This window comes from Stutzerimonas tianxiuensis, assembly GCF_053470365.1.
Map to the genome: position 1 here is coordinate 1 of NZ_JBPVWS010000012.1, position 166,521 is coordinate 166,521.

Sequence of the window (166,521 nt, forward strand, 5' to 3'; positions counted from 1 at the left end):
CAGTCACCAGCGTGGCCACCACAGCCAAGCTGGTTGCGCTTGCGCGCAACGCGCCATGCCTGGCGCACCAAAAAAAGGGAGCCTTTCGGCTCCCTGGTGACAATTGCTTAGGCCTCGATCTCGATCAAAAGATCGCCGGGGGTCACCCGATCACCCTTGGCCACGTGCACCGCTTTCACCTTACCTGCAATCGGAGCCTGAATCTCGGTTTCCATCTTCATCGCTTCGCTGATCAGCACGGCCTGGCCGGCCTTGACCGTGTCGCCTTCCTTGACCAGCACATCCACGACATTGCCCGGCATGCTGGTGCTGACGTCACCCGGTCCATTGGCCTGCTTGCGCTGACCACCGCTGCTGCCACCGACGAAGTTGTTCAACGGCTCGAAGACCACCTCTTCCGGCATGCCGTCGATGGAGAGGAAGAAATGTCGCTTGCCCTCGCCTTTGACGCCTACACCAGTGATATCGACGCGGTAGGTCTCGCCGTGGACGTCGATGACGAACTCGGTGGGCACGCCTTCGCCGCTGGCCGCAGTCGCCGTGCTGCCGTCGGGAATCGGTAGCAGTACCTCCGGTTGCAGGGTGCCGGCCTCGCGTTCCTCGAGGAACTTGCGCCCGATGTCGGGGAACATGGCGTAGGTCAGCACGTCTTCTTCGCTAAGAGCCAGCGCACCGATTTCCTGGCGCAGCTTGTCCAGTTCCGGCTTGATCAGGTCGGCCGGGCGCACCTCGATGATTTCCTCGCCGCCGATGGCCTGGCGCTGCAGTTTGGTGTCGATGGCGCCCGGCGCCTTGCCGTAGCGGCCCTGCAGGTAGAGTTTCACCTCGTTAGTGATGGTCTTGTAGCGCTCGCCCGCCAGTACGTTGAAGAACGCCTGGGTACCGACAATCTGCGAGGTCGGGGTTACCAGCGGCGGATAGCCCAGATCCTTGCGCACGCGCGGGATTTCGGCGAGCACTTCGTTCATGCGGTTGAGAGCACCCTGTTCCTTGAGCTGGTTGGCCAGGTTGGAAATCATCCCGCCCGGAACCTGATTGACCTGCACGCGGGTATCGACCCCGGTGAATTCGCTCTCAAACTGGTGGTACTTCTTGCGCACCGCATGGAAGTACAGGCCGATCTCCTGGATCAGTTCCAAGTCGAGACCAGTGTCATAGGGCGTGCCGCGCAGCGCGGCAACCATGGACTCGGTGCCCGGGTGGCTGGTGCCCCAAGCCATGGAAGAAATCGCCGTGTCGATGTGATCGGCGCCGTTCTCGATGGCCTTGAGCTGACACATGCTGGCCACACCGGCGGTGTCATGGGAGTGGATGAACACCGGCAGGTCGATTTCGGCTTTCAGCGCGCGCACCAGATCGCCGGTGGCAAACGGGGTGAGCAGACCCGCCATGTCCTTGATCGCGATGGAGTCAACGCCCATGTCGCGCATCGCCCGGCCTTGCTCGACGAACAGCTCGACGGTGTGAACGGGGCTCGTGGTGTAGGCGATGGTGCCCTGGGCATGCTTGCCGGTCTTCTTCACCGCTCGGATGGCGGTTTCGAGGTTACGCACATCATTCATTGCATCGAAGATACGAAACACGTCGATGCCGTTGTCTGCGGCCTTGGCACAGAAGGCCTCGACCACATCGTCGGCGTAGTGCCGGTAGCCGAGCAGATTCTGCCCGCGCAGCAGCATCTGCAGGCGCGTGTTGGGCAGCGCCGCCTTGAGCTGGCGCAAGCGCTCCCAAGGGTCTTCCTTGAGGAAGCGCACGCAGGCGTCGAACGTCGCGCCGCCCCAGACTTCCAGCGACCAGTAACCGACGCGGTCGAGCTTGTCGCAGATCGGCAACATGTCTTCGGTGCGCATGCGGGTGGCGATCAGCGACTGGTGGGCGTCACGCAGGATGGTGTCGGTAACGGTGATTTTTTTCTGAGCAGTCATGGGTTCGTTCCTCACAGGCCTGCGTGGGCGGCGATGGCGGCGGCGATGGCCAGGGCCAGTTCGCCCGGCTTGCGTTTGATCGAGTAGTTCAGCAGTTCCGGATGGTTATCGACGAAGCTGGTATTGAACTGCCCGCTGCGGAAATCCGGATTTTCGAGAATCTTCTGGTAGTAGCTGGCCGTGGTCTTCACGCCCTGTACGCGCATGTCGTCCAGCGCGCGCGAGCCACGCGCCAGCGCCTCTTCCCAGGTTAGCGCCCAGACGATCAGCTTCAGGCACATGGAGTCGTAGTAGGGCGGAATGGTGTAACCGGTGTAGATCGCCGTGTCGGTGCGCACGCCCGGCCCGCCGGGCGCGTAGTAACGGGTGATCTTGCCGAAGCAGGGCAGGAAGTTGTTGCGCGGCTCTTCGGCGTTGATGCGGAACTGCAGGGCGAAGCCGCGATACTGAATGTCTTCCTGCTTCACCGAGAGCGGCAGGCCAGAGGCGATACGAATCTGCTCACGGACGATGTCGATGCCGGTGATTTCCTCGGTGATGGTGTGTTCCACCTGAACGCGAGTGTTCATCTCCATGAAGTACACCTCGCCATCGGCGAGCAGGAACTCCACGGTGCCGGCATTCTCGTAACCCACGGCCTTGGCCGCGCGCACCGCCAAGTCGCCGATGTAGGCGCGCTGTTCGGGGGTCAGCTGCGGGCTGGGCGCGATCTCGATGAGCTTCTGGTTGCGGCGCTGGATCGAGCAGTCGCGTTCGAACAGATGCACGGTGTTGCCGAAGGAGTCGGCGAGAATCTGCGCCTCGATGTGCTTGGGCTCGACGATGCATTTTTCGAGGAACACATCAGCGGAACCGAAAGCCTTGGTCGCCTCGGAGATGACCCGCGGATAGGCCTGGGCCAGCTCTTCGCGCGAATTGCAGCGGCGAATGCCACGGCCGCCACCACCGGAGGTCGCCTTGAGCATTACGGGATAGCCGATACCATCAGCCGCTGCCAGCGCCTCCTCGACATTCGCGACGTTGCCTTCGGTGCCCGGCGTGACCGGCACACCGGCCTTGATCATGCTGCGCCGCGCTTCGGTCTTGTCGCCCATGCGGCGAATCACTTCGGCGCTCGGGCCGACAAAGCGGATACCACGCTCGGCGCAGATTTCCGCCAGTTCGGCGTTCTCGGACAGAAACCCATAGCCGGGATGGAGGGCATCACAGCCCGTTTCTACTGCCAAGTTCACCAGCTTACGCGGGTTGAGGTAACCGGCAAGCGGGTCGTCGCCAATGAAATGAGCCTCGTCAGCGCGTTTGACATGCAGGGCATGGCGGTCGGGCTCGGCGAACACCGCCACCGAGCGCACGCCCATTTCGGCACAGGCCCGTACGATGCGGACGGCAATTTCACCGCGGTTAGCGATCAGCAGCTTCTTGATCACGCTGTCATTCCCTCGGTCGATGAGCAGAAGGCCGCCGGGTGGGGCCACGTCATGCCTGCACGTCGTGCAGGCCTATAAACCCTACGCCTGCCGGTACGATTACTGAAAATGAATAATAGTTTGACCTTGGATAAGTAATTACTTATACGTCCAGCCAGGGCTGGGATAGAAAGGCTTGAACGGCTGTTTCAATTAAGACAGATGCAGCAGATCACAGACACGAGCGGCGGCAACGATGCGAAAAAGCATGATGCGGATAACCTTGCGCCAGCTGCAGGTGTTCCGGGCGGTATGTGAAAGTCGCTCCTACAGCCGAGCGGCAGAAGAAATGGCGCTGACCCAGCCAGCGGTGAGCTTGCAGATTCGCCAACTCGAGGAGCTGATCGGTCAGCCGCTGTTCGAGTATCTGGGCAAAAAGCTCTATCTGACGGCAGCAGCCGAAGCGCTCCAGCGCGCCAGCACCGACATCTTCGGGCGTCTGGACAGCCTGGACATGCAGCTGTCCGACATGCAGGGCTCGCTACAGGGCCAGCTGAATCTCGCGGTCGAGTCGAGCGCCAAATACATCACGCCGCACCTGTTTGCCGCCTTCAAACGAAAGCATCCGGAGGTCAGCCTGGAGCTGGTCGTGGTCAACCACGCGCAGGCCGTCAAGCGCCTGTCGATCAGCCGTGACGACCTGCTGATCATGTCGCAGGTGCCGACCGATATGGACCTTGAATTCTTGCCGTTCCTGAACAACCCGATCGTGGCGGTCGCACCGACGGATCATCCGTTGAGCCAGGCAGACACGCTGACCCTGCAGGACCTGACCGCCTATCCGCTGCTGATCCGAGAGCCCGGCTCAGGCACCCGCAAGGCGGGTGAGGATTACCTGCGCCAAAAGCGTGCGCATTTTGCTCAGACCATTCAGGTGGCGTCGCTGGATGCCCTGCGTGAAAGCGTCGTGGCGGGGCTTGGCGTGGCGCTGATGCCACGCCATGCAGCCCACCTGGAACTGGCTCATGGCCTGCTGCGAGAGCTGCCGGTCCAGGAGCTCCCGCTGTACCGCAGCTGGTGTGTGGTGCATCCGCGGGGTAAGCGGCTGAGCCCGGTGGCTCAGGCGTTCTTCTCGTTTATCCGTGAAGAACGTGCCCAGATCAGTGCCCTGGCTGCGCGCTTTGATGGCGCACAGGCAAACCCTCGAGCAGCGGGCTGACCATCAATAGATCGGGAAACTCCATCAGTTGAGCATGCAGCTGGCGCTGCTCGTCGTAGCTTTCGATGGCGCGGCGGAAGTGCATGCGGCGCTCGTCCTGTAGTTTGCGGCGGGCACGGGCATCGAGGTTGACGTAGGCTTCACGGTGCTGGGACATGCGCGGTCTCCGGAACGGGTGTCGGGAGAGCCCAGCATCTGAGGCCTGGGTGACGCTATGAGGTCAAACAGATGACGGAGCGATGAACACCGCTCCAGCGGTCGTCGGCCACCTTCAGTCGTCGTGATGCTTTGTCGACTTGGGCGACAGGCGAAGGCTGCGCAAGCTGCGCTTGACGCTCTTGAGGTGGTTGACCAGGCTCGGTCCTCGCGCCATGGCGACGCCCATGGCCAGCACATCAATCACCACCAGATGGGCGATCCGCGAGGTCAGCGGGGTGTAGATCTCAGTGTCTTCCTGAACGTCGATGGCCAGGTTGATCGTGGCCAGCTCGGCCAGCGGGGTCTGGCTCGGGCACAGGGTGATCAGCGTGGCGCCGGACTCGCGCACCACGTTGGCGGTAATCAGCAGATCCTTGGAGCGCCCCGACTGGGAGATACAGATCGCCACGTCGGTGGGCTTCAGCGTCACCGCCGACATCGCCTGCATGTGCGGATCGGAATAAGCCGCCGCGCTGAGCAGCAGGCGGAAGAACTTGTGCTGGGCATCGGTAGCCACTGCGCCGGATGCGCCGAAGCCGTAGAACTCCACTCGTTCAGCCTTCGCCATCGCCGCAACGGCGCGCTCCAGCGCATCGGAGTCAAGCTTCTCGCGCACTTCCATCAAGGTATGCAGAGTGGTGTCGAAAATCTTCAGCGCAAAATCGGAGACCGAATCGTTCTCACTGATGGCGAACTGGCCAAAGCTGGCGCCGGCAGCGAGACTCTGCGCCAGCTTCAACTTGAGATCCTGAAAGCCCAGGCAACCGATGGCGCGGCAGAAGCGCACAATTGTGGGCTCACTGACCCCGACCGTATGAGCCAGATCGGCCATGGAACTGTGCATCACGGCAGCCGGATCGAGGAGCACATGGTCGGCCACCTTGAGCTCCGACTTGCGTAACGAACTTCTCGATTGGGCAATGTGTTGCAGCAGGTTCACGTGGGGGACTCGCTATGATCAAAACTCGGCAAGAATGGTCGAACGCTGCGGGTGTGCTCGCATCCGTCCAGCCGGCTGGGTTGTAGTGGGCTTGTAGTTATACTACAAGCTTCGCAGTATCGCCCACCTATCGAGTCTGTCCACCTTCTAGGAGTGACGCTGTGTCCATTTCCTGCGACATGCTGGTATTTGGCGGTACCGGCGACCTGGCGCTACACAAACTCATCCCTGCGCTGTATTACCTGCATCGCGAGCATCGGCTGCATGCTGATGTCCGCATCCTGGCGATCGCCCGTCAGGACATCGACCGCAACACCTACCTGGCGCTGGCCGAGCGTCACCTCCGAGCGCAAATTGCGCGCACGGACTTCGAGGCTGAGATATGGAAAGCGTTCAGCCAACGCCTCGACTACTTCCCCATGGACGCCACTCAACGGGGTGAATACATCCGCCTTGCGCACCACCTTGGAGAAGCCGAAGGTCGCGTACGGGTGCATTACCTGGCGACCGCGCCCAACCTGTTCGAGCCGATTGCCTCGAACCTCGAAAGCGCGGGGCTTGCCGGAGAAGACGCGCGCATCGTCCTGGAGAAGCCCATCGGCCATTCCCTCGAATCAGCCCTTGAGATCAACGAGGCCATCGGCAACGTCTTCCCGGAGTCGAGGATCTATCGGATCGATCACTACCTGGGCAAGGAAACCGTGCAGAACCTCATGGCGCTGCGCTTTGCCAATGCGCTGTTCGAGCCGATCTGGCGCAGCGGCCACATCGATCATGTGCAGATCACCGTCGCCGAGACCCTTGGCGTGGAGGAGCGCGGTAGCTACTACGACCATGCCGGCGCCATGCGCGACATGCTGCAGAATCACCTGCTGCAGCTGCTCTGCCTGGTGGCGATGGAAGCCCCGGTGCGCTTCGACGCCAAGTCGATACGCGGCGAGAAGGTGAAAATTCTCGAAGCGCTCAAGCCCATCACAGGCAATGACGTGCAAGACAAGACCGTACGGGGCCAATACGCAGGTGGGCGCATCGGCGGTCATGACGTCCAGGCCTACTATTTCGAGAAAGACGTCGATAACGACAGCGACACCGAAACCTTCGTCGCTGTAAAAGCGGAGATCGACAACTGGCGCTGGGCAGGCGTGCCTTTCTACCTTCGTACCGGCAAACGCATGGCGAAAAAGCGCTCGGAGATCATCATCACTTTCAAACAGGTGCCCCACATGCTCTTCACCAAGGGCGAGGTCAACCGCCTGGTGATTCGCCTGCAGCCCGAGGAGAGCATCAGCCTGCAGCTGATGGCCAAGGCACCGGGCAAGGGGATGCAGCTGGAGCCCGTGGAGCTCGACCTGAACCTGGCGCACGCATTCAGCAGCACGCGTCGCTGGGAGGCCTACGAGCGGCTGTTGCTGGACGTGATCGAAGGCGACTCGACCCTGTTCATGCGCCGTGATGAGGTGGAAGCGGCCTGGAACTGGGTCGACCCGATCCTTTGCGGCTGGCAGAGCCATTACCGCAAACCCAGACCTTATCCGGCCGGAACCGACGGTCCCGAGCAAGCACACCAACTGATCGAGCATCAAGGTCGCCAATGGTGGCGCTGAGCCAGCCGAACGACTCCGCGGTCACAGCACCGGCACGAGTTGCAGCACCCGAGCTAGAGCTGTTCTGCGCGAGTAGCTGCAACTAACGCATAGGCGTCTCACAACTACCGTATGAACTTCGCAGTATCGGCATATTGTTGAGCTGAAAGAAAAAATTAACCAAATGCGATGAAGTCGCCATCTCCGCGAAGCGGATCGCCGATATCCAGCCCCGATATCGGCGATTGAACTTGCCACGACAGCCTCGATAATTCAGCCCTTGATCCAGGCGGAACTTCGGCGAGTTCCAACGTCGTTACCCCGCCCGTTATCCACATCGCACCCGGCCTCGCATCAACCCGCGCAAAGCCCCGTTTCATGGGAGCTAAGCCCTGTTTACTGCAGTCCTTGAGGCGCTCTTGCGACGCAACTGAATCAAGTAGCGCAACTACCCCAGCGGAGACGTTTGATTTGACGCTGATATTCGCCGATATATCCGCGCCCAGCCGGCGGGAACATGGCGACCGGCGAGCAAGTTCAACTTTCGCGATAAACGGTGAACTTCGGAGATATCAGCGGCGAATCAATGCCCATGATCGGCGACTTGGGTTGAGATTAATTTTTCGATGTGTTTATTCTAGAAAAGGATTTCAATCAGCAACCCCAAAGGTCTTGTTTTGAGTATTCCTACCGTAACGCTCCGTCGCCCAACCGACGGCGACGGTTATCCCCTTCATGAGCTGGTAGCACGCTGCCAACCTCTGGACACCAATTCGGCGTACTGCAACCTTCTGCAATGCTCCGATTTCGCCGACACCTCCATTGCCGCCACAAACGCGGATGGCCAATTGGTAGGTTTCATTTCCGGTTACTGCCCCCCTGCTCGCCCAGACACCTTGTTCGTCTGGCAAGTCGCCGTCGACGCTTCGATGCGCGGCCAGGGTCTGGCGCTGCGCATGCTGATGGCATTGATCGCACGGGTCGCCAGAGAGCAGGGCGTCGCTAACCTGGAAACCACCATCTCGCCGGACAACGGGGCATCCCAGGCGCTGTTCAAAAAGGCCTTCGCCAAACTTGGCGTCGACTACAGCACCCGCACCTTGTTCTCCCGCGCCGAACATTTTGCCGGCAAGCACGAAGACGAAGTGCTCTACCGCGCCGGCCCGTTCGCCGCACCCAATTCAGAAGAAGAACTAGAGGAAAACGCATGAAAACTTTCGAACTGCACGAATCTGGCGTTCGCAGCTACTGCCGCTCCTTTCCAGTGGTCTTCAAGCAGGCCCGTGGCGCTGAACTCACTACCCGCGAAGGCAAGACGTACATCGACTTCCTCGCCGGTGCCGGCACGCTGAACTACGGCCACAACCATCCAGTGCTCAAGCAGGCGCTGCTTGATTACATCGAGGCCGACGGCATCACGCACGGCCTGGACATGTACTCCGAAGCGAAGGAGACCTTTCTTTCCACCTTCGATCGCCTGATCCTCAAGCCGCGCAACATGGACTACGTCATGCAGTTCACCGGCCCGACCGGCACCAACGCGGTAGAAGCCGCGCTGAAGCTGGCGCGCAAGGTGACCGGCCGCAACAACATCATCAGCTTCACCAACGGCTTCCATGGCTGCAGCATCGGCGCGCTCGCTGCGACCGGCAACAAGCATCACCGTGGCGCCGCCGGCGTTCCGCTGACCGACGTCAGCCGCATGCCCTACGCCAACTATTTCGGCGACAAGGTCAACACCATCGCAATGATGGACAAGTTGCTGACCGACCCATCCAGCGGTGTCGACAAGCCAGCTGCGGTGATCGTTGAAGTGGTCCAGGGCGAAGGCGGTCTGAACGCCGCCTCGGCCGAGTGGGTGCGCAAGCTCGAGAAGCTGTGCCGCAAGCACGAGATGCTGCTGATCATTGACGACATCCAGGCTGGCTGTGGCCGGACTGGCACCTTCTTCAGCTTTGAAGAGATGGGCATCAAGCCGGACATGATCACCCTGTCCAAGTCGCTGTCAGGCTATGGCCTGCCATTCGCCATGGTGCTGCTGCGCAAGGAACTGGACCAGTGGAAGCCGGGCGAGCACAACGGCACTTTCCGTGGTAACAACCACGCGTTCGTCACCGCTGCTGCTGCCATCGAGCACTTCTGGAAAGACGACGAGTTTGCCAACAGCGTCAAGGCGAAGGGCAAGCGCATCGCCGACGGCATGAACAAGATCGTCCGCCGCTACGGCCCTGACTCTTTGTTCGTCAAAGGTCGCGGCATGATGATCGGCATCAGCTGCCCGGACGGCGACACCGCCGCCGCCATCTGCCGTCACGCCTTCGAAAACGGCCTGGTCGTTGAAACCAGCGGCGCTCACAGCGAAGTGGTCAAGTGTCTCTGCCCGCTGATCATCAGCGAAGAGCAGATCGACAAGGCCATGAGCATTCTGGACAAGGCGTTCGCCGCCGTGATGTCCGATCAAGCCGCCACTCAGGCCTCTTAAGGAGAATCAGATGATCGTACGTACCCTGGCCGAATGCGAGCAGTCCAACCGCAAAATCAAGACCGACACTTGGGACAGCACCCGGATGCTGCTCAAGGACGACAAGATGGGCTTCTCGTTTCACATCACCACCATCTACGCCAACACCGAGACGCACATCCACTACCAGAACCATCTGGAATCGGTGTACTGCATGAGCGGCAACGGTGAGATCGAAACCATCGCAGACGGCAAGATCTACAAGATCGAGGCCGGCACGCTGTACATCCTCGATAAGCACGACGAGCACCTGCTCCGTGGCGGCAGCGAGGACATGAAGATGGCCTGCGTGTTCAACCCGCCGCTCAACGGCAAAGAAGTGCATGACGAAAGCGGTGTGTATCCGCTTGAAGCCGAAACCGTAGTCTGATGCGACTCCGCAGGGCGGCTGCACCCCGCCCTGCGACACCCGATTCAAGGAGAGTTTAAAGTGAACCCCGTGCAAGCCGACCTGTACCCTTCGCGCCAGCACGACGAACCCAGCTGGCAAGAGCGTCTGGACCCGGTCGTCTACCGCAATGACCTGGCTAACGCCCCAATTCCTCCGGACCAGATCGAACGCTTCGAGCGTGACGGTTACCTGGTCATCCCCAATCTGTTCAGCGCCGAGGAAGTCGCGGTATTCCGCGAAGAGCTCGACCGCATGCGCCAGGATCCGGCCGTTGCCGAATCCGGCAAGACCATCAAGGAACCCGATAGCGGCGCGATCCGCTCGGTGTTTGCCATCCACGCCGATAACCCGCTGTTCGCCCGTGTCGCCTGTGACGAGCGCATTGCTGCTATCGCCAGTTTCATACTCGGCGGTGACATCTATGTGCACCAGTCGCGGATGAACTTCAAACCCGGCTTTACCGGCAAGGAGTTCTACTGGCATTCGGATTTCGAAACCTGGCATGTCGAAGACGGCCTGCCGCGCATGCGCACCCTGAGTTGCTCGATCCTGCTGACCGACAACGAAGCTCACAATGGTCCGTTGATGCTGGTGCCGGGATCGCACAAGCACTACATCCGCTGCGTCGGCGCGACGCCGGAGAACCATTACGAGAAGTCGCTGCGCAAGCAGGAGTTCGGCGTACCCGACCATGACAGCTTGACCCGCTTGGCGGACCGTTACGGCATTGACACGGCCACCGGCCCGGCAGGGAGCGTGGTGTTTTTCGACTGCAACACCATGCACGGCTCCAACAGCAACATCACCCCCAGCGCGCGCAGCAATCTGTTCTATGTCTACAACCATGTAGATAATGCCGCGCAGGCCCCGTTCTGCGGCCTCTCGCCACGCCCGGCCTTTGTCGGTGAGCGCGAGAATTTCGAGCCTCTGCAGATCAAGCCACAACAGTATCTCTGACGTATCCATCAGGCCCGCATACCGGGCCTGATCTTTGTTGGCGGCCGAGAGGCGGCCCAGGGATGAAAATTCACCCCCAAGACGGGACGATGAATCGATGCATACCGTAGAAAAGATCGGCGGCACATCCATGAGCCGCTTCGAAGAACTGCTCAACAACATCTTTATTGGCCATCGCACAGGCGACGAGCTCTATCAGCGCGTCTTCGTCGTATCGGCCTACAGCGGCATGACCAATCTGCTGCTGGAACACAAGAAGACCGGAGAACCGGGCGTCTACCAGCGCTTCGCCGATGCCCGCAGTGAGGGCGCCTGGCTTGATGCACTGGAAACCGTGCGCACACGCATGCTCGACAAGAATGCCGAGCTGTTTAGCGCGTTCGAGCTGCGCGCTGCCAACCAGTTCATCAACTCGCGCATCGACGATGCCCGCGAGTGCATGAGCAGCCTGCAACGTCTCTGCGCCTATGGCCACTTCCAGCTCGACGAGCACCTGATGAAGGTGCGCGAGATGCTCGCCTCGCTCGGCGAGGCGCACTCAGCCTTCAACTCGGTGCTGGCGCTCAAGCATCGCGGCATCAACGCGAAGATGGTCGACCTCACCGGCTGGCACCGCGACGCACCGCTGCCCTTCGATGAAATGGTGCGCCACAGCTTCGAAGAGGTGGACCTGTCCCGCGAACTGGTAGTTGCCACCGGCTACACGCATTGCAGCGAAGGCCTGATGAACACCTTCGACCGCGGCTACAGCGAGATCACCTTCGCGCAGATTGCTGCTGCCACCGGCGCCCGCGAAGCGATCATCCACAAGGAATTTCACCTCTCCTCCGCCGACCCGAATCTGGTCGGCGCGGACAAGGTGGTCACTATCGGCCGCACCAACTACGACGTGGCCGACCAGCTGTCGAACCTGGGCATGGAGGCGATCCATCCGCGTGCAGCGAAGACCCTGCGACGCGCCGGCATCGAGCTGCGCATCAAGAATGCCTTCGAACCCGAGCACGCCGGCACCCTCATCAGCCAGGACTACAAGAGCGAGCGGCCCTGCGTCGAAATCATCGCCGGGCGCAAGGACGTCTTCGGCATCGAGGTGTTCGATCAGGACATGCTCGGTGATGTCGGCTACGACATCGAGATCAGCAAGCTGCTCAAGCAGCTGCGTCTCTATGTGGTGAACAAGGACTCCGACGCCAACAGCATCACCTACTACGCCTCGGGCTCGCGCAAGCTGATCAACCGCGCCGCGCGGTTGATCGAGGAAAAGTACCCGGCGGCGGAAGTGACCGTGCACAACGTCGCCATCGTCTCGGCGATCGGCTCTGACCTCAAGGTCAAGGGAATCCTCGCGAAGACCGTGGCTGCACTGGCCGGCGCCGGCATCAGCATCCAGGCGGTGCATCAGTCGATCCGCCAGGTCGAGATGCAGTGTGTGGTCAATGAGGAAGACTACGACGACGCCGTCGCAGCCTTGCACCGCGCGCTGATCGAGCCGGAAAACCACGGTGACGTGATCGCCGCGGCGTAACCACTCCGCAACACCGACCGCCGGATCTGGCTCGCGCTAGCTCCGGCGGTTTGCCGTCTGCCATTCGCTGGCCGATTCGGACAGCTTGCGGCGCCGATACCAGCCGGCGAAGAACACCAGCGCCAGGATCAGCTCGGCCAGGTCGCCGCCGTAGTACATCAGCTGCGCCGCCGCTTCGATCTCGGCCAGTTCAAGGCCCGCGTCTCGGGGAAATCCATAGGCATACATCAACTTGCCGAGCACTGCGTGAGCGGCGATAGCGGCGAACAGTACGAGCAACCGCAAACGCATCCCCGGCCGATGGGGCGCCGGATCCGGGCCGGCAATGGACCAGCTGAACAGGTAGCCGGCAAGCACGAAGTGCAGGTGCAGCCAGATGTGCAGCGAGGGCTCACTGAAGCTCAGCTGAAACAGCGGCGTAAGGTAGAGCAGGTACAGCGCACCGATATCCAGAAGCAACGCAGTGACAGGGTGGCTCAGGCAGCGCACCGGCACGGTCGCCGCGAAATCGGTGATGCGCCGTGCGGTGGTTACCGGCACGCTGCGCAGCAACAGGGTGCCCGGCGCCCCTAGCATCAGGGCGATGGGGGCGAACATGCCGAGCAACAGGTGCTGCGCCATGTGCCCACGCAGATCCGAGTGCCCCCACTCGACCATCGGCGGCGAGAAGGCCACCACTAACAACCCGCACCCCAGGCTGAAACTGACCAACCGCCAGCAATGCCAGACCTTGCGACGCCTGCGCTGTGCACGGACGCCCAGCACATAGGCAAACCATAGGCCTTGCGTCACCAGCACCAGCATGAAGGTCCCGGCGAGAGTCAACAGATGAGCGTCATGACTCACAGGCCGCTCACCCCGCGCTGCCGCAGCCTGGCGCCGGCTCTACGCCAGATAAAGAACCCAACCGCCAGCAGCAATACGCCGAAGCCGTTCCAGGCCAGGTCGTATGGCCAGAGATTGTCGACGTAGCGCACCTGGTGCAAGCGCAGCACCTTGTGATCGACAATGCCGTCGAACAGCTGGAAGCCTCCGGCTCCGAACAACAGGCCCGCCCAGGCGTGCCAGCGCGATACCGCTTGATGACGACTCAGCCGAACGAACAGGTAAAACCCGGCCGCCAGCATCAGCAGCTCAGCCGAGTGCAACAGGCCATCGGACAGGAGCGAGATCGCAGGCGTTGAACGGTCGAAAAAATGGTGCCAGACGAGGATCTGGTGAAACACGATCTCATCGATCGCCGCCATCAGACCAATCCCGAGAAAGCTCGTCGCGGTCAGGCTGCCTCTGGCATCGACAGTGTTAGCGCTCAAGATGGCCTCCGGTGGTAACGGGTTGGCCTGCATCGGAACTCGGTGCGCTCGACTCAAGCCCTGTTTAAAAGTGACTGGGGCCCGCCGCAGGAGTTCGCCATCGAATTGACCTGACGGGGCGAAAAGCGCGGGCCAACTCAGTAGAATCCGCACACTTTTTGTCGGTATACAGAGCCACCGCACCATGACTCACCCTCGCACCGAACTGCTGTCGCCCGCCGGCACCCTGAAATCCATGCGCTACGCTTTTGCCTACGGCGCCGACGCGGTCTATGCCGGGCAGCCGCGCTACAGCCTGCGCGTGCGCAACAACGAGTTCGATCACGCCAATCTGCGTCTGGGCATTGATGAAGCGCACGCCCAGAGCAAGCAGTTCTACGTGGTGGTCAACATCGCGCCACACAACGCCAAGCTGCGCACCTTCATCAAGGACCTGGAGCCGGTGGTGGCGATGGGCCCGGATGCGCTGATCATGTCCGATCCCGGCCTGATCATGCTGGTTCGCCAGCATTTCCCCGAGATGACCATTCACCTTTCAGTCCAGGCCAACGCGGTGAACTGGGCCAGCGTCGAGTTCTGGCGCCAGCAGGGGCTGACCCGCGCGATCCTTTCCCGCGAGTTGTCGCTGGAGGAAATCGGCGAGATCCGTGAAAAGGTGCCGGGCATGGAGCTGGAGGTCTTCGTCCACGGTGCGCTGTGCATGGCCTACTCAGGACGCTGTCTGCTCTCGGGCTACATCAACAAGCGCGACCCCAATCAGGGTTCCTGCACCAACGCCTGCCGCTGGGAGTACAAGGCTCACGAGGGCAAGGAAGACGAGCTGGGCAACATCGTCCAGCAGTACCAGCCGATTCCGCTCCAGCAGCTTGATCAGGGTCGGAACCAGCCCACACTCGGCGCGGGTGCGCCCACCGATCAGGTATTTCTGCTGGAGGACAGCAGCCGTCCCGGCGAGATGATGGAAGCCTTCGAGGACGAGCACGGCACCTACATCATGAACTCTAAGGATCTGCGTGCCGTGCAGCACGTCGAGCGGCTGGTGCAGATGGGCGTGCATTCACTGAAGATCGAAGGTCGGACCAAATCGCACTACTACGTGGCGCGCACCGCACAGGTCTACCGCAAGGCCATCGACGACGCGGTCGCTGGCAGACCTTTCGACAAGTCGCTGATGGACACCCTGGAGTCCCTGGCCCACCGCGGCTATACCGAGGGCTTCCTTCGTCGTCACGTGCATGACGAGTACCAGAACTACGAGCGCGGCTTCTCGCTGTCGGACCGCCAGCAGTTCGTCGGCGAACTGACCGGCGAGCGGCGCAACGGGCTGGCTGAGGTGATCGTCAAGAACCGCTTCGCCGTTGGCGACCGCCTGGAACTGATGACACCTCAGGGCAACCTGAACTTCCGTCTGGACGCGCTGGAGAACAAGCGCGGCGAACGTGCTGAAGTGGCACCCGGCGACGGGCACGTGCTTTACCTGCCAGTCCCGGAAACGGTGGATCTGCGGTATGCACTGGTGATGCGGGAGCTGGACGGCGGCACCACCCGCGGCTAGCCGCCAGCACGGCGCCGGCTCAGGACCCGCTCCGCCGCGTGGCGGGTTCTGCCGCGACAGCCGTAGGGCGGGCTTCAGCCCTCCAGCAATTGGTGTGGCGCAGAGCAAGCGGTGGGCTGAAGCCCACCCTACAGGCAGCAAAAGCCCAGTCCGCACCATTAAACCAAGAGTTTGACGAACTCCTCAGGCGGCACTGGCCGGCTGATCAGGTAACCCTGCATCTCGTCACAGCCGTGAGCCTTGAGGAAATCCGCCTGTGCCTGGGTTTCGACACCCTCGGCGACAACCTTCAGTTCCAGGCTGTGGACCATGGCGATGATGGCTCGAACGATGGCCGAATCCTCGCCGACCTGATCCAGTTCGGAAATGAAAGACCGGTCTATCTTCACGTAATCCACAGGGAAGCGCTTGAGGTAACTCAGCGAGGAATAGCCGGTACCGAAGTCGTCGATGGCCAGCTTCACGCCCAGCGCGCGCAACTGGCGGCTGATGTTGATGGCATTGTCGATGTCATCGAGCAGCTGGCTTTCGGTCAGTTCCAGCTCGAGCCGGTCGGCTGGCAGCCCGGTCTCCTCCAGCACCTGGCGCACCAAGCTGACGAAATTACCCTGGCGTAACTGCTTGACCGACAGGTTCACCGAAACCCGAATCGCGGCCAGTCCGTCGAGCTGCCATTGACGCGCCTGCCGGCAGGCCTCGCGCAGCACGAACTCGCCGAGCGGGATGATCAGCCCGGTTTCCTCGGCCAATGGAATGAAAAAGCCCGGCGCAATCAGGCCTTTCTGCGGATGCCGCCAGCGCACCAACGCCTCGGCCGCATCCAGGCTGTCTTCCTTCACGCTCAACCGAGGTTGATAGAAGACTTCCAGCTGGCCTTCCTCGACGGCGCGACGCAGCTGGTTTTCCAGCTTGAGATTTTCCAGGCTCGACACCTGCAAGCGCTCGGTGAAGAACTGCAAGGTGTTGCCGCCCAGATGTTTGGCATGCTGCATAGCCATGTTTGCCTGCAACAGCAGCGAGGTCGCCTCCCGTGAGTTGTCAGGCATGAGGCTGACACCAATGGATGCACTGATGACCAGCTCCTGATCGTCGATCTGAATGGGTTTGCTGATGCGCGACAGCAGACGGCTACCGCTGTGCGCCAGGCTGGCCAGGCTGCCGTACCCTTCGAGCACCACCACGAACTCATCACCGGACAAACGGGCAATGGTGTCGGCGTCTGACAGGGTGTGGGACAGACGGCGCGAGACCTCACGCAACAGCTGATCAGCCGCCTCGTGCCCCAGGCTTTCATTCAGCGTCTTGAAACGATCGAGATCGATATAGAGCACCGCGAGCCCACGGTTACTGCAGCGACTTCGCTCACAGGCACTGTGCAGACGTTCCTTGAGCAAGCTGCGATTGGCCAGCCCGGTCAGCTCGTCGAAGTGGGTCAAATAACGCAGACGCTCCTCGACCTGGCGCCTGACGCTGAGGTCGGAAACAAATGCGACCACATTGCAAACGTTGCCTTGCCGGTCGCGCACCACGCGCATCTGCGCCCATTGCGGGTAGACCTCGCCATTCTTGCGGGTTTCGATCAGCTCGCCTTGCCAGCTGCCGTGCTGCGCCAGGCTTTCTCGAATCGCCGCATATTGCTGGCGACTGTCCTCGGAGCTGGCCAGCAGGGCGACGCTTCTGCCGATCAGTTCGGCTCGGCTGAAACCGGACAGGTCGCAGCAAGCCTGATTAACCGCCAGCAGATTGAACTCGGGGTCCATGATCGCCATGCCCTCGCCCGCCGCCTCGAACACCGTCGCGGCCAACCGCAATTGCTCGGCCTGACGATGGCTCTCGCTGATGTCTCGCCGGGTTCCGATCATGCGCAAGGCACGGTCACTGGCATCGCGCTCGGTGACGCGACCACGGTCTTCGATCCATACGAAACTACCGTCGCTCAGCATCGCCCGGTATTGCACGGCATAGCTGTCGGTCTTGCCCTTCAAGTGATCGATCATGTCCTGCCGGACACGCGGGCCATCTTCCGGATGCACCTCAGGACGCTGCTGGTCGACCAGCAGCAGTCGGTCACTCAGGCCTACACCAAAAACCACGTCCATCCTCGAATGGAGGACCTCGCCATTGGCCATGTCCCAATCCCACATGCCCAGCTCGCTGGCTTCCAGCGCCAGGCTCAGGCGTGCCTCGCTTTCATGCAGCGCAGCAGTGCGCTCGATCACGCGCCGCTCCAGCCCATCGAAAGCCTCCCGTAGCCGGCCCTCGGCATGACGGCGTTGCTCGATTTCCCGGCCCAGTTCGCCGTTCAGCTCGATGGCTTGCCCGCGCATGTTTTCCAGCCGCCGGATCAGCAACTGATTGTGCAGACGCTGGGCCAGGCTGGCCGTAACCACTCGGTTCATTTGCCAGGCGATCATACTCAGCGTGAGCAACACGATCGCCGCCAGCACACCCCATCCCTGCAGTTGGGGCTCACCGCTGCCCAGCAGCACAACCGCTGCGGGAAGCAGCCCTGGGATGGCAAACGCGCCGAACGCCCGGAGCGACACACCGCAGGCCACGCACCCGGCAAAGAACACCGAGGCAAGCGAGCCGAGCAGTATCGTCTGCTGTAAAAACGGCCCGTCCAGCGCCAGCTCGATGATGGCGTAGTCCAGCGTCACCGCACTGGCGACACTGGCTAGTAGAAAGGTTCGATACCAGCGAGGATGCTGCTGCTCCTCTGCGCTGGCTTTGGCAAAGCGGCGCGTCTGCTGCAGCCGCAGCAGGGCGAGCGCAAAAGTCACACCCGACCAGATCGCCGTTTGCAGCTTCGGCCCTTCCGCCCAGAGCACGACGGGAAACACCAGGCTGGTGATGATCATCAGAAGCAGCGCGAGTCGTGAGCCCTCATAGAGCAGCCGCGTGCGCTCGGCCCGCTGGTCGCTCTCTGCAAGATTGAAAGCGGCGTGGTCCTCCATGGCCATTGACGCCGACGGATTAGCTTGTGCGGATTCGATCATCGGGCTGTTCTTGTAATGGATGTCTGGAGCATTAAGCGTGCATTGAGGTACGCCCCGATAATGGCACGATGCTAGCGCCCGGTCATCGTCTGTCCGACCAAAGACCATATTGACGATACGCAGGTATGGATCAGCTGGATATTTACAGGCTCTGTGATCCAGGGCCGGCCCGGCCCATGGCGCTGTCTCGGCTGCAACAGACAAGCCCGCACTCTGCCGTTGACCCGCTAGCACCCCATCCGTTGCACGAGCGGGTCAGTCGGATTTCCGGCTAGAATGGCGCCCATGCATGACGATCTCTCTCTTCTCCTGAACTCCCTCAACGATGCCCAGCGCCAGGCCGTAGCCGCGCCGCTGGGTCGTCAATTGGTCCTCGCCGGTGCCGGCTCGGGCAAGACCCGCGTGCTGGTGCACCGTATCGCCTGGCTGCACCAGATCGAGCGCGCATCTTTGCACTCGATTCTTTCAGTAACCTTTACCAACAAGGCCGCCGCCGAGATGCGCCAGCGCATCGAACAGCTGATGAAGGTCAACCCGCAAGGCATGTGGGTCGGGACCTTCCACGGCCTGGCCCACCGCCTGCTGCGCGCGCACTGGCAGGAAGCGAAGCTGGCGCAGAATTTCCAGATCCTAGACTCCGACGATCAGCAACGGCTGGTCAAGCGGGTGATCCGCGAACTCGGCCTCGATGAGCAGCGCTGGCCGGCGCGCCAGGCGCAATGGTGGATCAACGGGCAGAAGGACGAAGGCCTGCGGCCCAAAAACATCCAGCCCAGCGGCGACCTATTCCTCGCGACCATGCTGAGCATCTACCAGGCCTATGAAGAAGCCTGCGCCCGCGCCGGTGTCATCGATTTTTCCGAGCTGCTGTTGCGCGCGCTGGACCTGTGGCGCGATAACCCAGGCCTGCTGGATCACTACCAGCGCCGCTTCCGGCATATTCTGGTGGACGAGTTCCAGGACACCAACGCCGTGCAGTACGCCTGGCTGCGCCTGCTGGCCAAAGGCGGCGACAGTTTGATGGTGGTGGGCGACGACGACCAGTCGATCTACGGCTGGCGCGGCGCTCGGGTGGAGAACCTCCACCAGTTCAGCGAAGACTTCCAGGACGCTGTAACAATCCGCCTCGAGCAGAACTACCGCTCCACCGCCTGCATCCTCAAGGCGGCCAACGCCCTGATCGCCAACAACCAGGGCCGTCTCGGCAAGGAACTGTGGACCGACGGCTGCGAGGGCGAGCCGATCAGCCTCTACGCCGCCTTTAATGAACACGACGAAGCGCGCTACGTCGTCGAGAGCATCGAGAAAGCAATCCGCGAAGGCATGAGCCGCAGCGAGATCGCCATCCTCTATCGCTCCAACGCCCAGTCACGGGTCCTCGAAGAAGCCCTGCTGCGCGAACGCATTCCCTACCGGATCTACGGTGGCCAGCGCTTCTTCGAACGTGCCGAGATCAAGAACGCCATGGCCTACCTGCGCCTGATCCAGGCGCGGGACAACGACGCGGCACTGGAACGGGTAATCAACGTGCCGGCACGCGGAATCGGCGAGAAAACCGTCGAAGCCCTGCGCCAGCTGGCGCGCCAGCAGGAAACTTCGATGTGGGCCGCGCTGCACCAAGCAGTCGGCACCAAGGTGGTGTCGGGCCGTGCAGCGAGTGCACTGAACGGCTTTGTCGAGTTGATCGACGGTCTCGCCCTGAAAGTCGAGGGCATGCAGCTGCACAACATGGCGCAGCTGGTCATCGAGCAGTCCGGACTGCTGGCCTACCATCGTGACGAAAAAGGCGAGAAGGCTCAGGCACGGGTGGAGAACCTCGAAGAACTGGTCTCCGCTGCGCGTGCTTTCGACAATTACAGCGAAGATCAGGAAGACGAGCAGACCCCGCTTGCCGCCTTCCTTGATCACGCCTCGCTGGAGGCCGGCGAGCAGCAGGCAGGCGATCACGAAGACAGCGTGCAGCTGATGACCTTGCACAGCGCCAAGGGCCTGGAGTTTCCGCTGGTGTTCCTGGTCGGCATGGAAGAAGGCCTGTTCCCACACAAGATGAGCCTGGAAGAACCCGGCCGCCTCGAGGAAGAACGCCGCCTGGCCTATGTCGGCATCACCCGCGCCATGCAGCAGCTGATCGTCACCTATGCCGAAACCCGTCGGCTGTATGGCAGCGAGACCTACAACAAGATCTCGCGCTTCATTCGCGAACTGCCGCCCGCGCTGATCAGCGAAGTGCGCTTGAGCAATACCGTCAGCCGCAGCTTCAATACCCGTGGCATGAGTGGCGGCTCGCTGTTCGATGGCGCCAATGTTCCAGACACCCCGTTCAACCTTGGTCAGCGCGTGCGTCATTCGCTGTTCGGCGAGGGCACCATCCTCAACTTCGAAGGCTCCGGAGCGCAGGCCCGGGTGCAGGTGAATTTCGAAGACGAAGGAAGCAAGTGGTTGATGCTCAATTATGCCAAACTGGAACCGCTATGACGTTTACGTCAACCTGTACCGATACTAATAAAATTCGCCAAAGGAAATAGCCATTCATGAAACGCCGTCACTTGTTTGGTGTTGCCGCTGCCCTGCTTGCCTCCCTCAGCCTTGCAGGCTGCAACGACGAAAAGAAAGTCGAACCCACCGCCGAGCCCAAGGCTGCCGCCAGCGAAGCGCCCGAGACTTATAACTGGAAGATGGTCACCGCCTGGCCGAAGAACTACCCGGGTCTGGGTACTGCCGCCCAGCGTCTGGCCGATCGGGTCGAGGCCATGAGTGATGGCCGCCTGACCATCAAGGTCTACGCCGCCGGTGAGCTGGTCCCCGCCCTGGAAGTGTTCGACGCCGTTTCCCGTGGCACCGCCGAACTCGGCCATGGCGCGGCCTACTACTGGAAGGGCAAGGTTCCGACCGCGCAGTTCTTCACCTCGGTGCCGTTCGGCCTGTCGACCAGCGAGATGAACGCCTGGCTGACCCGCGGCGGCGGCCAGGAATTCTGGGACGAAGCCTATGCGCCCTACGGTGTGAAGCCGATGGTAGTCGGCAACACCGGCATGCAGATGGGCGGCTGGTTCAACAAGGAAATCAATTCACTGCAGGACCTGCAGGGGTTGAAGATCCGGACACCCGGCCTGGGCGGCGAAGTGCTGACCCGTCTCGGCGCGACCACTGTCAACATGCCCGGCGGCGAAGTGTTTACCGCCCTGCAGACCGGGGCCATCGACGCCACCGACTGGGTCAGCCCGTACAACGACCTGGCCTTTGGTCTGCACAAGGCCGCCAAGTACTACTACTACCCCGGCTGGCAGGAGCCTCAGGCCGTGCTCGAGCTGTTGGTCAACCAGAAGGCCCTCGACAGCCTGCCGGACGACCTGCGCGCCATCCTTACCGAGGCTGCCGGCGCCGCCAGCCGCGACATGATCGACGACTATGTCTATAACAACGCCATGGCACTCGATCAGCTCAAGCAACAAGGCGCGCAACTCAAGCGCTTCCCTGACGAAGTATTGAGCGCCATGCGTGAGCAGTCTGATGTCGTTCTAGGCGAACTGGCCGCACAAAGCGAGCTGAACGGCCGTATCTGGGCGTCGATGAAGGCGTTCCAGGCGCAGGTCAAGCCGATGCAAGAGATCTCCGAGAAAGAACTGTACAACTGGCGCTGAGTCAGATGAGCCGCTGTGCTTGCCTGACCCGGTAAGCGCAGCGGAGCAAAAGCCCGAAACACTCTGCAACTGGCGCGCCCGCACTGGGGCGTGCACCATCCGCTTCGTATCTTCGTCCAATCCAGGAATACCAAATGCAACGTGTGCTCAGCATTTTCATGGCGCTGTGTATCGGCCTGACCCTCAGCCTCGACGTTCATGCCAAGCGCTTCGGCGGTGGTAAGAGCTTCGGCTCGGCGCCCAGCCATCAAACGCGCCAGGCGCCGCAACAGACCCAGGCCGCGCCAAACCAGGCAGGTCGTCAGACGCCTGCAGCCGCCAGTGGCGCCTCGCGCTGGTTGGGCCCGCTGGCCGGCCTCGCCGCCGGTGGCCTGCTGGCATCCATGTTCATGGGTGACGGCTTCGAAGGCATCCAGTTCATGGACATCCTGATCTTCGGCGGCATCGCCTTCCTGCTGTTCCGCTTCCTTGCCGCGCGCCGTCGCCAGCAGCAACCGGCCATGGCCGGACACGGGAATGCACCGATGCAACGCGACATGCCTGCACAGCAGTCGATCTTCGGCGGCAGCAGCGCCGCTCGTCCGGCGGCTGCTCCAGTGATCAACGCCCCAGCCTGGTTCAACGAGCAGAATTTCGTGACGGCCGCGCGCGAACACTTCCTCTCGCTGCAGCAGCATTGGGACGCTAACGAGATGGACAAGATCAGCGAGTTCGTCACGCCGCAACTGTTCGAGTTCCTCAAGCGTGAGCGCGCCGAGATCGGCGATGCGTACCAGTCCACCTACGTCGACGACCTGCAGATTCAGCTTGATGGCGTAGACGACCAGGCCGACAAGACCGTTGCCACGCTGACCTTCGTCGGCGTGTCGAAGAACTCACGCTTCGACCAGGGCGAACCGTTCAGCGAAAGCTGGCGCATGGAGCGCGCCCAAGGCGAGAACCAGCCTTGGCTGGTGGCCGGTATTCGCCAGAACGCCTGAGCCGCTACCTGAGACGACTCCGCTCTGTTCGGAGTCGCTCGCAAAAGCCTCGCCGCATGGCGGGGCTTTTTTGTTTCTACACCCCCGTTGTTTCCCGAGCGCAAGGGACCGGCCGTGCCGTAGCGTTGAACGGGGTCGACCGCCCTGCTCGAGTGCACCAATGGCCGAATAAACCGGCCCTACGGCAGCAACTTGCACGCCCATCCGCACCACCGCGAATGCCTCTATCCTGTGCCCAACGTGGCAAACATCGGCTGAACCCTGCTCGCAAATGGGCGTCTATGCTGTTCGGATAACAGTAATAGTCCAGAGGTCCTGCGTGTCAGGCAGCATCGAAACAAGGAATGGAGCCGCCGCTGCGCTCGTTCCGGGCGACCTGCCCACTGCACGCCAATCCACGATGACCAGCGTTCGCCTGCCTTCTATCGACAAGCTCCTGCGCGCGCCGGCCTGTGCCCCGCTCCAGCAGCGTTATGGCCGCAGCGTGCTGCTCGTCACGCTGCGCGACCTGCTCGACGAGCTACGGGAGCCGGCTCGCCACGGTCATCTGGCCGCGCTGGAGCTGTCCGAAGCAGTGCTAGCCGGCCGCGCCGGTGAACGTCTCGCCAACCAACACCGCAGCCGGGTGCGCCGCGTGTTCAATCTGACTGGCACAGTGCTGCACACTAATCTGGGTCGCGCCCTGTTGCCGGATGAGGCCATCGAGGCGATCACCCTGGCGGCGCGCTATCCCCTGAATCTGGAGTTCAACCTGGCCACCGGCAAGCGCGGCGATCGCGATGATCTCATCGAAGGGCTGATTCGCGAGCTGACCGGCGCCGAGGCCGTCACGGTGGTCAACAACAATGCCGCCGCCGTGCTGCTGGCGTTGAACAGCCTTGGCGCCCGCAAGGAAGGCATCATTTCCCGTGGTGAGCTGATCGAGATCGGCGGCGCTTTCCGCATCCCCGACATCATGGCCCGCGCCGGTGTGAAGCTGCATGAGGTGGGCACCACTAACCGCACCCACGCCAAGGATTATGAAGCCGCGATCAATCCGCGCAGCGGCCTGCTGATGCGCGTACACACCAGCAACTACAGCGTGCAGGGCTTTACCGCCAGCGTCGGCACCGCCGAGCTGGCACGGATTGCCCACGCACACGAGCTGCCATTGCTCGAAGACCTCGGCAGCGGCAGCCTGGTCGACCTCTCGCGCTGGGGCCTGCCAAAGGAACCCACCGTGCAGGAGGCTCTGCGCGACGGCGCCGACATCGTCACCTTCAGCGGCGACAAGCTGCTTGGCGGCCCGCAATCTGGGCTGATCGTCGGCAACCGCGAGCTGATCCAGAAGATCAAGAAGAACCCGCTCAAGCGCGCCCTGCGTGTCGACAAGCTGACCCTCGCCGCGCTGGAAGCGGTACTCAACCTCTATCGCGACCCGGATCGCCTGGCCGAACGACTCACCAGCCTGCGCCTGCTCAGCCGGCCGCAAGCGGATATCCGCATCCAGGCCAAACGCCTGGCACCCGCGCTGGCCAGCGCTCTGGGCGAGCCCTGGCAGGTCACTGTCGAGGAGGCGCTGGGCATGATTGGAAGTGGCGCACAACCGGTGGCGCGCCTGCCCAGCGCAGCCTTGTGCATTCGCCCGCAGCAGCCCCGGCGCCTGCGCGGCCGCAGCCTGCGCTTGCTGGAAGAGGCGCTGCGCGAATTGCCTATCCCGATCCTGGGCCGGGTCGCTGACGACGCGCTCTGGCTCGACCTGCGTCAGCTGGACGATGAGCCGGCGTTGCTCGCCCAGCTTCCGCACCTGCAGCAGGCGCTGGTGTCATGATCATCGGCACCGCGGGGCACATCGACCACGGCAAAACCGCCCTGCTCCAGGCATTGACCGGACAGGCCGGCGACCGTCGGCAGGAAGAACGCTTGCGGGGCATCACCATTGATCTCGGCTACCTCTACGCCTCGCTGGGTGAGCCCGACCCGACCGGCTTCATCGATGTCCCCGGTCATGAACGCTTCGTGCACAACATGCTCGCCGGGGCCTGCGGTATCGACTGCGTGCTGCTGGTCGTCGCCGCAGACGACGGCGTGATGCCGCAGACCCGCGAGCACCTGGCCATCGTCGAGCTGCTGGGGATTCGCCGGGCCCTGGTGGCGCTTACCAAGGTCGACCGGGTCGAGCCATCGCGCATCGCCGAAGTGCAGCGGCAGGTCGAAGCCCTGCTGGAAGCTGGGCCGCTGTCCGGTGCGCCGATTTTTCCCGTGTCCAGTGTGTCCGGCGAAGGCATCGACGCGCTTCGCGCCCGCTTGCTCGAACAGGCGACCGAAGTGCAGGCGCGCCGTGAAGACGGACATTTCCGCCTGTCCATTGACCGGGCATTCAGCGTGACCGGCGCAGGCGTGGTCGTAACCGGTACCGCCATCGCTGGTCGAACCCAGGTGGGGGACGAACTGAGCCTGGGGCCGTCCGGCCGCAAGGTTCGCGTCCGCGGGCTGCATGCGCAGAACCAGACTGCCCAGGCGGCTCAAGCGGGCCAGCGCGTCGCCCTCAACCTCAGCGGCGAGCGGCTTTCAGTCGGTGATATCAGTCGCGGCGATTGGCTGGTAACGCCCGAGCTGCAGGATGGCACCCAGCGCATCGATATCGAATTCACGCTGTTAGCCAGCGAAGCCCGCGAATTGCGCCACTGGACGCCGGTGCACATCCACCTCGGCGCCCAGGATGTCACCGGCCGCATCGCCCTGCTCGAAGGCGAATGTCTGGCGCCCGGTGGCCACGTGCACGCGCAGCTGCTGCTCAATGCGCCCGCCCATGCGGTGCATGGCGACCGCGTGGTCCTGCGCGACCAGTCCGCCCAGCGCACCCTCGGCGGCGGCCGCGTACTCGACCCTTTTGCGCCGCCCCGCAACCGCCATCGTCAGGCACGCCTGGCGGTGCTGCGCGCGCTCGCCGAAGATACATTGGAAGATGTGTTGCCAGGGCTGCTGCCCAGCGCCCTCAACGGCCTCGATCCGGCCTTGCTGGAACGGCAGTTCAACCGGCCCCGGAAAACCTGGCGGCTTCCAGACGAGGCGCTGGAGATCACCACGCGGCTCGGCCCGAGGCTGTTCGAACGCGGCACCTGGGACTACCTCGGCAAGAGCTTGGTGGCCGCCCTGCAGCGCTTTCATGACAGCCAGCCGGACGAGCTCGGCCCGGATCGCGACCGCCTGCGCCGGTACGCTCTGCCGTTACTGGAGCGTCCTATATTTATTGCCTTACTGGAACAGGCCCTGGCCGAGGGCATGGTCGAAGCCAGTGGCCCCTGGCTGCACCTGCCTGGCCACCGGGTACGCCTGACCGACGAGGAAGAAGCACTGAAAGCCCGACTCTGGCCGCTGCTTGCCGCCAGCTGCTTCAACCCGCCCTGGGTGCGCGACATCGCCCGTGAGCTGGACGTCGAGGAAGAGCAGGTCCGCCAGCTGTTGCGCAAGCTGGCTCGCCTTGGCGCGCTACAACAGGTAGTGAAAGACCTCTTCTACCCCGAGCAGACCATCCGCCTGCTGGCCAGCCAGGTTCTGGAGATGGAACGCCAGAGCGGCGTCATCCGCGCCGCAGCCTTCCGCGACCAGATCCAGCTCGGCCGCAAACGCAGCATCCAACTGCTCGAACATTTCGACCGAATCGGCTTCACCCGCCGCTTCGGCAACGAACGCAAGGTGCGACGAGACAGCGCCTTGGCCTCAGAGGATGAGGTCAGTTAGGCTGTCGCACGTTTTGTGACCAACAGGTCAACGTCATCTTGGAAGGCAATCGCACCCGGTGGTGCGGCCGGGCTTCAAACCCGGTTGGGGGCGGCAGCCGTCCCTGGGTGGGTTCGACTCCCACTGCCTTCCGCCATATCCCGCTCTGAAAGCCCCTAACTACGCGGCCTCCAGCTACTCGACCGGAGCGGCTTCGGCTTGGGTGTCGAAGAAGTGTCGAAAACCCCGAATGGGTCCGAGCGTGATTACATCCTTCAGGTAGTCTGGGGCCAGGTGCGCGTAGCGCATGGTCATGTTCAGCGAGGCATGGCCCAGGACTTTCTGCAGGGTCAGGATGTTGCCGCCGTTCATCATGAAATGGGACGCGAAGGTGTGCCGCAGCACATGCGTTTTCTGCCCAGCCGGTAACGTGAGCCCTGACATGCTGACGGCGTAGTCGAAGCTGTCGCGGCAGTTGGTAAACAGGCCGTGTTCCTGGTAGTGCTGGTGGATACGGTCATGCAACGCCTGATCGATCGGCACGGAGCGTCGACGCTTACCCTTGGTGTTCACAAACAGGACGTGGCCGTCTCGGACTCGTTCCGGTCTGAGCGCTTGAGCTTCTCCCCAGCGGCATCCAGTAGCCAGGCAGATCATCGCCACCATGTACGTGTGAGGCGTCCGGCAATGCTCCTGGATGGCGCGAAACAGCCGGTCGATATGGGCATCACTCAGATACGTGAGTTCGCGTTCCTGGAGCTTGAGCGGCTTGACCGAGGCCAGCGGGTTCTCGTAGTCGATTTCGCCTAACTGGCGGAGCACGTTGAATACCGAACAGAGGTAGCCCAGCTGGTTGTTCACGGTCTTCCCGCTTGTGCCTGATAACAGTCGACCGGCGCGATAGGCCGTATAAGTCGCTCCTGTCAGCTGGCTTGCCACCGGGTTGCCCATCTCCCGAGCCATACGGTTGAGGACCAGTTCGGTCCGGTAGATATCGCTCAGTGCATGCCCATGCAGCAGCCGCCAGCGTCCAATCAGGTCGAATAATCGCCGACGATCCCTGGGCTTGGGTGACCAGTCGGGCTTGTCGATCACTTTGCTCCGGCACGTTGCTTCGAACCGCAGGGCTTCGGCCTTGGTCTTGACCGTCTTGCGGAATCGCTTGCCTTTCACCGGCTCGACATCGACCTTCCAGCGTCCGTCAGGCAGTTGTTCAATGGCCATGTGCATCGTCGCCTTGGCCGGGAGCAGTTACGTCAGCCTGTTTGGCTTGTTTGTGTGTCTGGCAAACAAACATCAGACCGCCCTACCCCACCTCACATGCCGCTCCTCGAGCAGGTTTTTGATGTGCTTGTACAGATCCCGCTCGCTCATCTCCTTGGCGGCGTAGTGATCACGGATGACCGGCCAGCAATCCCACTGTTTTAGGGTCTCGAATGCTTTGTTAGCGCCCACTCGCTCCCTTGCCAGCAGGCTTACGAAGTTTCCCAGGAACAGTTCCACGTTCTTGCCTGAGAAGCCCCGGCTCGTCTTGTAGTAGCGTTTGTACTCCGTCTCATCGACCAGGGAATCAACCGGCAGATCAACCCGTGCGTCTTCACGCAACAGCGTCCAGATGGGTTCAAAGTAGCCAGGGCGAGCGAGCAGCTTGAACTGGCTCATACCGTAGCGCCACAGGCCTTCCAGGTGGGCCGAGAACGCAGCGAAGGAGTCCGTATCGATGGCTTGGCCGGTCTTCACGTCCACCGAGCCGCTGGCGAATTGCTGGATGACGGAGTGGTGATAGCGCAGCTCGACGCGCCAAACGTCCTGGGCCGGGTTGTAATTCTCCGGGTCTTTCACGTCGAACGAATCACGGCGACGCCAGACGCTTTCCCAATAGTCGAACTTGTCATGGGCGCGGGCTTGCAGCGTCTTGTTGTAGATCCCGAGCTGTACGCCACCGGCTGAGCCGAACAGGAAGGATTGGCCTTTACCGTAGGTGGCGGCTTCCATGGTCCACTGAATCTCCTTGATGCCTGAGATATCGCGGTTGGCACGTGCGCGGCAGTGCATGCGGGCGGTCAGGTCAGCGGGAGGCGTCCAGCCTTGTAGGTCCAACGCGAGGTGCACGGCACACTGGTTGCGCTCCAGGTGGGTCATCACGGCGGCAGCGTAATAATCCATGCGTTCCTGGAGCCGTTGCGGCGACAGCGCGTCGATCGCGTGCGGTGACACCTCGATTTTCAGGTGCGGGCCGATCTGCTCCAGCTTGGCGTTGAAGTTCTTGATGAGCAGGATGAACCCAAGGTCAGCGTTCTGGAGTTTGTACTGGTAGCCCGAGTCCCGCCCCACACGCCCGGCGTGCCAGATCTCCCCGGCAAACTCGACCATCGCGCCCGGCTTTTCGAATAGCGCCATGATTTCGGGCCGGATCAATCCGCGGTACAGCTGGCGGACCGTATCCACGCCGCAACGCAGCAACCGGACCTTGGACAGATCCACGAATGCAGCCGTACCTGGATCGACGAACAGACGCCCGTTGCGATCTTCGCGGGCAAGCATGTCTAGGCGGAGAAAATCCTTTGGTTTGCTCATTTGGTTCACTTCCTAATGCTGACTAATGCGGTAGTTAATCTGTATTTATCTGACGTGCTACAGGGACGTCAGCGCGGAGGCGCGCGCTGGCTGCGCTCGCTCACGCGCCTCGTCCCTCGGCACGTGTGAGAGTGCTCGGCCAGCGCGCAGCAAAGGCTATCGATACGGGTGATCGGGTCGGTGAATGACGTAACGGGATCTCCAGGACAGGTTTGTTCCTGGGTGAAGGTCATCAGGTGGGGACGGTCAGGCGGCGGCGTGCTGACCCAGGCCAGGTAGAGCGCGAGGCTGGCCAGCGCGAGCAGGTGGGGAAGTTTGAGATCGGCGCGGCGCGCGAGGACGAATAACACCAAGGGCGCGGCCCTTGTCATCCCGCTCTTGCCGCCGAGGGCTCGGGAGCGTGGGGTGAAAAAGCTACCCCACACTCCCAGCGATAGGCTTTTCATAGTCGTGCAGGGTCAAGGGTGCGCTGCGCCCGTGCTTCCGTTCGACGGGACGGTGAGGCTGTCCCGACGAGCCGGGAGCGCGGCCCCTGACCTCCCGGCATTAGGGAGGGCAATGCGGTCCAGTACGTTGCCGGAACCATGCCGGTCGCGGTGCCGCATCACCCTGATGGTGAGAATGTCCATGAACGGGATCTCGCTCGGCGTACGCCCGTCACTGGTGAAGCTCATGGCCATGAAGTAGGGGTAATCCCAGACACCTTCCTTCTCCAGCACCACGCCAACGACGTGCACACAGCACCAGTAAGGCGGCTCGTCTTCGTCCATGTACAGCTCCATCAGCACGGATTCGCCGATGTAAGCCATGGCGGCTTGGGTATCCAGGGTGATGCCGGGTTTACGCATGGCTGTAGTCTCCTTCCTTGAACTCCTTTTTGCCTTTCTTCAGGTCAGCTCGCAGGCGCGCGAGGTTGACCATGCGGAAGTCGGCGAGGCGCATTGTCGGGATGGTGCCAGTAGCGGCCCAGTCGGCGGCCTCCTCGACGGATACCCCGCTCATTTCGGCGAAGGTCTTGAGGCTGCACAGGTCGAGGCTGTTGTCTGCTTTGCTCATAGCGTCCACTCCTGTTCGAGAAGCTGCTGCTGTAGCAGGGCTACGTTGACCATCGTGCGTTTGCCGACCTTCTTCGAAGGCAGGTAGCCACGGTCCAACCAGGTGCGCACCACGATGGGTTCGTCGCCCATGCCGATCCACTCGGCGAACTTCGGCCACGGCATCAGGGGCGGGGCGCCGTGCAGCTTTTGCGGGTCAAAACCTTCCGTATCCATCCGCTTTACTCCACTATGTTCGGCTTTGATAACCAATCAACCAATGGGTAACAACTACCCATGGAGCGATTGTTACCCATCTTGCATGATGGAGCAATAGCTACTCAGGAAAAATTTTCTGCATGCACAGCGCATCCGATAGAGCACGCGCGTTGCTCAAGCTGATCGGCCCCAAGCGGGCGAGCGAACATGGTGGTGATTACGAGCGCTGGCGGAACGTCAGCAAGGGCGCGGTGCGCGTAAGCGCAGACGAGATAGACGTACTGGTGAAGGTTTATCCCCAGTACGCCCTATGGCTGGCCAGCGGGCAGATCGCCCCAGAGATCGGACAGACCAGCCCAGCCTACGACGAGGCCAACCGAAACTTGAGCCAACCCAGCGCGGGATAGCAATCACACGGAAATTAGCTAGGCGATGGTATGCCCGAGCGCAGGGAGCTAAGCGGAAGTAGCAGCACTAACGTTTGGTTAAGGGGCCGACTTTAGCCGGTCCCAGTGAGCGAAGCGAACGATTTGAACCAGTTGTTAGACCTATGCGCTATTAGTTGCCAGAAAGTAAAAATGGGCTAAATTTAATTTTATGAAATTTAAAGTATTTATTATAGTCGGCTTCGCTAAGGTCTTTTACTTCACTGAATATACCAATGCTGCGTATTGCCAAAATTGCTGAGTTATCGAATTGATATTCACCGCTAGTCTGGGCTATTTCAATTGATAAAATTTTACCGTCTGCGCTCATTTTAACGTCAAGGATAAGTTGCGTTTCAGGCTTTATGTCTTTGGGTGCTGTAAAGTTATTAGATATTTTGGTTCTGTAGAGTACAAACAAGTCTTCTGGGTCGTTAGTATTTAAAGTGTGCGTTTGCTGGTAGGTGAAATCCTCGGATAAAAGCTCTCTAAGGGCGCGCTGCTTCTTCGACTCTGTCGGCTCAGCTGGAATTGAGTTCTGAGGCGAAATTTCCTGTGCTTGAACAGGCGTACTAACTGCTAGTCCATTCCGATTGGAATTTATAACTGTTTCTGTTGAATTGCAGCCTGACAACAAAAAGTAAGAAACAACTAGAGCTATTACGCATAGTTTCATGACACACAAATTCCAAGGTTGAGTATAACGTTTGGTTAAGGGGCGGGCTTTAGCCCGTCCCAGAAAGCGAAGCGAACGATTTGAACCACTTGTTAGGGGTGAACACACAGAATCCTTTCAAAGTGGTTTGCAACCTCAAGTAGAACAGAATCAGGGCACTTGGGATTTTCAACAAAAAACCAGAAATCACCGTATTGGTTGTTAATACTGAATTTTTGTTTTTTGTATCTAAAGTCTATCCAGCTTTCGCCAAGGCTAGGTATGTAGGCCGTTGGGTAAGCTCCCCACAATTAAAGTACGCGAAAAACTAAGCGAATTGGCGGAGTGCTTCCAGTAGGGAGCAACAGAAAATTTCTAGAGCCATCATTCATCGTGTCTTGGAGCAGCTTCATTTAATGATGAAACCCTAACGTTTGGTTAAGGGGCGGGCTTTAGCCCGTCCCAGTGAGCGAAGCGAATGATTTGAACCAGTTGTTAGGCAGTTCATGTCGCGCGCTCGTTCTGAGGCTTCAGGCTAGGTACGCTTGTATAGAAAGAATGGGCAATAGACATACTTCTGGATTTTAACGAAGGAAGCTCATTGTGCAGAAAGGCTACTTGTGCTTCAAGACTGCAGCAATCCTCAAGCTGGTAGCAAAATATGACTATTGGGTCGTCAAGGTTTTCGCCCATACATTTAACAGTCGCCCACTCAATAAAATTGCTAACCTCAAACTCAGATTGGATATTTAGCGCTGATACTCGCAAGCCAAATTCTTCGGTAAACGTAAGCTCTATTGGTCTATAAGGAAATTCATAAATTGGGCGTTTGAGACAAGTATCGGGGCCGTCGAGTGATAGCTGGACTAGAGCCTCGTCGGGATTTTTGGATAATCCAATGTGAGCATCAACCCACGCGATTAGCTCTTCTGAGCTTACAAGCCCAAGCTTCCATAATGACAGAGCGATACTCAAAGTTTCCATACAGAGCCTAACGTTTGGTTAAGGGGCGGGCTTTAGCCCGTCCCAGTGAGCGGAGCGAGCGGCTTGAACCGGGTGTTAGCTTAACGCACGAAGGATATCCGCCAAACTACCAAGCGCCTCGTGGACACGCTTTAGTGTCCCGTCCTTTAAGTAAATAGCTATTACCAGCAACGGCGCGTTAAGGCAGCCGAATGCCAGTATGCCCCAGAAGCCATTGGGAAGCAGGAAGACCGCGGTAATGATAATGACCAACGCAGAGATGGACATGTACACAACTCTAAGCGGGATAAAGCTTCTGCGGTCTGTATCAATACTGCGCATTGTGAACCTTAAGCTAACGTTTGGTTAAGGGGCGGGCTTTAGCCCGTCCCAGTGAGCACAGCGAGCGATTTGAACCAGTTGTTAGAGGTCAGTCGACGGACCACCAAATTTCTAAGCTATAGAGATTGTTGTTGGACCGCTCAACCATCTCAAGCTGCGCCGTCATACCGTACTTGTCGTCTTCGACCACCAGACATGCTGAGTCGAATTGAAGGTCGTTGTGAAGACGTTCGACTAAAGATCGGGCGATTTCCTGAGCATCTTGAGATGGTATTTCTTTGGTGTATTGACCAAGCGAACCTTGGAAGAAGCGACCTAGCTCTTGAATATCTGCTCCGATGAGTTCCAAGCACTGTCGGTCAGCTGTAACCAAAGACTCCCTTAACGATGGAATTGAACAACTATGAGCCAGCTGGTAGCTGAATTTGAATGTGAACTGAAGGCCACCCTCTGTGTAAACAGCACTAGATGCGTTTGCCAACCCTTCAAGAAACCCGAGTGTTCGGTTACTGAGCATATGACCTCTAACGTTTGGTTAAGGGGCGGGCTTTAGCCCGTCCCAGTAAGCGCAGCGAACGGTTTGAACCACTTGTTAGGCATTGGCTTGCACTGCCTGTATTCGAATTCTTTCCAATGTTTCGAATGCGGCTATCAAATGGACTGCCGACTCAGGGTTGTGCAGACTAACGCCTGTTTCCTTAGCTATTAACTCTATTACGGCATCCCGCTCTAGGCCGAGAGCGTTAGCCACATGTAGTGCACACGAGCGAGCATGTGATGCACGGTGCTCGAACGGTTCACTCTCATCTAACACCTTACGTTTATGTGAGTTAAACGACATTTCCTTTGCCTAACTATAATTAGACACCAATTGGTGTATAAGACGCCGAACGGGCTTGGTGTATAAGATTCCGTCCGATTCTCTTCCGAGGCCCTAGTTCCGGCCTATTCAGGAAGGCAGGATGTTTATGCACCAGCTTCGAGAGACCTGAAATCGTACCTAATCCTTTGGTTGCACCGCGTGCGAGGCTGAGCACCCTTTTTACCTTTTGGCGTGTCGATAAAGTGTCGAAATCAATGCCACGTACAGCGGAACAAAGCTGGCACACACATGCGGCAGGCCCAGCAAAGCCGACGATAGCCGATCACTGCGAGCCAGAAAAACGAGTTCGACTCCCACTGCCTTCCGCCAATTCCTGTCTTCCGTGTTCGTATCAGTGGCGCATCGACTCGGCCGGCTCCGAGGTAACGCTGACGCTGAACCAGCAACGCCACATAATTTGTCGAACTTCAAAAATCTGACCGGCGGCCGACGAAAGGTGAGATTGCCCTGGAAGCAGCGGTTGGCCTTTCTGGCTAACCGCAGCTGTCTTTCAAAAGTTCGTCAAAGGTGCAGATCTCGCCGCACTTATCAGGCGCATAGCCGGCCAGCTTGTCGATGTCTGCCAGAAACTCGTCCGATGTCATGGCCTGTAGCAACTGGCGCACGTTGTGCTGGCGTAGCTGCGTTTCGTGGCAGACCAGCAGGTAGTGTTCGGTCGCCAGGCTGATGAACTCCAGCCCGAACTGCGCGGCTGCCGCCTCGACACCGAAGCCGACATCGGCCATGCCCGCTGCGACGTAAGCGGCCACGGCGGTGTGGGTGAATTCTTCCTGGGCACCATTGGCGATCTGGGCTTTATCGATCTGGTGCTCTTCGAGCAGCAGGTTGAACAGGACACGGGTGCCGGAATGCTCGTCGCGATTGATAAAGCGAATCTCAGGACGGGTCAGATCAGCCAGTCCATGCACGTGCTTGCGCGTAGCGGCGCGCAAGATCAAGCCCTGCCGCCGCGTCACGAAGCGAATGACGCGAAGGTCCTGGCCGGCGAGCAGCGCTTGATAAACGGCTAAGACTCGCTTGGCCAGCGGAGGGAACGTGGGGAGATGGAAGCTGGCAAGGTCGCAGTCTCCCCGGTTCAGGGCACTGAGCGCTTCCTGCGGATTGCAATAGCGCAGGTTCAGCTCTCCGGGCAGATCAGCCAGGAGGGCGACCGCGTAACCATGACTCGCATGCAGCCGCAGCACCGGATGAGCGCCCTCAAGCAACTGCTGAAGCTGGTGGTTCAACTCGGAGGCCATGCTGTCGAGCTGAGGCTCCAGCCGCGCGCGCAGGCGTTGTTCCGACCACAGCAACTGTTCTCCCAGCTGCGATAACCGCGTGCCGTGCCCCTTGCGCATCAACACCATGGGCATGCCGAAAAATTGCTCGCCACGGGTAAGCAGATTCCAGGCATGACGGTACGAAATATCCGCCTTTTGAGCCGCCTGGGTCAGCTTGCCGGTGTCATGGATACCTTCGAGCAAGGCAAAGATGATCGGATCCAGCAATTCGCCGTTGCCATTTCTGAATAACCAGGTGGGCGTGATATGCAGCCTTGAGTTAAGCATTTTCGTTCATATTTTTTGGGTCAAATGGGTATGTTAGTTTGCTGTTCACCTGATTAAAGCTTAACCCAATTAAGAATAATTATTCATATATGCTCGAACACAAGCTGTCGGTTGCCTGACCCTGACCGGCACGTTCGACTACCTGATGAGGCAACCAGGTCATGTCCACTACCATCTCGTCAGCTACCGGTGCCTGGACGCCGGCCCTGATCCAGCAAGTGATCGATGACCACAAGTCGATGCCCGGCGCCATGCTCCCTACTCTTCATGCCATTCAGGATCGCTTCGGCCACATTCCGGACAGCGCGGTTCCGCTTATTGCCGACTCCTTGAGCTGCACTCGGGCCGACGTACACGGCATCATCAGCTTCTATCATCACTTTCGCACCCAGCCTGCAGGGCGCAACGTGATCCAGATTTGCCGCGCCGAGGCCTGCCAGGCCGTGGGCAGCCGTCAGCTGGAAGCGCATGTCAAAGCCTCGTTGAAGGTGGATTATCACCAGACCACCCAGGATCGCGAAATTACGCTGGAGCCCGTGTACTGCCTGGGCAACTGCGCCTGCGGTCCCGCCGTGCAGATCAACAACGACGTCCATGGGCGCGTAACGCCAGAGCGTTTCGATGAACTGGCCGATGAGCTGAAGACTGTTGCGGTGGAGGTGAAGTGGTGACTATTACCGTTTATGTACCTTGTGATACCACGGCTCGTTCGCTGGGTGCCGACAAGGTTGCTCAGCGTATCGAGCGCGCCGCTGCAGCCCGCTCGCAAGAGCTGCGCGTTGTGCGTAACGGCTCACGCGGCCTGTTCTGGCTGGAGCCACTGGTTGAAATCGATACGCCAGATGGTCGGGTCGCCTACGGGCCGGTAACCCCCGAGGCGGTAGAAAGCCTCATCGAGGCCGGTTTGTTTGAAGGCCGGCACGACCATGCCCTGGCGCTCGGGCTTACCGAGGAGATCGAGTACCTCAAGCGTCAGCAGCGGCTGACCTTTTCGCGCATCGGTATCACGGACCCGCTATCGATCGACGATTACACGGCACTGCGTGGATTCAATGGCCTCAAGGCAGCGCTCTCCCGTGACGGCCAATCCATCGTCGACGAAGTCAAAACGTCCGGCCTGCGTGGCCGTGGCGGCGCCGCCTTTCCGACCGGCATCAAGTGGCAGACAGTGCTCAACGAGCCCGAGGGTCAGAAGTACATCGTCTGCAACGCAGACGAAGGGGACTCGGGGACCTTCGCCGACCGCCTGGTGATGGAATGCGACCCTTACATGCTGATCGAAGGCATGACCATCGCCGGTCTCGCGGTCGGCGCCGACCGCGGTTACATTTACCTGCGTTCGGAATATCCGCTGGCCAAGGCGATTCTTGACGAGGCCATACGCCGTGCAGTCACAGCCGGCTACCTGGGCGATGATCTGCTGGGCTCCGGCAAGGGGTTCAACCTGGAAGTCCGCCTCGGCGCCGGTGCCTACATTTGCGGCGAAGAAACCTCGCTGCTCGAAAGCCTCGAAGGTCGCCGCGGCCTGGTGCGTGCCAAGCCACCGCTGCCGGCCATCGTTGGGCTGTTCGGTCGCCCGACCGTGGTCAACAACGTACTGTCCTTCGCCGCTGTGCCGTACATCATGGATCAGGGCGGCCAGGCCTACGCCGATTACGGCATGGGTCGCTCCCGTGGCACGCTGGCCGTGCAGCTAGCGGGCAACGTGAAGCGCGGTGGGCTGATCGAACTGGCATTCGGTATCAGCTTGAAAACGCTGATGGAAGATTTCGGCGGCGGCACGCGCAGTGGCCGTCCGCTCAAAGCCGTTCAGGTGGGCGGCCCTCTTGGGGCCTACCTGCCGGAAAGCCAATGGGACAACCCGCTCGACTACGAAGCCTTTGCCGCATTCGGTGGAGTGGTCGGGCATGGCGGCGTCGTGATGTTCGATGACACCGTCGACATGGGCGAGCAGGCCCGTTTCGCCATGGAGTTCTGCACTGTCGAATCCTGTGGTAAATGCACGCCGTGCCGGATCGGCGCCGTTCGCGGCGTTGAAGTCATCGACCGGATCCGTGCTGGTGAAAATGCCGAGATGAACCTCGAACTGCTGTCGGATCTGTGCGAGACCATGGTCGATGGTTCGCTCTGCGCCATGGGCGGCATGACGCCGTTCCCGGTGCAGAGCGTGATGAAGCATTTCCCTGATGATCTGACACCTCGACACGCCCTGGTGGCGGGAGGCATAGCATGCTGAACCATTTCGATCCCAAGCAATATCTGAAAGGCCAGGTCAACAGCTTCGACCCGGCCCTGTTCGACCGTGACCTGGGCACTCCGGCACGGACGTCCGAGACGACCATTAGCCTGGTAATCGACGGCATTCAGATCAGCGTGCCAGAAGGCACCTCGGTCATGCGCGCTGCCGCCCTGGCAGGCATCACGGTGCCCAAGCTGTGCGCGACCGACAACCTGGAAGCCTTCGGCTCCTGCCGGATCTGCGCGGTAGAAATCGAAGGGCGCCGCGGCTATCCCGCTTCGTGCACCACGCCGGTCAGCGAAGGCATGTCGGTCACCACGCAGAACGGCAAGCTGGCCAAGCTGCGTCGCAACATCATGGAGCTGTACATCTCCGACCACCCGCTGGACTGCCTGACCTGCCCAGCCAACGGCGATTGCGAGCTGCAGGACATGGCAGGCGCCGTCGGCCTGCGCGAAGTGCGCTACGGGTTCGAAGGTGCCAACCATCTGCATGCCGAGATCGACAACTCCAACCCCTATTTCAGCTTCGATCCGAGCAAGTGCATCGTCTGCTCGCGTTGTGTGCGTGCCTGCGCTGAAGTTCAGGGCACCTTTGCCCTGACCATCGACGGCAGGGGCTTCGACTCGACCGTATCGGCCAGCCAGAATCAGCCGTTCATGGAGTCGGAGTGCGTATCCTGCGGGGCATGCGTGCAGGCGTGCCCGACCGCGACCCTGATGGAAAAGAGCGTCATCGAAGAAGGCGTGCCCGAGCACAGCGTAGTCACCACTTGTGCCTACTGTGGCGTGGGCTGCTCGTTCGAAGCGCAGATGAAAGGCGACAAGCTGATCCGCATGGTGCCTTACAAGGGTGGCGACGCGAACCACGGCCATTCATGCGTCAAGGGACGCTTCGCCTTTGGTTACGCGACCCACAAGGACCGCATCCGCGAGCCGATGATTCGTGATTCGATCGATCAGCCGTGGCGTGCCGTTTCCTGGGACGAGGCGCTGACCTTCGCTGCGCGGCGTCTGCGTGAAACCCAGGCGACCTACGGCCGGGACAGCGTCGGCGGCATCACGTCCTCGCGCTGCACCAACGAAGAAACCTATCTGGTTCAGAAACTGATTCGCGCCGCATTCGGCAACAACAACACCGACACCTGCGCCCGTGTCTGCCACTCGCCGACAGGCTATGGCCTCAAGGCTACCCTGGGCGAATCCGCTGGCACCCAGACCTTCGACTCGGTAATGAAGTCCGACGTCATTCTGGTTATTGGCGCGAACCCAACGGACGCGCACCCGGTCTTTGCCTCGCAAATGAAGCGCCGCCTGCGCCAGGGCGCCACCCTGATCGTCGCCGATCCACGGCGTATCGACCTGCTCAAAACGCCGCACGCGGAAAAGGGTCTGCACCTGTCGCTCAAGCCGGGCACCAACGTCGCGCTGGTCAACGCACTGGCACATGTAGTCGTCACCGAAGGGCTGGAAGACAAGGCATTCATCGAAAGCCGTTGTGAAACCAACGCCTACCAGAAATGGCGCGACTTCATCAGTGAGGCCCGCCATGCGCCGGAAGTCTCCGAAGCGGAAACCGGCGTGCCGGCCGGACTGGTCCGCCAGGCAGCCCGCACCTACGCGATGGCCGGCAATGGGGCCATTTACTATGGCCTGGGCGTGACCGAGCACAGCCAGGGCTCCACCACCGTCATGAGCATCGCCAACCTGGCGATGGCGACCGGCAACATCGGCCGTGAAGGCGTGGGTGTGAACCCCTTGCGCGGTCAGAACAACGTGCAGGGTTCCTGCGACATGGGTTCTTTCCCCCATGAGCTGCCGGGCTACCAGCACGTTGCCGATCCGGAAGTGCGTCAACGCTTCGAGAGCGCCTGGAACACCACGCTCGATGACGAGCCGGGCCTGCGTATTCCCAACATGTTCGATGCCGCCGTGGCAGGCACCTTCAAGGCGCTCTATGTGCAGGGCGAGGACATCGCTCAGTCCGACCCGAACACCCAGCACGTCGAGGCGGCGCTGTCGGCGCTGGATTGCCTGATCGTTCAGGACATTTTCCTCAACGAAACCGCCAAGTACGCCCACGTGCTGCTGCCCGGTGCGACCTTCCTCGAGAAGAACGGGACCTTCACCAACGCGGAACGACGCATCAACCGGGTACGTCGCGTTATGCCGCCGGTTGCCGGCATGGAGGACTGGGAAGTCACCCAAGCACTTTCCAATGCGCTGGGATACCCCATGAACTATAGCCATCCGTCCGAGATCATGGACGAGATCGCGCAGCTGGCACCGACCTTTACCGGCGTCAACTACAGCAAACTCGAAGTGCTGGGCAGCATCCAGTGGCCGTGCAACGACGACTACCCGATGGGCACGCCGACCATGCATGGCGTGGACTTCCCGATCGGCAAGGGCAACTTCGCCATTACCGAGTACGTGGCCACCGAAGAGCGCGTCAACCGTCGCTACCCGCTGTTGCTCACCACCGGGCGCATCCTGAGTCAGTACAACGTGGGCGCTCAGACCCGTCGGACCGCCAACAGCGCCTGGCACGATGAAGATGTGCTGGAAATCCACCCGAACGACGCCGAGGACCGCGGCCTGAAAGATGGCGACTGGCTGGGTATTCGCAGCCGGGTCGGGCATACGGTGCTGCGTTGCCTGGTCAGCGATCGCATGGCTCCGGGCGTGGTGTACACCACCTTCCACCACCCAGGCAGCGGCGCGAACGTCATCACCACCGATAACTCGGACTGGGCGACCAACTGCCCCGAGTACAAGGTGACGGCCGTTCAGGTCGAGAAGGTAACGCAGCCCTCAGACTGGCAGCAGCGCTTCCAGGACTTCGATCAGAAACAGCTGCGTTACCTGGAAAATGCCGAGACTGCGGAAGTGGCACTCAAATGAGTGCCCGCTTCATGGGCGATGGCACCGGACAGGAGGATGCCTCGAATGAATGAAATGGATACGCTGATCAAGATGTTGAATCAGATCACCGTGAATAACCGGCATCATCAGGACGATGCGGCGGCGGCCGAACAGATCGCGCTGCACCTGAAGAAATTCTGGGCGCGTCGGATGAAGGAACAGATCATCGACTACGCCGAGAACGACGGCAGCGCCCTGGAGCCGATTGCTCGCCTGGCCGTGCTACGACTCAAACGGATGTCGGACGAGGTCCGAGACTGGGCCGAGACGTCCGATGCGGGATAGCAGGTTGTAGATCAGTTTTTTTTGGCCACCTACAGGTGGCCTTTTTTTGTCTGGACGTCCAGCGTCAAGCATGGGGCATAGTAAGAGAGAGGACGCGGAGCAAGGCGCCTGAGCGTCTGTTCGTGCCGGCACGACAGATCCAACACCCATCACCTGCAGCCCATACCTGGCTGCAACCCGGCACATGTGGGAGGGCGCCCCGCTTCAACGCGTCAGTATTTCAATGGCTGTCAGGAGAAAGCGGCCTGCTCCGGCCCCTTCAACGCCAACTGCTTTGGCCAGTCTCGGTGGTTGAACACCTGACCCTCTGCGCGTATCCGCGCAAGCTCACGCAGGTCGAGGGTCGCAAACACCCAGTTCGCCTCATCATCCGCGCCTTCGACCAGGATGCCGTTATCCGGAAAACCATAATCCACCGGCGTATACACGCTGGCGCGGCCCGTATTGACATCAACCGCTTCGGACCAGGGCGCAAGGCCGGTGGTAGGCGACTGGACCACATAACACTGGTTTTCCAGCGCCCGCGCCTGGCAACCGATACGTACCCGATGAAAACCGGCCTGCGTATCGGTGCAGCTCGGAACCAGCAGCAGCTCGGCACCGGCCGTAATCTGCTGACGGGCAATCATCGGGAATTCCGAGTCATAGCAGATCAGGATGCCGATACGGCCGAGTTCGGTATCAATGACGCCAATACGTTCACCAGCACGAATGCCCCATTGCTCGTTCTCGAAACGAGTCATGATGAGCTTGTCCTGATGACCCAGGATCCCTTCTGGCCCGAACAGCGTCGCCCGGTTCACGACATGGCCGGCCTGCAATTCTGTTGGAAAGGAACTGGCCAGGATCAGGACATCGTGACGGCGGGCCAGCGCCTGATGCAGGTCGCGCCACATCGGCAGCAAGGTCTGCATCGCCTGGAGCTGCTGCTGCAAATCGCTGTACACCGCTTGGCCGAAGAGCGAAGCCAGTTCCATGCTGCCGTATTCAGGAAATACCAGCAGCTTGGCGTCTTGCTGTACGGCACTGGCGACCCAGCGTTCCAGCTTGGCCGCGAAGTCATCCCAATGAGAGAAAAAGCCGATGTCGTATTGGGCTGTCGCCAGGGTAAACACGCTCATGGCAAGGGCTTCATCCAGAAGGTCATGGGTTTGAGCGACTCGTGTGAATCGCCGAGGTCTTTCCAGCTGAACTGCGTGGCCAGCTCCGGGTGCCTTTCGTACCCACGGTGCTGCCAGAACTCATCCAGTGGCTGATAACCGGCAGGCCGAGCTGGGTGCGTAACAGGCCGCTCCACCGCACAGAAGCATGAATGCTTCATGCCGCCAGTCTCGCGCGCATGGTCTTCACGGTGTTCGAAGAACGCCACACCGGCACCCTGCCCTCGGTAGTCGGGCAGCAATACGGATTCGCCACAATAGAAGATCGTCTCAACGGCATAATCCGCCTCGCGGAAAGGCTGCTGGACCTCCTCCGTTTCATGAATCAGCGGCAGCCCCGAAGAAGCGCCCACCACCCGGTCGCCATCGAACGCCAGCACGATCACGCTGTGCGGCGCCTCGACATAGGTTTGCAGATAGCGCGCCTCGTATTCCGGATCGCCGTCGTACAGGTACGGAAAGTCTCGGAATACACGCATGCGCAACCGGGCCAGTTCAGGAATGTACCGATGAAGCGTGGCGCCGGATAAGCGCTGGAAGGTCAGCCGGGCCATCACGCGGACACTTGAGCAACCCAGTCTTCAAGGTTGTAGTAGTTGGTCACTCGCGCCACCTGCCCATCCCGAATGGCGAAGAATGCCCCCGCCGGGAGCCGGTAAGTCTGGCCGTTCGCTTCCGGTAGCCCTTCATCGGTCGCCAGGTATTCGCCCAGTACGGTGAACTCGACGGCCGCCCGGTCACCCGCTTCGTTCGTGGTGATCGAAAGATCCACAATTTTCTCCCGGTAGTTGCGGTTCATGCGCTGCATGAACTGTTCAAAGGCCGGTTTACCCATCTCTCGCCCGCTCTGATTGATGTCATGGATCACGTCATCGGTGAGAAGCGACAGGAAGGTGACCATGTCACCCGCATTGAAGGCGTCGTAGTAGCGTTGCAACAGCTGAGCGGTGGCCTGGTGCATCGAAAAATCTCCTGAAGGGGCGGAAATTTCGATAGTAGACAGTCTCGCCAAGGTGACGAAAGCGCGACACAAGGTGACTGGCAGAATCAAGCATGAGGCGGTCGCACCTGGAAAATATCGACGGTCGTGACCAGCCTTGCCGTCCGATTTGGCGCTCTGGATCGGTAGTGCGTCGATTCAAGGCTGATGCCGTCTCAGCCATTCGCCAGCAACCTGTCCCATGGTCTTGGATATTCCATCTTTCACCCAGGCCATGAAGTCCTGATCAAACCTGAAGCCGGGCCCGCACGCCTCGATCATGAATCTTCGTACGTTCTGCGTGTTTCGATAGGTGTCGGTTACCGGTGTTTCATCAGTTATCCGGTCCTTATGCCAATCAAATTTCATCGCGGTCACCTTCGTATGCCAGACGGGGTGCGAGGAGGTAAGCGGCAAGAGCGACGCAGAGCTTTCGCTTCAGGCACAACGGCCCAGGGCTATGCCTGCAAAGATCCCGCGTCGCGATTCTGATGAATAGCCTTTCTCCCATGGTTACATAGCAAAAAACAATCGAACGGACGGCTGCAGGTCTCGCTCCTTCGTCTACCTTATTCGGAATGCTTGGAAGAGGAGGATGCGCATGTTGACCACATTGCTGCCAGCCCTTCGAGACTTGGAATTGCCTTTGCGCCTCAGGCTATGGGACGGCAAGGAAATCGACATGGGGCCCGCGCCCAGTGTGACGCTGGAGATTCGCGACCCAGGGCTGATACCTCGCTTGGCTCATCCCAGCCTGGCGCTGTTAGGCGGCGCTTATGTCGAGGGAAAGCTCGATCTGCACGGGCCGCTTGAAGAGGTGATCCGCATCGGTGACGAGATCAGTCGGGCATTGGACGACGCACATCCGCAGCTGCCGGTGCGTGAAGCCCATGACAAGGCCACTGACGCCGAAGCGATTTCCTATCACTACGACCTGTCCAACGCCTTCTATCAGCTCTGGCTCGACCGCGACATGGTCTACTCCTGCGGCTATTTCGAGACGGGCTGCGAAGACCTCGATCAGGCGCAGCAGGCCAAGCTCCGGCACCTGTGTCGCAAGTTGCGCCTGCAGCCCGGCGATCGGCTGCTGGATGTAGGCTGTGGCTGGGGTGGTCTGGCGCGGTTTGCGGCGCGGGAATACGGAGCGCAGGTGTTTGGCATTACGCTCAGCGCCGAACAGCTAAGGCTCGGGCGCGAGCGCGTGGCGGCCGAGGGGCTGGAGGGCCGCGTCCAGCTTGAGCTGTTGGATTACCGCGATCTGCCCACGGACGGACAGTTCGACAAGGTGGTCAGCGTCGGCATGTTCGAACATGTCGGCCACGCGAACCTGCCGTTGTATTGCCAGCAGCTGGCCGCGGTGGTGCGCCCGGGCGGTCTGGTCCTCAACCATGGCATCACTTCGCGGCATACCGATGGCCGGCCGGTCGCCCATGGCGCGGGCGAATTCATCGACCGCTACGTCTTTCCTCACGGCGAGTTGCCGCATCTGGTAGAGATAGGTGCCTGCATCAGCGAGTCGGGACTGGAGATCGTCGATGTGGAAAGCCTGCGCCTGCACTATGCGCGCACGCTGCAGCTGTGGAGCGAGCGCCTGGAGTCGCGGTTGGAGGAAGCGCAGCAGCTAATCCCCGAGCGGGCGTTGCGCATCTGGCGGGTGTACCTGGCAGGCTGCGCCTATGGCTTCCGCCGCAACTGGATCAACCTGCACCAGATCCTCGCCAGCAAGCCGCTGCCCGACGGTTCCCACGAGCTGCCCTGGACACGCGCGGATCTCTATCAGTAGCACGGCAGCCTGGCACCGATGCGCCAGGCTGACACCGACTCAGCGCAACAGCAGGAGCGGCGTGGTGGTCGAGCGAATCATGCTAGTGGTGGTGCTGCCAACGAGGAACTGACGAATCCGCGAGTGCCCGTAAGCGCCCATCACCAGCAGGCCGATACCGTGCTCGGCCTGGTAGGCATGCAGGGTGGGTTCGACTTCGCCGCCACGAATCGCGATCTGTACCTCGAAGCCTGCTGCCGACAGGGCATCACGGGCCGCATCGAGCAGCGCGCGGTTGTCACCGGTGTCCTCGCCGACCATCACCAGATGGATCGGTATGCCTTTGAACAGCGGGCTGGAGGCCAGCATTTCCACACCTTTGCGGGAAGTGGCGCTGCCATCAAACGCGAGCATGACGCTTGTCGGCACGGCAAAGCTGGCCGGGGTGACCAGGATCGGCCGGTGCAGCGTGCGAATCACGCTTTCCAACTGGCTGCCAATCAGCTGCAGGTCGGTGCCGCTGTCCTCGCCCTGCTTGCCGATCACCAGCAGCCGGGTGTCGGATTCCAGCTCGCGCAGGCTTTCCACCAGATCGCCGTGCCGTTGCCGCACCTCCGGCTGCACCACCCCGGCAGTCAGGACGCGCTGCTTCGCTGAGTCGAGCATCATCCGGCCTTCTTCGAGCGCCAGCTTGCTGCGCTTTTCGTCCAGTGCGGCGAGCTCTTCGAGCAGGTATTCGCGGCTACCGAGACCGATGATGCCGCTGAGGTTGCCGGCGGCCGGGTACTGCTGCTGGTCGAGGACATGCAACAGAGTCAGCGGTGCATCCAGCTGCAGACTGGCCCAGGCGGCGCAATCACAGACGGCCGCAGCCTGAGGGGAACCGTCGATGCAGGCCAATACGTTGTTCATTGTTGTGCTCCTGGTCAGTGGCTCATCAGATCGTCGATGGCTTCGGGTTTGTCGTGCACCCCGAAACGGTCGACGATGGTTGCGCTGGCTTGGTTCAACCCCAGCACTTCGACCTCGGTGCCTTCACGGCGAAGCTTGACGACGACCTTGTCGAGCGCCGCAACGGCGGTGATGTCCCAGAAATGAGCATGGGTCAGGTCGATGATGACGCTCGAGAGCGCTTCCTTGAAGTCGAAAGCGGACGTGAATTTGTCGGACGAGCTGAAGAACACCTGGCCGACCACACGGTAGGTGCGGCGGTTGCCTTCGGCGTCCAGCTCCGAACCGATATGCAGGTAATGGCCGACCTTGTTGGCAAAAAACAGCGCCGCCAGCAGCACACCGGCCAGCACGCCGAACGCCAGGTTGTGGGTAAAGACCACCACCACTACGGTGACCACCATGACGATGTTGGTCGACAGCGGATAGCGCTTGAGATTACGCAGCGAATCCCAGCTGAAGGTGCCGATGGAAACCATGATCATCACCGCGACCAGCGCGGCCATGGGGATCTGGCCGACCCAGTCACTGAGAAACACCACCATCAGCAAGAGCACGACACCGGCAATCAGCGTCGACAACCGCGTGCGGCCGCCGGATTTCACGTTGATCACCGATTGGCCGATCATCGCGCAACCGGCCATGCCGCCGAACATGCCGGACACGATGTTGGCGACACCCTGGCCCTTGCACTCGCGGTTCTTGTCGCTGCCGGTATCGGTCAGGTCATCGACGATGGTCGCCGTCATCAGCGACTCCAGCAGACCGACCACAGCCAGGGCCGCGGAGTAAGGGAAGATGATTGCCAGCGTCTCGAAATTCAGCGGCACTTGCGGCCAGAGGAAGATCGGCAGGGTGTCAGGCAGCTCGCCCATGTCGGCGACAGTGCGGATATCCAGCCCCAGGTACATGGCGACGGCGGTCAGAGACAGGATGCAGACCAGCGGCGACGGAATGACCCGGCCAATCTTCGGCACATAGGGGAATAGGTAGATGATGCCCAGCCCCGCCGCGGTCATGGCATAGACGTGCCAGGTGACACCTGTCAGTTCCGGAAGCTGGGCCATAAAGATCAGTATCGCCAGGGCGTTGACGAAGCCAGTGACCACCGAGCGCGAAACGAAGCGCATCAGCGAACCGAGACGCAGGTAACCGGCGCCGATCTGCAACAGGCCGCAAAGCAGCGTCGCCGCCAGCAGGTATTGCAGGCCGTGCTCGCGCACCAGCGTCACCATCAGCAGCGCCATGGCACCGGTGGCGGCGGAAATCATCCCCGGTCGGCCTCCGACGAAGGCGATCACCACGGCAATACAGAAGGAGGCGTAGAGGCCGACACGCGGGTCGACCCCGGCGATGATGGAGAAGGCAATCGCCTCTGGAATCAGCGCCAGGGCAACGACGAGGCCGGCGAGCACGTCGCCGCGGATATTGCAGAACCAGTTTTGTTTGAGCGAATGAAGCATGGTGAATTCCGGAGCAAAGGCATCACCGGCAGACCGGAGGCGGCACGCGGTTGATACAAGGCTAGTTTCTGGATTTGAACAGGGTGCAATTGCGTGCATGAATGCGACGCGCAGGCTACCGACCGCCTGTATGGCAAGGTGGTCGCGCTGGGGTGACGACAGGCGCTAAGGCGGAGTGGGCAGCCGGATCATGCGAAGAGACAGACTCGATTTAGGGCTCAGATCGCTCGAAGCCGCTTGAAACAGGCCGCGGATGATAGCGCAGCAAGCCCCCTGGCGCGACCCAAAGGGGCAGCCCAGGCGCCGCCGGCTGTCATGCCAGAGGCGGCCGAGACGCCGGTTTGTGCTCGCCCAGACAGGCGTCAGGCCTACCGCCAGAAGTCGTCGAGATTGTTGAAGCCCCACTGCGCCGGATCCTCGCGCCCGACGATGCGGTCGTTGGCGTTGCGACGCGAAAGGTCCAGGTCCAGCTGCTGAATCGGCGTTTTGGCTTTGGCTGAAAAGAACACCCGGACCAGCGGTTCGGTGAGCTTTTCCGGGTGCTGATCGATCACCACGCCGAGCCGGCCAGACTCCAGACGCACCAGGGAACCGAGCGGATAGATACCCACCGAGCGCACGAAGGCATGAAATATCTGGGTATCGAAGTGGCCGGTCCACTGCGCCATGCGGGCCAGCGATTCAGCCGGATTCCAGGCTTTCTTGTAGGGACGGTTGGAGGTGATGGCGTCATACACATCGCACACCGCGCCCATTCGCGCGAACAGGCTGATGTTCTCGCCGGCCAGCCGGAACGGGTAGCCGCTGCCATCGAACTTCTCGTGATGATGCAGGCAGACGTCCAGCGCCGAGGCCGGCAGCGACCCCGCCGCGAGCAGCAGCGCATGCCCCCGCTCGGGATGGCTGCGCATGACGGCGAACTCGGCATCGGTCAGCGCGCCTGGTTTGTTGAGTACCTCTGTCGGCATGACCATCTTGCCGACATCGTGCAGCAGCCCGGCCAGCCCGGCCTCGCTCACGGCGTTCTCGTCGAGGCCCAGCTGCCGGGCCAGGGACACCATCAAGGCACAAACGGCGACCGAGTGCAGGTAGGTGTACTCGTCCTTGTGCTTGAGCCGCGCCAGGCCGATCAGTGCGGAGCTGTTGCGCGCCAACGAGTCGCTGATATCCGCGACCAGCGGCAGACAACTCTCGACACTGATGGCATTGCCCAGTCGCGCCTCGTTGAACAGCTCAGTGATCGCCTTCTTTGAGCGACTGAGCACGCGAGCGGCACGCTGCAGTTCGTCGCGCGCACTGCACCGCGCAACAGCTGGAGCGCGCGGGTCCTCAGGCGGAGGAACCGAAGCCGGCGTTGACAGCACAACCGCCTGGTCGGCCACGTCGACGCCCTTGCTGATGTTGATCCAGACGCCCGTCAGCCCGCTCTGGCGCAGGCGCTGAAGGTCTTCAGGGTCATCGATGATGAACTTGTTTTTCCAGAACGGATGCGCCAGCCAGCTGCCTTCGATGGCATGGAGATACATGCCTAAACGCACCGCATCAGTAGGAATTTTCTTCAGCATGGGCGCCTCGAGACGACAAGGGTTGGTCGAGCTGATCTCGTTGTAACCTGGCGTCCCTGCTGGCCGGCCCATTGTTTCGGGCGGCAATGGCGCTAAAGTGCCACCATCCAGCCGTACTTGTACATTAGTCGAAAGATGTACACGTCTTGGAATCCGACGCGCGGCCTGCTTTACCATGCGATTCCGCTATCGCGAGCCGATCATGATTGCCCTGTCCAGCCGCTACCGCGTCGCCCTCATCATCTCGCTGATTCTGGCCGGCCTGCTGCTGAGCATGTACTGGGCTGGGCGCATCGCCGAGCAACGCGCCTGGACCGAGCGCAGCCAGGAGGCCGCCGGCCAGCTCGAACTCTACGCCCAGGCGATCCATACCCAGGTGCAGCGCTTCCGTTCGGTTCCGGCGCTGCTGGCGCTCGACAGCGATATCCAGACATTGCTGAACAACCCCGGCGATCAGGCCCTGCGCGAACAGCTCAACCACCGATTGGAAGAGCAGAACCAGGCTGCCGGCTCCTCGGTGCTCTACCTGCTCGACCGCCATGGCGAAACCCTGGCAGCCAGCAACTGGCGCGACTGGAGCAGTTTCGTCGGCAACAACTACGCCTTCCGGCCCTATTTCATCGATGCGGTAGCGAACGACTCGGGTCGTTACTTCGCGGTCGGCGTGACCACCGGCATCCCCGGGTATTTCCTCTCCAGCTCGGTCAAAAATGCCGCGGGCGAGGTGATCGGCGTGCTGGTGGTGAAGCTCGAACTCGAAGACATGCAGCGTGAATGGGTCGGGCAGTCCGGCATCCTGCTGATCTCCGACTCACTGGACATCGTCATCCTGACCAACCGCCCAGCCTGGCGCTTCCGCTACCTGCGCCCGCTGAGCGAGGCGGTACGCGACCGCCTCGTCGCGGTCCGCCGCTACGCCGAACAGAATCTGCAGCCGTTGACGAGCCAGAACCTGCAGCAGATCGACGAGAACAGCGAGCGGCGCCTGGTCGACGGGCCCGATGGCCGCCGCGACTACCTCTGGCAACGTCTGGAACTGCCCGAGGAAGACTGGACCCTGCACCTGCTGCAGGAGCCGCAGCTGGTAGCCGCCAACGTCCGCAGCTACCGCCTGGCCGCGGCCGGCGTCTGGATGACGCTCGCGTTCCTGCTGCTGTACCTGGCCCAACGGCGCAAGACCCGCCGCGTGGAACGCCGCAGCCGCAACGAGCTGGAGCGTCTGGTAGAAGAGCGCACCCGCGAGCTGAACACCGCGCAGGATGAACTGGTGCATGCCGCGCGCATGGCCGCGCTGGGGCAGATGTCCGCCGCCCTCGCCCACGAGATCAACCAGCCCCTGACCGCCCTGCGCATGCAGCTGGCCAGTCAGCGGTTGTTGCTCGACAGCGGCCGCACCGACGCCGTGCGCGAAGGCATCGGCCAGGTTGAAGGCCTCCTCGAGCGCATGGCGGCGCTGACCAGTCACCTGAAAACCTTCGCTCGCAAGAGCCCCGCCGGGCTGCGCCAGCGTTTGAGCCTGGCCGAGGTCTTGGACCAGGCGCTGCAGCTGCTCGCCCCGCGCATTCGCAGCGAAGGGGTTGCGGTGATGTGTCAGATGCCGCACCAGGCCTGGGTCAGTGGCGATGCGATTCGCCTGGAGCAGGTGCTGATCAACCTGCTGACCAACGCCCTGGACGCCATGTGGAACGCCGAGACCAAAGCGCTGCGCATCCTCTGCCAGCCAGAAGGCGACGGCTGGACGCTGAGCGTTGCCGACAGCGGTGGCGGCATCGCCGAGGAACATCTGGATCAGGTGTTCGAGCCCTTTTTCACCACCAAGCCGGTTGGCCAGGGGCTCGGCCTCGGGCTTGCCGTTTCCTACGGCATCGTGCGCGACCTTGGCGGCAGCCTCAGCGTGCACAACGATGCGCAGGGCGCGGTGTTCGAACTGCATATGCCAGCGGCCGAATCGCCCGGCGCCGAGTAGACTGGCCACTCGCAGGAGGAGTGACAGATGAGCGGTCAGGTGATTTTCATCGATGACGAAGCGGCAATCCGCCAGGCGGTGCAGCAGTGGCTGGAGCTGTCCGGCTTCAGCGTGCAAACCTGCGCCCGTGCCCACGAAGCGCTGGCTATCGTCGACCGGGGCTTTCCCGGCGTGCTGATCAGCGACGTGCGGATGCCGGACCTTGACGGCCTCGGCCTGCTGGAAAAGCTGGTGACGCTGGACCCGGAGCTACCAGTGATCATGGTGACCGGCCATGGCGATGTGCCGATGGCGGTGCAGGCGCTACGCCAGGGCGCCTACGATTTCATCGAGAAACCCTTCACCCCGGAACGCCTGCTCGACAGCGTGCGCCGCGCCCAGGACAAGCGCCGGCTGGTCTGCGAAAACCGTCAGCTGCGCGAGCAGTTCACCCGCAAAGGCCGCATCGAATCGATGCTGCTGGGCGTCTCGCGGACAATGGAGAACCTTCGCCGTCAGGTACTGGAACTGGCCGGCACCGACGTCAACGTCTTGATTCGCGGCGACACCGGCAGCGGCAAGGAGCAGGTCGCGCGCTGCCTGCATGATTTCAGCCCGCGGGCACGCAACCCTTTCGTTGCTCTCAATTGTGCGGCGATTCCGGAAACCATCTTCGAAAGCGAGCTGTTCGGCCATGAGAGCGGCGCGTTCACCGGCGCCCAGGGCAAACGCATCGGCCGCATCGAACATGCCCACGGTGGCACCCTGTTTCTCGACGAGATCGAGAGCATGCCGCTGGCTCAGCAGGTCAAACTGCTGCGCGTGTTGCAGGAAAAGACCCTGGAGCGGCTGGGCTCGAACCGCAGTATCGAGGTCGACCTGCGGGTGATCAGCGCCGCCAAACCGGATTTGCTGGAAGAGGTACGCGGCGGGCGCTTCCGTGAGGACCTGCTGTACCGCCTGAACGTCGCCGAATTGCACATTCCGCCGCTGCGAGACCGACGCGAGGATATCCCGCTGTTGTTCGATCACTTCGCCACCCAGGCCGCGCAACGCCACGGCCGAGATCCGCTGCCGGCCAGCCCGGCCGAGCTGGCGCAGCTGCTCAGCCACGACTGGCCGGGAAACGTCCGCGAACTGATCAACGCCGCCGAACGCCATGCCCTGGGCCTGACCCCGCCTGCACCCGCCACGGCCCCAACCGCCGTCGCCGGCACCTCACTGGCCGACCAGATGGAAGCCTTCGAAGCCCAGTGCCTGCACAGCGCCCTGCAACAGCACAAAGGCAACATCAGCGAAGTCATGGCGCAACTGCAACTGCCCCGCCGCACCCTCAACGAAAAGATGCAACGCCACGGGCTGAGCCGCAGCGACTACCTGCCGGCGGATAGCCACGACAGCTGATCCCGCACCCGGGACCCTGCTTAGCGAATGTGGTGGGAGTGTCGATACAGGGCGATTGATCGTGGCGATAACCGCGGACTCATGAAGATCCCTAGCGCTGCTTCGGGAGCGTCATCCTTGTAGGAGCGAGCTTGCTCACGATCGCTTTCAAGCCTTGCGCTGCGCGGCATCCAGCTCATCCAGGCGCTGCTGCAGGAAGCGCTTTTCCGGCTCCAGCTGAGCCAGGCCCAACGCGGTTCGGTAGGCCTCGCGGGCTTCGTCCAGGCGGCCCAGTCGACGGCAGAAGTCAGCGCGGGCGGAGTGCAGCAGGTGGTAATCGCGCAGTTCGCCGCGGGCCAGTAATGCGTCGATGGTAGCCAGCCCGACCTCGGCGCCATCACGCATCGCCAGGGCTACCGCGCGGTTGAGTTCGATGACCGGCGATGGGCTGATGCGCAGCAACAGGTCGTAAAGCCCGACGATTTGCGCCCAATCAGTCTGCGCAGCACTGTGCGCCTCGGCATGCACGGCAACGATGGCGGCCTGCACGGTGTAAGGGCCGAAGCGCCTGGAGGCGAGCGCCCGCTCTACCAGCGCGGCGCCTTCAACAATCTGCGCCTGATTCCAGCGGCTGCGGTCCTGCTCGTCGAGGCGCACCAGCTCGCCCGCCTCATCGGTACGCGCGGCGCGGCGGGAGTCATGCAGCAGCATCAGGGCCAGCAACCCCATCAGCTCAGGATCGGGCAACAGCTCAAGCAGCAGACGCCCGAGACGGATAGCCTCGGCGCAGAGGTCGGCACGGGTCAGCTCGCTGCCGCCGGAGGCGGAATAGCCTTCATTGAAAACCAGGTAGATCACCCGCTTCACGTTATCCAGCCGAGCCGGCAGCTCTTCGTGTGTGGGTACTCGGTAGGGAATGCCCGTGTCGCGAATCTTCTGCTTGGCGCGGACGATGCGTTGGGCAATGGTGCTGGGTGAGGCGAGAAAGGCTCGGGCAATCTCTTCGGTCTTGAGATCGCAGACTTCGCGCAGCGTCAGCGCCACCTGCGCATCGGCCGGTAACGCCGGGTGGCAGCAGGTGAAGATCAGCCGCAGGCGGTCGTCTTCGAGGTCTTCACGCTCCCATTCGAGCTCGTTGTGGCTGTCCAGCTGATCGGCCAGCAGGCTCAGCGATGCATCGAAACGTGCCCGCCGGCGCAGCCCGTCGATGGCCTTGAAGCGACCAGCCGAGACCAGCCAGGCACGAGGATTGGAAGGCAGACCGTCACGCGGCCACTGCTGCACCGCCGCGATAAAGGCGTCATGCAGGGCTTCCTCGGCCAGCTCGAAATCGCCCAACAGGCGAATCAGCGTCGCCAACACCCGCCGCGACTGCGTGCGGTACAGGGTGTCGATTTCGGCCAGCGTCGGTCCAGCACCGATGTGCTCGGTCGAGGGCGGCCTGCCCCGCTCAGGCATCGATCAACGATCAGGTAACTGGCGCAACGGGCGAACTTCAATGCTGCCCAGCTGCGCGGGTGGGATCTTCGCCGCCAGGTGCAGCGCTTCATCCAGATCCTGCGCTTCGATCAGATAGAAGCCTGCCAGTTGCTCGCGGGTTTCGGCGAACGGGCCGTCGACGACCGACACCGCGCCCTCACGAACCCGTACGGTTTTGGCAGTACGCACTGATTGCAGCGGCTCGCCGGCCAGGAACTGGCCGCTTTCCTTCAGCCGCTCACTGTTGGCAACGCATTGCTCGACCAGCGCCGCCCACTGCTCGTCAGTCATTGAATCCACACGCTGCTCGTCGTAATAGATCAGGCACAGGTATTTCATGTCCTTCTCCGGTAGCGCCCGCCGGCTGCCGCGCGGGCAGCGACGGGACGAAGGGGTCGATCAGCTGGCGATGCCAGCCCGAGGTTCGGGTTCAATGCCGAAGTTGACCTGCCCACTGGCCATGTCGAATGGCATCGAGAAATGCTCATGGACGACCTTCCAGTCGCCGTCCTGCCGACGCCAGCAACGGCTGCCGCGCATCCATCCGGACTGCATGTCGCCTTTTTCATCGGTGCCGCCGCAATGGCTCAGGAAATGACTATAGGCCACGTCTCCGCTGACGTTGATTTCGAGCTCACTGATTTCGAAATAGCCCTCGCCCTGGCAAAAATCAAAGCAGTTCTGCCAGTGCTGGCGGTACGCGTCGGCGCCCTTGAATTGCAGTGGACCGACCGCATCGAAGGCCCGTACGTCTGCGGCGTACTGCGCCATGATGGTGTCCAGATCCTTGCGCACAGTGGCCTTTTCGAAGGTTTCGGTGAGTTGGCGAATCCGGGTTTCGTCCTGCGTTTGGCTGGGGCTGTTCATCTCGCTGTCCTCTTGGTTGATGATTCGGCTCAATCACACTCGCGGCGTATCAAGGCGGCGCCCGTGCCCCCAGCGCACGCACCTCGACGCTGCCCAGCCGTGCCGCCGGCAGGCGCGCGGCCAGACGGATCGCATCATTGAGGTCCTGGGTCTCGAACAGATAGATCGCCGCGGGCTGCTCGGAGCCGTCGCGCACCGGCCCGTCGCGCAGGAGCAGGCGGTCGCCCTGGCGGCGCAGGGTGGTAGCGCTCAACACCGGCTGCAGCGCTTCAGCGACGATCAGCTCGCCGCTGCGCCGCAGCTGCGCGTGGTACTCACGGCACTCGGCATCGAGCGCGGCGTGAAGGCCTGGCGACAGTGCCGCCACGGCGTCTTCATTCAGGTAGACCAGGCACAAATAGCGCATCGCGGCATCCCCGAGGACGATTGCTGTTTTCTCTGGTCGATCGGCGATGGGAGAAATCGACAATGTCGGGAAAACTTTTTCCGCTTCCGCGCTCCAATCCAGATCAGGGGCGCACGCCCCATCGACATGACGGGAGCAGCCCATGCGCAGTCCATTGCGCGGCCTACTGCGGCGGCAACGCCTCGGCATTGCCGCCGCCCTCTTGGCATTCAGCACCTCGGGAGCAGCAGCACCCATGTATCAAGTATTGATCGGTAGCTACACCAGTGAAGGCAACAGCGAAGGGATCTACCGCATGCAGTTCGATGCCGAAACCGGCCTGATCGAACCACAACCGCTACAGGTCGTACGGACCCACAACCCGTCCTGGCTGACCCTGGACCTGAACCGCAATCGGGTCTATGCGGTGAACGAGAACGGACCGGGACACCCTGACCCGGTGGGACGTGTGAGCGCTTTCATCCTGGCGCCGACCAGCGGCAAGTTATCGGTTCTGGAGCAGCAGATCACCCTGGGCGACGAACCCACCCACCTGAGCCAGAGCCGTGACGGGCGCTACCTGTTCGTCTCCAACTACGGCTCGCGAGCAAACCCGGGTGGCAGCCTAGCGGTGGTGCCGCTGGCCAAGGATGGGACGCTTATGCCGGTCACCCAGATTGCCACGCACAAGGCCAGCGAAATGCACCCGGAGCGCCAGCAATCGGCTCACGTGCACTCGGCAGTGATGTCGCCGAATGGCAAGACCCTGTTCGTCAGCGATCTGGGCGCCGACAAGATCTTCGTCTATCGCTACGACCCGGCCAACGCCGAGCGCCCGCTGTCCCCGGCCGATCCGGCTTTCATCAGCCTGCCGGACGGCAGCGGACCGCGTCATCTGGTGTTCAGCCCGGACGGCAGCCAGGCCTACGCGACGCTGGAGCTGAGCGCTCAGGTGGCGCGCTTCGACCATGTCGACGGCAGCCTGGTGCAGCGTCAGCTGGTGGATCTGGCGGCCGGCGGCGACGTCGGCCAGCATTCGCCCGGCGCCATCCACCCATCGCCGGACGGTCGCTTTCTCTACGTCAGTGACCGCGCCGAGAAGAACCGCATCATGGTCTATGCCATCGAGGAGAACGACACCCTGCGCGAGATCCAGCAGCGCGACAGTGGTGGTCGCGAGCCACGGGAGTTTGCCATCGACCCGAGCGGCCAGTTCATGATCATTGCCAACCAGAAGAGTGATGGACTGGTGGTACTGGCGCGCGACCCCGACAGCGGCAAGCTGGGCGATACCGTGCAAACGCTGCCGATGGGGCGGCCTTCGGATGTGAAATTCATCGATCGCACCGGGCCCTAACAGGCCCGGCGCAGCATCGATCAGGACAGCAGACTGACTACCGCAAAGCGGCTGATGGTCGCTTGGGCTACAACGGTCTGGGTGACCGCCGCGTAGCTGGAAGGACTGCGCTGCATCAGGTTGAACACCGAGCGGGAGAAGTCCATGGCCCACTGTTTCTCATCGGCATGGGCCTGACGGGCAAGAAACTCGCGGATCTCCTGCTGGCGGTTGCTCAGCTGCTCGCGCAAGGAGGTGACCTTGTCGAGCCCGGCGACGACCGAGTCGAGCAGGCGGCGCAGTTCACGGAAGGAGTCGAGCTGCAGCTCTTCGGGGAAGCTCAGCAGTTGCTCGTCCTCGCTTTGCACGCGGACGTATCGGCCTTTGTCGAACAGCTTGCCTTCGCCCTGCACCGCCAGTTGATCCTTGAGCTTTTGCCAGTCGCCTTCGCGGGCGGAAAACATCAGCTCGCCGTTCTGATCCAGTTCGGCGCGGATACCGGCCTGGCCCAGGCTGCCATTGAAACGGCGCAGAATCTGCTCGTCGCTCATCTCGTCGTCGAGCACCACGGCCACCGGTTCGGCCAGTTGCCGTCCGCCGCTGAACAGCAGCGTCTCGCGGCCTGACTGGCGAATCTTGTCCAGCGACTCCAGCCCTTGCAGACTGAAACGGCTGCGCACCGGCTCGGTCAGTCGCAGTTTGAGATTGGCGTCCAGGGAATTGCCGGAGCGCTTGCTGCGCTCTTTGAGCAACTCGCCAACCTGCTGCACGGTCTGCCGAATGCTCTCCTCGCCGTTGGGCTGCGGCGAGCTGATCTGGCGACTGAGGTTGAGCTTGAGTTGCGACAGACGCGTCTGCAGATCGCCGAGGTAGCTGTCGGCCGACTGCATCGAGGACAGTTGCTGATTGAGCTGCAGGCTGAAGCTGGTGTTCTTGCTGGGCGTCGTCTCGGTGTGCGGCGTTTCGGCCGGCGCACCGGCCCGCAGCGGCGCAGGCGCATCCCTCAGCAGCGCCTCGCGGCGTTCCTGTGGGTTGATTGCGGAAACAGCGGGGAGCTGCTTGCCAATCTTCATTCACGCTACCTCGGTCAGAGCATGCCGAACAGCGACAGCCCGTTGATCTTCAAATAGGTTTTCTGCGTCGCCTGCAGCGACAGCTGATAGTTGTTCAGGTCGATGCTGGCCGTGGCGTAATCGAGTTGCGACAGCTCGCCGTCGATTTTCTGGTTTACCAGCGAGACGTCCTCGTTGCTGCTCGACAGCAACGTCAGGGTGTTCTGCCGCCCGCCCAGCTCCGACACTGCACCGAGCAGGTCGCCGTGGGTCTTGTCGAGGCTGTTGAGCGTGGCGCTGATCGAGGCCTGCACCGCTGGGTCGTTGGCGTCCAGCGCCGGATCGGCGAGCATTTTCACCAGGGTGTTGAGGTCGTTGAGCATACCGACGCCGCCACCGAACACCTGCGCAGCGGTGACATTCTCCTCGACCAGTACACCATTGGCGACTGCCGCCTGGCGGTATTGATCGTTGCCGGTCAGCCCGTAGCTCTGGGTGGCGGCGTCGAAGGTAATGGCCGGGCGGTCGCTGAGGGTGCCGGAGAACAGGTAACGACCTTCTTCGTCGCGCACGTTGGCGAAGCTGAGGATGGTCCTTTCCAGATTGCCCATTTCGTTGGCGATGGCGGCCAGGTCTTCACTGGTGTTGCTGCCGTTGGCGGCCCACAGCAGCAGGTCACGCACGTTGAGCATGGTGTCCGACGCCGCCTTGAGGTTGGCTTCCTGCTTGGACAGGTTGCCGGACACGTTGGCGATGTTGGTGCGGTACTGGGTCAGCGTCGCTTCTTCGCGCTGGATGCGCAGCACGCGTACGGCGGAGATCGGGTCATCCGAGGGCATCAACATGCGCTCGCCGGTGGCCATCTGCTGCATCAGCTTGCCGAGCTTCTCGGAGCTGGTGTTCATCGAGCCGTGCATCATGGCGGTGATCTGGGCGTTGGAGATGCGCATGGTGTCTTTCTCGTCAGTCGAACCGGCTCGCGCCGGCTCAGAACATCGCCAGTACGGCGTTGAACAGATCGTTGGAAGTGCTGATGACTTTCATGTTGGCCTGGTAGGCCTGCTCGTAAGCCATGAGGTTGACGGCCTCCTCGTCCAGGTTGACCGCGCTGACACTGTCGCGCTGGGCCTGGGCCTGCTCGGCCACAGTGGTCGCAGCGCGCAGGTCCGCCTGGTTCTGCCGGCTGGCACTGGCAACGCGGCCCACCAGGCCGGCGTAGGCGTCGTTGAGCGGTACGGTGTTGCCGGCAACCGTGACACCCGCCGACTTGAGATCAAGCATGGTGAGCAGGGTCTGGTTGTTGCCAACCTCGCCAGCGGTGCCGGAGAGCGCCAGTTCCGAGGCGCCCAGGGCGTTGACCGCCAGCATGCCGCTGGTGCTGCCGGCGTTGTAGCTGAACAGGGGCTGGCCGGGATTACCGTTCAAATCGAAGCCACCGGCAAGGGCGTCATTGATCATCGTCGCCACGGCCGAGGCCATGTCGTGCAGGTCCTGCTGGGCCGGGCGCAGCGCGCCGTATTCCATGTCGTAGAGGCCGCCGAGTGAACCGCCGATGCCCTGCTGGTTGAGCGGAAAGGTGGTCTTGGCGAAGACCAGCGTCATCTCCTGCTCACCGGCGAGGTTCGCGTTGATCTTCAACTGCCCCGCCGTTGCCCCGGCCACCAGTGGCTGACCGTTGGCCAGCGAGACATTCAGGGTGCCGTCAGCGGCTTCCTGCACGCGGATACCAGCATACTGGCTGAGATCCTTGACCAGATTCTCGCGGTAGTCGCGCAGGGTCGCCGTGTCGCGGCCCGAGGATTCCATTTCGCGGATCTGTGCGTTCAGCTCGGCAATGTTGCCGGACAGCCCGTTGATCTCGCTGGTCATCGCCACGCGCTGGCCCTGCAGGGCGTTGAGCTGGGTGCCGATGTTGCTGTTCAGCCCGTTGAAACGCTGCGCCAACTGCTTCGACTCGCCGATGATCTGCTGGCGCAGGGCGATGGATTCGGGGGTCGAGCTGGCTTCGCTGAGCGCGGCGAAAAAGTTGTCCAGGCCAACGCTGACGCTCGAGCCTTCGCTGTCGATCAGGCCTTCGAGGGCGGTCAGGTACTGCTGGCTGGTATTGAAGTAGTTCTGGTCGGTGCCGGCGCGCCAGAGCTGCTGATTCTGGAAGTCGTTGGACAGGCGCCGGATGCTGCCGACCTGCACGCCGCCGCCAATGCTGACCGAAGTCTGCCCGCCGAGCGATTGCAGGTCTGGTCGCAGGCGGCTAAAGCCGGGCGTGTTGACGTTGGCGATGTTCTGCCCGGTCGCCGAGAGGGCGATCTGCGAGGCGCGAACGCCGCTGTAGCCAATTTGACCAAGAATACTCACGACACGATTTCCTTCGGCTCGATCCGGATCGGTTGCGCAAACGCCACCGAGAGGTGGGCGCCAGCAACACTGCGCCCTGTAGAAAGAGCGACCGGATCGGCGACGGAATTAAGCGGCGATGGAGCAACAGGCGGAACGGCCTGCAACTGGGCCCGTGGTTCGCTCGGCGCCGGCGAAGCGGCACTGAGATCGTTGAGGATGTTGCGGGTGTAATTTCGCGTTTCCGCAAAGGGGATCTTCTGCACCCAGGCGCCCGTGCCGATCTCGCCCTTGCGGGGGTCACCGTGACTCTTCAGCCATTCGTCCACCCGCCCCGGACCGGCGTTGTACGCCGCCAGCGCCAGCGCCTGATGACCGTCGTAGCGATCGAGCATCTTGTTCAGGTAAGCGCTGCCGAGACGCTTGTTGTATTCGGCGTCGGTGGTCAGCCGCGCCTCGCTGAAGGGCAGGCCGAGCTCGGCCGCCATGTCCCGTGCGGTGCCGGGCATCAGCTGCATCAGGCCACGCGCGCCCTTGGGCGAGACGGCGGCGATGTTGCCACTGGACTCATGCTTGATCACGCTGTCGACCAGCGACTTGAAGCCGGCCTTGCCGCTTTCCCAGGCGCTGTCCAAGGCATCGACGCCGCGCTGCCAGGTGCCACGCAGCGCATGCAGGCCACCGCTTTGCAAACCACTGCCAGCGTGACCGGCCAGTGCCGTTGGCGCGGGCGCGCCGACGGCCTCACCACTGAGCTGCTGCACCAGCATATCGGCGATCCCGGTCTGGCGTTTGCCGGCCAGGGTGTCAGCCAGAACTTCGTCGTAGAAGTCGCGCATGGTATCCAGCTCGCGGCTGCGCATCGGGTTGCCGGCACCGAGCACATCGCCGGCCTTGCGCATCTGCTTGAGGATTTGCTGCAGGAACATCGCCTCGAACTGCTCGGCGACGACTTCAAGCTGCTGGCGCCGCGCAGCGGTCGGGCCGTCCTGGCGGTTGCGCAGGGCGTTGAGGTGTTGGGGGAGGGATACGATGCTCATAGTCGTTACATCACGATCAGTTCGGCGTTCAGTGCGCCGGCGCGTTCCAGCGACTGCAGGATGCTCATCACGTCGTCGGGTGTGGCGCCAAGACTGTTGATAGTGCTGATGATGCTTTCCAGACTGGCACCCTCGGGCCACTTGAACATAGCCTTGCGGTCCTGCTCGATGGTGACGTCCGACTGCGGCGTGACCACGGTTTCGCCGCCGGCAAAGGCATTCGGCTGGCTGACCTGGGGGTTCTCGCTGATGGTGACCGTCAGGCTGCCATGCGCCACGGCTGCAGCCTTGACCCGTACGCCCTCACCCACCACCACCGTTCCGGTACGGCTGTTGAAGACCACCTTCGGCCGGGTGCGACCTTCTTGCACATCCAGACGCTCGAGCATGGCCATGAAGCTCATGCGCTGAGTGCTAGTAAGGGGCGCACGGATCGACACCTTGGTGGCGTTGAGCGCCGTGGCGGTGCCTTTACCGAAATAGGCATCCACCGCGTCGACCACACGGGTGACGGTCTGGAAGCTCGGCTGGCGGACGTTAAGCATTACCTCGGGGCGTTCCGTAAAGTCGCTGGGAATCATCCGTTCAACCGTTGCGCCGTTCGGGATCAGGCCGGTGTTGGAGGTGTTGATGGCAACCTTGGAGCCACTGGCGCCTTCGGCATTGACGCCACCGACGATCACCGCGCCCTGTGCAAGCGCGTAGATCTCGCCGTCGACACCCTGCAGCGGCGTCATCAGCAGCTGGCCCCCTCGCAGGCTCTTGGCATCACCCAACGAGGATACGGTGACGTCCACGGTCTGGCCGGCGCTGTAGGACGGCGGCACGGTGGCGGTGATGGTCACCGCGGCGACGTTCTTCAGTTTGGGGTCGACGTTCGGCGGCAGGTTCACGCCGAACTGCTTGATCATGTTAGTCACCGACTGGCTGGTGAACTTGACCTGATTCTTGTCGCCGGTGCCGTCCAGGCCTACTACAAGCCCGTAGCCGATCAGCTGGTTGCCACGGATGCCCTCGACATCCACCAGATCCATTAGCGGCACCGCATGGGCCGGCAGTTGCCAGCACAGCGCACAGGCGGCGAGAAACAGCTTGAGCGATTGCATCGGGCTACTCATGTTCAAGGCTTAAAGAGGGAACAGCGGCGACGCGAAGAACCGCGTCAGCCAGCCGGCCGAGTTGCTGTCGTTGAGCACGCCACGACCCGCGTAAGAAATCTTCGCGTTGGCCACGCTCTGCGAGGACACCTGGTTGTAGCGGTTGATGTCGTCGATGCGCACCAGCCCGGTCAGGCGGATGAATTCGTCGCCCTGGTTCAGGCGCAGGGCTTTTTCGCCCTTGATCAGCAGGGTGCCGTTGGGCAGCACGCGGTGCACGCTTACGGCGATGGATCCGCGCAGGGTGTTCTGCTGTGAACTCTTGGCCGAGCCCTTGAAGTCGCGCTCGGCACCGGCAGAGGTCGCCACGTCCGGATAGGCCTTGCCGAGCACCGTCGGCACGTCGATGCCGATGCTCGATTCCTTGCCGAAGCTGGTGCCGGCGCTCTTGCTCGACTGGGTCGATTCGTCCAGCACCACGGTGAGAATGTCGCCCACCCGCACGGCACGCCGGTCGCTGATCAGCGAGCCTGTGTAACCGGAGCGGAACAGGCCGCCACCAGTGGTCGGCGGCAGGCTGTAATCCAGCTCCAGCGGCTCGTACTCGGTCGAAGGCGCTTCCGGCAGCATTTCGTTGAAGCTGGCGCAGCCGCCGAGCAAGGCCAGCGCAACGAGCAGAATGGGCGTACGCATCACGATTCTCAGACGGTCTGGTTGAGGAACTGCTGCATGCCGCTGGCGGCATCGAGAACCTTGGCGTTGGCCTCGTAGGCGCGCTGGATGGCGATCATCGCCACCATGGCCTCGACCACTTGCACGTTGGAGCCTTCCAGTACGCCTTGCTTGAGCTGGCCGAGGCCCTCTTCGCCCGGTACGCCTTCGACGGCTTCACCGCTGGCAACGCTTTCGCGATAGAGGTTACCGCCGAGCGCTTCCAGGCCACCCGGATTGGTGAAGTTAACCAGGGTGATCTGGCCCAGCTCCGACGGCAGGGTGTCACCGGCCAGCACGGCGGTGACAATGCCATCGGCGCCGACGGTGAAGCCGGTGCTGCCCTGCGGCACTTCAATGGCCGGCGCCAACGGCAGGCCTTGAGCGTTGACCATCACACCTTCAGCGTTAAGCTGAAACTGACCGTTCTCGGTGTAGAGGATGTCACCGTTAGGCGACTCGACCTGAAAGAAGCCTCGGCCGACAATCGCCAGGTCCATCGGCTGACCGGTGGTCTGGATGCTGCCCTCGGTGAAGACCTTCTGGGTGCCGGCAACACGCACGCCGCTGCCTAGCTGGATACCGGACGGCACGGTGTTGATCTCGTCCGCCTGAGCACCCGGCTGCTTTTCGATGCTGTAGAACAAGTCTTCGAAGACCGCGCGGTCGCTCTTGAAACCATTGGTATTGACGTTGGCCAGGTTGTTGGCGACGGTCGCCATCGCGGTGTCCTGGGCGGCCAGGCCGGTCTTGCTGACCCAAAGTGCGGAATTCATGCGTTATCTCCCGATCAGCTGCCGCGGATCATTCGGTTGCCGGCGTCGGAGAGGTCCTCGGCGGCTTTCATCATCTTTACCTGGGTTTCGAACAGGCGGTTGAGGCTCATGGTCGAGGCCAGTTCGTCGATCGCCGAGACGTTGCTCGACTCGAGAAAACCGCTGGCCAGGCGCACGTCTTCGCTGGGCGCGGCCGGTTCGCCGTTGCGCGTCACCAGCAGGCCAGCCTCGTTCTTCATCAGGTCGGCAGCCGCTACGTCGACCAGGCGGATGCGGTCAACCTCGGCCATCATCCAGTCGCCCGGCGCCATGATCGACACCGTGCCGTCGTTGCCGATTTCAACCCGTTCATGTTCGGGTAGCTCGATCGGCCCACCCTCGCCCATCACGGCGCGGCCATTGAGGGTCAGGCGACCCTCGGCATCGACCTGCATGCTGCCCTGACGGGTGTAGGCTTCACCTTCGCCGTCCTGCAGGACGATCAGACCGGTGCCCTTGACCGCGAAATCCAGATCGCGGCCGGTGGCGACCATCGGGCCAGCGGCGAGGCTGACGCCGTTGTTGTCGACCACCGCCATGTGTCGGCTGTCGTAGCCGTAGCCTTCTACCGCCACGGCCTGGGCGCGCTCGAGGTCGGCGCGAAAGCCCGGCGTGTTGACGTTGGCGAGGTTGTTCGAGCGCACCTGCAGCGACATCATCGTGCGGCTGGCAGCGGTCATCGCCGTGTATCCCAAACGATCCATGGATCAGCCTCAGAGTGCGCTAAACAGAACCTGGGTCAGTTCTTTGTTAGTGGAAATGACCTGGGTGTTGGCCTGGTAGTTACGCTGGCCTTCCATCAGGCCTACCAGCTGCTGGGTGAGGTCGACGTTGGAGCTTTCCAGCGCGCCGCTGGCCAGGCTGCCGTACTGGCCGACGCCCGGCGCACCGAGCATGGCCGCGCCGGAGGCAGCGGTTTCGGTCCAGGCGGTGCCGCTGATGTTCTTCAGGCCTTCGGCGTTGACGAAGGTGGCCAACACAACCTGGCCCTGGAGCAGACGCTCACCGTTGGAATAGCTGGCGTAGACCTTGCCGTCCTTCTCGACGCTCATGCCGGTCTGCTCGCCCGCCGAATAGCCGGTGGCGCGGTTGCTGGTGACGCTGAATTCCGAGCCGTACTGGCTGGTGCCGCTGTAGTCGAGCTGAATGGCCAGCGGATCGACGCCGCCGGTCAGAGCGGCGTTCAGCGGGACCTTGCCAATGGGCGCGGCCAGCGTGCCAGCGCCGTCAAAGGTCAGCGCTTGCGGGCCGGCGATGGCGGCGCCGTCGACGTAATAGTGAGCGTTCCAGCTGTTGTCAGCGGTCTTGGCGAAGTACTGGGTCAGGGTATGTTCCTTGCCCTGGGAGTCGTACAGCTTGGTGGTGTAGGTGGAGTTGTAGCTGTCGGCAACCAGCGGATCGAAGGCTACTGCCGGTACTTCCTGGTTAGCATCCAGGTTGGCGACAAAGCTCAGCTCGTCAGTGGCCTTGGCGGGCAGTCCCCCGGCCTTGAGCTGCAGGTCGCTGACGGTACCGGTTTGCAGGTTGCCGGTGGCGTCGGCCGGGTAGCCCTGCAGGCGCTGGCCGAGGCTGTTGGTCAGGTAGCTGTCCTTATCGGTGCCGAACACCCCGGCACGGGTGTAGCTCACATCGCCGTTGCTCGCACGGGTGACGAAGAAGCCGCCGCCGGAAATGGCCAGGTCCATGCTGCGGTTGGTGGTGGTCAGGGCGCCGCCCTGGCTGATGCTCTGGCTGGTGCCGGTGACTTCGACGCCCATGGCCTGGCTCTCGGCGTAGAGGCTACCGAAGTTGGCGCGCGAGGACTTGAAGCCCACGGTGCCGGCGTTGGCGATGTTGTTGCCGATGGTGTTGAGTTGTTCATTGACGGCGGACAGGCCGGTCAGGGCGATGTTGAAGCTCATGGGCTGATCTCGTACTTAAAAGGAAATGAACACTGGCGAGCCCAGGGACTCAGCCGCCGAGCAGCCCGGCGTCAGCCTGGGCGAATTCGAGGATGTTGTAGAAAGGCACCGAACCGACGCCCTTCACTTGCAGCACCGGGCCTTCGGCGCTGACGCGCACGTTCGAGACCTGACCGGCGACTTCCACCTGTGGGAACTCGCCGTTTTCCGACTCAATGCTCACGCTGTATTTGCCATCGCGCAGGCCGTGCTTGGCCGGATCGATGACGAAGGGCACCTTGCGCGCGGACTGCGCGCCCAACTCGATGCGCGTCTGGGCTCCGTTGGAGTCGGTCAGCAGCAATGCGGTGCGGGGCGAGGCATGACTCAGGTCGAAGCCGCCGCTGACGGCCTGCCCACCGAGATCCAACGACTCGATTGCAACACTGACTTGCTGCCCAACCAGGCCAGCGGCCGTCAGGGTCTGCAGGTTGTCGGTCAAAACCAGGTTGTTCTTCGCCACGGTGGCGAGGTTCTCCATGCTCTTGACCTGAGACATGGCCGAGAACTGGTTGAGAAACTCGGTGCTGTCGACCGGCTTGGTCGGGTCCTGATACTTGATCTGCGCGACCATCAGGCTGATGAAGTTGTTTTCCATCTGCATGGAATCGCTGACGTTCACCGCCTGCTTCGGCAGGTCACTGGCATGGCTGCCGGACAGACCGCTGCCCTGAAGGTTATTGGTCACCGCCATCAGGATTCTCCCAGCCGCAGCAGGCTCTGCTGCATGCTTTTGACGCGGTTGAGCACCTCGACACCAGTCTCGAAGCTGCGCGTGGCCGACATCATGTCGGTCATCTCTTCGATCTCGTTGATGTCGGGGTAGTAGACGTAGCCTTTGCCATCCGCCAGCGGATTGCCCGGCTCGTAGCGGCGCTTGGGCTCGGCGCCGGAGGTGACCACGTCGAGTACCTGCACATGAGCGCCGCCGAGGCCGACGCCGCGGGTCAGCGAGTTGTTCTCGTACACGGCCGCGAACATCGGCTTGCGCGCCTGGTAGACGTCGGCGGCGTTGTTGGCGGCCGAATCGGTGTTGGCCAGGTTGCTCGCCACCGTGTTCAGACGCACGGTCTGGGCGTTCATTGCCGAGCCGGCGATGCGGTAGATGGAATCGAATGACATGGCTTAACGGCCCTCGATGGCTTGCTTCAAACCACGAAATTTCATCGTGACGAAGGTCAGGCTGGTCTGGAAATCCATCGAGTTACGCGAGAACTGCGCCTGCTCGGTCGACAGCTCGACGGTATTGCCGTCCTGCGAGGCCTGTCCCGGCACGCGAAACAGCAGGCGCGGATCGGTCCCGGCGAGGCTGGCGCGCGGCGAGGTGCTGCTGTCGAGCCGCTGCATTTCCTTGCTGAAATCGATGTCCCGCGCCTGAAAGCCCGGGGTGTCTTCGTTGGCCAGGTTCGCCGCGAGAATCTCGCTGCGCTGCATGCGCAAACCGAGGGCGCGCTCGTGAACGCCCAGCGCCTCATCAATCCGTATACTCATTTACCGATACCCTTTGCAGCCTGTGCGGGCTGAACCCAGCCCACCGCTTTGCAGATGTTTTGCAGAAAGCGTGCCGAACCCACAGATACAGGTAAGCCCTTGATTTACATAGCTGAAAAGTCGATCGGAGCGGAACGCACCAAGCATTTCTTTCCGCTTGGTGAAAGGCGGCCATGCGGAAGCGGAAAAGCCACTTCCGCATGGCTGGTCGTCATCCTTCTGCTGCTGAGTCTCGTGCCGCAGGCGCACGCGGACGCCACGACACAAGTCCAACAGGCCGTGGAGAATCACTTGCGGCTGATGCTCGAACAGCAGGCCGCGCGTCAGAGCTGGCAAGGCATGCAACTGCGCTACGAGATCAGCGTGCCTGCCAGCGCAACCAACTTGTCGCGCTGCTCCGAAGCGCTTCTGGTCCAAGCGACAGGCGAAGCGCCGTCGGCCATGGACCGGCAGAACCTGCAGATTCGCTGCGTCGACGCCCCCGGTTGGTCGACGAACGCCACCGGCCAAGCCCACGTGTTTCTTCCAGCCGTTCATGCCGAGGGCATCATCGACCGCGGCCAGACGCTGACGGCGGGCGACCTCAAGCTGCAGCGGATCAACATCGCCAAGGCCCGGCGTGGGTACTACAACCGAATCGAAGAGGTGGTCGGCCAGGCTGCCAAACGCCGCATCCGCGCAGGACAGACCATCACCCCGGCGCTGCTCGAACAGGCCATGGCGGTCAAACGCGGCCAGCCGGTGAAGATCGTCGCCAGCAACGACGGCATCCAAGCCTCCACCTCCGGCGAAGCCTTGGCCGATGGTCAGCCAGGCGACGTTATTCGGGTTCGCAATGTCGGTAGCGGCAAGGTGATCGACGCGAAGGTGATTGAGAGCGGGGTGGTCACTAGTACGTTTTAGAACGGACGCGGAAAGAGGCCGATCGTGGAGCCTCTCTGGTAACGCCCATGTCCGGAGCATCATCAACGCTCTAAAGCATGCCCTTTAGGAGCAAGCTTGCTCACGATCATCGGCGGTGCAGCTCCAATCGCCAGCAAGCTGGCTCCTACAAGAACGAGAATTGACGCCGTTTTCGCCTCGGACAAACAAGTTCCCACCGACTGATCGGACCGTTCCAACAGCAACTAACAACATTTTTTGACGTCAGGATTTAATCCCTTGCGCAGTGCTGTCGCCCTTCCCTTTCAGCAGGCAGTCAAGCCAGCTCCTAACAGCCCAACGCAAAAAGGATCATCTTCATGGCACTGTCCATTCACACCAACTACTCCGCGCTGACCACTAACACGGCACTGAACAAGTCAAACAGCTCCCTGGCCACCAACCAGCAGCGCCTGGGCACCGGCCTGCGCATTAACTCCGCTGCCGATGACGCCGCCGGCCTGCAGATCGCTACCCGCCTGAACGCTCAAAGCCGCGGCATGAGCGTCGCCATGCGCAACGTAGGCGACGCAACCTCGATGTTGCAGACCGCAGAAGGCGCCTTCAGCGAAGTCACCGACATTCTGCAGCGCATGAAGGATCTGTCGACCCAGGCCGCGAACGACACCAACGGCGTATCCGACCGCACCTCGCTGAAGTCCGAGTACGACGAGCTGGGCAAAGAGCTGGTCAACATCGTCAACAACACAAAGTACGCCGGTGAAGCACTGTTCGCAGCTGGCGGCAAGTTCTCCGCAGCAGTCAACTTCCAGATCGGTGCTTCCGCTGCCGAGAAGCTGACCATGGACGTTACCGCCGACATGACGGCACTGCGCACCGAGCTGACCACTACTGTCCAGGCCGGCACCATGGACACAGCGGCAAACGCCGGTACCACTATCACCGCGTTGGAAACAGCATTGAACAACGTCGGTTCGATGCGTGCCAAGTTCGGCGCCAACATCAACCGTCTGAACCACACCAGCAACAACCTGGCGAACATGAAGGACAACACTGATATGGCCAAGGGCCGGATCATGGATGCCGACTTCGCCATCGAAAGCGCCAACATGAGCAAGAACTCGATGCTCATGCAGTCGGGTATTTCCATGCTCAAGCAAGCTGGCCAGATGCCGGGCATGGTCATGGGCCTGCTGGGTTAAACCACCCGCTCGCGGCGACCCCTCGAATGGTTCGCCGCACCGCGCTTTTACGAGCTGAACGCTCGCTAATCAGAAGGATTTAGACCATGGCACTGTCCATTCATACCAACTATTCCGCGCTAACCACCAACACCGCGCTGAACAAGTCAAACAGCTCCCTGGCCACCAACCAGCAGCGCCTGGGCACTGGCCTGCGCATTAATTCGGCAGCTGATGACGCCGCTGGTCTACAGATCGCAACCCGGCTGAACGCCCAGAGCCGCGGCATGGGTGTCGCAATGCGCAACACCGGCGACGCGACCTCAATGCTGCAGACCGCCGAAGGCGCCTTCAGCGAAATGACCGACATTACCCAGCGCATGAAGGACTTGGCGACTCAGGCTGCCAACGGCACCAATGGCGTTGCTGACCTCAAGTCGATCCAGTCCGAGTACGACGAACTGGGTAAAGAGCTGCTGAACATATTCAAGAACACCAAGTACGCCGGTGAAGGCCTGTTCAGCAACGGCACTACTAATGATGGTGCCACCGGTAAATTCGGCCTGGCCGCAGGCGTGACCTTTCAGATTGGCTCCAGCGCAAGCGAGACGATGGTAGTCAATGCTTCTGCCAAACTTGGCACGCTGGCTACCAACCTGGGTGCCGCATCCGCTATTTTCACTGCAAACGGTGCCGCTGCAGTGGGTACCGAAATCGCCACAATCACTGCTGGCCCGCCTGAGACAGCAGTCAACAACGCCAACGCCAGCATTACCAAACTGGAAACAGTGCTTAACTCGCTCGGTGAAGTGCGTGCGCAGTTCGGTTCGAGCATCAACCGCCTGAACCACGTAAACAACAACCTGGCGAACATGAAGGACAACACCGAGATGGCCAAGGGCCGGATCATGGATGCTGACTTCGCCATCGAAAGCGCCAACATGAGCAAGAACTCCATGCTCATGCAGTCGGGCATCTCCATGCTCAAGCAAGCTGGTCAGATGCCAGGCATGGTCATGGGCCTGCTGGGCTAAGCGGTACACAACATCGCCGGTCGCCATTGACCGGCAATGAAAAGCCCCGACTCGTCGGGGCTTTTCGTTTCTGGGAATACCCGAACGGGCATGCTCCGACAAACGGCTGTGATGATTGAGCGAGAGAACACATCACAAGATAGGCCGAATTAAGCCGCTGACGGCAGCTGTAGCACCTCTATCTGCCCTGTTGCACTCAGCATTTGCTCTGCAGACTCGATGGCCGTTCGGCGCCTTTTTGGTGCAACCGCCTTGCATGATCAAAAAAACGGCGCCAATATGCCGCCGTCTCGTTTTGCCAAGGTGATCACACCGGTAAAACCTTGTCTTCGCGAAATTCGAACCCAGGCGCTCATGTCCTCATCTCTGACCCCTCAGGCCACCGATGCCCTTGTCTGTCCCTTGTTGAAAACGGGCCGGGCCAGCTGTACAGCGCGCTTCGATCGCTCGTTGTATCAGCTCGTGCGGGTCGACGATGAACACGAAGATACACTCGACCTGGGTTTTTCCGGCAGCCGTGTGCTGGAGCGTCTGCTGCAGGCGCCCGGCGAGGTTGTATCACGTGAGGAGCTGATGACTTATGCCTGGGAGGGACGGGTAGTTGGCCAGGGCAGCCTTAATCAGCAGATCTACACGCTTCGCCAGGCCCTGTTCGATTCTGGGAACCAGATCATCCAGACATTGCCGCGCCGCGGCTACCTGTTCAACCCGCAATACCTGAAGGATCAATTGCAGCCTTCAATTGAAGCCGCGCCAGTAGCGGTCGTTTCGGCGGGCGCCGGCGCGGTAGTGGTGGAGTCGCCGGCCCCGAGCACCCTGCCAATCACCGAGCAGCCTAAACCGAGACGCCGGCACCGTTCATGGCAGACCTTCGCGCTTGCCGGTACAGGCATGATGGTGCTGCTGGGCCTGGCAACGCTTGGCTTTCGCCTGGCCAGCAGCTCGGTACCCTCGTTCATGCAGACGGTCGATGCTGGCGCGCTCGAAGTGCTTTACGTGGAGAAGAGCCAGCACCTTCTCGACTCGCTGGTTAAGGAAACCCGACCTCTGGTCGATACCATGGCCAACATGAGTGCCGAACCGGCCCGTCTTATCGTCAACATGTCCCCGGGTTTCTACGAGATTCGTTGCCTGCAAGATGACGGCCGGGTCAATTGGCTCAAGGTTCACAAGAGCCGCGTCCAGACGATTCCCAGTGACCATTTACAAGAGTGCCTGCAATGAATAGCCAGAACGAGACCGGCGCAGTCGGCAAACGCATGCTGCGGGTGATGGCGCCTGCTGCGCTGCTGCTATGGGCGTTCGTGGCGATGGGCACCACCGGAACGGCTTCGTCGAGCCTCGATGGCCACTACAGTTCCAGCGGGCGAGTACTGCTGAGCGACGGCACAACCCTCAAGGTCAGTCAGAGCCTGGTCTTCAACAAGGGCCGCTTTTATTCCATGACGCGCAACGCGCCGGCCATCGTCGAGGCGTCCGGTCGCCTGGAAACCGATCTGCTCGGACGGGCATCGCTGGTCGTGGAAGAAGGCCAGGTGCACGGCCTGGGATCAAAGGACGAAATGGACGATGACCTGGTGTTCAACCTGTTCTACGGCTCGCACAAAGGGGCGCGCATCACGCTCGAGCAGGTCGGCTCGTGCCTATACGGCGTAGAAACCCGACAGGTTTATTGCGCTGACGATCACCCCAACCGCGGATGAAGCAGGGCGGCCAGCAATTGCGATAACGCGTGGTAGTAATGGGCTGTCGGCACGTCATGATCAATCCGACGCTAGACGCGCTGCCGGTAACTGGCTCGTACGGGTGGGATCTTCGCTAGATAAAATGCCGAAGCCGATACTTGCATCGCGCACTTGTAGGGGCGAGCCTGCTCGCGAATGAGGGTGCGGCGTGCATCGAGGATTGCGGCATCCTCGATGCCGATTCGCCAGCAAGCTGTCTCCTACAAACAGCAAATTCCCGGGTTCGAATCAAGGAGCCTCGCCCCGGCGCTGCGGCCTACATTGCCCTACCTGTTTGGATTGAGCTTGCTCGCAATCAATGGGGCTGAGGCGCTCGCTCCGTAGACCTGCAACCCGCCTCAAGCGGGCGCTCAATGACCTATCAGTTTGTAGCCGCTCCGCTATAGCTCGCGCCGCTCTCGGAGAAGCGGACCTTGCCGTAGCTGTCACCGAACAATTCTTTGTACAGCGCCTCGGCCGAAGCGGTGAGCAGCAGAATTTCCACTCGGCGGTTAGCACCGTTCTGCGGATCTTCGGGCTGCAGCGGCATGACGTCGGCCTGAGCGGTCACCTGCAGCACCGCGCGTTCACCGAGACCGGCATCGACCAGCGCATTGCGGGCGCGCAGGGCACGATCCCCGGACAGATTCCAGTTGTTGTAACCGTTCTTCTGCCGATAGGGCGTGGCATCGGTATGGCCGCTGATGATCAGTTTGTTATCCACCTTTGCCAGTACGCCGGCGAGTACGCCCAGCAGCTTCTGAAAATGCGGATTGAGGGTCGCGCTACCGCGCTGAAACATGAAGCGCTGCTGGTCGTCCTTGATGAGAATGCGCAGCCCCTGCGGAACCACGTCCACTTCCAGGTTGGCCAGTGCATCGACTTCGCTGGCGACCTCACGCATCAGCTCGGCGAGCTTCTTCAGCTCTTCGGTCGAACCGTAGTTATGGCTGCCGTCCTGGTCGCTTTTCCCGTCGATGCGGTCGGTTTCTTCGGCCTGCGGTGGGCGCACCGGTACGCCGTCGAGTTCCAGCGGTGAGGTGCTGGTGCCGTCGAAGATACCCGCCCCGCCATCGACCAACGGATTGCTCTCCATCTCGCCATAGGACGGGTTGGTCTGATTCATCTGCGGTTGGATGATCCACAGCACCATGAACAGCGCCATCATCGCCAGGGTGAAGTCGGCAAAGGCCACCTTCCAGGCACCGCCATGCTCGTCGCCGTGACCCTTCTTGCCGCGGCGCTTGATAATGATCTCGTGCTCGCCGCCGCCCTTGTTCTTGTCCCGGCTCCTCATGCGGCGTCCCTTTCTTCCTCGTACTGGGTCACCCATTTTTCCAGCTGGCGGAAAGCGGGCTTGACGTCCTGCTCGATCAGCTTGCGACCGGCGTCGACCGCCAGCAGTGTGGGCTTGCCGGCCACGTGGGCGACAAGGGTGGTGCGCACGCATTCGAGCGCAGAGAGTTCGGTCTTGATCCGCTGGCTCATGGCGTTGGAAAGCGGGTCCATCAGGCAGTAACAGAAGAAGATGCCGAGGAAGGTGCCTACCAGGGCCGCAGCCACGTGTGCACCGATTTCTGCGACGCTGCCACCGATACTGCCCATGGTGATGATGATGCCCATGATCGCCGCAAGGATGCCGAAGCCAGGCATGGCTTCGCCGATCTTGTGCAGGGAACGCGCCGGCTGCAGCAGGGCATGTTCCATGGCTTCGAGTTCTTGCTCGAGGAAACCCTCCAGCTCGTGCGCGCTGATCTTGCCCATGGCCATCAGGCGGAAGTTGTCCGCGATGAATGCCATCAGGTTCTTTTCCTGAAGGATCAGCGGGTAGCGAACAAAGAGGTCGCTCTGCTCCGGTTCTTCGATATGCGAATCGAGCACTTTGAGGCCGCCGACGTCGACCATTTCCAGCAGTTCGTAGAGCAGCATCAGCAACTGCCGCTGAAATTCCTCGCCACGACGCTGGTAGGAGAAGACGCCCTTGATCTGATGCAGCATCTCGATCAGGACTTCCTTGGGGTTGCCCACGACCAGACTGCCAAGCGCGGCGCCGAGAATGATGACCACCTCGGCCGGTTGCCAGAGCATGCGCATGTCGCCGTGCGCCATGGCGTAGCCGCCCAGCACGCAGCCGATGATGATGAAGGCGCCTAATACTTTCTGCATGACTACTGACTTCTCTCGGTTAGGAATCGGCAGGCCTTGCCGATCGCCTGTTTGCTCAGCTGACAGACCCGGGCATCGCTGACTTCCAGCACCAGGGCAATTTCTTTCAGGCTCAGTTCGTGCTGGTAATACAGCGTCAGCACCAGGCGCTCACGCTCGTCCAGCCGTGCCAGCGCCTGCGCCAAGACGCGCTCCTTGATCAGACGCTCCTCGAACAGCTCGGTGGTGTCCGGGAAATGCTCGTGGCCGCTCTGCAGCAGCTCGTCGAGGCTCTCGATGGCCTCTGATGAATCCGCACAGAGGTACGCCTGGTACTCCTTTTCATCAAGGCCGGTGTGGGCCTTGATTTCCTCGTCGCTGGGTTCGTGGCCCAGCTGTCGTGACAGGTCGCGGATCGCATCGCGCACCTTGTGTGCCTGTTGGCGAACCTGGCGCGGACGCCAGTCCTGGCGGCGCAGCTCATCAAGAATCGCGCCACGAATACGCAGGGACGCGAACTTGCCGAAGCCTTCGTCCGGCTCGCCGTAACGACGCAAACCTTCGAGCAGCCCCATCATGCCGATCTGCTCCATGTCCTCGCGGTCGAGCACCTGGTTGGCCTGCAGTGACAGCTGGCGAACGATGCGTTTGACCAGCGGCAGGTACTGCATCAGCCAACGCTGCTCGACCGCCGGTGCGAACACCGAAGGGGCAGCCGGCGTAGCGCCGTAGTAGTCGATGGGGCAAGTGGCACTCATGGCGGGGCCTTTACTGCACGATTAGCTTGTTGACCAGCACGTGCTCGAAGGGCACCGCTGCGTTCTTGCCGGCGAAGTCGGCGAAGAGCGCCTTCTCCAGACGCTCCTGCAGCTCGCCGATCTTCAACCCACGCAATTCATCGAAAGGCAGGGACGACAGGTAGCCCACCACCGAGTTACGCACGATGGGCTCGGCCTGCTCGAATTTCGGTGGCTCGTCAGATACCTCCGCCTGCAGTGCCAGGTCCAGCACGAAGTAGTGCTCACGTCCGTCGCCGCGCACGCTGACGATGATTTTCTGCACCGGGAAGAACACGTACTCCGAAGGCTCGACCGGTTCAGCCTCCGCGACTTCGCCCGAGCTGGAGCCTTCCAGGCCGGGCTTGAGCAGCCAGTAGCTGGCGCCAACGCCACCGGCAACGGTCAGGACGTTGAGCAACAGCATCAGCAGAACAATACGGGGCGTCGACATAACACACTCACAAAATGGCTAATTAGGTTGAATCGGCTCAGACCGTCACCAGAACATCACGGGGCCGGGCACTTTCCCGTTCCGGCGCCTGCTCATGCGGGCGGGCCGCCAGAGGTGTTTCTTCCCCTGCCAGCACGGGACGTTGGCGCTGCTGGCCCTGCTGACCGCCGCTGTCGGCGCCGACCTGCACGTTGACCTGGACGAAATGCTGGCCCACCAGCTCCTGGCGCAGACGGTCACTGGTTTGCTGCAGCAGGCGCGCCACATCGGCGTTCGCTGCGGACAGTTGTACGTTTAGCCGACCCGACTCGTGGCTGAGCAGGATTTCCATGCTGCCCAGTTCGGGTGGGTCGAGGCGAATGGTGGCGCTCTGGATCTTCTGCTGGATTTGCAGATCGACGTTTTCGCGCAAGGCGTGGAGCATCTGCTCGCCCCACTTGGCCTCCGGTGCCTGCAACTTCAGCGCACGGTCCGCAGACTGCAGCGGCGCGCCTTGTCCGCGCTCGACCGTCGCGGCCAGAGGGTCGCCCGCTTCCAGTGGCTCAGCGACCTCCAGAAGTGAGTCCAGCGACGCAGCCGGCATGGCATCGGCCGACGTGACTGCGGCGGCCAGGGATTGGCCGACACTCATCTCGACGATGGGCTTGGGCATGGCCGTCGCCACCGGGTTCAGCTCAACGGTGCGGCCCTGAACGGTCATCTTTGCGATGTCCAGCGAATCGCCCGGCACCGCATTGAGCGGGGCGTCAGTCATCTGGATCTGCCCCGGCAATGCGCTCAGCAGATCGTCGGGGGTCGCTGTGGTGGCTTGCGGAAGCGCCTGTGGCGCAGGCGCGGCGCCCGGCTGTGCTGCATCACGCGCCTGAATTTCGGCCAGTTGCTGATCGATCATGCCCAGCAACCATTGCTCAGGGGTCAACTCCTGGGGCGCTTCATTGCCCTGGCTGACACTGCCGTCTGCCTGCAGCACCTGACCCTGCTCGGCCGCCAACACCGGCAGTGGGCCTTGCAGCGAGGGGGCAGCAATTTCGGAAGACAGATCGTCACCCGCGCTCGACGCCAGCAGCATGCGCTCGCCGAAACCGCGCATGGCATTGCCAGCCATGGCTTGACCAACAGTGGCCTGCCCGCCGTGGCTCGCACGCGCAGCAACCGGCACCGCGGATTCGCCACTGGCTGCCGTACGCGTTGCTGATATCGACTGGATCATCATCCCTTGTCTCCGGCTTGGAACATATCAATGCGCTGGTAGGCGGCACGCCCTTCGGCGTGCTCGAGGTGGTTCAACAGCAGCAGGCGCAGACGCTCGCACTCTTCGGCGCAGGCTTGCAGGCCTTCCCCGTGGAGCTGCTTGAGGCGGCTCTTGGCCGCGTGCGTCGGCTCGTCCAGTTCAAGCCGACCGGCCAGTGTTTCGAGACACTGACGAATCGCCGCATCAACCGTGGCCACGGCGGTCCAGTCATTGCTCTGCAACGCCGCCTGCAATTCGCCGTGCAGCGCCATCAGGCGCTCGCTGTCACTTACGGGCGGCACTGACGCCCTCCCAGCCCTCTCGGAGAATGCCGAGCAGGTTGATCACTTCGTCCAGCCCTTCCAGCGACAGCGACACGCTGACGTCCGAGAGCCGGTAGATGCAGTACTCGTACAGCCGCGCCAGCCCTTGAACCACCTCGCCGCCGCCCTCTTCATCGAGCGCACCGTTGAGGCCGTTGAGGATGTTCATGCACTTTTCCAGCGATACGCCCTTCTGCTGGTACCGTTTGTGCTCGATGTGGCCGCGGGCGCGGGCCAGCTCGTCCAGCAGGCCGTCCATCAGCACCAGCACCAGTTCGTAGGGCGAAGCCGAGGCAGCACGTGCCTCGAGGTCTACCGAGCGGTAGCTGTCATAACTGTCGTTGGGGTGATAGCTGTTCATGAGAACAATCCGTTAGCTTGCGATGTGGTGGGCATCGAGAACATTCCGCTGGTCTGCTCCATGCTCTGCATGGTCTGCATCATGCTGGTGAACTGCCGCAGGTAGCGGCTGTAATGGGTGTCGTACTGCTGCTGGAGCGTCTCGAACTGCTCGTCGATGCGGCGCAGGCTCATGTCCAGCGTGTCCATGCGGCTCTTCAGCAGGCCGTTGGTGCTGCTGGTGTAGCTGGCAACAGTCTTGTCCATGCTCTCCAGCAGCTTGTCGGTGCCGGTGAACAGCTCCTCGAAGCCCGCAGGATCGTTGGCTACGGCGGCCTCGAAACGCTTGGCATCGATCGTCAGCTTGCCGTTACGGTCGGCGCTGATGCCGAATTCGATCAGGCTCTTGCCGCCGAAGTCGGCACGCAACAGGCTGTTGAGGCGGCTTTCGATGGAACGCACGCTGGAATCGCCGGCCAGGGCGCCGCGTTTGGCGCTATCGCTGCCGCTGCCGCTGGCGGTCAGCGAATCGAAACTGGTCATCAGGGCGTTGAAGGCGTCGATGAATGTCTGTGCCTTGGCCTGTGTGCCGGCTTTGTCCTGGCCCACCGTGACGGTCAGCGGGGTGTCGGTCGCCGCATGCGTCTTGCTCACGGTCAGGCTTACGCCGTCGATGACGTCAGTAAAAGTGTTGCTGGCGCTGGTCAGCTCGATGCCGCCCGCGCCATAGCTGCCACCCATACGAACCATCGCGTCCTGGGCAGTCGATAGCGCGGTCGTGGTCGCGGCAGCGTTGCCCGCCATGCTGAGGCTGAAGGCATTGGCGGCGCCGGTTTGCTCACTGCTGACGACCAGACTGACCGCGCCGTTGCTGCGCACCAGGGTCGCTTGCACACCGAGACCGGCGTCGTTGATCGCCGTGGCGGCATCGCCAAGCGTGGCGTACTGGCTGAGGTCGAACGATTGGGCATTCAGCGTCAGGGTGCCGCTCAGGCTGCCATCGACCAAGCCCTGTACCGCGACCTGCTGCTTGCTGGCCAGGCGCTCGACGAAAAAGTCATAGGTACCGGCCGTTGCGGTAGTGCCCACGCTAGCCGTGGCATAACCCTCCTGACTGAAGGTTGCACTGTTGGTCAACATGCTCGATGTGCTGCTGTTGAGCTTGGTGATGGCGGACTTGAAGGTCGTCATCGACGTGCGCAGCGAATTCAGCGCTTCACGCTGGGCCTTGTAGCGGGACTCGTTGCGGTTAAGCCGATCCAGCGACGACTGAACTTCGTAAGTCGCCAACTGCGTCGACATCTGCTGTACGTAATCGGAATTTATAGCCATCACCATCCCCTCTTGTTGTTTCTAGAGCAGATTGCATGCCAGGTCTGAAACGCCCGCGATATGGGCCTTCCAGCAAACGGCATGCAGAAAAAAGGCTTCCGCAACATGACAGGACTAGGAAACGGGGAAGTGCCGTTTCCGCCTCGACGCGGGCGGAGCATCTGTCTGTAAAGGCGACGTCAGCAGTGAGGTAGTTAAAGGCCAAACCGAAAAGGATTAATTCCTTGATGGCGACGATAGGCCTGTCGCGGCAAGGCGCCTCTTACAAGCTGTCGTGGTGTGGATCGCTGAAGCGGAGCTGGGCCCGATCGAGATATGGGTCAATGCCGCCATGGCCACGGTCTTTGGGCCGGTCTACAAGACCAGCGCCGCGGAATTCAAGCGGGTCACCGAGGTGACTTATCTGGGTTTTGTTCACGGCACGCTGGCGGCGCTGCGCTACATGGAGGGCGTACGGCTGAAGGGAGCTGTGGCTGAAGCCGCTAACGGGAGCTGAGAATCCGCAGAAGCGCGGACGAATGTCTTTGCGCCTCAATAGGCCTGCGGCGAATACAGCCGCGCATCCTGCCCACAGGCGAGCAGCTGCTGAAGAATGTCGTGATGCATGGCGAGCAGCTTGCCGTTGTGCTCGTTGAATTGCTGACACTGCACAGCGAGATCACCGACTTGCCGCCAATGCTGCTGAAGGGAGTCACCGCGCTCACCCGTGCAGCTGGACAGCAGGCGGCGCATGCCAACACCCGAGGTTTCCAGACCGAAAGCCGCGAGCACCTTGCTGCGTCGCTGGGCGCGCGCGGCGATGGCTTCGACGCGCACGGTGATCTGCAGGTTGATGCGGTCGATCTCCGGCACGTCGCGCTCGAGCAGACGTCCGTAGAGCGCCTGCATCAGCTCGCGCAAGGCGAGGTAATCGCCGCAATCCTGCTGGAGATCGTCATCGACGACTGCCAGCAGCTTATCGCGCTGGCTCACGCATCGTTTCCGCGGTGATAGCTGAGCATGCTGCTGGCCAGATCACCCACGTCGGTAGAGATCTCGCCGCGCTGCAGCGCTTGCTTGATGGCCGCCACCCGGTCCAGATCGACCTCGGGCATGGCGCGCAGGGCGTCGTGCATCTGCTCCAGCGGCAGGCTTGTGGCCGGACGCGCAGCAGGCTGGGCCGTGGGGCGCGCACTGGCCGGACGCGCCGAAGCGGTCTCGGTGGGCATTGCAATGGCGGGCTTGAACTGCCGGCTGATTTCCATGATTTCGTTCCAACTCAGTGGTTACTGCCAAACAAGCGACCGCTAAGGCGCAAACCTTAAATGTTTTTTTGCTGGGGCTGACAGGCGGGCCGCCTGACGCCGTTTCCAAGCGCCGTGTTCAGGCACTCCTACTCAGGCGATCTGATTGCGCCACCAGGTCTGCGCGGCCAGACCGTCCTGAATTTTCTGTTCCTGCGCCATAAGCAGCTGCTGCCACTGCTGCATCTTGGCGTCGATCACATGCTCAACCACCTTCTCGCTGCGCATGGCCTGCAGCAGCTCCTGCTGAATACGCACCAGGGCCTGCTCGGCCACGGCCAGTTCGCGCCGCTGCAGCTCGACCATCTTGTACAGCGTGGCCTTGTAGCGCTGCTGATTGTCGCGCTGCAGCGGCGTGCTCATCGGCACGGAGAACCCGCACAGGCGGCTGAGACCGGTGATGTTGTTGCGATAGCGCTGGCAGAGGTTTTGCTGGTACTGAACCTGCCCGAGCATCTGCTTGACCCGGTTGCCGCGCAGGCTGGCCAGGCGTGTGAGCGTTTCGATCTGCTGCTTCATGGCTTCCTGATGATGCTCTGCAGGATGGTGAGACTGGTTTCCAGCTCCGCCGCCTCGCCCACTTCCTGACGCAGGAAGCGTTCGATGGTGGGTGCGAGCTGCACGGCGCGGTCGGTCTTGATGTCCGCGCCAGGGCTGTAGCCACCCAGCGGGATCAGCTCCTTGATCTTCTCGTAGGTGCTGTAGAACTCCTTGAGCTGCCGCGCGGCGCCCAGGTGCGGCGGCTGGCCGACCTGGCTCATGCAGCGGCTGACCGAAGCGCAGATGTCGATGGCCGGGTAATGCCCGGCGTCCGCCAGTCGACGCGACAACACGATGTGGCCATCGAGAATTGCACGCGCGCAATCGACGATCGGGTCCTGCTGGTCGTCACCCTCGGCGAGAACGGTGTACAGCGCACTGAGGCTGCCGTTGTCATTGGCGCCATTGCCGGCGCTTTCGACCAACTCCGGCAGCATACCGAACACAGACGGCGGATAGCCCTTGGTCGCTGGCGGCTCGCCGAGGGCCAGGGCAATTTCTCGCTGGGCCATGGCGTAGCGGGTCAGCGAATCGACCAGCAACAACACATCGTTGCCCTGGTCGCGGAAATAAGCGGCGATGCTGTGGCAAAGCTCGGTGGCCTTGAGGCGCATCAGCGGCGATTCGTTGGCCGGCGCCACCACCACGACGGCCTTCTTCAGGCCCTCTTCACCCAGCGAATGCAGCAGGAACTCCTGCACCTCGCGCCCGCGCTCACCAATCAGCCCGACCACCACGACGTCAGCCTTGGTCTGTCGCGTGATCATGCCCAGCAGCACGCTTTTGCCCACACCGGAACCGGCGAACAGGCCGACGCGCTGGCCCTTGCCGAGGGTGAGCATGGAATTGATCGCCCGCACGCCGACGTCCAGCGGTTCACTGACCGGCTTGCGCTTGAGCGGATTGACCGAAGGCAGCTCGGTGGGCAGCGGATCGCGCCCGCTGAGCTTGCCCATTTCGTCCAGCGGCTCACCGAGGCCGTTAACCACACGCCCCAGCCAGGATTCGTCGATATGCAGCTTGGCATCATCCGGCGCCGGAAATACGCGCGATCCGGAGGTCAGCCCCACCGGTTTCTTGAAGGGCATCAGGTAGGTGATGTCGCGGTTGAAGCCCACCACCTGCGCTTCGAGCATGCTGCCGTCGCCCTGTTCGACGAAACAGCGCTGGCCGGTCATGCGCTGGCAGCCGAGGCTTTCCAAGAGCATGCCGGAGACGCGCACCAGCCGGCCGCTGACCTTCGCCAGCTGCACCGTGTCCAGCGAGCGCAACGCCTCGTCGAGCCGGAAGCTCTCGCGCAGGGACATCTCAGGCTTCCGCCCTGATGTGCTCGCCCAGCGTGTCCATGCATGAATCAAGGCGCTGCTGGCAGCCGATATCGGCTTCGGCCTGCGCCGTGATCACACGGCACTCGCCGAGCGCCAGCTTTTCATCCGGGATCAGACGCCAGGCCGCCGCACGCTCGGGTGCCAACTCCTTGATCCGGTTGCATTCCTCGGGGTTGAGCAAGATGCGCACGTCTTCCTGATCACCCGGCATGGCCGCCAGGGCTTCCTCAGCCAGGGTCAGCAACTGCGTCGGATGCAGGGTCAGTTCACAGCGGATCACCTGCTTGGAAACCTTCTGCACCAGCTCCAGCAGTTGCTCGCGACGCGCCTGTTCGAATTCCTGCCGGAAGTGCTCGAAACGCTCGACCAGTTCATCCAGCGGCCGGGCCGCTTCGTCGAATGCGCGACGTCCCATGACACGGCCTTCTTCACGACCGATCGCCTTGCCGTCCTCGACACCGCGCTCGAAACCTTCGCGATGTCCGGCTTCACGACCCTGCTCCAGGCCCTGCTCGTAGCCCTTGTCGATGCCTTCCTGAAAGCCATCGGCAACGGCGCGCTGCAGCGCCGCCGGGTCACCGGCCACGCTGTCGGCCAGTTCAGAGGCGGTGCGCACGCGAGGCGGGAAGCGGAACGGCCGCCAGGAGCGACCTTCACCTTTGATGATCTTGATGCTCATCGGCGCTTACTCGACGGTCTGTTCGCGGAACAACTGAACCTGCAGGTCGCCTTCGTTGGACATATCCCGGACCACGGCCATGATGTCCTTGCGCACCTGCTCCACCCGCGACAGCGGCACTGGGCCCTGGCGACGGTTGATCGACTCCATCTGCTGCGCCTGGCGCTTGGGCAGCGCCCCCTGGATGGCATTCACCAGCGCCGGCTCGGCGCCCTTGAGCGCAACCACCCACTCTTCCAGCGGGATCACTTCAAGCAGCGTTTGCAGCACATCCTGGTTCTGCCGGGACAGAATGAAGAAGTCGTACATTTCATCTTCGATCTTGCCGACCAGTTCTTCGTTGTGCGCGCGCAGCAGTTCGAACATCTGGTCTCGGTTGCCCTTGAACCGGTTCATGATGTCTGCGGCCTGCTTCACGCCACGCACCTGTGAACCCTGGTTCGTGAGCACTTGCAGACTGCGATCGATGAGCTGCTCCAGCTCGGCGATCACGTCGCTGTTGACCTCGCTCAGGTTGGCGATGCGGTACAACAGCTCGTCCTGACGCTCGGCCGGCATGCACTCGAGCACGTCGGTGGCCATGCCAGGCGGCAGGAAGGCGAGGAACACCGCCTGCATCTGCGCGTGCTCCTTGGCGATCAGCGCGGCGAACTGCTTGGGGTCCAGCCACTCCATCTTCGCCATCTTGGCGCGAATTTCTTCGCCATAGATGGAGTCGAGCAGCGAACGGGTGATGTCGCCACCCAACGCCTTGCCGAGCATGCCGGACAGGTAGGTGCGCGACGCACCCTTGATGCTGCTCTGCTCCTTGTAGTCATCGAAGAAGCGGCTGATCACATCGGAGACCATCGGCTGCTTGACGTTGGACAGACGCGCCATCGCCTGGCTGATGCTGATGATTTCCTCGCGGGAGAAGTTGCGCAGGATGCCGGCCGAAATATCATCGCCCATGCTCAGCATGAGGATGGCCGCCTGGTCCAGCGAACTCACCGAGCGCAACTGCACCGGGCGCGCCTTGATTTCCTTGCTCGAGCCGGTCGCCGATTCAGCTGGCTGGGTTGAGTTCTCTTTCATTGCGGCCTATCCAATGCTTGATGACTTCCGAAACGCGCTCCGGGTCGTTCTTGGCAAGCATCTGCAGATGCTCGATCTGTAGCTCCAGCCCCGAACCGGGCGCTGGCAGGCGAATTTCCGAAAGCGGATTGAGTTCGCCGAATACGTGTATGCCGTCGCCACTGGGTCGCGGGCTGGCCAGTGTTGCGCGCGTTTCCGCCTCGATCGGCAGCGGACCCTGCATCCCCGTCAGGGTGCCTTCCAGGGCCACCGGATCGGTCTCAACTGGCGCGTTGCGCTGGGTCAGGCTGCGCACGGCAGGGCGCACCACAATCAGCAACAGCAGCAGCGCGATCAGGCCGGCAACGCCCAGCTTGGCCAAAGCATGCACCTGGCTGTTTTCCCACCAGGGCACCTCATCAAGCGTGGTTTCCACACTGGCGAAGGGCAGCACGCTCAAGGTCAGCAGGTCGCCACGCGCCTGCTTGAAGCCAACCGCGCTGCGCACCATCGCCTCGAGTTCGGCGCGGGCCTCGTCGCTCCAGCCACCTTCTGGCGCGGCGGCGGCGTTGAGCACCACCGCGACGCTCTGCTGGCGCAGGGCAAAACCGGCGTGCTTCACGTGGATTACGGTCTGGTCGTAATCCAGTTGACGGGTAGATTCTTCGCGCAGGGAGGTCGCACCCTTGGTTTCGCCCTTGACCGGCTTGGGCTCCTCGCCCTCCTTTGGCGGCGCAACAGGCCGGTTGGCCAGCGAGCCGGGCACACCGAGCGCCAGCTGATCGAGCGCGCTTTCGTTACTCAGCACTTCGCGACGCAGACGCGGGGTTTCGCCATAGGACTGCAGCGTCTCTTCCTTCTGGCTGAAATCGATATCGGCCGCGACGCTGATGCGGTAGTTGCCGCTGCCCAGTACCGGCGCCAGCACTTCTTCGATATTGGCCACCGCCTTCTGCTGATAGTCCTCCACGGCACCCCAGTTCTGCGCCGGGCCACCGCCGACATTCAAGCCGCGCGACAGCAGGGCGCCGTATTGATCGACCACGCCAACATCTTCGGGCTTGAGGTTGGGCACGCTGCCAGCAACCAGATTGATGATCGCACTGACCTGATCGGCGCCCAGCTTGTAGCCGGGCTCCAGCTGCAGCATCACCGAGGCCGTGCTCGGCGCACGCTTGCTGACCACGAAGGAGCTGTTCTCCTCCTGCGCCAGGTGCACACGGGCATGCTGAATTCCTTTGAGCGACATCACGGTGCGCGCCAGCTCGCCTTCGAGGCTGCGCTTGAGACGCACGTCCTGGACGAACTGGCTGGTGCCCAACGGCTCTTCCTTGTCGAACAGCTCGTAGCCGGACGGCAGGGCAACTTTCACACCCTTGGCGGCGAGCAGCATGCGCGCCTGGGACAGCTGGTCCTCGCGCACCAGAATTTGGCCACTTTGGGGATGGATGCGGTATTGCACAGCCTCGGCATCGAGCACCTGCATCACCTCGGCGACCGGAAAGGCCTCACCGGCGCCATGCAGCGGACGGAACGAACCGTTATCGCGCCACAGGTAGAAGGCCACGGCCACCGCCAGCGCGGCGGCAATTACTGCCATGCCGGCGAGCGTTACCCGCGGGTCGAGCTGGAGGCCGCCGGCGGGCAGCTTGCTTTTGATTTTCTGCAGCACGTCTTAGCTCTCACGCCGGGTCAAAGCGGCGTTCTCATGACGTCGTCAAACGCCGTGGTCAGTTTGTTGCGCACCTGCAGCAACGCGGAAAACGACACGCTGGCCTTTTGGCTGTCGATCATGGCGCCCACCAGATCGTCGCTCTTGCCGCTGTCCACGGCGGCCATGGCAGCGCCAGCCTGATGTTGCTGCGCATCGACCGAACGCATCGCCGCCATGAACATCCCGCCCGCATCGGGCGCCGCCTGGTCAGCCGGTTTGATGGTCGTGCCACTGGCGACATCCTGAAGCTGCTGCATCCGGCCCAGCAGATCCTGCTGCACCTGAGTGATTGAACTCATCGCTGGCTCTCCCTTGTAAAACTCAGAAATTCAGCTCGATGCCCTGCTCGCGCATGGCATTGAGGCGGTAGCGCAAGGCGCGCGACGTCATGCCGAGGCTGGCCGCCGCCTTGGTCTTGTGCCCATCGAACTTGCGGATGGTGTCGATCACGTGCTGGTACTCGGCCCACTTGCCGCTGGCGCGCAGGGCGGCTTTGCCGGACTCGACCGCGGGCAGCGGCAGCCGCTCGCTGCGCACTTCGGCTTGAGGCGGTGCGGCCAGCCCGAGATCCTGCGGCTGGATGAACAAGCCATTGCGCAACACCAGAGCGCGTTGCACGGTGTTTTCCAGCTCGCGGGCGTTGCCCGGCCAGTCGTGCTGCAGCAGTGCGCGGCAAGCATCACTGGTAAACAGTTCTTCGTCGGCTTCCTGTGGCGCGTACTTGGCCACGAAGCGGCGAGCCAGCGGCAGCACGTCTTCCTTGCGCTCACGCAGCGGGCTGATGTGCAGCGGCAGCACGTCGAGACGAAACATCAGGTCGGCACGGAAACGCCCTTGCGCCACTTCCGCCTGCAGATCGCGGTTGGTCGCGGCGATGATGCGCATGTTGAGCTCGATTTCCCTGCGCCCGCCGAGGCGCTCCACGCGCTGTTCCTGCAGAACGCGCAGCAGCTTGGCTTGCAGCCCCAGGGGCAATTCACCGATTTCATCGAGCAGCAGCGTGCCGCCGTTGGCCAGTTCGAATTTGCCTGGCTGCGCCGTCACTGCGCCGGTAAAGGCGCCCTTTTCATGGCCGAATAGAATCGATTCGAGCATCTGTTCAGGGATAGCGGCGCAGTTCACCGCGATGAAAGGCGCATCGGCGCTGGCCGAGAAACGATGGATGTAACGCGCCATCAGCTCCTTGCCGGTGCCGGTTTCACCGGTGATCAGGATCGGTGCCCGGGTCAGCGATACACGCTGCGCCATGGCCAGTAGGCGGCGGCCAGCCTGGGAGCAGGAGACGAAACTTTCCTGCGCGGCGTCAGCGAATTCCTGGCGGCGCAACAACGCGCTTAATTGACTTTCGCTGAACGGCGACAACAAGTAGTCGACACAACCCAGCTCAAGTAAAGCGGCCGCCTTTTCCTGATCGGCATACTGCACGACCGGAATAGCACTGACCGAGCGCCCACGGCGAATAAGTGAATCGACCTGCGTATAGAGAGTTGGCTGTTGCATGCCGCTGATCAGAATAAAAACCAGCGACGCGCCCTTCAATGCGGCGTTATCCAGATCATTCGGGCCGGCATAGGAAAAGACCGCACAACCTTCCTTGCGCAGACCGGCTTCAAGGAACTCGCAACCCGCCTCTGCGGGATTGCCGACAATAAGTATTTTCTTGCGCGCCGGCGCTGGAGCGAATAGCTCTTCGCGGGAGTAGTTCATTGCATGACTGACACTGTTCAATGTGACCACCTTGGCGCTGTTACGCCTGTTGCTCGAGCACAACGCCGGATTCGCCGAAAAATTTATTTAAGTCTTCCGGAACTTCTGTCGCCCTGCCTGTCCTACTCGCCGAACGAGACAGGTAACTGCAGCCGACCACTCCGAAACAATTGCGCGCACGCTAACAAGCCCGCCCGGAACCGCCCAATCAGTTCCGCTAAAATTAAATCAATTGCTCATAGCTGATCTCAAAAAAGATCAATTGATACCTATTGATTTAATCCTTCCTCGCGCCCAAGCCTAGACTGGCGGCACGCTAGAGCCGTGCCCGTGACCTCAGGCCTCGCACACCCGCCCTGGCCAAACACTCTTCTGCTTATTCCCGCGCGACAGGCCCTAGCCCGCCGCGCAAGAACCAGGAAATACCGTTCACAACATGTCTGGCAATTCAAAAGTCCACCATGGCGTGCCCGCCCAAAGCCTGACTGTTTTGAAACCGCAGAAGCTTGGCCGGCATCACCACAAGATTCCTCAGTTCATCAAGGAAACCACCAACAAGAACCCACGCTTGATGGGCGATTACTTCTTGCGCAATTACCGAATCAGTCTTGAGCTGAGCAAGGTGGATGTGCAAGAGCCGGCGGATAAAGCGCCGGAGTGCATTTATCGCTCGCCGATGGGAAAAGTTGGCTTCTCAATTGATCGGGCACTGCTTACCGAGGCACTCGAGTGCTATTACGGCGGAACCATAGTGCCCAGCCAGGAAGCACCGCCGATCAGCACCTCCGAACAACGGATGCGTGATCGACTGGGACTTGATCTGACTTATATCTTTGCGCGTTCAATATTATCCGGCGATACGTTTGGCGAACTTGAGCGCTATGAAAACGATTACGAAGAAACAACTTGGGAATATGTTGCTGAGTTCGAATACATCAGCCATCTGACCAATAGCCGTTCATCGATCTTCATTCATCTGGACACCGATCTGGTCGATGAACTGACCAGTCGCCTGGCCGGCCCGTTACCTGCTCGGCTGACAGGCAACCCGGTTGATCACATCAAACACCTGCCGGTACGGCTGGATTGCGTGGTCGCCTCGGTACAGATGCCACTGTCGCAAGTGCTTGCCCTGCAGCTCAACGACATTCTCATGGTGCGCCCGCTGGATCGTTACGAGGTGCGCATCAACCAGCAGAAGCTCTTCCGGGGGACTGTCTTCGAAGAAGACGGCGCCTTGTTCCTCACTTCACTTGAAAGCGTGAAATCCCAATGACCGGTCAACTGTCCGACAACGAATTCGAGAACCTCATCAACGAGGGCGACCTGAGCCTCGACGGCACCGATGAGCCGGCCGCTGCACCAGCCCCACAGCCCCAGGCACCGCGTCAGGACCTTAGCTTCTTCGGCAAGATTCCGGTCAACGTCACGCTGGAAGTGGCGTCGGCTGAAATTTCGCTGAAAGAGCTGATGGAATGCGACACCAGCAGCGTCATCGTCCTCGACAAGGTGGCTGGCGAGCCGCTGGACGTGAAGGTCAACGGCACCCTGTTCGCCAAGGCCGAGGTGGTGGTGATGAATGGCAGCTACGGCCTGCGCATCGTCGAACTGTCTGGCGTCGGTCTGGATGCGCTGACGCAATGAATCTGCGTCGCGGGCTGTCGCTGCTGTGCCTGTTGCTGATCGGCCTGTTCCCGCTGGCGGCACAGGCTGCCGGCGGCGAAATCACCCTGTTCAACCTGAACGATACGGAGAACGGCCAGGAATTCAGCATCAAGCTGCAGATCCTGATCATCATGACGCTGCTGGGCTTCCTGCCGGCGATGCTGATGATGATGACCTGCTTCACCCGCTTCATCATCGTGCTGGCCATCCTGCGCCAAGCCATCGGTTTGCAACAGAGCCCGCCGAACCAGGTGCTGATCGGTATCGCGCTGATCGTCACCCTGCTGGTGATGCGCCCGGTCTGGCAGGAGATTCATAGCGCCGCCTTCGAACCCTTCCAGAACGACGAAATCAGCCTGGAACAGGCGCTGGACGTTTCCAAAGCCAGCCTTTCTGGTTTCATGCTGGCGCAGACCAACAAGACCTCGCTGGAGACCATGGTGTCGCTGGCCGGCGAGGAAGTGCCGGAGAACCTCGACGACCTGGACTTTTCCCTGCTGCTGCCGGCGTTCGTGCTGAGCGAGCTGAAGACGGCGTTTCAGCTGGGCTTCATGATCTTCGTGCCGTTTCTGGTGATCGACCTGGTGGTCGCCAGTGTGCTGATGGCGATGGGCATGATGATGTTGTCGCCGATGATGATTTCGCTGCCGTTCAAGCTGATGGTGTTTGTGTTGGTGGATGGGTGGGCGTTGTTGATGGGGACCCTGACCACCAGTATTCAGCCGTTTTAGGGGGCGGTGAGATGAGTCATCGCTCCTCCTATGCCTCAGCGGCCGAACGATCTATCGCTTCTCGTAGCAGCGTGATGGGACGCCCAGTCTTTTCTTGCGATCAGGCGCTGGCGCAGACCTTCATGCACGACGCCGCGCTTTCCTCGGCTGGGACTACAGGTTGCGCCTTGCACGGCGCGTCACTTTTTCTTGTGTGGCCAAGAAAAAGTAACCAAAAAGAAGGCCACCCCTGCATCCGGGTTTTGCTGCGCAAAACTTCCCTCGCTCCGGCGCTGCTCCGGGGGTCGTCGCGAAGGGCCATCCCTGGCCCATCGCTCCTCGCTCGGCATCCATGCCTCGCGACCCCCTACGCAACTCCTACGCTCGGCCTCCTGAAGGGGACTCGGGAACGAGCCGTCTGGAAGTTCTTGAATGGCAACAGCAACAAAGCGCTTCAATCTTCGGCGGGCTTCGTAGGGTGGAAAACTGCGAAGCATTTTCCACCGCAATTGATACGTCGCTCGGTATCAAACTTCGCCTCCAAAAAGCGGTGGGTAAGCTTCGCGTTACCCACCCTACGATCGGCCGAAACTCGCACAACCGCTTCGCTGCACGGCCCATCAAACACCACCGAATCGCCCCTTTCAGGAGGCCGAATGGAATCGCTGCGTAGAGGGGCGAGCGGCATGGATGCCGCGAGAGCCGTGAAGGGCCATGGATGGCCCTTGCGCGGCGACCCTCGGAGCAGCGATGGAATGAGGGAAGTCGAGCGCAGCGAACCGGGGACGCCTAGTCCGATGCAGGGGCAAGACCTTTTGGTTCCTTTTGGCGGGGCGGCCATCCGTGCGACTGCCAAAAGGGACTCGCCCAGCAGGGCGAAACCATCGCGTCGGCCAACTGCGCCAATGGGCCCTGATGAAAGTAGTTCGAACCCAAGCCCAACAGCTTCGCGACCAAGACCGCTCCCCCAAACAGCACAGCCAACGCTGCCGTTCGCCGCTCGGCCAAGCGGTGTTCCCGCCGCTACCTCCCAGGTGCTCCCATGCTAACCCCCGACACCGCCGTCAACATCGTCTCCAACGCCATCCACGTCATCGTGCTGGTGGTCTGCGTGCTGGTGGTGCCGAGCCTGCTCGGCGGCCTGCTGATCAGCATTTTCCAGGCAGCCACCCAAATCAACGAACAGATGTTGAGCTTCCTCCCCCGCCTGCTCACCACCCTCGGCATGTTGGTGTTTGCCGGGCACTGGATTCTGCGCACCTTCAGTGACCTGTTCATCGAAACCTTCACCCAAGCCGGGCGGCTGGTCGGTTAGCCGTGGGCAACGAACCCATCATGCAGGCCGGTCAGTACCTGCAGTCGTTGCTGGGCTACTGGTGGCCGTTCTGCCGGATCATGGCCGTGTTCAGCCTGGCGCCGATGTTCAGCCACAAGTCGCTGAGCATCCGCGCGCGCGTACTGCTGGCCATGGCCCTGACGGTCGTGCTCACCGCCGCCCTGCCGCCGACCGCGCCCATCGACCCGCTGTCGATGAAGGGCATCCTCACGGCACTGGAGCAGATCGCTATGGGGCTGCTGCTCGGCGTGGCGCTGATGCTGGTATTCACGGTGTTCACCCTGATCGGTGACATCGTCTCCACCCAGCTCGGCCTGTCGATGGCGGTGTTCAACGACCCCATGAACGGTGTGTCGTCGGCCTCGATTGTCTATCAGCTGTATTTCATCCTGCTGGCGCTGCTGTTCTTCGCCACCGACGGGCATCTGGTGATCGTCACTATCATTTACCAGAGCTTCGTCTTCTGGCCCATCGGCAGCGGCATTCACTTCGACGGCTTGCAGACCATCGCCATGTCCTTGAGCTGGGTGATTTCCGCCGCCCTGCTGATTGCCCTGCCCATCGTCTTCTGCATGACGCTGGTGCAGTTCTGCTTCGGTCTGCTCAACCGCATCTCGCCTGCGATGAACCTGTTTTCGCTGGGCTTCCCCATGGCGATCATCGCAGGGCTGACGCTGATCTACCTGACCCTGCCCAACCTCTCGGAAGCCTACCTGCACCTGACCCGCGAGTTGCTGGGCAACATCGGCGAGATTTTGCGGAGTGGCCGCAATGTCTGAGAACAGCACCCAGGACAAAACCGAAGAGGCCTCCGAGCAGAAACTCAAGAAGAGTCGCGACGATGGCCAGGTCACTCGCTCCAAGGACGTCGCCACCACCGTCTCGTTGCTGGCGACGTTGCTGGTGCTGAAGTTCAGCTTTGGTTTCTTTTTCGATGGCCTGCAGCAGGCGTTCAGCTACTCGTACATCAACTTTCATCACAGCGAGATGACGCTCGATGACCTGCAGCTGATCCTCACCCACAACCTGCTGGTATTCATCAGCGTGCTGCTGCCGTTGCTGGTGACACCGATTCTGGTGGTCGCCTTCGCCTTGGTCCCGGGCGGCTGGGTGTTCGCTTCGAAGAACTTCGCCCCCAAGTTCAGCAAGCTCAACCCGATTACCGGTTTGGGACGGATGGTCGGCGCGCAGAATTGGACCGAGCTGCTCAAGTCACTGCTGAAGATCACCACCCTGCTCGGCGTCGCCATCGGCCAGCTCTATTACGCCGCGCCCAAGCTGATCGCCCTGCAACGCAGCGACATCAGCAACGCCATCGGCAGTGCCTTTTCGCTGACGTTCGACCTGGCGATCGCGTTGCTGATGGTTTTCCTGCTGTTCTCGCTGATCGATATCCCGCTGCAGCGCTTCTTCTTCCTGAAAAAAATGCGCATGACCAAGCAGGAGCGCAAGGAAGAGCACAAAAACCAGGAAGGCCGCCCCGAAGTAAAGGCGCGGATCAAGCAGCTGCAGCGCCAGCTGGCCCAACGGCAGATCAGCCGAGTGATCAAGGACGCGGACGTGGTGATCGTCAACCCGACGCATTACGCCGTGGCGCTCAAGTACGACCCGAAGAAAGCCGAGACGCCCTTCGTCATCGCGCGTGGTGTCGATGAAACCGCGCTGTATATCCGCAAGCTGGCCCAGGCCAACAATCTGGAAGTGGTCGAGCTGCCACCGCTGGCGCGGGCGATCTACTTCAGCACCCAGGTCAACCAGCAGATTCCGGCGCCGCTCTATACCGCGGTCGCCCACGTACTGACTTACATCCTCCAGCTCAAAGCCTGGAAACAGGGTCGCCGGGCCAAGCCCAGGCTGGCCAGCGACATTCATATCCCCGAAGAACTGTTCAACCGAGCACGATCATGAGCCTGATTCAGAAACTGACCCCGACCTTCAGCAGCGGTCGGATTGGAATCCCGCTGATCATCCTGTCGATTCTGGCGATGATCATCCTGCCGCTGCCACCGCAGCTGCTGGACGTGCTGTTCACCTTCAACATCGCCATGTCGATCCTGGTGCTGCTGGTCAGCGTGTCATCGAAAAGTCCGCTGGATTTCTCGCTGTTCCCGACGGTGATTCTGATCACCACGCTGATGCGCCTGACGCTCAACGTCGCTTCCACGCGGGTGGTGCTGCTCGAAGGTCATACCGGCACGGGCGCAGCGGGCAAGGTGATTGAAGCCTTTGGTGAGGTGGTCATCGGCGGCAACTTCATCGTCGGCCTGGTGGTGTTCATCATCCTGATGATCATCAACTTCATCGTCATCACCAAGGGCGGTGAGCGGATCTCGGAAGTGACCGCGCGCTTCACCCTGGACGCCCTCCCGGGCAAGCAGATGGCCATCGACGCCGACCTCAACGCGGGTCTGGTGACCAACGAAGAGGCCAAGGCCCGCCGTCAGGAAGTGGCCAAGGAAGCGGATTTCTACGGCGCGATGGACGGCGCCTCGAAGTTCGTTCGCGGCGACGCCATCGCCGGCATCCTGATCCTGCTGATCAACCTCTTCGGCGGTTTCGCCATTGGCGTATTCGTCCATGATCTGGCCGCTGGCGAAGCTTTCAAGCAATACGCGCTGTTGACCATCGGTGACGGCCTGGTTGCCCAGATTCCAGCGCTGCTGCTGTCCACTGCGGCAGCGATCATCGTCACCCGGATCAACGAATCCAGCGACATCACCAGCCAGGTTCAGCGCCAGCTGCTGGCCAACCCGGCTTCGCTGTACACCGTAGCCGGCATTCTTTTCGTGCTCGGCCTGGTGCCGGGCATGCCGCACCTGGCGTTCATCGGCTTTGCTGCGCTGATCGGCTTTATCGCCTGGCGGGTGTCGCTGCACGAGCCGCCAGCTGCTGGCGCTGACCTGAAGGAAATTCAGGCCATTGGCCAGGCGATGGACAAGGAAAAGGCACAGTCGCTGGCATGGGAAGACATCCCGTTGGTTGAACGACTGTCGATTTCGCTGGGCTACAAGCTGGTCGGGCTGGTCAATGAAGCCTCTGGCGCGCCTCTGCCGGCGCGGGTGCGAGGCGTTCGCCAGACGTTGTCCGAGCACCTGGGCTTTCTGCTGCCCGAAGTACAGATCCGCGACAGCTTGCGGCTCAAGGCGTCGCAATACGACATCTACATCAATGGCGAGAAGATCGACGGCGCCGAACTGCACGCCGACCGCCTGATGGCGATTCCGTCGCCGGAGCTATACGGCGAGATTGACGGCATCCTCGGCACCGACCCCGCGTATCGCATGCAGGTCGTGTGGATTCAGCCGTCGGACAAGTCGCGCGCGCTGAACCTCGGCTACCAGGTCATCGACTGCGCCAGCGTGGTCGCCACGCACCTGAACAAGGTGGTGCGCGAGCACCTGCCAGACCTGTTCAAGCACGACGATGTCGAGCACCTGATGCAGCGCCTCACTCTGCAGGCACCAAAACTGGCCGAAAGCCTGAAGAACGCGCTGAGCTACACCCAGCAGATGCGTGTGTACCGTCAGCTGCTGTTGGAAGAAGTGCCGCTGCGCGATATCGAAACCATCGCCAGCACCCTGCTCGAATGCAGCGAAACCACCAAGGATCCGGTGCTGCTGGCGGCCGACGTGCGTTACGCCCTGCGCCGCAGCATCGTTTCGATGATTGCCGGTGATCGTCGCGAACTGGCGGTCTTCGTGCTGGAAAACGCGCTGGAAAACACCTTGCTCAATGCTCTGGCCATTGCCCAGCAAGCCGGCCAAGTCAGCCTGGACAACATTCCGGTAGAGCCGAGCCTGCTCAACCAGCTGCAGAACAGCATGCCGGTGGTGAAGGAGAAGCTGCGCAAGGATGGTCACCCGCCGATCCTTACCGTGATGCCACAGCTGCGCCCGCTGCTGTCGCGCTACGCGCGGGTATTCAGCCCCGGACTGCACGTGCTGTCACAGAACGAGATTCCGGATCGGGTCGGTGTGAACATACTTGGGACGTTGGGTTAATCGGTCCCGATTCTGGCCGGCTGCCAGCGATCCCCGCGACTCGTGAGGCCGGGGGATCGCCAGCAGGCTGGCTCCTACAGTGCGGAGTCCGCCTCGGAGCGGGCTGCTTTTGTAGGAGCGAGCTTGCTCGCGATCATGGGCCCTTCGTGGCTTCAGGGAGGACACAAGCCGCTTCGACTGCTTAAAGATTCTCCGCCAGGAACACCAAGCTCCGCCCATGGGCCAGGGCGGCGGCGTTCTGGTTGTAGGCTGGCCGCGCCCAGCAGTTGAAGCCATGGTCGACGCCCGGGTAGGTCTCGATCTGGGACTGCCCGACCTGCGTCATCTTTTCCTGTACGGCGGCGACTACGTCGCTGTCGATGTGGTCGTCTTCTTCGGCGAAGTGGAACAGCGTCGGGCACTTAATTTTGTCAGCCTGATCCAGACGCTTCTCAATGCTGCCGGGGTAGTAGCAGACCGCAGCATCGACGCCGGAGTTGGCCGCCAGCAGATAAGACAGCACGCCGCCCATGCAGTAGCCCAGTGAGGCTACACGTCCATTGCAGTCGTCGCGCTCACGTAGCCGCTCGGCGCTGCGGCGCAGATCATCGATGGCGAGGTCGAAGTCCAGAGCCTTCATCAGGGCAAAGGCACGCTCCCAGTCGTCGCCGTCATAACCGAGCTTGACGCCCGGCTCGCTACGCCAGAACAGGTCGGGGGCCAACACCACGTAACCATCGGAGGCGTACTGATCGGCCACCGACTGGATGTGCTCGTTTACACCGAAGATTTCCTGAATCAGCACGATGCCGGGGCCGTGACCGGCCGGAGGCAGCGCCAGGTAGCCTTTGAAGGTTTTGCCGTCTTGCGCGGGAATGTCGATCCACTGTGAAGTCATGCCTGTCTCCGTTGGGTGGCGAGTTGCCGGACACGTTTCAGCGGCGCCGAAGAGCACCGGTCGAACAGGTGCGACAGGAACAGAGGGACCCGAGTTCGCGCCGCTTAGCCTTTTGCGGCACAAGGTCGAACCGAGGACTCGGCAAAAGCGATGAGGAACATTCTGCCGTGTGTCTTGGGTCAGAGTTCTGACTTGGCTGCCCGCCTCCACTAACATGCGAGGCCGGCTTGAGCACAACAGACACGGAGACGACCGATGCACCAGGCGCCCGCGCCCGACGCCCATGCCGCCCACGGCGAGCCGAACGACCCGCGTCTCTATCGCAAGATTGCCTGGCGGCTGATCCCGTTTCTCTGCTTCTGCTACCTGGCGGCGTACCTGGACCGCATCAATGTCGGCTTCGCCAAGTTGCAGATGGCCGAGCAACTGCAGCTCAGCGAAGCGGCATTCGGCCTCGGGGCGGGCCTGTTCTTCGTCGGCTACATCCTCTTCGAAGTGCCCAGCAACCTGATCCTCAAGCGCGTCGGCGCGCGGGTCTGGATCGCGCGGATCATGATCACCTGGGGCGTGCTGTCGGCCTGCACCATGACGGTCACCACGCCTAACCAGTTTTATGTGGTGCGTTTTCTCTTGGGCATCGCCGAGGCGGGCTTTCTGCCGGGTGTGCTCTATTACCTGACGCTGTGGTTTCCGACCTACCGCCGTGGTCGGATCATCGCGCTGTTCATGATCGGCCTGCCGCTGTCGAGCGTGATCGGCGCGCCCTTGTCCGGCTGGATTCTCGGTGCCTTCGATCAGGTCCAGGGCCTGCGCGGCTGGCAGTGGCTGTTCCTGCTCGAGGGCATTCCCAGCGTGCTGCTCGGACCGCTTGCGCTGCGCCTGCTGCCCGACGGCCCAAAGCACGCCGGCTGGCTGGACATCACCGAGCAGGGTCAGGTGCTGCGCGACCTAGCCGTCGACGAGGCGCAGAGCCCGGCCAGCGGCGAAACTTTTCGTCAGGGCTTCTTCAACCTCAAAGTGTGGATGCTCGGTGGCATCGATTTCGCAATCCTGCTGAGCGCCTATGCGCTGGGCTTCTGGATGCCGACCTTTATCCGCAATGCCGGGGTCAGTGATGTTTCAGAGATCGGCCTGCTGACTGCAGTGCCCAGCATTGCCGCGGTGATTGGCATGCTGGTGCTCGGCGCCAGTTCCGACCGCTTCCGCGAGCGGCGCTGGCACATCATCCTGCCGTTCTGGATCGGCGCCGCAGCCATGGCCACCAGTACCGCCTTCACCGACAACGTGATGGCAACGGTGCTGCTGTTCTCGATCGCCCAGGCGGCGATCATTGGCGCGGTGCCGGTATTTTTCAGCCTGCCGGCCACCTTTCTCACCGGCACCGCAGCGGCAACCGGCTTTGCCCTGGCCTGCTCATTGGCGAACATCGCCGGGCTGGTCAGCAATACGCTGATCGGCGTTACGCTCGACCTCACCGGGGAAAGCGGTGCGGCACTCTGGTTCTTCGCGGCGTGTCTGGTGCTCGGCTCGCTGCTGGTGATCGCGCTGCCGGCAAAGGTGGTGAATCGCTAGTCACGCCGCCTGGGCATCAGCTCACCAATCAGCCGGGTGTATTCATCACTCGGCCGGTCCAGGGAGAAGCCCATTTCGAAACTGTCACGGCGGGAATCCTTGCGTACCCACTGGCACAGCACCACGACCTGCACTTCACGGGTTCGATCGCCAACGGTGGGCACATGCAGGCACATTTCGTAGCAGCCGTTCACGCCCAGGGGTTGCTTCGCGACCAGGCGCAGCCCGCCCATCGACAGGTCGGCCACGTAGCCCATGGGGTCGCCGCTGAGGCGGTTGGTGACTTGAATACGGCTGAGATGGCGAAAGGTGAGTCGGCTGTGTTGGCGCATGGCGAGGCTCTGGCAGTCCTTTATTCCGCAGCACTGCAGCAGAGAGCGTGCTCCCCGGCACGACGGCATGCGGTGTACCTACTGCCTGCAAGCGACCGAAACACAGCAGAAATTAAGGGCCTATCCAGCTTTTTTTCAGCTAGCGGAGCGGGGCCAAACCTCCGCTCCGCCGTTGATCAGCGCTCGGGGCGGTCCTGCTTGTTGCGCTTGAGCGCCTCTTCCTCACTGACATCGTCAGCCATGCCCGGCGGGACGTTGTAGGCACCGCCTGGAACGTCGTCTCGATCGCCTCCGGCGGCTTCGCCATTGCTGGTTCTGCTCGCCTGGTCGACACGCTCATCGCTGCGATCGTTGATCGTTTCCAGGTTCTCTTTGCCGCGTTCGGATTGATTCATGGGACCTCCGTCTGGTTGCACATTCGGACACCGCTCGGCATCCCCATAGGTTAGGAAGACGCGTGATCGCAGAAGTTGCATGCAGTGTTGTCGAGAAGACCGGCCATTCGGCAGACACGCTGAACTAATCCGGCCTGATGACGGCCAAAAAATCATCTGGGGATTTCCCCACTGCCGCCGTGTGAATCTATGCAACTGACTCGAAGCCTGCCCGTCGACACCACGCCCGTGACATGCGAGGTGGCAGCGCCTTCCAGGGCGCTTTACTTTGCCCTGCTCGACGCTCCCGACGATACCGCCGTGCGTAACCGCGCCGCTGACTACCTCAATGCCCAGCTGGACGCCGCATCCGCGCTGTCCTGCGACCTGCCGCCAGATCCGGCCGGGCTTGGGGACTGGCTGGACGCGCATACCGCCAAAATCGGCGGTCAGTACCAGGCCTACCTCGACGAACGTCGCGCCGGCGGGCCACGCCGCTATTTCACCAGCAAGGCCCATGCCCTGCACTTTCTGCGTGGCGTGGCGCCAACCAAGCTGGTCGACGGTGCCTGGCTCTATGGTCTGCTGCAACGCTGGGACGACGCGCGCTTCACCTCGCTGATCCAGACCTACCTGGAAGAGCTGGGCGAAGGCCAGCCGGAAAAGAATCATGTGGTGCTGTACCGCAAGCTGCTCGCCAGCCAGGGCTGCGACGACTGGCAGAACCTGGACGATGACAACTTTGTTCAGGGTGCCATCCAGCTGGCACTGGCCGAGCACGCCGAGCAGTTCCTGCCCGAGGTGATCGGCTTCAATCTTGGCTACGAGCAGCTTCCGCTGCATCTTTTGATCAGTTCGTACGAACTCACCGAGCTGGGCATCGACCCCTATTACTTCACCCTGCATGTGACGGTCGACAACGCCGACAACGGCCATGCGAAGAAGGCCATTCAGGGCCTGCTCGCCGCTTGGCCCCAGGTAGGCGACGGCGACGAGTTCTATCGCCGCGTCATCAACGGCTATCGCCTCAACGATCTCGGTGCGAGCACGCTTTCGGTGATCGGCGGCTTTGATCCCGAGCAGGAAGTGATGCGGGTGCTGGAAAAGAAGGCCGGCGTTGGGCAGTTCGTGCACTCCGACTACTGCCGCTTCGACGGCCGTACCGTGAACCAGTGGCTGGCCGAGCCCGAGCTGATCCCGCAATTCATCGAGACGCTGCAACGCCGCAGCTGGATCAAGCGCCACGAAGATCCGCAAAACAGCCGCTTCTGGCAGCTGATTACCGGAGAACAGGGGCCGATGTTCGGAGTTTTCAGTGGTCACGAGCAGCAATTGATCCACGATTGGATTGCCGGCGACTGGCTCGCTGAGCAGCCGGCTACCCGCGGCAAACCGCACCCGTCGTTGGCGCAACGGCAGGTGCCGTTCAACAACCGCCGGCGAATGACAGCCGAGCGGCCGGCAAAACCGGCACTGGTGCAGCAGGACACGCCGGTCAGCGACTTCGATCAGGAAACCTTGCTGCTCGAACAACAACTGACACAGCTGCCGACACGCGAGGCGCGCATGCGTCACCTGTTGCCATTGCTGGCGCCGACCCGCCATCACAGCGCGGCAGGGTTGCTGGCCGCCCGCATCTTTACTGGATTGTTCAACTGAGGCGAATTCGCCAGGGATCTCACATGACCACGGAAACTGCCCAGGACCGCGCGCTGCTGCACCTGGCTCAGGCGCTGCGCGAGCGCGGTTACCACTTCATCACCCCCACGCCACTGACCCATGAACGGGTCAATGCTCGGGTGGAAAATCAGTTGGCGAACGACCTGGAAGGCGTGTTTGGCTGGAGCCGACCCTTCCAGCATGAGCTGCTGCCACCCGCCATCTTCAGCCTGATGGATCAAGCCGGCGTGCTTGCACCCTGCGATTCCCGCTGGCGCAGCCGCGTGCGAATGTCGAGCCTCGACGGCCAGCTGTTCGTGCACTCGGCCTACCCCACCGACGCAGCGGATGCGGTGTTCTTCGGCCCGGATACCTATCGGTTCGCCAATGCGATCCTGGCCCACCTGAACAACCACAAAGGGCAGATCGGGCGCGCGGTGGACATCGGTTGCGGCTCGGGTGCAGGGGCGATTCTCACGGCCCTGGCGCGGCCCCAGGCAGAAGTCCTGGCGGTGGACATCAACCCGGCCGCGCTGCGCATGACCCGCACCAACGCGGCGCTCGCCGGCGCCGACAACCTCAAGGCACGCCACAGCGATCTGCTCAATGACATCGAGGGCGAATTCGACCTGATCCTGGCCAACCCGCCTTATCTGGTCGATCCGGACGAGCGCGCCTATCGCCATGGCGGCGGCCCCCTGGGTGCCGGGCTGTCCCTGGCGATTTTCGACGGTGCGCTGCAGCGCCTCGCGCCATGCGGCACCTTGCTGCTCTATACCGGTGTGGCGATGAAGGGCAATCAGGACCCGTTCCGCCGCGAGATCGAGCAACGCCTCGAAGGCCACGGACTGGAATGGCGATACCGCGAAGTCGACCCCGATGTCTTCGGTGAGGAGCTGCTCGACGGCGCCTATACCGAGTGCGACCGCATCGCTGCGGTGGTGCTGGAAGTGACCCGCCCGGCTGCTTGAAGCGGCCTGCAGCACCTGTACAGACACCGCGCGGAAAACGCTTCGCGGTTTTCCACCCTACACCGGCAGCAGCACCAGGCAGGCCGATAGGCTAATTAGCGAGCCGAGCGTCGATAGCAGCACCACGCGCGACACCCGCGACGCTTCGCGCCCATAGAATTCGGCGAGCATGTAAGGCCCGGTGCCGGTGGGCAGCGCACTGAGCAACAGAGCCGAATAGGCCCATAGCGTCGGCAGCTCGAAGACCTGAAAAGCCAGGAACCAGGTGATCAGCGGCTGTACCACCAGCTTCAGCGTGACCAGCGGCCATACCCCGCTGACCTTGCCGCCGGGCTGCGGCTGCGCGAGGAACAATCCCAGCGAAACCAGCGCACAGGGCGCAGCCGCGGCACCCAGCAACTTCAGCAGTGTTGCCACCGGCACCGGCAGGGCCAACCCGCTCGCCGCCCATAACCCACCCAGCATCGGCGCCACCACCAGCGGGTTACGCAGCAGTGCAACGCTGACCTTGCGCAGCGTTCGGCTGAAGCCCTGCCCGGCGTGCAACCCGGTCTCCACGCATGCCAGAGCAATGGCAAACAGCACGCACACCACGATGATCGAGGCCACCATGGCCGGCTGAAGCGCTTCGTCACCCAGCACCAGCATGCACAGCGGAATGCCGATGTAGCCAGTGTTCGCATAGGACGCCCCAAGCGCATCGAGACTGGCATCGGCCAGCGGCTGCTTTTGCAACAGTCGATAACCGAGCGTAAAGCCGAATACGCCCAGGCAGCCCACCGAGAACGCCGTGATAAAGCCCGGCTGCCAGAGCTGTTCCCACGTGGAATTGGCGACCACGCTGAACAGCAGCGCCGGCAACCCCAGCCAGACCACGAAACGATTGAGTTCGGAGGCTCCCGTCGGCCCCATGCGGCCAGTGCGGCGGCAGATAAAACCGAGGAAGATCAGCGCAAAAACCGGCAGGACGACATTAACGACGGCGGACATGGACTCTCATCGGGTGGTGACCGCCAGAGGGTGGAGGTATGGGGCGGGGTAGCAGACCTTAGCAAAAAATGGCTTACCGCATGACTGGAGGTGGATCGCTACACAACAGGCGAAGAGGCATCGGCTGAACGTTTCGCTTCAATGGCGATGAGCGAAACGTCCAACCCGCACCCGACCTCGCCCTGTTGGCGACAGCCTAGCCTCGATCTAATGCAACAACGTCGACACCGGATACCCGTTCGGCTCCGCCCGCCCGGCCGCAAACTCTGCTTCGACACGGCCGCGCATGGCATCGGCGCCCTGCGGGAAGCCGCTGCGGTCGCTGTAATCCCACTCAGTGACCAGCTGACTTTCGCTTGCCAGTGCTTTGGCACAGGAAATATCCAGCGCGGTAATGCCAGCCACAGCGCCAGCGGCGATGGCCGCGTTGACCTGTTCGGTACCGTTTTCGATGCTCAAGCCCAGACCCACAAGATCCAGCGCATCGCCGCCGATGCGGCCGTAGATCCACGGCTTGGGATCGTCGGTCAGCAACAAGCCAACGCCGGTGGCGATTTCCCGCGCACCGCAGGCGCGAATCAGGCCCTCGTTTTCGGGCACGCCGAGAAAACGGGCCAGCTTGCCCGGCATCAGCACTTCGGCCAGACCCAGCCCGATGCTGAACCAGCCGAGGCCACGCGCCAGCGTACGGGCGGAGTGGTTGGTACGGGTAACACGATGGGGAACGCTCATGAAAATTCCTCCTCAGTAGCCGCCTCAGATTGCGAGCACGGCACTCTCGGGCCCTGTGAAAACGCCGCGAGCGATGACCAGGCAAGGCGAGAGGCCGAGCGCAGCCGTTTTCACAGGGTCTGGCTCAGGGTTTGAGAACGACCTTGATGCAGCCGTCATGCTTGTCGCGGAAGGTCTTGTACATCTCCGGCCCCTGTTCGAGGCTGACGCTGTGGGTAATGACGAACGAGGGGTCGATCTGGCCTTCCTGAATGCGCTTGAGCAGATCATCGGTCCAGCGGTTGACGTGGGTCTGCCCCATGCGGAAGGTCAGGCCCTTGTTCATCGCCGCGCCAAAGGGGATCTTGTCGATCAGGCCGCCGTAGACGCCAGGAATGGAGAGAATGCCGGCCGGGCGGCAGACATAGATCATTTCGCGCAGCACGTGCGGCCGGTCACTCTCCATCATCAGCGCCTGCTTGGCACGGTCGTACATGGAGTCGATGGAGCGCGCAGCGTGTGCCTCCATGCCCACCGAATCGATGCATTTCTCCGGCCCTTTGCCGCGGGTCAGCTCCTTGAGCCGCTCGAGCACGCTTTCTTCGTCGAAATTGATGGTGATGGCGCCACCGGCACGGGCCATCGACAGCCGCTCGGGCACGTTGTCGATGCTGATGACCTGTTCGGCGCCCATCATGATCGCGCTGCGGATGGCGAACTGGCCGACCGGCCCGGCGCCCCAGACGGCCACGGTGTCGGTGGGCTGAATGTCACACTGAGCCGCAGCCTGCCAGCCGGTGGGCAGGATGTCGCCGAGGAATAGCACCTGCTCGTCGGTCATGCCATCGGGCACCACGACGGGGCCGACATCGGCATAGGGTACGCGGACGAATTCGGCCTGGCCGCCGGCATAGCCACCGGTGAGGTGGGTGTATCCGTACAGCCCCGCGGTGGTATGGCCGAACACCTTGTCGGCCACGTCCTTGTTGCGGTTGGTGCGCTCGCACACCGAGAAGTTGCCGCGCCGGCACTGGTCGCACTCGCCACAGACGATGGTGAAGGGCACTACCACGCGGTCGCCGACCTTGAGCTTCTTGTTCGCCGAGCCAACCTCCATCACTTCGCCCATGAACTCGTGGCCCATGATGTCGCCGTGCTGCATGCCGGGCATGAAGCCGTCATACAGGTGCAGGTCGGAGCCGCAGATGGCACAGGACGACACCTTGATGATGGCGTCGCGGGGGTCTTCAATCGACGGGTCGGGTACGTGGTTGTCGCAGCGAATATCGTGCTTGCCGTGCCAGCGAAGGGCTCTCATTGGAAAAATCTCCTGCTTCGGTGTTCGAAAACGCCGCCGTGGTGGTTCTTCCTGATGATTTCGCCGCGATGCGGCAGCTGCTCCTGACCCGACTGCTGCCATGCGGCAGGGTATACGGCGTGCGTGCTATCAGATTTTTAGTAAGCACGATGGCGGCAGAGTTGCGGCAGATGACAACGAACCGGGCGAATCGCCGACGGACTGTCATGCGCGGTTCTGAGCCAAAGACGACGTCGCGGCCGTTTTGTTGCGCCGGGTTGAGGCTGATTCGCCGACCGTCGCCCCGCCGCCTTTGCCCTTGCCGAGAGCGAGCTGCCTCCTACTGAAAACATGAACGACGCCTCTGGCTGTTGTAGGAGCGAGCTTGCTCGCGAACCAAAGGTGAATGACGCCGCTCGGCGCGGGCTTATCGCCGCGCCATCACGCCCAGTGCTGCTATCGATCAGCCCTTGCCGGGGCGAATGGAGGCGTAGCCGTTGCGATAGCTGGAATATTGCGGCACCCACCCAAGCGCACGGGCGCGGGCGTTACTGCACCGTTTGCTGCCGGCGCGACGGGTCATCGTCTGTTCGGACCATTGGGTGACACCCAGCCGCTCGCGCAACCAGTCGACCACTTCGTGAAGGGGAGCCGGATCGTCATCCACGCCAAGGTAGCAATCCTCCAGGTCGCCACTGGCCAGATCGGTCTGCAGCAGACAGGCGAGCAATGCGGCCGCATCATCACGATGAATGCGGTTGCTGTATTGCGGCGGATCGCGCTCGACCCGCAGACCCGAGCGCACCTGGTTCTGCATCCACGGCCGCACCGGGTCATACAGCCCGGCCATGCGCACCCGCGTCGCCGGATAGCCGCATTCCAGCGCCAGCTGTTCCGCTTCAAGCATGACCTTGCCGGTGTAACCGGTGGGCTCGGTGGCCGAAGTCTCATCGATCCACTCGCCCCCGTTCTGCGCATAGACACCGGTGCTGGAAACAAAGAAAACGCGCTTCGGCCGCTGGCCACGCTGCTCCAGCCAGCCAAGCGCATGGCGCAGGCCCTCGACGTAGGCCTGCCGATAACCGGGCTCGTCGTGCTGGTTGGCCGAGGCGGCATACACCAGGTAGTCCAGCTTGCCGTTGGGCCAGCCACGCGGCACCTCACTCGAAGCGAGGTCACCACGGACCGGCAGGATCGGTACCGGCAGGCTCGCCGCCTGACGACGCAGACCGTACACCGTCCAGCCCGCGCGGCTCAGCTGCAGGCCGAGGCGAATACCGACATCGCCGCAGCCGGCGATCATTACAGAGGGTCGAGTTGCCATGGCGGTTGCTCCATAACCGATGCGGACCATCGATTCGGCCCGCCTTTCATGAGTGTACTGCTGTCAGCAGGATTCACGCTGATCACTTAATAAGGGAACGGCTGCTGGCCAGTTGGTTCGAACACGAGCAAAGGCTATGCTAGCCCGCACTCTGATGGAATAACCCTATGACTCTGACCGAACTGCGCTACATCGTCACGCTCGCCCAGGAATCCCACTTCGGCCGTGCTGCCGAACGTTGCCACGTCAGCCAGCCCACCTTGTCGGTGGGCGTGAAGAAGCTCGAAGACGAGCTTGGCGTCCTGATTTTCGAGCGGACCAAAAGCGCGGTTAGGCTGACGCCAGTTGGCGAAGGCATCGTCACCCAGGCGCAGAAGGTGCTGGAGCAGGCGCAGAGCATTCGCGAGCTGGCTCAGGCCGGCAAGAATCAGTTGGCCGCGCCGCTCAAGGTCGGCGCCATCTATACCGTCGGCCCTTACATGTTCCCGCACCTGATCCCGCAGCTGCACCGCGTGGCGCCGGACATGCCCCTGTACATCGAAGAGAACTTCACCCATATCCTGCGCGACAAGCTACGCACCGGCGAGCTGGACGCGATCATCATCGCGCTGCCGTTCCAGGAAGCTGATGTGCTGACCCTGCCGCTGTATGACGAGCCCTTCTATGTGCTGATGCCTGCCGGGCATCCGTGGACGAAGAAGGAAACCATCGACAGCGAGATGCTCAACGACAAGAGCCTGCTGCTGCTGGGTGAAGGTCATTGCTTCCGCGATCAGGTGCTCGAAGCCTGCCCGACCACGCGCAAGGGCGAGGCACCGAGCCACACCACGGTGGAATCCTCGTCGCTGGAAACCATCCGCCACATGGTCGCCTCCGGGCTGGGCGTGTCGATCCTGCCCTTGTCGGCGGTCGACAGCCACCACTACTCCCCTGGCGTGCTGGACATCCGTCCGCTGACGCCGCCGGTGCCGTTCCGCACGGTGGCCATCGCCTGGCGCGCCAGCTTCCCCCGCCCACGGGCGATAGAGGTGCTGGCCGATTCGATCCGCCTGTGCTCGGTGGCGAAACCGCCTGCCGACAAAGCCTGACGCGATGAGCGAGCTGGCGGCAGTCCCGGTGACTGCAATCAAGGGCGTCGGCGCAGCCCTGGCCGAAAAGCTCGCCAAGGTCGGCCTGGAAACCCTGCAGGACCTGCTGTTCCACCTGCCCCTGCGCTACCAGGACCGTACCCGCATCGTGCCCATCGGCGCGCTGCGGCCCGGACAGGATGCCGTAGTCGAAGGCACCGTCACCGGCGCCGATGTGGTGATGGGCCGGCGCCGTAGTCTGCTGGTGCGCCTGCACGATGGCAGCGGCAGCCTCAGCCTGCGCTTCTACCACTTCAGCCAGGCGCAGAAGGAAGCCCTCAAGCGCGGCACCCAGGTGCGCTGTTATGGCGAGGCCCGACCAGGTGCGTCGGGGCTGGAGATCTACCATCCCGAATACCGTGCGCTCACGGACAGCGAGCCCGTAGCGGTCGAGCAGACGCTGACGCCGATCTACCCGACCACCGAAGGCCTGACCCAGCAGCGCCTGCGCCAACTCACCGCGCAGGCGCTGGCTCGGCTCGGTCCGCACAGCCTGCCCGATTGGTTGCCCGAAGAGCTGACCCGTGATTACCGCCTGGCCAAACTGGACGAGGCGATTCGCTACCTGCACCGGCCGCCGCCGGATGCCGATCAGGAAGAACTTGCCGAAGGCCGCCACTGGGCGCAGCACCGTCTGGCGTTCGAGGAATTGCTGACGCACCAGCTTTCGATGCAACGCCTGCGCGAAAGCAGCCGCGCTCAGCACGCGCCGCCCCTGCCGGCTGCCCGCGAACTGCCGCAGCGTTACCTGCAAAACCTGGGCTTTCAACCCACCGGCGCGCAGCAGCGGGTCGGTGCCGAGATCGCCTACGACCTCGCTCAGGACCAGCCCATGTTGCGCCTGGTACAGGGCGACGTCGGTGCCGGCAAGACGGTGGTGGCGGCCCTCGCCGCCTTGCAAGCGCTTGAGGCGGGCTATCAGGTCGCCTTGATGGCGCCGACGGAAATTCTCGCCGAGCAGCACTTCATCACCTTCTGCAAATGGCTTGAGCCGCTCGGCATCGAAGTCGCCTGGCTGGCCGGCAAACTCAAGGGCAAGGCCCGTGCCGCGGCGCTGGAGCGCATCGCGGCCGGTTGCCCGATGGTGGTCGGCACCCACGCACTGTTTCAGGATGAGGTGCAGTTTCGTCGCCTGGCGCTGGTGATCATCGACGAGCAACACCGTTTCGGCGTGCAGCAGCGGCTGGCGCTGCGGCGCAAGGGCGTCGAGGGGCGGCTCTGCCCGCACCAGCTGATCATGACCGCGACGCCCATTCCGCGGACGCTGGCGATGAGCGCCTATGCCGATCTGGACACCTCGATCTTGGACGAACTGCCGCCCGGTCGTACGCCGGTCAATACCGTGCTGGTCGCTGACAGCCGCCGGCTGGAAGTCATCGAGCGGGTGCGCTCGGCCTGCAATGAAGGCCGCCAGGCCTATTGGGTCTGTACCCTGATCGAGGAGTCCGAGGAGCTGACCTGTCAGGCGGCGGAAACCACTTTTGAAGACCTGTCCGCCGCGCTCGGCAATCTGAACGTCGGGCTGATCCACGGTCGCATGAAGCCGGCCGAAAAAGCAGCGGTGATGGCCGAGTTCAAGGAAGGGCGCTTGCAGCTGCTGGTCGCCACTACCGTGATCGAAGTGGGCGTCGACGTGCCCAACTCAAGCCTGATGATCATCGAAAATCCCGAGCGCCTTGGACTCGCCCAGCTGCACCAGCTGCGCGGGCGGGTCGGTCGTGGCAGCGCGGCCAGTCATTGCGTGCTGCTCTATCACCCGCCACTGTCGCAGATCGGCCGCGAACGTCTGGCGATCATGCGCGAGACCTGCGACGGCTTCATCATTGCGGAAAAGGATCTGGAATTGCGCGGCCCGGGCGAAATGCTCGGCACCCGTCAGACCGGCCTGCTGCAGTTCAAGGTAGCCGACCTGATGCGTGATGCCGATCTGCTGCCTGCCGTGCGCGACGCAGCGCATGCTTTGTTGGAACGCTGGCCCCAGCATGTAAGCCCCTTGCTAGAGCGCTGGCTGCGTCATGGCCAGCAATACGGCCAAGTTTAACGCTCGTCGGTAAACCCTAACCGCACTAAGCATGAGGCTATACTGCGCCGCATGGGAATAAGACGGATCATGCTCATGAACTCGGCTGTTGATACTACTACTTCAGTTACGCCACCCGCGCTTATCGTCCAGCTTCTGGACAAGCTGGCGCTACCCTACCGTACATGCGACGACAGCCCTGAGCTGAACCCCGCCCAGCGCATACAAGCGGTGCTGGTCGACGATGCCATCGGTGCGCTGCTGGTGCTTTTCCCGCGCGACCATCTTCTTGATCTTTCCCGCGTGGGGGAACTCACCGGCCGTCAGCTGCTGGCGGTCAAGCCGGATCGGCTGACCCGCATGCTTTCCAAGCACAGCCTGCAGGTTCTGCCAGGCCTGCCGCCGCTGACCAGTTCACCCTGCCTGTATGAAGAGCGGCTGCTGCAGCAACCTGCGCTATTCATCGACAGCGGGCATCCCGGCCTGCTGCTGGAAATGGCCAGCCACGATTTCAAGCAGTTGCTCAGCAAAGCCAGCGCCGGCCAGTTCGCCGTTCCGTTGAGCACCATCCAGCCCAACCTCGACCGTCCGGAGGAGGACCGCGAGGAAATTACCAAGGCGGTGCAAAGCTTCACTGCCCGGCGCATTCAAAAGCGGCTGGAAGAAACCATCGAGATTCCTCCGCTGGCACAGACCGCACAGAAGATCATCAAGCTGCGCGTCGATCCGGACGCCTCCGTGGATGACATCACAGGCGTGGTCGAGACCGACCCGGCGTTGGCCGCACAAGTGGTCAGCTGGGCCGCTTCGCCCTACTACGCCGCGCCCGGCAAGATCCGCTCGGTGGAAGACGCCATCGTCCGGGTGCTCGGTTTTGACCTGGTGATCAACCTGGCGCTCGGCCTGGCACTGGGCAAGAGCCTGAGCCTGCCCAAGGACCAGCCGCAGCAAGCCACGCCCTACTGGCAGCAGTCGATCTATACCGCGGCGGTCATCGAAGGGCTGAATCGCGCGATTCCGCGGACTCAACGACCGGAGGCAGGCATCAGCTATCTGGCCGGGCTGCTGCACAACTTCGGTTATCTGGTGCTTGCGCACGTCTTTCCGCCGCATTTCTCGCTGATCTGTCGACACCTGGAGGTCAACCCGCATCTCGGCCACAGCGTGATTGAACAGCACCTGCTGGGGATTACCCGTGAGCAGATCGGTGCCTGGCTGATGCGTTACTGGGGGATGCCTGACGAGTTGTCGACAGCGCTGCGCTTCCAGCATGACCCGCACTATCAGGGCGAGCACGCCGGGCATGCCAACCTGGTCTGCCTGGCCGTTCAGCTGTTGCGTAACCGCGGCATCGGGTCCGGTCCCTACAGCGAGGTTCCGCAGGAACTGTTCGATCGCCTCGGGCTGAGCCGTGAGAAGGCAAACGACGTGGTAAACAAGGTTCTCGACGCCGAAGCGGCGCTACGCGCCTTGGCTACGCAGATTCATCCAGCGCCCTGAGCCCTGGCCAGCAGCGCCTTTCCCGGCGCTGCCGGCCGCAGGCCTCGCCTATCGCTTCCGTTGCAAGGCGACCTAGCCTTCCGCACGGAAGCTCACCCGCGCATCCACCAGCCCCTCCCCGACCTGACTGATACTGACTTCGGCGAGGCTCGCACCTGCCGCCTGCAGCTCATCGAACCAGCGCAACAGCGCGCCATAGGATGCCCCCGGCAGCGTGACCTGCAGGCTGCCATCATTGCCGAAGTCAAAACTCTCGATGGTCAGGCCGCTCTGTTGGGCGCTTTGCGTGACCAATCCCTGCAATTGATCCGGCGCCAGCGACACCGGGTTGCTGCGTGACATCTGCCGCGCCAGCTCAGTGTTCTGTTCAAGGTAGGCATGCAGCTCACGCTCCTGCTGAAAGTAAGCCTGCGCATCCCGCACGCGCTGCTGAGCGGGCGCCCAAAGCAGCAGGTAGAACAGCACCACAAGCAAAAAGGCACCAAGCAGGCTGAGCGACAGGCGCTCGCGGGGCTGCAGACGTTGCCAGCGCAGCCATAGCGGCGATTCAGCCAGGCGCACGCGCATCTGTTCTCTAAGGTTCATCCTCGGCCTCCAATCACCACTCGGGCGCTGACGGCATCACCGTCACGGCTGGCCGAGCCCAGCTGAACACTCTCCCCGGTCTCGCCCAGGCGCTGACGCAGCTGCTCGAGCGCGGCAAAATCGCTGGCGCGCACCTGCAGCGCGAGATCACCCCGGGCCTGGTTGAAATCAAGCTGCCCGATCGACACCGGAATACCCTCGGCCAACGCCAGCGCCACTTCATTCAGCAAGCGCATGAACTCGGCCGAAGCACCGGCGCTCTGGCCTATATGTTCGTCGAACTGCGCGCGCAGATTGACGATACGTCGGTCCTCGGGAAACAGCTCGGTGTACAGCGCCCGACTCGCCTCGGCATAGCGCTCGGCCTGGCTTTCCAGTGTCCAGGCCTGAACCAGGTTGAACACCAGCTGCACGGCCAACGCCAGCGCCAGCACGATCATTACCGGCTTCCATTGGCCCAGCCCGCTGCCCGCAGCCTGAATGGCGAAGTCACCCTGCGCAAGATTGAGCGCAGCGGCACGCCCCGACGCGAGAAAACGATAGGGCTCGTCAAGTTGCTGGTAGTCGTCCAGCGGAGCCGGCCCCACATCCAGGGTTCCGTGCCCGTGATGTGGCGCGGGACACTGACCGACCAGATGTGGCCATTGGGTACTCTCGAAGGCCAGTCGGGCTTCCGGGCTGCCACCGAGCAGTGCGCGGTCTTCGATGAACAGCAGCTGGGTGCCGTCACGTGGCAGCAAGTCGGCATCGACGTGGATCGCGACGATGGTCAGGCCCAGCGTCTTGAGATCCTGCAGCCAGTCGGCCAGCAGTTGTCGGCGGATGACAATGACCCGACGCCGCCCGTCTTCGAGCGCATCGCCATGGGTCAGGTGCAGATCATCGACGCTCTCGGCCAGCAGCTCCTCCACCGCGTAGGCCAGCGCCTGATTGACCCAGCGTGCCTTGCGCGTCGGCAGGTTGACTGCGAACGCACTGCACACCTCGGCCGGCAGCACCAGCGTTACCGCCGCCGACGCTCGTTCGATGACCTCCGCCAGCGGCATCCAGCCATCTTCGCCTTCGCCCGGCAGCCAGTAGACGCGGGTGTCGCGGTCGAACCGGGGGCCGCAGTCAGCGGGCAGAAACAGGCAGTCCATCGGCTATCGATCTCCGTCGTTGGTTGGTCGGGGCAGTCTTGACGGCTGTCCCAGGTTGCGTTGCAGCACCCGGACATCGCCGTCGTCCTCACGCCGCAATCGGCTCACCAGAGCCAGGCGGCGGTCCGCCAGGCGCACTTCGCTGATGGCCTGAAAGAATTGACTGGTCACCGCGAGATTGGTGCTTTGAAGTTGGACACCGCTGAGCGCGGGTTGCGCCATGAAACTGGCCGTGTCTCGAAACGGCGCAGCCTGACGAGTCTGTACCAGCGATTCGGCGGCGCTGGGACTGAGACTGTCGGCAAGGCTGGACAACACCAGGGCACTGGCCGTGTTGACGTTAAGCGGTGTATCCGCCGGCAGCGCCGTGACGTAGGGGGCCAGCCGTTGAAAATCCTCGTCACGCATGCCGAGCAGCAAGCGCAGTTCGGAGAGGTCTTCCAGCCGCCGGCCCGCCGTGCGATAGGGCGGGTCGAGCAGCAGATAATCGTTGTCCTCTGCACCAAACTCCCCGCTGGGCTGCTGGTCGCTGTCGAGCCAGTCCACCAGTCGCTCGCCATAGGGCTCGGTGATCTGCAGGCGCAGCAGCAACCGGCGAAACTGGGCAAGCGCTGCCGCGTTGGGTTGCTGCTCCTGCACCAGGCTGTTGAGGTTGAAGCGCCCGGCCAGGTCCTCGATCCTTACCTGAACCTGCCCCTGGCCTTCATCGAGATCGTAGGCGGGTTGCGGCAGCGCCCAGGCTTCGAGCAGATGGTCCACTGCCGGTTGCCCAGTGCCCTCGCCAGACAGCCGCAGATCGCGGCGTAGCAGGGTCTGCGCCAGCGCCTCGCCACCCAGTGCGTAGTGCCAGGCCTGGCGCGCCTGCAGCTGGTTGCCGGTGCCCCGGATCGACAACTGCTGACGCGCAATCATTCCGGCACAGATCACCGTGACGATGGCGACCACCAACAGCACCGTGATGAGCGCGACGCCGCGCTGCGCTTTCATTGCATTTCTCCCACGCCGCCAGGCTCCGGCACGCCCTGGGAGTCGGGCTGGATGAATTGCGGTGCCGGGGTCGGGCCGTCCGGCAACCGCAGCAGGCGGGTGATGGTGCCGTAACGCTGGTGATCAATGGAGACCTCCACGGCTAGCGGCAACCGCCTCGCCTGTTCCTCGGGATTACCACGTCCGAATTCGAACGGAGGCCATTCCTCGTGCCAGGTGTTCTCCGCGTCCAGATAGCGCAGCCGCAGCGCCTGCACGTTATCGAGCACGGGCTGCACCCGTGCCTCACTGTCCACATCGCGGTCGAGCACGACCCAGTAGACCCGTTCCAGCGTGTCGCCAGCCAGCCGCCAGCGCACCCGCTGCAGGTTGGCCCTACGCATACCGGTGGGGTTACGCCAGCCGCTGCGGGTCAGCTCCAGTGATACGCCGTCCGCAGCGCCGGCCATCTGGCCGATGAAAGCATTCTGCTCGTCGCCGTAGCCATCGCGCACCGGTCGCGGCATGGCCTGAATCAGGTCCCGCTCCAGACTCCACATCGCGCGCCCCAGTTCTCGCAACTGGACTTCCTGTGCGCGGACCACTTCGTCGCTGCGCATCACCGCTTCGAGCATGCGGTAGGTCGCCAGTCCCAACAATGCGAACAGCGCAATGGCTATCAACAGTTCAAGCAGCGTGAAACCCGCCATGGCGCGACGCGTGCGGATGCTCATGGGTCGACGCCAACGAAGCCCGTGAGACTGGTCACCGCGCGTTCTTCGATAGGGCCAACCGCGCCACCGCGCCGTTGCTCGGCGGCCGCGACCCAGACGCGGATGCGCAGAAGACCGGGCGTACCGCTGGTTTCCACTTCGCTCAGGGTCTGCCATGGGCGCCCACCAAACTCCAGGCGGGTATCTTCACGGCCAACGCTCGGTGCCGGTTGTTGCAACTGCAGCTCGGTGAGGCGGTTATCGGCGATCCAGCCGGCCAGGGTCAGCGCTTCCAGTCGCCCGGCATTGCTCACGCTGCGGCCGGCCGCCGTCAACACCACCGCCGCGACAATGGCAAATATCGCCAACGCCACCAGCACCTCAAGCAGGGTGAAACCGCTCGAACGCGCCGGGGAGGGGTTCATCGACGCTGCTCCAACGGTTCAGCACGCGGCATCCGGAAGCCATCGCTGGACACCGTCCAGCGGCTCCCTCCGGGACGCTGGTCAGACAGGGTCAGGGTGAACGGGGATAGCTCGCCACTGGAGAGAATCAGCAGCTGCGGCTGCACGCGGAGGGCACGCCGCCGCTCACGGTCTTCATCATCGGACAGGCCCGCCGGGTCATCCTCGCGCTTGACCGGGGCGACCAGTTGCAGCGGCGTGCCGTCGAGCTCCAGCTCCAAGCGCATCCACTCGGGCGCCTGGTGCGCTTCGCGATCACCAACATCGCGCCAACGCGCATCGGCTTCGTCGTAGCTCATCGCCCGATAACCGTCCCGGTCGAACAGCAGGCCGTATTCGCGGCTATCGAGGACGGCTTCGTCGGCCATCAGGCTGATGAGGGTGGCTACGCGTTGCGCTTCGCCGCGGATCTCACGCGATGAGCTGGTGTTGCCGGTCGACAGCACGGCCAGGCCCACTAGGCCGCCAAGGATGACGATCACCACCAGCAGCTCGATCAGCGTGAAGCCGCCTTCCCGGCGCGCCTGGGGCATGGATCAGAGGTCCCAGTTACCGATGTCCGCGTTCAGGTCGGAGCCGCCCTGCTTGCCGTCAGCACCATAGGAATACAGGTCGTACTGGCCTTGGGTGCCGGGCGACAGGTACTGGTATTCGTTACCCCATGGATCCTTCGGCACACGCTTGAGGTAGCCGTCGCGGTTCCAGTTCTTCGGCTGCGGATTGCCGCCCGGCTTCTCCACCAGCGCATCCAGCCCCTGCTGGGTGCTGGGATAGGCGTAGTTATCCAGTTTGTACATGTCGAGGGCAGCGCCGATGGCCTTGATATCGCCCTTGGCCACGGTGACCTTGGCCTGATCCGGGCGGTTCATCACCTGCGGCACCACCAGCGCGGCAAGAATCCCCAGGATCACCACCACGACCATGATTTCGATAAGGGTGAAGCCACCCTGTTTGCGACTGTTCAACGTCATTCTCACTAGCCCACCAGTTGATTGAGAGAAAGGATCGGCAGCAGGATCGCCAGCACGATTACCAATACCACAGCCCCCATGAACACCAGCATGAAGGGTTCGAAAAGTCCCACCATCAGCGAAATCTGTGCGGCCAGATCGTTCTCCTGGTTACGCGCGGTGCGCGCCAGCATCTGATCCAGCTCGCCGGATTTCTCGCCGCTGGCGATCATGTGCAGCATCATCGGCGGAAACTCGCCCGTCGCGTCCAGCGCGCGGGTCAGGCTGCCGCCTTCGCGCACGCGCTGCGCCGCCTCGATGACCTTGTCACGAATGCGCAGATTGGCGATCACCGCCGCGGCGATCCCCAGCGCATCCACCAGCGGCACACCGCTGCGCGTGAGGATTGCCAGCGTCGAGGCGAAACGCGCGGTGTTGGTCGCCCGCGCCAGCCGCCCCACCAGCGGAATCCGAAGGATGAAGGCATGCCAGCGGCGCTTGATCTTCTCATCACGCAGCGCTTGGCGCATGGCCAGGGCGGCGGCCACGATGCCAATGAGCATCAGCCAACCCCAGTTCTGCACCACTTCGCTCACCGCGATCAGCCCTGTGGTCAGGGCCGGCAGTGCCTGCCCGGTGTTGACGAACACCTTCACCACATCCGGCACCACATAGCCCAGCAGCAACACCACGATGGCCAGCGAGGCCACCAGCAGGATCACCGGGTACAGCAGCGCCAGTTGAATCTTCTGCCGCGACTGCTGGCGCTGGTCGGTGTAATCGGCCAGCTGATCGAGCACCAGCCCGAGGTGACCAGCATGTTCGCCCGCCGCGACGGTGGCGCGGTAAAGCTCGGGGAACGCCGAGGGATATTCGCGCAGCGAGCCCGCCAGGCTATGCCCTTCCATCACCCGCGCCCGGACGGCCAGCAGCATCGACTTGATCTTCTGGGACGACGACTGTGCCGCCGCCGCACGCAACGCTTCCTCGATAGGCAACGCCGCCTGCACCAGGGTCGCCAGCTGCCGGGTCACCAGCGCCAGGTCTCGCGCCGACAGCCCGCGGCCAAAGGCGAAGCCGCCCCCGCCAGTGTCCTCCTTGGCCTTGGCCTGCTTGACGTCCAGTGGCGACCATTGCTTCTCGCGCAACAGCTGCCGCGCCTGGCGTGCGCTGTCCGCCTCGATCAGGCCCTTCTGCTCGCGACCACGCGGGTCCAGGGCGATGTATTCGAAAGCTGCCATCAGCGCTCAGCCGTTGCAGTCAGGCGCGGCAGTGCACAGCCGTTCAGGCAAAAGCGCCTCGGGGAGGTCGCCTGCCCAACGCCGCCGTGGGCACTGGGGATGTATTCAGAGCTGATCATGGCCTGGGCTGCGGTCCTCCTGCCGGTCTGCTCATGCGCTTATTCCTCGCGCGTCACGCGCAACACTTCTTCGATGGTGGTCACGCCCTCTCGTACCTTACGCAGACCGTCATCGCGGATGCTCGGGCCCAGACGGCGGGCATGGCGAACCATGTCCTGCTCGGCGGCGCGGGTGTGGATCATGCTGCGCAGGGTGTCGTCGAACAGCACCAGTTCGTAGATGCCGGTCCGCCCACGGTAGCCCAGCTGGCGACAAACGTCGCAGCCTTCGGCGTGGTACAGCGTCGGGGCTTCGCTCGAGTCGAGGCCGAACAGCGCGCACTCGGCCTCGTCGGCGACATAGGCGCGTTTGCAGTCATTACACAGCACTCGGACAAGGCGTTGGGCCAGTACGCCAAGCAGCGACGAGGAAATCAGGAACGGTTCGACGCCCATGTCCACCAGGCGGGTGACCGCACCGATGGCGCTGTTGGTGTGCAGGGTCGAGAGCACCAGGTGACCGGTGAGCGAAGCCTGCACGGCCATGTCGGCGGTTTCCTGGTCGCGGATCTCGCCGACCATCACCACGTCGGGGTCCTGGCGCAAAATGGCGCGCAGGCCCCGCGCGAAGGTCATGTCGACCTTGGTGTTGACCTGGGTCTGGCCGATGCCCTCCAGGTTGTATTCGATCGGATCCTCGACGGTGAGGATGTTGCGCGTACGGTCATTGAGCGTGACCAGACTGGCGTACAGCGTGGTGGTCTTACCCGAGCCGGTCGGGCCGGTGACGAGAATGATCCCGTGCGGCTTTTGCACGGCCTGCTCCATGACCTTGCGATCACGGTCGCTCATGCCCAGATGGCGGAGCGTGAGCCGGCCGGCCTGCTTGTCCAGCAGACGCAGTACAACCCGCTCACCATTGGCCGAAGGCAGCGTCGAAACACGGATGTCCACTTCGCGACCACCGACGCGTAGGGAAATGCGCCCATCCTGCGGGATGCGCTTCTCGGCAATATCCAGCCGCGCCATGACCTTGATCCGCGACACCAGCAGCGCCGCCAGCTCTCGCTTGGGCTGCACAACCTCTCGCAGGATGCCGTCGATACGAAAGCGAATGACCAGACGTTTTTCGAAGGTTTCAACATGGATATCGGAGGCGTTCTCCTTGATCGCCTCGCCCAGGATGGCGTTGATCAGGCGAATGATCGGGGCGTCATCTTCCTGTTCCAGCAGATCCTCGGTTTCCTGGATCTGATCAGCCAGGCTGTGCAGGTCCATATCATCGCCGAGGCCTTCGACCATCTGCATCGCAGCGGAGGAGTCGTGCTGATAGGCCGCACTCAGGGCCTGCTCGAATTCATCCTGCGCCAGCCATTGCATCGCCAACGGACCACCGGCGACACGCTGGGCCTCCTGCACAGCGGTCAGCGGCGCACCTTCACGGGCGCACAAACGCAGGCCCTCCGGGCGCTCCAGCAGAAGCACGCCGTGGCGGCGAGCGAAAGCGAACGGCAGCCGCCTGGGCTGCGATTCCTCCATCAGGATCATTTCATTCACGTCTAGATCGGCCATGTGAATTTCTCATGAGTAATGCGATCGAACGTCGTCGGCATTCCGAAGCCAGCGCAACCAAATGCATTGGACTACAGGGAATCCATGACATTACAGGCACTGATCCGATTTTTTTTGCACATGCGCCGCGCCGACCGGCACCAAGGTCGCATACAGACAAGCCCGCCGACGAATACAACGTCTATGGTCCGTCATTCATGATTGCGCCGCGCATAACCGAGTACAGAACCTTAGACGAAGGTCGAACCCAATACCGACGCAGCCTGCAGCGATACAAAGCAACCTAATGGTCACGACGTGAACGAACATCCGCCGTTGCGTTCAGATTAAAACAGTTGTTTGATTTCCATAGCCCTTGCAGAATGCCGCGCCGCAGCAGGCAAACCGGCAAGTGCAGGGGCCCGTTAGCCGATTCACACCCAGCCGCCATCCGCAGTGGCCGGGCGAAAAGTAACGCCAGCGTTGCGATAGCCGGGTTACCGCGCAGCACGCTGGTTACGATCAAGCAGGAGAACAAGAACAATGCACATTGGTGTTCCTCTCGAAACCAGGCCCGGTGAAACGCGCGTTGCCGCGACACCGGAAACCATCAAGAAGCTGATCGGGCAAGGGCATCGGGTGACGGTGCAGAGCGGAGCTGGCGTACAGGCCAGTGTTCCGGACAGTGCCTTCGAAGCGGCAGGCGCAACCATCGCCGATGCCGCTGCGGCGTTCGCAGCAGAGATCCTGCTGAAGGTGAACGCACCGAGCGAAACCGAACTGGCGCAGATGCAGCCAGGCACGGTCTTGGTCGGCATGCTCAATCCCTTCGACAATGAAAACATCGCACGCATGGCCGAACGCGGGATCACCGCCTTCGCCCTGGAAGCCGCGCCGCGCACCTCGCGCGCGCAAAGCCTCGACGTGCTCTCCTCGCAGGCCAACATCGCCGGCTACAAGGCGGTGATGGTTGCCGCCAACCAGTACCCGCGCTTCATGCCGATGCTGATGACCGCCGCCGGTACGGTGAAAGCCGCACGGGTGCTGATCCTCGGTGCCGGTGTAGCGGGTCTGCAGGCCATTGCCACGGCCAAGCGCTTGGGCGCGGTCATCGAAGCCTCGGACGTACGTCCGGCGGTGAAGGAGCAGATCGAATCGCTCGGCGCCAAGTTCGTTGATGTGCCCTGCGAAACCGACGAAGAGCGCGAATGCGCCGAAGGTGTTGGCGGCTATGCCCGGCCGATGCCGGCCAGCTGGATGGCGCGTCAGGCGCAGGCCGTGCACGAACGTGCCAAGCAGGCCGACATCATCATCACCACTGCGCTGATTCCGGGCCGCAAGGCGCCGACGCTGTTGCAGGAAGAAACCGTGCAGCAGATGAAGCCCGGCTCGGTGGTGATCGACCTCGCCGCCTCTCAGGGCGGTAACTGTCCATTGACCGAAGCCGATCAGGTGGTGGTCAAGCACGGCGTGACCCTGGTTGGCTACACCAACCTGGCGACGCACGTGCCGGCGGATGCCTCGGCGCTATACGCACGCAACCTGCTGGACTTCCTCAAGCTGGTGATCGATGGCGAAGCCAAGTTCCAGCTCAATCTCGAAGACGACATCGTCGCCGCGTGCCTGATGTGCCGCGACGGCCAGGTCGTGCGCACCAACGGTTAAGGGAGCCCGAAAGAATGGACCTGATATCTGATGGCATCTACAACCTGATCATCTTTGTGCTGGCGATCTACGTCGGCTACCACGTGGTCTGGAACGTCACCCCCGCGCTGCACACGCCGCTGATGGCAGTCACCAACGCCATCTCGGCGATCGTCATCGTCGGTGCCATGCTCGCTGCCGCGCTGACTGTCACCCCGATGGGCAAGCTGATGGGAACCCTGGCCGTGACCCTGGCCGCGGTCAACGTCTTCGGTGGCTTCCTCGTCACTCGCCGCATGCTGGAAATGTTCAAGAAGAAGGAGCGCGCAGGCGCCAAGGCGGAGGTCAAGCCATGAGCATGAATCTGATTACCCTGCTCTACCTCGTCGCCTCGGTGAGTTTCATCCAGGCGTTGAAAGGCCTGTCGCACCCCACCACCTCGCGCCGCGGCAACCTGTTCGGCATGATCGGCATGGGCATCGCCGTGGTCACCACGGTATTTCTGGTGTTCAAACTGGGCGCGCAGCTGGTCGAGAGCGCCAGCCCTTGGAGCGGTCTGGGCTTCATCGTCTTTGGCCTGCTGGTCGGCGGCACCATCGGCACTCTGATGGCCAAGCGCGTCGAGATGACCAAGATGCCCGAACTGGTCGCCTTCATGCACAGCATGATCGGCCTGGCCGCGGTGTTCATCGCCATCGCTGCCGTGCTCGAGCCGCAATCGCTGGGTATCGTCCAGGCCATCGGCTACCCGATCCCGGCTGGTAATCGCTTGGAGCTGTTCCTCGGTGCAGCCATCGGCGCCATCACCTTCTCCGGTTCGGTGATCGCCTTCGGCAAGCTGTCGGGCAAGTACAAGTTCCGCCTGTTCCAGGGCGCGCCTGTGTCGTTCCCCAACCAGCACAAGATCAACCTCGCCGTTGGCGTGGCGATTCTGGTGCTGGGCCTGATCTACACCTTCAGCGGCAACTTCACCGCGTTCCTGATCCTCGTGGCGCTGGCGTTCGTGATCGGCGTGCTGATCATCATCCCCATCGGTGGCGCGGACATGCCGGTGGTTGTATCGATGCTCAACAGCTACTCGGGCTGGGCGGCGGCCGGTATCGGCTTCTCGCTGAACAACTCGATGCTGATTATTGCCGGTTCGCTGGTGGGCTCGAGCGGTGCGATCCTCTCGTACATCATGTGCAAGGCGATGAACCGCTCGTTCTTCAACGTCATTCTCGGTGGCTTCGGTGGCGACGCCGATGCCGGCCCGGCAAAAGGCAGCCAGGAGCAGCGTCCGGTCAAATCCGGCTCCAGCGATGACGCCGCCTTCCTGCTGTCGAACGCCGATACCGTGATCATCGTTCCCGGCTATGGCCTGGCGGTAGCACGTGCACAGCATGCGCTGATGGAACTGGCCGAGAAGCTGACGCACATGGGCGTGACCGTGAAGTATGCGATCCACCCAGTTGCCGGCCGTATGCCCGGGCACATGAACGTGCTGCTGGCCGAGGCCGAAGTGCCGTACGAGATGGTCTTCGAGATGGACGACATCAACTCCGAGTTCGGCCAGGCCGACGTGGTGCTGGTGCTTGGCGCCAACGACGTGGTCAACCCGGCCGCGAAGAACGATCCCAAATCGCCTATCGCCGGCATGCCGATCCTCGAGGCGTACAAAGCCAAGACGGTCATCGTCAACAAACGCTCCATGGCCAGCGGCTATGCCGGTCTGGATAACGAACTGTTCTACATGGACAAGACCATGATGGTCTTCGGTGATGCCAAGAAGGTCGTCGAGGACATGGTCAAAGCAGTCGAATAAGCGACACCCGCTGCACCAGAACCCCTCGCGGCTCAGCCTCGAGGGGTTTTTTATGCACCCTCAACCGAACAATTCGGTGCCTGAAGCACCGGTACAGTAGGTCTGCTTGCACAACTGGACCGGCACAATTCAGATTCCCTGTGGCTGTTACGCAACAGCCCGGCACGCGACTCTATCTGCCCATAACCCATCCCCGTGAATTGCGGGAAGGAGCGGCTCATGGAGCGCGTACTGACTTGGAGGCAAAAAACAGCAATCGGCTTGCCGCCGCTGCACCGGGTATTGCAGCAGCTACGTCTGTGGCAGCGACGCGCACGAACCCGCCAGCACCTGGCTGCGCTCGATGAGCGTCAGTTGGCTGATGTCGGGATCAGCCAGAGCGAGCGGATGGACGAGCTGAGCAAGCCCTTCTGGCGCGGATAAAGCCGCTTCCAGGCGGCCTCGTCGGGCCTTAAGCTGAACGGCACGCTGGCCCAAAGGTCATAGCGAGTAACGGCGAAAAATTGCGTCTAGCCTGGAGAACACCATGAACAAGTATCTGTTGTCAGTTGCCACCGCGGCCTGCCTGGTCGCGGGCACCGCTTCAGCCGGAAGCATTACCGGCACCATCGATGCCATCGGCGCATCGCTGGTCAACACCGTCGAAGGCACCTCCGATATCACCTCGAACCTGGGCGACGACAAGCTGGTGCTCGACGCCAAGGACGATGCGGCGCGTTTCGTCGCCAGCAATGGCGAGGCGCGCGGCGCTCACCTGGAAGCAGCGCTGAAACACATCCGCACCCAGGCCCCAACCCTGCACGCCAGCGATCTGCAACTGGCCGGGGCGATTCTGGCGCTCTGACACGCACGACCGATTAAGCGCAGTGCTGGTTCTGGGGCTGGCGTTTAGCTAGCCTTGGCGGCTGTTTCTCTGGCTCCAGGATTTGCATGCGTTCGCTCTATCTAGCACTTGCCAGCTGCTGCTTCTGCGGTGGCGCCCAGGCCTTCGACACCACCCTCGCTGGCACCGTCGCCTCCAGTTACGTTGCCAGCCAGGTGACCAGCGCCCCTTTCGACAACAAGCTGATACTCGACGCTCGCGACGATGCGGCCGGGTTCGTTGCGACTCAAGGACAGATCCGAGGCGCTCGCCTGGACGCTGCACTGCGCTGGCTGCGCGAGCGGCAACCGCAGCTACTGGCCGGTGACCTTGAACTGGCCGAGGCAATTCTCGTCCAACCATCGACCCCGCTCCCCCGAGACAGATCATGAACTTCAAGCTGATCGCCGCATCTTTCGCCCTGGCCCTTTTCGCCGGCGGTGTTCAGGCGCAGACGCTGGTGGCTACCAGCAATATCGTCGTCAACGCCTTGGACCGCAGCATCAACTTCACCTCCGACGTGACCAGCCGCATCAGCGACATGAAAGTTGTCGGCGAAGCCCGCGACGAGGCGGCCGGCTTTGTTGCCAGCGGCGGTGAAATACGCGGCGCGCGACTGGAAGCAGCCCTCGGTCGCTTACGTGATGCCTTCCCGGCAGCCCAGCAGGCCAGTGACCTCGCCTTGGCCGAAGCCATCCTCGCTCAGTGAAATCATCTCGGGCCCGGTGGCTGGGCGTTGCGCTCACCCTTGTCATGCCTTTCGCTAATCTGTGCCAGGCCGAGCTGCGCCTAGCGCTTGATAGTGCCGAGCTGCAACCGGCCGAACGCGCCGCCAGTCAGCAATTGCTGGACGAAGCGCTGGCCGCGTTGCCGCCGCGAATGCTCGAGCGTCTCGACCGAGATGTCCGCGTCCGCTGGCATGACGGACTGACCCACGATGTCTATGGCAGCGCCGGAGGCAACCTGCTGCTGCTCAACCGGCGCCTGCTGCCGACACTCACCGATGGCAGCGCAGCCGCTCAACGCACCGAGCGGCCGCACGGCACGGTGCGTCAGGAAATGCTGGCGACGCTTATTCACGAAGTGGCTCATCTCTATGACCGCGCCCAGCTCTGGTCGCCGGAAATCCATCGACAGCAGGCTTTCTGTGGACAGCGCGCCAGCAGTCTCGGCCTGGTCGGCTTGCCGGACAGCTGCCGCGGGCAGACCGAGCGCCGCTTCACCCTCAGCGACGACCCGCGCCTGCTCGATCTGGCCGGCTGGCCACAACGCGTTGGCCAGCGCGGCGCACGCGAACAAGACAATGCCCAGCAGGCACGCAGCCCCGATGCCTACGAGCTGAGCAGCCCGCTGGAATTCGTAGCGGTGAACCTGGAGTACTTTCTCCTCGACCCCCGCTACGCCTGCCGTCGCCCTTTGCTGCATCACTATTTCAGCCAGCATTTCGGCTGGCAGCCAGCCGGGGTCGAAGCCTGCAAAAGCGCCTTGCCGATCCTCAACGCCGGGCATGACTTCGCGCGCACCCCGCTGATCGAGCTCGACCCCGAGCGCGTCTACGCCGTTGACTATCTGTTCGCCGAGGCCAACGACGCATGGGTCAGCCGCTGGGGCCACAGCATGCTGCGCCTGGTGATCTGCGCGCCAGGCCGCCCGCGCGGGCCGGACTGCCGCCTGGATCTGGACCATCACCTGGTGCTGTCTTTTCGCGCATTCGTCGGCGATGTACAGCTGTCGAGCTGGGACGGACTCACTGGCGTCTATCCTTCTCGCCTGTTCGTCCTGCCGCTGGGCCAGGTGATTGATGAGTACACCAAGGTCGAACTGCGCAGCCTCGCCTCAATTCCCCTGAAGCTGCAGCGCGAGGAGATCGAAAACCTGGTGATACGCAGCGCCGAAATGCACTGGAGCTACGACGGCGACTATTACTTCCTGTCGAATAACTGCGCGGTCGAAACCCTCAAGCTGCTGCGCAGCGGTACCGCCCGCCCCGAACTCGCCGCCCTCGACAGCATCCTGCCCAGCGGGCTTCTGGAAATACTGATCAATCGCGGCCTGGCCGACGCCAGCGTGATCGACGAGCCACAGGAGGCATTGCGCCTGGGGTATCGCTTCGATTCCTACCGTGATCGTTACCAGGCCATGTTCGCCGTGCTTCGCGAACGCCTGGGTCTGCCGCAAACCGATGTGCAAGCCTGGCTGGAACTAAGCGCTGAAGCACGACGCCCCTGGATCGAGCAGGCCGACCTGCGAGCCAGCGCGGCGCTACTGTTGGTGGAGCAGGCCGCACTGCGCCGCCACCTGCTGTTGGCTCAGGAAGAACTGAAGAACCGCTACCTGAGCGGAAGGCAACAAGACGATCAAAGCCTGGCCAAGGCGGACGAAACCCTGCAGGGCATTCTTGCCAACAGCGGCTATCTCAGTCAGCCGGCGCAATTGCTCGACGGCAACGGTTATGGTTTGCCGCAGGCCAGCGAATGGCAACGCCTGGAATCTGAAAGCAGCCAACGTCAGGCTCGCCTCAACCAGCTCACCGATGCGCTGAACGCCGAGGTGCGGCTGTTACTCGGCGAAGAGCGGCGGCTGGAGCTTGAGGGCGTCGAAGCCAACCTGGCGCAAATCGGCCAACATCTTCGCAAGCTGCACAGGGCCGGAGGCGGACTGCAGTTGCCTTGACATAACTATCCGGCGGCGCGCAACGCCCATGATCGCGAGCAAGAACTGGGTGCCCCTCGCCCGTATAAGAGCAGTGCGGCAGGGCGACATGACCATTGGGCGCGCCTGGAGCCGTGAGCGTTGGAGCAACCGCCTGCAGCGTACCGGCACTTTTCTCGAGGCGAAAAAAAACCTCGAACTTCGTTGGGGGAGGGGGAAGTTCGAGGTTTAAATCCGGAACGCCAGAGGCGTATCCAGAGATCTGCCAACACTTAACACAACAAGGAGCATCGAAGGGCTTTTACACCCTTCGTAGCCTATGACCGAGCTTTCTATCCATGAGTTCAATGCCGAAAGGAAAATATTTCCATAACGGAGCTTAGCCGCTCTAAGACGGGGCATTCAGCTCAAGACAGTTTCGTCAAACGTCTTCGCCTGCACCCATAACGTGCAGCGCGACTGCCTTCAGCTACTGATGCAGCGGCGCCCCGGCAAGACAGTCTCCAGCGCAGCCCGCTGGTGCCTGTTCTTAGTGCGCCTCGTCCCAGTTGTTGCCCACCCCGGCTTCGACCAGCAGCGGCACATCCAGCTCAGCGGCCCCGCTCATCAACGGAAGGATCTGCGCGCGCACCTGTTCGACCAGATCCTCACGAACCTCCACCACCAGTTCATCGTGGACCTGCAGGATCACGCGCGCATCTAGGCCGCTCTCCTGCAGCCAGTTATCCACGGCGATCATGGCGCGTTTGATGATGTCCGCCGCGGTGCCCTGCATGGGTGCGTTGATGGCGGTGCGCTCGGCGCCTTTGCGCATGGCGCCGTTCTTCGAATTGATCTCCGGCAAGTACAGCCGACGGCCAAACAGCGTTTCCACGAAGCCCTGCTCCGCCGCTTGCGTGCGCGTGCGCTCCATGTAGGCGAGCACGCCAGGGTAGCGAGCAAAATAGCGGTCGATGTAGGCCTGCGCCTCGCCGCGACCGACGTCGATCTGCTTGGCCAGGCCGAAAGCGCTCATGCCGTAGATCAGGCCGAAATTGATCGCCTTGGCGCTACGGCGTTGATCGTTGGTGACCTGATCCAGTTCGACGCCAAACACTTCCGCCGCCGTGGCGCGGTGCACGTCCAGGTCATTCTGGAACGCGTGCAAGAGGCCGGCATCCTGGGCCAGGTGTGCCATGATCCGCAGTTCGATTTGCGAGTAGTCGGCTGCCAGCAGCTTGTAGCCCGGCGCCGCGACGAAGGCCTGGCGGATACGCCGGCCCTCGGCCGTACGGATCGGAATGTTCTGCAGATTCGGGTCGGACGACGACAAGCGCCCGGTCGCTGTCACGGCCTGGTGGTAGCTGGTGTGGATGCGGCCGGTGCGCGGATTGATCTGCTGCGGCAGCTTGTCGGTGTAGGTGCCCTTGAGCTTGCTCAGGCTACGGTGCTGCATGATCACCTTCGGCAGGGGGTAATCCTTTTCAGCCAGCTCGGCCAGCACGCTTTCGGCGGTAGACGGCTGACCGCCTGCGGTCTTCGACAGCACCGGGCAGCCGAGCTTGTCATAGAGGATCGCGCAGAGCTGCTTGGGCGAGCCGAGGTTGAACTCTTCACCCGCGATGTCGAAGGCCTCACGCTCCAGCTCGACCAGTTTGTTGCCCAGCTCGACGCTCTGCAGTCCGAGCAGGTTGGCGTCGACCAGCGCGCCGTTGCGCTCGATGCGCGCCAGCACCGGCACCAGTGGCATCTCGATCTCGTTCAGGACCTTGAGCAGCGAAGGCGTGGCCTCCAGCTTGTTCATCAGGGTCTGATGCAGGCGCAGAGTGACATCGGCGTCTTCGGCAGCATAGGGACCAGCCTGCTCGACGGCAATCTGATCGAAGGTCAGCTGTTTGGCGCCCTTGCCGGCGATGTCTTCGAACCGGATGGTGCCGCGGCCGAGGTACTTGAGGGCCAGGCTGTCCATGTCATGGCGCGTGGCCGTGGCGTCGAGCACATAGGATTCGAGCATGGTGTCGAAGGTCATGCCGCGCATCTCGATGCCGTAATGCATCAGCACGTTCATGTCGTACTTGCCGTGCTGGCAGATCTTGCGCTTGCTCGGGTCTTCGAGCAGCGGCTTGAGCGCGGCCAGCACCGCGTCACGATCAAGCTGCTGCGGCACGCCCATGTAGCTGTGGCCGAGCGGCACGTAGGCAGCCTGGCCTGCTTCAATGGCGAAGGAGACGCCGACCAGCTGCGCCTTCTGTGCATCGATACTGGTAGTTTCGGTGTCGAAAGCGAAGCAATCCGCAGCCTTCAGCCGTGCAAGCCAGGCATCGAATTCGGCCTGATCGAAAAGGGTGCGGTATTCGGCTTCAGCCTGGATCGAGCAACCCTCGGGCTGCACCTCGCAGTCTTCACCGGCGGCCTTGGCCTCACGTAGCAAATCGTCGAGCCAGTTCTTGAACTCCAGCTCGCGGTACAGCGCAATCAATGCCTCACGGTGCGGCTCGCCCGGCATCAGATCGCCGACCTGAACATCCAGCGGTACGTCGATCTTGATCGTGGCCAGCTCATAGGACATGAACGCCGCGTCGCGATGTTCTTCAAGCTTGGCGGCCAGCGACTTGGCGCCGCGGATCGGCAGGCCAGAGACCTTGTCGAGATTGTCATAGAGGCCTTTGATGCCGCCTTCGATGCCGTTGAGCAGGCCGCACGCGGTCTTCTCGCCAACCCCGGGCACACCGGGGATGTTGTCGACTTTGTCGCCCATCAGCGCGAGGAAGTCGATGATCAGATCCGGGCCGACGCCGAACTTGTTCTTCACGCCTTCGATGTCATAGACGCTACCGGTCATGGTGTTGACCAGGGTGACATGCGGGCAGACCAGCTGGGCCATGTCCTTGTCGCCAGTGGAGATGACCACGTCGCGCTTGAGCGCGGCACACTGCCGCGCCAGTGTTCCAATCACGTCGTCCGCCTCGACGCCTTCAACGCACAGCAGTGGCATACCCAGCGCACGCACACTGGCATGCAGCGGCTCGACCTGGCCACGCAGGTCGTCGGGCATCGGTGGACGATGGGACTTGTATTCAGCGAACAGCGTGTCTCGGAAGGTCGGGCCCTTGGCGTCGAAAACCACCGCGAAGGGGCTGTCCGGATACTGCCGACGCAACGACAACAGCATGTTCAGCACGCCCTTCACGGCGCCGGTGGGCTTGCCGGTAGAGGTGGTCAGCGGAGGCAGGGCGTGGAAGGCGCGGTAGAGGTAGGACGAACCGTCCACCAGAACGAGGGGCGCTTGGCTCATGAGCAGGATCAACCTTTTCGACGGGTCCGCAGCTAGAATGCACAGGACCACTTGACGACAAAGGGACAAGGTTATCATGCGCACATTCAAACCTTTGCTGCTGGCCGGGCTGCTGGCAATGATGCCGCTGAGCGGTTTCGCCCAGGAATCGGTCGATGGCGAGCCTGACGTCACGATTCGCCAAGACGGCGACCGTACGGTCGAGGAGTATCGCGTCAACGGCTTCCTCTATGCGGTGAAGATCACGCCCAAGACCGGCAAGCCGTACTTCTTGGTCCGTGCCGATGGCGACAGTAACTTCATCCGCGCCGACCGCCCGGACATGCTGATCCCGGCCTGGGAAATCTTCAGCTGGTAGCCCAGCCTAGACACTAACGGAAGTCATTCATGTCGGTTTTCACGCCCCTGCAACGCGAAGAACTCGAAGCCTTTCTGGCGCCTTACGGGCTGGGGCGCCTGCGTGACTTCGAGGGCATCGCCGCCGGCAGCGAGAACAGCAACTTCTTCGTCAGCCTGGAGCGGGGAGAGTACGTTCTGACGCTGATCGAACGCGGCCCGAGCCAGGACCTGCCGTTCTTCATCGAACTGCTCGATGTGCTGCATCGCGCCGGTCTGCCGGTGCCCTATGCGCTGCGTACGGATCGCGGCGACGCCTTGCGTTCACTGGCCGAGAAGCCGGCGCTGCTGCAGCCCAGGCTGTCGGGAAAGCACATCACCGCGCCCAATCGGCACCACTGCACGGAGGTCGGTCGGATGCTGGCGCGGCTGCATCTGGCCACCCGCGAGCAGATATTGGAACGCCGCAGCGACCGCGGCCTGGACTGGATGCAGCAGGAAGGCCCAAGCCTGGGACTGTCTCTCGGTGAGGATCAGCTGCCGTTGCTACGCGACGGCCTGGCAGAAATCGCCGAGCTGAACCCAAAGATTCTGGCCCTGCCGCGGGCCAACCTGCATGCCGACCTGTTTCGTGACAACGTGCTCTTCGATGGTAACCACCTGACCGGCGTGATCGACTTCTACAACGCCTGCTCGGGGCCGATGCTCTACGATCTTGCGATCGCCGTGAACGACTGGTGCTCGCACCCCAACGGCGAACTCGACGAGGAGCGCAGCCAGGCGCTGCTTGCCGCCTACTCCAGCCTGCGCCGCTTCACCCCGGCAGAGGCCGAACTGTGGCGACCGATGCTGCGCGTGGCCTGCGTGCGGTTCTGGCTGTCGCGCCTGATCGCCGCCCAGCGGTTCGCGGGGCAATCGGTTCTGATCAAGGATCCGGACGAATTCGGTCGGCTGCTGCAAGTTCGCCAGCGATGCCACAGCGCCCTGCCGTTTGCCTTTTGAGGCCCGCTGCAACCTGAAGGCCGCGGCGGAAAAACCATTTGCTCCGTGTGCAATCAAACAGCCATGCTCGCTGTCAAAACTCCTGACACCTACGACCGTACGGGATGTACGCATGAGCAGAGCCACGCCCCGGGAGGGACTTTCAGGAACGTTTTCACCGTTTGAACGTCAAGTACTGCCCGTCCAGCCGCACCGTTGCGCCTGCATTGATAGCGTCAGCCCCAGCAAGCAGCGTACAACGACGGGTTTAGCCGCTGCGCCCGGTAGCATCCCTGCCCAGTCGCGCAATGCCCGTTCGGACGGCCCTTTCGATATGTCGCTGCCCCAGGCCGCGGCGCTCAACATCCTGATGCACCTGCCCGTCCCGGCCAGGCCGCATTGCTTTCAGGGAAAACAAGCATGACCTCACGCTATGTAATCAATGCCTCGGTTAGCCCGAAAGGTAGCCTGGAGACACTGTCCCAACGAGAAGTCCAGCAACTGAGCGAAGCCGGTTGTGGCAGCACTTACACGCTGTTCCGCCAGTGCGCCCTGGCGATCCTCAATACCGGCACGCGCATCGATAACGCCAAGACCATCCTCGAGGCCTACGACGACTTCGAAGTTCGCATCCATCAGCAGGATCGCGGCGTACGCCTGGAATTGCTCAACGCACCGGCCGATGCCTTCGTCGACGGCGAGATGATCGCCAGCACCCGCGAAATGCTCTTCAGCGCGCTGCGCGACATCGTCTACACCGAAAGCGAGCTGGGCAGCCCGCGCATCGACCTGAGCAGTTCCCAGGGCATCACCGATTACGTCTTCCACTTGCTGCGCAACGCCCGCACCCTGCGTCCCGGCGTCGAGCCCAACATGGTGGTGTGCTGGGGCGGGCACTCGATCAGCACTGAGGAGTACAAGTACAGCAAGCGTGTCGGCCACGAGCTGGGCCTGCGCAACCTGAACATCTGCACCGGCTGCGGCCCTGGCGTGATGAAGGGCCCGATGAAGGGCGCAACCATCGCCCATGCCAAGCAACGCATCGTCGGCGGCCGGTATCTGGGCCTGACCGAGCCGGGCATCATCGCCGCCGAGGCACCAAACCCGATCGTCAACGAGCTGGTGATCCTGCCGGATATCGAAAAGCGCCTGGAAGCCTTCGTCCGTGTCGGCCACGGCATCATCATTTTCCCCGGCGGGGTCGGTACGGCAGAGGAATTCCTCTACCTGCTGGGCATCCTGCTGCACCCGGACAACCGCGACGTTCCGTTCCCGGTCATTCTTACCGGCCCCGAAAGCGCTGCGCCCTATCTTGAGCAGATTCGCGAATTCGTCGGTGCCACGCTCGGGGAGAAAGCCCAGGGGCTCTACCAGATCATCATCGACAACCCGACTGAGGTGGCCCGGCAGATGTCCGAGGGGCTGAAAGCCGTCAAACAGTTCCGTCGTGAGCGCAACGATGCCTTCCATTTCAACTGGCTGCTGAAGATCGAGGATGGCTTCCAGCACCCCTTCGATCCGACTCACGAGAACATGGCCAGCCTGCAGCTGACGCGCGACGTGCCGCCCCACCTGCTGGCAGCGAACCTGCGCCGCGCCTTCTCCGGGATCGTCGCGGGCAACGTCAAGGACAAGGGCATTCGCCGTATCGAGCAGTTCGGCCGCTACGAGATACACGGCGACCAGTCGATCATGAAGCCGCTGGACGCGCTGTTGCAGGCGTTCGTCGAACAGCATCGGATGAAACTGCCCGGCGGCCGGCCGTACGAGCCCTGCTACCGCGTCGTAACCTGATGAGATGGATTGAGCCGATGGGCGCACCCCGCCTGCCGGCTCGATCCTAGCGGCTTAGCCGCACTTTGAATTGCCGCAATTCAGGCAGGTGGCGCAGCCATCCATCTGCACCACCGCCTGGGTGTTGCACTTGCTGCACAGCTGCGCGCCGGCTGGAAATCCTTCGCCCGGCTCCACCGTGACCGCACCCTGGCTGGCCTCGTAGGCGGCGCGCTTTTCCGCCAGATACTTGAGCTGGGTTTCGTCCAGCGCATGCCCTTCGAGCATGCCGATATGGATCAGGTGGCGCTCCAGTACCCCGCCGATCTCCGCCACGATGGACGGCATATAGACGCCGCCTTTCTTCAGGTAGCCGCCACGCGGATCGAACACCGCTTTCAGCTCCTCGACGAGAAAGGTGCAATCACCGCCCTTGCGGAACACCGCGGACATGATTCGGGTGAGCGCGACGATCCACTGGAAGTGGTCCATGTTTTTCGAATTAATGAAAATCTCGAACGGCCGGCGCTGCTCATGGGGCGTGCCGGCATTGAGCACGACGTCGTTGACGGTGACGTAGAGCGCATGTTCGAACAGCGGTGACTTGATCTTGTAGGTCATGCCGACCAGGGTTTCCGGGCGCTGCAGGCTCTCATCCATCTCCACCACGTTGGTCTTGGCGGTGGGTTGGTCAGCGGTGACGGCAGGCCGCTCGAGGGTCTCGTCGACGACCTTGAAGCCCTTGATGCGCTGAGTGATCTTTACGGTCATTGCGGGTTCTCCATCCGGACGACAGGTGCCGCCCGGCTATCAGTCGGGGCTCAATATTTGCCGTAGTAGCCTTCTTTGAGGGCGTCGAACAGGTTGGCGGCGGAATTGACTTCCCCGTCATATTCGACCTCTTCGTTGCCTTTCAGCTCGACCACGCTGCCGTCTTCGAGAATGAAGCGGTACAGGGTCTTTTCCAAATCGGCCTCCTTGACCAGCACGCCCTGGAACGCCGCTGGATTGAAGCGGAAGGTGGTGCAGCCCTTGAGGCCCTGGCGCCAGGCGTAGCGGTAGATGTCCTTGAAGGCCTCGAACGGATAGTCGGTGGGCACGTTGGCGGTCTTGGAAATCGACGAGTCGACCCACTTTTGCGCTGCGGCCTGGATATCCACGTGCTGCGTCGGGGTGACGTCGTCGGCGGTGATGAAATACTCCGGCAGTTGCTCGCCCGCCTCGGTCGAACCCGGTTTGGCGCGCGAATTGATCAGCGTGCGATAGGCCAGCAATTCGTAGCTGAACACCTCGATCTTTTCCTTGGCCTTGCGCCCGGCGCGGATCAGGTTGCGCGAGTAATGATGCGCGAAGCTTGGCTCGATGCCGTTTGAGGCGTTGTTGGCCAGACTCAGGCTGATGGTGCCAGTGGGCGCGATGGAGCTGTGGTGGGTGAAGCGCGCGCCCTGCTCGGCCAGTGCCTCGATCAGCTCCGGCGCGTATTCGGCGAGCTTCTGCATGTAACGGGAGTATTTGGCGTGCAGCACGCGCCCCGGCACCTGGTCGCCGATCTGGTAACCGTTCTTGGCCATTTCCGGGCGCTTGCGCAGCATTTCAGCGGTCACTTCAAAAGTTTCCGCGAGCAGCGGCGCCGGCCCCTTTTCCTTGGACAGATCCAACGCCACTTCCCAGCCAACCAGCGCCATCTCCCGCGTGACCTCTTCGGTGAACACGCAGGCTTCGGCGCTGCCATAGCGCAACTTGAGCAAGGTCAGTGCCGAGCCGAGCCCGAGGAAACCCATGCCGTGGCGGCGCTTGCTCTCGATTTCGTGACGCTGCTGCGCCAGCGGCAGGCCGTTGATCTCCACCACGTTGTCCAGCATGCGGGTGAACACACGTACCACTTCACGGTATTTGTCCCAGTCGAAGCGCGCGTCGGCGCCGAAAGGGTCGATGACGAAATGGGTGAGGTTGATCGAGCCCAGCAGGCAGGAGCCATAGGGCGGCAGCGGCTGCTCGCCGCAAGGGTTGGTGGCGCGGATCGCTTCGCACCACCAGTTGTTGTTCAGCTGGTTGACCCGGTCGATGAGGATGAAGCCCGGCTCGGCGTAATCGTAGGTGGAGACCATGATCATGTCCCACAGATGTCGCGCCTTGACTCGCCCGTAGATCTTGCAGGCCACCAGTCCGTCGTCGCGCACGATGTAGCCGTCATGGCTCGGCCATTCGCGCCACAGCACCTGCTCGGCGTCGGCCAGATCCAGCTCGGCTTCTTCCTTCAGGTGCAGCGGAAAGATCAACGGCCAATCCGCGTCGGCTTCTACCGCCTGCATGAATTCGTCGGTGATCAGCAAGCTGAGGTTGAATTGCCGCAGCCGGCCGTCTTCGCGTTTGGCGCGGATGAATTCGCGCACGTCCGGATGACCGACATCAAAGGTGCCCATTTGCGCACCCCGGCGCCCGCCGGCAGAGCTGACGGTAAAGCACATCTTGTCGAAGATATCCATGAACGACAGCGGGCCGCTGGTATGCGCGCCAGCGCCGGACACAAAGGAGCCGCGCGGGCGCAGGGTGCTGAATTCGTAACCGATGCCGCAGCCGGCCTTGAGCGTCAGGCCAGCCTCATGGACTTTGCCGAGAATGTCGTCCATCGAGTCGGCAATGGTGCCGGAAACGGTGCAGTTGATCGTCGAGGTGGCCGGTTTGTAGTCCTGCGCGCCAGCGTTGGAGATGATCCGCCCGGCGGGGATGGCGCCATTGCGCAGCGCCCAGAGAAATTGCTGATACCAGAGCTCGCGGGTTTCCGCATGTTCGACATCAGCGAGTGCCCGCGCGACCCGCTGCCAGGTGTCGTCGACGCTGTCGTCGACGGCGCTGCCATCTTTGCGGGTTAGCCGGTATTTCTGCGCCCAGATGTCTTCGGAGGCCACCTGCAGGGCTATGTCAGGGGTGGTTTTCGTCTCTGCCGCGATGGGCCCGTCCGTCTTCGCCATGCGCTGCGCATCCTCGTGTCGATGGAGTGGAAACCAAAGCACGAAGCATAGCCACGGGCGCCAGAAGCACTATGACGCGCATCAAGTCGGCCGACGGACGACCCGCAAAGGCGCCCGCCGGCGCGAGGCCTTTGGGCGCTGCGAGCTGAGGGTCAGAGCGATTCCAGGCATTCCGCCAGCGAGCTGCCGAGATCCTCGATCAACTGTTCGTAGCCGCCCGCCGAGGCGCCGATGCCATAACCCAGCGCGTCCAGCTCGGTGACCTTCACTGGCAATCCACGGATCAGGCTATCCGCCAGACGCGGACGAACCGGAGGCTCGTAGAACACGCAGCTCGGACCGGCCTGCTCCAAGCGCTCACGCATGGCGGCCACATGCCTCGCGCCGGGCTGGGCTTCGCCGCCGGCACTGAAGACGCCAGCGTGTTTAAGCCCATAAGCGGCTTCGAAATAATCGAAGGCCTCGTGAAAGACGAAGAACGGCTTGCTTCGGGTTTCGCTCAGGCGCTGGCTGAGCCGCTTATCGAGCGCATCCAGCCGCTGCTTGAATGCGGACAGGTTGGCTCGGTAGCGCTCGGCGTTGGCCGGATCAGCCTCTGCCATGTCCTGCGCCATGCCTTCGGCGATGGTTACCGCGTTGGCAGGCAACAACCAGAGGTGCGCGTCCAGGCTGCCGGGACGATGGGCGTGGTCGTGTTCGTCGTGGTCAGCGGCCTGAGCGTGAGTGGCTTCATGAGCGTGGTCGTCATGCTCATCATGGGCCTGTTCTGAATGCTCGGCGTGCTCATCGTCGTGCGCATCATGTGCATGCTCGTCGTGGGCATCGTGATCATGGTCGTGCTCGCTGGCTGCCTCGCCGAAATGGCGCAGGGTCAATCCGGGCAGCGACTGTATCGCCACGCTCGGCCGTTTGCGGCCCTCCAGCACCGGCGCGAGAAAGCCTTCCATGTCCGGACCGATCCAGTAGAACAGGTCGGCGCTGCGAAGCTGCCGTACGTCGGACGGTCGCATCGCGTAATGGTGAGGCGAGGCACCCGGCGGCAGCAGAACGGCGGGCTTGCCAACGCCGTCCTGAACGGCAGCAGCGATCAGCTGCAGCGGCTTGATGCTGGTCAGCACCTCGATTTCAGCATGGGCCTGGGCGCTGCTGAAAAGACTGGCGGTCACTAGAAGCGGTATCGAAAAAAGACGAAACACGGGCAACACTCGATTGAACTGAATGGGTAACATAATAACGTCTCTCAGCCACATCGTCTTCGCTCATGCCCAAGTCTCCGCTGGCCTGCACGCCCCACGACCACCACCACTGCGTCAGCCATGCACTGGCCGAAGCCGACCTCCTGTGCGAGCGCTCGGGCGTGCGCCTGACCGCTCTGCGCAAGCGCGTGCTGGAGCTGGTCTGGCAAAGCCACAAGCCGCTCGGCGCCTACGACATCCTCGCCGAGCTGACGGCGCAGGACGGCCGCCGCGCCGCGCCGCCCACGGTATACCGCGCGCTGGATTTTCTGCTCGAGAACGGCCTGGTGCACCGCATCGCTTCGCTCAACGCGTTCATTGGCTGCAATCACCCCGAGCACCCGCACCAAGGCCAGTTTCTGATCTGCCGCAACTGCCACACCGCCATTGAGCTCGAACAACCTGCCATCAGCGAGGCCATCGACCAGGCCGCGCGCAGCGTCGGCTTCCAGGTCGAAGGCCAGACGGTCGAGGTGGTCGGCCTATGCGCATCCTGCAGGAACGCGGCATGAACGAAACGCTGATCCGCCTGGACGATATTCATGTCCGCTTCGCCAACCAGGCGGTGCTCGAAGGCGCTCAGCTGCAGGTCCATCGTGGCGAAATCGTCACCCTGATCGGCCCCAACGGCGCCGGCAAGACCACCCTGGTGCGTGCCGTGCTCGGTCTGCTCAAGCCGGACAGCGGCACGGTCTGGCGCAAACCCAAGCTGCGCGTCGGCTATATGCCGCAGAAGCTGAACGTCGACCCCACCCTGCCGCTGTCAGTGCTGCGCTTCCTGCGCCTGGTGCCGGGTGTGGACCGCGCCGCGGCACTGGCGGCACTCAAGGAGGTGGGCGCCGAGCATGTCATCGACAGTCCGCTGCAATCGGTTTCCGGCGGCGAGATGCAACGGGTGCTGCTGGCCCGTGCGCTGCTGCGTGAGCCGGAGCTGCTGGTGCTGGACGAGCCGGTGCAAGGTGTCGATGTGGCCGGCCAGGCCGAGCTCTACCGACTGATCGGGCGGCTGCGCGAGCGCTACGGTTGCGGCGTATTGATGGTCTCCCATGACCTGCATCTGGTAATGAGCGCCACCGATCAGGTGGTCTGCCTGAATCGCCACGTCTGCTGCTCCGGTCATCCGGAACAGGTCAGCGCTGACCCGGCGTTCGTCGAACTGTTCGGCCAGGACGCGCGCAGCCTGGCCGTCTATCACCATCAGCACGACCACAGCCACGACCTGCACGGCAGCGTGGTTACCGCCAAACCCCATATTCACGGCCCGAACTGCAAGCACTGATGCCTGACTTTCTTCTCAACGCCCTGCTCGCCGGCCTCGCGCTGGCGCTGGTCGCCGGCCCGCTTGGCTCGTTTGTGGTCTGGCGGCGCATGGCCTATTTCGGTGACACCCTGTCGCATTCCGCGCTGCTTGGCGTTGCGCTGGGCTTGATGCTGGAGGTCAACCTGACCCTGGCGGTCATCGTCTGCTGCGTGCTGCTGGCGGTGCTGCTGGTGACCCTGCAACAGCGCCAGCCACTGGCCTCCGACACGCTGCTGGGCATCCTCGCCCATAGCACGCTGTCGCTCGGACTGGTGTCGCTGAGCTTTATGCAGGATGTTCGCATCGACCTAATGGGCTATCTGTTCGGCGATCTGCTGGCGGTCAGTCCCACCGACCTGGCCTGGATCGTCGGTGGCAGTGCGCTGGTGCTGCTGGCGCTCATCCCGCTGTGGCGGCCCCTGTTGGCGGTGACGGTGCACGAGGAGCTGGCCAAGGTCGAAGGCCTGCCGGTGGCGGCCATCCGCCTGGCCCTGATGCTGTTGATTGCGATGGTGATTGCCGTGGCGATGAAGATTGTCGGTGTGCTGCTGATCACTTCGCTGCTGATCATCCCGGCCGCGGCGGCCCAGCGCCATGCCCGCACGCCGGAACAAATGGCCCTGGGGGCCAGTCTGATCGGGCTGTTCGCCGTCTGCATGGGCTTGTCATTGTCTTGGTACGAGGACACCCCCGCCGGCCCATCCATCGTGGTGTCGGCCGCGGCGCTGTTCCTGCTCAGCTTTGCCTGGCGGCGCAGGTCCTGATCGGATGACGCCTCTGAAATACCTGAGCGGCTACCCCGAGTCGCTGCAGCAGCAGATCCGCCAGCTGATCGCCGAAGGACGCTTGGGCGACTACCTCGAGCGCCGCTACCCGCAACGCCACCAGGTACAAAGCGACAAGGCGCTGTACGGCTATGTGCAGCAGCTGCGCCAGAGCCATCTGAAAAGCGCGCCGAACATCGACAAGGTGCTCTACGACAATCGCCTAGACCTGACCCACCGCGCCCTCGGTCTGCACACCGCGGTGTCGCGGGTGCAAGGCGGCAAGCTCAAGGCCAAAAAGGAAATCCGTGTCGCCGCGCTGTTCAAGGAAGCGGCACCGGAATTCCTCCAGATGATCGTCGTGCACGAGCTGGCGCATTTACGCGAGAGTGATCACAACCGCGCCTTCTACAAGCTCTGCGAGCACATGATGCCGGGTTACGCGCAGACCGAGTTTGACCTGCGCTGCTACCTGCACTGGCGTGAGCTGAGCTGACAGCACGGCCGACACCCATCCTCCAGACGCAAAAAAGGCGGCCCGGGATCAACCGAGCCGCCTTTTTTTCACGCTATTGCGATCAGGCTGGCACTTGCTCCGCAGCCGCCTCGCGCGCCCAGACACGGTGCTGCGAGAGCGCCTGAGCAAAGGCCGAGAACACCGTCGCAACATCGCCGGAGTCACCGGTGACCAGACCGGCATCTTCCGGCAGATTCAGCGCCGTGAGCAGCTGCCGCGCCTCGCCCAGTACGGCAATTGGCTTGAGGTGCTTGTAGGCTTCGAGCAGGTAATGCTTGGCCACGCCGTTCTTGGCCATGGCCTGCACGCTCTGCGCGCCACCGGGCACGAACACCGCGTCGAAGGCAATCGAAGGCATGCCGTCCATCGCCGCGTCAGGCGTGAGCATCTTGCCATCGGCCGTCTTGACCGGCGCCGGTGACGGACCGATCAACTTGGCCATCGCCCCTTCGTCAGCCAGCTTCTGCTTGAACGCCTCGATGGCATCACCGTCGACGCCATTGGCGATGAGGATCGCTACCTTGCGCGACTTGATATTGCCTGACAGGTGATTGAGCAGGCTCAGCGCCGGCGAACTGGCCGGTGTCGGCTGTTTCAGGGACATTGTCGGCGCCGTCGGCGGCGTTACGCCGATGTTCTCGGCCACCCGGCGCGCCAGCTCAAGATCGATATTGGCAAGGATCTCGTTGACCTGACGCTCACGGATGAACACCCGCTCGACCTTACCCAGCTCGAAGCTGTAGGCGCCGATGATGTGCTCCTTCTCTGGCGCGCTCATGCTGTTCCAGAACAGCGTGGCCTGGGAGAAGTGATCACCGAACGATGGGCTGCGCGCCCGTACCTTGTGACCTTCCATGCGCTCTGGATAGCTCTCGAAGCCACCACCGCTGGCAGCTGGCGGGGTTTCTTTCGGCCAGCCGCTGTCGACGGAGTTGGGCTCGTAGTTGGCGCGGCCCTTGTTGATCGTCTGACGGTGGAAGGCATCACGCTGGTTGTTGTGCACCGGCGCAATGGAACGGTTGATCGGAATCTCGTGGAAGTTCGGCCCGCCCAGGCGCAGCAGCTGAGTATCGGTGTAAGAGAACAGCCGGCCCTGCAGCAACGGATCGTTGCTGAAATCGATGCCCGGGACGATATGGCCGATATGGAAGGCGGCCTGCTCGGTCTCGGCAAAGAAGTTGTCGGGGTTGCGGTTGAGGGTCATCTTGCCGAGCTTCTGCACCGGCACCAACTCTTCGGGGATGATCTTGGTCGGGTCGAGCAGGTCGAAGTCGAACTTGTGCTCGTCGGCCTCTTCCACCACCTGCACGCCGAGCTCCCACTCGAAGTAGTCACCCATTTCGATGGACTCCCACATGTCACGGCGGTTGAAGTCCGGGTCCTTGCCGGCCAGCTTCAGCGTCTCATCCCAGACCAGCGAGAAGGCACCGGCGACGGGCTTCCAGTGGAATTTGACGAAGCGGCTGGTGCCTTCGGCATTGACCAGGCGGAAGGTGTGCACGCCGAAGCCTTCCATGGCGCGCAGGCTGCGCGGGATGCCGCGGTCGGACATGGCCCAGATGACCATGTGCGCCGACTCCGGCGTCAGCGAGACGAAATCCCAGAAGCTGTCATGCGCCGACTGCCCCTGTGGGATTTCATTGTGCGGCTCGGGCTTCACCGCGTGGACAAAGTCGGGAAATTTGATGGCGTCCTGAATAAAGAACACCGGCATGTTGTTGCCGACCAGGTCGAAAATGCCTTCGTCGGTGTAGAACTTAGTGGCGAAACCGCGCACATCGCGCACGGTATCAGCGGAGCCACGCGAGCCCTGTACGGTGGAGAAACGCGTGAATACCGGCGTCTCCTTGCCCTTGCTCGCGAGAAAAGACGCCTTGGTCAGGGCGCTGTGGTCGTCGTAGCTGACGAACACGCCATGGGCAGCCGAACCACGGGCGTGCACGATGCGCTCGGGAATGCGCTCGTGGTCGAAGTGCGTGAGCTTCTCGCGCATGATGAAGTCTTCGAGCAGCGAGGGGCCGCGTTCACCGGCACTCAAAGTGTTCTGGTTATCAGCGATTTTCACGCCCTGGTTGGTGGTCAACGCTTCACCGGTGGCGTCGCTGCGTGCGCCCTCGAGCTGATCGAGCTTGGCGTTGTGGTTCTTGCGGTCGACGGTGTCAGTACCGGCAACTTCGCTGTGTTTTGGATCTTTGTTGTCCGTCATCTTGGGCCTCGGTTGAGCGTATGTGCCTAACCGCGAAGGGACCTGGCCGATCTGGGCCGGATGCATCAATTCACGGCATACCGGTTAGTGACCCTATAAAGCCTCTCAAGGTTGCGCCTTACGTCGATTAGCTCCCGCTATCGCACCGATGGCTTACCTCAATCGCAGCTGTTCCCTACGCCCAGGTGCCGCAAACGCGTAGAATGCACGCCTTTCGCCACTACCCAGGCACATACGACCGCACCCACAAGGTTCGCCCGTGATCGAATTTCAGCAAGTCCACAAAACCTATCGGGTGGCCGGCCGGGGCACCGCTCGTGAAGTGCCTGCGCTCAAGCCGACCGAACTGACCATCGGTGCCGGTGAAGTGTTCGGCCTGATCGGCCACTCCGGCGCCGGCAAGAGCACCCTGCTGCGCCTGATCAACCGTCTGGAAGAACCGTCTGGTGGGCGCATCCTGGTCAACGGAGAAGACGTCACCGCACTCGACGCCAATGGCCTACGCCGTTTCCGTCAGCGGGTCGGGATGATCTTCCAGCATTTCAATCTGCTGATGTCCAAAACCGTCGCCGACAACGTTGCCATGCCACTGCGGCTGGCCGGCAACCATTCCCGCAGCGAGATCGACAGCCGCGTAGCCGCCCTGCTCGAACGCGTCGGGCTGAAAGACCAGGCGCGCAAATATCCGGCGCAGTTGTCGGGCGGGCAGAAGCAGCGCGTTGGTATTGCCCGTGCCCTCGCCACCGAGCCGGACATCCTGCTCTGCGACGAAGCCACCAGTGCCCTCGATCCGCAGACCACCGCCTCGGTGCTGCAGTTGCTCGCCGAGATCAATGCCGAGCTGAAGCTGACCATCGTGTTGATCACCCACGAGATGGACGTGATTCGCCGCGTCTGCGACCGCGTTGCGGTAATGGATGGCGGCGCCATCGTCGAACAAGGGCCGGTCACCGAGGTGTTCCTGCATCCCAAACACCCCACCACCCAACGCTTCGTGCTTGAAGACGAAGCGGTCGACGAAGGTGAGCAGCACGACGATTTCGCCCATGTGCCCGGCCGCATACTGCGCCTGACCTTTCAGGGTGATGCCACCTACAAACCGCTGCTCGGCACGGTCGCACGGGAAACCGGTGTGGATTTCAGCATCCTCTCGGGGCGCATCGACCGTATCAAGGACACGCCCTACGGCCAGCTGACCCTGGCCCTGGTGGGCGGCGACATGGCCGCGGCCCTGGCCCAGCTGGATGCCGCTGACGTTCACGTGGAGGTACTGCGCTGATGGACGCCTTGTTCAGCTCTTTATTGGGGAATGTCGACTGGTACGAGATCTGGCTGGCGACCCTGGACACCTTGCTGATGCTCGGCGGATCGCTGCTGTTCACCATCATCCTCGGCCTGCCGCTGGGCGTGCTGCTGTTTCTCACCGGCCCGCGCCAACTGTTCGAGAACGGCCCGCTGTACGGCTTTCTGTCCTTTGTGGTGAACGTGCTGCGCTCGTTGCCGTTCATCATTCTGCTGATCGTGATGATCCCCTTCACGGTGCTGGTTACCGGCACCTCGCTGGGGGTGGCCGGGGCGATCCCGCCGCTGGTGGTGGGCGCGGCGCCGTTCTTTGCGCGACTGGTGGAAACCGCGCTGCGCGAGGTCGATCGGGGCATCATCGAGGCCACCCAGGCCATGGGCGCCACTACCCGGCAGATCATCTTCAATGCCCTGTTGCCGGAGGCTCGTCCGGGCATCATTGCCGCCGTGACCGTCACCGCCATCACCCTGGTGTCCTACACCGCCATGGCCGGCGTGGTAGGTGCGGGCGGGCTCGGCGACCTGGCCATCCGCTTCGGCTATCAACGTTTCCAGACCGACGTCATGGTCGTCACCGTGGTGCTGCTGCTGGTCCTGGTTCAGGTACTGCAGAGCGTCGGTGACAAGTTGGTAACGCATTTTTCAAGAAAATAACTGCCTAACCGGCACCGATACTGGAACCCACAAGGAACCCTCCATGAAAAAACTGCTTGCTGCCTTTGCCGCTGTCGCGGCCTTCTCCGCCCAAGCTGCCGACGAACTGAACGTCGCCGCTACGGCCGTTCCACACGCGGAAATCCTCGAGTTCGTCAAACCTCAGCTGGCCAAACAGGGCGTCGACCTAGAGGTGAAGGTCTTCACCGACTACGTGCAGCCGAACATTCAGGTGTCCGAGAAGCGCCTGGACGCCAACTTCTTCCAGCACCAGCCGTACCTGGATGAGTTCAACAAGGGCAAGGGCACCGAACTGGTCAGTGTGGCTGGCGTACACATCGAGCCCTTCGGCGCTTACTCGAGCAAGCACAAGTCGCTGGACGAGCTGCCCAAAGGCGCGACCGTCGTGATCCCCAACGACGCCACCAACGGCGGCCGTGCCCTGCTGCTGCTGCAGAAGGCCGGCGTGATCACGCTGAAGGACGGCGCCGGGATCACTGCCACGCCAAAGGACATTGCCGAGAACCCGAAGAACATCAAGATTCGTGAGCTGGAAGCCGCGACTCTTCCGCGCGTGCTGACCCAGGTCGACCTGGCGCTGATCAACACCAACTACGCCCTCGAAGCCAAGCTCAACCCCACCGAAGACGCCCTGTTCATCGAAGGCAACGACTCGCCATACGTGAACATCTTGGTTGCCCGCCCGGACAACAAGGACAGCGCCGCCATGCAGAAGCTGATCGAAGCGCTGCACAGCGAAGAGGTGAAGCAGTTCATCAATGAGAAGTACAAGGGCGCCGTCGTACCGGCGTTCTAAGCGCGACGGAAGAGGAGCGGCGTACAGCGCCGCCCCGTTTGCACTTGAGACAGGCCCGCCACGTGCGGGCCTTGTTGTTTCTGATAGCGGCACATTGGGGCGACGCTTAACCGCAGATGAGCTGCGGTGAACGGTTACTCCAGCGCCAGCACTGCCGGCAGCTGCTCGGCCAGCTTTTCGGTACGCAGCGGCGCACGGACGAATCCGCGCAGGCGGCCGTCGGGGCCGATCAGGGCGAGGTTGCCGCCGTGGTCGACCGTGTAGTTGTCCTTCGAGGTGTCGGCCGGAATGAAGGGCACACCGGCAGCGTTGGCCAAAGTCTGAATGTCGTCCAGCGAGCCGGTCAGGCCGATGAACTCGGCTCCGAAATACTCCAGGTACTTTTTCAACTGCGCGGGCGTGTCACGCTCGGGGTCGACACTGACCAGGATCGGCTGCATTCGCTGCCGTGCCGCTTCCGGTAGCTGGCCGCGCAGCTGACGCAGCTCAGCCAGGGTGGCCGGGCAGATATCCGGGCAGAAGGTGTAGCCGAAGAACAGTAGATTCCAGCGTCCTTCAAGGCTCTTCATCGACACGGGCTCGCCGTTCTGATTGGTCAGCGTCAAGTCAGGCACGTCACGGCCCTGGGGCAGCATGACGATACCGGCATCGAGCAGATCGGCGGTGTCGAGCTGCTGTTCGGTGTTGAGCACCTTGTAAACCGTCAGGCCGATGACCAGCGCAACCAGCGCCACGAGAATGAATACAGTTTTCTGGATGCGTGTCATGAAGGTCCTTGTCGGCTGGCTTAAAAGGTCAGCGGCAAATAATGATCAACCAGCAAGGCGATGAACAGCGCGAACAAGTACCAGATGCTGAATTTGAAGGTCTTGATGGCGGCATGTGGGCGGCTGTCGCGATAGAGCACGACCGTCCAGAACAGGAAGCGTGCGCCCAGCAGCACAGCGGCAGCGAGGTACAGCGGGCCACTCATGTGAATGGCAAAGGGCATGACGCTGACCGCCAGCAACATCGCGGTATAGAGCAGGATGTGCACCTTGGTGTAGTGCTCGCCGTGGGTCACAGGCAGCATCGGCACGTTGACCTTGGCGTACTCATCCTTGCGGTGGATGGCCAGGGCCCAGAAGTGCGGCGGGGTCCAGGCGAAGATGATCAGCACCAGCAACAGCGGTTCGGCCGTCACCTGACCAGTCACCGCGACCCAGCCCAGCAGCGGCGGCGCAGCGCCGGCCAACCCGCCAATAACGATGTTTTGCGGCGTGGCGCGCTTAAGAAAGCCGGTATAGATCACCGCATAACCGATCAGCGAGGCCAGCGTCAGCCAGGCCGCTAGCGCATTGGTAAAGGTCAGCAGCAGGGCCATCCCGGCAACACTGAGCACCAGGGCAAACAGCAACGCAGCGGCCGGCGCGACCCGGCCTTGTGCCAACGGCCGCTTATGGGTGCGCGCCATTTCCAGGTCGATGCGCCGGTCCACCACATGGTTGATTGCCGCCGCGCCACCGGCACAGAGCGCGATGCCCAGGTTGCCAAACAACAGAACTGTCCAGGGCACACCCGAGCGTGTAGCGAGAAACATGCCCACCAATGAAGTGATGAGCATCAGGACAACCACCCTGGGCTTTGTCAGCTCGAGGTAGTCGCGCCAGATGGCCTGGGCGCCGCGTTCGCTGATGAGAGTGGCCATGGGATTCTCCTTATGCGCGAGGCAGGTCGAGCCTGCTCGTCGTGTTCGAATTCAAATGCAACTGGGACGCCGGAACGCCCGCAGTTGTCGGGCTAAGCCGCAAGCGATGGTTGATCAGCACGGTGACCAGCAGCAGCAGCGCACCGCCGCCGTTGTGAGCGACCGCAACGGCCAATGGCAGATTGAGCAGCACATTGCTGATGCCGAGCCCGATCTGCAGCGCCAACGAGGCCACAAGCAGGCCGGCCAGCCGCGGCAATCCGTGGCGCAAGAGCTGCCAGCAGAGCGCCAGCAGGATCAGCGTCACGCTGAGCGCGCCCAGCCGATGAGTCAGGTGAATGGCGGTACGCGCCTCGCCATAGAGCATGCCGCCGAGGTAGTTGGGGCCGATATCGTGATGGGTCAGGTTGAAGGCGTTGGCGAAATCCATCTGCGGCCACCACTGGCCATGGCAGGTGGGGAAATCGGTGCAGGCCACCGCCGCGTAATTGCTGCTGACCCAGCCGCCCAGCGCGACCTGGACGATCACCGCGAGCATGCCGATCAGCGCGAAGGTTCTGAGCCTGCCCGGCACGCTCGGCATCGCCGGCCTCCGGCCGGACAGGCGCAGCGTCAGCAGAAACAAGAGGCTCAAGGTGGTGAAGCCGCCTAGCAGATGCGCCGTGACCACCTGCGGCCAGAGCTGCAGGGTCACCGTCCACATGCCGAATGCCGCCTGGGCGATGACGACCGCGAGCAACAGCAAGGGAAGTTTGAGCGGCTGTCCCGGCTCGTTGCGGCGGCGTAGCGCCTGCACCGCAAGCCCGAGAATGACCAGCCCCAGCGCACCGGCGAAGTAGCGATGCACCATTTCGTTCCAGCCCTTGTGCACCTCCAGCGGCGCATCGGGGAAGCGCATCGCCGCGAGGCTCTGCTTGTCTTCGCTCATGGGTACGCCCAGAAAGCCGTAGCAGCCGGGCCAGTCCGGGCAACCGAGGCCGGCATGAGTCAGCCGTGTATAGGCGCCGAGCAACACCACCACGACAGCCAATAGCGTGGCGACAAAGGCGAGGCGGTAGCCGGGTTTTGCCATCTGCTTCTCCTTGAGCGACCTCTTTGGGACTCCAGCGAGGCGGCTGAGTGCCTTGGATCAACCGATCTGGGAGATTTTCAGCAGGTGTTTGAGGTCATCGAGGATCGACTTTCCGTTGGCCTTGCCGTCATAACGCAGCACCAGATTGCCGTGGGGATCGACGATCCACAGCTGCGCACCCTGCGGTAAATCAGGATTGGCGCCGTATACGTCCGGGTTCAGGGCGTAGCGCTGCAACTGGGGATACTCTCGTTGCAGGCGCTGGTCGTAGTCGGCAGCCAAGGGCTGCGCACTGGCGAGGGCATGGCTGGCCCGGCCTGCTTCGCGGGCCAGGCCGATGTTGATCTGGCGGGCCAGGTAGACCAGCTGCTGACAGTCTTCAGCGCAACCCTGCGGTGCGGTGACCAGCAATTCCCAGCGCGGCTCGGCAGCCACCGGCGCGGTGACACCCAGAGCATCGCGGCCCTGGCCGGTGGCAACCAGCGCACCGTCGTAGGTACGGGTTTCGGGCACCCAGAAACCGAAGCGGTACATGGCGCTCGCCAGCAGCATGGGGCCGATCACCACCGCAAGGATCAGCAGCAATTGCAAACGTCCCCGGCGCCGTTGTGCCGGTGCAGCCTTGAAGGTCGGATTCATCGCGGTCACTGCTTGCTCCCCCGTGCCTGATGCACGCCGAAGTAGATGAACAACGCCAGCAGTGCCGCTGCCAGCGCAAACCACTGCACTGCATAGCCGACGTGCTGCTGCGGCTGCATAAAGGTCACCGGCCAATCGGCGCGATACGCTGCCGGGCCCGGGTCCAGCCGCAGCTGATATTTGATGCCGTCGCGGTCGAGCAACTGCCAGATGTCTTTCACGTCGACGTGGTTGATCAGACGCGGCCAGCCTTCTGCCATCCGCCGGTTGAGAATGAACGGGTCGCCGGAGGGCGCGTAGATCCAGGCGGACAGCTTCAGCGGGCGATCCGGGGTGTCGAATTTCGGGGGGATGCGCCGGTCCGGCCAGGGCAACCAGCCGCGGTTGACCAGCACCCAACGGCCGCTGGGCTGATCCTGAAACGGCTGCAGCAACTCGACACCAACGCGACCATCGCGGGTGCGGCTGTCCAGCAGGAAGCTGTGCTCAGCGTCGAAGCTGCCCTGCAAGTTGACGCGTGTATAGGCCGGCTCTTGGAGCGTGTCGATCTGCTCCGGGCCGATGGGCGCAGCGGCTTCACGCGCTTCCTGACGAGCCAGCATGTCGCGCTTCTGCTCACCGCGCTCCAGCTGCCAGAAACCCAGCCAGACTAGTAACGGCAACAGACACAGCACCACAAGCGTGGGTATGACGCCCGGCTTGAAGCCGTTCATACCCTGCCCCGCGGCGTATTGATCGGGCTGGCTATACTGCACCCCCACTTCTCCCAGTTCCCCTGTTACGGCGGACCGCTCATGCTCAAGGCGGCAATTGTTCTGTTATTAGTAGCCACACTGGTCAGTCTGTTCAGTGGTCTGTTTTTTCTGGTCAAGGACGAAGGCCGAACCTCACGTGTGCTCACCGCCCTCTTCGTTCGCGTCTCCCTCACGGCATTGACGGTCGCCCTGATTGCATGGGGCTTCTATAGCGGGCAGCTGCAACCCGGTTTCGGCGCCTGATCGGCTTAAATCACGTAGACGAATACGAACAAGCCAATCCACACCACATCCACGAAGTGCCAATACCAGGCCGCCGCCTCGAAACCGAAATGCTGCTCAGGCGTGAAGTGACCGCGGAAGCTGCGCACCAGCATTACCGTCAGGATGATTGCGCCCATGGTCACGTGGGCGCCGTGGAAGCCCGTGAGCATGAAGAAGGTCGCGCCGTAGATGCCCGAGCCCAGAGTCAGGCCCAGCTCGGTGTAGGCGTGTATGTACTCTTCGATCTGCAATGTCAGGAAGGCGATGCCCAGCAGCACGGTGATTCCCAGCCCCAACTTGAGCTGCTTGCGGTGTGCCTTGCGCAGCGCATGGTGCGCCCAGGTCAGGGTGAAGCTGGAGGTCACCAGCAGGATGGTGTTGATCAGTGGCAGGCCCCAGGGGCTGATGGTGCCGGAGGGCGCGGGGTAGAACCTCGGGTCCGGGTTGTTCAGCAGCGGCCAGCTGTACTCGAAGTTCGGCCAGAGCATGGCGCTGACGCCCTTGTCGCCTTCACCGTCTAGCCAGGGGCCTACCCAGTAACGGATGTAGAACAGCACGCCGAAAAAGGCGAGAAAGAACATCACCTCGGAAAAGATGAACCAGCTCATCCCCCAGCGGAACGAGCGGTCCATCTGCGCGCTGTACAGTCCCGCGCGGCCCTCACGGACCACCGCCCCGAACCAGCCGAACATCATGTAAGCGATCAGCAATGCGCCGATAAAAAAGATGATCGGCCCGCTGATCTCGTCGCGGCCGGCCTTGAGGTCGTTGAACCAGCTGCCCAGGCCGAAGACGGTAGTCAGCAGCGCCAACGTTCCCACAATCGGCCATTTGCTCTGGGCGGGAACGTAGTAGTTCTCGTGCGTTGTGGTCTGTTGGCTCATTGCAGACTCTCCTTGGTCGCCACCAGATGCGCCGGATCAACGAGGGCGACGGGAGGTTGGCGGGACGTGATGTCGAACAGGGTGTAGGCGAGCGTCAGGTGACGCACATCCGCAGGCAGATCACGATCGACGATGAAACGCACCGGCATTTCGATACGCTCACCGGGTTGCAGCACTTGCTGGGTAAAGCAGAAACACTCGGTCTTGTGGAAATAGGCCGCCGCCTTTGAGGGCGACACACTGGGCACGGCCTGCGCCGTCATCGGCTTGTCTGTCGGGTTGTAGGCGATGAAGCGCATCTCGCGGCTGGAGCCGGGATGAACATTGAGCTGGTCAGCCACCGGCTTGAATTCCCAGACCATGCCCGAGGCGTTGGTGGCGAGAAACTGCACCCGCACCTCTCGCGCCTCGTCTACGGTCTGCGCACCTTCATAGGCACCCGCCGTCTTGCCGTTGATGCCGAAGGCCTTGCACATGACGTCATAGATCGGCACCAGCGCGAAGCCGAAAGCAAACATCGCCACGACCACCAGCAACAGTCGACGTACCAGGCGGCCCAGCGGCAGCTCAGTGTTCATGGCGAGTCCTCAGAGCCGGCAGGCTAGTCATGTTTCGGACCTGTCCGATGCTCGTGCAGCTCCTCCACCGAAGGCGGCACGCTGAAGGTGTGGTACGGCGCCGGTGACGGCACACTCCACTCCAGGCCCTCCGCACCGTCCCAGGGCTTGGCAGCAGCAATCGGGCCGCCACGGATGCACTTGATCACGATGAACAGGAACAACAGCTGCGTTGCGCCGAACATGAAGGCCCCGATGCTGGAGACCATGTTGAAGTTGGCGAACATCATGTTGTAGTCCGGGATCCGTCGCGGCATGCCCGCGAGTCCGACGAAGTGCATCGGGAAGAACGCCAGGTTCATGCCGACGAAGCTCATCCAGAAGTGCAGCTTGGCGAGGGTTTCGTCATACATGTGGCCGGTCCACTTCGGCAGCCAGTAGTAGGCCGAAGCGAAGATGCCGAAGATCGCCCCCGGCACCAGCACATAGTGGAAATGCGCCACCACGAAGTAGGTGTCGTGGTACTGGAAGTCCGCCGGCGCGATGGCCAGCATCAACCCGGAGAAACCGCCGATGGTGAAGAGAATCACGAAGGCCACGGCGAACAGCATCGGCGCCTCGAAGGTCAGTGAGCCGCGCCACATGGTCGACACCCAGTTGAACACCTTCACCCCGGTGGGCACCGCGATCAGCATGGTGGCGTACATGAAGAACAACTCACCGGTCAGCGGGATGCCGACGGTGAACATGTGGTGCGACCAGACAATGAACGACAGGAAAGCGATGGCGCCGGTGGCGTAGACCATCGAGGTGTAGCCGAACAGCGGTTTGCGGGAGAACGCCGGGATGATCGAGCTGACCGCGCCAAAGGCCGGCAGGATCATGATGTACACCTCGGGGTGACCGAAGAACCAGAACACATGCTGGAACAGCACCGGATCGCCACCGCCGGCCGCGCTGAAGAAGCTGGTGCCGAAGTGGATGTCCATCAGCATCATGGTTACCACGCCCGCCAGAACCGGCATCACCGCGATCAGCAGAAACGCAGTGATCAGCCAGGTCCAGACGAACAGGGGCATTTTCATCAGCGTCATGCCCGGCGCGCGCAGGTTGAGGATGGTGGCGACCACGTTGATCGCGCCCATGATCGAGCTGATGCCCATCAGGTGAATGGCGAAGATGAAGAAGGTCACCGACTCCGGCGCAAAGGTCGTCGACAGCGGCGCGTAGAAGGTCCAGCCAAAGTTCGGCCCGCCGCCTTCCATGAACAGGGTAGAGACGAGCAGCCCGAACGCTGCGGGCAGCAGCCAGAAGCTGAAGTTGTTCATCCGCGGCAGCGCCATGTCCGGCGCGCCGATCATCAATGGGATCATCCAGTTGGCCAGCCCAACGAAGGCCGGCATCACCGCGCCGAAAACCATGATCAGCCCGTGCATGGTGGTCATCTGATTGAAGAATTCCGGTTGCACGATCTGCAGGCCTGGCTGAAATAGTTCGGCGCGGATCACCATCGCCATTGAACCACCGAGCAGGAAGGCGCAGAAGCTGAACCACAGGTACATCGAACCGATGTCCTTGTGGTTGGTGGTCAGCAGCCAGCGTGAGAGGCCCTTGGCTGGGCCGTGGTGATGGTCATGCCCGGCATGACCATGATCGTCGATCACTGCACTCATCACCTGATCCTCTTACTGGGTGGCTTCTTCGGCCTGTTTGAAGATGAGCACGTCTCTCGGCGTGACCATGTCGCCCGTGTCGTTACCCCAGGCGTGACGCTCGTAGGTCACTACTGCAGCGATATCGACTTCCGAGAGTTGCGGGCCGAAGGCAGGCATCGATGTGCCGGGAGAGCCCTTTACGACGATGCTGATATGGTTTTCCGCATCCCCCGTCGCTATCGGCGAGCCCTTCAGCGCCGGGAACATAGGCGGCAGCCCTTCGCCCGAAGCCTGGTGACAGGCCGCGCAGTTGGTCTGGTAGACCTTTTCACCCCGAGCGGTCAGCTCTTCGAGCGTCCATTCCTTGCTGGTCAGTTCGGCCAGCTTGGCGGCTTCAGCCTTCTTCTCGTCGAGCCAGGTGGCATAGTCCTCCTGGGATTTCACCTCGACCACCACCGGCATAAAGCCGTGGTCCTTGCCGCACAGCTCGGTGCACTGGCCGCGGTAAATGCCGGGCTGTTCGACGCGGGTCCAGGATTCGTTGATAAAGCCGGGGATGGCGTCCTTCTTCACCGCCAGATCCGGTACCCACCAGGAATGGATGACGTCCGCAGCAGTGATCAGGAAGCGCACCTTGGCACCTACGGGAATCACCAGCGGCTCGTCCACTTCCAGCAGGTAGTGCTCGCCCTTGGGGGCCAGATTGTTGATCTGATCGCGGGGGGTGGTGAGGTTGCTGAAGAACTCGACGTCCTCACCTAGGTATTTGTAGTGCCATTTCCATTGGTAGCCGGTGATCTGGATGTCCACGTCCGATTCGGTGGGATCGTAGATATGGATGAGCGTGCGGGTGGCAGGCACCGCCATACCGACCAGAATCAGCAGCGGAATGATGGTCCAGAGCACCTCGACCTTGGTGTTCTCGTGGAAATGTGCTGAATCCAGCCGCTTGGAGCGGCGGTGGGCGAACATCGACCAGAACATCACCGCGAACACCAGCACGCCGATGATTACGCAGATCCAGAAGATGGTCATGTGCAGATCGAATACGGAGCGACTGACGTCCGTGGCGCCGGCGCGCATGTTCACGTCCCAGGCTGCCTGGGCCTGACCGAACAGCGACCACAGCCCCATCCCCATCCCCATCCAGACTCGTGGATGTCGCGACATTGCGGGTTCCCCTTATGGTTCTTGTTATCCCGCCGACTACCTGTCCGGCCGCAGAGCGGAGCGAAACGCTCGCTAGAACGGCCTGACTACGCTCTGATCTGGCTCCCCCCAATGCCTGGTTGCCAGTCCTCGCTTTGCACGCGCAGTCGGATTCAATCGGTACGCTTACGATCGGAGTATAGACAGCGATGCAAGACTGGCAATTTCGTCAGGATCAGGCGCTGGCTTCTGCCGTGTGGTCGTTCTTTTTCACGCCGCGGATGTTCATCAACGCCAGACACACCTGCAGCGTGATCAGCGCCCAGGCCTCGGCATACCAGCCCCAGATGACCCAGAGCAGGTTGCTGAGCAGGAAGCACCAGAAGCCCACCGTTCGCCGTTGCGGTTTGAGCGAGCCAATCAGCCACGCCGCCAGAACCGTGACCACCATTGCCGGCCATTGCAGAAGATCGATCCAGTCCACCTTGCCTCCAGAAACGAATGCGCACCGGACCATACCGGCGCCGCAGCGATACCTGGATTGGTGCGCCGAGCGCTTCGTATAGTTCCGGTGATCCGCCCTGCGGGCCCGGGCATGACTAGAGCAGGTTCATCTGCTGCCCGGGCGGCGCGAAGCGACTGCAATCGAGACCGTAATTCTGGTCGCGGCGGTTGTAGCCCAACCGCTTGCAGGCCAGCTGGAAGCGCTGCGCCAAGAGCTGGGCGAACTGCCCTTCGCCGCGCATGCGGCTGCCGAAGCGGCTGTCGTAATCCTTGCCACCGCGCGACTGCCGTACCAGGCTCATGACATGCGCGGCACGCTGTGGGAAATGCTCCTGCAGCCACTCGTCGAACAGCGTAGCCACTTCATGCGGCAACCGCAGCAGCACGTAGCCGGCCGAGCGAGCACCGGCCTCCCGCGCGGCTTCGAGCATGCGCTCCAGCTCCATGTCATTAACCATCGGGATCATCGGCGCGCACATCACGCTGACCGGTACGCCCGCCTCATGCAGGGTCCGCAACACCCGCAGCCGTGCCGCGGGGGACGCGGCACGAGGCTCCATGATGCGCTTGAGCTCGTCGTCCAGGGTGGTCAGGCTGACCGAGACGCTGACCAGCCGTTGCTCGGCCAGCGGCACCAACAGATCCAGATCGCGCAGCACCAGCGAGCCCTTGGTGATGATGTGCACCGGATGCTTGAAGCGCAGCAGAATCTCCAGCGCCTGGCGTGTCAGCTGTTGTTCGCGTTCCAGCGGCTGATAGGCGTCGGTGTTGACCCCCAGCGCAATGGGTTGCGGCACGTAGCCGGGCTTGCTCAGCTCCTGCTCCAGGCGTTCAGCGAGGTTGGTCTTGGCGATCAACCGTGTCTCGAAATCAATCCCTGGCGACATGTCCCAATAGGCATGGCTGGGCCGCGCGAAGCAGTAGATGCAGATGTGTTACGTTAAAGGTTCCACGTTCCTGATCTGCTCAAAAAATGACCAAGAAATGCTTCCCCTACGTTCGTTTCTCTAGTGCCAAGCAAGAAGATGGAAGCACCAGAGCACGCCAGAATGAGCTTATAGAGGCGTTTGTTGCTAAGCACGGCTTAGAGATAGACCAAACCTTAGAAGACGCAGGAACATCCGCATTTCGTGGTCTCAATGCATCTAAAGATGGTGTGCTGGGTGGTTTTTTAGAAAAAGTCAGAAATGGAGAAATTGAGAAAGGTTCTTATTTGCTCATAGAGAACTTTGACCGTTTATCAAGAGATAAGATAGTTCGAAGCAATAAAATATTCAGTGATTTGCTTTTCGCTGGCATAAAAATCGTAATTCTGGACAAGAATAAGGTTTATGACGCTGACAATTTAGACTTCAGTGAATGGATTATTGCTCTTGTAGAGTTTGAAAGAGCAAATAAAGAAAGTGAGAGAAAGAGCGATTTTTCAAGCAAGGCTTGGAGATATAACCGCGAAAAAATGCGTGGCGGTGAAATCGTAACTAAAAAAGTTCCAAGTTGGTTGAGTGTCGAGGATGGTGTTTTTATCGTCGATTTAGATAAGGTTAATAGGATAACCCATCTCTTTAATCTTTCGCTCAAATATGGGCTATTAGAGGCCACTAAAAGATATAACCAAGAGTATGCGGATAAGATGGCACCGCATCAGGTTCAATATATCCTTGGAAATAGAAAGTTGATTGGTGAGCATCAGCCTAAAAAACTCTATTGGGAAGATGGCGGCAAGAGAAGATTAAAGGATGAGGGAAACCCGATTCCAAATTATTACCCAGCAGTTATAGAACAGGAACTGTTCTATAAAGTGCAGGAAATCATTAAAGGCAGGAAGCCATTCACAGGAAACTACAATAAGCAGCAATATAATATTTTTCGCGGCTTAATCTATTGTCGTTGGTGTGGCGGCACCATTAGATATATGAATAAGGGCGAAAGAGATTATTTTATTTGTACGAATAGTATGGGCCATAAATGTATGGCTCCAGGTCAACAGTCTATTCGTGGAAAAAAATTATTTTCGTTGTTTTTCCAGTTTACAGACAAGTTGAATATTCAGTCGCTTATCAATGAGAGTAAAGATTATACAGCAATAAAGACCAATATTCTTAAGGTTGAGAATGACAAGAAGAGAATCCAGAATAGACTTGATGACTTCAAGTCAAGTTTAAAGAAGATGATTCTTGAACAGCAATCAGTTCCGAATTCATTTTATGAAGTCGTAAACGACCTTGAAAATGATTTGGCATCTTTTGAAGAAAAATCAAAAGCATTGAATGAAGAATACAAGCAAGCAACTCAGTCCTATAACGCATTGCTTGAAGTTGAACATATAGACATTGAGTCAATCATTTACGATAGGTCGGAAGCAGCGATTGAAAAAAGAGTTGCTTACAACTCAACGCTTAAACATATATTTAAAGGTATAGCAATTGATTGGCTGGGCGGTATGCTTGTGCTTGAGTTTAAAGACGGCACAGAACGATATTTAAAAGAAGGTCAAAGAGTTCCAGTAGATATTCCAACAGATTTCGATGAAGTGTTAGATATAGAATAATTCCTCGCGTATGCGTATGCGTGCGTTAAAGATATCTATATATAAGATAACAGTAATCAGATAACTAAATGGCCGGCTAAATTAGTCGGCTTTTTTGTGCTCTTGAAAACATTATAATATATGGTAGCTTAATTATATAACCTAAAACTTTTTATAGTTTTATCAACCAGTTGTTCAACTCCCCACACTTTCCATTCTGGAAAGACGCTTCGCTTGAGGGAAGTTCAACTGGTCCCTAGCCGGGAAGGCAGAAGCAGAAGAATATCAACAATTACTAAGAGGGCTTATGAATGTAAAAAATACGACTATGATTTGGAAACGATTAAACTTTATCGCACAGAAAACTAGAAGCAATAAAACCGCTGGTATGCGTCAACTCATTGCTTCTCTTTATCACACTCTAAGGATTGTGAAAAAGAAAGAACTTGAGTTCAACGAAGAACTATCCAAACACAATAGAATAATTTATCAAGGGAAAATTATTCCACTTGATAAGTTATCTATTGATGAGCGTATGGCGATTGTAGATGAAATTATTACCTCCATCGAAAATGATATAAGTTCACATGAGAACATTACTACCATTAAAAATGACCGCTCGAAATACGCCAGCAAACTGAAAGGATTGCTTAAGAAAGAAAATGAACCTGACGACCTTAAAACTCTAATCAATACGGTCCTAAATAGCAGCGGCCATATTGATATAGCTGTAATTGATGGCTTAGAGGATATGGGTTTAAAGAGGGTGAATGACAAAAGGTCAGCACTCACAAAGTTTATTGATTTGCATAACCAAGTGGTTGGAGCAGAAAACAACTCATTGCATAAGAATAAAACAGTCATCCAAGAGTCATTCTTCAAGTTCCCTACGAAAAATAACATCAATGAAGTAAAGCCAGACCATTATCTTAATATTATATATAACTTCCATCGCACACATTTGCCTGACTATAAAATAATGACTTGTGTTTTCCACGGAGATGAAACACTAAGTAAAAAAGGGCTAAATAATGGCGTACATCCGCATATATTCATAAATGGAAAGAACAGTAAGACTGGACAGTATGACCTTGTTAATGCTCAGCTTGAACTTGTAAATCAGCATCTAAGAAACACTAATAGACCAGAATTAAAGAATAATTCTTTCAAATCTGCTCAGCAAATTGGAGAGGTATACCAAGAGCTTGTTTATCAGTATGTAAACAAGAAGCTTAAAGAATATGGTTATTTAATAGAAGCAACTGTAAGTGAGAAAACATTAGAGCATAAAGAGAAACTGGCAAAAATTCGACTTGAACAGAACAAGTCCAAAATATCAAGAAGTCATAATCTACTTTCTTTTACTGAAGAAGAAATAGAAAGGGCTGAGGCAGAAAAGAAAAAACTTGAAATTGAAAACAAGCGTAAAGCCGAAGAATTAGAGAACAAGAAGAAAAATTTCAATGACCTTATCAAAGACATAAACGATAATAGCACTAAATTAACCAAACTTAATGGAGATATTAAAGCCAAGGAAAACCGCCTTTCAATAGTCAATAATGACTTAACTTCGAAAGAAGGCGAACTATCAACTATTAAGAGAGAAATTAAACAAGGGCTGAATAATAAGGCTAAATTATCTACCCAGAATGAAAGATTAGATAGAGATATTGAACAGAAGAACAAGCAGTATAAGCAAACGATTGAGAAGCACCATAAGGAACTCGAAGATCTTGATAAGAAGATAGCCCAAGCGAATTATCAATATACTGAAATCGTATCCAAGTTGAACGATAGTTTAGACAGGTTATCTTTATCCATCACTGATTTATCTATCGTTAGGCACGATAGTCATTCCTCAGTTTCACATAAAAGAAAGACTGAGAATAAGTTTAAGTCTGACATATACGACATTTATTCGAGACTTACGCCGGATGCGAGAAAAGTAATCAAGGAAGATATAAAAAATGACTTACAGAAGGCTGGGCTTGATACTAAGTTGGCAGATTTAAGTTTTACGAATAAAACTAAGTTAATAGTGGGCGATATGTTCCTAAATAAAGAACAAGTTGGGCTTGAAAATGTAGAGATGGAAGAAATAAAAGAGAGAAGGAAACTATTAAAGCCATACTAAGATTTGACATTGGTTATAATTATTGTAGTATATAAAAAGGTGAAGCCCTAATACTTACATATTAAGGCTTCGGGTTGAATACTGATGTCGGCAGGATTCAACATATTTAATTTATATCATATTCTAATAACTTGTCAAATATAAAACCTGCCGAAAAAACCATATCCTAATTATAAATTTCAGTGTTTAACTCTCTTGCAATGTAGGAAATTCAAGCGATTGTTTCGTTGCATAGAGCCAAGTAAGCACCCTACTTTTAATTTATTATCAGTAGGTAAAACGGGGGTACTGGGAAAGCTTACAACCTACCAGCCATATAGAAATATATGTTGAACAGGGTCCAGTTAAGGCGTTGATATAGCCGACATAGTGTTCGAAGTTTAAACTGAGTATCACAGATTTAAACCCCAAGCTATTTAAAGCTTAGGTAAGGCTTCACTGATTTAACTATTTAAGTCAGGAAGACCAGCTTTGCCCAAGCTTTTAGACTGGAAGGATAAAAGCGAAGGGCAAGGCTGGAATTAGGAATTAATAAAATATTAATATATATTATATAGAGCAGTTTAATATATCAGCTATTACTTTATCGACTTTAATGTCTTGTCAATTTCCGATGCTTTGTCGCAATCAATTCCTAGTTCAGAATTAGTGATTTCAGATGCACTTTTAGCGAATCGCCAAAGCATCATCGACTCTAGTTCCTTAACTTTTTCATTAAGCAGTTTGAAAAAAGCTTGGCTTACTTTGCCTCTTTCATTCAAATAACAGCTAAATATATTAATTCTGTCTATAATTTCTTCGCTTTTGTCCTTTTCGTTTTTTCTAATTATTATTTTAAGTTTTTCGCAAGCAATGAGTAAGGCAGTCTCTTCAGCATTAAAATCATCATAATAGAACAATAATAGAGACCGGTAAGCCTCATCATTCAATAGTTTAGAAAGTTTTACATCTACCAGATAATCAAACTTAAGTGCGAAATATACTTTTTCTACAAATGCCTCAAACGTCTCATTGCTACCCTTGTCCATTTGGGTGCTCCGTCGCATTTTTGGCGATTTTTATACGAGGTTTTGAACGTTGTCAAACTTTTGTTGTACAGCTGATTGAGATGGAACCTATTACAGAATACATCCAGCCATGTTCACAGCCGCGATAGGGGTTTACCGAACGATCGAAGCCGACATCCGGTGACTGGTTGCGGGTGAGCACGGTCTTGGCTGTTTCGAAGCGTACCTCGGTGGCGCGCGTCGGTGGCACGTCCTGTTCCCAGCCGTCGTCATATGCCTCGCTACGGGTCGGGGCGAAGCGGTTGTCCGGATTGATTGCGGTGCCACGGCCACGCGGCGTGCTTTTCGGCGGGTACATGACAGGCTCCGAAATACTGTATATGAATACAGTATCAGAACTTCCTCAAGCGTCGCTAATGTCGACGAGCCCGCCCGTCGAGTGGGGTGGACCGAAATAGCGCAGCCGCGATCTGGCAGCGCTATCTCGTCCAAAGCAATCGGTGAAGTAAACGCCCCCTACAGAGCTGATCTCGAGACTCAGCGGCACACATCATGTGTGCTGTGAGCAACCGGAGCCATACGGCTCATGCATGCGACAACTAGCATGTCAGCTGGACCGTCGCACCTGCACCTTGCTGTACTCGGCTTCTGCGACGTCACTGAGGCGAATGACGCCGCTTCTCGCCAGCTCCCGTGCGCGCCAGTAAAGGTACAGGTCCGTAGGGAAGAAGCCGTCGCAATGGCCCATGACTTCAGCCATGGCGCGGGCCAGCGGCATCCAGTCGTCGCCGCAGGCGGCGACTAACTCGCCGTCGATCCGTGACTGGTCTTCGCCGACAAACCGACCCTCGACCCAGCGACGTATCGCAGCGCTTTCCCGTACGGTGGCACGCCATTGGCCGGCGAGTTCAACGAGGCGTTCAGGGCCGACGAGGCGCGGCTGATAAAGCGCTGCCAGGGCGTCCGGCGCATTCATGGATACGGCCATGCGCATGCCAACCCGACTGTCGCCGGTGCCGCAGGCCACCTCATGCAGCGCGATTGACGAGCCTTCCAATGCCGCCGCCACACGCGCCAGCATCAGCTGTTCGGAGGCGCTATCGCCATGCCAGACCGTGACTTGCCGCGCCTGCTCAGACAGCCGCGCCAGCCACTCGGCATCGGCGGCAATGCCGGAGAAATCCGGCCGAGGCTCCAGCCCGGCAGGCCAGACGGCTTCCCAGAAGGCCATACGCATTCTGCAAGGCGGAGACTCGATATCAGCCAGCGGCCCGACGGCCAGGTCGTCGCGCAGCACCCGCACCTCGCTGCCGTCAGCCAGCAGGGGCCGAACGCTCTCCGCGGCGAGGTCGCCGCAGGTGATGTGCCACATGGCGAGCCTCCCTTGGATCAGTCGGGTTTTTTCTTCAGCTTGGGATTGGGGAAAAACTGCACGGCTTGCACCTGCGGATCGGGGGCCTTGGGCTTGGCCTGGTTGACCCGCGTACCCAACTCCGAGGGCACGGATTGGCCCTGGGCGTTGAGGGTGTCAGCGTAGCCGCACTCAACGCATTCGCGATGTGGAACGCCATCGACGTCCCACATCTTGATGCTGTCGCTGGCGCTGCACGCCGGACATACCGCCCCGGCGATGAAGCGCTTGGTGGTCACCTTCGGCTCGTCGCTCATGCCACTTCCTCGGTCAGACCGAGATGGCGCAGCAGCGCATCGGTAGACGGCTCACGACCACGGAAGTCGACGAACAGCACCATCGGCTCCTGCGAGCCGCCGCGCGCCAGGATAGCCTCGCGGAAGGCGCGCCCGGTGTCGGCGTTGAATACGCCCTCTTCCTCGAAGCGCGAGAAGGCGTCGGAGGACAGCACCTCAGCCCACTTGTAGCTGTAGTAGCCCGCCGCGTAACCACCGGAGAAGATGTGCGCAAAGCTGTTGGGGAAGCGGTTGCTGGCTGGCGGACGCATCACCGAGACCTCGTCGCGGATGCTTTCCAGCACCTGGAGCACGCTGCGGCCGTCTCCGTGAGTGGCGTGCAGTTCGAAGTCGAACAGTGAGAACTCCAGCTGACGCACCATCATCAGGCCGGACTGGAAGTTCTTCGCCGCCAGCATCTTGTCGAGCAGATCCTGCGGCAGGGTTTCGCCGGTCTGGTAGTGGCCGGAGATCAGCGCCAGACCTTCGGGCTCCCAGCACCAGTTCTCCATGAACTGACTCGGCAGCTCGACTGCGTCCCAGGCCACGCCATTGATGCCTGATGCACCGGCATGCTCGACCTGGGTCAGCAGGTGGTGCAGGCCATGGCCGAACTCATGGAACAGCGTAGTGACTTCATCGTGGGTCAGCAGCGCCGGGCGCTCGCCCACCGGTGGGGTAAAGTTGCAGACCAGGTTGGCGACTGGCGTCTGCAGCGTCCCGAGGCAGGTGCGGCGCTTGTCACGCGCCCCATCCATCCAGGCGCCACCACGCTTGTTGGCCCGCGCATAGAGGTCGAAGAAAAATCGCCCGACGTGCTCGCCTTTCTCACGGATCTCGAACAGACGCACGTCCGGATGCCAACCGTCGAAGCTTTCCAGCTCGTGAATCTCGATGCCGTACAGGCGCTTGACGATGGCAAACAGGCCGGACAGCACCTTGTCCACCGGGAAGTAGGCGCGCAGCTCTTCCTGGCTCAGGCTGTAGCGAGCCTGGCGCAGCTTCTCGCCGAAGTAATTGACGTCCCAGCTCTGCAGATCGGAAACGCCCTGCTCGGCGGCAAAGGCGCGCAGCTCCTTCAGGTCGCGTTCGGCAAACGGCTTACTGCGCTTGGCCAGGTCACGCAGGAAGCCCAGCACCTGATCGGTGCTGTCAGCCATTTTGGTCGCCAGCGACAGCTCGGCGTAGTTGCCGAAGCCCAGCAGCTTCGCCAGTTCCTGACGCAGGTCGAGGATCTGCTCCATCACCGGGCCATTGTCGAACTGGCCGGCGTTCGGGCCCTGATCGGAGGCGCGGGTGGAATAGGCGACGTAGACCTCTTCACGCAACTTGCGATTGTCGGCGTAGGTCATCACGGCGTAGTAGCTGGGGAATTCGAGGCTGATCAGCCAACCGTCCAGTTCCTTGGCCTTGGCCGCTTCGGCCATCTGCGCCTTAGACGAATCGGTAATGCCGGCCAGCAGGCTTTCGTCGGTGACGTGCTTGGTCCAGGCCTGGGTCGCGTCGAGCAGCTGGTTGGAGAAGGTGCTGCCCAGTTCGGCGAGCTTCATGCTGATCGCGCCGAAGCGCTGCTGCTCGGCCGGCGGCAGGTCGATACCGGACAGGCGAAAGTCACGCAACGCGTGTTCGAGAATGGTCTTCTGCGCCACATCGAAGCCGTCGGCCTCGGCGCTCAGCGACAGCGCCTGGTAGGCGGCGAACAGGTCGGCGTTCTGGCCCAGCTCGGTGGCGTAGGCGGACAGTTTGGGCAGACAGGCCTCGTAGGCGCTGCGCAATTCGGCATTGTTGCGTACGGCATTGAGGTGGCTGACCGGACCCCAGGCGCGGCTGAGGCGCTCGTTCATTTCGTCGAGGCCTACCACCAGGGTGCCCCAGTCGAGGCTCTCGGCGGGGCGGCTGAGCAATTCCTGCAGGGCGACGCGGTTCTCGCCTAGGACGGTATCGACCGCCGGCTCGACGTGCTCCGGACGAATCTCGGAATACGGCGGCAGGTCGAATTCCCGAAGCAGCGGATTGGTATCGGTCACGGCAGTTGCCCCTTCTGAATAAATGATCACCGGTGCATGTTAAAGACAAATGCCCGACCGCGCAGCTGGGGAACGAAGCGATAGAGCGGCTCTATTCACAACGAAACGGCGCGAGTGACGGGCATCCGTAGCGGTTATTGGACCGCCGTCTGCTCGGGCAATTCGGGGCGTCGCGCATAGCGCTGGGCGAGCACCGTGCAGACCATCAGCTGGATCTGATGAAAGAGCATCAGCGGCAGGATGATCATGCCGACCGCACTGGTGGCGAACAGCACCTGCGCCATGGGCACGCCGGTCGCCAGGCTCTTCTTCGAGCCGGCGAAGAGGATGGTGATGCGGTCTTCCAGATTGAAGCCAAACACCTTGGCCAGCATGGCCGTCAGCCACAGCACGATGGCCAGCAACAGACAGCAGGCCACCACCAACCCGATCAGGTGCCCAACCGGCACGATCTGCCAGAGGCCATCGACCACCGCACCGCTGAACGCCGTGTAAACCACCAGCAGGATCGAGCTCTGATCCACGGTTTTCAGCCAGGTCTTGTTGCGCGTCACCCAGGCGCCGATCCAGCGGCGAGCGATCTGCCCAGCGATAAAGGGCACCAGCAGTTGCAGCACGATCTTGCCGATGGAATCCAGCGTCGAGCCGCTCTCGCCTTCGACACCCATCAGCAGCAATACCAGCAGCGGCGTGAGGAAGATGCCGATCAGGCTGGACGCCGCGGCGCTGCAGATGGCCGCCGGCACATTGCCACGCGCCAGCGAGGTAAAGGCGATGGCCGATTGCACGGTGGCGGGCAGCGCACAGAGGTAGAGCATGCCCAGGTACAGCTCGTCACCGACCATCGGCGTCAACACCGGCTTGAGCGCCAGTCCCAGCAGCGGAAACATGACGAAGGTGCAGGCGAACACCAGCAAGTGCAGGCGCCAGTGGCCGGCACCGGCGAGGATCGCTTCGCGCGACAGCTTGGCGCCGTGCATGAAGAAGAGCAGCGCGATGGCGGCCGCCGTCAGCCACTCGAAGAACACCGCGCCGCGCCCTTCGCAGGGAAACAGCGTGGCAATGGCAACCACGGCGAGCAGGGCCAGGGTGAAGTTGTCGAAGAGCAGGCGGAGCTTGGCCATATGGTTTCCTTGGGACTTGCAGGCGACAGGGATCGACCTTAACGTGAGCGCTTACTTCCGACTAACGCCAAGCAGGCACGAAATGTCGCCAATCGGACAAGAAGCCGCACTGATTACCCGTCTTGGCGCTCTCAAAGCGCTGCCGCGGCCGGTCTATGGTCAGCTCGACTCGCCGCCCAACCTCAAGCTGGGCTACCGCCACAGCCATCCCTGGGTGCAGCTGTCCCATGCGGTGGAAGGCGTGCTCGAGGTGCGCACCGACAATGGCCGCTTCATCGCACCGCCGCTGCGCGCGGTGTGGATACCTGCCGGGGTGACGCATCAGGTCTTCTGTGCGCCGGACACCTGCATTCGCAGCCTGTATATCGACCGAAGCGTAGCTGGCGATGCGCCCGAGCATTGCCGCGTGCTGCAGGTCAGCCCCCTGCTACGCGAACTGATCCGGCATTTCAGCACCCTGCCCGAAGCCTATGCCGAAGACGGTGCAGAAGGACGACTGGTACAGGTGCTGCTCGATCAACTCGGCTGCGCACCGGAGGTCGAACTGGTGCTGCCGCTGCCCGCCGAGCCACGTCTGCATCGGTTGTGCAAAAGCCTGCAGGCGCAACCGGAGTCGCAGGAAGGCCTGGCCGACTGGAGCCGCACCCTGGGCGTATCGGAACGCACCCTGAGCCGGCTGTTCCTCCGTGAGACCGGCCTGACCTTTCGCGCCTGGCGCCAGCGACTGCGGCTGCTCAGCGCCCTGCCAGCACTGGAGCGCGGCGAGCGGGTCACCGACGTGGCGCTGGGCTGTGGTTATGAGTCCTTGTCGGCCTTTATCGCCGCCTTTCGCGAACAGTTCGGCGCTACGCCGGGCGAATTCTTCCGTCCCGGCAGCAACACACTCGATGGTCGGGTCTATCAGTGACCGACACCCCACACACACGCGCTTACAGGAGCCACCCATGAGCATCCGAACCTTCCAGGAACACACACCGGCACTTGGCGAGCGCGTCTTCGTCGACCCCAGCGCCGTGCTCATCGGCGACATCGAGATCGGCGAAGACAGCTCCGTCTGGCCGCTGACCGTGATTCGCGGCGACATGCACCGCATCCGCATCGGCAAACGCACCAGCATTCAGGACGGCAGCGTGCTGCACATCACCCATGCCGGCCCGTTCAACCCGGACGGCTTTCCGCTCACCATCGGCGACGAAGTCACCGTCGGCCACAAGGTCACGCTGCATGGCTGCACCTTGGGCAGCCGGATTCTGGTTGGCATGGGTTCGATTGTCATGGACGGCGCGGTGGTCGAAGACGAGGTCATCATCGGCGCCGGCAGCCTGGTGCCGCCGGGCAAGACGCTGGAAAGCGGCTACCTCTACGTTGGCAGCCCGGTGAAGCAGGCGCGCCCGCTGACGGAAAAAGAGCGCAGCTTCTTCAGCTACACCGCCGGCAACTACGTGAAGCTGAAGGATCAGCATCTGGCAGAAACGCCTGAAGCCTGAAGCAACAAATCGTGCGCGAGACGATTGTCGAACTGCGCCCCCACAGGAAATTACCGAGCCCTGCGATGCACCACTCAACCATCCTCTTCGACCTCGACGGCACCCTGACCGACCCACGCGAAGGCATCACCCGCTCGATCCAGCATGCACTGGCGCAGCTCGGCATCGACGAGCCGGATCTGGCCAAACTCGAGCCCTTTATCGGCCCGCCGCTGCTGCAGGCGTTCATGGAGTTCTACGGCTTCGACGAAGCGCGGGCCTGGGAAGCGGTCGGCTATTACCGCGAGCGCTTCAAGACGATCGGCCTCTACGAAAACCTGCTATTTGATGGCGTGCTTGAGATGCTCGAACACCTGCGCGGGCAAGGCCGGACGCTCTATGTAGCGACCTCGAAACCCTCGGTTTTCGCCCGCGAAATTGCCCGGCATTTCGCCTTCGATCAGCACTTCAAGGTCATCTATGGCAGCGAGCTGGACGGCACCCGCACCAATAAGGTCGAGCTGATCGCCCATGTGATCGCCAGAGAAGGGCTCGATCCCGAGCAGACGCTGATGATCGGCGACCGCAAGCACGACCTGATCGGCGCGCACAGCAACGGGTTGCAGGCTGTCGGGGTGGGTTACGGTTTTGGCAGCCATGCCGAGCTGATGGCGCAATCGCCAGCGTATTACTACGCCACGCTGCCAGAGCTGCGCACGGCGTTCGGCTAGGGCGTCTTGTCTCGCTCGGGAGCGAAGCTTACAGGCGGTGACCCATCGGCGTTGATCTGCTGAACCTGCGACGGCCGGCCCTCGGCATCGAGCCGGATGCGACCAATACCCGAGCCGTTCCACAGGCGTTCGCCAGATCGGCTGCGGCTCGGCAGCCACGGCTGCACCCGCACCCGGCGGCGTTTGGTGAACCAGTTCAGCGGCGAGCGCGGCGAATACAGCCAGCGGTTGAGCCGGTCGAACAGGTCGAGCAAGCGCGGCGGAAACTCGTTCTTCACGCCACTGCTGGTGATCTGCCATAACCGCGGGCCGTCAGCACGGCCGCGAATGCGCACCTCATAGGCGAACGAGTAATGCACGTCGCCGGAGAGGATCACGTAGTTACCCGGCGTGCGGGTGTGGCGGAAGATGTTGAGCATGACCTGCGCCGCGCCGCGATGGGCCATCCAGTTTTCGGCGTCGACCAACAGCGACAGGCCGGCCCAGCTGAATACGCGTTGCACGGTCTCGATCAGCTTGACGCCGAACATCGGCGCCGGCGAGACGATGATCACCGAGCGATGGTCAAGCAGCTCCTGCTGAAAATCCGTCAGCGCTTCCCAATCCATCAGCCCCGAAGGCCGGCTCAGGTTGCGCTCGCTGCGCCAGCGGCGGGTACGGGTATCGAGCACCACCAGCGCCGGCTCGCTGGGTATGACATAGCCCCAGTCGCCGCGCTCCAGCAGCTCGTCAACGACTCGATCATGCAGGGCGCAATCGAGTCGCCCGTCTTCGCCGCTATTGAGCAACGCCTCAACGGCGCTCAACGACGTGACGCTGGCATCCGGCGCATTTCCCCAGGCCTGACACAACAGATAGCCGAGCAAGGCGTTGCCGATGATGCGCCGGGAAAACGGATGGCCGTAGGCGGTCTGCTCCCAACGGGCGCTGAGGTTCCAGTCATCGGTGATGTCGTGGTCATCGAAAATCATCAGCGACGGCAAATGTGCCAACGCCCGTGCCACCTGCGGCAACCCGGCCTGAAAGGCATCGATACAGCGAAGTTCACGCGCCCAGCGATCAGCCAGCTCGCCATCCAGCGGCGGCGACTGAAGCTCGATCAGGCCCCAGGGCACGGGTGACCAGACCAACAGGTACATCGCCAGCACCTCGCCCAGCGACACCAGATGGTTGTGCGCGCTGGAGGTGGTGAACACCGGTTTTTCGACTCCTCCAAAGAAGCGCTCACGCAGGTCTTCATTGGATTTGAACGCAGGCAACAGTTCCGCGCGCCGGTAGTAGGTGGCTGGATGCGCCAGCAGCTCATCGCTGTCGGCGACGGTGGCGCCCTCAAGACACTCGCCATACAGTCCGAGCCGGCGAATCAGCGCATGAATGGCTACCAGAGTGGGCCCGGCCAGGTCGTCGGCGTAGATCTGGTCGCCGGTCATCAGCAGCGCGGCGGGCCAGCGCTCGGGGGAGCGGCGGGTCTGGGCCACCAGCGAATCCACAGTAACCAAGCCATCCGCCGAGGGGTGGTGCGGCTTGCGGCAGGAGCCATGCAGCAGATCGTCGTAGCGCGAGCGGACGACGAACGCCGGCCGCTGGAAACCTTCATGGATCAGGTGCGGCGCCCACTCGGCGATGCCTTGCTCAGTGCCGTCGCGCTGGATCAGCAAGTCGTATTCGACCAACCGATCCACCGGCAGCGGTGTAGCCAGATGGAGATCGATCAGGTGCAACCAGGCCGAGGTGCCAACGCGCAATTGGCGACAGCTTTCGCCGTCCAGGGCCAGCGATACCGGAGCCTCCTCTTCGGGCTGCAAGGCCAGGCGCAACTGCAGCGGCTCGCTGGCCACCAGCCAAAGCACCAGCCGCCCCGCCTCGAGCCGGCGCAGCATGGGCCCGGCAAGCACAAGGGGAAGGGATGCAGCGGTGTCGGATGGTGCGGGGCTGGGCATGCAACAGCTCGATGGACGGCAATGGAGCATCAGAGTGTAACGAATGGCGCCGGTTCGTCCGGGTTTGTGGGTCTGAGTCGCTCCACCGAACCGGTGGATGAAAAGAGCGTCATCCACCCTACTCACTGCTCAGTGATGAGGCTCAGTCTTTGTAGGGTGGATCGCGCTTCTCCGATCCACCGAGCGGTGCGAATAGCGACTGAACGAAGGAACACTCGCCCACGGGCCCGGGCGCCATCAAGCGCGCCGTCTTGACTGGTCGTTGAGCAGCGATTGCAGGCGGTCGAGAAAGACCAGCCCCTCTTCCCAACGATGGTGCCCCGAAGCCACGTTGATGTGTCCGACACCATTGAGCACGCTCACTTCGCTGCCCTAGACCTTGCCCATGGCACGTGCACGGTCGGCGCTGGCGGCCGGATCATTGTCGGACCCCACCAGCACGCTCGGAAACGGCAGCGGCGCCAAGGGCAACGACGCGAAGTTGCGCAGCGGCTCAGGGCAGCCTGGCCGCTCGACGTCCGCCGGTGCGACCAGCAGCGCACCCCTCACCCGTCGCAGCGCATCGGGCGCTGCCTGCGCGGCCCAATGTGCGACGGTTACGCAGCCGAGACTATGCGCTATCAGCACCACCGGCTCTGACGCGCTGGCGATGCCGCGACTCAGTTCGGCCACCCAGTCAGCACGCTGCGGCTGAAGCCAATCGGCCTGTTCGACGCGCTGGCTGTGAGGCAAGGTGCGCTGCCAGTGGCTTTGCCAATGATCCTCAGGCGAGCCGTGCCAGCCGGGGACGATCAGGTAATGAAACGATCCACGCCGCATGGGATGGCCTCTCGATGGTCACTGAGCCGCGAGTCTATCGCCCGCACGACCGCTACCAGAAAGAATAAGAATGCATTTGCTTATGCACTAAAAGCGTCTAATCAAGCCACTTGCTTGTCGTCCCGATCGAGTAGGAGGCGGATTCACATCCGCCGTCCTCTCACACCACCGTACGTACGGTTCCGTATACGGCGGTTCAG

General features: G+C 61.5%; 158 protein-coding genes, 1 tRNA gene and 4 pseudogenes. 66 read left to right on the forward strand and 97 right to left on the reverse strand.

The annotated features are described in order from the left end of the window. Positions 1–107: 107 nt before the first annotated feature. Positions 108–1,925, reverse strand: coding sequence for a sodium-extruding oxaloacetate decarboxylase subunit alpha (gene oadA / locus ACSSNI_RS15405; RefSeq protein WP_200640550.1), 1,818 nt, complete (start codon positions 1,923–1,925; stop codon positions 108–110). A gap of 11 nt (positions 1,926–1,936) precedes the next feature. Continuing rightward, positions 1,937–3,352: an acetyl-CoA carboxylase biotin carboxylase subunit gene (locus ACSSNI_RS15410; protein WP_200640548.1), complete on the reverse strand. Its 1,416-nt coding sequence runs from the start codon at positions 3,350–3,352 to the stop codon at positions 1,937–1,939. Positions 3,353–3,587: 235 nt separating this feature from the next. Here ACSSNI_RS15410 and ACSSNI_RS15415 point away from each other — a divergent pair, with 235 nt between their 5' ends. Beyond that, entirely contained in the window at positions 3,588–4,550 is a 963-nt protein-coding gene (locus tag ACSSNI_RS15415; protein ID WP_325166603.1) for a LysR family transcriptional regulator, read from the forward strand. Here ACSSNI_RS15415 and ACSSNI_RS15420 read toward each other — a convergent pair. After that, entirely contained in the window at positions 4,492–4,707 is a 216-nt protein-coding gene (locus ACSSNI_RS15420) for a PA3496 family putative envelope integrity protein (RefSeq protein ID WP_200640546.1), read from the reverse strand. The two genes, ACSSNI_RS15415 and ACSSNI_RS15420, sit on opposite strands and share 59 nt — an antisense overlap. A gap of 114 nt (positions 4,708–4,821) precedes the next feature. Continuing rightward, on the reverse strand, positions 4,822–5,688 hold the full coding sequence (gene hexR, locus ACSSNI_RS15425) for a transcriptional regulator HexR (RefSeq protein WP_200640544.1): 867 nt from the start codon (positions 5,686–5,688) through the stop codon (positions 4,822–4,824). A 161-nt stretch (positions 5,689–5,849) separates the two neighbouring features. Between hexR and zwf the strand changes: the two genes are divergently transcribed. The 6 genes from zwf to ACSSNI_RS15455 all read left to right on the forward strand — a co-directional run bounded on the left by zwf (position 5,850) and on the right by ACSSNI_RS15455 (position 12,665). Beyond that, positions 5,850–7,292, forward strand: a complete 1,443-nt coding sequence (gene zwf, locus ACSSNI_RS15430; RefSeq protein ID WP_200640542.1) for a glucose-6-phosphate dehydrogenase — start codon at positions 5,850–5,852, stop codon at positions 7,290–7,292. A 656-nt stretch (positions 7,293–7,948) separates the two neighbouring features. Beyond that, on the forward strand, positions 7,949–8,482 hold the full coding sequence (ectA, locus tag ACSSNI_RS15435) for a diaminobutyrate acetyltransferase (protein ID WP_102837102.1): 534 nt from the start codon (positions 7,949–7,951) through the stop codon (positions 8,480–8,482). After that, a complete protein-coding gene (gene ectB / locus ACSSNI_RS15440) occupies positions 8,479–9,753 on the forward strand; it encodes a diaminobutyrate--2-oxoglutarate transaminase (protein ID WP_102837103.1) in 1,275 nt (424 codons plus the stop codon). Before ectA ends, ectB begins: the two co-directional genes overlap by 4 nt. Positions 9,754–9,763: 10 nt before the next feature. Continuing rightward, positions 9,764–10,162, forward strand: coding sequence for an ectoine synthase (locus ACSSNI_RS15445; RefSeq protein WP_102837104.1), 399 nt, complete (start codon positions 9,764–9,766; stop codon positions 10,160–10,162). A gap of 69 nt (positions 10,163–10,231) precedes the next feature. Beyond that, positions 10,232–11,140, forward strand: a complete 909-nt coding sequence (gene thpD / locus ACSSNI_RS15450) for an ectoine hydroxylase (protein WP_159969734.1) — start codon at positions 10,232–10,234, stop codon at positions 11,138–11,140. 97 nt (positions 11,141–11,237) lie between these two features. Continuing rightward, positions 11,238–12,665 carry an aspartate kinase gene (locus tag ACSSNI_RS15455; protein ID WP_102837105.1) on the forward strand — a complete coding sequence of 476 codons (1,428 nt, stop codon included), beginning with the start codon at positions 11,238–11,240 and terminating at the stop codon, positions 12,663–12,665. Positions 12,666–12,701: 36 nt separating this feature from the next. On the opposite strand, the gene ACSSNI_RS15460 is transcribed toward ACSSNI_RS15455, so the two are convergent. Together ACSSNI_RS15460 and ACSSNI_RS15465 are read right to left on the reverse strand one after the other, a co-directional pair. Next, on the reverse strand, positions 12,702–13,511 hold the full coding sequence (locus tag ACSSNI_RS15460; RefSeq protein ID WP_200640540.1) for a cytochrome c oxidase assembly protein: 810 nt from the start codon (positions 13,509–13,511) through the stop codon (positions 12,702–12,704). Next, positions 13,508–13,978, reverse strand: a complete 471-nt coding sequence (locus ACSSNI_RS15465; protein ID WP_200640538.1) for a DUF2243 domain-containing protein — start codon at positions 13,976–13,978, stop codon at positions 13,508–13,510. Before ACSSNI_RS15465 ends, ACSSNI_RS15460 begins: the two co-directional genes overlap by 4 nt. A gap of 184 nt (positions 13,979–14,162) precedes the next feature. Between ACSSNI_RS15465 and trhP the strand changes: the two genes are divergently transcribed. Then, positions 14,163–15,533 carry a prephenate-dependent tRNA uridine(34) hydroxylase TrhP gene (gene trhP / locus ACSSNI_RS15470; RefSeq protein ID WP_200640536.1) on the forward strand — a complete coding sequence of 457 codons (1,371 nt, stop codon included), beginning with the start codon at positions 14,163–14,165 and terminating at the stop codon, positions 15,531–15,533. A gap of 158 nt (positions 15,534–15,691) precedes the next feature. On the opposite strand, the gene ACSSNI_RS15475 is transcribed toward trhP, so the two are convergent. After that, entirely contained in the window at positions 15,692–18,532 is a 2,841-nt protein-coding gene (locus ACSSNI_RS15475) for a putative bifunctional diguanylate cyclase/phosphodiesterase (RefSeq protein WP_448259607.1), read from the reverse strand. A 285-nt stretch (positions 18,533–18,817) separates the two neighbouring features. On the opposite strand from ACSSNI_RS15475, the gene uvrD reads away from it, so the two are divergent. The 6 genes from uvrD (at position 18,818) to ACSSNI_RS15505 (ending at position 27,012) form a co-directional block, all read left to right on the forward strand. Then, positions 18,818–21,007, forward strand: a complete 2,190-nt coding sequence (gene uvrD, locus ACSSNI_RS15480) for a DNA helicase II (protein WP_200640532.1) — start codon at positions 18,818–18,820, stop codon at positions 21,005–21,007. A 56-nt stretch (positions 21,008–21,063) separates the two neighbouring features. Beyond that, complete coding sequence (locus ACSSNI_RS15485) at positions 21,064–22,173, forward strand: TRAP transporter substrate-binding protein (protein WP_102837110.1); 1,110 nt, start codon at positions 21,064–21,066, stop codon at positions 22,171–22,173. A gap of 134 nt (positions 22,174–22,307) precedes the next feature. After that, the gene (locus ACSSNI_RS15490) at positions 22,308–23,153 is read left to right on the forward strand and encodes a Tim44 domain-containing protein (protein ID WP_200640530.1); all 846 of its coding nucleotides are present in this window, start codon (positions 22,308–22,310) and stop codon (positions 23,151–23,153) included. Positions 23,154–23,553: 400 nt separating this feature from the next. Next, entirely contained in the window at positions 23,554–24,963 is a 1,410-nt protein-coding gene (gene selA / locus ACSSNI_RS15495) for an L-seryl-tRNA(Sec) selenium transferase (RefSeq protein ID WP_200640744.1), read from the forward strand. Beyond that, entirely contained in the window at positions 24,960–26,876 is a 1,917-nt protein-coding gene (selB, locus tag ACSSNI_RS15500; protein ID WP_200640529.1) for a selenocysteine-specific translation elongation factor, read from the forward strand. The genes selA and selB overlap by 4 nt, the downstream gene beginning before the upstream one ends. Positions 26,877–26,916: 40 nt before the next feature. Next, a tRNA-Sec gene (locus ACSSNI_RS15505) sits at positions 26,917–27,012 on the forward strand. 38 nt (positions 27,013–27,050) lie between these two features. On the opposite strand, the gene ACSSNI_RS15510 is transcribed toward ACSSNI_RS15505, so the two are convergent. From ACSSNI_RS15510 to ACSSNI_RS15535, 6 genes are all read right to left on the reverse strand, one after another. After that, positions 27,051–28,079, reverse strand: a complete 1,029-nt coding sequence (locus ACSSNI_RS15510; protein ID WP_200640527.1) for a phage integrase — start codon at positions 28,077–28,079, stop codon at positions 27,051–27,053. A 72-nt stretch (positions 28,080–28,151) separates the two neighbouring features. Continuing rightward, the gene (locus ACSSNI_RS15515; protein ID WP_200640524.1) at positions 28,152–29,432 is read right to left on the reverse strand and encodes a hypothetical protein; all 1,281 of its coding nucleotides are present in this window, start codon (positions 29,430–29,432) and stop codon (positions 28,152–28,154) included. Between the two features lie 68 nt (positions 29,433–29,500). Continuing rightward, complete coding sequence (locus tag ACSSNI_RS15520) at positions 29,501–29,782, reverse strand: hypothetical protein (RefSeq protein ID WP_325166605.1); 282 nt, start codon at positions 29,780–29,782, stop codon at positions 29,501–29,503. Positions 29,783–29,890: 108 nt separating this feature from the next. Further along, a complete protein-coding gene (locus tag ACSSNI_RS15525; RefSeq protein WP_200640522.1) occupies positions 29,891–30,280 on the reverse strand; it encodes a hypothetical protein in 390 nt (129 codons plus the stop codon). Further along, a complete protein-coding gene (locus ACSSNI_RS15530) occupies positions 30,273–30,488 on the reverse strand; it encodes a hypothetical protein (RefSeq protein ID WP_200640520.1) in 216 nt (71 codons plus the stop codon). The genes ACSSNI_RS15525 and ACSSNI_RS15530 overlap by 8 nt, the downstream gene beginning before the upstream one ends. Continuing rightward, a complete protein-coding gene (locus ACSSNI_RS15535; protein WP_179485753.1) occupies positions 30,485–30,703 on the reverse strand; it encodes a DNA-binding protein in 219 nt (72 codons plus the stop codon). The genes ACSSNI_RS15530 and ACSSNI_RS15535 overlap by 4 nt, the downstream gene beginning before the upstream one ends. 122 nt (positions 30,704–30,825) lie before the next feature. On the opposite strand from ACSSNI_RS15535, the gene ACSSNI_RS15540 reads away from it, so the two are divergent. Continuing rightward, a complete protein-coding gene (locus tag ACSSNI_RS15540) occupies positions 30,826–31,092 on the forward strand; it encodes a DNA-binding protein (RefSeq protein WP_200640518.1) in 267 nt (88 codons plus the stop codon). Positions 31,093–31,243: 151 nt separating this feature from the next. On the opposite strand, the gene ACSSNI_RS15545 is transcribed toward ACSSNI_RS15540, so the two are convergent. The 4 genes from ACSSNI_RS15545 to ACSSNI_RS15560 all read right to left on the reverse strand — a co-directional run bounded on the left by ACSSNI_RS15545 (position 31,244) and on the right by ACSSNI_RS15560 (position 35,500). Beyond that, entirely contained in the window at positions 31,244–31,786 is a 543-nt protein-coding gene (locus ACSSNI_RS15545; protein WP_200640516.1) for a TonB C-terminal domain-containing protein, read from the reverse strand. Between the two features lie 483 nt (positions 31,787–32,269). Beyond that, positions 32,270–32,749 (reverse strand): hypothetical protein, encoded by a 480-nt coding sequence (locus ACSSNI_RS15550; protein ID WP_200640514.1) that lies wholly within the window; start codon positions 32,747–32,749, stop codon positions 32,270–32,272. Positions 32,750–33,158: 409 nt separating this feature from the next. After that, a complete protein-coding gene (locus ACSSNI_RS15555; RefSeq protein ID WP_200640512.1) occupies positions 33,159–33,419 on the reverse strand; it encodes a hypothetical protein in 261 nt (86 codons plus the stop codon). Between the two features lie 1,007 nt (positions 33,420–34,426). Next, positions 34,427–35,500 carry a substrate-binding domain-containing protein gene (locus tag ACSSNI_RS15560; protein WP_200640510.1) on the reverse strand — a complete coding sequence of 358 codons (1,074 nt, stop codon included), beginning with the start codon at positions 35,498–35,500 and terminating at the stop codon, positions 34,427–34,429. Positions 35,501–35,661: 161 nt separating this feature from the next. Between ACSSNI_RS15560 and ACSSNI_RS15565 the strand changes: the two genes are divergently transcribed. The 4 genes from ACSSNI_RS15565 to ACSSNI_RS15580 are packed head-to-tail and all read left to right on the forward strand — an operon-like array spanning position 35,662 to position 40,948. Beyond that, positions 35,662–36,171: a formate dehydrogenase subunit gamma gene (locus ACSSNI_RS15565; protein WP_159969335.1), complete on the forward strand. Its 510-nt coding sequence runs from the start codon at positions 35,662–35,664 to the stop codon at positions 36,169–36,171. Beyond that, entirely contained in the window at positions 36,168–37,736 is a 1,569-nt protein-coding gene (locus ACSSNI_RS15570; protein ID WP_200640508.1) for a formate dehydrogenase beta subunit, read from the forward strand. Before ACSSNI_RS15565 ends, ACSSNI_RS15570 begins: the two co-directional genes overlap by 4 nt. Beyond that, the gene (gene fdhF, locus ACSSNI_RS15575; protein ID WP_200640506.1) at positions 37,730–40,642 is read left to right on the forward strand and encodes a formate dehydrogenase subunit alpha; all 2,913 of its coding nucleotides are present in this window, start codon (positions 37,730–37,732) and stop codon (positions 40,640–40,642) included. Before ACSSNI_RS15570 ends, fdhF begins: the two co-directional genes overlap by 7 nt. Before the next feature lie 45 nt (positions 40,643–40,687). Further along, positions 40,688–40,948: a formate dehydrogenase subunit delta gene (locus tag ACSSNI_RS15580; protein WP_148925860.1), complete on the forward strand. Its 261-nt coding sequence runs from the start codon at positions 40,688–40,690 to the stop codon at positions 40,946–40,948. Between the two features lie 230 nt (positions 40,949–41,178). Here the strand turns inward: ACSSNI_RS15580 and ACSSNI_RS15585 are convergent, their stop codons facing one another. The 4 genes from ACSSNI_RS15585 to ACSSNI_RS15600 form a co-directional block, all read right to left on the reverse strand. Further along, positions 41,179–42,069: a carbon-nitrogen hydrolase family protein gene (locus tag ACSSNI_RS15585; RefSeq protein WP_200640504.1), complete on the reverse strand. Its 891-nt coding sequence runs from the start codon at positions 42,067–42,069 to the stop codon at positions 41,179–41,181. Continuing rightward, positions 42,066–42,662, reverse strand: a complete 597-nt coding sequence (locus tag ACSSNI_RS15590; RefSeq protein ID WP_148925858.1) for a GNAT family N-acetyltransferase — start codon at positions 42,660–42,662, stop codon at positions 42,066–42,068. Before ACSSNI_RS15590 ends, ACSSNI_RS15585 begins: the two co-directional genes overlap by 4 nt. Further along, a complete protein-coding gene (locus ACSSNI_RS15595; protein ID WP_200640502.1) occupies positions 42,662–43,069 on the reverse strand; it encodes a ketosteroid isomerase-related protein in 408 nt (135 codons plus the stop codon). The genes ACSSNI_RS15590 and ACSSNI_RS15595 overlap by 1 nt, the downstream gene beginning before the upstream one ends. A 177-nt stretch (positions 43,070–43,246) precedes the next feature. Next, complete coding sequence (locus ACSSNI_RS15600; RefSeq protein WP_200640500.1) at positions 43,247–43,456, reverse strand: DUF6434 domain-containing protein; 210 nt, start codon at positions 43,454–43,456, stop codon at positions 43,247–43,249. 232 nt (positions 43,457–43,688) lie between these two features. Here ACSSNI_RS15600 and cfaB point away from each other — a divergent pair, with 232 nt between their 5' ends. Continuing rightward, complete coding sequence (cfaB, locus tag ACSSNI_RS15605) at positions 43,689–44,870, forward strand: C17 cyclopropane fatty acid synthase CfaB (protein WP_200640498.1); 1,182 nt, start codon at positions 43,689–43,691, stop codon at positions 44,868–44,870. A gap of 39 nt (positions 44,871–44,909) precedes the next feature. On the opposite strand, the gene ACSSNI_RS15610 is transcribed toward cfaB, so the two are convergent. From ACSSNI_RS15610 to ACSSNI_RS15620, 3 genes are all read right to left on the reverse strand, one after another. Continuing rightward, positions 44,910–45,761, reverse strand: coding sequence for a universal stress protein (locus ACSSNI_RS15610; protein ID WP_200640494.1), 852 nt, complete (start codon positions 45,759–45,761; stop codon positions 44,910–44,912). Positions 45,762–45,775: 14 nt separating this feature from the next. After that, positions 45,776–47,263: a SulP family inorganic anion transporter gene (locus ACSSNI_RS15615; RefSeq protein WP_102837122.1), complete on the reverse strand. Its 1,488-nt coding sequence runs from the start codon at positions 47,261–47,263 to the stop codon at positions 45,776–45,778. 368 nt (positions 47,264–47,631) lie between these two features. Then, on the reverse strand, positions 47,632–48,828 hold the full coding sequence (locus ACSSNI_RS15620) for an HD-GYP domain-containing protein (protein ID WP_200640492.1): 1,197 nt from the start codon (positions 48,826–48,828) through the stop codon (positions 47,632–47,634). A gap of 202 nt (positions 48,829–49,030) precedes the next feature. Here ACSSNI_RS15620 and ACSSNI_RS15625 point away from each other — a divergent pair, with 202 nt between their 5' ends. Together ACSSNI_RS15625 and ACSSNI_RS15630 are read left to right on the forward strand one after the other, a co-directional pair. Then, positions 49,031–50,794: a sensor histidine kinase gene (locus ACSSNI_RS15625; protein WP_200640490.1), complete on the forward strand. Its 1,764-nt coding sequence runs from the start codon at positions 49,031–49,033 to the stop codon at positions 50,792–50,794. Positions 50,795–50,821: 27 nt separating this feature from the next. Continuing rightward, entirely contained in the window at positions 50,822–52,177 is a 1,356-nt protein-coding gene (locus tag ACSSNI_RS15630; RefSeq protein WP_200640488.1) for a sigma-54-dependent transcriptional regulator, read from the forward strand. A 147-nt stretch (positions 52,178–52,324) separates the two neighbouring features. On the opposite strand, the gene ACSSNI_RS15635 is transcribed toward ACSSNI_RS15630, so the two are convergent. Genes ACSSNI_RS15635 through ACSSNI_RS15650 form a run of 4 tightly spaced genes read right to left on the reverse strand, consistent with a single transcriptional unit; the run spans position 52,325 to position 55,052 of the window. After that, the gene (locus ACSSNI_RS15635; protein WP_234484695.1) at positions 52,325–53,614 is read right to left on the reverse strand and encodes an RNA polymerase sigma factor; all 1,290 of its coding nucleotides are present in this window, start codon (positions 53,612–53,614) and stop codon (positions 52,325–52,327) included. 3 nt (positions 53,615–53,617) lie between these two features. Further along, the gene (locus tag ACSSNI_RS15640; protein WP_159969341.1) at positions 53,618–53,974 is read right to left on the reverse strand and encodes a YciI family protein; all 357 of its coding nucleotides are present in this window, start codon (positions 53,972–53,974) and stop codon (positions 53,618–53,620) included. Between the two features lie 60 nt (positions 53,975–54,034). Next, positions 54,035–54,502: a YybH family protein gene (locus ACSSNI_RS15645; protein WP_148925851.1), complete on the reverse strand. Its 468-nt coding sequence runs from the start codon at positions 54,500–54,502 to the stop codon at positions 54,035–54,037. Positions 54,503–54,551: 49 nt separating this feature from the next. Then, on the reverse strand, positions 54,552–55,052 hold the full coding sequence (locus tag ACSSNI_RS15650; RefSeq protein ID WP_234484694.1) for a YciI family protein: 501 nt from the start codon (positions 55,050–55,052) through the stop codon (positions 54,552–54,554). On the opposite strand from ACSSNI_RS15650, the gene ACSSNI_RS15655 reads away from it, so the two are divergent. Further along, positions 55,051–56,244, forward strand: coding sequence for a lactonase family protein (locus ACSSNI_RS15655; RefSeq protein ID WP_200640486.1), 1,194 nt, complete (start codon positions 55,051–55,053; stop codon positions 56,242–56,244). The genes ACSSNI_RS15650 and ACSSNI_RS15655 overlap by 2 nt on opposite strands. A gap of 20 nt (positions 56,245–56,264) precedes the next feature. On the opposite strand, the gene ACSSNI_RS15660 is transcribed toward ACSSNI_RS15655, so the two are convergent. Genes ACSSNI_RS15660 through flgB form a run of 12 tightly spaced genes read right to left on the reverse strand, consistent with a single transcriptional unit; the run spans position 56,265 to position 66,703 of the window. Next, positions 56,265–57,296, reverse strand: coding sequence for a hypothetical protein (locus ACSSNI_RS15660; protein WP_148925849.1), 1,032 nt, complete (start codon positions 57,294–57,296; stop codon positions 56,265–56,267). Positions 57,297–57,310: 14 nt separating this feature from the next. Beyond that, a complete protein-coding gene (gene flgL / locus ACSSNI_RS15665; protein ID WP_148925848.1) occupies positions 57,311–58,225 on the reverse strand; it encodes a flagellar hook-associated protein FlgL in 915 nt (304 codons plus the stop codon). 37 nt (positions 58,226–58,262) lie between these two features. Then, complete coding sequence (gene flgK / locus ACSSNI_RS15670; RefSeq protein ID WP_200640484.1) at positions 58,263–59,630, reverse strand: flagellar hook-associated protein FlgK; 1,368 nt, start codon at positions 59,628–59,630, stop codon at positions 58,263–58,265. Further along, positions 59,627–60,649 carry a lytic transglycosylase domain-containing protein gene (locus ACSSNI_RS15675; protein ID WP_200640482.1) on the reverse strand — a complete coding sequence of 341 codons (1,023 nt, stop codon included), beginning with the start codon at positions 60,647–60,649 and terminating at the stop codon, positions 59,627–59,629. The genes flgK and ACSSNI_RS15675 overlap by 4 nt, the downstream gene beginning before the upstream one ends. Before the next feature lie 5 nt (positions 60,650–60,654). After that, on the reverse strand, positions 60,655–61,755 hold the full coding sequence (locus ACSSNI_RS15680; protein WP_200640480.1) for a flagellar basal body P-ring protein FlgI: 1,101 nt from the start codon (positions 61,753–61,755) through the stop codon (positions 60,655–60,657). Positions 61,756–61,776: 21 nt separating this feature from the next. Further along, entirely contained in the window at positions 61,777–62,439 is a 663-nt protein-coding gene (gene flgH / locus ACSSNI_RS15685) for a flagellar basal body L-ring protein FlgH (protein ID WP_200640478.1), read from the reverse strand. An 8-nt stretch (positions 62,440–62,447) separates the two neighbouring features. Further along, positions 62,448–63,233, reverse strand: a complete 786-nt coding sequence (gene flgG / locus ACSSNI_RS15690; RefSeq protein ID WP_148925844.1) for a flagellar basal-body rod protein FlgG — start codon at positions 63,231–63,233, stop codon at positions 62,448–62,450. Between the two features lie 14 nt (positions 63,234–63,247). After that, positions 63,248–63,976 carry a flagellar basal-body rod protein FlgF gene (gene flgF / locus ACSSNI_RS15695; protein ID WP_200640473.1) on the reverse strand — a complete coding sequence of 243 codons (729 nt, stop codon included), beginning with the start codon at positions 63,974–63,976 and terminating at the stop codon, positions 63,248–63,250. A 9-nt stretch (positions 63,977–63,985) separates the two neighbouring features. Continuing rightward, on the reverse strand, positions 63,986–65,173 hold the full coding sequence (gene flgE / locus ACSSNI_RS15700; protein ID WP_200640472.1) for a flagellar hook protein FlgE: 1,188 nt from the start codon (positions 65,171–65,173) through the stop codon (positions 63,986–63,988). Between the two features lie 49 nt (positions 65,174–65,222). After that, complete coding sequence (locus ACSSNI_RS15705; RefSeq protein ID WP_200640470.1) at positions 65,223–65,906, reverse strand: flagellar hook capping FlgD N-terminal domain-containing protein; 684 nt, start codon at positions 65,904–65,906, stop codon at positions 65,223–65,225. Then, entirely contained in the window at positions 65,906–66,334 is a 429-nt protein-coding gene (flgC, locus tag ACSSNI_RS15710; RefSeq protein ID WP_148925840.1) for a flagellar basal body rod protein FlgC, read from the reverse strand. The genes ACSSNI_RS15705 and flgC overlap by 1 nt, the downstream gene beginning before the upstream one ends. A 3-nt stretch (positions 66,335–66,337) precedes the next feature. Further along, positions 66,338–66,703 carry a flagellar basal body rod protein FlgB gene (flgB, locus tag ACSSNI_RS15715; RefSeq protein WP_148925839.1) on the reverse strand — a complete coding sequence of 122 codons (366 nt, stop codon included), beginning with the start codon at positions 66,701–66,703 and terminating at the stop codon, positions 66,338–66,340. Between the two features lie 99 nt (positions 66,704–66,802). On the opposite strand from flgB, the gene flgA reads away from it, so the two are divergent. The 5 genes from flgA (at position 66,803) to ACSSNI_RS15740 (ending at position 71,503) form a co-directional block, all read left to right on the forward strand. Beyond that, positions 66,803–67,606, forward strand: a complete 804-nt coding sequence (gene flgA, locus ACSSNI_RS15720) for a flagellar basal body P-ring formation chaperone FlgA (protein WP_234484693.1) — start codon at positions 66,803–66,805, stop codon at positions 67,604–67,606. A gap of 338 nt (positions 67,607–67,944) precedes the next feature. Then, positions 67,945–68,787 carry a lateral flagellin LafA gene (lafA, locus tag ACSSNI_RS15725; protein ID WP_200640460.1) on the forward strand — a complete coding sequence of 281 codons (843 nt, stop codon included), beginning with the start codon at positions 67,945–67,947 and terminating at the stop codon, positions 68,785–68,787. A gap of 86 nt (positions 68,788–68,873) precedes the next feature. Beyond that, positions 68,874–69,800: a lateral flagellin LafA gene (lafA, locus tag ACSSNI_RS15730; protein WP_159969351.1), complete on the forward strand. Its 927-nt coding sequence runs from the start codon at positions 68,874–68,876 to the stop codon at positions 69,798–69,800. Between the two features lie 354 nt (positions 69,801–70,154). After that, positions 70,155–71,024 carry a transcriptional regulator gene (locus ACSSNI_RS15735; RefSeq protein ID WP_200640448.1) on the forward strand — a complete coding sequence of 290 codons (870 nt, stop codon included), beginning with the start codon at positions 70,155–70,157 and terminating at the stop codon, positions 71,022–71,024. Further along, positions 71,021–71,503: a hypothetical protein gene (locus tag ACSSNI_RS15740; RefSeq protein ID WP_148925835.1), complete on the forward strand. Its 483-nt coding sequence runs from the start codon at positions 71,021–71,023 to the stop codon at positions 71,501–71,503. Before ACSSNI_RS15735 ends, ACSSNI_RS15740 begins: the two co-directional genes overlap by 4 nt. Positions 71,504–71,906: 403 nt before the next feature. Here the strand turns inward: ACSSNI_RS15740 and ACSSNI_RS15745 are convergent, their stop codons facing one another. The 8 genes from ACSSNI_RS15745 to fliD are packed head-to-tail and all read right to left on the reverse strand — an operon-like array spanning position 71,907 to position 78,124. Continuing rightward, positions 71,907–72,821: an OmpA family protein gene (locus ACSSNI_RS15745; RefSeq protein WP_200640446.1), complete on the reverse strand. Its 915-nt coding sequence runs from the start codon at positions 72,819–72,821 to the stop codon at positions 71,907–71,909. Next, a complete protein-coding gene (gene motA / locus ACSSNI_RS15750) occupies positions 72,818–73,690 on the reverse strand; it encodes a flagellar motor stator protein MotA (RefSeq protein ID WP_045422662.1) in 873 nt (290 codons plus the stop codon). Before motA ends, ACSSNI_RS15745 begins: the two co-directional genes overlap by 4 nt. Positions 73,691–73,692: 2 nt before the next feature. After that, the gene (locus ACSSNI_RS15755; RefSeq protein WP_200640445.1) at positions 73,693–74,427 is read right to left on the reverse strand and encodes a FliA/WhiG family RNA polymerase sigma factor; all 735 of its coding nucleotides are present in this window, start codon (positions 74,425–74,427) and stop codon (positions 73,693–73,695) included. Positions 74,428–74,437: 10 nt separating this feature from the next. After that, positions 74,438–74,899 carry a flagellar basal body-associated FliL family protein gene (locus tag ACSSNI_RS15760; RefSeq protein ID WP_200640443.1) on the reverse strand — a complete coding sequence of 154 codons (462 nt, stop codon included), beginning with the start codon at positions 74,897–74,899 and terminating at the stop codon, positions 74,438–74,440. Positions 74,900–74,936: 37 nt separating this feature from the next. Next, positions 74,937–76,112, reverse strand: coding sequence for a flagellar hook-length control protein FliK (locus ACSSNI_RS15765; protein ID WP_200640441.1), 1,176 nt, complete (start codon positions 76,110–76,112; stop codon positions 74,937–74,939). Beyond that, positions 76,109–76,432, reverse strand: a complete 324-nt coding sequence (locus ACSSNI_RS15770; protein WP_200640435.1) for a hypothetical protein — start codon at positions 76,430–76,432, stop codon at positions 76,109–76,111. The genes ACSSNI_RS15765 and ACSSNI_RS15770 overlap by 4 nt, the downstream gene beginning before the upstream one ends. Then, positions 76,416–76,814, reverse strand: coding sequence for a flagellar export chaperone FliS (fliS, locus tag ACSSNI_RS15775; protein ID WP_102837147.1), 399 nt, complete (start codon positions 76,812–76,814; stop codon positions 76,416–76,418). The genes ACSSNI_RS15770 and fliS overlap by 17 nt, the downstream gene beginning before the upstream one ends. Beyond that, complete coding sequence (fliD, locus tag ACSSNI_RS15780; RefSeq protein ID WP_200640433.1) at positions 76,811–78,124, reverse strand: flagellar filament capping protein FliD; 1,314 nt, start codon at positions 78,122–78,124, stop codon at positions 76,811–76,813. Before fliD ends, fliS begins: the two co-directional genes overlap by 4 nt. Positions 78,125–78,413: 289 nt before the next feature. Here fliD and ACSSNI_RS15785 point away from each other — a divergent pair. After that, a pseudogene (locus tag ACSSNI_RS15785) lies at positions 78,414–78,611 on the forward strand (SDR family oxidoreductase); the annotation flags it as partial. A 44-nt stretch (positions 78,612–78,655) separates the two neighbouring features. Here the strand turns inward: ACSSNI_RS15785 and flgN are convergent. From flgN to ACSSNI_RS15830, 9 genes are all read right to left on the reverse strand, one after another. Next, the gene (gene flgN / locus ACSSNI_RS15790) at positions 78,656–79,096 is read right to left on the reverse strand and encodes a flagellar export chaperone FlgN (protein WP_200640428.1); all 441 of its coding nucleotides are present in this window, start codon (positions 79,094–79,096) and stop codon (positions 78,656–78,658) included. Further along, the gene (gene flgM / locus ACSSNI_RS15795; RefSeq protein ID WP_102837150.1) at positions 79,093–79,368 is read right to left on the reverse strand and encodes a flagellar biosynthesis anti-sigma factor FlgM; all 276 of its coding nucleotides are present in this window, start codon (positions 79,366–79,368) and stop codon (positions 79,093–79,095) included. Before flgM ends, flgN begins: the two co-directional genes overlap by 4 nt. 132 nt (positions 79,369–79,500) lie before the next feature. After that, positions 79,501–79,926, reverse strand: a complete 426-nt coding sequence (locus ACSSNI_RS15800) for a flagellar export protein FliJ (RefSeq protein WP_064481202.1) — start codon at positions 79,924–79,926, stop codon at positions 79,501–79,503. Next, positions 79,923–81,254 carry a flagellar protein export ATPase FliI gene (gene fliI, locus ACSSNI_RS15805; protein ID WP_102837152.1) on the reverse strand — a complete coding sequence of 444 codons (1,332 nt, stop codon included), beginning with the start codon at positions 81,252–81,254 and terminating at the stop codon, positions 79,923–79,925. Before fliI ends, ACSSNI_RS15800 begins: the two co-directional genes overlap by 4 nt. A 1-nt stretch (position 81,255) precedes the next feature. Further along, on the reverse strand, positions 81,256–81,954 hold the full coding sequence (gene fliH, locus ACSSNI_RS15810) for a flagellar assembly protein FliH (protein ID WP_200640426.1): 699 nt from the start codon (positions 81,952–81,954) through the stop codon (positions 81,256–81,258). Between the two features lie 6 nt (positions 81,955–81,960). Next, a complete protein-coding gene (locus ACSSNI_RS15815; protein ID WP_102837154.1) occupies positions 81,961–83,028 on the reverse strand; it encodes a FliG C-terminal domain-containing protein in 1,068 nt (355 codons plus the stop codon). After that, positions 83,000–84,679, reverse strand: a complete 1,680-nt coding sequence (fliF, locus tag ACSSNI_RS15820; protein ID WP_200640424.1) for a flagellar basal-body MS-ring/collar protein FliF — start codon at positions 84,677–84,679, stop codon at positions 83,000–83,002. The genes ACSSNI_RS15815 and fliF overlap by 29 nt, the downstream gene beginning before the upstream one ends. Positions 84,680–84,699: 20 nt before the next feature. Then, positions 84,700–85,020 carry a flagellar hook-basal body complex protein FliE gene (locus ACSSNI_RS15825; protein WP_102837156.1) on the reverse strand — a complete coding sequence of 107 codons (321 nt, stop codon included), beginning with the start codon at positions 85,018–85,020 and terminating at the stop codon, positions 84,700–84,702. Between the two features lie 22 nt (positions 85,021–85,042). Beyond that, positions 85,043–86,428, reverse strand: coding sequence for a sigma-54-dependent transcriptional regulator (locus ACSSNI_RS15830; RefSeq protein ID WP_200640740.1), 1,386 nt, complete (start codon positions 86,426–86,428; stop codon positions 85,043–85,045). A gap of 436 nt (positions 86,429–86,864) precedes the next feature. Here ACSSNI_RS15830 and ACSSNI_RS15835 point away from each other — a divergent pair, with 436 nt between their 5' ends. The 7 genes from ACSSNI_RS15835 to flhA all read left to right on the forward strand — a co-directional run bounded on the left by ACSSNI_RS15835 (position 86,865) and on the right by flhA (position 94,140). Beyond that, complete coding sequence (locus tag ACSSNI_RS15835) at positions 86,865–87,704, forward strand: FliM/FliN family flagellar motor C-terminal domain-containing protein (protein WP_200640423.1); 840 nt, start codon at positions 86,865–86,867, stop codon at positions 87,702–87,704. Next, entirely contained in the window at positions 87,701–88,072 is a 372-nt protein-coding gene (gene fliN / locus ACSSNI_RS15840) for a flagellar motor switch protein FliN (RefSeq protein WP_046163473.1), read from the forward strand. Before ACSSNI_RS15835 ends, fliN begins: the two co-directional genes overlap by 4 nt. Continuing rightward, on the forward strand, positions 88,069–88,824 hold the full coding sequence (fliP, locus tag ACSSNI_RS15845) for a flagellar type III secretion system pore protein FliP (RefSeq protein ID WP_148925823.1): 756 nt from the start codon (positions 88,069–88,071) through the stop codon (positions 88,822–88,824). The genes fliN and fliP overlap by 4 nt, the downstream gene beginning before the upstream one ends. A gap of 1,021 nt (positions 88,825–89,845) precedes the next feature. Further along, positions 89,846–90,118: a flagellar biosynthetic protein FliQ gene (locus ACSSNI_RS15850; protein WP_200640422.1), complete on the forward strand. Its 273-nt coding sequence runs from the start codon at positions 89,846–89,848 to the stop codon at positions 90,116–90,118. Between the two features lie 20 nt (positions 90,119–90,138). Next, entirely contained in the window at positions 90,139–90,918 is a 780-nt protein-coding gene (fliR, locus tag ACSSNI_RS15855) for a flagellar biosynthetic protein FliR (protein ID WP_200640421.1), read from the forward strand. Further along, positions 90,911–92,047, forward strand: coding sequence for a flagellar biosynthesis protein FlhB (gene flhB, locus ACSSNI_RS15860; protein WP_200640420.1), 1,137 nt, complete (start codon positions 90,911–90,913; stop codon positions 92,045–92,047). The genes fliR and flhB overlap by 8 nt, the downstream gene beginning before the upstream one ends. Further along, positions 92,044–94,140 (forward strand): flagellar biosynthesis protein FlhA, encoded by a 2,097-nt coding sequence (gene flhA, locus ACSSNI_RS15865; protein ID WP_200640419.1) that lies wholly within the window; start codon positions 92,044–92,046, stop codon positions 94,138–94,140. The genes flhB and flhA overlap by 4 nt, the downstream gene beginning before the upstream one ends. Positions 94,141–94,321: 181 nt before the next feature. On the opposite strand, the gene ACSSNI_RS15870 is transcribed toward flhA, so the two are convergent. Next, complete coding sequence (locus ACSSNI_RS15870; protein WP_200640418.1) at positions 94,322–95,017, reverse strand: dienelactone hydrolase family protein; 696 nt, start codon at positions 95,015–95,017, stop codon at positions 94,322–94,324. A 255-nt stretch (positions 95,018–95,272) separates the two neighbouring features. Here ACSSNI_RS15870 and ACSSNI_RS15875 point away from each other — a divergent pair, with 255 nt between their 5' ends. Continuing rightward, on the forward strand, positions 95,273–96,589 hold the full coding sequence (locus tag ACSSNI_RS15875) for an MFS transporter (protein ID WP_200640416.1): 1,317 nt from the start codon (positions 95,273–95,275) through the stop codon (positions 96,587–96,589). Here ACSSNI_RS15875 and ACSSNI_RS15880 read toward each other — a convergent pair. Further along, positions 96,586–96,921 (reverse strand): PilZ domain-containing protein, encoded by a 336-nt coding sequence (locus ACSSNI_RS15880; protein WP_102837165.1) that lies wholly within the window; start codon positions 96,919–96,921, stop codon positions 96,586–96,588. The two genes, ACSSNI_RS15875 and ACSSNI_RS15880, sit on opposite strands and share 4 nt — an antisense overlap. Positions 96,922–97,097: 176 nt before the next feature. Then, complete coding sequence (locus tag ACSSNI_RS15885; RefSeq protein WP_200640414.1) at positions 97,098–97,316, reverse strand: hypothetical protein; 219 nt, start codon at positions 97,314–97,316, stop codon at positions 97,098–97,100. A gap of 189 nt (positions 97,317–97,505) precedes the next feature. Between ACSSNI_RS15885 and ACSSNI_RS15890 the strand changes: the two genes are divergently transcribed. Both ACSSNI_RS15890 and ACSSNI_RS15895 read left to right on the forward strand, forming a co-directional pair. Further along, positions 97,506–98,954 carry an iron-containing redox enzyme family protein gene (locus ACSSNI_RS15890; RefSeq protein ID WP_200640412.1) on the forward strand — a complete coding sequence of 483 codons (1,449 nt, stop codon included), beginning with the start codon at positions 97,506–97,508 and terminating at the stop codon, positions 98,952–98,954. 23 nt (positions 98,955–98,977) lie between these two features. Further along, on the forward strand, positions 98,978–99,925 hold the full coding sequence (locus tag ACSSNI_RS15895; protein WP_200640410.1) for a methyltransferase: 948 nt from the start codon (positions 98,978–98,980) through the stop codon (positions 99,923–99,925). Positions 99,926–99,982: 57 nt separating this feature from the next. Here ACSSNI_RS15895 and ACSSNI_RS15900 read toward each other — a convergent pair whose 3' ends face one another. The 4 genes from ACSSNI_RS15900 to ACSSNI_RS15915 all read right to left on the reverse strand — a co-directional run bounded on the left by ACSSNI_RS15900 (position 99,983) and on the right by ACSSNI_RS15915 (position 104,247). Then, the gene (locus ACSSNI_RS15900) at positions 99,983–100,915 is read right to left on the reverse strand and encodes an AEC family transporter (RefSeq protein WP_200640408.1); all 933 of its coding nucleotides are present in this window, start codon (positions 100,913–100,915) and stop codon (positions 99,983–99,985) included. 207 nt (positions 100,916–101,122) lie between these two features. Then, positions 101,123–101,647 (reverse strand): transcriptional regulator, encoded by a 525-nt coding sequence (locus ACSSNI_RS15905; protein WP_200640406.1) that lies wholly within the window; start codon positions 101,645–101,647, stop codon positions 101,123–101,125. A gap of 124 nt (positions 101,648–101,771) precedes the next feature. Continuing rightward, the gene (locus ACSSNI_RS15910) at positions 101,772–102,944 is read right to left on the reverse strand and encodes a zinc-dependent alcohol dehydrogenase (protein WP_102837171.1); all 1,173 of its coding nucleotides are present in this window, start codon (positions 102,942–102,944) and stop codon (positions 101,772–101,774) included. A 442-nt stretch (positions 102,945–103,386) separates the two neighbouring features. After that, positions 103,387–104,247, reverse strand: coding sequence for a Rossmann-fold NAD(P)-binding domain-containing protein (locus tag ACSSNI_RS15915; RefSeq protein ID WP_200640404.1), 861 nt, complete (start codon positions 104,245–104,247; stop codon positions 103,387–103,389). Between the two features lie 167 nt (positions 104,248–104,414). Between ACSSNI_RS15915 and ACSSNI_RS15920 the strand changes: the two genes are divergently transcribed. The 3 genes from ACSSNI_RS15920 (at position 104,415) to ACSSNI_RS15930 (ending at position 108,894) form a co-directional block, all read left to right on the forward strand. Continuing rightward, the gene (locus tag ACSSNI_RS15920) at positions 104,415–105,335 is read left to right on the forward strand and encodes a hydrogen peroxide-inducible genes activator (RefSeq protein WP_102837173.1); all 921 of its coding nucleotides are present in this window, start codon (positions 104,415–104,417) and stop codon (positions 105,333–105,335) included. Positions 105,336–105,339: 4 nt separating this feature from the next. Further along, positions 105,340–107,415, forward strand: a complete 2,076-nt coding sequence (recG, locus tag ACSSNI_RS15925) for an ATP-dependent DNA helicase RecG (RefSeq protein ID WP_200640402.1) — start codon at positions 105,340–105,342, stop codon at positions 107,413–107,415. A gap of 75 nt (positions 107,416–107,490) precedes the next feature. Continuing rightward, on the forward strand, positions 107,491–108,894 hold the full coding sequence (locus ACSSNI_RS15930; RefSeq protein ID WP_200640400.1) for an aminoacyl-tRNA deacylase and HDOD domain-containing protein: 1,404 nt from the start codon (positions 107,491–107,493) through the stop codon (positions 108,892–108,894). A gap of 72 nt (positions 108,895–108,966) precedes the next feature. Here the strand turns inward: ACSSNI_RS15930 and ACSSNI_RS15935 are convergent, their stop codons facing one another. The 9 genes from ACSSNI_RS15935 to gspE all read right to left on the reverse strand — a co-directional run bounded on the left by ACSSNI_RS15935 (position 108,967) and on the right by gspE (position 116,622). After that, the gene (locus tag ACSSNI_RS15935) at positions 108,967–109,479 is read right to left on the reverse strand and encodes a type II secretion system protein M (RefSeq protein WP_200640398.1); all 513 of its coding nucleotides are present in this window, start codon (positions 109,477–109,479) and stop codon (positions 108,967–108,969) included. Then, positions 109,476–110,618, reverse strand: a complete 1,143-nt coding sequence (gene gspL, locus ACSSNI_RS15940) for a type II secretion system protein GspL (RefSeq protein ID WP_200640395.1) — start codon at positions 110,616–110,618, stop codon at positions 109,476–109,478. Before gspL ends, ACSSNI_RS15935 begins: the two co-directional genes overlap by 4 nt. A 3-nt stretch (positions 110,619–110,621) precedes the next feature. Next, positions 110,622–111,605, reverse strand: a complete 984-nt coding sequence (gspK, locus tag ACSSNI_RS15945) for a type II secretion system minor pseudopilin GspK (protein ID WP_200640393.1) — start codon at positions 111,603–111,605, stop codon at positions 110,622–110,624. After that, positions 111,602–112,318: a type II secretion system minor pseudopilin GspJ gene (gene gspJ, locus ACSSNI_RS15950; RefSeq protein WP_200640391.1), complete on the reverse strand. Its 717-nt coding sequence runs from the start codon at positions 112,316–112,318 to the stop codon at positions 111,602–111,604. The genes gspK and gspJ overlap by 4 nt, the downstream gene beginning before the upstream one ends. Beyond that, positions 112,315–112,722 carry a type II secretion system minor pseudopilin GspI gene (gene gspI / locus ACSSNI_RS15955; protein WP_200640389.1) on the reverse strand — a complete coding sequence of 136 codons (408 nt, stop codon included), beginning with the start codon at positions 112,720–112,722 and terminating at the stop codon, positions 112,315–112,317. Before gspI ends, gspJ begins: the two co-directional genes overlap by 4 nt. Further along, the gene (gene gspH, locus ACSSNI_RS15960; RefSeq protein ID WP_200640387.1) at positions 112,719–113,294 is read right to left on the reverse strand and encodes a type II secretion system minor pseudopilin GspH; all 576 of its coding nucleotides are present in this window, start codon (positions 113,292–113,294) and stop codon (positions 112,719–112,721) included. The genes gspI and gspH overlap by 4 nt, the downstream gene beginning before the upstream one ends. A 3-nt stretch (positions 113,295–113,297) precedes the next feature. Continuing rightward, positions 113,298–113,732 (reverse strand): type II secretion system major pseudopilin GspG, encoded by a 435-nt coding sequence (gspG, locus tag ACSSNI_RS15965; protein WP_159969382.1) that lies wholly within the window; start codon positions 113,730–113,732, stop codon positions 113,298–113,300. 5 nt (positions 113,733–113,737) lie between these two features. After that, positions 113,738–114,952, reverse strand: coding sequence for a GspF family T2SS innner membrane protein variant XcpS (gene xcpS, locus ACSSNI_RS15970; RefSeq protein WP_200640385.1), 1,215 nt, complete (start codon positions 114,950–114,952; stop codon positions 113,738–113,740). 158 nt (positions 114,953–115,110) lie between these two features. After that, on the reverse strand, positions 115,111–116,622 hold the full coding sequence (gene gspE, locus ACSSNI_RS15975; RefSeq protein ID WP_200640382.1) for a type II secretion system ATPase GspE: 1,512 nt from the start codon (positions 116,620–116,622) through the stop codon (positions 115,111–115,113). Between the two features lie 522 nt (positions 116,623–117,144). On the opposite strand from gspE, the gene ACSSNI_RS15980 reads away from it, so the two are divergent. The 8 genes from ACSSNI_RS15980 to ACSSNI_RS16015 all read left to right on the forward strand — a co-directional run bounded on the left by ACSSNI_RS15980 (position 117,145) and on the right by ACSSNI_RS16015 (position 123,584). Then, positions 117,145–118,266 carry a Re/Si-specific NAD(P)(+) transhydrogenase subunit alpha gene (locus ACSSNI_RS15980; protein ID WP_102837185.1) on the forward strand — a complete coding sequence of 374 codons (1,122 nt, stop codon included), beginning with the start codon at positions 117,145–117,147 and terminating at the stop codon, positions 118,264–118,266. Between the two features lie 14 nt (positions 118,267–118,280). Further along, positions 118,281–118,601: an NAD(P) transhydrogenase subunit alpha part 2 gene (locus tag ACSSNI_RS15985; protein ID WP_102837186.1), complete on the forward strand. Its 321-nt coding sequence runs from the start codon at positions 118,281–118,283 to the stop codon at positions 118,599–118,601. Further along, a complete protein-coding gene (locus ACSSNI_RS15990; protein ID WP_148925809.1) occupies positions 118,598–120,049 on the forward strand; it encodes an NAD(P)(+) transhydrogenase (Re/Si-specific) subunit beta in 1,452 nt (483 codons plus the stop codon). The genes ACSSNI_RS15985 and ACSSNI_RS15990 overlap by 4 nt, the downstream gene beginning before the upstream one ends. A gap of 219 nt (positions 120,050–120,268) precedes the next feature. Continuing rightward, on the forward strand, positions 120,269–120,472 hold the full coding sequence (locus tag ACSSNI_RS15995) for a DUF1127 domain-containing protein (RefSeq protein ID WP_148925808.1): 204 nt from the start codon (positions 120,269–120,271) through the stop codon (positions 120,470–120,472). A 103-nt stretch (positions 120,473–120,575) separates the two neighbouring features. Next, positions 120,576–120,893 carry a DUF2388 domain-containing protein gene (locus tag ACSSNI_RS16000; protein ID WP_102837259.1) on the forward strand — a complete coding sequence of 106 codons (318 nt, stop codon included), beginning with the start codon at positions 120,576–120,578 and terminating at the stop codon, positions 120,891–120,893. Between the two features lie 86 nt (positions 120,894–120,979). Beyond that, on the forward strand, positions 120,980–121,303 hold the full coding sequence (locus ACSSNI_RS16005; protein ID WP_200640381.1) for a DUF2388 domain-containing protein: 324 nt from the start codon (positions 120,980–120,982) through the stop codon (positions 121,301–121,303). Further along, positions 121,300–121,620, forward strand: coding sequence for a DUF2388 domain-containing protein (locus ACSSNI_RS16010; RefSeq protein ID WP_102837190.1), 321 nt, complete (start codon positions 121,300–121,302; stop codon positions 121,618–121,620). Before ACSSNI_RS16005 ends, ACSSNI_RS16010 begins: the two co-directional genes overlap by 4 nt. A 44-nt stretch (positions 121,621–121,664) precedes the next feature. Beyond that, complete coding sequence (locus ACSSNI_RS16015; RefSeq protein ID WP_200640380.1) at positions 121,665–123,584, forward strand: DUF7844 domain-containing protein; 1,920 nt, start codon at positions 121,665–121,667, stop codon at positions 123,582–123,584. Between the two features lie 508 nt (positions 123,585–124,092). Here ACSSNI_RS16015 and polA read toward each other — a convergent pair. Further along, a complete protein-coding gene (gene polA / locus ACSSNI_RS16020; RefSeq protein ID WP_448259641.1) occupies positions 124,093–126,837 on the reverse strand; it encodes a DNA polymerase I in 2,745 nt (914 codons plus the stop codon). A 76-nt stretch (positions 126,838–126,913) separates the two neighbouring features. On the opposite strand from polA, the gene ACSSNI_RS16025 reads away from it, so the two are divergent. The 3 genes from ACSSNI_RS16025 (at position 126,914) to ppnN (ending at position 129,948) form a co-directional block, all read left to right on the forward strand. Next, positions 126,914–127,195 (forward strand): DUF2782 domain-containing protein, encoded by a 282-nt coding sequence (locus ACSSNI_RS16025; RefSeq protein WP_102837193.1) that lies wholly within the window; start codon positions 126,914–126,916, stop codon positions 127,193–127,195. 29 nt (positions 127,196–127,224) lie between these two features. Continuing rightward, positions 127,225–128,175 carry a homoserine kinase gene (locus ACSSNI_RS16030; RefSeq protein WP_200640376.1) on the forward strand — a complete coding sequence of 317 codons (951 nt, stop codon included), beginning with the start codon at positions 127,225–127,227 and terminating at the stop codon, positions 128,173–128,175. Between the two features lie 399 nt (positions 128,176–128,574). Continuing rightward, positions 128,575–129,948, forward strand: coding sequence for a nucleotide 5'-monophosphate nucleosidase PpnN (gene ppnN / locus ACSSNI_RS16035; RefSeq protein WP_148925803.1), 1,374 nt, complete (start codon positions 128,575–128,577; stop codon positions 129,946–129,948). Positions 129,949–130,002: 54 nt separating this feature from the next. On the opposite strand, the gene ACSSNI_RS16040 is transcribed toward ppnN, so the two are convergent. From ACSSNI_RS16040 to ACSSNI_RS16050, 3 genes are all read right to left on the reverse strand, one after another. After that, positions 130,003–130,698 (reverse strand): TSCPD domain-containing protein, encoded by a 696-nt coding sequence (locus ACSSNI_RS16040; RefSeq protein WP_200640374.1) that lies wholly within the window; start codon positions 130,696–130,698, stop codon positions 130,003–130,005. A 50-nt stretch (positions 130,699–130,748) separates the two neighbouring features. Beyond that, positions 130,749–132,899 carry an adenosylcobalamin-dependent ribonucleoside-diphosphate reductase gene (locus tag ACSSNI_RS16045; protein WP_200640372.1) on the reverse strand — a complete coding sequence of 717 codons (2,151 nt, stop codon included), beginning with the start codon at positions 132,897–132,899 and terminating at the stop codon, positions 130,749–130,751. Positions 132,900–133,051: 152 nt separating this feature from the next. Then, the gene (locus tag ACSSNI_RS16050) at positions 133,052–134,095 is read right to left on the reverse strand and encodes a zinc ABC transporter substrate-binding protein (RefSeq protein ID WP_200640368.1); all 1,044 of its coding nucleotides are present in this window, start codon (positions 134,093–134,095) and stop codon (positions 133,052–133,054) included. 65 nt (positions 134,096–134,160) lie between these two features. On the opposite strand from ACSSNI_RS16050, the gene zur reads away from it, so the two are divergent. From zur to ACSSNI_RS16070, 4 genes are read left to right on the forward strand one after another with little or no spacing between them, the layout of a single operon-like run. Next, positions 134,161–134,646: a zinc uptake transcriptional repressor Zur gene (gene zur, locus ACSSNI_RS16055; protein WP_200640363.1), complete on the forward strand. Its 486-nt coding sequence runs from the start codon at positions 134,161–134,163 to the stop codon at positions 134,644–134,646. Beyond that, positions 134,643–135,413 carry a zinc ABC transporter ATP-binding protein ZnuC gene (znuC, locus tag ACSSNI_RS16060; protein ID WP_200640362.1) on the forward strand — a complete coding sequence of 257 codons (771 nt, stop codon included), beginning with the start codon at positions 134,643–134,645 and terminating at the stop codon, positions 135,411–135,413. The genes zur and znuC overlap by 4 nt, the downstream gene beginning before the upstream one ends. Then, positions 135,413–136,198: a zinc ABC transporter permease subunit ZnuB gene (gene znuB, locus ACSSNI_RS16065; protein WP_200640361.1), complete on the forward strand. Its 786-nt coding sequence runs from the start codon at positions 135,413–135,415 to the stop codon at positions 136,196–136,198. The genes znuC and znuB overlap by 1 nt, the downstream gene beginning before the upstream one ends. 4 nt (positions 136,199–136,202) lie before the next feature. After that, positions 136,203–136,694, forward strand: coding sequence for a M48 family metallopeptidase (locus tag ACSSNI_RS16070; RefSeq protein ID WP_200640360.1), 492 nt, complete (start codon positions 136,203–136,205; stop codon positions 136,692–136,694). Positions 136,695–136,776: 82 nt separating this feature from the next. Here the strand turns inward: ACSSNI_RS16070 and katE are convergent, their stop codons facing one another. Then, positions 136,777–138,921: a catalase HPII gene (gene katE / locus ACSSNI_RS16075; RefSeq protein ID WP_200640359.1), complete on the reverse strand. Its 2,145-nt coding sequence runs from the start codon at positions 138,919–138,921 to the stop codon at positions 136,777–136,779. 259 nt (positions 138,922–139,180) lie between these two features. Between katE and ACSSNI_RS16080 the strand changes: the two genes are divergently transcribed. Genes ACSSNI_RS16080 through ACSSNI_RS16090 form a run of 3 tightly spaced genes read left to right on the forward strand, consistent with a single transcriptional unit; the run spans position 139,181 to position 141,694 of the window. Continuing rightward, positions 139,181–140,200: a methionine ABC transporter ATP-binding protein gene (locus ACSSNI_RS16080; protein ID WP_200640357.1), complete on the forward strand. Its 1,020-nt coding sequence runs from the start codon at positions 139,181–139,183 to the stop codon at positions 140,198–140,200. Beyond that, entirely contained in the window at positions 140,200–140,877 is a 678-nt protein-coding gene (locus tag ACSSNI_RS16085) for a methionine ABC transporter permease (RefSeq protein ID WP_045422780.1), read from the forward strand. Before ACSSNI_RS16080 ends, ACSSNI_RS16085 begins: the two co-directional genes overlap by 1 nt. Before the next feature lie 43 nt (positions 140,878–140,920). Next, positions 140,921–141,694 (forward strand): MetQ/NlpA family ABC transporter substrate-binding protein, encoded by a 774-nt coding sequence (locus ACSSNI_RS16090; protein ID WP_200640354.1) that lies wholly within the window; start codon positions 140,921–140,923, stop codon positions 141,692–141,694. 134 nt (positions 141,695–141,828) lie between these two features. Here ACSSNI_RS16090 and ACSSNI_RS16095 read toward each other — a convergent pair whose 3' ends face one another. Genes ACSSNI_RS16095 through ACSSNI_RS16115 form a run of 5 tightly spaced genes read right to left on the reverse strand, consistent with a single transcriptional unit; the run spans position 141,829 to position 145,805 of the window. Next, entirely contained in the window at positions 141,829–142,461 is a 633-nt protein-coding gene (locus ACSSNI_RS16095; protein ID WP_159969399.1) for an SCO family protein, read from the reverse strand. A 20-nt stretch (positions 142,462–142,481) separates the two neighbouring features. Continuing rightward, positions 142,482–143,381 (reverse strand): heme o synthase, encoded by a 900-nt coding sequence (cyoE, locus tag ACSSNI_RS16100; protein WP_102837206.1) that lies wholly within the window; start codon positions 143,379–143,381, stop codon positions 142,482–142,484. 10 nt (positions 143,382–143,391) lie between these two features. Then, on the reverse strand, positions 143,392–144,453 hold the full coding sequence (locus ACSSNI_RS16105; RefSeq protein WP_200640352.1) for a COX15/CtaA family protein: 1,062 nt from the start codon (positions 144,451–144,453) through the stop codon (positions 143,392–143,394). Between the two features lie 57 nt (positions 144,454–144,510). Continuing rightward, the gene (locus ACSSNI_RS16110; protein WP_200640739.1) at positions 144,511–145,092 is read right to left on the reverse strand and encodes a hypothetical protein; all 582 of its coding nucleotides are present in this window, start codon (positions 145,090–145,092) and stop codon (positions 144,511–144,513) included. Between the two features lie 5 nt (positions 145,093–145,097). Beyond that, complete coding sequence (locus ACSSNI_RS16115; RefSeq protein ID WP_159969739.1) at positions 145,098–145,805, reverse strand: SURF1 family protein; 708 nt, start codon at positions 145,803–145,805, stop codon at positions 145,098–145,100. An 81-nt stretch (positions 145,806–145,886) separates the two neighbouring features. Between ACSSNI_RS16115 and ACSSNI_RS16120 the strand changes: the two genes are divergently transcribed. Continuing rightward, positions 145,887–146,090 carry a twin transmembrane helix small protein gene (locus ACSSNI_RS16120; protein ID WP_101152710.1) on the forward strand — a complete coding sequence of 68 codons (204 nt, stop codon included), beginning with the start codon at positions 145,887–145,889 and terminating at the stop codon, positions 146,088–146,090. A gap of 5 nt (positions 146,091–146,095) precedes the next feature. On the opposite strand, the gene ACSSNI_RS16125 is transcribed toward ACSSNI_RS16120, so the two are convergent. From ACSSNI_RS16125 to ACSSNI_RS16150, 6 genes and pseudogenes are all read right to left on the reverse strand, one after another. Continuing rightward, positions 146,096–146,995 (reverse strand): cytochrome c oxidase subunit 3, encoded by a 900-nt coding sequence (locus ACSSNI_RS16125; protein ID WP_200640350.1) that lies wholly within the window; start codon positions 146,993–146,995, stop codon positions 146,096–146,098. Next, positions 146,992–147,573 carry a cytochrome c oxidase assembly protein gene (locus ACSSNI_RS16130; RefSeq protein ID WP_102837211.1) on the reverse strand — a complete coding sequence of 194 codons (582 nt, stop codon included), beginning with the start codon at positions 147,571–147,573 and terminating at the stop codon, positions 146,992–146,994. The genes ACSSNI_RS16125 and ACSSNI_RS16130 overlap by 4 nt, the downstream gene beginning before the upstream one ends. A 23-nt stretch (positions 147,574–147,596) precedes the next feature. Then, on the reverse strand, positions 147,597–149,225 hold the full coding sequence (gene ctaD, locus ACSSNI_RS16135; RefSeq protein WP_200640348.1) for a cytochrome c oxidase subunit I: 1,629 nt from the start codon (positions 149,223–149,225) through the stop codon (positions 147,597–147,599). A 12-nt stretch (positions 149,226–149,237) separates the two neighbouring features. Beyond that, on the reverse strand, positions 149,238–150,377 hold the full coding sequence (coxB, locus tag ACSSNI_RS16140) for a cytochrome c oxidase subunit II (protein ID WP_448259649.1): 1,140 nt from the start codon (positions 150,375–150,377) through the stop codon (positions 149,238–149,240). A 214-nt stretch (positions 150,378–150,591) separates the two neighbouring features. Next, positions 150,592–150,873, reverse strand: coding sequence for a hypothetical protein (locus tag ACSSNI_RS16145; protein ID WP_234484691.1), 282 nt, complete (start codon positions 150,871–150,873; stop codon positions 150,592–150,594). Positions 150,874–150,955: 82 nt separating this feature from the next. Further along, positions 150,956–151,795: pseudogene (locus ACSSNI_RS16150) on the reverse strand (PA0069 family radical SAM protein); the annotation flags it as partial. A gap of 38 nt (positions 151,796–151,833) precedes the next feature. On the opposite strand from ACSSNI_RS16150, the gene ACSSNI_RS16155 reads away from it, so the two are divergent. Both ACSSNI_RS16155 and ACSSNI_RS16160 read left to right on the forward strand, forming a co-directional pair. Then, positions 151,834–153,408, forward strand: a complete 1,575-nt coding sequence (locus ACSSNI_RS16155; protein WP_448259652.1) for a recombinase family protein — start codon at positions 151,834–151,836, stop codon at positions 153,406–153,408. Positions 153,409–153,694: 286 nt separating this feature from the next. After that, a complete protein-coding gene (locus ACSSNI_RS16160; protein WP_448259654.1) occupies positions 153,695–155,521 on the forward strand; it encodes a hypothetical protein in 1,827 nt (608 codons plus the stop codon). 578 nt (positions 155,522–156,099) lie between these two features. Here ACSSNI_RS16160 and ACSSNI_RS16165 read toward each other — a convergent pair. The 6 genes and pseudogenes from ACSSNI_RS16165 to ACSSNI_RS16190 form a co-directional block, all read right to left on the reverse strand. Then, the gene (locus ACSSNI_RS16165; protein WP_448259655.1) at positions 156,100–156,549 is read right to left on the reverse strand and encodes a hypothetical protein; all 450 of its coding nucleotides are present in this window, start codon (positions 156,547–156,549) and stop codon (positions 156,100–156,102) included. A 97-nt stretch (positions 156,550–156,646) separates the two neighbouring features. Beyond that, positions 156,647–156,886, reverse strand: a pseudogene (locus tag ACSSNI_RS16170) (radical SAM protein); the annotation flags it as partial. A 249-nt stretch (positions 156,887–157,135) separates the two neighbouring features. After that, positions 157,136–157,900, reverse strand: coding sequence for a DUF1835 domain-containing protein (locus ACSSNI_RS16175; RefSeq protein ID WP_200640342.1), 765 nt, complete (start codon positions 157,898–157,900; stop codon positions 157,136–157,138). Positions 157,901–157,917: 17 nt separating this feature from the next. Next, on the reverse strand, positions 157,918–158,196 hold the full coding sequence (locus ACSSNI_RS16180) for a YheV family putative zinc ribbon protein (protein WP_102837217.1): 279 nt from the start codon (positions 158,194–158,196) through the stop codon (positions 157,918–157,920). Continuing rightward, positions 158,193–160,241, reverse strand: coding sequence for an oligopeptidase A (gene prlC / locus ACSSNI_RS16185; protein WP_148925785.1), 2,049 nt, complete (start codon positions 160,239–160,241; stop codon positions 158,193–158,195). The genes ACSSNI_RS16180 and prlC overlap by 4 nt, the downstream gene beginning before the upstream one ends. Positions 160,242–160,375: 134 nt before the next feature. Then, the gene (locus ACSSNI_RS16190; RefSeq protein WP_102837219.1) at positions 160,376–161,365 is read right to left on the reverse strand and encodes a bile acid:sodium symporter family protein; all 990 of its coding nucleotides are present in this window, start codon (positions 161,363–161,365) and stop codon (positions 160,376–160,378) included. 82 nt (positions 161,366–161,447) lie between these two features. On the opposite strand from ACSSNI_RS16190, the gene ACSSNI_RS16195 reads away from it, so the two are divergent. The 3 genes from ACSSNI_RS16195 to ACSSNI_RS16205 all read left to right on the forward strand — a co-directional run bounded on the left by ACSSNI_RS16195 (position 161,448) and on the right by ACSSNI_RS16205 (position 163,562). Then, complete coding sequence (locus ACSSNI_RS16195; protein ID WP_102837220.1) at positions 161,448–162,272, forward strand: AraC family transcriptional regulator; 825 nt, start codon at positions 161,448–161,450, stop codon at positions 162,270–162,272. 37 nt (positions 162,273–162,309) lie between these two features. Then, positions 162,310–162,852, forward strand: a complete 543-nt coding sequence (locus ACSSNI_RS16200) for a gamma carbonic anhydrase family protein (RefSeq protein WP_200640340.1) — start codon at positions 162,310–162,312, stop codon at positions 162,850–162,852. Between the two features lie 65 nt (positions 162,853–162,917). Then, on the forward strand, positions 162,918–163,562 hold the full coding sequence (locus ACSSNI_RS16205) for an HAD family hydrolase (RefSeq protein WP_102837222.1): 645 nt from the start codon (positions 162,918–162,920) through the stop codon (positions 163,560–163,562). On the opposite strand, the gene ACSSNI_RS16210 is transcribed toward ACSSNI_RS16205, so the two are convergent. Then, positions 163,559–165,502: an alkaline phosphatase D family protein gene (locus tag ACSSNI_RS16210; protein ID WP_200640338.1), complete on the reverse strand. Its 1,944-nt coding sequence runs from the start codon at positions 165,500–165,502 to the stop codon at positions 163,559–163,561. The genes ACSSNI_RS16205 and ACSSNI_RS16210 overlap by 4 nt on opposite strands. 237 nt (positions 165,503–165,739) lie before the next feature. Further along, positions 165,740–166,321, reverse strand: a pseudogene (locus ACSSNI_RS16215) (RBBP9/YdeN family alpha/beta hydrolase). Between the last annotated feature and the right edge of the window lie 200 nt (positions 166,322–166,521).

Excerpts from the sequence above, each read along its gene's own strand:
- ACSSNI_RS15620 (WP_200640492.1), bottom strand. The coding sequence starts at position 48,828 with ATGCTGAAGAAAATTCCTACTGATGCGGTGCGTTTAGGCATGTATCTC.
- ACSSNI_RS16015 (WP_200640380.1), top strand. The coding sequence starts at position 121,665 with ATGCCTTTCGCTAATCTGTGCCAGGCCGAGCTGCGCCTAGCGCTTGAT.
- flgM (WP_102837150.1), bottom strand. The coding sequence starts at position 79,368 with ATGGAAATCAGCCGGCAGTTCAAGCCCGCCATTGCAATGCCCACCGAG.
- ACSSNI_RS15415 (WP_325166603.1), top strand. The coding sequence starts at position 3,588 with ATGCGAAAAAGCATGATGCGGATAACCTTGCGCCAGCTGCAGGTGTTC.
- lafA (WP_159969351.1), top strand. The coding sequence starts at position 68,874 with ATGGCACTGTCCATTCATACCAACTATTCCGCGCTAACCACCAACACC.
- fliD (WP_200640433.1), bottom strand. The coding sequence starts at position 78,124 with ATGGCTATAAATTCCGATTACGTACAGCAGATGTCGACGCAGTTGGCG.
- flgL (WP_148925848.1), bottom strand. The coding sequence starts at position 58,225 with ATGCGCATCTCCAACGCCCAGATCACCGCCATGATGCACGGCTCGATG.
- ACSSNI_RS16025 (WP_102837193.1), top strand. The coding sequence starts at position 126,914 with ATGCGCACATTCAAACCTTTGCTGCTGGCCGGGCTGCTGGCAATGATG.
- coxB (WP_448259649.1), bottom strand. The coding sequence starts at position 150,377 with ATGTCGCGACATCCACGAGTCTGGATGGGGATGGGGATGGGGCTGTGG.
- ACSSNI_RS16110 (WP_200640739.1), bottom strand. The coding sequence starts at position 145,092 with ATGAATCCGACCTTCAAGGCTGCACCGGCACAACGGCGCCGGGGACGT.
- ACSSNI_RS16210 (WP_200640338.1), bottom strand. The coding sequence starts at position 165,502 with ATGCCCAGCCCCGCACCATCCGACACCGCTGCATCCCTTCCCCTTGTG.
- katE (WP_200640359.1), bottom strand. The coding sequence starts at position 138,921 with ATGACGGACAACAAAGATCCAAAACACAGCGAAGTTGCCGGTACTGAC.
- ACSSNI_RS16000 (WP_102837259.1), top strand. The coding sequence starts at position 120,576 with ATGAACAAGTATCTGTTGTCAGTTGCCACCGCGGCCTGCCTGGTCGCG.
- ACSSNI_RS15935 (WP_200640398.1), bottom strand. The coding sequence starts at position 109,479 with ATGAACCTTAGAGAACAGATGCGCGTGCGCCTGGCTGAATCGCCGCTA.
- selA (WP_200640744.1), top strand. The coding sequence starts at position 23,554 with ATGACCAGCGTTCGCCTGCCTTCTATCGACAAGCTCCTGCGCGCGCCG.
- ACSSNI_RS16160 (WP_448259654.1), top strand. The coding sequence starts at position 153,695 with ATGAATGTAAAAAATACGACTATGATTTGGAAACGATTAAACTTTATC.
- ACSSNI_RS16070 (WP_200640360.1), top strand. The coding sequence starts at position 136,203 with ATGACGCCTCTGAAATACCTGAGCGGCTACCCCGAGTCGCTGCAGCAG.
- flgG (WP_148925844.1), bottom strand. The coding sequence starts at position 63,233 with ATGAATTCCGCACTTTGGGTCAGCAAGACCGGCCTGGCCGCCCAGGAC.
- flhA (WP_200640419.1), top strand. The coding sequence starts at position 92,044 with ATGAGCCTGATTCAGAAACTGACCCCGACCTTCAGCAGCGGTCGGATT.
- ACSSNI_RS15825 (WP_102837156.1), bottom strand. The coding sequence starts at position 85,020 with ATGAGTTCAATCACTCAGGTGCAGCAGGATCTGCTGGGCCGGATGCAG.
- ACSSNI_RS15645 (WP_148925851.1), bottom strand. The coding sequence starts at position 54,502 with ATGAACAGCCCCAGCCAAACGCAGGACGAAACCCGGATTCGCCAACTC.
- ACSSNI_RS15890 (WP_200640412.1), top strand. The coding sequence starts at position 97,506 with ATGCAACTGACTCGAAGCCTGCCCGTCGACACCACGCCCGTGACATGC.
- ACSSNI_RS15540 (WP_200640518.1), top strand. The coding sequence starts at position 30,826 with ATGCACAGCGCATCCGATAGAGCACGCGCGTTGCTCAAGCTGATCGGC.
- ACSSNI_RS16155 (WP_448259652.1), top strand. The coding sequence starts at position 151,834 with ATGACCAAGAAATGCTTCCCCTACGTTCGTTTCTCTAGTGCCAAGCAA.
- ACSSNI_RS16200 (WP_200640340.1), top strand. The coding sequence starts at position 162,310 with ATGAGCATCCGAACCTTCCAGGAACACACACCGGCACTTGGCGAGCGC.
- ACSSNI_RS15870 (WP_200640418.1), bottom strand. The coding sequence starts at position 95,017 with ATGACTTCACAGTGGATCGACATTCCCGCGCAAGACGGCAAAACCTTC.
- fliS (WP_102837147.1), bottom strand. The coding sequence starts at position 76,814 with ATGAACAGCTATCACCCCAACGACAGTTATGACAGCTACCGCTCGGTA.
- ACSSNI_RS15610 (WP_200640494.1), bottom strand. The coding sequence starts at position 45,761 with ATGAACAACGTATTGGCCTGCATCGACGGTTCCCCTCAGGCTGCGGCC.
- ACSSNI_RS15600 (WP_200640500.1), bottom strand. The coding sequence starts at position 43,456 with ATGAAATTTGATTGGCATAAGGACCGGATAACTGATGAAACACCGGTA.
- ACSSNI_RS16165 (WP_448259655.1), bottom strand. The coding sequence starts at position 156,549 with ATGGACAAGGGTAGCAATGAGACGTTTGAGGCATTTGTAGAAAAAGTA.
- ACSSNI_RS15550 (WP_200640514.1), bottom strand. The coding sequence starts at position 32,749 with ATGGAAACTTTGAGTATCGCTCTGTCATTATGGAAGCTTGGGCTTGTA.
- polA (WP_448259641.1), bottom strand. The coding sequence starts at position 126,837 with ATGAGCCAAGCGCCCCTCGTTCTGGTGGACGGTTCGTCCTACCTCTAC.
- ACSSNI_RS15755 (WP_200640445.1), bottom strand. The coding sequence starts at position 74,427 with ATGAGTGCCACTTGCCCCATCGACTACTACGGCGCTACGCCGGCTGCC.
- ACSSNI_RS15420 (WP_200640546.1), bottom strand. The coding sequence starts at position 4,707 with ATGTCCCAGCACCGTGAAGCCTACGTCAACCTCGATGCCCGTGCCCGC.
- ctaD (WP_200640348.1), bottom strand. The coding sequence starts at position 149,225 with ATGAGTGCAGTGATCGACGATCATGGTCATGCCGGGCATGACCATCAC.
- fliP (WP_148925823.1), top strand. The coding sequence starts at position 88,069 with ATGAATCTGCGTCGCGGGCTGTCGCTGCTGTGCCTGTTGCTGATCGGC.
- ACSSNI_RS15835 (WP_200640423.1), top strand. The coding sequence starts at position 86,865 with ATGTCTGGCAATTCAAAAGTCCACCATGGCGTGCCCGCCCAAAGCCTG.
- ACSSNI_RS15475 (WP_448259607.1), bottom strand. The coding sequence starts at position 18,532 with ATGATCGAATCCGCACAAGCTAATCCGTCGGCGTCAATGGCCATGGAG.
- ACSSNI_RS15830 (WP_200640740.1), bottom strand. The coding sequence starts at position 86,428 with ATGAACTACTCCCGCGAAGAGCTATTCGCTCCAGCGCCGGCGCGCAAG.
- ACSSNI_RS16045 (WP_200640372.1), bottom strand. The coding sequence starts at position 132,899 with ATGGCGAAGACGGACGGGCCCATCGCGGCAGAGACGAAAACCACCCCT.
- ACSSNI_RS15445 (WP_102837104.1), top strand. The coding sequence starts at position 9,764 with ATGATCGTACGTACCCTGGCCGAATGCGAGCAGTCCAACCGCAAAATC.
- ACSSNI_RS15515 (WP_200640524.1), bottom strand. The coding sequence starts at position 29,432 with ATGAGCAAACCAAAGGATTTTCTCCGCCTAGACATGCTTGCCCGCGAA.
- ACSSNI_RS15580 (WP_148925860.1), top strand. The coding sequence starts at position 40,688 with ATGAATGAAATGGATACGCTGATCAAGATGTTGAATCAGATCACCGTG.
- ACSSNI_RS16095 (WP_159969399.1), bottom strand. The coding sequence starts at position 142,461 with ATGACACGCATCCAGAAAACTGTATTCATTCTCGTGGCGCTGGTTGCG.
- flgF (WP_200640473.1), bottom strand. The coding sequence starts at position 63,976 with ATGGATCGTTTGGGATACACGGCGATGACCGCTGCCAGCCGCACGATG.
- ACSSNI_RS15655 (WP_200640486.1), top strand. The coding sequence starts at position 55,051 with ATGCGCAGTCCATTGCGCGGCCTACTGCGGCGGCAACGCCTCGGCATT.
- ACSSNI_RS15530 (WP_200640520.1), bottom strand. The coding sequence starts at position 30,488 with ATGAGCAAAGCAGACAACAGCCTCGACCTGTGCAGCCTCAAGACCTTC.
- ACSSNI_RS15885 (WP_200640414.1), bottom strand. The coding sequence starts at position 97,316 with ATGAATCAATCCGAACGCGGCAAAGAGAACCTGGAAACGATCAACGAT.
- ACSSNI_RS16180 (WP_102837217.1), bottom strand. The coding sequence starts at position 158,196 with ATGAGCGACGAGCCGAAGGTGACCACCAAGCGCTTCATCGCCGGGGCG.
- flgE (WP_200640472.1), bottom strand. The coding sequence starts at position 65,173 with ATGAGCTTCAACATCGCCCTGACCGGCCTGTCCGCCGTCAATGAACAA.
- flgB (WP_148925839.1), bottom strand. The coding sequence starts at position 66,703 with ATGAGTATACGGATTGATGAGGCGCTGGGCGTTCACGAGCGCGCCCTC.
- ACSSNI_RS16175 (WP_200640342.1), bottom strand. The coding sequence starts at position 157,900 with ATGTGGCACATCACCTGCGGCGACCTCGCCGCGGAGAGCGTTCGGCCC.
- ACSSNI_RS15660 (WP_148925849.1), bottom strand. The coding sequence starts at position 57,296 with ATGAAGATTGGCAAGCAGCTCCCCGCTGTTTCCGCAATCAACCCACAG.
- ACSSNI_RS15910 (WP_102837171.1), bottom strand. The coding sequence starts at position 102,944 with ATGAGAGCCCTTCGCTGGCACGGCAAGCACGATATTCGCTGCGACAAC.
- ACSSNI_RS15735 (WP_200640448.1), top strand. The coding sequence starts at position 70,155 with ATGTCCTCATCTCTGACCCCTCAGGCCACCGATGCCCTTGTCTGTCCC.
- ACSSNI_RS15990 (WP_148925809.1), top strand. The coding sequence starts at position 118,598 with ATGAGCATGAATCTGATTACCCTGCTCTACCTCGTCGCCTCGGTGAGT.
- uvrD (WP_200640532.1), top strand. The coding sequence starts at position 18,818 with ATGCATGACGATCTCTCTCTTCTCCTGAACTCCCTCAACGATGCCCAG.
- ACSSNI_RS16190 (WP_102837219.1), bottom strand. The coding sequence starts at position 161,365 with ATGGCCAAGCTCCGCCTGCTCTTCGACAACTTCACCCTGGCCCTGCTC.
- ACSSNI_RS15900 (WP_200640408.1), bottom strand. The coding sequence starts at position 100,915 with ATGTCCGCCGTCGTTAATGTCGTCCTGCCGGTTTTTGCGCTGATCTTC.
- recG (WP_200640402.1), top strand. The coding sequence starts at position 105,340 with ATGAGCGAGCTGGCGGCAGTCCCGGTGACTGCAATCAAGGGCGTCGGC.
- zur (WP_200640363.1), top strand. The coding sequence starts at position 134,161 with ATGCCCAAGTCTCCGCTGGCCTGCACGCCCCACGACCACCACCACTGC.
- ACSSNI_RS16195 (WP_102837220.1), top strand. The coding sequence starts at position 161,448 with ATGTCGCCAATCGGACAAGAAGCCGCACTGATTACCCGTCTTGGCGCT.
- ACSSNI_RS15490 (WP_200640530.1), top strand. The coding sequence starts at position 22,308 with ATGCAACGTGTGCTCAGCATTTTCATGGCGCTGTGTATCGGCCTGACC.
- ACSSNI_RS15705 (WP_200640470.1), bottom strand. The coding sequence starts at position 65,906 with ATGGCGGTGACCAATAACCTTCAGGGCAGCGGTCTGTCCGGCAGCCAT.
- ACSSNI_RS15915 (WP_200640404.1), bottom strand. The coding sequence starts at position 104,247 with ATGGCAACTCGACCCTCTGTAATGATCGCCGGCTGCGGCGATGTCGGT.
- ACSSNI_RS16090 (WP_200640354.1), top strand. The coding sequence starts at position 140,921 with ATGAAAAAACTGCTTGCTGCCTTTGCCGCTGTCGCGGCCTTCTCCGCC.
- ACSSNI_RS15545 (WP_200640516.1), bottom strand. The coding sequence starts at position 31,786 with ATGAAACTATGCGTAATAGCTCTAGTTGTTTCTTACTTTTTGTTGTCA.
- fliR (WP_200640421.1), top strand. The coding sequence starts at position 90,139 with ATGCAGGCCGGTCAGTACCTGCAGTCGTTGCTGGGCTACTGGTGGCCG.
- ACSSNI_RS16105 (WP_200640352.1), bottom strand. The coding sequence starts at position 144,453 with ATGGCAAAACCCGGCTACCGCCTCGCCTTTGTCGCCACGCTATTGGCT.
- ACSSNI_RS16030 (WP_200640376.1), top strand. The coding sequence starts at position 127,225 with ATGTCGGTTTTCACGCCCCTGCAACGCGAAGAACTCGAAGCCTTTCTG.
- ACSSNI_RS15895 (WP_200640410.1), top strand. The coding sequence starts at position 98,978 with ATGACCACGGAAACTGCCCAGGACCGCGCGCTGCTGCACCTGGCTCAG.
- ACSSNI_RS15880 (WP_102837165.1), bottom strand. The coding sequence starts at position 96,921 with ATGCGCCAACACAGCCGACTCACCTTTCGCCATCTCAGCCGTATTCAA.
- ACSSNI_RS15640 (WP_159969341.1), bottom strand. The coding sequence starts at position 53,974 with ATGAAATACCTGTGCCTGATCTATTACGACGAGCAGCGTGTGGATTCA.
- ACSSNI_RS15875 (WP_200640416.1), top strand. The coding sequence starts at position 95,273 with ATGCACCAGGCGCCCGCGCCCGACGCCCATGCCGCCCACGGCGAGCCG.
- ACSSNI_RS15980 (WP_102837185.1), top strand. The coding sequence starts at position 117,145 with ATGCACATTGGTGTTCCTCTCGAAACCAGGCCCGGTGAAACGCGCGTT.
- ACSSNI_RS15815 (WP_102837154.1), bottom strand. The coding sequence starts at position 83,028 with ATGAAAGAGAACTCAACCCAGCCAGCTGAATCGGCGACCGGCTCGAGC.
- ACSSNI_RS15680 (WP_200640480.1), bottom strand. The coding sequence starts at position 61,755 with ATGCAATCGCTCAAGCTGTTTCTCGCCGCCTGTGCGCTGTGCTGGCAA.
- flhB (WP_200640420.1), top strand. The coding sequence starts at position 90,911 with ATGTCTGAGAACAGCACCCAGGACAAAACCGAAGAGGCCTCCGAGCAG.
- gspI (WP_200640389.1), bottom strand. The coding sequence starts at position 112,722 with ATGAACCCCTCCCCGGCGCGTTCGAGCGGTTTCACCCTGCTTGAGGTG.
- cfaB (WP_200640498.1), top strand. The coding sequence starts at position 43,689 with ATGTTGACCACATTGCTGCCAGCCCTTCGAGACTTGGAATTGCCTTTG.
- ACSSNI_RS15800 (WP_064481202.1), bottom strand. The coding sequence starts at position 79,926 with ATGAAGCAGCAGATCGAAACGCTCACACGCCTGGCCAGCCTGCGCGGC.
- ACSSNI_RS15525 (WP_200640522.1), bottom strand. The coding sequence starts at position 30,280 with ATGCGTAAACCCGGCATCACCCTGGATACCCAAGCCGCCATGGCTTAC.
- ACSSNI_RS15565 (WP_159969335.1), top strand. The coding sequence starts at position 35,662 with ATGTCCACTACCATCTCGTCAGCTACCGGTGCCTGGACGCCGGCCCTG.
- ACSSNI_RS15650 (WP_234484694.1), bottom strand. The coding sequence starts at position 55,052 with ATGGGCTGCTCCCGTCATGTCGATGGGGCGTGCGCCCCTGATCTGGAT.
- ACSSNI_RS15635 (WP_234484695.1), bottom strand. The coding sequence starts at position 53,614 with ATGCCTGAGCGGGGCAGGCCGCCCTCGACCGAGCACATCGGTGCTGGA.
- oadA (WP_200640550.1), bottom strand. The coding sequence starts at position 1,925 with ATGACTGCTCAGAAAAAAATCACCGTTACCGACACCATCCTGCGTGAC.
- ACSSNI_RS15765 (WP_200640441.1), bottom strand. The coding sequence starts at position 76,112 with ATGATGATCCAGTCGATATCAGCAACGCGTACGGCAGCCAGTGGCGAA.
- fliN (WP_046163473.1), top strand. The coding sequence starts at position 87,701 with ATGACCGGTCAACTGTCCGACAACGAATTCGAGAACCTCATCAACGAG.
- ppnN (WP_148925803.1), top strand. The coding sequence starts at position 128,575 with ATGACCTCACGCTATGTAATCAATGCCTCGGTTAGCCCGAAAGGTAGC.
- ACSSNI_RS15740 (WP_148925835.1), top strand. The coding sequence starts at position 71,021 with ATGAATAGCCAGAACGAGACCGGCGCAGTCGGCAAACGCATGCTGCGG.
- selB (WP_200640529.1), top strand. The coding sequence starts at position 24,960 with ATGATCATCGGCACCGCGGGGCACATCGACCACGGCAAAACCGCCCTG.
- gspG (WP_159969382.1), bottom strand. The coding sequence starts at position 113,732 with ATGACGTTGAACAGTCGCAAACAGGGTGGCTTCACCCTTATCGAAATC.
- trhP (WP_200640536.1), top strand. The coding sequence starts at position 14,163 with ATGACTCACCCTCGCACCGAACTGCTGTCGCCCGCCGGCACCCTGAAA.
- ACSSNI_RS15745 (WP_200640446.1), bottom strand. The coding sequence starts at position 72,821 with ATGAGGAGCCGGGACAAGAACAAGGGCGGCGGCGAGCACGAGATCATT.
- gspL (WP_200640395.1), bottom strand. The coding sequence starts at position 110,618 with ATGGACTGCCTGTTTCTGCCCGCTGACTGCGGCCCCCGGTTCGACCGC.
- gspJ (WP_200640391.1), bottom strand. The coding sequence starts at position 112,318 with ATGAGCATCCGCACGCGTCGCGCCATGGCGGGTTTCACGCTGCTTGAA.
- ACSSNI_RS15995 (WP_148925808.1), top strand. The coding sequence starts at position 120,269 with ATGGAGCGCGTACTGACTTGGAGGCAAAAAACAGCAATCGGCTTGCCG.
- gspE (WP_200640382.1), bottom strand. The coding sequence starts at position 116,622 with ATGGCCGATCTAGACGTGAATGAAATGATCCTGATGGAGGAATCGCAG.
- flgC (WP_148925840.1), bottom strand. The coding sequence starts at position 66,334 with ATGTCATTCGATTCCATCTACCGCATCGCCGGCTCGGCAATGAACGCC.
- ACSSNI_RS15535 (WP_179485753.1), bottom strand. The coding sequence starts at position 30,703 with ATGGATACGGAAGGTTTTGACCCGCAAAAGCTGCACGGCGCCCCGCCC.
- ACSSNI_RS15485 (WP_102837110.1), top strand. The coding sequence starts at position 21,064 with ATGAAACGCCGTCACTTGTTTGGTGTTGCCGCTGCCCTGCTTGCCTCC.
- ACSSNI_RS15510 (WP_200640527.1), bottom strand. The coding sequence starts at position 28,079 with ATGGCCATTGAACAACTGCCTGACGGACGCTGGAAGGTCGATGTCGAG.
- ACSSNI_RS15675 (WP_200640482.1), bottom strand. The coding sequence starts at position 60,649 with ATGAGCATCGTATCCCTCCCCCAACACCTCAACGCCCTGCGCAACCGC.
- ACSSNI_RS15625 (WP_200640490.1), top strand. The coding sequence starts at position 49,031 with ATGATTGCCCTGTCCAGCCGCTACCGCGTCGCCCTCATCATCTCGCTG.
- ACSSNI_RS15930 (WP_200640400.1), top strand. The coding sequence starts at position 107,491 with ATGAACTCGGCTGTTGATACTACTACTTCAGTTACGCCACCCGCGCTT.
- ACSSNI_RS16125 (WP_200640350.1), bottom strand. The coding sequence starts at position 146,995 with ATGAGCCAACAGACCACAACGCACGAGAACTACTACGTTCCCGCCCAG.
- xcpS (WP_200640385.1), bottom strand. The coding sequence starts at position 114,952 with ATGGCAGCTTTCGAATACATCGCCCTGGACCCGCGTGGTCGCGAGCAG.
- ACSSNI_RS15455 (WP_102837105.1), top strand. The coding sequence starts at position 11,238 with ATGCATACCGTAGAAAAGATCGGCGGCACATCCATGAGCCGCTTCGAA.
- ACSSNI_RS16040 (WP_200640374.1), bottom strand. The coding sequence starts at position 130,698 with ATGACCGTAAAGATCACTCAGCGCATCAAGGGCTTCAAGGTCGTCGAC.
- ACSSNI_RS16010 (WP_102837190.1), top strand. The coding sequence starts at position 121,300 with ATGAACTTCAAGCTGATCGCCGCATCTTTCGCCCTGGCCCTTTTCGCC.
- ACSSNI_RS16205 (WP_102837222.1), top strand. The coding sequence starts at position 162,918 with ATGCACCACTCAACCATCCTCTTCGACCTCGACGGCACCCTGACCGAC.
- ACSSNI_RS16085 (WP_045422780.1), top strand. The coding sequence starts at position 140,200 with ATGGACGCCTTGTTCAGCTCTTTATTGGGGAATGTCGACTGGTACGAG.
- fliI (WP_102837152.1), bottom strand. The coding sequence starts at position 81,254 with ATGTCCCTGCGCGAGAGCTTCCGGCTCGACGAGGCGTTGCGCTCGCTG.
- znuB (WP_200640361.1), top strand. The coding sequence starts at position 135,413 with ATGCCTGACTTTCTTCTCAACGCCCTGCTCGCCGGCCTCGCGCTGGCG.
- ACSSNI_RS15595 (WP_200640502.1), bottom strand. The coding sequence starts at position 43,069 with ATGCACCAGGCCACCGCTCAGCTGTTGCAACGCTACTACGACGCCTTC.
- ACSSNI_RS15590 (WP_148925858.1), bottom strand. The coding sequence starts at position 42,662 with ATGGCCCGGCTGACCTTCCAGCGCTTATCCGGCGCCACGCTTCATCGG.
- ACSSNI_RS15905 (WP_200640406.1), bottom strand. The coding sequence starts at position 101,647 with ATGAGCGTTCCCCATCGTGTTACCCGTACCAACCACTCCGCCCGTACG.
- lafA (WP_200640460.1), top strand. The coding sequence starts at position 67,945 with ATGGCACTGTCCATTCACACCAACTACTCCGCGCTGACCACTAACACG.
- ACSSNI_RS15630 (WP_200640488.1), top strand. The coding sequence starts at position 50,822 with ATGAGCGGTCAGGTGATTTTCATCGATGACGAAGCGGCAATCCGCCAG.
- gspK (WP_200640393.1), bottom strand. The coding sequence starts at position 111,605 with ATGAAAGCGCAGCGCGGCGTCGCGCTCATCACGGTGCTGTTGGTGGTC.
- motA (WP_045422662.1), bottom strand. The coding sequence starts at position 73,690 with ATGCAGAAAGTATTAGGCGCCTTCATCATCATCGGCTGCGTGCTGGGC.
- ectB (WP_102837103.1), top strand. The coding sequence starts at position 8,479 with ATGAAAACTTTCGAACTGCACGAATCTGGCGTTCGCAGCTACTGCCGC.
- ACSSNI_RS16145 (WP_234484691.1), bottom strand. The coding sequence starts at position 150,873 with ATGGTCCGGTGCGCATTCGTTTCTGGAGGCAAGGTGGACTGGATCGAT.
- ACSSNI_RS15585 (WP_200640504.1), bottom strand. The coding sequence starts at position 42,069 with ATGAGCGTGTTTACCCTGGCGACAGCCCAATACGACATCGGCTTTTTC.
- ACSSNI_RS15920 (WP_102837173.1), top strand. The coding sequence starts at position 104,415 with ATGACTCTGACCGAACTGCGCTACATCGTCACGCTCGCCCAGGAATCC.
- ACSSNI_RS16130 (WP_102837211.1), bottom strand. The coding sequence starts at position 147,573 with ATGAACACTGAGCTGCCGCTGGGCCGCCTGGTACGTCGACTGTTGCTG.
- fdhF (WP_200640506.1), top strand. The coding sequence starts at position 37,730 with ATGCTGAACCATTTCGATCCCAAGCAATATCTGAAAGGCCAGGTCAAC.
- ACSSNI_RS16120 (WP_101152710.1), top strand. The coding sequence starts at position 145,887 with ATGCTCAAGGCGGCAATTGTTCTGTTATTAGTAGCCACACTGGTCAGT.
- ACSSNI_RS16005 (WP_200640381.1), top strand. The coding sequence starts at position 120,980 with ATGCGTTCGCTCTATCTAGCACTTGCCAGCTGCTGCTTCTGCGGTGGC.
- ACSSNI_RS15615 (WP_102837122.1), bottom strand. The coding sequence starts at position 47,263 with ATGCTTCATTCGCTCAAACAAAACTGGTTCTGCAATATCCGCGGCGAC.
- ACSSNI_RS15560 (WP_200640510.1), bottom strand. The coding sequence starts at position 35,500 with ATGCTTAACTCAAGGCTGCATATCACGCCCACCTGGTTATTCAGAAAT.
- ACSSNI_RS15985 (WP_102837186.1), top strand. The coding sequence starts at position 118,281 with ATGGACCTGATATCTGATGGCATCTACAACCTGATCATCTTTGTGCTG.
- ACSSNI_RS15760 (WP_200640443.1), bottom strand. The coding sequence starts at position 74,899 with ATGTCGACGCCCCGTATTGTTCTGCTGATGCTGTTGCTCAACGTCCTG.
- gspH (WP_200640387.1), bottom strand. The coding sequence starts at position 113,294 with ATGCCCCAGGCGCGCCGGGAAGGCGGCTTCACGCTGATCGAGCTGCTG.
- ACSSNI_RS16115 (WP_159969739.1), bottom strand. The coding sequence starts at position 145,805 with ATGAACGGCTTCAAGCCGGGCGTCATACCCACGCTTGTGGTGCTGTGT.
- cyoE (WP_102837206.1), bottom strand. The coding sequence starts at position 143,381 with ATGGCCACTCTCATCAGCGAACGCGGCGCCCAGGCCATCTGGCGCGAC.
- ACSSNI_RS15850 (WP_200640422.1), top strand. The coding sequence starts at position 89,846 with ATGCTAACCCCCGACACCGCCGTCAACATCGTCTCCAACGCCATCCAC.
- fliH (WP_200640426.1), bottom strand. The coding sequence starts at position 81,954 with ATGAGCATCAAGATCATCAAAGGTGAAGGTCGCTCCTGGCGGCCGTTC.
- flgH (WP_200640478.1), bottom strand. The coding sequence starts at position 62,439 with ATGCGTACGCCCATTCTGCTCGTTGCGCTGGCCTTGCTCGGCGGCTGC.
- znuC (WP_200640362.1), top strand. The coding sequence starts at position 134,643 with ATGAACGAAACGCTGATCCGCCTGGACGATATTCATGTCCGCTTCGCC.